Below are 207,666 nucleotides of genomic sequence, written 5' to 3'. Positions count from 1 at the left end.
GCGCCAACGACCGTACGTCCGCCGACCACGCATGTCGCCACCGCGCCGCGCCAGGTCTGGTGCTGGGACATGACCTATCTGCCCACCACGGTGCAGGGCCAGTGGTTCTACCTGTACCTGATCCTTGATCTGTACAGCCGCAAGATCGTTGGCTGGGAGGTGCATGAGGCCGATCAGGCTGAGCACGCCGCGCATCTGGTGCGACGCACTGCTCTGGCCGAGGGCATTGCCGCGTTGAGCACCAAGCCAGTTCTGCATGGCGACAATGGCTCGACCCTCAAGGCCACGACCGTGCTGGCGATGCTGCACTGGCTGGGCGTCAAGCCGTCTTACTCAAGGCCGCGGGTGAGCGACGACAACGCCTACGCCGAAGCGCTGTTCCGAACTGCCAAGTACCGCCCCGAGTTCCCCGCGCACGGCTTCGCCGATCTCGACAGCGCGCGGAAGTGGGCAAGCGGATTCGTACACTGGTACAACGTCGAGCATCGCCACAGCGGCATCCGCTACGTCACCCCGGCGCAGCGCCATGCCGGCGAGGACACGGCCATCCTCGCTGCGCGTCACGCGCTGTATCAGCAAGCAAGAGAGCAGCAACCGGCACGGTGGTCGGGCGACACCCGAAACTGGTCGCCGATCACCAGCGTAGCGCTCAACCCCGAACGTGATGCATGCGTCGCGCCGAACTCATCAGGCGCTACAACCAAACAGCGATTGGCTGCATGACTGAGGCGACAACTATCTTGACGCGCGCCGGAACCGAGCGATGAAGGATCTCATCGCAAAAAAACTGTAGGGCCGGACGCCAAGCGGGCGGCGGCCGGCTATCTGGTGGACCAGCACGAGTTGTCGATCGTTCGCGCGTGCGGCTGCGTGGGACTGTCGCGATCGGCCTTTTATCGCGAACCGGCGCACTGGACGGTTCGGGACGCTGAAGTGATCGCAGCGCTCGCGTCGCTGGTCGAGAATCGACCGAGCCGTGGTTTCTGGATGTGTCGAAAGCAGCTGCGCCGGCAGGGCCGGCCCTGAAATCACAAGCGCATCTACCGCGTGTACAAGCTCATGAAACTCAATCTGCGCCGTGCCGCGAAGCGGCGGCTGCCGAAGCGAGAGTGCGTTCCGCTGTACGTGCCGCGGCTGCCCGACAGCGTCTGGTCGGCCGACTTCATGAGCGACGCACTGATCTGCGGCCGACGCTATCGTTTGTTCAATGTCGTCGACGACTTCAACCGCGAAGCCCTGCACGTCGAAGTCGACACGTCGATTACCTCGGAGCGGCTGATCCGCGTCTTCGAGCACCTGCGCCAGACACGCGGGCTGCCGCAGGTCCTGCGCACCGACAACGGCCCCGAGTTTCTCGGCGAAGCCTTCACGCAATGGGCCAAGGCCGCCGGCATGGCGATCCAGTACATCCAGCCCGGCAAGCCCAACCAGAACGCCTACATCGAACGCTTCAACCGCACGCTGCGCAACGAACTGCTGGACCAGCATCTCTTTGCCCGCCTCGACGACGTCCGCGAGGCCGTCTACTGGTGGATGCTGGAATACAACGAGGAAAGACCCCACGACTCGCTCGGCGATCTCACGCCGATCGAGTACGTTCAAGCCGCCAGAAACTCTGGTTTTGAACTGTCGCCTTGACGGGGAAGATTACGCCTGGAAATCAACTTTTCGGGTTTTTCAGGGAGGACTAAAGAACGTCTAGCGCATTTTCCGCACTAGGAAGGTTCAGCACTTCAAATAGCTGTTCGGCAGTTGTAACGGCATCAATGGCGGCCTGAACATCACGCCTAGATGTGCTGCCACTGACACCAGGAAATTCTTCGTCTGAACAGTCAGCAATCCAGTCAAGCACCGCATTTTTCAGTTCAGCAAGGTCCGGCGGTCGGCCTTCCTCAAAATGGACCGCAATCCGCCATCCATCAGTCAGGCGACTCAACAGCCGGCGCGCGAACGACTGCCCCCATGGACCAAGAACTTGGATTCGGCTGATTCGTCGCGTGGTCCCATCTCTGAATAGAACTAGTGCGCCTTGATACTCTTTCATCAGGCGCCGGCGCGACGACTGAGCCTGAGTCAGCGCCAAGGGGCTGAGTGGATACACACCCCGATTTCCAGGAAGAATTAGGAGCAATGAGTCGTTGCTATTCGCATCCACAATCACCTCCAATACCTGCTGCAGCCAGACCTGCGCCAGCTGGAATTTCGGCCACCCAACTGGGAGCGCCGAGCCACGAAAGTTTCGGGTGGCGCGACAGCCAGTTGTTGAACTCGGCAGAGACTGGATTCGTGTTCCATGGCTGATTCTTTACCTCATTGAATACATTTTTTCCGATCCCCTGATTCCGCTCCAACAACCAGTGGTGCCGATGCTGTCCAGGCTTCAATAACTGTATCCCGCGCCGATTCATCCATTTGCGGGTCGCATCCCAGGAATGCTTCCCGACGGTTTTGAAGCGGAACGCCCCTTTTCCGAGGGCATTCAAAAGTCCGCCGCCTAAAGCACTTAACCCGACTTCAGCCCAATTCACACAGTTCCAATTCCCGTCGTTTTCGTATAGCTGCAACGCCAAGTCTGCTCCGGCGAAAGCGACGCCCCAGACGAATTCCCCTGTCGGATCCGTATTGCTCACCGGATTTCCCTCGACATAGGCGTAAGTATTTACCCCCCCCTCCAAGCCAATAGGGTCACTTTGAAGGTAGCGGCCAATACTCGGGTCGTAGTAACGGTTCCAGTTGTAGAGCAACCCACTTTCCGAATCGTAGTATTGGCCAGGGAAGCGGGCGTTGTACGTGAATAAATTGCCGTCGCCATCTGGATCCTCACTCGCCGCAAGTGTGCCGAAAGCATCTCCATCCCACCGCCATACGATCGTATTGCTGGAAGTCGAGACTGCGCGAGGTGTTTTCAGGTGGTCGGAGTAAACGTAGTAATTCGAACCAGCTTTGATCAGCCCAATTGGCCGACCTGAAAGATAGATAGTTTCGAGCACTGGGAAACCACTCGAGTCGTACTCGCCCTCCAACAGGCCATCAGGATCGTATGCGAAGCGCGAAATAGTTCCAGAAACGTTTTTCTGCACTCGCTGATTTTGCCCATTCAACGAATAGCTGACGCCCGACCCAATTCCAACGAGCCGATTACGAGCATCGTAGGTATACGCTCGAGGTCCATCCGAGATGATGTTTCCTGTAGCGCTATAGCCAAATGTTCGGCTTACCCCACCGGAAATCGATGCAAGCCAATCCTTCCCTGTCGAATAGGTGTAAGTGCTGGTGGTGCCGTTTTGAATCGAGCTTCGATTTCCGTTCGCGTCGTAAGTCATCGTTTGCGAGAGACCGAAGCCCAAATAGCTCGTCACACGACTCAAATTGTCATATCCGATCGTTTGGCTGCCGCCAATGCTCGTGATTCGACTAGCCGCATCGTAGACGAGCGAATTACTCGTCCCTCCGACTTGGTAAGCAGAGAAACGACCGTCTCCATTGAGAGAGAAGGCATTCGCTGTGCCATTTCCCCATGTCCATCCGATAGGCTCTCCGAAAGGTGCAGAGCTGATGCCGTACACGAGTGATTGCCCATCTACAGATACTGAGTCAATCGTGTGGTTGGCGTTATATCCATAGGCGACTGTATGCCCCGAAGGGTACGTAATCTGCACCAACTGACCGATGCTGTTGTACGCGTAGTTTGTAGTCAGCGTGGCACCCGAAATTTGCCGAGCCATCTCAATGACTCGGCCGTGCCCATCGTAGTGAATCGCCAACGAGCTACCCGTGTCGCTCATTGAGGTCAGGCGACCGATTCCGTTAGTTCCTTGATCGTAGACGTAGTTCGAAGTCACCGAAGTGCCCAGGAGAGTCGACGTTGCCTGCGTCCTCCGATTGAGGGCATCGTAGGTGTATGTGGTGATTGCGCCTCGGGCATCCGTCGAAGACACCAAGTTGCCCGCGTTGTCGAAAGTATTGTTCGTCGTTCCGGTGTCGGGACTCACGACGCTCTTCACGTTCCCAAACGCATCTGGGCTGTACTGTGTCACGTGGTTATTGCTGTCCTGGACAGTCGTGATCTGGCTCCGATCGTTAAAAAAGAACTGTACGATGCTGGAGTCGGGCCTCGTGATTTTAGTCAGGCGATCACGGCCGTCATACAGATAATTGGTCGCCAAGCCCAATGCATCGACGGATTTAGTTAGGTTCTTGTTGCCATCGAAGGTCAGCGTTGTCGCTTGAGAGGATGCATCCAATTCTTTCTGCAGTCGGTTATTCGCGTCGTAAATAGCTGAGCTGGTTTGGACCAGGCTTCCTAACTGATCGTATACCTTCTGCGAGATCACATTGCTCGCGACGTCTAGCGTGAAATCAACCCGATTTCCGGCTTGATCGGATACCTGCACCAGCCTTCGCGCATCGTCATAGGCATATGCGAGAAAGCGACCGTCGGGCAATGTGGTTTTTGTCAGTAGACCAGTGGGGCCATATTCATACGTCGTCACTTCGCTCTCGATTGTCGAGCTGACAACGCGACCTCGCGCATCGTATGCCAAGGAGGTGATCACCCCGTTTGGATCTTGGATCGTCAACGGATGACCATCCTCGTCGTAGTCAGGGAACTGGGTAACGTGCCCCAATGCATTCGTCACAGAAGACACATTTCCGGCGCTGTCATACGCGAGTGTCGTGATATCCGAGACATCGGTGCGAGGACCATCAATGCTGTAGAGCCTGCCTTGCGCGTCGTACTGATAGGACCATTGCTGGACCTTTGATGTCGCTGTGTCGGTGATCGACTTCGTCGCAAGTTGTCCCGCCGAAGTGTAAGTGAACGTTGTGCTTCTGCCTTGTTCGGTCAAGCTGCTTTTCAAAGGAAGCGCCGCATCCCATTGCGTGCTGATGGACGGATTCGATCCACCGTAAAAGGTCTTAGAAATTTCCAAACCTCGACCGTTATACGTGTATCCAATGTAGTTGTTATTCCAGTCGGTAGTCCCAGAGATCGATCCGTTGCTTGTGTAGGTGTATGACTTGAAAGCGCCACAATCGGTGCAAGTTGGTCCAGTGATGCTAGTCAGAACCTTGCGATTTGCCGCCACTGTGTAGACATAGTTATTGGCGCTGCCCAGTGGGCTGGTCACCGCGACGTTGTTCCCTGAATAGACGAAAGAATATTTCTCAACGCCGCCAGCGTGTTCCGTTGACGTTGGCCGCCCGCGCTTGTCATACGTCCAGGTCGCAAAGCGGATGCCGGCTTCATCCACGATCCCAGTCAGTGGATTCATCGTGTTCTTGCCTGAGATGCGAAGAAACTGCTCGACGTAGCCAACGTCAAAAGCGGTCCCCGATATCCCGTATAGGTTCAGCTTCGCCATCTCGGCCGACGTAACTGGCTCCACGGGAGTGCCTGTAATCGAATACTGCGCGGGCCCTAAACTCTGCTCGTAGCGATACTGTCGATTCAGCCCGTCTGGGTAGGTGACGCGGCCCAAAAGGCCTGTAGGAACGTCCACGCCGGAGTAGTCGTATGAATAGATCCGACCGGCAGGGTCGACCATCTGCGAAACGAGTCCTTGCCCGTTATATTGCAACGCAATGTGTGAGCCGTTGCTCGACGCAATGTCGATCAGCAGCCCAGCGCTAGGCGCAATGGCCGCCGAAGTGCTGGATGAACTGTAGGTCAGCGTGTACTGTGAACCATCAAGTTGCTGAATGCGGATAAGGACGCCCGACGTATCGTAGTACTCATAAGCCAACCGGCTCGCATCGAAGTAACGCCAAGCACTTCCTTGCCCATCGGAGTACGACTCCAATTTGTCCGGCGTATCCGTTCGTGGTGTCCATACCCCGCCATTCGTATCAAACCCCACCGTTCTTCCGAGCGCTCGAGTGGCTACAATGAAATTAGTGTCTGTTGAAAGGTAGCGGCCAAACACCTCGATGAACCAATTCGGTCCTAGCGGACTAACATTGTTCATGAAGTGCCAGGACGAGTATTGCCTGGTGAAAAACAGCGGCGCGGACGCAGCTGAGCTCTGGTAGTCAACCTCAATCTGCTCTTTGCAATTTCTCCCCGGGAAAACAGGGTTTCCGACCTTATCGCAGGCCCCAACGGAGGGCGGTCGAGCGACTCTGCACACACCGTTGGTATAGGACATGCCCTCAGGGCAAACGGCGCTTACTCCTAACCAGCCTTGGCCGAACCAATTCGGATAGTCATCCGTCACAACGCCATCGGCATTTCGGGTGTATTTAACGTGATACATGCAGTTAAGGCCGTAGCCATCAACGACGCCAGCTCTGGGGTTGGAGTAGGTTATTGTCGTTTGGCCAAAGTTTTGGGGGGCTGGCATTCTCGCTTCGCATGCCTTATTCGCGCTGTGATAGAACGCGGTTCCTGTCGTGGTGCTTATCGAGTACAAGCGCCCAGCCGCGATCGTCTCGTACTGCCAGTCATCCAGCAACGCAGCCTCGGCGCTCTTCGCCCCAAGGGATGAGAAAAGCACCATTACGCAAAAAAATGCGGGCGAGGAAAAGAAGAATTTTTTCTGAAAGAACACTGCGATATCTCCCTCAATATTTCGACGCCACGCAGCCTTTCCGTAGGCGCGCCCATTGGTAATATTGCGCAAGCAAATCCCAAACGTTGTCCGGCAGGTGCACGTCTGGTCGATATAGGCAGATGTGCGGAGACCAATGCCTCTATTGGATTCTCGCCACCGACCTACCTGAATTGCACCAGTCGAACCTAGAAACTAGCCCCTGCACTTTGGACTAATGCGCTGGACCATGGCGCGCTACTGGGGTCAGCCACCTTGCCACCGGTGGACGGTGATGCTGGCGGGAGCTGGTCAAGTATCTGGCGATTTACACGCAGCATGTCCAGCAGCTCCATGAGGTTCCCCTGTTCCAGTCACGACTGGAGTCTATAAGGGGCGGCCAAGCTCAAGCCGGCATTGGGTCACACAACGACGCAGTCTCGTGAACTTCGTGCAGCCGTGGGAGTTAGATCCGGCGCCTCAGCTCAAACGCCCGCAGCGCAGATTCGCCGGCACCGCCACGTCCATGAGCCTAGGCGGCGCGAGGTCGAGGGCGCTCATGAGGCGGGCGTATTCCTCGGCGCTCGACACTTGCAGGCGCGGGTTGTGACGGCGCTCCTCCCCGATCGTGGAGACCGTGCGGCCATGGTAGTCGTGGGCCGGGTACAGCAGGGTGTCCTCGGGGAGCGTGAGCAGGCGATTGAAGATCGACTCGTACGCGGCGTGGGCGTCGCCGTTCTGGAAATCGGTGCGGCCGCTGCCGCGGATCAGCAGTACGTCGCCGGTGAAGACCCGCTGCGCGCCCTGCCCTTCGGTCAGCAGGCTGAACGAGTCGTCGGTGTGGCCCGGCGTGTAGATCGCGCGCAGGCTCAGGCCGTCGATGGCGATGCGCTCGCCGTCGGCGAAGCGATGGCTCACGCAGTCGGCGCGCGTGCGGTCGCCCATCAGCGTCATGCAGGCGGTGGATTCGCGCAGGCTGCCGAGCGCGGTGATGTGGTCCGCGTGCGTATGCGTGTCGATCGCGACGACGAGCTTGAGGCCGAGTTCACCGATGGTTTCGAGCAGCATCGGCGCCTGCTCGATCACCGGATCGATGATCAGCGCCTCGCCGCCGACGCGCGAGGCCAGCAGGTACGTGTACGTGCTCGACTCGCGTTCGAAGAATTGGCGGAACAGCATGTCGTCGTCCTCGGTGCGCCTCGCGGCTCAGCTGTGAGACCGCGCTCAGAAATCCCAGTTCAGCCGCAGTCCCCAGGTGCGCGGCGGCGCGAGCGAATCGTGCCGGCCGAAATCGGTGTGGAACTGCGCAAGGTTGTAACGCTCGTCGCCCAGGTTAGCGCCGAAAGCGGTCAGGCGCAGCGACCACGGGCGATACAGGTAGCTGATGCGCGCGTTGATGATGTCGAAGGCGTCCTCGAAGGTGTTCGGCGTGTTCTGCGCGAGGTAGTAGTAGCCCGAGTTGTAGTAGTAGTCGCCGGCGACCTCGATCGGACCGCCCGGAATCTCGAAACTCTGGCTCAGGCTGAAATTGCCGCTGAACTTGGGCGTGCGGACGATGCGGTTGCCCGAGAAGTCGCCGTTGTCGTAAGCCAGGCCGTCCGGCAGGGTGTTGCAGGACTCGGGCTGGTTCTCCACTTCGCCATCGCGCTCGCAGAAACCGCGCGCGTTGGTGTAGTCGCGATACCTGGCCTTGAGCCAGCTGGCGTTGCCGCCGAGCGTCAGGCCCGGATCGAGGTTCGGCAGCGGCTGCCACGCAAGCTCGATCTCGGCGCCGCGGATGCGCGCCTTGCCGGCGTTCTCCAGATTCACCGCACCGCCCGAGGTGAACGACATGAAGCCCGACTGCAGGTTCTTGATGTCGTTCTGGAACAGCGCCGCGTTGAAGCGCAGCGTGCGCTTGAACCAATCCGACTTCAGGCCCAGTTCGTAGGCCGTGACGCGCTCGGGCTTCACGTACTCGGGCTGCGCGAAGATGTTGATGATGTTGTACGTGCCGCTCTTGTAGCCCTGCTGGAACGAGGTGTAGAGCAGCACGTCCTTCGCTGGACGGAAATCCAGCGAGACCTTCGGCGAGAAGTTGTTCGCGCTGGTCTTGGCTGGATTGAACGAGTAGTTGATGCTCGCGTCGGGCGTGCCGACGTCGACGCGGGACATGATCAGTTCGCGCGTCTCGTGCTGCCAGCGGCCGCCGAGCGTGACGTCGAACCAGTCGGTCAGGCTCACCGTGCTCTGCGCGTAGGCCGAGTACGACTCGGTGTCGAGCAGGCCCGTGAAGTAGAAAGTCAGCGAATCCGGCAAGCCGCCGAGCAGCGCTTCGAGCGGATCGCGCAACGGCTCCGGCAGCGCGCCGACGAGGTTGTCGATCGGCAGCTGCACGAAGTCGAGCAGGCGCAGATAACCCGGATCGTAGCCACCGCGGCTCTTCAGGTAATAAAAGCCGCCAACCCACTTGAACCAGTCCGAACCCCAGCTTTCATCGTTGGACGTGAACTGCAATTCGCTCGTGGTGAAACGCTGATACTCGCCGTCCGCTCCGTAGGTCGCGATCGGCTGGCGGGTGCCGTCGAAGTCGTAGACGTAATCGTAGGCGCGCACCTTGTAGAAGCTGCCGAGCAGCTTGATATCGACGCCCGGATGCTGCCAGTCGAGTTGCCCGTAGTACGAGTAGGTGTCGGTGGTGAGTTTGGGTTGCGAATTCGCGGTGATGACGTAGTCGCGCGTCTCGGCCGGCAAGGTCGCGCCGAGAAAACCGGTCGGATCGACGTTCGCCGCCACCGTGGTGCTGGTGCCGCGTGACTGCGCGGCCAGGCCCGTCAGCGTGAGCTTGAGATTGTCGGTGAACTCCATGCCCACGCGAACGCGCGCGCCTTTGTTGATCTCGGAAGGCAGTTCGTAGCCGTTGGGGTTGTCCCAGTCGTAATAGCTGTCGCGCCGGTTGTAGAAGGCCGACACGCTCGTCGCGAAGCCGTCGCCGAGCGCGAGATTGACGTGTCCGCGCGTACGCGTGTCGCCGAAGTTGCCGTAGCTGGTCTGGAACGAGCCGGTGGTTTCGGGCCCGGGCTGCTCGGAGAAGATCGAGATCGCCCCACCCGTGGAGTTGCGCCCGAACAGCGTGCCCTGCGGACCCTTGAGCACTTCGATGCGCTCGATCGCGCCGAACGACTGCGCAATGCTGTGGCCCGACGGAAAGTAAACGCCATCGAGATACGTCGCGACGCTCGGCTCGGCCGACGGAATGAAGATGTCGGTGCCGATGCCGCGCAGATAGATCAGGTTGTAGCCGCCCAGATCGCTGAACTGCAGGCCCGGCACGGCTTGGGCGAGATCGCGCACGTCGACCACGCCGCGCGCATCGAGCTGAGCGCCCGAGAACGCCGAGATCGAAACAGGAACGTCCTGCAGCGGCTCTTCGCGTTTGCGCGCGGTGACGATGACTTCCTCGAGAAACACCGGAGTGTTCGGCGTGCTTTCGGACTGCAAGGGCGCGGCCTGCTCGCCCACTTCGACCGGCACGGTGCCGACTTCGGATGAAGTCGCCTGCGCGGGCTCTGCATTTTCGGTTTGCGCAGCGACCGGTGTCGCGAGCGCGAGCAGCATTGGCACGACGGAGGCGTTGGAAAGGCGGCGAAACGATTTCATGATGGAGTGCGTGTAGGAATTCGATACTGCGTCAACAGCGAAGCCCCGCGATCGACGACGCGATCCTGCGGAGCCAGTCCTGAGTCGATTGCGATGCTGTCCGGGCTCGAAGCGCCGACATCCGGCGAACGCAGCCGCACCGAGCGGCGCTCGAAACGCTCGGCGCCGACATGCAGCCAGACGAAGGTATTTTTTCCACTGCCCTGCACGCAGCGGCGAGGCAGCACGAACGTCGCTGCGTGGGCCGATCCGGCCGGCGCGTGATAGCGCAGGCGCACGAGTTCGCCGATCGCGAGCGGATGCTTCGGCGCGCTCGCGAAGTCCATCCAGAGCGTCCAGCCGAGGCCATCGGCCGCCGCGCTGTAGCCCGCCGGCTTGAGCGCGATCGCATCGCCTTGCTGCGTGAGCGCCTGGACTTGCAGCGCCTCGCCGTTCGGCGCCTGGTAACGGCGCCAGGCCAGACGCGGAGCCGCCTGCACGCGCAATTCGAACAGGCGCTGCCCGCCTTCGACGACCGAGCCGGCCGACACCAGGCTGCGCTGCACGACGCCCGCTACTGCCGCGCGAATCTCGATGCGCGATTGCAGGCTCTGCTTCAGGAATCCGATCTGCTCGGCCAGCGATCTGGCCTCGGCCTTGGCCTCTTCGAAATACAGATTGGCCTTGTCGTCGGCGGCCATGCGCGCCTGCGACTGCAAGCTCAGTCGATCGACATTGATCTTGGCGATGAACTGCCGCTGCTCGAGTTCGGCGAGCTGGGCTTCGCGGCGCGAGCGCTCGGCCAGATCGAGCACGGGTTCGAGCAGCGCGAGCGTCTGTCCGGCGCGCACTGGCTCGCCCGGCAAGGGCCAGCCCATCGGCGGTGCGAGGAGCCTTCCGGCCTGCGTCGCCTGCACGAAGCCCGGTCCTGCAGGCTGCGAGACGATTTCGCCCCAGGCCTGCTGCGCCGTGGTTTGCGCGGAGTCCGCAACGATCGTCAGCGTGGTGATCGCGAGCGAGCGTTGAAGGGGTTTGGACAGGATCAGTGATGCCGCCGGCTGCGCGGGTTCCGCAGCGGCAGCGGCGCCCGACAGCAAGGCGCCGAGCAAGCTCAGAACGATGAACTTCACCGCGAGACGCTCCGCTTGAGCAGCGCGCCGGCATCGGCGATCACGCGATCGCCGGGCTGCAAGCCGGCGCTCACCGCCACCGAGCTGACATCGGCCTCGGCCAGCGAAACCGCACGCGCGACGAAGCGCTCGGCCGATTCGTGCACCCAGACCCAGCGGTTTCCTTCGAACGAAAACACGCTGCTGCGCGGCAGCCGGGCTTGTATCTCGCGCGTCGCGAGTTCGATGCGCAAAGGCTCGCCGACGCGCAGGTCGGACGCCGAGGCCGAGTACCACGCGCGTTGCCGGCGCAGCGTGGAATCGAAAGCCTCGCCGACGAATTCGAGCGCGAGCGCCGAGCCATCCGCACGCAAAGCCTGTCTGGCCGCGCGCGTATCGAGCACGTCGGCATCGCACAGCGCTTCGACGAGCAGGCCCGATGCGGGCGCACCGGTTTCGACGAGCCCTTCGAACAGCGAGGCACCGGCCAGTGCGACGCCGCCCGATTGCGCAAGCGTGTCGAGCAGCCGCCCGGACACCGGCGCCTTCAGTGCGACGCGATGCGCGAGCGCCTTGTCGAGCACCGCGCGACGCGCCTCGCTGCCGTGGTAATCGGCGATCAGCTGGATCGACGGCGTCGGCAGCTGGATGTCGATCTGCTGCGCCACATCCATGTCGAAGCGGTGGATCTTCAGATCGGCGATTTCGAACTGGCGTTGTGCAGCGGCCTGCTGGCCTTGCAGATCACGCCATTGTCCGTCGGTGACGGCCGGCCGCAGCCAGGCCAGTAGCTGTCCTTTCTCGACGCGATCGCCGGCTTTCGGAAAGCCGCGCTCGGGCGGCTCGACGAGCCCGCGCTGGTCGGCCGAAACCCGCCAGAGCGAGCGCGGGTTGGCGATCACACGCGCGGCGATCACGCGGCTGTCGCGATCGACCGCCTCGACCGTGCGCAGCTGCAGGCGACGCTGCTGCGCCTTGTCGATGTCGAGCGCGGCCGGCGCTGCGGCCGGACCCAACGTGGGCCAAAGCGCGCAGCATCCGATCAGCAAGGTCGCGGCGCGCATACCACTCAACGAGCTGCGGTCGTCGCGGCAGGCTTGGCCGTGCTCGAAGCCGGAGCCGCGGCGTTCGCCGGCTGCAGCGGAACCTGCTTGCCTTCGAGCAGCGCGGCGATGCGATCTAGGCCGCGCAGCTGCGCGACACGCAGCGGCGTGTAGCCCGACTGCGACGCGAGCTGGGTGTCCGCGCCCTTGGCGAGCAGCAGGCGCACGGTGAGCTCGTGGCCGGCGGCTGTCGCCAGGTACAGCCCGGTGAGTCCGCGGCCGTTCTGCGCGTTGACGTTGGCGCCGCGATCGAGCAGCAGCGCGAGCAGATCGAGATTCGCGCCGAAGTACGAGGCGTGGATCAGCGGGCTCCAGCCGGCGTGATCGGCGAGGTTCACGTCGGCGCCCTTGTCGAGCAGCTGGGTCACGCAGTCGATGTGGCCCTGGCTCACCGCGGCAATCAGCGCGGTCTGGTCGAGCGAATCGAAACCGTTGATGTCGGCCCCCTTGGCGAGCGCCGGCGCGATCGCATCGCAGTTGCCGCGACGCACGTCGTTGATGAAGAAGATCTGCCGATCGTGCGGCGACAGCTCGGGCTCGGCGGCCGCCACGTTCTTCGCTTCGGATTGGGACGGCTCGGCCGGCGCGTGCGCGCAGGCCGCGAGTACGAGCGCCAGCGCGCTGACGATCAGCGGCGCGGCGAAAGAAAACGGGCGGTTCATCGTTTGGCGCTCTTCTGGTTGGCGGAGCCTGCGGCACCCGGGCCGGTGACCTTGGCCTCGGCGGTGAGCTTGGCGGTCAGGCTTTCGATCTGCTGCTGCGCGCCGCGCTGGCGCAGGGCCTCGCGCACGCTGTCGTCGAGCGATTCGTAAGGCTGCGGCTTGGCGATCACGCGCGGACCGTCCTCGATCTTGACGACATGCCAGCCGAAGCGGCTGCGCACCGGAGCCTTGCTGTACTGGCCTTTCTTGAGCGATTCGATTTCGTCGGTGAAGTGATGGTCGACGAAGATGTCCGGGCGGAACCAGCCCAGATCGCCGCCGTTGTTCTGGCCACCGGGATCCTGCGTGTATTTCCTGGCGACGGTGGCGAAGTCCTCGCCCTTGTTTAGCGCGGCGATCACTTCACGCCCGGCGGCGTCGGACGTGACCAGAATCTGGCGCACCTTGTACTCGACGATCTTGTTGTTGGCGCGCTTCCATTCATAGGCGGCCTTGAGCGTCGCGTCGTTGACGGGGTTCTGCTCGAAGTAATCTTCGAGATAGGCACGCGACAGGATCGCGCGCTGCTGATACGCAATCTGGTCGACGACGTCGGCGCGTTTGTCGATGCCCTTCTTCTTGGCGGCCTGCGCGAGCACTTCTTCGGTGATGAGCTCGGCACGCGCGGCGCGCTGCGCGTCTTCGGGAGAAGCGACGCGATCGCCTTGCGAATTCACGTCGAGGCCACCGGCCATGAGCTTGACGTGATTGACGCTGATCGGCTGGCCGTTGACGACGATGTCGGCGGCGAGCCCTGCATTCGCGGGTACGGCTTGATCGTCGGCCAGCGCGAGGCCGGCGACGAGCGTGGCGCCCACTGCGGCCGCCATCGGAACGACTTTGATCACAGCTCGAAAATCGGGAACTCGGACCACGGGAAACTCCTGAGTAAATTCGTCCAGGGCGCTTGTCCGCCCGCGAAGACTCGCGGGCGGACAAGGCTGGCGTTATGACGCCTTCGCAAACGGACTTCGAGAGAGGCCGGCTTTACAAATCGCCGTCCGGGTTCACCGGCTTGGCCGGGAAGTAGCCCGGGCCGAACAGGTTGGCGCCGTCACGCTCGAAGATGCCCGAGTGCGGCTTGGCGCCGCCCTTGGCACCGCGCTCTCCAGGCCACAGCCAGGCATCGCGCGCCGCGCTGTCGAAGTCCAGGCATGGCGTGCCGAGCAGCTCGTCGGTGAACGAGGTGTCGAGCACCGTCGCGCCGGTGGTGCGATCGACCTTGCCGATGCAGACCGTGCGATCGCCGTCCGAACCCGTGCCCGGCAGCGGCACGTGCTGCAGCTCGACGAAGTACTGGATGAACAGGTAGCGATCGACGCCGCTGACTTCAGCTCCGCCTTCCACCTGGTTGCGCGGCAGGCCCAGCGCGCTCGGACGCAGATCCTTGTAGCCGCCCTCGCCGTTCGGCAGCTTCTGGTAGCCGATGCGGTCGAAGTTGGTGAAGTGCGGACCACCGTGCGTGTAGAGGTTCTGCAGCGAGTTCAGGTTGCCGCTGCCCGGAGCGCCGCCGGTGCCCGAAGGCTCGCCACCGGTCTTGGTCGCATCGAGGAAGATGCCGCCGAGGTTGAGGTTGCGCAGCTCCGGAACCAGTTCGGCCAGACGCGCGTAGCCGGTACCCGGCTGCGTGACGTTGGACGACAGCGAGGTCACCGCACCTTCACCGTTCGGGCCGGTTTCGAACTGGCCGATCACACCGCGGATACGCGGGCAATCGTCGGCTTCGTTGTTGTGCCTGAGCACGTTGAAGCGGCCGCTGACGCCACCCGATTTGTCGAGACGCGCAGCACGCAGGCCCAGCGTGGTGTTGGCCGTGCGCGAGGCATCCGCCGCCGGGAAGTCGCACTGGATCTTGGTGGCCTGCGTATCGGCCTTGCCCTTGGCGAGCAGCGGACGAACGTCGACCGTCAGCACGCGACGGCTGTGTTCACGCGGATAGTCGCGATCGAAGTCGACGCTGCCGGCCGGATCGATCGACGGCGGGCTTTCGATGCCGGAGATCGGCAGGATCAGGAAGCGATCGTCATCCGAGATCGAGAAGTACGAAACGCCGGTGCACGGGCCCACGTCGTAGATCGGGCGCCAGTACGGGCCCTTGCCACCGTAGACGTTGTACTCGTCGCCGCGCAGCGTGATGTCCGGGCTGTAGAACAGCACGCCGCCGCACATGCTCGCCGAGAATGCGCCCTTGTGCGGAACGTAGTCGGCCGAACCTTCGGAGCAGCCCTGGGCGTTCTTCGTCGCCGCCGCGTTGGCCGCCACGCCGGCCGGAGAAACCGCCGCGTCGTAGCTCGCGTCGCCGTTGTTGATCCAGCCCTTCTGACCGACGCAGTGATGCGACTGGTGCGGAAGACCGAACGCCATCAGGCCTTCGTTTTCTTCGTGGATCAAAATCGGCTCGATGCGCGGACCATCCGGCACCGCGCTGACCGAGCGCAGGTAGGGATTGTTCTTGTAGACGTTGGCCGGTTTGAGCGAGTCCTTGGTCTTGCCCTTGGTGTACGTGCCGCTGGTCTCCCAGACGCGCACGGAGGCGCCGAAGCTCGAACCGCAGATGCCGAGCGGACCAATGCCGCCGAGCTGCTGGTCCTGGCCGCAGAGCGCGCCGAGCGCACCGTTGACGGCCGCGGCGCCGATCGAAGCCGGAACCGCGTAATCGGACGTCGCCAGGTACTTGCCGTCGTAGGTCAGCGCCATGCCGTGCGGCACGGATTCCAGACCGGCGTCGTAGTTGCCGAGAAAGAACAGGCCCTGGTTGGACTGGCGCGAAGCACGCTGGTCCGGGTAGCTCGTGTAATTGGTCGGGTTGCGTGGCTGATCGGCCTTGACCGTGCCCGGATACTCGGTGATGCCCGCGTGGCCGAGCAGCGGACCATCGTCCGGGCTCTGCGGCAGCGCGCCGAGAATGCCGAACTGCTTGATCGTCTCGGTGGTCAGCGCGATCGCGTCGGGCACCGCCGGCAAGCAGGCGCCCAGCGCGGTCGGTGCGGTGCGACTCGGCTCGATCTCGGTCACCGTGCCACCCGGCGCATAGGCGTAGTTGCCCATGTAGGTGTAGAGAATCTTGTGACCGCCGCCCTGCGAAGGCATGACGATGAAATCGTCGGTCAGCGACGAGCGCTTGACCTGCGAACCGCAGACCGCGATCTCCGCCTTCTTGATGCTGCGCACGCTGGTGATGTCGTAACGGAACACGTTCTTGGTGATCACGCCGCCCGCGAAGGTGTACTTGCGGCCGGCGGTCAGACCGTCGCTGCCATCGGAGATATACGAGGTGTACGCGAGCATGTGGTGCGGATCGTTGTGCGAGTCCGTACGCAGCAGGTTCGCCGCACCGCCGCCGATGCTGCCGAGCAACAGGCTCGGAAGCTCCGCGGTCCAAATCACGTTGCCGTAGGTCGTCGAATTCGGTTCTGCATCGACGACGGCGAGGAAGTCCTGAGCGGTCGCCGGGTTGCAGGCCGGAGAGGCGCAACCGTCACCGGTCCACAGCAGCAGCACCGCGCCGTTCGGAATCACCGCGCCGGTGTACTTGTTGATGGCGGGCTGCGCGGCTCCACCGGTCGCCTTGGCGACGGCGTCGCGCGTGCTGTTCTTGCTGCCGTTGAGGTTCGATGCAACGGTGCCCAGCGTGTTGTTGACCGCGTTGCTGAGACCACCAAGCAGCGCCGAGGCTTGCGCCGGCGCTGCGACCGATACGGCATTGGCCGACAGCAGCGCGGCGCCGAATGCGGCGCTCGCTACTGCGGTCCAGGCCTTTGGCACCCCCCTTCGGGTGCGGCGTTTGGTAACGCTCATTGTGAAGACTCCTTGAGTGTCTGATTGGCAATTCGAATGGGGATGCAATCGTCAGCACTCACTCCTCTCGTGAGGTTGCCTGGCTTCGTTTGCCTGCCGCTCCCTGCGGTGGCGCCACGATAACCGCAGCACCCGACAGTTGGTTCATCTCCGATTAGACTTTTTGAGCGCGACAAAAACGCGTTTGGTTCTAAGAGCACGCCTGTACGACGGCGAAGCTTCTAGAAGCGCGAATCGACGCCGGTGTCGGCTGGCCGGACAGCGTGTTCGTCGCGGCTTTGCAGGCGCAATCGCTCGATCGCCGCAAAGGCGTAACGCTCGATCAGCCACGGCGTCAGGAAGCTGTCGAGCAGCGTCGCCGACAGCAGGCCGCCGAACACCACGACCGCTACCGGATGCAGTATCTCCTTGCCGGGCGCATCGGCCGAGACCAGCAGAGGCGCCAACGCCGCCGCCGCGATCGACGCCGTCATGAGCACGGGAACCAAGCGTTCGGAGGCGGCACGGATCAACAGGGAACGATCCGGCGCCCTGTCCGATTCGATGGCGAGATTCAGGCAATGACTGATCTTGAGCAGCGCATTGCGCGCCGCGATACCGCTCAAGGTCACGAAGCCCACCGCGCTCGCCACCGTCAGCGGCGTCGCACTGAGCCATAACGCGAGCAGGCCACCGACGGCCGACAGCGGCACCACGCTCATGACGATCAGCGTGAGCCGGACATCGCGGTAGCGCAGATGGATGACGATCGCCATCAGCAGCAGAGACAAGCCACCCAGCAAGCTCAGCCGCCGCAGGCTCTGTCTTCGCTCGGCGAATTCACCTTCGATGCGCGCCTCATATCCCGCAGGCAAGGCGAACCGTTCGACGGCCTCCTGCAAAGCCTGCTCGGCTTCGTCGAGATCGCCCGCGGCCGACGCCGAGATCACGAGCCTTCTTCGCAGGTTTTCGCGCAGGATCTGGCTCGGCCCGGGCTTGCGCTCGATGTCCGCGATCCACGACAGCGGCACCGGACCGGCCGGCGCGTCGATGAGAAGCCCGGCCAGACGCGCGGGTTCGCGTTCGGCTTCGCCCAGGCGCAGCACGAGATCGAAGCGGCGCTCGCCATCGACGATCTGCGCGAGCGTCTCGCCGCTCACGAGCCTCGCGAGCCTGCGCTGCACCTGCGGAGCCGACAGCCCGTAGGCGCCGGCGCGGGAGCTGTCGACGCGCGCCTGCCACAGGCTGATCTCGCTCTGCTTCTCGATCTGCACGTCGCTCAAGCGCGTGTCGTCGGCCAGGCGCGCGGCGAACTCGCTCGCGAGCGCACGCAGGGTCGGCAGGTCGTCGCCGACGAGCTTGATCGCGAGCGGCGCGCGAACGCCCGACAGCACGTGATCGAGCCGGTGCGTGATCGGCTGGCCGATCGAGACGCTGCCCGGCAGGGCCGCGAGCCGCGCGCGGATCGCATCGGCGGTGCGATCGCGCGCAACGCTTGCGTCGCGCAGATGCACGTCGAACTCGGAGTAATGCACGCCTTCGGCATGCTCGTCGGCTTCGGCGCGACCGCTGCGATGCGCGACCGAGGCCACGCCCGTAATCTCGAGCATCAGTCGCTCGGCGGCCAGCGCGACGCGCTGCGATTCGGGCAGGCCGATGCCGGGTTCGAGCAGCAGATTCACCGTCAGCGTCCGCTCGCTGAAGGCCGGCAGGAAGCTGCGCGGCAGCACCATCAGCGCGACGATCGACACGATCGCGAGCAGCACCGCGACGAGCAGCGGCAGAGCGCGCGAGGCATCTAGCACGCGAACCAGCACGCGTTCATAACCCGCGCGCAGACGCAGCAGCCAGCGTGGTTCGTTCGAAACCAGGCGCTCGCCGAGACCGAGCAGGCACAGCGCCGGCGTCACCGTGAGCGCCACCAGCAGGCTCGCGAGAATCGCGACGATGTAGGACAGCGCGAGCGGTTCGAACAGGCGCCCGGCGACGCCGCCGAGCGCGAGCACCGGCGCGATCGTCAGCACGATGATGACGGTGGCGTAGAGAATGCCCGTGCGCACTTCGCTGGTCGCCTGCGCGATGAGCTGCAGCGCGGGCTTCGGCGATGCGCTCTCGCGGTTCTCGCGCAGGCGCCGCATCACGTTCTCGACGCCGACGACGGCGTCGTCGATGAGCTCGCCGACCGCGATCGCCAGGCCGCCGAGGCTCATCGTGTCGATCGTCAGCCCGAGCAGCTGCAGCACCAGCACGGCCGAGACCAGCGACAGCGGAATCGCGACCGCGGCGGCCAGCGTCGCGCGTCCGCTGGCGAGAAACAGCAGCAGCACGAGCGCCGCGATGATCGCCGCATGCAACAGCGCGTCGCGCACGTTGCCGACCGACGCGCCGATGAAATCGGCCTGTTCGAACACCGGCGATGCGATCGCGTCGCCGGGCAGCGAAGCCTGCAGCTCGTGCAGGCGCTGCTCGATGCGCCGCGTGAGCGCCAGCGTGTCGACATCAGGCTGCTTCTGCACCGACAGGATCACCGCGGGCTCGCCGTCGACGCCGGCATCGCCGCGCTTGAGCTTGTAGCCCTCGCCGACCTCGGCGACCTGGCCGAGGCGGATCGGAGCGCCCTCGCGCCAGCCCACGGCGACGTCGCGCAGGGTCTTGAAATCGAAACGTCCGCCGGTGGTACGCAACACCACTTCGTCGCCCGACGACGACTCGACGATGCCCGCGCCGCCATCGCGGCCGAAGCCGCGCGCCGCCTCGCTGATGTCGTCCAGACGCACGCCGTGCAGGCGCATGCGTTCGGCATCGGGCCGGATTTCGTATTGCCGCAACTCGCCGCCGATCGCGAGCACCTGCGCGACGCCGGGCACCGCGAGCAGCGCCGGACGACCGACCCAATCGGCCCAGTCGCGCAGCGCCGAAGCGGCGGTGGCCTGCTTCGGCGAACGCACCGCGATCAGCATGATCTCGCCCATCAGCGAACTGACCGGGCCGAGACGCGGCTGCACGTCGGCAGGCCAGCGATTGCGCGAGGCTTCGAGCCGCTCGGCGACGAGCTGGCGCTGGCGATACAAATCGGAGCCCCATTCGAATTCGGCCTGCACGAGCGCCAGGCCCGGCGTCGACGTCGAACGCAGGCGCTGCAGCCCTGGCAAACCGGCGAGCGCGGTTTCGATCGGCACCGCGACCTGCGCCTCCACGTCTTCGGCTGCGAGCTCGGGCGCCTCGGCCTGCACGCTGACGGTCGGCCGCGCGAGCTCGGGCAGCACGTCCACCGGAACCTGCGCGAGCCGCGTCGTACCGAGCACGAGCAGCACCAGCGCGAGCCCGATCACGAGCCAGCGCTGGCGCAGGCTCCATTCGACGATCGCGCTAATCACGAGCGTCTCGTGCGGATGTCGTGCCGCGCATCAGCCGGCGCGCCGCTTGCGCAACCGCCAGACACCCGCGACCACGAGCAGCAAGGCCGCGATGCCGGCGCCCGCGATGAGCACCGCGCCGGCTCCGCCCTCCGACGATGCGCCGGGCGCGGATGGTTCAGCCGCAGTCGCGTCGATCGGCAGCGTTCCGCCGAATCGTTCGGATACGCCCTCGCCGCTCAGGCTCAGATCGAGCTGCACCTCCCTGGCCTGCGTGTCGATCTGCAGATTCGCGCGATAAAGCCCGGGCTCGATTTCGAGCGCCTGCACGAGACGCCCCGCGCTGCGCACATCGACGCGCAGTCCGCTCGTGGGCGCATTGCTCGCATAGTCGTCCGCATAGACCAGCAGGTCGCGCCCTTGCAGCAGCGCCACCACTTCGAGCCTCGCGGATGTGTGCGTGAGCCTCGGCGCGAGCGCCTGCTGCTGCGCGACGGGCGCGTCGCCGTGATCGTGGCCTTCGTGGGCGAAGGCCGGCAGCGCGAGCATCGTGCAGGCGAGCATGGCGATTCGAGCGATCGACCGCCCGCACGCGAGCGCAACCGGTTCAGCGCGGTTCGGCGAAACGCGGATCATCGAGAAAGTTCTCGTCATTGAGCGTGTCGAGGAAAGCGAGCAGATCGCCGATCTCCTCGTCCTTGAGTCGGGAAGCGGGTTCGAGCAAGGCGTCGTGAGAAGCCGCATCGCGAATGCCGTGCGCGTAATGCGCGAGCACCTGCTCGAGCGTGTCGAAGCGGCCGTCGTGCATGTACGGTCCGCTGTTGACGAGATTGCGCAGGCTCGGCGTGCGCATGCGTCCGCGATCCTGCTCATCGCCGCTGATCGCGGCGCGACCCGGGTCTTCGCTCGCGAGACCATCGCGATGAAATGCGCCGTCGGTGAACAAGGGCTCGGCATGGCAGCTCGCGCAGCGCGCGCGGTAGACGTCGAAGCCACGCGCTTCCTCGGCGCTGAAGCGCTGCCGGCCGGCGATCACGCGGTCGTAGCGCGACTGATCCGAAATCAGCGTCGACAGGAACTGCGCGAGCGCGCGCAAAAAGTGCTGCGAGTCGATCGTAGGCGCGCCGAACGCAGCTTCGAACAGCGGCGCGTAGGCCGCATCGGCGCGCAGCTTTTCGAGCACCTGCGGCAGCGTTTCACCCATTTCGACCTGATTGCTGAGCGGCGCGAGCGGCTGCAATTCCAGGTGCGTCACCGCGCCGTCCCACATGAAGCTGCGCTGCCAGGCCAGGTTGAACAGCGCAGGCGCGTTGCGCGTTCCGTTGACGCCGCCGAGGCCGTGGCTCAGCGCGTGGTCGTAGTGCGCGAACGCTGCGAACTGCTGATGACAGCTCGCGCACGACACACTGCCGTCGATCGACAGCTGCGGGTCGTAGAACAGCTTGCGGCCGAGTTCGAAGCCGGCGCGCGTGATCGGATTGTCGTGCGCGTCGTAGACCGGCCGTGGCCAGCCGTCGGGCACGCGCAGCTCGGGCGTCTTCCATTGCAGCAGCCAGCGCGCGATCGGCTCGTGCCGGGCCGCGAGCGCGGCGCCGGCGGCGATCAGGCTCGTCGCGGCGAATGACCCCAGCAGCAGCCGGCGCATGGATCAGCGATCGCGCCGCGGCTCGTGATGGATGTGATCGACACGGAACATGCCCGCATAGCGATCGGCCACCGTTGCGCCCGCAGCCGGATCCATGATCGTCGGCCTGTCGGCGATGCGCAGGCCGGGCTCGCCTTCGAAGATCGTCGCGAGCTCGCCCTGCAGATGCACGGTGGCGACGAGCTTGGGATCGAGCTTCACGGGTTTGGCTCCGAGCGGCAGGACCACCGTTCGTGCCGGCGTGGGCTCGCGCGAGCCGCCGACGTGGTACTCCACGATCTGGCTCCGGGCGCTCGACTCGGGCGAATGCCCTTCGAGCTTGAAGAAGATGTAGCCGGTGTTCCAGGTCCAGAACATGCCGCGCGCCGGATCGAGCGCCCCGCTCTGCACGCCGGCCGAGTTGCGCGCCGCATCGACGCCGATCACGAACTCGATGCCGTCGTACTCGCCCTTGCCGAATCCGGCGATGTCGAACAGCTTCGAAGTCGCCTCGCTTTCGTCGACGAGAAAATAGCCGCGCGCATCGGCATCGCTGTGCGCCGCCGCGGACCATTGGCCATCGACGCCGTGCAGGCGGAAGTTGCTCAGGTAATAACGTAGATGATCGATGCTCAGGTGCTCTCCGGTCGGCAGCGCCGTTTGCTGCCCGAGCTTCAGCGGCTGTCCGGCCAGGCCGTGACTAATTTCGAGGCGCAGCGGCAGGCCGTCGTCGGCTCTGCCGCGGCAGGCAGACAGCACGGTCAATGACAGCGCCCCCACCAGCAGGGCACAAGCTGAACGCCCGGCGCGGCTCGCCGCTTCCATCGACCTGACTCCCGTTCGGAAAGCGGCGACTCTAGGCAAGCCCTGTAAGCTTGCGAAGGAATATTTGGCGATTCTCATATGCTCAAAATGCTCAGCCCAGCTCCGTTCAAGGCTCATTACGCTACCGGCCGTCGCCCGTGAGCCCCTCGATGACGCCCGATCCAGCCCCTCCGCCGCCGTCCGCCGCCCCCGATTCTCTGGCCGACGTACTGCGCCGCATTCCGGCGCTCGACTGGGTGATGCTCGTGCTGGCGATCGCTTCGCTGGGCCTGCTCGCCTGGGAATGGGTCTGGCCGCTCGACGAATCCCAGCTGTATTTCGTGTTCGGGGCCGACACCACGATCTGCGCCGTGTTCGCGCTCGAGTTCCTCTGGCGCTGGCGCAAGGCCGGCTGGCATTGGGCCTACGTGCGCCGCAACTGGTACGACGTGCTCGGCATGATCCCGGTGCAGCATCCGGCCCTGCGCGCGTTCCGGCTGCTGCGGGTGCTGCGCGTGGTGGTGCTGGTCTCGCGCGTCGGCATGGCGGTGGACCGCACGCTCGGCGACGAATACTTCTACCGCTTCACGAGCCGGCTCAAGCGCGACCTCGTAAGCTCGATCAGCGGCGCGGTGACGCTCGCGGTGCTCGAGGAAGTGGAGCAGGTGCTGCACAAGGGCACCTACACGGCCAACGTGGTCAAGGCGCTCGATCGCAACAAGCCCGAGCTGCGCCGGCTGATCCTCGACAAGGTCAAGCAGGACCCCACCGCCGGGCGCTTCCGCCGGATTCCGTTCTACGACGACATCATGGAGTCGGCGGTCGACGCCGCGCTGCGCGTGACGGGTGACCTGCTGCGCGATCCGCGCGCCGACCGCTTCGTCGCCGACGTGCTGTTCGAGACGCTCGACCAGATCCGCAGCACGGTCGCGGTCAAGGAAGCCGTCAAGGAACGCGAGCGCGAGCTGCATCATCACCGCGAGCCCCGCTGAGAACACCAGAACTACAACTGCCAGGAGAACGCCATGCTCACGCTCCACCATCTCAACAACTCGCGCTCGCAGCGTATCCTGTGGCTGCTCGAAGAGCTTGGCCTGCCGTACGAGATCAAGCGCTACGAGCGCAATGCCAAGACCATGCTCGCTCCGCCCGAGCTCAAGGCCGTGCATCCGCTCGGCAAGTCGCCGTTGCTGTCCGACGACGGCCTGGTGATCGCCGAATCGGGCGCGATCATCGAATACCTGCTCGAGCGCTATGGCAACGGCCAGTTCCTGCCGGCCACCGGCACGCCGGACTACCTGCGCTACCGCTACTGGCTGCATTACGCCGAAGGTTCGCTGATGCCGCTGCTGGTCATGAAGCTCGTGCTGTCGACCGTTCCGGGCCGCACGCCCGCGCTGATCCGGCCGATCGGCCGGGCCATCGTCGGCGGCGTCGAGCAGGCCTTTCTCGGCCCGCAGCTCAAGCTGCATCTCGATTACGTCGAGGCCGAACTCGGCAAGAGCCAGTGGTTCGTCGGCGATGAACTCACGGGCGCGGATTTCCAGATGAGCTTTCCGCTCGAAGCCGCGAGCGCACGCGCCGGCGGCGCCCAGCGTCCGCGCATCAAGGCTTTCGTCGAGCGCATCCAGTCACGGCCGGCGTATCGGCGCGCGCTCGAGAAAGGCGGCGCTTACAGCATTCTCGGTTAGGCCTCTTCCCTACCCGACGCTGCTTCGTAAAGCCCGAACTGCTTGAGCTTGCGATAAAGCGTCGCCCGAGCGATGCCGAGCGTGCGCGCAGTCGCCGAGACGTTTCCCGCATGACGAGCCAGCGCGAGGCGCACGGCCTCGCATTCGGCCTGCTCGAGCGATCCATTGGCCGACGAAGCGGCGACAGCGAACGTCGACGAGATTGTGGCAGGCAGATGCTCGATCTCGATCACGTCCTGTTCGCAGAGCGCGACGCCGAGGCGCAGGGCATGGCGCAGCTCGCGCACGTTGCCTGGCCACGCATGCTCGCGCAGTGCCTGCCTCGCTCGGGCCGATAAGCTGGGGGCTCGGCGCGCTCCGGATTCGAGAACCAGCAGCGTATCGATCAAGGCATCGATGTCGGCGCGCTGGCGCAGTGGCGGAAGCTCGACGCGCAATCCATTGATGCGGTAGTAGAGGTCTTCGCGAAAGCTGCCCTGGCTCACACGTTCGGCGAGATCGCGATGCGTCGCGCAGATCAGCGAGAACTGCAATTGAATGTTCTGCGAGCCGCCGAGCCTCGTCAGCTGCTGCTCCTGCAGAACGCGCAGCAGCCGGGCCTGCATTTCCAGCGGCATGTCGCCGATCTCGTCGAGGAACAGGGTGCCGCGATTGGCCTGCTCGAACTTACCGGCCATGCCACCACGACGTGCGCCCGTGAAAGCGCCCGGCTCGTAGCCGAACAATTCCGATTCGATCAGGCTGGCCGGAATCGACGAGCAGTTCACCGCGACGAAAGGCCCGTTGCGACGCGGCCCTTCGGCGTGCAGAGACTGGGCCAGCATTTCCTTGCCGGTTCCGGTTTCGCCGTTGATCAATATCGGCACATCATGAAAGAAGGCGCGACGTGCCATCGACAGCAGTGGCGCCACGGTCGGATCGACGTGCATCACGGGCGGCTGCTGCGCCCCGGCGGGCATCAGCACCGATCGGCCCGTCTCCGCGGAGGACTTGGCCGGATCGACGCGCGCTTGCAATCGCAAGCCGTTGGCGGCCTCGATCAGCATCGGCTCGCCCTTGGCACGACGCAGCCTGTCGACCACGTGCGAGAACGATTCGCCGAACAGATGCTCGAACATCCACTGCGGCGCTCGCTCCAGATCGAGCAATTGGCGCGCAGCCGGATTGGCTCCCAGCAACACGCCGTCTTCGGAAAACGACAGCAGGCCACGCAACGACGAGCCGCTGAATTCGGCGCTGTAATGAAGGCTCAGGCAGAACGTTCCGCCAAGCGCGGTCACCATGCGATTTTCGATCGAGCGTGCAGCCAGGGCGATCGCCTCGAGCACACCGATAGGGCGCCCGTCGTGCAGGCGCGAAGCATCGAGCGCTCCGATCAGCTGTCCCTTCGGATCGAAGATCGGCGCAGCCGCGCATGAGAACGGCCGCGCTTCTTCCAGGAAGTGCTCGCTGCCGCAGATCGCCACCAGCCGTCCGTCGGCGAGCGCGCATCCCGGACCGGTCGTTCCCGCGGTCCGCTCTCCGACGTTCACGCCCGGTCGAAACACGTTGCCGAGATCGCGGCAAGCCGGATTCGATTCCCCCAACGAACGCACCACGAAGCCACGCTCATCGACGCAGGCCACGACCCAGTTGGCGTTTTCGAGCACGCCGAACAGGCGCTGCATCTCGGGCTCCGCATGGTCGAGCAGTACGCGATTGCGTTCCTGCACACGGCGGCGGTCGCCGACCGACACGGCGTTGAAAAGCGCCCGGTCGGAGGCCAGCAAACCATTGCCGCGCGATCGCTCCCACGAGCGGAACACCGCATCCGAAACCAGTTGCTGCGGCACTTCCCTGCCGTCTTCGAACAAATTGCGCGCCAGCATAAGCCTGCGCTCGAACTCCGAGTCGTTGGTCCGCATCACTCCTCCAGTACATCGATCTACTTCAATACGGTGCGTCACCACACCTGTTTCGAAATAAAACAGTCGCTCTATGCATGGCCCTCTCGCGAGCCTTTTCTCGGCGACTTAACACCTTGATCTACCGCCATATTTAAACAGCGATCAAGGATTGAAAAAGCATGGCACAGAGACTGCCTAGTCTCAATCAGTCCAAAGGCGAATGCCTTGGATTCGAGGCTTCGTCAGAAAGCCTTGCGGGATTTATTCATAAGAACGAACTGGAGGGAAGCATCATGGATGCACCGATCAAAAGCAGCAGCCACACCTTGCTCAAAGCCATGCTGTGCGTCACGACGCTGCTGGCGGGCTCGCTCGCCAGCACGCTGGCGCAAGCCGTCGACGTCGATGCGGGCGACTACACCGCACTGCCCGACGGCACCAACCTTGGCCTGCTGTATTACCAGTACGCGACGCGCGATTCGATCTACGCCGACGGACACAAGGTGGCGAACAACGCGACGCTCGATTCCAACATCGGCATCGCGCGTGGCGTGCACTTCATGGACATCGGCGGCTACATCGTCGATCCGCAGTTCCTGCTGCCATTCGGCCAGCTCAAGGCCAAGGATGACATCAGCGCGCTCGGCGATGCGAGCGGGGTTGGCGATCTGATCCTCGCGGCTACGGTCTGGCTCGTCAATCAACCGAAGACCGACACCTACTTCGGCATCACGCCGTTTCTGTACCTGCCGATCGGCAGCTACGACAAGGACGATGCGCTCAACATCGGCGAGAATCGCTGGAAACTCGCGCTGCAGGCGGGCTACATCACCGGACTCACCGACAAGGTTTCGATCGATCTCGTCGGCGACGTGACCTTCTTCGGCAAGAACGACGAATACACCGCAGCCAAGGCGACGCTCAAGCAGGATGCGGTCGTGCAGCTGCAGGGCTTCCTGCGCTACAAGCTCAAGCCGACCTGGGATCTGCGCACCGGATTCTCGTATTCGTTCGGCGGCGAAACCGAAGTCGATGGCACCGATAGCGACGACAAGATCGAGACCGCCAAGTTCACCGTCGGCACCGCCTGGTTCGCATTGCCCACGTTGCAGCTGATCGCAAACTACGGTCGCGATCTGTCGGTGGAAAACGGTTTTCGCGAAGAAAACCGCCTCAACCTGCGTGCGCTCATGGTGTTCTGAGCGCCGCACATCAAGCACTAAAACAACACGAGGAGAAACGACATGAGGTTTGATCCCACCACGGGCTGGAGGGCCTTGCTCGGCCTGCGCAAACCCGCATTGGTGTTTGCGGCGCTGGCCTGCATGCTCGGCGCATCGATCAGCGCCGTCGCCGCGACGAGCACGGCCCAGAGCAAGATCATCGCCAACGCCGCCACCGGCAAGGAATGGCCGGCGAACGGACTCGATTACTCGGGCACCCGCTTCAGCCAGCTGCAGCAGATCAACGCCGACAACGTGAAGCGACTCGGCTTGGCCTGGTCCTACGATCTGGAATCGACACGCGGAGTCGAAGCCACGCCGATCGTCACCGGCGGCGTGATGTACGTGACCGCGTCGTGGAGCGTCGTGCACGCCATCGATGCGCGCAGCGGCAAGCGCTTGTGGACTTACGATCCGAAGGTGCCGCGCGAGAAGGCTTACAAAGCCTGCTGCGACGTGGTGAATCGCGGCGTCGCGGTCGAAGACGGCAAGGTCTTCGTCGGCTCGCTCGATGGACGGCTCATCGCGCTCGACGCCAACAACGGCAAGAAACTGTGGGAGCAGGACACCATCATCGACCACTCTCACGCCTACACCGTCACCGGTGCGCCACGGGTGTTCAAGGGCAAGGTGATCATCGGCAACGGTGGCGCCGAATTCGGCGTGCGCGGCTACATCACCGCCTACGACGTCGCGAGCGGCAAGCAGCGCTGGCGCTGGTTCACCGTGCCGGGCGATCCGTCCAAGCCTTTCGAGGACAAGTCGATGGCCAAGGCCGCCAAGACCTGGGATCCGAGCGCGAAGTATTGGGAGAACGGCGGCGGCGGCACCGTGTGGAATTCGATGGTGTTCGATCCCGAGCTGAACCTGATGTACGTGGGCACCGGCAACGGTGCGCCGTGGTCGCATCGCCAGCGCAGCCCGAACGGTGGGGACAACCTCTATCTTGCCTCGATCGTCGCACTCGACCCGGATACCGGCGCCTACGTCTGGCACTACCAGGAAACTCCCGGCGACAACTGGGACTACACCTCGGTGCAGGATCTGATCCTCGCCGACATCAAGCTCGACGGCAAAACCCGCAAGGTGGTACTGCACGCACCGAAGAACGGCTTCTTCTTCGTCATCGATCGCACCAATGGGCAGTTCATTTCGGCGAACAACTTCGTCGACGTGAACTGGGCCACTGGCTATGACACCAAGGGCCGTCCGATCGAAGTGCCCGAAGCACGCTCGCCCGACAAGCCTTTCGATGCGATTCCAGGGCCGTTCGGCGCGCACAACTGGCATTCGATGTCGTACAGCCCGATCACCGGCCTGGCCTATTTTCCGGCGCAGAACATTCCGCTGAACCTGGCCGAGGACAAGCGCTGGAAGGGCCACAACAGCAATGTTCCGGGCCAGCCCATGAGCGGCATCGGCTGGAACACGGCGATGCAAATTAACGCCGAGCCGCCCAAGAGCAAACCCTTCGGCAAGTTGATCGCCTGGGATCCGGTGAAGCAAAAGGCGGCCTGGACGCACGAGAACGTGGCACCGTGGAACGGCGGCACGCTGGTCACCGCAGGCAACCTCGTGTTCCAGGGCACGGCCGATGCTCGGCTGGTGGCTTACAACGCGACCAGCGGCGAACCGCTGTGGAATTCGGCGATGGGCACCGGCGTGATCGCGGCACCGATCACCTACGAACTCGACGGCAAGCAGTACGTGACGATCGCCGCAGGCTGGGGCGGCGTGTTCGGGCAATCGCAGCGCGCCTCCGAAGGCTCCACGCCGGGCACGGTCTACACCTTCGTCCTCGACGGCAAGGCGCCGCTGCCGGCGTTCGCGAAATATCAGCTCGGCTCGCTCGTCGCCGGCGTCGCCTACGACCCCAAGGACGTTGCGGAAGGCACCGCGCTCTACGTGAGCAACTGCGTCTTCTGTCATGGCGTTCCGGGCGTCGACAAGGGCGGCAACATTCCGAACCTCGGCTACGTCGACAAGGCGATCATCGAAAACCTCGACAAGTTCATCTTCGCCGGGCCGTTCGTGTCGAAGGGCATGCCCGATTTCACCGGCAAATTGCAGCCGGCCGACGTGCCCAAGCTCAAGGCCTTCATCCAGGGCACCGCGGACGCCGTCCGTCCGAAGGCTGCCAGCACCACGCCCTGAGCGAGGCCATCGGGGCGCGGGCAAATGCCTGCGCCCCGATGCGCAAGCTCATTTCCTCATTGCCACTGCGCGATCGATGCGCGAACCGAGAACACCATGTCCAATACGCCGAATACCGCGCTGCTCGGCAGCGGAGCCCGCGCATTCATCGACCGCCGCAATCATCCGATGCTGATCGGCGGCGCCTGGGTAGACGCCATCGACGGCGCCCGATTCGACGTGATCGATCCGGCCGACGAGTCGGTGATCGCCAGCGTTCCCTCGGCCGGTCGCGCCGACGTCGAACGCGCCGTACAAGCCGCCACGCTCGCGTTCGAACACGGCGCCTGGCCGAACCTGCGACCGGCCGAACGCCAGCGCCTGCTGCTCAAGCTGGCCGATCTGATCGAGCGCGATGCGCAAGTGCTCGCCGAGATCGAATCGGTCGACAACGGCAAGTCGGCAGTGGTCGCGCGTGCGGTCGACATTGCGCTGACCGTCGATTTCTTCCGCTACATGGCCGGCTGGGCCACCAAGATCGAAGGCTCCACCGTCGATGTCTCGGTGCCGTATGCGCCGGGCAGCGAATTCTTCGCCTACACGCGGCGCGAACCGGTCGGCGTGGTCGCCGCAGTGGTGCCCTGGAACTTCCCGCTGCTGGTCGCCACCTGGAAGCTCGCGCCCGCGCTGGCCGCAGGCTGCACGGTGGTGCTCAAGCCGGCCGAGCAGACGCCGCTGTCGGCGATCTATCTCGGACGGCTCATCATCGAAGCCGGCTTTCCGACCGGCGTCGTCAACATCATCACCGGTGACGGCCCCAACGCGGGCGCACCGCTGGTTTCGCATCCGGGCATTCACAAGATCAGCTTCACTGGCTCGACCGAAGTCGGCAAATCGATCGGCCGTGCGGCGATGGACAACATGACGCGCGTGACGCTCGAGCTCGGAGGCAAGTCGCCGATGATCGTGCTCGACGATTGCGACGCCGATGTCGCGGCCCAAGGCGCGGCCAACGCAATCTTCTTCAACCACGGCCAAGTCTGCTGCGCGGGCTCGCGCCTGTACGTGCCCAAGCGGCTCTACGACCGCGTCGTCGATGGCCTTGCCAGCCACGCCGCCGCCTTGCCGATGGGCTCCGGGCTCCAGCCGCAGACGCAGCTCGGCCCGCTGGTTTCGCAGGAACAGCTCGATCGCGTCTGCCATTACATCGAGCTCGGCCGCCAGCAAGGCGCGCGCATGCTGACGGGTGGCGCACGCGCCGACCGCACCGGCTACTTCGTTCAGCCAACCGTGTTCGCGAGCGGCGATGAATCGCTGCGCATCGTGCGCGAAGAAATCTTCGGGCCGGTCGTGGTCGCCCTGCCCTACGACGATCTCGACGAAGTCGCGCGCCGTGCCAACGACACGCCGTTCGGACTCGGCGCGAGCATCTGGTCCAGCGATCTGTCGCGCGTGCAACGGCTGGTGCCCAAGCTCAAGGCCGGCACGGTCTGGGTCAATTGCCACAGCATGCTCGATCCCGCGGTACCCTTCGGTGGCTACAAGCTCTCGGGCTTCGGTCGCGACATGGGACGCGTCTCGCTCGAGGCCTACCTGGAAACCAAGTCGGTGTTCATGAAGATCTGAGATCGCGCATGACTCGAATCGAATCCCCGATGCCCGATGCAGCACTGAGCTACGTGCGAGGGCAAACCGATGTGCCGCTGCTCGAAATCAGCATCGGCGCAGCCTTCGACGCCACCGTGCGCCGGCATCCCGATCGCGAGGCGCTGGTGGTCCGTCACCAGCGCCTGCGCTGGACCTGGGCCGAACTCGGCGAGCGCGTCGATCGCGCCGCCGCGCAACTGCTGGCACACGGGCTGGAGCCCGGCGATCGGGTCGGCATGTGGTCGCCGAATTGCGCCGAGTGGGTGATCGCGCAATTCGCGACCGCCAAAGCCGGGCTCATCCTCGTCAACATCAACCCGGCTTATCGCCGACACGAACTCGAATACGCGCTCAGGCAAGTCGGCTGCAAGGCTTTGATCCTCGCTGCCGCGTTCAAGTCGAGCGACTACCTGGCGATGCTGCAAGACCTCGCGCCCGAGCTCGCGCAGTGCGCGCCCGGGCAACTGCATGCTGCGCGATTGCCGCAGCTGCGCCTGGTGATTCGCCTGGGCGACGAAGTGTCGCAGGGCATGCTCGGATTCTCGTCCCTGCTGAGCGAACCGACGGCCGAAGCACGTGCGCGACTCGACGCGATCGCGAGCACCGTCGATGCGCGAAGCGCGGTGAACATCCAGTTCACCTCGGGCACCACGGGCTCGCCGAAGGGCGCGACGCTCACGCATCGCAATATCCTCAACAACGGTTACTTCGTCGGCCGCGCGATGCGCCTGACGCACAACGACAAGCTCTGCATTCCGGTGCCGCTCTATCACTGTTTCGGCATGGTGATGGGCAACCTCGCCTGCGTCACGCACGGAGCCTGCATGGTGTTTCCGGCAGATTCCTTCGACGCCGCATCGGTGCTGCAAACCGTGCAGGACGAACGTTGCACCGCCTTGCATGGTGTGCCGACGATGTTCATCGCCGAACTCGATCACCCCGACTTCTCGCGCTACATGCTCGACAGCCTGCGTACCGGCATCATGGCCGGAGCGCCGTGTCCGATCGAGGTCATGCGCAAAGCCATCGACCGCATGCACCTGCGCGAAATCACCATCGCCTACGGCATGACCGAGACTTCTCCCGTGAGTTTCCAGAGCGCCACCGACGATCCGCTAGAGCGCCGTGTCTCCACCATCGGCCGCGTGCAACCGCACCTGGAGGTCAAGGTCGTCGACGAAGACGGCAACACGCTTCCACGCGGCCGGCGCGGCGAGCTGCTGGTACGCGGCTACTCGGTGATGCTGGGCTACTGGAACGACGCGGCCCGCACGGCCGACGCGATCGACATCGACGGCTGGATGCGCACGGGTGATCTCGGGCTGATCGACGAGGACGGTTACGCGAGCATTCTCGGCCGTGCCAAGGACATGGTGATTCGCGGCGGCGAGAACGTATACCCGCGCGAGATCGAAGAATTTCTCTATCGCCATCCGCGCGTCCGCGACGTACAGGTGGTCGGCGTGCCTGACGCCAAGTTCGGCGAAGAGCTTTGCGCCTGCGTGATCGCGCAGCCTGGCGAGGCGACCAGCGAAGACGACATTCGCGCTTTCTGCCGCGGAGAAATCGCGCATTACAAGATTCCGCGCTACGTCGTTTTCGTCGACGAATTCCCGATGACGGTGACCGGCAAGATCCAGAAGTTCGCCCTGCGCCAGGCGATGAGCGATCGACTGGGCCTGTCCGGGAAACCATCGGACGGCCGTGCCTCATGAATCGAATCGATCTGAAGACAATGCAATACGGAGCCGACTTGAGCGCACTCGACGCCTTTCTCCAGGCTCGCGATTTTCTGCTGCAGCATCGCGAGGACTACACCGCCGCCAAGCGCGATTTTCATTGGCCGGCCTTGACCCACTTCAACTGGGCGCTCGATTACTTCGACGCACAGGCCCTAGGCAACCCTGCGCCTGCGCTGTGGATCGTCGAAGAGGACGGCAGCGAAGCCCAGCTCTCGTGGGCACAGATGTCGGCGCGCTCGAATCAGGTTGCCAATCATCTGCGCGGGCTCGGCGTGCAGCGCGGGGACCGCGTGCTGATCATGCTGCCGAACCACGTCGCACTGTGGGAAACCATGCTCGCGGCGATGAAGCTCGGCGCGGTGATGATCCCGGCCACGCTGCTGCTGTCGCCTGAAGACCTCGAAGACCGGCTCGATCGAGGCAAAGCCCGCTACGTGGTCGCGAGCGCCTCGCAAACCGCCAAGTTCGCGCCATACGCGGGCCGCTTCACCGGCATCAGCGTCGGCGGCGACTCGGCCGGCTGGCAGCGCTACGAGAACGCCTACGACGAGGCCGCCGACTTCACGCCCGATGCACCGACGCCTGCGGACGATCCGGTGCTGCTGTACTTCACTTCCGGTACGACATCGAAGCCCAAGCTCGTGCTGCATACGCATGCGAGCTATCCGGTCGGCCACCTGACGACGATGTACTGGATCGGTCTGCGGCCGGGCGACCTGCACTACAACATCAGCTCGCCGGGTTGGGCCAAGCACGCCTGGAGCTGCTTCTTCGCGCCCTGGTCGGCCGGCGCGACGATCTTCATCTACAACTACAACCGCTTCGATGCGCCGGCCGTACTCGACGTGCTCGTGCACTGCGGCGTGAGTTCGCTGTGCGCCCCGCCGACGGTGTGGCGCATGCTCGTGCAGCAAGACCTCGCTGCGTATCCAGTGAAGCTGCGCGAACTGATCGGTGCCGGCGAGCCGCTGAACCCCGAAATCATCGAGCGCGTGCGCTCGGCCTGGAAGCTGACGATCCGCGACGGCTTCGGCCAGACCGAAACCACCGCGCAGATCGGCAACACGCCGGGCCAGCTGCTCAAGGCCGGTTCGATGGGCCGTCCGCTGCCCGGCTGCAACATCGCCCTGCTCGATACGGACGGAAACCTCGCCGAGGAAGGCGAAATCGCCATTGCACTCGAACCGCGCGCAGTCGCGCTCATGCGGGGCTACATCGACGATCCCGGGAAGACCGCCGCCGTCATGCGCAACGGCTACTACCGCACCGGGGACGTCGCAAGTCGCGACGCCGACGGTTACTACACCTACGTCGGCCGCGCAGACGACGTCTTCAAGTCGTCGGATTACCGTATCAGCCCGTTCGAACTCGAAAGCGCGCTGATCGAACATCCGGCCGTCGCCGAAGCGGCCGTGGTGCCGAGCCCCGATCCGCTGCGTCTGTCGGTGCCGAAGGCCTTTCTGCTGCTGCGCAACGGCTACCAGCCTTCGGCCGAACTCGCGGCCGACATCCTGCGCTTCGCCGCGACGCGCCTCGCTCCGTACAAGCGCATACGCCGCCTCGAGTTCTACGACCTGCCCAAGACCATCTCCGGCAAGATCCGGCGCGTCGAGCTGCGACGCATGGAGCTCTCACGCAATGGCGATACGCGGCGCGAACTCGAGTTCTGGGAGCAGGACTTCAGCGGCTCGAGCTGAGCTCGTCTAAAGCGAACACGCGGCGCCATCGATCGAACGCGGCAACACCAGCCGCGCTTCGACGTCGCTGCCGCAGCTGCGCGAGCCTTCGGGGCGGAGAAGGGATCGCCGAGCCGCAGCAGCGACATCACACCAGGCATCGTCGCGATGAGGCGGGCCGGCCGGCGAGCGTCGCGCTCACGAGTCGTCATCGACACGGGTGTTCACCAGACGCTCTGTTAAAATCGCGGCATACGCCCAAGACCGCGCAAGCACGAACCGCAGCGGCTCGAAAACTACGGGCTTCATCATCGCGAGCTCCGCCCATGAGCAGTGAGGAAGGCACCGACGGCATCTTCGCCCCGCTGCGGCAAGTGACGTTCCGCAATCTGTGGCTCAGCAGCACGGTGTCGAACACCGGCAGCCTGATCCAGGGCGTCGGCGCCGCCTGGGCGATGGCGAGCATCTCGACGCCCGATCACGTGGCCCTCGTGCAGACGGCGACGTTTTTACCGGTGGCCCTGCTCGCCTTGCCTGCCGGCGCCCTCGCCGACATCTACGACCGGCGCAAGGTGCAGATCGCCTCGCTGTCGCTCGCGCTCGTCTGCGGCGTGCTGATGACGCTGGCCTCGCTGTTCGGCTTCATCACGCCGTGGGTGCTGCTGGCCTTCTGCTTTCTGGTCGGCGGAGCGGGCGCGCTGTCGGCGCCGGCGCGCGGAGCCTCGGTCGGCGAGCAGGTGCCCAAGAACCTGCTGCCGCAGGCAGTCGGGCTCAACAACATCAGCTACAACCTCGCGCGCAGCATCGGGCCGGCGCTCGGCGGCCTGATCGTCGCCGCATTCGGGGCGACGATGGCGTTCGCCTGCAACGCGGTCTCGTATCTGCCGATGCTGTTCTCGCTGCATCGCTGGAAGCGCGTCGGCGAAGTCTCGCGGCTGCCGCCCGAGGGTATGACGCGCTCGATCAGCTCGGGCCTGCAGTACATCGTCAACATGCAGCCCGTGCGCAGCACGGTGATGCGCGCCTTTATCACCTGCTTTCTCGGCGGCGCGCTGCATTCGCTGATGCCGCTGATCGCGCGCGACCTGCTCGGCGGCGATGCGAAGACCTTCGGCCTGCTGCTCGGATTCTTCGGTGTCGGCGCGGTGTCGGGCATCTTCGTGCTGCAGCCGCTGCGCACCAGGCTCGGCAACGAGTACACCATCCGCGCCTGCAGCCTGGTGCTGTCGGCCACGCTGCTCGTGCTGTCGCTGAGCCACAGCCTGCTGCTCGACTTCGCAGTGCTGCTCGCGGCCGGCGCCGCCTGGATGGTGGCCACCACGACCTTCAGCGTGGCGATCCAGCTCACAGTGCCGCGCTGGGTCATGGGCCGGGCGATCGCCACGTCCAGCGCCTCCACCTCGCTCGGCATCGCGATCGGCGCCTGGCTCTGGGGCGTGGTCACGCGCGATCACGGGCTTTCGATCGCCCTGCAGCTCGCCGCGGCGGCGCTGCTGCTGTCTCCGCTGCTCGGCTACGTGTTCGGCGTCTCCAACCGCAACGCGAGCACCGAACTCGACGAAAGCCGGCTCGCCGATCCCGAGGTCAAGCTCGGCATCAGCGGGCGCAGCGGGCCGATCAGCATCGAAGTGCAGTACCGCGTGCCGTACGAGCAGGCGCGCGAGTTCTACCACCTCATGCGCCAGGTGCAGCGCGTGCGCACGCGCAACGGCGCTTACGACTGGTCGCTCTCGCGCAACATCGGCGCGCCAGAGCAATGGTCCGAACGCTTCCGCTGCCCGACCTGGGACGATTACCTGCGCCAGCGCTACCGGCGCACGCTCGAAGACAGCGCCCTGCATGCGCAAGCGCATGCGATGCACGCGGGCGAAGAGCCGATCAAGGTGCTGCGCTGGCTCGATCGTCCATCGGGCTCGGTGCGCTGGCGCGAGGATGCGCCCGACCACGGCGACGACACCCTGCGCATCCAGGGCCACTGAACGCGCGCATCGCGGCCGGTCAGCTCTTGCGGTCTTCCACGAGCGGCGGCTCGGCGCGCGTGTCGAGCGGCTTGATCTCCGCGGCCGCGACGCCGGCCCAGGCACGGATCTGCGCCGCGTTTTCCTCGACGAGCCGATGGCCTTCCTTGATCGCTTCCTTGGCACGGTGGAAATCCATCAACGCGAAATCCTCGAGCATCGGCACCAGCGTGAGCTCGGGCGGATCGCCGGCCATGCGGCTGCGCGTGATGCGGTCCTGCATGATGTTGACGCTCGAAGCCATGACGTCGAACACGCTCGGATGCTCGTCGCTGCTGCTCAGGAAGTATTCCGTCGCACGCTGCCAGAAGGTCTTGTCCGAGCGCGCGCTGGCTTCTTCCAGGCCTTCCTTCTGGCTCGCGATCGAAACATGCGCCCCGACGAGCTGCGCGTTGAGATTCACCGCGATGACGATGTCCGCGCCCATCGCACGCGCGGCCGACACCGGCACCGGGTTGACGAGCCCGCCGTCGAGCATCCAGCGGTCGCCGTATTTCACCGGCGAGAACACGCCCGGAATCGCGCAGGAGGCACGCGCCGCCGGCAGGATCGGGCCCTTGCTGATCCAGACTTCGCGTCCGGTCTTCATGTCGGTGGCGACGCTGACGTAGCGGCGTTCGAGGTCTTCGATATTGGGGTTCTTGTGCTTCTCTTCGAAGAAGCCGAACAGGCGCTGGCCTTTGACCATGCCGCCCGAGAGCGTGAAGTCGAGCAGGCTGAAGACGTCGCGCGAGGTCAGCGTCTGCACCCATTCGGAGAACTCGCCGAGTTGCCCGGCCGCATAGACCGCGCCGACGAGCGCACCGACCGAAGTTCCGGCGATCACCTGAGGACGAATGCCGATCTTCTCGAGCCCTTCGATGACCCCGATGTGCGCCCAGCCGCGCGCCGACCCGCTGCCCAGCGCCAGGCCGATGACCGGACCCTTGTGGTTGACCGTAACCGCGCGCTGCTCGCTCATCCGCTTCCCCTTCATCTCCACGTCGAAGGCCCCGCCCAGAGCGCTGGACGGGGCCTTCTTGCACTACGGCTCAACGATTCTAGCGCCGCGGCTCGGACGCCGCGCCGGCTCAGTCGCTGGCCTTCACTCCGAGCTCGTTGTGGACGTCGACGACGCCCTTGATGCCCTTGACCGTCTTCTCGGCCAGCGCCACCTGGGCTTCGTTGTCGACCTTGCCGCTCAGCGTGACGACGCCGGCGGTGGTTTCGACGTGGATGTCGGTGGCGCTCAGGTCGCGATCGGCCGCGAGCTTGGCCTTGATCTTGGTAGTGGTGGCCGCGTCCTTGGTATTGGCGGCCGCCTTGTCCATCGCGCTGGGCTGGCCGGTTTCGGCGGCCAGCACAGACATCGGCATCGCCGCGGCGGCGGTCAAAGCGGCAGCCATCAAAACAGTCATCTTGTTCATGAGGGGCACTCCTGGATCAGTATTTTTATCGTGACTTCCTGTCACGCTCGCAGGGTGCAGCAGCGCACTGAGCCGGATCTGAATTCCGGACCGCATGATTCAGGCCTCGCTCAGAACAGTGGCGGTTGCTCGGGCGCGTCGGAGAGCTCCGAGGCGTCGCAGAAATTGCCCAGGCCGACGCCGACGAGCCGGTAGAGCCGATCGGCCGGAAGGTTCACGCGATCGCGCAGTTCCACCGCGATGTTCGCGAACTGTTCGAGAGATTCGGGTGGGCGGCCCGGCGTGAGGCTGCGCGTGAGAATGTGGAAGTCCGCGGTCTTGAGCTTGAGCACCACGGTGCGGCCGATGCGCGAGGTCTTGCGCGCCGCGTTCCAGGCTTTCTCGGCCAGGCGGCGGATATGCGGCTCGAGCTCGGCCAGTGGAATGTCCTGCTCGAAGGTATCTTCGGCCGAGATCGACTGCGTTGGCCGATCGGGCTTGACCTCGCCGTGGTCGATGCCGAGCGAGAGCTGATGCAGGCGCAGGCCGTAGCGACCGAAGCGCGCTTCGAGCTCCGCCGCGCTGTGCAGGCGCAGGTCGCCGACGCTGCCGATGCCCATCCCGGCGAGCTTGCCTTCCATGACCTTGCCGACGCCCGGCAAGCGGCCCACCGGCAGCGGCGGCAGCACGCGATCGATGTCGCCGGGCCGGATCACGAACAGGCCATCGGGCTTGTTCCAATCGCTCGCGATCTTGGCGAGGAATTTGTTCGGCGCGACGCCGGCCGAGGCCGTCAGCGCCAGCTCTTCGCGAATCTGCTCGCGGATGCGCTGGGCGACCGCGGTGGCGGTCGGCAGCTCGGTCTTGTTGTGGGTGACATCCAGATAGGCCTCGTCTAGCGAAAGAGGCTCGACGAGGTCGGTATGGCGCATGAAGATCTCGCGCACCTGCTTCGATACCGCGCGATACCGCGTGAAATCGGGCGGGATGAAGATCGCGTCGGGGCACAGTCGCTCGGCGCGCACAGCCGGCATCGCCGATCGAACCCCGAACTTGCGCGCCTCGTACGAGGCCGCGCAGACCACCGAGCGCCCGCCGCGCCAGGCCACCACCACCGGCTTGCCGCGCAGCGAAGGGTCATCGCGCTGCGCGACCGACGCGTAGAACGCGTCCATGTCGACGTGGATGATCTTGCGCTGCGCAGGCGGCGATGCACTCATGCCTGCATCGTAGCCGCAGAAAAGCGAAAGCCGGTGGAAAGCGCGCTTCCACGCCTTCCACCGGCTCGTGACAAGCCTTCAGCGCCTCAGTACAGCAGGCGCGTCTTGAGCGTGCCCGGAATCGCCGCAAGCCTGTCCTTGAGCGCCTCGGCCTGCTCTTCGGAGGCCGAGACGTCGATCACCACATAGCCCACCTGCCCGGCCGTCTGCAAAAACTGCGCGTCGATGTTGACCGCCTGGTCCGAGAACAGGTTGTTGATCTGCGTGAGCATGCCCGGCATGTTGCGGTGGATGTGCAGCAGCCGGCGGCTGCGCGGGTGCTCCGGCAGCGACACTTCGGGGAAGTTCACGGCCGACAGCGTCGAGCCGTTGTCGCTGTAGCGCACGAGCTTGGCCGCCACTTCGAAGCCGATGTTCTCCTGGGCCTCCAAGGTGCTGCCGCCGATGTGCGGCGTCAGGATCACGTTCGGCAGATTCTGCAGCGGCGACACGAAGGCCTCGGCATTGCCCTTGGGCTCGACCGGGAACACGTCGACCGCCGCGCCACCCAGGTGCCCGCTCTTGATCGCCTCGGCGAGCGCCTCGATGACCACCACCGTGCCGCGCGAGGCGTTGATCAGCAGCCCGCCCCGCTTCATCGCCGCGAGTTCCGGCGCGCCGATCATCCACTGCGTGCCGGGCGTCTCGGGCACATGCAGGGTGACGATGTCGCTCTTGCCGAGCAGCTCGTGCAGCGAACCCACCGGCTGCGCGTTGCCGAGCGCGAGCTGGGTCTCGATGTCGTAGTAGATCACGCGCATGCCGAGGCTCTCGGCCAGCACGCCGACCTGCGTACCGATGTGGCCGTAGCCGACGATGCCGAGCGTCTTGCCGCGCACCTCGAAGCTGCCGACCGCCGACTTCGACCAGCCGCCGACGTGGCACTGCCTGTCCTTCTCGGGAATCCGGCGCATCAGCATGATCGCCTCGGCGATCACGAGTTCGGCTACCGAGCGCGTGTTCGAGTACGGCGCGTTGAACACCGGAATGCCGCGCGCCTGCGCCGCGTCGAGCGCGATCTGGTTGGTGCCGATGCAGAACGCGCCCACCGCCATCAGCCGGCGCGAGTTCTGGAACATCTCGGCCGTCAGGTTGCTGCGCGAACGGATGCCGACGATGTGCGCCGACGCCACCGCCTTGGCCAGCTCGGCTTCGGGCAGCGACTTCTCGTGGAATTCGATGTTGGTGTAGCCGGCCGAGCGGAAGGTATCGAGCGCCGTGCGGCTCACGCCCTCGAGCAGCAACACCTTGATGTCCTGTTTGGGAAACGAGGTCTTTTTCATGGCTCAACGATGCCCTGGCAACCGCGACGCTCCCGATCGGAGGTCGTACGGGGCGCGCATATTGCCAGAGGGGGACCGGCGAGGCCATTGGACGGAAGGTCCAGGCCAGGACCGCCCGCAGCGTAAGGCGCTTGCGGCCTGCTAGGCGGCTGCCGCCACCCGCGCGAGCTTGGGTTCCTGCGTGCTCGGCGCCTGGCCCGGAGCGATGCCGCGCGGCGTCGCGGGCTCGGTCACGGGCTCGGCGGCCGGCCCGTCGCCTTCCGGCGCCTGGGCGGTTTCCTCCACCGGAGCGACCAGACTCTCGTGCACGAAACGCAGCTTCTCGATCACGCGCGGCGTGATTATGAACGGGTAGCTGTCGGCCTGGCCGAGGCTGCGCGTGAGGTTGTTGAGCGCGTAGGTCAGCGACAGCCAGTCCTCGATCATCTGCTTGAAGTCGCGCTGCGGCAGCGGCCCGTGATCGGGCTTGAAAGTGGGCTCGTCGTCACGCTTGGGTTTAAGCCTCAGGCCACAGGCGGCCGCGGTGTCGAGCGAATCGATCATGTGCAGGTAGTGGGCCCAGGTTTCGGCCCAGTCTTCCCAGGGATGCGAACTCGCGTAGTGGCTGATGAACTCCTGCGTCCACTCGCCGCCGGCCTGCTTTTCGTAGTGCTGCTTGAGCGCGGTCGCGTAATCCTGGCGCTCGTCGCCGAACAGCTCGCGAAACGCCTCGATGCGCGTGCTGTCGCGAATCAGTTCGTCCCAGTAATAGTGACCGACCTCGTGGCGAAAATGGCCGAGCAGCGTGCGATACGGCTCGTGCAGCGACAACCGCCGCTTCTCGCGTTCGAGATCGTCCGCTTCGGCCACATTGATGGTGATGACGCCTTCGTCGTGCCCCGTGAGCACCGGGCCCGCCGTCGCCAGTTCGTCGCTCAGGAAATCGAAGGCCAGGCCGTGCTGCGGATCTTCGCGCCGGCTACGCAGGGAAAGCCCGAGGTCGAGCAAGCTGTAGACCAGACGACGCTTGGCGGTCTCGAGCTTTCCCCAGGCTTCGAGGCTGCCCTCGATATCGAGATTCGGAAGTACGCGCGTCAGCCGGCAGGACACGCACAGTGTCTCGTGATCATCGGCGGGCACGGCCCAATTGCAGACCTGGTGCTGCAGGTAATTCGCGCATAGCCGGTAGTGCTGGTTCTTCGAGCGTGGCGCCATCGATACCCAATGGTCACCCTCGTGCGGATCGAGCGTCGCGAGCTCGAGCGTATCGGGAAGAAACGCGAGCGCATGACCGCAGTTGGTGCAATTGGTATTTTCGAAGAACACCGTTTGCTGGCAGTTCTGGCAGTGAAAGACTTTCATGGCGCTCTACAGGGAATAAAAGGCTGGAAACGGGAACCCGGCGCCCGGCCAGGATGAGCTTGCTGTATGGTGCAGCGCACGCTCACGACAACGGCTGAACGCGTCGGTCGCGATACTGCGCAGCCGAGCTGATCAAAACATGAATCCTATCTCCGAAGCGAACGACGCGGCCGAAGAACTCAGCAGCCAGCGCTTGCTGGGCGCCGACGATCCTGCTCCCGTGTGGATCGAAAACGAGCGCGGCGGCTCGCCTTTCGTGCTGATCGCCGATCATGCGGGTAATCGCGTTCCATCGCTGCTGAACGGGCTCGGACTGCCGCCGCACGAGCTCGAGCGCCACATCGCCTGGGACATCGGCATCGCCGGCCTCGCGCAGGCGCTCTCTCAGGAACTCGACGCAGCCTGCATCGCCCAGCCCTATTCACGTCTCGTCATCGACTGCAATCGACGTCTCGACGCAAAGGACAGCATCGCCCAGACCAGCGATGGAACCCGCATACCGGGCAACGTCGGGCTCGCGCGCGAACAGATCGAAGCGCGCCGACGCGAAATCTATCTGCCGTACCACCAGCGCATTGCGACACTCCTCGACTCCCGCGCGCAACGCAGCACCGCCTTGGTCCTGCTGCACAGCTTCACGCCCGTATTCGGCGGCACTGCGAGGCCCTGGCATGCCGGCGTGCTCTACAACCGCGACGATCGTCTGGCGCGACCGCTGCTGCAGGCCTTGTCGGAGCAGAACGACTTCGTCATCGGAGACAACGAGCCGTATTCGGCCCAGGACGGCACCGACGTCGCGCTGATCGATCACGGGGAAGCGCGCGGATTGCCCGTGGTCGAACTCGAAATCAGACAGGACTTGATCGCGGATGCTGACGGCCAGCGGCTGTGGGCCACTCTACTTTGCAAAGCGCTGAATCGCATCGACCTTCCAACCGAGACCGGACACTTCAGTTCCAGGCAAGCTCGGGAAGCCAAGATTCGCGCCTGTCAATTGACTGATGGACCGCCCCCGCGGTCGATCGAAAGGACTCGATCATGCTGATCCGACTCGGTTACGAAATCATTTTCCAGTGCCCGCAACCCACGCCGATGGTGTTGCATCTCAGCGTCGACCAGGCACGCGCTCGTGATCTCACGAAGCCCGATCTGATCGTCACCGAGCCGCCGATTCCGGTAACCCAATACCCGGACAGCTTCGGCAACCTGTGCACTCGGCTGCTCGCTCCGGCCGGTCGCCTGAGGATCACTGCGGACACGATCATCCGCGACTGCGGGCTTCCCGAGCCGGCGGTGCTCGATGCGCGTCAGGTTCCGGTCCAGGAGTTGCCGCCCGAAACGCTGATGTATCTGTTGCCGAGCCGGTACTGCGAAAGCGACCTGCTTTCGCAGACCGCGTGGCAGCTGTTCGGGCACATTCCCGAAGGATGGGCTCGCGTGCAGGCCGTCTGCGACTGGGTACACGAGTCGATCCAGTTCGGCTATCAGTACGCCCGCCCGACCAAGACGGCGTTCGAAACCTTCACCGAGCGCCAGGGTGTCTGCCGCGACTACGCGCATCTGGCGATCGCGATGCTGCGCGCGCTCAACGTGCCGGCCCGCTATTGCACGACCTACCTCGGCGACATCGGCGTTCCGCCGGTCGATGCGCCGATGGACTTCGCGGGCTGCCTCGAAGCCTACGTCGGCGATGCCTGGCACTTCTTCGATCCGCGCAACGGCGCGCGCCGCATCGGCCGCGTACTGATCGCGCGCGGACGCGATGCGGCCGATGTGGCGATCAGCACCTCGTATGGCGCCGCGTATCTCGAAAGCTTCAAGGTCTGGACGGACGAACTGCCCGAAACAGAGTACGCAGCCGCCGCTTGATCGCGAACCGCCATCAGCGGAAAAAGCTGCAGACAAAAAAAGCCGGTTGGCGCGCGAACGCCAACCGGCTTTTTCGTTTGATCAATGCATCAGCCGTTGTGTATGCGCGCGACGAGGGCGTCGGTGAAAGCCTTGGTGTTCGCGCTACCGCCGAGATCGCCGGTACGAATCTTGTCGATGTTGAGCGTCTCGTCGATGGCCTTGCGCAGGCGCGTCGCCTTGTCGTTGAGCTTGACGTGGTCGAGCATCATCGCCGCGCCGAGCATCAGCGCGATCGGGTTCGCAATGCCCTTGCCCGCGATGTCCGGAGCCGAGCCGTGCACTGCTTCGAAGACCGCCGCGTCCTCGCCGATGTTGCCGCCTGGCGCCATGCCCAAACCACCGACGAGACCGGCAACGAGATCGGAGATGATGTCGCCGAACAGATTCGTGGTCACGAGCGTGTCGAACTGCCAGGGATTCAGCACGAGCTTCATCGAGCAGGCATCGACGATCGCCTCGTTCATCTCGATCTTGCCCTGATACTTGGCTTTGTAGAGCTTGCGCGCCTCGTCGAGGAAGATGCCCGTGAGCGCCTTCATGATGTTGGCCTTGTGCACGATCGTGACTTTCTTGCGGCCGAGCGCGATCGCGCTTTCGAACGCATACTCGAGCAGGCGCCGCGAGCCCTGGCGCGTGTTGACGCCCGTTGCGATCGCGACCGCCTCGGGATCGCCGTCCATCGGGATGAAATGCTCGTAGCCCATGTAGAGGCCTTCGACGTTCTCGCGGAACACCAGCAGGTCGATGTTCTCGTAGCGGCCGCCCGGGACGATGGTCTTGGCCGGCCGCACGTTCGCGTAGAGCTTGAACGCTTCGCGCAGGCGCACGTTGGCGGAGCGATATCCACCGCCGGACGGCGTCTCGAGCGGCCCCTTGAGCGCCAGGCGCGTGGAACGGATGGAATCCATCGTGGCCTGCGGCACCGGATCACCCGCCGCCTGCATGCCCGCGAGCCCCGCAACCTGCCAATCCCATTCGAACGGCGCGTCCAGCGCTTCGAGTGCGGCGAGGGTCGCCTGCATGATCTCGGGGCCGATACCATCACCTGGAATGAGAGTTGCGCGAATAAGATTGCTCATGAGGTTTCTTGATTTATCTGTGGATACTTCAAAACTTTAACGCTGCAGGCTTGCAAAATCGAACGGGAAATTCCTATGCAACCGATCGGAAAAACCTGCCTCACTGCGATGTTCGCCCTCATCGCGACGGCATCCGCTGCGATCTCCGCAGCGGCTCAAGGCGCCAAACCGCCGACGACGGGCGAGATACTCGACAACAGCAAGGCAAGCGATTGGCGCACGCCGAACGCCGTGGATCTACTGATCCTCACGCTCGACGACGGCGCCCGCGTGGTGATGGAACTGGCACCCGCGTTCGCGCCGAATCATGCGGAGAATCTTCGCGCGCTCGCGCGCGAGCATTACTTCGACGGTCTTTCCATCATGCGAGTTCAAGAGAATTACGTAGTGCGATGGGGCGATCCCGATGGCGACAAGCGCGAGATCAAAAACGCCAAGCGCACGCTGCCTGGAGAATTCTTTCGTTCCGCGAGCGGTCTGAACTTCAGCGCATTGCCCGACGCCGACGTCTATGCGCCGGAGGTCGGCTACGTCGATGGTTTTCCGGCTGCGCGCGATCGCAAGCGCGGCCAGGCTTGGCTCGCGCACTGCTACGCCGCACTCGGCGTCGGCCGCGCGATGACGGCGGACAGCGGCGGCGGCACCGAGCTTTACGTGGTCATCGGCCATGCGCCGAGACATCTCGACCGCAATATCACGCTCGCGGGCCGCGTGCTGCAGGGCATGGAGCACTTGAGCGTGCTGCCGCGCGGCAGTGGAGCACTCGGTTTCTACGAGAAGCCCGAGCAGTACGTGAAGATTCGCTCGCTACGCCTGGCGGCCGGCCTGCCCGAGAGCGAGCGTGTCGCGCTGCAGGTGCTGCGCACCGACACGCCGACGTGGCAAGCCTACGTCGAGACACGACGGTTCCGTCGCGATGCCTGGTTCATCGAACCCACCGGCCATGCCGATGTCTGCAACGTCGGCGTGCCGGTCAGGCCGGCGCAGTAAGCCCGGCAGCGATTGATGGATTGCTAGCGACGCTTGTTCTTCGGCGGCGGCGTGCCTTCGAACTTGCTGATTCGCAACTGGCGGCCACAGACCCAGGTTTTCTGCAGATCGCGGAAGACCGAGCGCGGCATGCCGACCGGAAGATCGATGGTGCTGTAGTCGTCGTAGATTTCGATGCGGCCGATGTGCTGGCTTTCGAGGCCGGCTTCGTTGGCGATGGCGCCGACAATGTTCGACGGCTTCACGCCATGCTGATGGCCGACCTCGATGCGGAAGGTCTCGCTGTCCTCGTCCGCCGGCTTGGGCTTGCGCGGCTTGTCGGCGCGATCCTGCGGCCTGTCCGGCGAGGCCTTGCCGTCCCGGTCGGCGCGCTCGCGCAGCTTGGCCGACATCGGAAACGACGAAGCCGCCGGCGGCTGCGAAGCGCGTGCCTCGCGCGACGGAATGATGCGGATCTCCGAGCGGCGCTCGGGCTGCGCGGGCTCGTCGGCGGCCATCAGCAGCGGACGATCGCCCTGCACCATCGAAGCCAGCGCGGCCGCGATGTCGATCAGCGCGGCGCCCGACTCGGTCTCGATCTCGGCGAGCACGCTGCGGAACACTTCGAAGCTGCCGTTGGCATCGCGATCGTTGCGAGCCTTCTCGACCGCTTCGGTCACCGACTGCTTGAAGCGCTGCACGCGGCGGCGATTGATGACTTCGCTGCTCGGCGCCGCGATCGCCTCGATCGGCTGGCGCGTGGCGCGCTCGATCGCCTTGAGCAGATGACGCTCGCGCGGCGACACGAACAGGATCGCATCACCGCTGCGGCCGGCACGGCCGGTGCGGCCGATGCGGTGAACATACGATTCGGTGTCGGTCGGAATGTCGTAGTTGACGACGTGGCTGATGCGCTCGACATCGAGGCCGCGCGCGGCGACGTCGGTGGCGACGACGATGTCGAGCAGGCCGTCCTTGAGCTTGGCGATGGTGCGTTCGCGATCACCCTGCTGCATGTCGCCGTTGAGCGCCGCGGCCGAGAAACCGCGCGCTTCGAGCTTGTCGGCGAGCTCGGTGGTCGCCGCCTTGGTGCGCGCGAACACGATCATCGCATCGAAGGTCTCGGCCTCGAGGAAGCGTGTCAGCGCCTCGATCTTGTTCATGCCGCTGACCATCCAGTAGCGCTGGCGGATGTTGGTCGCGGTAGTGGTCTTGGCCTTGATGCTGATCTCGACCGGATCGCGCAGGTAGGTCGTCGCCACGCGGCGGATCTGCGAAGGCATGGTGGCCGAGAACAGGGCGATCTGGCGCTCGGCCGGGGCCTGCTGCAGCACCCATTCGACGTCTTCGATGAAGCCCATGCGCAGCATTTCGTCGGCTTCGTCGAGCACGAAATGGCGCAGGCCTTCGAGCTTGAGCGAACCGCGCTTGATGTGGTCGACCACGCGTCCGGGCGTGCCGACGACGACGTGCGCCCCGCGCTTGAGACCGCGCAGCTGCGGCTCGTAGCTCTGGCCGCCATAGATCGGCAGCACGTGGAAGCCCGGCAGGCAGGCGGCGTAGGTCTGCAGCGCCTCGGCGACCTGGATCGCGAGTTCGCGCGTCGGCGCGAGGATCAGCGCCTGAGGTGAGGACTGCTTCAGGTCGAGCTTCGACAGGATCGGCAGTGCGAACGCAGCGGTCTTGCCGGTGCCGGTCTGCGCCTGGCCCAGAACATCGCGGCCCTCGAGCAGCGGCGGGATGGTGCGCGCCTGGATGGGGCTCGGCGATTCATAGCCGACACGAGACAAGGCCTCGAGCACCGGTGCCGCGAGCTGCAGATCGGCAAAGCGGACGGTCTGGGCCGCAGAGAGGGATTCGTCGGTTGGCTGAGTAGCCATGAGGGGTCCTGGCGTGACGCGGCGCGGCATTGTACTCGCTTGCGCCCTTGACGTTTCCAACTCGCCGCGAAAGCCCTACAGAAGCATGCGCGGGGGCCGATAAGGCGAGCAGGCGGTTCAGACCGATACAAGCCGCCGTGGAGGACGCATGATCGGTTTGGGCTTCAATTTCGCCGAGCGCTACCTGCTCGAGACGCATGGGGACGAGGCCCTGGTGCTCGCGCTGCGCCAGTCCGGCTTCGCCACGGCCGAACCCTGGCTAGACTCCCTCAATTACCCCGACCCGGATTTCGACCGCTGGATCGAGTCCTGCGCGGCCGTCGACCGGTGTTCGTCCGAAGTCCTGCTGCGTCGCCTCGGGCGCTGGGCCATGCCACGCCTGCTGCGCCGTTACGCCCTGCTGGGCCTGGACAGCGGCTCGCCGAAAGCGCTGCTGCCCGAGCTCGCCGAGCGGCTGCTGCCGCAATTCCAGCGCGGCATGCTGCTCATGCAAAGACCCGAAATCGAACTCGACTGCGGCGAAACCCGGGCCGAGCTTGCCTATCGCTCGCGCGGTGAGCTGTGCGCCCTGTTCGAAGGCGCCCTGCAGGGCCTGGGCGAGCAGTTCGACATGCAGTGGCGCATCGAGCATGTCCAGTGCGAAGGCCGCGGCGACGATTGCTGCCGCTTTCGCATCGCCCTGCCCGAGGCGCTCGCTGCATGAGCGCTGCGGCGGACTTCTGCCGACAGCGGGCCGAGCGCCGCATCGAGCTGCTCGACCGGCTCGTCGAGGAGCGCAATCGCGATCTGGCCATCACCCAGGAGCAGGCCTCGGCCGTGCAGTCCTATTTGCTCGGGCTCAACAACGTGCTGCCCGGCGCGCTGATCGGAGCGAGCACGTCGGGCCTCGTGACGCGCGCCAATCGCGGGGCGCAGGAGCTGCTCGGCTACCCGGCCACGGCGCTGTCGGGCATGCCGCTGGGCCGTATCTGGCCAGCGGCCGCGGATTTCATCGGGCGCTGCCTGGGCTCCGGCGCGCAGGTGCTGCGCGACGAAGCCGAATGGATCACGCACGACGATCGCGCGATACCGGTGCTGGTCTCGGCGGCGACGCAGCGGGACATCGAGGGACGCGTGCTGTCGCTGGTGTTCGTCGCGCTCGACATCTCCGACCGGCGTCGCCTCGAGATCGAGCTGCGCCACGCGCAGAAGCTCGAATCGCTGGGCCAGCTGTCGGCCGGCGTCGCGCACGAGATCAACACGCCGATGCAGTTCATCGGCGACAACCTGCACTACGTCTGCGAAGCCTTCGAAGGCCTGCGGCCCTTGCTCGACGCCTTGCCGGGCTTCGAATCGGAGTTGCCAGCCCGCAGCGCGCAACGCCTGCGCGCGCTCAGCGAACAGGCCGACCTGGAGTTTCTGCACAATCGCCTGCCCAAATCGATCGTCAGCGCGCTCGACGGCGTCAAGCGCGTGAGCCACATCGTCGAGGCCATGCGTGCGTTCTCGCATCCGCAGACCGAGAAGACCGCGGTCGATCTCAACAAAGGCCTCATGGACACGCTGACGGTCGCGCACAACGAATACAAGTACGTCGCCGACGTGCAATGCGAACTCGGCGAACTGCCGCCGATCGTCTGCAACGGCGGCGACATGAACCAGGTTTTCCTCAACCTCATCGTCAACGCCGCGCATGCGATCGCAACGCGCCAGCGCGGCGAGAACAAGCAGCGCGGCCGCATTCGCGTGCGCAGCTGGCGCAAGCACGACACCGCGGTGTTCGCGATCGCCGACGACGGCTGCGGCATCCCGCGCGAGATACGGCACCGCGTGTTCGATCCGTTCTTCACGACCAAGGAAGTCGGCAGGGGCACCGGACAGGGGCTTTCGATTTCGCGCAGCGTCATCGTCGACCACCACCACGGCAGCCTGAGCTTCGACAGCGAGGAAGGCCACGGCACGACCTTCTTCATCCGCCTGCCCCTGCACGACGCGCAGCCAGCTCCGGACGAAACACCAGGCAGCCTTTCATGAACCCGCAACGCCCACGCCTGCTGTGTGTCGACGACGATGCCGCCGTGCTCGACGGTCTCGCACTGACCTTGCGTCGCAGCTTCGACGTGACCACCGCCGAGAGCGCAGCCGAAGCCTTGCGCCTGCTCGAGGCCCAGGACTATCCGATCGTCATGAGCGACATGCGCATGCCGCGCATGAGTGGCGCCGAACTGCTGGCCGAAGTCCGCGCGCGGCATCCGGAGAGCGTGCGCCTGCTGCTCACCGGATATGCGGACATGGAGGCCGCCGCGTCCGCCGTCAACGAAGGACAGGTCTTCCGCTTCCTGATCAAGCCCTGCACCCCGCCGGTGCTGCTGCGCGCCCTGCAGGACGCGACCGCGCAGTATCGCCTGATCACCGCCGAACGCGAGCTGCTGGAGCGCACGCTGCGCGGAACCGTGCAGGCGCTCGCCGAAGTGCTATCGCTGACCGACGCGGTCGCCTACGGCCATGCGAGCAGCGTGCAGAAGCTCGCGCTCGCACTGGCGCAGCAGCTCGCACTGACACCGCTGTGGCCGCTCGAGCTCGCGGCCCTGCTCGCTCCGCTTGGACGAGTGAGCCTGCCACCCGAGCTCCATCACAAGGAACAGCGTGGCGAACCGCTGACGACGAGCGAGCGCGCAGCGCTCGCGCAGGTCGCCGAAGTCACCCAGGGGCTGCTTGCGCCGATTCCACGCCTGGAGCCCGTACGCGCGGTACTGCGCATCGCGTCGCGACCCGGCGTGGACTTCGTGCCCCAAAGCGAGGACGAACGGCACTGGCAACGCTGCGGGCGAGTGCTGAGGCTCGCGACCGACTACGTCGATCGCGAGTCACGCGGCGATTCGGTGGGCATCGCGCTCGCCGAGATGCGCGCGCGGCATGCCGACCAGCCCGAGCTGCTCGCCGTGCTCGAGCAGCTCAAGGGAGCCGAAGCGGACAACGTGGAAATTCGCAGCCTGCCGGTGCGGCTGCTGCAGGCCGGCATGGTGCTTTGCGACGATCTGTACACGCAGGCGGGACAGCGCCTCGTGCCACGGGGTTTCACCGTCAATGCCGGACTCGTCGAGCGGATTCGCAATCTGCGGCCGGGCTCGCTCAGGGAGCCCGTGCGCGTGAGCCTGCTGCGCGCGCCCGCCGCGAACCTGGGCACTCAATAGCAAGATCCCGCGCCGGGTCCGGCGCGGGATCTTGGCTTGCCCTAGGCGGCCGCCTTCATCGACGTCGGCGCCTCGACCGCTCGCCAGAGCATGTCGAACAAGGCATTGCTCTGCGCCGTCAGCGATTCGCGCTGATCGTCTGCGACGTAGGCCTGCACGAGCCGGAACATGATGCCCTGCAGATAATCGAGCAGGATGATCTCGCTGACGTCGGTGCGAAGCTCGCCCTTGGCGCGGCCTTCGGAGAGCAGCTTGATCAGCGGGCCGAAAGCCTCGTGATTGCGATAAGTCTTCGACTCGCGCCAGGTGTTCAGATACATCGAGCTCATGATCATTTGCATGACCTTGGGGTTGCGCTCGAAGAAGCTCAGCGCGGTGTCGAACAAGCCGCGCAGACGGGTCCTGGTGTCTCCCGAGCGCTCCAGATGAGGAAGCAGCTCGTCGGTCAGCTGGCCGAGCCAGAAATCCAGTCCCGAGAACAGCAGCGCCTCCTTGCTTCCGTAGTACTTGTAGATCGTCTGCAAGCTCACGTTGGCCCCACGCGCGATCTCGATGAGACCGATGCGATGGAACTCGCGTGAAGAGAAGATCTCGAGAACGGTTCGATCGATCCGCATACGGGTATCGGGATCGAGCCTCGTCAGGTCCGGCAAATCGATGGCGTTTTGCATGGATGGGTTTCTGTAGTAGTAGTGATGACCAGCTCCTCGAGAGCAACTATGGAAGAGCGCAAGGCAAACGACAAGCCCGCTTATCGTTCAGCCTGCATCGGGCTGCCTTTGGGACAGTAGCCGGGGCGCAGCCGGGGCCCGGCACCCGTAGGACGCCTTCCTGAAGATCGCCTGATTCGACCCGGCAATCGGGCTGCGGCAGCAGCCTTTCCGACGATCGAACGGTGCGATCCCTTACATTGGAGTAAGCAATGTTCGCAATGCTCATGAAGTGGATGAAGGCACAGCGGATTCTGCCTTCCATCTCCGATACCGAACGCCAGGCGCTCGAAGCCGGCTCGGTCTGGATCGACGGCGACTTCTTCCGCGGCAACCCCGATTTCGAACGCGCCCTGCGCGAGCCTTATTCGACATTGCCCGCGGACGAGCAGGCCTTTCTCGACGGGCCCGTCGAAGAACTGCTGAACATGGTCGATCGCTACGAAGTGGCGCGCACGCGCCGCATCCCCGACGAGGCGATCGAATTCATCAAGCGCAACGGTTTCATGGGCCTGCTGATACCCAAGCAGTACGGTGGCCGGCAGATGTCGACGCTCGGCGTGTCGACGGTGCTCGCCAAGCTCAACACCTGGAACTCGGCCGTCGCGACCTTCGTGACGATTCCGAACTCGCTCGGCGCAGCCGAGCTGATCATCCACTACGGCACGCAGGCGCAGAAAGAGCACTATCTGCCGAAGCTCGCGAGCGGCGAGTACGTGCCCTGCTTCGGCTTGACCGAGCCCACGGCGGGCTCGGACGCGGCGAGCATCAAGGCCGATGGCCTGGTGTTTCGCGATAGCGATGGCGCGATCAAGATCAAGCTCAATTTCCGCAAGCGCTACATCACGCTCGCACCGGTGGCGACGCTCGCGACGCTCGCCTGCAAGCTGCGCGATCCGGACAACCTGCTCGGCAAGAACGACGGCAAGCACGACGATCTGGGCATCACCTGCGTGATGATCCACAAGGGCACGCCGGGGTTCACGAACGGTGATCATCACGAACCGATCGGCGATCCGTTCTACAACGGCCCGCTGATCGGCAAGGACGTGGTGGTGCCGCTCGACAACATCATCGGCGGCCCCGAATACGCCGGCAAAGGCTGGCTCATGCTCATGCAGCAGCTCGCCGGTGGACGCGCGGTCTCGCTGCCGGCGGGCGCGGTCGGCAACGCGAAGGCTGCCGCGGTTGCGACCGGCGCGTATTCGATGGTGCGCCAGCAGTTCGGCATCCAGATCGGCCGTATGGAAGGCGTGGAAGAGCGCGTCGGCCGCGTTGCGGCGCTCGCCTACATGATCGAGGCCGCGCGCATTTACGGCTGTTCGGCGATCGACAACGGCGAGCATCCGCCGGTGGTGTCCGGCGTGCTCAAGGCCTACACGACGCGCATCAGCCAGGAGATCATCATCGACGGCATGGACGTGTTCTCCGGCGCCGGCGTCATGCAGGGTCCGAACAACATTCTCGGCATGGCATACAAGAGCGCGCCGGTCGGCATCACCGTCGAAGGCGCGAACATCCTGACGCGCACGCTGATGATCTTCGGCCAGGGCGCCACGCGCTGCCATCCGTATGCGCTCAAGGTCGTCGAAGGCGTCGAGAAGAACGACGTGGCGCTGTTCCGCTCCAACCTGCTCGGCTGGATCGGCCACTTCGTCATGGGCATTTTGCGCGTGGTCGTGCGCGGGCTCACGCGCGGACTCACGGTGTCGGTGCCCGACGTCGAGCCGTCGACGCGTACCTACTATCGACGCCTGGGCTGGGCCGGCGCGCGCTTCGGCTTCATGACCGATCTGGCGATGTTCTCGATCGGCGGCAAGCTCAAGGTCCGCGGCAAGCTCACGGGACGCTACAGCGACGCGCTGGCCTGGATGCTGCTGGGCCTGTCGACGCTGCGCCGCTTCGAGGCCGAGGGCCGGCGCAAGGAAGACCTGCCGCTCGTGCATTACGCGCTCACGCACGCGCTCCACCAGGTGCAGGAAGCGTTCTCGGGTATCTACCAGAATTTCGGTGGGCCGGTCGGCTTCTTCCTCAAGTATTTCGGCGGCTTCTGGCTGCGCCTCAACCCGATGGGCAGCGCGCCGAACGACCAGCAGAGCCGCCGCGCCGCGCTGTGTATCCAGAACGCCAACGAGCAGTGGCAGCGCCTCGCGTATGCGGTCTACCTGCCGAAGAACGAGAAGCTCGGCCTGGGCCGCCTGCTCAAGGCCTTCAGGCTCGTGTCGATCGCGCATCCGGCCGCCGAGACCATCATCAAGGCGCAGAAGGCGCGCAAGCTGCCGCGCGGCTACCTGCCGGCCGAAATCGCCGACGAAGCGCTCAAGGCCGGGCTCATCGACGCAGCGCAGGCCGATCATCTCAAGGCCGCACTCGCGGCGCGCATGGAGGCGATCGAAGTCGACAGCTTCACGCCCGAGCAGTACTTCGCGACCGTGACCGAGCAGGGCGGCCTGCAGTACGGATCGGACGACGGTCGCGCCGCAGCCTAAAAAAGCCGCATTCGTCTGCTCCTCGAAGCGGACGCCCGAAGCGCTTTTGCTCCGGGCGTCCGCTTTTTGCTTGAGACCTCGTTCTGCTTTGAGGACACTCGCGACCGGAAGTCGTCGCGGGATCGTTGGGGAAGCGAGGGAGCGAGGCGCATGGACGAACACGAAGCGGACCCGTCGGGCGAATGGACACCGGTCCAGCAGCTGCTGGACGAATTGCTGGACCTGCCGGCCGACCTGCGCGCCCAGGCGCTCGCGCGCAGCACCGCGAGCCCGGCCGTGATCCAGCGCGTGCGCCAGCTGCTTGCCGCACTTGAAGGCTCGCCGGACTATCTCGAGTCGGCCATCACCGCACCGAGGTCGGACTCCACGGCCTCGGCCTCGCTCGCCGAAGGCGCGATCATCGGCAGCTGGCGCGTCGAGCGCCTGCTCGGCCGCGGCGGCATGGGCGAGGTCTACCTCGCCGCGCGCAGCGACGGCGCCTTCGAGCAGCGGGTCGCGATCAAGCTCGTGAGCCCGGACGCGGTCGCGCATCTCGATCGTTTCCATGCCGAGCGGCGCATCCTGGCGGGACTCGAGCACCCGGGCATCGCACGCCTGCTCGATGGCGGCGTATCGGCGGATGGCCGTCCGTACATGGTCATGGAGTACGTCGACGGCCAGGACATCGTCAGCTGGTGCCGCGACCGCAGGCTCGATCTCGGTGATCGCCTGTCCCTGTTCAACAAGGTCTGCGCGGCCGTGCGCTACGCGCATTCGCGGCTCGTCGTGCACCGCGACCTGAAGCCGCGCAACATCTTCGTCACCGCGCGCGGCGACGTGAAGCTGCTCGATTTCGGCGTTGCCCGCTTGCTCGAGGCCGAATCCGAAGCGGCGCGCACGCAGCCGCTGCTGACTCCCGAATACGCCTCGCCCGAACAGCTCGAAGGCGAGCCCGTGAGCCTGGCGACCGATGTCTACGCGCTCGGCCTGCTGCTGTTCGAGCTGCTCGCCGGCGTCAGTCCCTGGGCCACGCGCAACTCGACCATGCCGGCGCTCGTGCGCCGCATCCTCGCGGGCGATCCGCCCGCGCCGAGCAAAATCGCGGCACAACAAGCATCGCCACCGGTCTCGCCCAAAGCGATTCGGGGCGATCTCGACGCCATCGTGCTCAAGGCCCTGCGCCGCGAACCCGAGCGCCGCTACGACTCGGTGGCCGCGCTCGCCGACGACCTGCGCCGCCATCGCGACCATCAGGGCGTGCTCGCCCGCAGCGGTGAAACCGGCTATCTGCTGCGCCGCTTCCTGCGCCGGCACTGGGTGGTTTCGGCGTTCTCGTTCGCGCTCGTGCTGAGCATCAGCATCGGCCTGCTCGCGGCCCTGCGCTATGCGCGCGAAGCCGACCAGGCGCGCATCCGGGCCGAGCAGGAGAACGATCGCATTGTCGCCGTGCTGTCGTACCTGCAGCACATGTTCAGAGAAGTGAGCTCGGCACCGTCCGATCAGCCCGCAAGCATGCGCCAGGTACTCGAACGCAGTGCGAACGAACTCGCGACCTCGTTCGAAGGCAAGCCCGACGAGAAGGCCGCCGCGCTCAGCGTGATCGCGGACTTCTACATCGAGATCGGTGATCACGACGCGGCCGCGCCGCTGCTCGAAGAACTGCTCGCGAGCCTCGGCGACCAGCCCGGCGAGCAACGCGCCCACACGCAACTCGAGCTCGCGACCTGCCAGCTCTACATGCGCCGGCTCGACGAAGGCCAGCAGAACATCGAAGCGGCCGTCGCCTGGTTCGCGGATTCGCCCGACCCCAAGGCCGAAGTCGACCTGCTGCGTGCCTACGACATCCAGGCCAAGCTGCTGTGGGAACGCGACGAGCGCGAGCGCTCGATCGACACCTGGCGCCGCATGGTGAGCCTGAGCCGGCTCGTCAACGGGCCCGATCACTATCGCACCGCGGGCTATCTGAATTCGCTCGCCGTGCGCCTGCTCGACACCGATGGCCCGCAGGCCGCGCTCGAAGCCGGTGGCGAAGCCTGGTCCATCATGGAGCGCACGCAGCAGCAGAACACCGTCATGGGCCTGGCGGTCGCCAACGGCTACTCGATCGTGCTGCGCGAAGCCGGAAAGCCCGATCAGGCCGAAGCCGTGCTGCATCAGGCGATCGCGGCGATGCGCACGCTGTACGGACCTTCGGCGAGGCTAGTCGCGCTCTACTTCAATCTCGTCGTCGCCCAGCTCATGCAGGACAAGACGCGCGAAGCGCTCGACGCGATCAACGAAGTGGAAGGCCTGCTCGCCCAGGGCGGCGTCACGCTCAAGCCCGACAGCGAAGGCATTCTGCGCATGAGCCTTTTGCGTGCGCGCGTCGAATCCAGGCTCGGCAATGCAGGCGAAGCGCGGCGCGTGTTCGATCGCGCACAGCCGCTCGTAGCTCAGAGCTACAAGCCCGATTCACCGACGTGGCTGATGGCATCGACGGTCGAAGCCGAGGTCTTGTTCGCGGAGAAGCGCAGCGTCGAAGCGCGGCAGGCGCTGCAACGCGTAATCGATGTCTACGCGAGTGGAAAGTCCGGCCCGGCGCCACCGGATTTCGAGCCGGTGCGAAAGCGCATCATGGGCAAGTGAGGCAGCCTGCCCGGCAGGAGATCCTCGACGCAGAACGACTGCCGCGTTCAAGCATCCATCGACGGTATTGCCAATGAATTTCCGTAACCGATCACCAGCGTCGAAGCGATCAGCGTTGCGATGCCCACCCATACCCGCCGGCGCACGGAACGACTGGAACCCGCCCATTCCTTGAGCGCGAATCCCCATAGCGTCGAGAACACGATGATGCTGGACATGTGCAAGGTCCAGCTCGAAAAGCCATACGCCCCCATCTGGCTCTCGCCCATGGTGTAGAAGAAGAACTGGAAGTACCACAGCGTGCCGGCAACAGCGCAGAGTGCGTAGTTGCGAAGCAGTGGGCGCGGCCCGCCGCTCCCGCTGCGCCGCAGGAACTCAGCACCCGTTCGGTTGCGCAGAATCAGGTAGAAGCACCAGACGAAGTTCGTCGCGAATCCGCCGAGCAGAACCACGCACAACACCGGCAGGCCCTGCCAGATCGGCGCGGTGCCGGCCTGCAAGCTCAGCTGGCGTATCGGCTCGCCCGCCGCCAGTCCGAATGCAAAACAACTGCTCATCACGCCTGAGAAAATCGCGACCGCAATACCCTTACGGAAATTGAACTCGGTGACGCCCGAACTCGTGGCGCCGTGCGCGGATTCACGTTCTTTCGCGCGCCCAGCGGAAGCGACGACGATGATGCCGAGCACGGCAACCGCGATGCCGCACAGAATCACGCGGCCGCTGGTGCTGGCAACGAGCGCACCCAGAAGCCCCTCCATGACGGGCGGTCCCAAGGTGCCGATCACCGTCGTCAGGCCCAGCGCCACCGCCATCCCGAGCGACATCCCGAGATAGCGCAGCGTCAGTCCGAACGTCAGGCCGCCGAAGCCCCACAGCGCACCCCAGAACCAGCACATCAGCAAGCTGCGACCGGGCGTCGAAGCCAGCACCGCGTACAGATCCTGAGTGCGGAGTGCAGCGAACAGCCACGGGGACAATACCCAACTGAAAATTCCGCCGACCAGCCAGAAAATCTCCCAGGACCAGCGGCGCACACCGGTGTAGGGCACGTAGAAGCTGGCGGATGCGAGCCCGCCCAGCCAATGGAACATCACGCCCAGCAGTGGATTCGGCAGCATGCAGTTCTCCCCTCGTTTGTCGGTGCGTGATCGAGCGATCCGCACGGACTGGTTTGGTCTTAGTGCGGGCGTTCGGCAGTGGCGCGCCAACGTGCCTTGTATGCAGACAGATCCACCGGCAGTGGTACGGCTTTTTGCAGCGACATCGCAGGTTTCAGCGAGGCGGCGAGCAGACGCAGTGCGCCGTAGGCCACGCCGTCGTGTGCCCCGCCGACATAGACCGAGCAATCGGGACGCAGCGTCGCCAGCGCGCGCACATACACGTCGCACTGCGCGAAGCGGCCCTCGATCAGCAGGCACTCACGCGCATCAATGAGTTCAAGCAGGACATCGGTCATCAGCGCCGCATACAAGCCGGCCGCCGCACAGCGTTCAGAGACCGACGCAGGCTCCACGAGCCAGCGTCCCCGATGATCGGGATAAGGCCCGACGCCGGGCGCCCAATTGGGCAGCGCCATCACGTCGCCTGCCAACAGCGAGGGAATTGCATCCAGTGCCGCGACCTGCTGATCCGCGTCGCCGATGCCGCCGAGCACTTCCAGTTCGCGCCCGCCCATGAAACGCGCCGAAGGCACCAGGCCGGCGTCGACGTCGATATTCATGAGGCAATCTCGCCGCTCGGTTAACGAGGCGATCTCTGGCTTTGCGCCCGTAGCCGGCAGTCGCATCGCGACGAACCAGGTTCCGGTCGAGATTACCGTTGCTTCATGCCCCGCGATTTCGGCATGCCCGCGGGCAGCCAGCAGCGCGGCATTGGAATCGTGCAGGCCACAGAGAATCTGGACGTCGGATGACAGGCCGGAGCGCGCCGACCATTGAGCCGACAGGGTTCCGATCACATCGCGTGCATGTCGCAGCGGTGCGAAGCGCGCGGCCCAGCCGCGTTGCTGCGCCAACATCGACGGCCGTCCAGCGAGTGGCGACCACAGATCGCTGTGACAGCCGAAGCTGCTGATTTCGGACACCGCGACGCCGCTGAGTTTCCATGCCCAGAACTGCGGCCACGGCAGGATCAACGCGTCGCCGCTCAGCAAGTCCGGCCACTGCGACTCCAGCCGATGCAGTTGCACACCGAGATTCAGCCCGCCGGGCAGCGCTGGAGAACCCGTGAGCGCGAAAGCGTCGCGCTCGCGATCGTAGCGGGCGCGCATGGCGGGCGGCGGCTCGTCTTCATAGTCCGGCACCGCGCAGGCCAGCCGACCGTCGCGGATCACGGCTGCCGCTGCGCCGTGCCCAACCGGAACGATCGCGGCGACCGGGCCGAGCTTCGCGAACTCGGCCAGTACTTCGGCGACCCAGGCCTCGATGCCATCGGTGTCGAGCGCGCGATAGCCGGCGGCCGCCCGTAAAGGGGGATTCGGCCGCGCACGCCGCTGCAGCAAGCGACCCTGCGCATCCCAGAGACTGAGTTTCGCCAGCGTCTTGCCGACGTCCAACACGATCACTCGACCCGGCAGCACAGCCTCCCCCTTTAATGATTGTTATTGATTTATTTTTATTTAATTTGATTGATAAAGGCAAATTAAACGATTAAATTTGGAGCATGAACACTGCTCCCATCGCGACCCCCTTCGCCATTCCCTCTCATCGCTGGTCGGCGCAAGACGCCGCCGGGCTGACGCCGGAGGGCTTGCTGCTGTACCGATCCAATTTGCTCGGCTCCGACCTGACCGTGACCAATTTCGGCGGCGGGAACACCTCGGCCAAGCTGGTCGGCCGCGATCCGCTGACCGGCGCCGAAGTGCCGGTGCTGTGGGTCAAAGGGTCCGGCGGCGACATCGGCTCGATGCGGCTCGATGGCTTCGCGACGCTCTACCAGCAGCGACTGCTCGGACTTGAGCGCTTGTACCGGGGCGTCGAACACGAGGACGAAATGGTCGGCTACCTGCCGCACTGCACGTTCGGACTGAATCCTCGCGCCGCCTCGATCGACACCCCGCTGCATGCCTTCCTGCCGTTCGCGCACGTCGACCACCTGCATCCGGATTCGGTAACCGCGCTGGCCGCGTCCAGCAACGGCGAAGCGGCGACGCAAGAGGCCTACGGTGGCGAAGTCGGCTGGATCGGCTGGAAGCGTCCCGGCTTCGACCTCGGCCTGCGCCTGCGCGACTACGTGGCTAAACGGCCCGGCCTGCGCGGCGTGGTCATGGCCGGCCACGGACTGATCTGCTGGGGTGACAGCGCCGAGTCCTGCTACGACAACTCGATCGCGCTGATCGCGCGCGCTGCGGAATATCTGAACGCACGTCTCGCCAGCGGCCCGGCGTTCGGCGGCGCTATCGTTGCGCCGCTGCCGGCCGACGAGCGCGCACGCATCGCCGCGCAGCTGATGCCGCAGCTGCGTGGCCTGATGAGCCGGGAGCAGCCGAAAGTGGGGCATTTCAGCGACGACACCGAAGTGCTCGAATTCACCGGCAGCCGCCAATTCCGTGGCCTCGCCGCCATCGGTACCTCGTGCCCCGATCACTTCCTGCGCACCAAGATCGCGCCTCTGACCCTGGATCCGGAACGCATCGACGACAGCGCGTACCTGCGCGACGCGATCTCCGAATACCGCGCCGGCTACGCCGCCTATTACCAGCGCTGCGCAAAACCCGGCGATCCGGCGATGCGCGACACCAACCCGGTCATCGTATTGCTGCCCGGCGTCGGCCTTTTCAGCTTCGCCGCCGACAAGACCACCGCGCGGCTGGCCGGCGAGTTCTATGGCAATGCGATCAACGTGATGCGTGGAGCCGTTGCGATCGGCGACTACGTCGGCCTCGATGAGCGCGAGGCCTACGGCATCGAATACTGGGCACTCGAAGAAGCCAAGCTGCGGCGCCTGCCCAAGCCCAAGCCGCTGGCGGGCCGCGTCGCCTTGGTCACCGGCGCCGCCGGCGGCATCGGCGCGGCAACCGCGGCACGCCTGCTGGACGAAGGCGCCTGCCTGATGCTGGCGGATCGCGACGCAGCTGCGCTCGAAGCAGTGCGCGCCGTCTTCGCCAGGCAGTACGGCGCCGACCAAGTGCGTGCCACCACGTGCGACGTCACCGACGAAGCCCAGATCGCGACGAGCTTCGCCAGCTGCGCGCGCGAATTCGGTGGACTCGACATTCTGGTCGCCAATGCCGGCCTGGCCTCGTCCGCACCGCTGGAAGACACCACGGTCGATCTGTGGCGGCGTAACTACGGCGTACTCGCCGAAGGTTATTTCCTCAGTGCGCGCGCCGCGTTCCCGCTGATGAAGCAGCAGGGCGGCGCGATCGTCTTCATCGGTTCCAAGAACGCGCTGTCGGCTACGCCGAACGCCTCGGCGTACGCGTCGGCGAAAGCCGCTGCGGTGCATCTGGCGCGCTGTCTTGCATTGGAAGGCGCAGCCAGCGGCATTCGCGTCAACGTCGTCAATCCGGACGCGGTGATTCGCGGCTCGCGCATTTGGGACGGTGACTGGCGCAAGGAGCGCGCGCAGGCCTACGGTATCGATTCCGGCGACGAACTCGAACGGCATTACCGCGAACGCAGCCTGCTCAAGCGCGATGTGTTGCCGCGGGACATCGCCGAAGCCGTGCTGTTCCTGGCATCCGACGCATCGGCAAAGTCCACCGGAAACATCATCAACGTCGACGCCGGCAATGCCCAGGCGTTCACGCGTTAGGAGAGAGACCTCATGAGCCTCGCTGCCCTGCCCCTCAGCCGCGATCTGATCGACAGCCACAACGCACAAAGCCTCGCTGCGTTGCAGGACGAATACCACAGCCTCGGCCGCGTACTGGAACGTCGCGGCTGTGCCATCGACGCGATCAAGCAGCGCCTGTTGAGCTTCTCGCTGGCACAACCGAGCTGGGGCACCGGCGTCGGCGGCACCCGCTTCGCGCGCTTCCCGCTGGCCGGCGAACCGACCCATTTCACCGAGAAGCTCGAAGACTGCGCGGTGGTGCAGCAGCTGTCGCGAATCACGCCACGCGTGTCGCCGCATTTTCCCTGGGACAAGATCGGTGATGCACGCGCGATGCTCGAACGGGCGACGAGCCTGGGACTGAGCTTCGACGCCGTGAACTCGAATACCTTCCAGGATGCCCCCCGACAGTCGCTGAGCTACCGCCACGGCTCGCTGTCGCATACCGACCCTGCGGTGCGCGCGCAGGCGGTCGAGCACAACATCGAATGCATCCGCATGGGCGAGGCGCTGGGCTCGAAGGCGATCACGGTATGGATCGGCGACGGCACCAACTTTCCGGGCCAGCAGTCGCTGGCCTCGTCGCTGGATCGCTATCTGGAATCCGCGGCTCGAATCTACGCAGCGCTGCCACCCGGCTGGAGCATGCTGCTCGAACACAAACTCTACGAGCCGGCGTTCTACTCCACTGTGATTTCGGACTGGGGCTCCAGCATGCTCGCCGCGCAGCAGCTCGGGCCACGGGCGCGCTGCCTGGTCGACCTTGGACATCACGCACCCAACGTCAACATCGAGCAGATCGTCGCGCGCTTGCATCGCTTCGGGAAACTCGGCGGATTCCATTTCAACGACTCCAAATACGGAGACGACGACCTGGATTCCGGCTCGATCAATCCGCACCAGCTGTTCCTGGTGTTCAACGAGCTGGTCGAAGCAGAGCTGCGCTCGCCTGCCGACTTCGACCCCGCCTACATGATCGACCAGTCCCACAACGTCACCGATCCGATCGAAAGCCTGCTGTCGAGTGCGGATGCCATCGCCGGCGCTTATGCCCGCGCACTGCTGGTGGATCGCGCCGCGCTGACCGAGTACCAGCAAGGCAACGACGTGATGATGGCGTTCCAGACCCTGCGCCGCGCCTATAATGTCGACGTTACGCCGATCGTGGCGATGGCACGCTACGAACGCGGCGGCGCGATCGATACGATCGCGACCTATCGCCAAAGCGGGTGGCGCCCACGCAAGGCACGCGAGCGTCGCGCGACATCCTCCGGCGCCGGCATCGTCTGAAACCACCCTCCCCTCACCGATCACCAACATGCATTCCGCTGACCGTGAACGAATGATCCTCCAGCTGCTGCAGCAGCGCGGCTTCGTCGCATTCCAGGAGCTCGATCGCCAGCTGCAGGCTTCGCCGGCAACCTTGCGTCGCGATCTGGAGAAGCTCGAAAACGCCGGACGCATCGTTCGCGTGCGTGGTGGTGCCAAGCTGGTCGGCGACGGCAGCAGTGCATCGACTGCCGAGATTCCGCAGTTGAGCGGCGTGCCGTTCCACCAGAACGTCGCTCGCCACCATGAGGCCAAGCTGGCGATCGGCCGCGCCGCCGCCGCACTGTGCAAGGCGCGCGAATCGGTGATCATCGACGGTGGCTCGACCACGCTGTGCATGTGCCCGCATCTGGAATCACTCGAATTGCAGGTGCTGAGCAACTCGCTGCATATCATCGATGCGCTGCTGCCGCAGGCCGGAACGCGCATCGCGATTCCGGCGGGTGCGGTGTTTCGCGAGCAGAACATCGTGCTGTCGCCATTCGAGGACGACGGCATGGGCCGCTACCGTGCGTCGCGAATGTTCATGGGTGCGGCCGCCGTCGGCCGCCACGGCGTCATGCAGTCCGACGTGATCCTCGCGCAGGCCGAACGCCGGCTGCTGGAGCGCGCCGACGAACTCGTGCTGCTGGTCGACAGCAGCAAATTCGAAGCGCCGACCGGCCACGTCATCTGCACGCTCGACGAGGTCGACATCGTCGTCACCGACCGCAATATCCGTGATGAGCATGCGCGCATGCTCGAGCTGGCCGGTGTCCGCCTGATCACGGCCGGTCTCGAGGACTGAGGCTCAGCGACGAGCTGAAGCGATAGCGCCCACCCGCGGCGCGATAGACCGCCTCCGCGCCATCCATCCGAAGGAACTCTGCGCCAGCGGGTGTGCTCTTCGGCTGCGTACCGGCAGTCGCGACGCTGATCTCCGCGACGGCACCGACCGGCACTTCGATTTCGAGCGAATAGGCGCCCGCGCTTCGCTGCCATTGCGACGAGACCGTCCCGTAAGGCGTCTCCAGACTCGCGCTGACGCGGTCGAGCCCATCGGGCAGACGCGGGCGAATCGCGATTTGCGCATAGCCTGGGCTGCCCGGACGAATGCCGGCGAGGCTCTGGTAGAACCAGGAGCTGATCGATGCCCAGTAGTGATGATCGTAGGAGCGCGACGACAGCTCCCAGCCTTCGGCCATCGTCGACAAGCCATTTTCGATCCAGTAACCCCAACCCGGGAGCGTGGTGCGTGTCGCGACCCGATATGCGGTGTCGACATGGCCGTAGTCGCTGAGCAGCGTCATCACGTAGCGGCCTGCGTAGACACCGGTGGTCGCGAGTTGATATCCCTGCGCGACGATGTCGTCGTTCAGATGCTGCATCACCGCCGCCGCTTGTCCGTCCGGCACCAGGCCGAACGCGACCGCGAGGATGTTCGGCGTCTGCGCGTATTTCGCCGGTGCGCCGGCGATCGCCGGCATGCGGTAGATCTGCGCCTCCGCATCCCAATAGCGCTGGTTGTAGGCTTCGCGCACACGCGCCGCCAAGGCACTGTATTGCGCGTGCTCGTCCGCGCGGCCACGCAGCACCGCGCTGCGCGCATACAGATCCAGCATGTGGAAGTAATACGCCGCCGCAGTCGCATCGATGGGCCCGACCGGCTGCGAACGCAGCGCGGCGATGATGCCGCCCTGCGGCATCGGATAGGCGTATTCGCCAAGCAGGAAGTTGCCCGCGTTCTTGTACGCGAGCGCACTGCTGAAGTAGCTCGCGGTGTAATCGAGCAGCTTCTTCTGTGTCGCCGCCATGTCTTCGAGAATGCGGCGATCACCGCGCAGCTGATAAAGCTCCCAGGGCAGCACGAACGTGGCCGCGTCCCAGGACGGAATCGCGCCCCAGACCATGCCCCAGCCGGGCGTCTTCTCGTAGCCGTAGAACGGTGTCGCCGGCACGATCACCGGCATCTCACCCGTGTCCGATTGCGCATCGCGAAAATCGGCGAGCCACTTGCTCCAGACACGCGCCGTATCGAAGTTCAGCGCCGAGGCCAGCGCGGAAGCCTGGGCGTCGCCGGTCCAGCCGTTCTTCTCGTAGGTCGGCGTATCGGTCTGGTTGCCGTGCATGTTGTTGAGCACGGTGTTGCGCGCAGCCGCCTGGATCTTGTTGAGCAGATCGTTGGAGCTTTCGAAGCGACCGTTCGAGGCCACCGCCGAGTGCACGATCTCGCCGCTCAAGGCCTCCAGCGTGGGCTTGCCCGGCCAGCCTTCGACCTGCACGTAGCGAAAGCCCTTGTAGCTGAAAGCCGGACTCCAATGCTCGATGCCGCGGCCTGCGAGTGTGTACTGATCGGTCTGCAGCTGCGCGTCGACCAGTCCGCTGGCGATCTCGACTCCCCCATCGGCGCCGACGCGCTCGGTCTGGATCATGCGCACCGTGTGGCCACGCGGGCCCGACACTTTCAGGTTCAGACGTCCGGCGAAGATACGGCCGAAGTCGTAGACGAAAACGCCGGGCCGCAATTCGCGCATCGCCACGGGCTTCAACGTCGCAACGGCGGCGATCGGCTCCTGGGTGGCGGCAGCGAGCCGGCCTGTCGGCCCCGAAACGAGCGCTACCGGCGCCCAGCCCTTGTCGTCGAAGCCGGCTTCGAGCCAATGCTCGGGCGCGAGTCGCGCGTCGTAGCGCTCGCCTGCATAAACCGAATCGTGACGCGTCGGCCCGTCGGTGCTGCGCCAGCTCTCGTCGCTGGCGACGATGACTCGCCGGCCATCGGCGTAACTCAGTTCGAGTTGCGCCAGCAATGTCGGCGCTGCATGCCAGGGCACCATGTGCCAATACCATTCGTTGGGCTCGGTGACGCCGTACCAGCCGCGGCCGAGTTCGGCGCCGAGCACGTTCGCGCCGGAGCGAATCAGCGCGGTCACGTCGAAACTGCGATACAGCACGCGCTTGCCGTAGTCGGTGTAGCCATCCTGCAAAGCCTCGCCGACCGGCATGCCGTTGAGCCGCAATTTCGGCAGGCCGCCGGCCGCGACATACAAGCGCGCCGAAACCGGCTTGCCGGGTGCGTCGAACACGCGGCGCAGCAGCGGTGCCGGCGCTGCGATCGGCAGCACCAGATCCTTGTCCGGCACGCCGGCCGCGATCTGCAGGCCGCCCGCAACCAGACTTCCGCCACTGAAAGGATTCACCCCATCTGCAAAGTCGGTAGCGAAGCCCTGCTCCGCTTCGACTTTCACCGCGTGCACGATCGCCGCATTCGGCTCGCTGGAAACGAAACCGATGGTGCCGCTTTCACCGCGCGCGCTGTTGTAGGTGTCGAGCACGGCGCCATCGAGCGTCGTGACGATGCGGCTGCCGCGTGCTTCGATCACCAGTTGATGGCGGCGCGAGGTCCAGTCCGCCGGCGCGTCCGCGACCGGCACGGTCCGCAGGTTGACGACACCGACTTTCGCCGCGCTGCCGCCGGAATACCGCCGCTGTTGCGTCATCAGCACCGGCCGGCCATTGTCGATCCCGATATTCCACAAATACGCGTCGCCGTAAGTCTTGCCGACAGGGCGTGCGCGAAACAGCAGGCCCAGCGACTTGCCGGTCAGCGTGAAGTCGACGGTGATGCGGGCGTCGCTCCAGTCGTGATCCAGCGTCTGACGGCCGGAGATCCATTGCGCCGACCAGTCCGATCGCTGCAGCAATCCCATCTCCCAGTACGCGGGTTCGCTCCACTGGGAGGGACGATCGCTCGCATCCCAGACCTGCACCTGCCAGAAATACCGGCGACGTGATTCCAGCGGCGGGCCGGAGTACGCGACCTGCGAACTATCCGCCGACAACTGCTTGCCGCTGTCCCACAGCGGCGCGCTGTCGAATTGCGCAGCGGAGTCTGCGACGCGAATGCGGTACGCGGTCTGTCTTCCGCCGCCGAGATTCGCGGGGAGCTTCCACGCGAGTCGCGGCTGCATGGAATCCAGTCCCAAAGGATTCACTGCGTACTCGGTCCGCAGCGCGTAGGGCGCGGTCGCCGAAACGGTCTCCGCAGCATTCTGCTGCCGAGTCGAAACACTTGCGCACCCCAGCAACAGCAGCGATCCGATCGTCATGACAACCCCGATCTCGCGCCATGGAATTCGTCGTCCAGCCATCGTCACTCCCTGAGTTGCTCAGATGCCTGCACCGATCACGCCCTGCGCCTGCAGCCAGACGCGGAAATCGTCGGTCCACCGATCGCTGGCCTTGCCCTGCTGCTTCATGCCGAAGCCGTGTCCGCCACTGTCGTAGAGCTTGTATTCAAGCGGCCGGCCAGCCTGCTTCCAGGCCTTGACCACCGGAGGCGTCGAAAACGCGGTCAGCACGTCGTCCTTCGCTGCGGCGATGAACAGCGGCGGCGCATCCTCGACCAGCTTGTCGATCGCCCAAGGCCCGGTATACAACGCCGCCGCATAAGCTGGCCGGTCGGCCGCGTCGGCCTGCTGACAGACGCCGAGCGTGACCACCGCACCCGCGGAGAAACCGATCATGCCGATGCGCTCCGGCTTCAGCGACCACGCCTGTGCCTTGGACTTGAGCAGCCTCATCGCCTGGACGCCGTCCGCGATCGCCGGCGGTGCCAGCCGCTGCATTTCCTGCACGATGCCCGGACCGAACAAAGGCGCCATCAGCGCGCCAAGTCCGGCGTTGAAATCCTCGTCGCTCGCCGGCGTCTCCATGACGCGATACCGCAGCACGAACGCGGCAATGCCCTGCGCGTTGAGCCACTGCGCAACTTTCTCACCTTCGCTGTCGATACTCAGAAAGCGAAAGCCACCACCCGGCGCCACGATCATCGCCGCACCCGTGGCGATGGCCGGATCGGGCCAGTGCACTTCGAGGCTGGCCGCGGTCACGTTACGCACGATGGCCTCGCCCCAAGGCGCTTGCGTATCGCGCTCGCTGGACGCCGTACCGGCTGCTCCCGGTGACAACGTGATGCGAGTGCCTTGCTCGGGACGCGCAGGCCGTGCGGATTCCGGCTGCGTCGCAGTCGCCACGCAGCCTGCGAGCAAGGTGATGGCGCCTGCCATCAGCAGCGATTTTTTCACGATAAAGGCTTCCTTCATTGCAATGAACTTAAAAGCGCGCATCGAGCGTCAGGCCGACGAAGCGGAACGATTCGGTGCTCAACGCGTGCCCGGAGGTCTCGATGCCCGGCGAACTCAGCGCCGACAGCAGATATGGCGCGTAAGTGAACTGCGAATAGCGCTCGTCGAACAGGTTGCGCGCGAACAGTGCGACGCTCCAGGCATTCTGCGGACTGCGTACCCCGATGCGGGCACCCACGATCGCGTGCGCGCCGGACTCGGCTTCCGGATTGCGCGAGGCGACGAAGCGGATGTTCGAGCGGTACACCACGTCGCTGGAGACGAAGCCGTTCCACTTCAGGTAGGGCAGCGCATGTTCGTACTCACCCGACAGCGTGAACTTCCAGCGTGGTGCGCCGGTAAGCTGCGTGCCCTTGACGTTCTCCTGATCGTCTTCTTCGGGCTCGGTCTCCGGGTTGTCGCCGCACTGCGGGCCGGGTACCGTCGTCGAGCACTGCACGTAGTAGCGCGGGTACTCCACCGGGTTGTACAGCGCGGCGCCGGTCAGGGTCAGCCCCTGAATCGGCTTGCCGAACAAATCGATCTCGATACCCTGCGTCACGATCTTGGGAATGTTGTTCGGCGTCGAAGTGCCCTGCGCGTTGAACGTGGACGACTGGAAATCCTTGATGCTGGTGTGGAACAGATTGAGGTTCGCAAAGAAGCCTCCCCATAGCAGCGTCTTGAAGCCCAACTCGTAATCCATCGGATACTCGGGCTTGACGATCGAGATCGACGCGGGCGCCGGCAGCGCGGCTTCGCCCTGCGCGAGATTCAAGGTCGGCAGGATGCCCGGCGGATTGAACACCACCTGCGGGCCCTTGTAGCCGTGCGAGACCGTCAGATAGGCCATCGACACCGGCGTGACGTCGTACTGCAGGCCGGCACGCCAGGACAGATTGTCGACCTTGTCGGCACCGCTCAAGGGATCGTTCATCGGAATCAATGCCGGTGGCGTCGGCATCAGCGAAAGCCCGACACCGATCAGCGAAACCGAGGTCATCGAGATGTCGTCGTGCGTGTAGCGCAAGCCGCCGATCACACGCAGCGAATCGAACAGGCGATAGGTGACCTGCCCGAACACGGCCGAACTTTTCAGCGAAGCGTCGTACTGATTCGGGTTGTTCAGCGAAACCAGGTCGTTCAGGCACAAGCCGAGATTGGTGCACAACGACAGCCCGAGATTGCCCGATGTCGCCACCGATGCGAGCGCGTCGGCGCCAATGATCTGGGTCAGGAAGTTGTGCACGTCGGAGTTCGAATAGAACACGCCTGCGACGTACTCCAGGTCTTCGCCCCCGGGCGATGCAATGCGTACCTCCTGCGTGAAAACCCGGTTGTCGAATACGTTGCCGTTGTTGTAGTAGTCGCCCGGCATGCCGTCGACGTCGAGTTCTCCCTGCTGCAGATAACGACGGAACGAGCTGATCGAGGTGACGGTGTGATCGCCGACGAGCCAGTCGACCTGCCCCGAAAAGCCCCAGCTCTCGTTATCGTAAGTGGTCGGATCGGCCGCGCAGGAGCGTCGGTTGTCCGGTGAGGCGAACGTGCCCTTGCAGCCCGGAATCGGATCGGGACCCTCGGTATCGGGATCGTCGTAGAGCGCATACTGCAGGTACAGCTGCTCGGTCGTCAGCACCTTTTCGTAGTCGGCGATCACGTTGAAGGTGAGCTCGTCGCTGGGCTCCCACATGAAACGCATGCGCCCGCCCTTGATGTCGGCCACGCTGGGTTCATCGCGCACCACGTTGGTGATGAAGCCTTTCTGGTAAGTCTGTCCGCCGCTGAGTCGTACTGCGGCATGGTCGCCCAGCGGCACGTTCACGGTGCTCTGCACCAGGCGATAGTCGTAGGAGTTGGACAGATCGGCATGGCCGATCACTTCGAACGCAGTCGGATCGGGCTTGTTCGTCGTGATGCTGATGACGCCTGCCGAAGAATTCTTGCCGAACAAGGTGCCCTGAGGACCTCGCAGCACTTCGATCTGGGCAACGTCGAACAGGCTGACCGCCGGCGTCTTGCCGAGCACGACACCGTCTGCGACGAACGACACCGCCTGCTCGGCCGTCACACTGAAGGAGTTGGTCGAAATACCGCGAATGCTGGTGCGCGTATCCGGGTTTCCAGGTTGACCGAACACTTCGACGGACGGCGCGGTACGCGTCAGATCCTGCACATTGCCGATATTCTGCTGCTGCAACTGCTTGCCGCTGACCACGGTGATCGCGATCGGAACGTCCTGCAGTTTCTGCTCGCGCTTCTGTGCGGTGACGATGACTTCTTCTAGCACCGGTTCTTCTCTAGTGTGCTTTTCGGGCACGGGATCGGCCGGCACTTCCTGGCTGACCGTAATCATCTGCAAAGGCTGTGTCGATGCATCCGCAGCGGCACCCGTGTAGACAGCCTCTTCGAAAACCGCCGCCGATGTCTGTGCATATGCGAGCGGCGGATGAAGACTACTGCCGAGTACCGCAAAACCGGCCACAACAGGCAAAGCATGCGCGTAGTTCGCTCGGAACATGGGTTCTCCTCCCCAACGACAAGCCGCGCGGATCTGTCGTCCGCGGTCGGCCCGTGTAAAAGCGCGCTGTGAACGCGCTCGGCGTGCTACAGGAAGCGGGTCGTCATCAGCCCTGCGACCTGTGCATCGGTTGACTGGTACTGGCGATCTCGCGCGTCATCGCGTCGCGGATCATGAATTTCTGGATTTTTCCGGTGACCGTCATCGGAAATTCTTCGACGAAGCGCACGTAGCGCGGCACCTTGTAGTGCGCGATGCGCTCACGGCAGAACTCGCGTAGCTGCGCCTCGCTCATGGTCGCGCCGGCACGCAGCTTGACCCACACGCAGACTTCTTCGCCGTACTTCTCGTCGGGCACGCCGACGACCTGCGCGTCTTCGATCAGCGGATGCTTGAACAGGAATTCTTCGATTTCGCGCGGATAGATGTTTTCGCCACCGCGAATGACCATATCCTTGATGCGGCCGACGATCGTGCAGTAGCCCTCCGCATCGATCGTCGCCAGATCACCGGTGTGCATGTAGCCGTCGGCGTCGATTGCTTCGGCGGTTTTCTCGGTGTCGTTCCAGTAACCCAGCATCACCGAGTAGCCGCGCGTGCACAGCTCGCCACGCTCACCGTGCGCGACCACGTTGCCGTCACTGTCGATCACCTTGCATTCCAGGTGCGGCTGCACACGGCCCACCGTGCTGACGCGACGATCCAGCGGCGAAGCGGGCGAGCTCTGGAAACTGACCGGACTGGTTTCGGTCATGCCGTAAGCGATGGTGATGTCGCGCAGGTTCATCCGCGCAATCAGCTTGCGCATCACTTCTTCAGGACAGGGCGCACCCGCCATCACGCCGTTGCGCAGAGACGACAGGTCGAAGCGCTCGAACTCCGGATGCTCGAGCTGGGCGATGAACATCGTCGGCACGCCATGCAGTCCGGTACAGCGTTCGGACTCGATCGCTTTGAGCGTTGCGAGCGGGTCGAAAGTCGGCGCCGGATAAATCATCGTGGCGCCGTGCGTGATGCAGGCGAGATTGCCCATCACCATGCCGAAGCAGTGATACAAGGGCACCGGAATACACAGGCGATCGCCTTCGCGCAGATCCATGCTGGCGCCGACGAAGTAGCCGTTGTTGAGAATGTTCCGATGCGAAAGCGTGGCCCCTTTCGGCAAGCCGGTAGTGCCGCTGGTGAATTGAATGTTGATCGCCTGGCTTGCGTGCAATGAAGGCTGCAGCGCGAGCAGCTTCGCGGTCTGGACCGGCCTCGCCAGCTGCGGCAGATCGTCGAAGCGCAGCCATCCGGCGCGTGGGGCGCCACCGATCTTGATCACCGTTTTGAGCGCGGGCAGGCGCGCCGCATCGAGCATGCCCGCGGCGCTGCCGGCGATCTCGGGTGCCAGCGCCTCGATCATCCCGACGTAGTCGCTGCTGCGATAAGACTCGGCTGCGATCAGTGCCTTTACGCCGACCTTGTTCAAGGTATATTCGACTTCGCTGAGCCGATACGCCGGATTGATGTTGACCTGGATCAAACCGGCTTTCGCCGTGGCGAACTGGGCCAAGGTCCATTCCACGCAGTTGCAGGCCCAAACCCCGACACGATCACCCGGCGACAGTCCCAGAGCCAGCAATGCCGCCGCGATTTCGTCGATCCGCGCACCGAGTTGCGCATAGCTCAAGCGAATACCCTGATGCACGGACACCAAGGCTTCGCGCTGTGGCCAACGCTGTACCGCAAGCTGCAGGGCTGCACCGATGCTGTATTCCAGCAGCGGCGATGTCGTCGCGCCGAGTACCTGGCTGCGCGACGTTCTCATGTCGGCAGCGGTATCGCGCTTGCAGGCCGGGGTGTTCGCACTCATTGCGGGACTCGCTCAGCGCAGACCGCAGCTGAAGCTGGCGGCTTCGTCGGTCGAGCCTTGTCCCTTGTACAGTGCGACTTGCGGATAAGGACACAAGGGGCGCGACACCACCGGATCGCCCGGAGGCAGGCCGAGCAGACCGGCGTATTCATTGGCGTACTTGGCCGCGATGATCTCCTTGGGCGGCGTCTTGGCTTCGACCCAGCGTTCCATTGCGGCGATCATGTCGAAGTCGTTGGGACCGGGGCCGCCGAGGCAGTGATTCATGCCCGGCACCATGTACAGCTGCATGAACTTGTCGGCTTCGGTCGCGCCGAGCTTGGCGCGCACGGCATCGCGATAGGCAATCGTGCTCTGCGCCGGAATCGCGGCATCGCCCCAGCCGTGATACATGATCAGCTTGCCGCCGCGCTTGGCGAACGCGCGAAGATCCGGATTGTTCGACACCATGATCTTGTCGTGCTTGGCGCGTGCGATCGGCAGATCGCGATCCAGGTTCAGTTGCGCCAGTTCCCAGTCCGGCTTCTCGAAGACCATGTTGCGGAAGTATTCGGTCGAGAACATCGCCGCGTCGGTTTCCGCACCGGTGAGCCACTGGTTCCATTGCTCGGCCTCCGAGCCCGGCGGAAAGCCCGGATAGATCTGCTTTCCTGCTGCGGTCTTCGGCCCTGAATAGATCTTGCGCACGGCGACGACTTCGGCCGCGCTCAGGCAATCGTCGCCGTCGCCGGATTTGCACTGGACAGTGCCCGGGTCGAACGCACAGCGACGCGGATCATCGAGCCAGCCGTCGCTGACGCCATCCAGCGCATCGCACTGCTCGAGCACCGCATTCTGCAGCACCGTGAGCTTGGCGACCGGCAGCATGCCGTCGGGCAAGGCGTCTCGCGCCAAGGTGTTCCAGGCCATGCCGGCGACCAGCGAGATCCAATCGTAGGCCGGCGCGCCGGCGATGATGCCGTCGTAGTCTTCGGGATAGCGCTGTGCTTCCATCAGCGCCTCGCGTCCTCCATTCGAGCAGCCCTGGAAGTACGAATACTTCGGCGCACTGCCGTAGTAAGCCTGCACCAGCGATTTCGCTGCGGCAGCGGTCAGGTGATTGGCGCGGTTGCCGTAGTCGATCACCTTTTCGGGCTGGCCCAGCGCCCAGCCCGCACCGGAGGCGGCGCGATCACCCATCTGGCCGTTGACGTGCCCGGTGTCGGTACCGGCGGCCGCATAACCGTGGCCGACGGCATTGCCCATGAACAGGTACGGCGAGGTGAAATTGCCGGCGTAGCCGGCATTGCCGGCACCCAGAAACTTGCCGTTCCATTTCTCTTTGGGCGGCAGCCAGACTTCGATGCGAATGTCGGACGCCGGCGTGGGAGTCAGCCGGCCCTGCACGCGGCAATACGTGTTCAACACCGGCAGCGGCGGCACGCCCTTGATGCCGAGATCCAGCGGTTCCGGCGGCGTCATGGTACTGACGCTGTCGATGCGACCTGCAGTGAGCTTGAAATCCTTCAGTGCCTGGCAGGCGTCGTCTGCAGCGTGCGCCTGTTGCGGCAGCGACAAGGCCGACAGCGCAGCGAGCATCGTCAGCGTCTTTGCAATGATTTTCATGTGGCGGTTCCTGAGAGGCGCGGCTTAAGGCGCGCTGGTGCGCTTGGCGAACTGCTGGGCGATCGCATCGAGCGCAGGCGACACAGCGCTGAGGATCGCGATGCCCTTCTCGGAAAACTCCACCATTCGCCCTTCTTTTGCGACATACCGCGGCCATGCCGGCTGGCCCTCGATCGCCGGAACACCCGTTTTGGCAAAGGCGATCAATGCATCGCCGAACTGCTGGGCGGCAAGCCGATCCGCATCGCCGATCTTGTCGCCGTTGGCTGCGAGATTGCCGAGTGTGAACGGCAAGTCGGTAGCGTGCGCAGCCCCCTTGGATGACTTGCGCTTGGATTCGACCACGTAAGCGAAGCGCCACAGATAAACCGGCTGCTTCGCGGCCGCCGCGGTCGCGAGATAACGCGCCGGCTCGGTGAAAGTGACGTCGCTGGCGAAATGCGCTTCATAGGCGTCCTTGCTGCCGTAGCCTGCGATCAGCTGCGCTTCGTCGAAACCGAATTGCTCGATGAGCTTGCTGTTCGAACGTCCGAGCAAAAAGCCCGGCAGAAAACCGAACTCGTTGCTGTTGCTGCCGATCCAGTAAGGAATCCGGGCCTGCTTGCCTTGCGAGAATCCGTCGCTCACCGCACCGGTGACGATGCGTCCGTCGATCATCGGGCCGCTGTAGGTACCGCCGTCGTTGTCGATCAGGCTGATGCCGCCGAGCACCTTGGCCGCCGACACCGCGCGCAGTGCGGCCGCATCGTCGGCGGCGACTTTGACCTTGGCCGCGAACTTGCGGCCCACCGCTTCCGCAGATGGCAGATTCGGCCGGTCTTCACTGAGCTTCGGCCACGGCGAGCGGCCGCCGCCGGATTGCACCATCGCTTTGGCGAACAAACCTCGTGCATCGGTGGCGAGCATCAGATAGTTGATCGATTCACCGCCGGCGGACTCACCGAACACCGTCACGTTAGCCGGATCGCCACCGAACGCGGCGATATTGCGCTGCACCCACCGCAGCGCCGCGATCTGGTCCATGAAGCCGTAGTTGCCGACCGCGTCGCCCGGACTTTCCGCACTCAATGCCGGGTGTGCGAAGAAGCCGAAACGTCCGAGCCGATAGTTGAAGGTGACGATGATCGCGCCGCGCGCTGCGAGCTTGCTACCGTCGAGCACCGCCTGGCTGCCGGCGCCGGCAACGAAGCCGCCGCCATGAATCGCGACCAGCACCGGAAGCTTGCCCTTTTCGCCGGCCGATGCGGGCGACCAGATATTGAGATACAGGCAGTCTTCGCTTTGCGGCTGCGTTGGCGCCATCGAGTCCCACGACTGCCGATTCTGCATGCAGTCACGGCCGTAACGCGTTGCATCACGCACGCCGTCCCAAGGCTCGGCCGGCGCCGGGGCGCGCCAGCGGCGATCACCGACCGGCGGTGCGGCGTACGGAATGTTCTTGTACGAGACGCCGGCTTCGCTGACCGCGCCCTGCAACACGCCGGTCTCGACACGCACCGTAGCTGTGGTCTGACCGGTGCCCGGTATCGTAACGACAGCCTGCCGCTCCACTGCGGTCGTCGACTGCGGGGCCGCGCAGGAGCAGGCAATGTGCAAGCTGCCCAGCAACGCGAACATCGACAAATGCTGACTTGAAACGCGCATCCAACTCTCCTCACCAGTCCGCGGCTTTAGACTCTCGCAGAGAGTCGCGCCTCTTATTCACCAGTTGTATAATGAGATTAATCATAACCCAGGCCACACCGATGTCAAAAGCCCTCAAGACCGCTCAGAAGAAAAAAAAATCGAAGCCGGAAGCAAAAGCAGCCTCTCACGCGACTGCAAAACCGGATGAACCGCGCGTCAACCTTCGTTTGCAGCAGAAAGAAGCGACACGCGCCGCGATCCTGCAGGCCGCTTTGCAGGTGTTCTCAGAGCACGGCTTCGCTGGCAGTTCGACCCGCGATATTGCGGAGCTGGCCGGCGTGCATCACGCCTTAATCAAGTACTACTTCAACAGCAAGGACGCGTTGTGGCGCGAAGCGGTGACGTTTCTGTTCGCGCGCCAGTCCGCTGAACTGGCGGCGCCGCCATCCACGGTGCAGCTGCGCACACGCGAAAGCCGGCGCCAGTTCGCGCGCGAGGCTTTGCGCCGCTACGTGCTGTATTGCGCGCGCCATCCCGAGCATGCGCGTCTCATGGTCCAGGAGAGCGTGCGCGATAGCGAAAGGCTGCACTGGGCAGCCGATCATTTCATCGGCGAAACTTCGCGCTCCGCAGAGCGCTTCGTGCGCATGCTGCAGGGCGAAGGCATTCTGCCGAAAGCCTCGGCCCCGGCACTGGTCTACGTGATCGTTGGCGCCGCGCAGTCGTTCTACACGCTGGCGCCGGAAGTGCGGCGCGTCTGGAACATCGATCCGGCAGACGACGCCGTCATCGAAGCACACATCGAAGCGGTGCTGGGCGTTTTCATTCGCTGACCGGCAGCTTGCGCGCCGCGATTTCCTCGACGATGCGCGCATGCTCCTTGAGCCCGATCGGATAGAAGTAGACCAGCGCTGCCGACACCACTCCACCGATCAGCGGCACCCAGAACATCAACTGCTTCAGGTCGTTCAAGGTCGCCGCCGATTGCAGTTCGTTGGGCAGGTATCCGATCTGCTTCAGTGCCAGGCCGAGTACGCCGGCGCCGATGCCGAGCGCGACCTTCTGCGCGAGCACACCGCAACCGAACACCAGTGATTCGGCACGCACGCCGCTACGCCATTCACCGTATTCCACGGTATCCGGGAGCATCGACCAGAAGCAGACGCCGTAGGCGCCGGTGCCCATCGCACACAAGGCCAGCGACACGAACAGGAATGGCAGCGGCATGCCGTCGGCCAAGTGCCAGCAGCAGATGCCGACGATCGCGGGAACCGCACCGACAAGCCAGGCGCGGCGCTTGCCGTAGGTGCGTGCCAACCAGGTGAAGATCGGGACCGACAATGCCGCGACCAACGCCACCACACCCATCGCCACGCTGCCGAGTTCGGCGCGACCGACCACGTACTTGAAGTAGTACAGCAGGTTTTTTCCGAACAGCGTCGACGAGATCGACGCGATCATGACCGCCCCGAGTACCAGCATCAGCGGACGATTCAGATACAAGGAGCGCAGCAGCGCCTTCATCGGCGGCTTCTGCTGAACCTGATCCTCGATCCTGTCGTAGCCGTTCGCGGCCCAGGCGGCGAGCAGCAGGCTCAAGCTCGCGATCACACCGAAGATCAGCGCCAGCATCACCCAACCGCGACGCGGCGCATCCTCCGTGCCGAGCGCTTTCACCAACGGCAAAGTCAGGCTGGCGACCAACAGTGCCGAGACCGTCGCGAACACCATGCGAATGCCTGCAAGATCAGCCCGAATGCGCGCATCGCGGGTCACGCGTGCGAACAACGAGGCATAGGGAATCGAGATCACCGCATACAGGCTGCGAAAGCCCACATGCAGCACGGCGGCGAACACCATGCCTGCGGTGCTGTCACCCGCCGGGCCGGCGAACATCGCCGCGAAGATCACTGCCAGCGGCAAGCCACCGAACAGCAGATATGGGCGGTAGCGACCAAAGCGCGTGCGCGTACGATCCGCCAGCGAGCCGATCAACGGGTCCAGTGCCGCATCCCAGATCAGGGCCGCCATGTAGATCGCACCCGCGACGGCAGGCGGCAGACCGAGCACGTCGGTGTAGAAAAACAATAGGTAGATCGACGCCGTCTGCCAGTACAGATTGAAACCGAAGTCGCCCGCGCCCAGCGCAAAGCGGCGCCCCAGACCCATGTTGCGTTCCATGTCGACTCTCTCCCGGGAGCTCTCATGCTTGTGTGCATGCATTTTCACTCACCATTTGTATAATGAGTTTTCCGAAGTATGGGGGATCACATCAAAATGTCAAAGCTCTGGGTGAGAATCGAAGGGACGCGTTTCGTCGATCGGCAAGGTCGGCACCTGATTCTGCGGGGGGTCAATCTCGGCGGTGATTGCAAGTTACCCTACCCCGACGGCGGCACCGATCGCCCTTCGGATTTCAGCGATCATCGCAGCGTCAGTTTCGTCGGTCGCCCATTTCCGCTGGCCGAAGCCGACACGCATCTGGGGCGCATCGCGCGCTGGGGCTTCAACACGCTGCGCCTGCTGGCCACCTGGGAAGCCGTCGAGCACGCCGGCCCTGGCGAGCATGATGCCGACTATGTCGACTACGTCGGCCAGGTCTGCGAACGCGCGGCCGCGCATGGGCTCGCGGTGTTCATCGATTTTCACCAGGACGCGTGGAGCCGCATGTCGGGCGGCAGCGGCGCGCCCGGCTGGACTTTCGAAAAACTCGGGATCGATTTTCGTCGCTTCGATGCCGCTGCAGCCGCGCACGTGATGCAGTACCGCTACGACTATTCGAACCCCGAACGGCGCCAGGAATCGCGCTATCCGGCGATGAGCTGGCCGGTGAACTATCGCATGGCGGCCAACGGCATCATGTGGACCGCGTTCTTCGCCGGAGCAACGCTGACGCCGCAATGGCAGGTCGATGGCGAAAACGTGCAGCACTACTTGCAGCGCCACTATTTCGGCGCCGTCTCCGCTATCGCAAAGCGGGTCGCGTCGCTACCCAACGTGATCGGCTTCGACAGTCTCAACGAGCCCGGCATCGGCTGGGTGGGGCAGAAGATGTCGCAGCGCCCGGCGCCGCCGCCGATCAGCGATCACTCGCCGTTACGCCTGGGTCCGATGTGGACGCCGTTCGACGGGCTCAGTGCAGCACGCGGCCTGCCGACGAAGGTTCCGTTCTATTCGCGCGCCGCGGATGGAAGCGTCGCGGTGCGCGAAGTCGAATACAACAGCTCGAGAACGTCGATCTGGCTCTCGGACGGCCCCGATCCTTTCGAGCAGGCCGGCGCCTGGCGTGCAGGCGAAACCACAGCGCAGGTCGTCGACGAAGATTTCTTCATCAAGAACGGCGGGCAGCGCATCGATCACGAACGCGATTTCATGCAGCCGTTCTTTCATCGCATGGCGGCGACCATCCGCAGCCACAATCCGGATTGGCTGCTGTTCGCCGAGATCAATCCGCATCTGATCGCGCAGGGGCGCAGCTTTCCGAAAGACATGCCGCCGGCAACCGTCAACGCGAGCCACTGGTACGACCTGGCGCTGCTGTGGAGCAAGCGCAGCCCATCGACGCCGGATGCCGCGCATCAGGCAGAAAAAAAGAAGCTCTACGGCTTGCAACTCGCCTACTTCCGCACCATAGGCGAACGACTCAACGGCGGCGCCCCCACGCTGATCGGTGAATTCGGCGTGCCCTTCGATCTCAACGACGGCGAATCCTTCCACCGCTGGAATGCAGGAGAGCGCAACGGCGCAACCTGGCAGGCGCAGGCTCTGGCATTGCAGAGTGTCTACGACACGCTCGACACGCTGCTGCTGTCGTCCACGCAATGGAACTACACCGCATCCAACCGGAACGATCTACGCGTCGGCGACGGCTGGAATCAGGAGGATCTGTCGATTTTCTCGTGCGACCAGCAGCCGGGCGAAGACGACGGAGGTCGCGCCGTAGCGGGATTCTGCCGGCCCTACATCCAGCGCGCCCAAGGCCGGATTCTTCAAGTTCACTATTCGCAGGATGAAGGTGTATTCCGCTTTTCGATCGATCTCGATCCCGAAATCGAGGGTGATACCGAAATATTCATTCCGGCACGGTTTGCGCGCACGGCACCATCGATCGCACTATCCGGGGCTGCAGTTCAGCAGCAACATGCGCCCGATCGGCAATTGCTGAAGCTACGAGCGATTGCCGCGGGCAAAGTCGAAGGCGTCCTACACTGCCGTTGACCCGAGAACTCGACGAAGGTGCCGGCTCCGTGCTTCAAGGCCATCCGTAAAAATACGGAGCCGCTGTCGAATAGCGCTACCCATTCGGGGACGACACCTTCTCACTTCAGAATTTCTCAAACGGATTGCAGCTTTTCGCGATTGCGTTTTCGGCACTTGCCGTCCTAAGTTGCGATCTCTCCCCGCATCGATCGACAACCCATGCAACAGATGCTGTGCGCACTCCTGGCAGCAGGCCTGACTCTGGCGACCGCAAGCGCGCAAGCCGCGGATCGTCCGCCTCACGACCCGCGCGATGCCGGCGGCGGAAGCTGCGCGAAAAGCGCCTACAACTGCGTCGACACCAAGAATCCGCTGCCGAAAACGGATGAGGTGTGGATCGAAAAAATGACCTGGCTGGACGTCCGCGATGCCATGGCGGACGGCAAGAAGACCATCATCATTCCGACCGGCGGCATCGAACCCAACGGCCCGTGGGTGGCGCTCGGCAAGCACAACTACGCGCTGCAGACCAATTGCGCCGCCATCGCGCGCAAGCTCGGCAATGCACTGTGTGCGCCGATCGTTCCGTTCGTACCCGAGGGCGATCTCGATCCACCGAGCGGCCACATGGACACGGTCGGCACCATCAGCCTGCAGGAATCCACATTCGAGGCACTGCTGGCGGACATCGTCACGAGCTTCAAGGTCCACGGCTTCGAGCGCATTTTTCTGATCGGCGACAGTGGCGGCAACTTGAAAGGCATGGACGCGGTGGCCCACAAGCTCAACGCACAGTGGAAGGCAGCGCCGCTGGTCGCCCATCTGCCGGAATACTACGAATACAACAGCGTCTACGATTTTCTGCGCAGCAAAGGCGTGATGAAGGAAGGCCAGGCCAGCGACCACGTACATGACGATCCGGCGGTCGAGATCGAAGTCATGGGCGCCGATCCGGATGCCGTGCGCTGGAAGGAACGCGTGAAGGCCAACCTCGCGACGATCGATGGCGTCTCGATCAAGGACAAGAAGCAAATGGCACAGTGGGCCAGGGACGTCGCCGAATTCCGTGCGACCAAGACCATCGCGGCGATGCAGAAGGCGATCGAAACCCGGGGCGGCCTCGCGCCTTGACTGCGCGCTAGCTCAGCTTGCCCAGGATCGACAGCGGCAGCCGCTTCATCACGAAGCCGACCGGCGTCCACGGCCAGCCCGGAACATAGGCTTTCGCGGGCTCGCGCTCGATGGCTTTGACGAGCGCCTTGCAGCCGGTGGCGGTGTCGACGAGAAACGGCCGGCTCTTCATCTTGCGATTGATGTCGGTGTCGATGTAGCCCGGATAGATCGTGCTGATCTTGATCGGCTTGCCGAGCATTTCGATGCGCAGGCCTTCGGCCAGCGCGGCGACACCGGCCTTGGTCGCCGCGTAGGTCGCCATGAGGCGCGGCATGCCGCGCAGCGCGCTCATCGAGGAGATGATCACGAGATGACCCTGGCGCTGCTCGCGAAGAATCTGCATCGCCGCTTCGCACTGGGCGAGCACGGCGACGAAATTGGTTTCGGCGGTCTGGCGGTTGGCCTCGAAAAGGCCGGTTCCAACCGGGCCGCCCTTTCCTGCTCCAGCGTTGACGATGATGCGATCGAGCGTGCCGAACTCGTCCTGGAATTCGCGAAACACGCGAAACACGGCTTCGTGGTCATTCACGTCGAGCGGCCGGATGCTGACGCGAATGTTGGGATGGCGCTCGGCCAGTTCGTCGCGCAGGGCTTCGAGCCGGTCGACGCGCCGGGCACAGAGCGCGAGATCACGGCCGCGGGCCGCCCATTCGCGGGCCATGCCCTCGCCGAGTCCGGAGCTCGCGCCGGTGATCAGAATGCTGCGTCGCATGCGGAGATTCCTCGTTGGGTACGGTGCACTAGCCTTTAGTCTAGGTCGCACCTTATAGGCAAAACTGGTGCAATCCATTCGCCGGACTGACAGCTTAAATGTGTAGAATGCCGGCCCCTCATCCACCGTCCGCCGGAGCTTAGCCGCATGAGCACGACCGTCCGCATTCGCAAGGGCAATCTCGAGGTCGCCCAGGTCCTCCACGATCTCATCGAACAGCGCATCCTCCCGGGCGTCGGCGTAGACAGCGGCGCATTCTGGAAGGGCTTCGAAACCCTGGTCGACACCTTCGCCCCGCGCAATCGCGAGCTGCTCGCCAAGCGTGATGCGATCCAGGCGCAGATCGATGCCTGGCATCGCGAGCGCGCCGGCCAGCCTCACGACGCGGCAGCCTATAAGCAGTTCCTGACCGAGATCGGCTACCTGCTGCCCGAACCGGCCGACTTCAAGATCACCACCCAGAACGTCGACGCCGAGATCGCCGAACAATGCGGCCCGCAGCTCGTCGTGCCGGTCATGAACGCGCGCTACGCGCTCAACGCCGCCAACGCGCGCTGGGGCAGCCTCTACGACGCGCTCTACGGCACCGATGCGATCTCCGAGGAAGGTGGCGCCACCAAGGGCCCGGGCTACAACGAAGTGCGCGGCGCCAAGGTCATCGCCTATGCCAAGGCCTTCCTCGACGCCACCGCTCCGCTCACCAGCGGCAGCCATGCCGACGCGACCGCCTACGCGATCGAAGGCGGCCAGCTGTCGGTGACGACCACGGCCGGCAAGACCACGCTCGCCACGCCGTCGCTGTTCGTCGGCTACACCGGCGATGCAGCGAACCCGAGCTCGGTGCTGCTCAAGCACAATGGCCTGCACGTGGAGATCGAAATCGATCGCACGAGCGCCATCGGCAAGACCGATGCGGCCGGCGTGAAGGACGTGGCGCTCGAATCGGCGATCACGACGATCCAGGACTGCGAAGACTCCGTCGCCGCGGTCGATGCGAGCGACAAGGTGGTGGCGTATTCGAACTGGCTCGGCCTCATCAAGGGCGACCTCGTCGAAGAGCTGCAGAAGGGCGGCCGCACGATCACGCGCAAGCTCAACGCCGATCGCACTTACTCGAAGCCCGATGGCGGCGAATTCACGCTGCCGGGCCGCAGCCTGCTGTTCGTGCGCAACGTCGGCCACCTGATGACGAACCCGGCCGTGCTCGACGGCCAGGGCCGTGAGATTCCGGAAGGCATACTCGACGGCGTGGTGACGAGCCTGATCTCGACGCACGACGTCAGGAAGCTCAACGCGCTCAGCAACTCCAAGACCGGCAGCATCTACATCGTCAAGCCGAAGATGCACGGCCCGGAGGAAGTGCAGTTCGCGGTCGATCTGTTCGCGGCCATCGAAGACCTCATCGACCTGCCGCGCAACACGATCAAGATCGGCATCATGGACGAGGAGCGCCGCACGACGGTCAACCTCAAGGCCTGCATCAAGGCGGCCTCCGAGCGCGTGGTGTTCATCAACACGGGCTTCCTCGATCGCACTGGCGACGAGATCCACACCTCGATGGAGGCCGGCCCGGTCGTGCGCAAGGCGGCGATGAAATCGCAGCCGTGGATCAGCGCCTACGAGGACTGGAACGTCGACATCGGCCTGGCCTGCGGCCTGCCCGGCAAGGCGCAGATCGGCAAGGGCATGTGGGCGATGCCGGACCTCATGGCGGCGATGCTCGAACAGAAAATCGCGCATCCGAAAGCCGGCGCGACGACGGCCTGGACGCCCTCGCCGACCGCCGCGACGCTGCATGCGATCCACTATCACCAGGTCGACGTGTTCGCGCGCCAGAAGGAAATCGCCGCCGGCGGCCGTCGCGCCAAGGTCGACAGCATCCTGACGATTCCGCTCATGGGCGACGCGCGTCCGACGGCCGAAGAGATCCAGCAGGAACTCGACAACAATGCGCAGGGCATTCTCGGCTACGTGGTGCGCTGGATCGACCAGGGCGTCGGCTGCTCCAAGGTGCCGGACATTTCCAACGTCGGCCTCATGGAAGACCGCGCCACGCTGCGCATCAGCAGCCAGCACATCGCCAACTGGCTGCGTCATGGCCTGACCAGCGAAGCGCAGGTGCTCGAGACGCTCAAGCGCATGGCCGTGGTCGTCGACAAGCAGAACGCGGGTGATCCGCTGTATCGCCCGATGGCGCCGAACTTCGACGGCGTCGCGTTCGCGGCGGCCTGCGACCTCGTGTTCAAGGGCACCGCGCAGCCCAACGGCTACACCGAACCCTTGCTGCATCAGCGCCGCCAGGAAGCCAAGCTCAAGGGCTGAGCTTCACCGCGTCAGCAGCCGTCGCGTCACGACATCGCGCCTGAGTCATCAGGCGCGATGTGCGTTTGTGGCGGCCGATTTTTCGATGCGCTCGCCTGCCCTGCCCGTCAGCCATTGGCGCGCCGGCTTTTCGATCAGCGCATAGGTCATCGCCGCCATCGGGATCGTCGCCGCGAGCGCGACGAGGCTTTCGATGACCAGCAACTCGTTGCGTGATGCGAGCGCCGCGAGGCGCGGATGCAGGGTCTGCAACAGCAGCAGCACGAGTGGATGCACGAGGTAGATCGAGTAGCTGATCTCTCCGAGCCAGACCACGGTTCTGCGATTGAGCGCATTGCCGGGCTGGCGATCGGCATTCGCGAGCGCGTGGATCAGCAACGGATACAGCGGCAACAGCAGCCAGGCGTCGTGGTCGTCCGCGCGCATCGCCGGAATCGCGTAGATCGCGAGGAGCATCACAGCGAGCAAGGCCATTGGATAGCCCGCGCGAACCGGCTGGGCGCCGCGCTTCCAGACTTCCCACACCACCCAGCCCAGACCGAAGCCCACGGCCGCGCGCAGAAACGCGGGCCAGCCGATGAAGACACGCGTCGGATCGAAGAAATAAAGCCCGATGCCGACGCCGCAGGCGAGCACGCAAAAACCGATCGCGAGCGTTCGCGCCGATGAGCCACGCAGCCACAGGATCAGCGGGAACACGGTGAAGTAACTCCACCATTCGACGCTGATCGACCACGACGGATAGTTCCAGAGCCGCTCCGCCGCGATCACCGGCATCGCGCCGAGCAGCGTGAGTTCACGCAGCGCCGACCATGCGGAATAGCGCTCGTCGAGCGGCTCGCCGCGCTGATACGCGAGCATTGCGACACCGGCCGCCATCGCGAGCGTCGTCACGAGGTGCAGCGGATACAGGCGGGCGAAGCGGGCGCGAAAGAATCCGCCCCAGTCGAAGCGTTTCGAGCCCGGCCTCAAGTACGCCAGGCTGATGACGAAGCCCGACAGCACGAAGAACAGATCGACGAAAGGCTGCCCGCGCAGCACGATGTCGCCACCGGAGACGAACACGTTGACGTGATGGATGACGACCGCGATCGCGGCGATGCCGCGCAAGCCGGTGAGCGATTCGATCTGGCGAGCCATCGGTCCATTGCACCGCCACCGCTTGAATTGCGCGTGAACCGACAATGCATGTCGAAGCTTGAGCGTGCGGCATGCATGAACGAAAACGGCCCGGAATTACGGGCCGTTTCGTCATTCGATGCGACTCAGGAAGCGGCCGGAGCCGGCGCTGCGGGTACCAGGGCCTTGAGCGGCTGGGACTCGTCCACGAGCACCATCGGATCAGCCTTGACGCGCTCGGCGACGAGCTTCTTGGCGACCATGAACTCCTGCGGACGGCTGATCGAATCCACCGCCAGCACCACGCCGTCCTTCAGGTAGAACGCGAGGAAATTGCGATTCGCCGGCGAGCCGCGCAGCGCCACCGTGTCGTAGCCCTGGTTGAGACCGACCATCTGCAGCTTGAGATCATACTGGTCGGACCAGAACCACGGCACCGCGTTGTAAGGCTTCTTCTGGCCGACGAGCAGGGCTGCGGCCGAGCGCGCCTGTTCGAGCGCGCTCGGCACCGACTCCAGGCGCAGGCGACGGCCCGCGTAGGCGTTGGGGTGGCTGCTGCAATCGCCGATGGCGAGGATGTCCGGGTCGGAGGTCTGGCCGTATTCGTCGACGGCGATGCCGTTCTCGATCGCCAGGCCCGCCTGCTCGGCGAGCTCGACGTTCGGAATCAGGCCGATGCCGACGATGACCACGTCGGCCGGAATCCTGTGGCCGTTGGCGGTCAGTACGGTGGTCACCCGGCCTTCGGCGTCGAACTCGAAACCGGTCAGCGCGGTGTTGACGAGAATGTTGACGCCGGCCTCGCCGTGCACCTGCTGGTAGAAGGCCGACACTTCCGGCGCGGTCACGCGCTGCAGCACACGGTCCATCGCTTCGAGCACGGTGACGTCGATGCCCTTCTTGCGCGCCACGGCCGCAACTTCGAGGCCGATGTAGCCGCCGCCGATGATGACGAGCTTGTTGCCGGGCTTGAACTGCTCGCGCATGTTGTCGACGTGGCCGATCGTGCGCAGGTAGTGCAGGTTCGGCGCCTTGTTGATGCGTTCGTCGCCGAGCGACAGCAGGCGCGGACGGCCGCCGGTGGCGAGCACGAGCTTGCTGTACGACAGCGTGCGTCCGTCTTCGAGCGTGACCGTCTTGGCGGCCTTGTCGATCGCGGTGACGCGGGTGTTCGGAATGAAATCGATCGCGGCGTTGGTGTAGACCGCAGGGCCCTTCACGTACAGACGCTCGGTGGTGATGTCACCGGACAGGAAGGCCTTCGACAGCGGCGGGCGCTGGTACGGCAGGTGCGGCTCTTCGCCGATCAGCGTGATCGGCCCCTTGTATCCATTCATACGCAGCGCGGTCGCCATTTCGCCCGCTGCGTGACCAGCCCCCACGATCAACACCGGCTGGGACGTTTCCTCTGTCGTCATTTCACCCTTCTCTCGTCGTATACAGGCGTTTGGAATCCGACAAGATTAGGCATCTTGTGCCTGGTGCTCAAGGAGCCTCGTTAGATAAGCCCGTCTGGTGCAAGACTCTCAGCCGGCAGCGGCGGCCGCCGAGGCAGTGCGCTTGGCCCGGATCTCGAGCCAGAAGTGCAGCAGCAGGGCCGCGATCAACGGCGCGATGTAGTACACCGCCCGGAACGCGAGCAGCGCCGCGAGCAGGCGCCCGTGCCCGATCGTGCCGCCCAGGATCGCCAGGAAAGTGCCCTCGAGCACGCCGATGCCGGCCGGCAGGCGCACGATGAGCCCCCCCAGGCCGCTCGCCATGAACGCGATCATCGCCTGCGAAAACGCCACGTCGCGCGGCAACAGCAGATAGACAGCCGCCGAGGCGGCGAGCCAGTTGACCGACGACAGCGCCAGCTGGGTGCCCGCGTACGGAAGCGTCGGGCATTCGAAGTGCACGCCACGGATTTCGCGCGAGCGACCGTGGAAGCTCGCGCAGAACACCAGGTACGCCGCGACGATGCACAGCATGAGCAAGCCAAGTCCCTGCAAGGCCGCCGATCCCATGTGCCAGGAATCGCGCAGCTTGGGCGGGGCGATCAGCAGGACGAGGCCGGCCAGCAGGATGAAACCGGCCCAGTTCGTCAGCACCGACAGGCCGATGATCTGCGTGGTGCGCGCGGTCTCGAGCCCATAGCGCGAGTACAGCCGGTAACGGAACCCGAGGCCGCCGAGCAGGGCGCCGACATTGAGGTTCACCGCATAGCTCACGAACGCGATGCTCATGACGGTCGGGGCCGGAATGTCGTGATGGACGTAATGCTTCGACAGCAGATCATAGGCGCTGCAAGCGGCGTAGCCGATCAGCGCAAGACCGAAGGCTCCGGCGATCGTGAGCGCGTCGTAGCGCAGCAGCGAGGCGGTGATTTCCTTCCAGTCGAGTTCCGATCCGCGATCGATGACGATCCAGGCCACGGCCCCGAGAAACACGATCGACAGCATGAGCTTGCCGCGTTGCTGCCACTTTGCCTTGTCCATGCCGAGCGAGGTCCGACCCAGGGATTCAGGCTTAGTCTCTCGGCGGGCACTGAATGAGCAGTGACTTGCAGCGCACCGGGCCCGCTAGATCAGCTTGCGCGCCTTGGCCGGCTTGGCGTCGCCGCGGTAGACGCTGGGCCTGACGCCGGTCCACTGCTTGAACGCGCGATGGAAGGCGCTCGGTTCGGCGAAGCCGAGCGTCAGCGCGATGTCGGCGATGCTGGCGTCCGAGCGCTGCAGATGCGCAATCGCCAGATCGCGGCGTACCGCGTCGCGAATGGTGCTGAAGCTCGTGCCCTCGCGCTCGAGCCGGCGCCGCAGCGTGGTCGCACCGATATGGAATCCGTCGGCCAGCACCTCGAAACTCGGCCAGTCCGACGGTGGCAGCGAACGCAGATGCCGTCGCACCCGGCTCGAAAGGCTGTTCTCGTTCTTGTACTTGAGGATGAAGTTGCCCGGCGCGCCGCGCAGGAAATCGCCGAGCGTGCGCTCGGTCTGGGCTACCGGCGTCTCGAGCAGCAGGGCATCGAAGATCATGCGCGTGACCGGCGCATCGAACTGCGAGTCGCTCGAATACACCGCCTTGTACTCCTCGCCCCAGGGCGGGCGCGGATAGGCAAACAGGGCCTGGCGGACCGGAATCCGCCGGGCGATCAGCCAGCAGGCCAGGCCGTGGATCAGCGTCAGCAGGGTTTCGTGGGCCAGAACCCGGTCGATCTCGCCGAGCGGGCCGCGCGGCAGCAGATCGACGAGCCGCAGCTCGGCGCGTTCGGCCCCGGCCTCGAAATCGACGCGGATGTCGTCGAGCAGGATGCGGAAGAAACGCGAGATTCCGACCAGCACCTCGCGCAGATTCCGCGCCTGCAGCCCGTTGCGGGCGATCAGCGCAAAGCTGCCCACCTTCACGCGGCGCGAATCGAGGCCGAAGAACTCGTCGTCGAGCGCCCGGCCGACGGCGAGCCACAAGGCCCCGAACTGGCCGGGCGACACGCGCGCCGCGTCGTTGTCGAGCGACTTGAGCGGAATCTGGGCGGCGGTCAGCAGCGGAGCGGCCGGCTGGCCGCGCCGGGCCGCCGCCGCGATCACTTCGCGCACGAAGGCGATCGACACGGTACCCGCGGTATGGTCCTGCACGATCTCGCTTTTTGGGGTTCCCATACGGATGACCAATTCTCTCATCGCGGATGGCGGTTTTCGACATTCGCCAGCGAATGGAGGCTTTTTAAACTTGCGGCCGCATCGCGAACACCGTCCTACCCCGATGGGTGTCGCTTGAGGTCTGGGCGCCTACCATTGTGTGCTGCCCTAGCCGTTCGCAACCGTCTTCATCAATCCGCCAAGGACTTCCCATGAGCGAATACACCGCCCCGCTTCGCGATCTGCAGTTCGTCGTCGAGGAACTCGCCGGGCTCGATACCGTGAACAAGCTGCCCGGCTACGAGGAAGCGACGCCCGATCTGGTCTCGGCCGTCTTCGAAGAGGCCGCCAAGTTCGCCGGCGGCGTGCTCTCCCCGCTGAACCGCGCCGGCGACACCAACGGCGCCAAGTGGAAGGACACTGAAGTCACTACCACGCCGGGCTGGAAGAGCGCCTACGGCCAGTTCGTCGAAGGCGGCTGGAACGCGCTCGCCTGCCCGGGCGAGATCGGCGGCCAGAACCTGCCGCGCCTGGTTTCGGCGATGGTCGAGGAGATGTGGAACGGAGCGAACATGGCCTTCGCGCTGTGCCCGATGCTGACGCGCGGCGCGATCGAGGCGATCGAGCTGCGCGGCTCGGAACACCTCAAGGAAACCTATCTGCCGAAGATGGTCAGCGGCGAATGGACCGGCACGATGAACCTGACCGAGCCGCAGGCCGGCTCGGACCTCGCCGCGGTGCGCACGCGTGCGGTTCCGCAAGACGACGGCAGCTACAAGATCGACGGCCAGAAGATCTTCATCACCTACGGCGAGCACGATCTGACCGACAACATCATCCATCTCGTGCTCGCGCGCACGCCGACCGCGCCCGAAGGCGTCAAGGGCATCAGCCTGTTCGTGGTGCCCAAGTTCATGGTCAATGCCGACGGCAGTCTCGGTGAGCGCAACGACGTTCGCTGCGTCTCGATCGAGCACAAGATGGGCATCCATGGCAGCCCGACCGCGGTGCTCGCCTTCGGCCAGGCCGGCGGCGCCATCGGCTACCTGGTCGGCGAGGAGAATCGCGGCCTCGAGTACATGTTCATCATGATGAACGCAGCTCGCTACTCGGTCGGCATCGAAGGCATCGGCATCTCCGAACGCGCCTACCAGCGCGCCCTCGCCTACGCACGCGATCGCGTCCAGGGCGCCGAGGCTGGCGTCAAGGGCGGTGGCAAGGCGGCGATCATTCGCCATCCGGACGTGCGCCGCATGCTCATGCTCATGAAGTCGCAGACCGAGGCCATGCGCGCCCTGGCCGCCGTCGTCGCGGCGGCGATGGACACCGCACGCCTGGCGCCCGATGCGGCCGAACAGGCCAAGGCGCAGGCCTTCGTCGATCTCATGATCCCGATCGTGAAGGGCTGGAGCACCGAGAATTCGATCGACATCGCCTCGCTCGGCGTCCAGATCCACGGCGGCATGGGTTTCATCGAAGAGACCGGCGCCGCCCAGCATCTGCGCGATGCACGCATCACCGCGATCTACGAGGGCACCACGGGCATCCAGGCCGCCGACCTCGTCGGCCGCAAGATGGCGCGCGACAACGGCCAGACCGCCAAGGTGGTGATCGCGAGCATGCGCGAAACGCTGGAGTCGCTGAAGGGCGAAGAACTCACCGCCCTGCGCGAAGCCCTGGCGGCCGGCATCGACGCGTTCGAGCGCAGCGTGCAGTTCGTCGTCGCGAATTACGGCCCGGACGTGCGCAGCGTGCTGACGAGCTCGGTGCCGCTGCTCAAGCTGTTCGGCATCGTCGCCGGCGGCTGGCAGCTCGCGCGCTCGGCCGCCATCGCGGCCGAACATATCGCTGCAGGCGAGGGCTCGGATTTCTACAAGACCAAGCTCGTTACCGCCCGCTTCTATGCCGACCACGTGCTGTCGCAGGCGCCGGGCCTGGCCCACACGGTCGTCAACGGGGCCAGCGGAGCGCTCGCGATCGCCGACGACGCGTTCTGAGTCGCAACGGTGCGCTGGTTCGGCCGCGATGCGGCTGAGCCAGCGTGATGATCTCGGAGACAAAAAAATGGCCGCTTACGCGCGGCCATTTTTTATCGGCGGCAACCGGCGCTCTAGCGGACGAGCCTCCAAAGACGGGCGAGATCCTTCGAGCCGTCGGTCCCGCCGACACCCGCGAAAGTCTTGTTCGCCTCGGCCTTCTTGCCCGCAAGGTTCTGCGCCACGCCGAGATGCAGCTTGGCCTGCTCCGGAGCCTTGAGGCCGCCCTTGCTGATGCCCTGCTGGATCAGCTGCAGGCCCTTGTCGTACTGGCCGTAGGTCACGAGGTTGAAGCCGGTGGCGACGAGCGCGTCGCCGGTGGCCTGCGCGGCCGCGGCTTTCTCGCCTTCGGCCAGCGTGGCCTGATCTTCGGTGAGCTTCTTCGCAACGAGATCCTTGAGGCGCTGGTGACGCGAAGCGTCCGCGCCTTCACCGAGCAGCTTCTTGGAATAGCCCTCGTCGACGAAGCCCTTGGCTTCCGCCGGATAGCCCGCTTGCAGCGCGAGCTGCGCGGCTTCCATGTAATCGCCGGTCTTTTCCATCGTGCCGGTCGCCTTGCGCAGGCGATAGGTGTCGAGCGTCAGCGCCGGCGAGAAGCCCGGCTTGTTGCCCGTGCGCACGATCAGGTCGAGCCAGTATTCGGGCTTCGGCGTGAAGGTGACGATCTTCTCGAGCGCCGCCGCGTACGCGACCATGTCGTTCTGCTTGAGCGCGCACGAGGCGAGCAGCTGCAGCTGCGTATCCGTCGGGCGCTTGCCGGCTGCTTCGAGCGCATCGATCTGGCTCGTGAGTTCGGCACCGGCTTCCTTGTACTTGCCAGCGAGATACAGGCTCTGCGCATACAGGCCGAGGGTATCGGGGCTCGTGCCGCCGGCCGCCTTGTACTTCTGGATCGCATCGGCCGTCTTGGCGTAATCCTTGGCGGTGTAAGCGATCTTCACGTAGGCGTCGAGACGCTGGACCTTCTCGCCTGCCGGCAATTCGGGCGAAGCCAGAATATCGTCGTAAGCAGCCAGCGCGGACTTGTAGTCACCCTGACCGAGCGCGGCCGACGACTTCAGCTGCGCAATGACGAAGCTCTCGTACGAAGTGAGCTTGCCCTTGCCGGCCGCCTCGGCGGCCGCAATCTTCGCCGAAGCACCCTTGTAATCCTTGGACTGGAGAGCCTTCTGCGCTTCCTGCAGCGGAGCGCCCACTTCGGCGCTGATGGTCTGCTTGCCGGCCGCGAATGCCGCGCCGCTCACCACGGCCTGAGCCGCCATGAGCAGAACGAGGGCCGAAAGACGGTTTCGCTTGAAAGTCTGGGTCATGGTCAATACCTACATGAACTGTTCGTTGCCGACGATGCCGATCTTGGTCACGCCGTTGCGCTGCGCGCTGGCTAAGACACCCGCAACGTACTTGTATTCCACGAGTTTATTTGGACGAATGTGGAACTCGCTCTGGTTGGCGACGTCGGCGTGACCTTCACGACGGAAGTTCGCTTCGAGCGTGCCGCGGTCCATCGGCGTGCCGTTCCACAGGATCGTGCCGTCGAAGTCGATCTCGAGATCGACTGCTGGCGGCGGCGGCGCATCGCTCGGCGGGCTGTTCGCCTGCGGCATGTCCAGCTTCACCGCATGCGTCTGGATCGGGATCGTGATGATCAGCATCACCAGCAGCACCAGCATCACGTCGATCAGCGGCGTGGTGTTGACGTCGACGACGACTTCCGGATCTCCGGAGCCACCGCCGCTTCCTACGTTCATGCCCATTGGGATTGCTCCGTTCTATTGGGTGGCTTCCTCGCGTGAGCGAGGGGAGAGAGGGTTCGTCCGAAAAGTGGGCGCACTTTCCGATCAGCCCCTCTCCCGGTGCTTCGCATCACCCTCTCCCGCACGCGGGAGAGGGGACTGCTTGGCTGCGTTCTAGCCTCTCGGCGGCGGTTCCAGGATGAACCCGACCTTGGCGATACCGGCACGCTGGCAGGTCACCATCACCTGGCCCACGGCCTGGTAGCGGCTGGCCTGGTCGCCGCGAATGTGCACTTCCGGCTGCGGGACCTTCACCGCTTCCACCTTCAGCTTCTCGAACAAGGCATTCGTGTCTGGAATCCGCGTGATGTTCCAGTACATGTTCCCGTCCTTGTCGATCGCGATCACGATGTTCTCGGGCTTGGTCTGCAGCGCCTGGTTGCGCTCGTTCGGCAGCTTCACCGGCACCGTCTGCGTCACCACCGGAATCGTGATCAGGAAGATGATCAGCAGCACCAGCATCACGTCGACCAGCGGCGTGGTGTTGATCGCGGAGACGACGGCATCTTCGCCTTCGTCGTCTCCGCCTACTTGCATGGCCATGGCGTTCTCCTGCTTCTGGCTGGGAGTTTTCTAGGCCTTACTTCTTTTCGCCCACGCGCGTGCCCGACAGCAGCACCGAGTGCAGGTCCGCGCTGAAGCTGCGCACCGTCTCCATGCCCGCCTTGTTGCGGCGAACCAGCCAGTTGTAGCCCATGACCGCCGGAACGGCGACCGCCAGACCGATGGCCGTCATGATCAGCGCTTCACCGACCGGACCGGCAACCTTGTCGATCGAGGCCTGGCCGCTGATGCCGATGGCCGTCAGTGCGTGATAGATGCCCCAGACGGTGCCGAACAGACCCACGAACGGTGCGGTCGAACCCACCGTCGCGAGCACCGCCAGACCACCCTGCAACCGGCTCTGGATCTCTTCGACCGCGCGATTGATGCTCATCGTGATCCAGCTGCTCAGGTCGATCTGCTCGACCAGCGTGCCTTCGTGATGGTTGCTCGCCGCGATGCCGCGGTCGGCGATGTACCAGAACGGCGTGCCGGCCTTCAGGCTCTTGGCCCCTTCTTCGACCGAGCGGCTAGCCCAGAACGTGCTGTTGGCGGCCTTGGCCTGTGAGATCAGCTTCTGCTGGTCGATGAACTTGACGATCATGATGTACCAGGTCGCGCCCGACATGATCAGCATCAGCACCAGTACGCCCTTGGCGACGAAGTCGCCCTGCGCCCACAGCGCGCCGATGCCGTAGGGGTTTTCGACTGCGACGGTTTCGGTCTCCCCGGCCGGGGCTGCCGGAGCGGCCTCTGCGGGAATGGTCTCTGCGGGAGCGGCGGTTTCAACCGGGGCGGCCGGAGCCGGGTCCTGGGCCAGAATGGTGGGCGACAAGGCCATCAGACCGGCGACGGTCAGGGCCTGCAGCAGGTGCTTCGTGAAGGACATCTGTTGGCTCCTCAAAAAAATCGTGATCAGTTCTGCTTGCGGAATGTGTACTTGAGTTGAGCCCAGGCAGCCGTCGGTTTTCCATCCGTCGTGCCGGGTTCGAACTTGCAGCGTGACAACGCTTGTTGTGCGGCTTTGTCCAGACGCTCGAAACCACTGCTCTTCTCGATCTTGCTCTCGGTGACCCTACCGTCGACACCGACGAGCAACTGCAGCAGCACCGTGCCGGTTTCGCCGAGACGCTCGGAGACGGCCGGATACTCGGGCTCGCGGCAGGCCTTGGCCTTCACCACCGGAGCCTTGCTGACGCCAGCCGGACGCGGCGCCGGAGCCGGTGCGGGGGTCGGCGGAGGCGGAGTCTGCGTCGTCGTGATCGTGTTGGTCGGCGGCGGAGCCGTCTGGATCGTGATTTCCGGCGGCGGAATGAACGGCGGCGGCGGCACGTCGAGCTTCGGCGGAGGGGGCGGCGGTGGCGGCTCTTCCTCGACCGGGGCGTCTTCGAGAATCTTGGTTTCAATCGGGGCGGGCAGCAGTTCCACGGCCTTGCGTGCCAAACCGCTCACGAGGCCCCAGACCAGCAGTACGTGGAACAGCACCACACCGACAAGCCCGACAACGCGCCGAGTAGGATCTCGACGTTGACCGAATTCCATCCAGCTCCTCCAAGTGACTATTGCAGTCGCAATATGAAGCCCCTCTACCAGCGCTTCATTTATTACCGGCTGATTGGCGAAACACCACCATCTGCCTGGATTGTTGAACTTTTGAAACTACAGGTCTAGCCAAGAATGATCATCATCGGCAAAACACCGTTACCGATAATAGCCAGTCCACTATACGGTTTCAAACCGGCGTGCACTGATTTTGCTTCGGCCCAACAAAAAAAGCCGCTATACAAAACGATAGCGGCTTTCTTGGTTTTTCATCGATGGTGCCGGAAAGAGGAATCGAACCTCCGACCTACTGATTACGAATCAGTCGCTCTACCGACTGAGCTATCCCGGCAGGGGCGCGGATTATAGGGCGGCGAGTCGTGGGCGACAATGCTCATGGCTTTCCGTGAGCGTCCTTTCAATATTCCGAGCCGTCTAATTACGGTGCAGGTATGGGAGCCGGGCGCAGCAGGGCTTGTGAAGAGAGTGCCGGTTCGAATGCCGCGATCGCGGATTCGACGATCGCCGAGCCTGCAATGCCGTTGAGATCGGTCCATGCCAGCGTCATCGTGATCCACAGCAGGTCGGGGCGTCGCCCAGCCGCGCAGGGGTCTCGCGTGGCGGCGCCTTCTGCATCGCAGAGATAGAGGGGACTCGTCGTCCACTCCCGCGTGAATCTCAGCCCATCGATTTCGAGCGCGCCGGCGGGCAGTTGCAGGCGCCCATCCGCGGTTTCGGCACCACCGGAGGAAGCGCCGATCTCGTCGAAACCGAAGATTCCGGCGGGCCCGGCGTCGAGCTGCGAGAAACTGCGCAAATCTTCGAACTTCTCCCGCGCCAGCTGCACCGCCACGGCCCGCGCCCGACCGATCTCGATCTCACGCAAGGCCAGCGCAGTGAGCCTTCCGAGCGCGAGCATGCCCACGCCCAGGACGAGAAGCGCGAGCAGCACTTCGACGAGGCCGATGCCACGCTGTCGTTCGATCAAGGCACTCACCAGTCGCGCCAGCTGCCGGGAACCGGCGTGAGTGCGATCAAGCCTTCGCGTGCTTGCGCGAGTTTTCGCAGGAGCGGCACCTCATAAACCAGCGCTCCGGCACCCGAGACGCTCATCGCGCCAGCCGAGACGAGCGCGCCATGCAGGACTGCGCTGTCGGACAACTCGATCTGCGCTGCCATCCCGGTCGCCGGCAGCATGACGACGAGTCCGTACAGACGGCTTCCCGGTTCCAGTCTCAGATCGCTGCCCGCGACGATCAGCACCAGTGGCCTGTCGGCTGCCCCGATCGGCCGATCCGCGGGAACGGCGCAAGGCCCATCGATCCAGAACAGCCCGCTGGACGCCCCGTTCAACGAGGCACAGCTCGCGAGGGCGGCGGCTTCGCCGCGCAACAGCAGAGCCCTGGATCGCGACAGGCCGAAGAACTGCAGCAGCGGATCGGGAACGGGCGAGGCGACATCGGGATTGTGGCCGGTATGGCCGTCGCGATCGAAGACATCGGCGCCTTCGGCAGCTGCTTTGCTGAGCAAGCGCGTGGGCTCATCGGGACAACGGCAGGAGGCGCAATCGCCGGCCGGCTCGGGCGCACTCGCCAGGTACTCGCTGCGCAGGCAACTCCGGGAGGCGCCGATGTAGCGCGCATCGGCCGAGGACCAGGCCGATCGCGGCGCGCCGAGCGCATCGTCGACGACGACGCTCACATCATCGCTCACCGTCAGCGCATCCGCAGCGATCAGCGGAGCCGCTGCGACGGCGGAGACTCTGGGGCTCAACCGAGCGGAAACCCGCTGACGCGCCTGCCCCATTCCATCCGGTGTCGAGCCTTGCGCGAAGACGGTGATCGTTTCGAACGCGGCAGCGCCGCCGTCGGCGACACGCACGAGGTAGTGAACCCGGTTCGAGCCCGATGACACCGCCCGCAGCGCCGGCACATCGGCATAGGCCAGCCAGCGCTGGTCGTACAGATTGCGAATGCCGTCACCGCAGGGTGGCGCGAGGTTCGCTGCCGAGCAGGCGCTCCAATGCGCCGGAAGCGGCCCCGACCCGCCCTGCCCCGTGATGCTCCAGGCATTGCGGCGCAAAAAGGCCAGGCCTTGATCCAGCGCGGAATCGGCAAGCATCGCGGCCAACTGCGACCTTTCCTCACTCGCCAGGCTGCGCTGCTCTCCGAGGACGGCGACGACGAAGCCGAGCGTGACCAGGCTGATCAGGCCGAGCATGACGATCACGCTCGCGAGCGCGATCGCTCCGCGTTGAACCGTCGCAGGGCTACCAGGCCTGCGCATCGTTGCGAACCCGCACGCGCGCTTGCAGCTGACGATCGGCCCGCGCATCGCGCTTGAGGCTGGCTTCCATCTGCAGCGTCGCGACGTTGCGGCGCAAGTCGGCGCCTGCTCCGGTCTGCAATGCGCTGGCAGCAAGCTGCAATCGCAAGGCGGAAACCGTCACGGTCCGCTCGTCGCTGATGTTCTCCCAATCGCCGGATTGGCAGCTGCGCGCATTGTTGACGCCGCGAACCGCCTGCGCGCTCCCGTCGAGGCGATAGCCGAACCATTCCTGATCGCCGCGCAGGCCGTCGCCGTCCTCGTCGTAGCCGAACACCAGGCAATCGCCCGTTTGCGCGGTCGTCGAGAATGGGTTGTCGATCGTCCAGCTGCCGGCTGGCACCAGCGGCGATGACAGCGAACCCGAGAGCAGCAGCCGATTCGCATCGAGCAGCGTGTCGATGCGCAGGTTTCTGACGACCGGCTGGGCTTGCGCATCGAGCTGACTGATCACCAGGCTACGACCGGACAGCAGGTTCGCGGACAGCGGCGCTGCGAATGCAGAACACGGCGAACTGCCGCCCGCGACGACGGAGCGGACCGTAACACTGCCTGCGCCCGCATCGGCAAGCTGCAGATCGCAGCGAGCCGATGCATGCGCGACGGCTTCCATCGCCTGCCAATATCCGGCTCGCAGAAGATCGCGCTGCATGCCGTTGGCCAGATGGCGTACGTCCTGGTTCAGCCGCACGAGGTCCAGAGCATCGCGGCTCGTCACCAGGGTGGTCATCAGCAGGCCGAGCGCACTGCCGGTGACGACCAGGCCCAGGCTCAGCGAGAGCATGAGCTCGATCAGCGTCCAGCCGCCTTGCCTCAGCATGTGGGCATGCCTGAAAGGTACTGCGACCCTCTCGGTGAGCAGAGCCGCAGACGCCCGGAGCGGCTCGCGACGAGACGCAGACTCGATCCGCCCGCGCTGAAACTCGCATTGCCTGCCAGCGTTTCGGGCCGCACCGGGCTCAATCGCAACGAGCCTCCGAACGGCAGGGCATCGAGACGAACCTGCACATACCGCTTGCTGTGGACCACGCGGGACAGACGCCGGGCCGGTGAACGCGTGGCGTCGATATCGAGATAGCAGTAGCGGCTCGAGCTCTCGTCCTGCTGAGTGCAATCGCAGCCGCTTTGCAGGCTCATGCCCCAGCACCAGGTCGCTCCGTCCGCGCTGCGCGAGAAGCTCACGTAAACCGGCTGGCCGCGCTGCAAGGCCTGGGTTCTGGCTTCGCCCAGATCGTTGCGCAGATGGTCGGCCGCGGAGCGCAGCCGCGTTCTCGCCGTCATCGCGGCATACGACGGAATGGCGATCGACAACACGATCGCGATCACCGCCACGACGACCATCGCCTCGATCAGCGAATAGCCGGCAGCACGGTCGCAGGGTTCGGGAAACGGTCTCATGGCGCATCCATTTGCGATGCGCATCAATCTATACGTCGCCGTCGCTCTCAAATGCGCGCGAGTTCACCGATTCAGGACGCATCCGCACGCAGAATCCGTTCAAACACGGAGCCACGGATGCACACGAACCGAATTCCCTCCCTTTCGCCGGGCTATACCCTGGTCGAACTCGCGATGACGCTGCTCGTCATCGGCCTGCTTGCGACGATGGCCGTCAACAGCTATCGCGACAGTGTGATCAAGACACGCCGCGCCGAAGCGCAGGCCAGTCTGACGCGCCTGCAATTGCAGCAGGAGCGCTGGCGTACGGTGAATCCCAGCTATGCCAGCGCGAACGAGCTCGGCCTGTCCGAGCAATCGAGGGACGGCCATTACGAGTGGTCGGTCCCAGTCGCCAACGCCACGAGCTACGTGCTGCGTGCCGCCGCGACATCGACCGGTTCGCAGAACCAGGACCACCAGGGCCCGGTCGACTGCAAGGTGCTCGAAGTCGACCAGACCGGCCAGCACCATCCGAGCGAGTGCTGGCGCTGACGCCCGGCCTCAGCCGCGCAGGCGGGCAGCTTCCGCGCGGTACGGCATGGCCTCGAGGCGTGGGGGATCGCCGAGCATCAGATCGGCCAGCAGTTCGGCCGACGCCGGCCCCATGATGAGTCCGTTGCGGTAGTGCCCGGTATTCAGGAACAAGCCGGGCCGTTCGGGATGCTCGCCTATGTAGGGCAATTCGTCGCGGCTTCCGGGTCGCAGGCCGGCCCAATGATGCTCGACCTGGCCGGCCACCTCGCGGCCGAGGACTTCGACCGCGAACCCCATCAGCTCCTCGCGCGCCTGCGCATCGACGGAGGTGTCGAAGCCGGCGTTCTCCACCGTGCTGCCGACGAGGATGCGTCCATCGCGCCGCGGGATCAGGTAGCGCCCGTTGCGAAACACGATGCTCGCGAGCCGCCCGGGCTCGCAGGCCAGCAGCAGCATCTGGCCACGCACGGGCGCCACCGGCAGCGAAGCTTCGAGCTGGGCGCTCCAGGCGCCGGCCGCGAGCACCACCGCATCGGCGCGGCGCTCGACGGCAGCCGTCCGCACGCCGACGACGCGGCCGCCCTCCATTAGCCAGCCGTCGACGGCGCAGTGCTCGACCAGCTCCACTCCGAGCTGCAGCAAACGCAGGCGCAAGGCGCGGCAAAGCCGCGGGTTGCGCACGTGGCCGATCCAAGGCAGCGCTATGCCGGATAGCTCCGGCCCGCCCGCCTGCAGCGTTCCGCGCCAGCCGTGCGCTTCGAGCCGCTCGCGCTCGCACCAGGCGAAGGCCTGCTCGCGCGGCTGCGGGTCGAGCGAAACGGCGCCGGTGACGCTGAGCTCGGGATCGACGCCGGTCTGCCCGGCCAGTTCGGCGCCGAGCGCTGGATAGAGGTCCAGGCTGCGACGGCTCAGGCGCCAGATCGGCTCGGGGTAGTTCCACGGCAGGATCGGGCTCAGAATGCCGCCGCCGGCCCAGGACGATTCACGCCCCGCCTGGCCCCGCTCGATCAGGCTCACGCGCAGGCCACGGCGATGCAGTTCGAGCGCGGTGAGCAGGCCCAGAGCACCGGCGCCGACGATGATGACGTGTTGCGGAGGAGACAGTGCCAAGACTCGACTCGGAGTGCGGAGCGAAATGCGCAAGGCAATTCGATCGGAGGAGCGGCCCAGGGCCGCTGCGTGCGCATCGGGCCGCGAAACGAGGCGAATTGTCCGCAGTTTCCCTTGAGCCTGCAAAGCAGCACCGCCCATCTGGGCTCGACGGCCGACCTCCGAGCCGTTGGTATAACGGTGACATGCCGGTCATCCATCGACATTCCGGATTCACGCTGCTCGAGCTGCTGGTTACCGTGAGTATCGCCGCCATCCTCATGGCGATCGCGATTCCGCAGTTCCAGACGCAGGGGCTCGGCGCGGCCCGGGCCCAGGGCGGGCGGCTGCTGATGGCCGCGCTGAATCAGGCGCGCAGCGAGGCGATCGCGCGCAACACCACGGTGAGCGTCTGCCGGCGCGACTACTTCACCACCGGCTCCACGCCGAGCTGCGCGATCGGCAGCGGCAAATGGTCGCAGGGCTGGATCGTCTATCGCGACACCAACGGCAGCGTCGACACCAACGAGCCCGCCAGCGCCGACGACATCATCGGCGTGTTCGATCCGGTGGGCCGGGTGACGGCCGACGGCAGCGGCGATGCCTTCACCATCAAGCTCAGCGCCACGGCCGACACGCCGGTCGTGCAGTTCGGCAGCAATGGGCGCACCACGCAATCCTTGAACTTCACGCTCTGCGACAAGAGCGGACGCCTGAAGGACAGCCGGCGCGTCGAGATCGCCCTGAACGGCTACGTGAGCCTGCGGGCGATCAGCACGGCGGACACCAGCAGCGCATGCGCCTGAGCCCGCCTGCCAGGCCGCGAGGCGCCGCCGGCTTCACGCTGGTGGAAGTGCTGATCACCATCTTCGTCACCGCGGTGGGCCTGCTTACGGTGGCTGGCCTGCAGGCGGCTTCGAAGAAAGTCAGCTACGAAACCGCGCAACGCACGGCGGCCGCGGCGCTGGCCCAGGACATGGTCGAACGCATTCGCGCGGTGTCCTCCAACGCCCTGGTGTCCGACGCGAACAAGTCCTTGTATCTCGATGGTGTACTGACGAACGACGCGACCGCCATCACCTCCTCCACCGACTGCTCGAGCTCGGTCTGCACGCTGAGCCAGCTGGCCGGCTGGGATCTCCGGCAATGGGGACAGAAGTTGGTCGGCAGCGAGGAGAAAATCGGCAACGACGCGGTCGGCGGCCTGGTTTCGCCGACCGGCTGCGTGAAGAAGATCGGCAGCAGATATCGTGTCGTCGTCGCCTGGCGCAGCTTCAACAACACGCAGAGCCAGCTCGAAACGAGCGAGTCCGGCTATGACAGCTGCGGCGCCGGCCTGGGCCGCTACACCGACCCGGCCAGCGGCACGGCCGACGCGATCCGCCAGTACATCGTGATCGAGTTCGTATGAAACGCTCGCTCCATTCGCAACGCGGCCTGACCCTCGTCGAGCTCATGATCAGCCTCACGCTGGGTCTCGTGCTGCTGGTCGGCATCGGCACGCTGTTCGTCTACACCAACCGCAGCAACCGCCAGAACGAAATGCTCGCGAGCATGCAGGACCAGGCGCGCTTCGCGCTGTCGACGCTGTCGCGCGAGCTGAGCATGGCCGGCTACTGGGGCGGCATGGGTCGCGTCGAAGACGTGCAGCCCGATTTCGACGCTGCTGTACTCAGCGAGACCTCGGCCTCGACCGCACTGACCGCCGCGATCGACTGCGGAGCCGCGGCCACCGATCGCTGGGCGCTGAGGCTCAAGGTCAAGGACGCCGCCGGCGTGCGCAGCAACCGCATCGAGTTTCGCAATCACAAGGAGACCGCGAGCATCGCGTCCAAATGGCGCTGTGTCGGCGGTTACCGCAGCGGCACCGACGCGATCGCGATCCGCCGCGCGGTCGGCCAGGTCTCGCTCACGCAGTCTTCTTCCGCCACGCAGATCACCGGCACGCCCTACGGCTTCTACCTGATGACCAATGGCGTCGCCGGCGCGCTCGTGCGCTGGCCCGCGGCCGCGACGGCCGCGAACAACGCCAGCGACGCGGCATTCATCGACGGCATCAATCCCCCGATCTCCGCGCCGCGCAGCTTCTCGCGCTTCCTGCCGCGCATCTACTTCGTGCGTGACTACGCGCGCACGGCTGGCGATGGAACGCCTTCGCTGTGCCGCAAGGAACTCTGCAGCAGCGGCTACTCGGGCAGCGGCGAAACCGCGAGCTGCAGCGGCAGCAGCAGTGCGCTCGGCTTCTACACCGAGTGCCTCGCCGAAGGCATCGAAGACCTGCAGATCACCTGGGGTCTCGACACCAACAACGACGGCGCTCCGGACAGCTTCACGGATACGCCGAGCGACCGGAACATCGCCGTCAATGCCATCACCGCGCAGATCGCCCTGCGCGTACGCTCGTCGACGTCCGACGGCTCGTACACCGACGACAAGACCTACCAGCTCGGCGACGCGGACAGCTACGCGCCGGCGTCGGACGGCGACACCACGGCCAAGCGCTACTACCGGCGCGTCTATTCCACCACGGTCTATCTGCGCAACCCGGGGGCCGAGACATCGCCATGAACCATCACGCGCAAGCCCGAACAGCGTCCGCGAAACAGCGCGGCGCCGCGCTCGCCACCGCGGTGTTCTTCCTCGTCATCATCACGCTGATCGGCCTGGCGGCGATGCGTGCCGGCAACATCGACCTGCGACTCGCGCAGAACGAAGTCGGGCGCGTCGATGCGCTGCAGAACGGGCAGACCGCGCTCGATGGCATGTGGGCCTATCGCAAGACGCAGGTCGATCGCCTGCCGGTACTGCCGGGCTCCAACTACGTGCAAGGCTGCGCGATCGGAGACAAGCTGAGTTCGTCCGATCTGTCGGCCCAGCAGGGTTTCAGCTGCCCGTCCGACAAGGTCGACGCGAACCTGTTGCCCGCGACGATCCACAAAGGCTATTCGTACGCCGCGCTGCGCCGCGAGTCGGTCGGCAGCGGAGACTATGCGCCGGTGAACGCGCTGCGCCGCGGCGACAGTGGCGATCGCTTCCAGCTCGCATCGTTCACGCTGATCGCCGGCTACGATCGAGTGTCGACCAACGACGACTCGGCCCCGCAGGGCGGGGCCGAAGTGGCGCAAGGCATCTACGTGCGCGTGGCCCAGATCAAGGGCCTGACGCAGCAATGAGGACATCGGCCATGAAGAAATGGGTGCATCGTCTTTGCGCGTTGATGCTGGGGCTGATCGTCTGCACGCAGTACGCGGTCGCCGACGACATCGAGATCTACACCAACCCGACAACGAATAGCGTCCGGCCGCCCGCTACCATCCTGGTGCTCGATCTCAATCTGCTCGGCGTCTGCGACAACATCATCACCAATCCTACGAACAGTCCGACCTGTCTCTCGCTGACACAGGGCAAGACCGTGAATGAACTGCTGAGCGGCCTGGGCGATCCGGTCAAGCTGCTCACGGGAACCGACAGCAGCATGTCTAACAAGGATCGCGCGCTCGCACTATGTGATCTGTATGGATTGCTGGGCATGAATTCGCCCGTGATGGCGCTACCGGGGCTCGGGTTGCTTGAGTTCCTGGTGCGACCGCTGCTGGGCGGAGTGACCACGCTTACTTGTGGAACGCTGCGTCTACTGCTTAGCATTCCCCTTCTGGGCGACATTCTCTCCACTCTACTGGGTGGCTTCGTCGGCCAGCTCCTGCAAGGGCTAACGGTGAATGTGCTCAGCAAGACACTCACTGCGTTGCCGGCTGCGACGATCGGCGTACTCGACAGCACCTTGAACGCCGTCGATAAGATTCTGATCAATCCAACCGATCTGGCCAACGTAACGGGACTGGTCAACAACATCGTCGCCAGTCTGGCGAATACACGGTTGGCCATCGTCGTGTCCCATGCGGACCGCACTTCCACGAACCAGCTGCTCGGCATGCCTAGCCAGACTGCGTCGCAATGCGCTTTTCCGGACAAGGCCGACATCCTATCGGGACCACGCCGCAATACACCTAACTGCAGCAACGGCGCCTACTTCCTTGCCGGGTTTCTGAATGTCGGTGCCAATGGGTTGGTCGAAGGTGTAATTGGAGATGTCGACAACCTCACTGGCTTGTCCCTCTCAGGCCCCCTAGACCTCGGCTCGGTGGTGGCACGCCTGCTGAAATCGGTACTGATACCCAACCTAGCGAACGACGGCCTGCTCAATCTTCCGAGCACCATCACGGGCGTTGCAACGATCACGCGCAATCTCACGGCTACGCTCGGAGACGTGTCGCTCATTCCATTGCGATTGCCGCAGATCCTGCCTCCCTTCCAAGGGAAGGAAGTCTATGTCGAGATCATGCAGTACCTCGGCGGATACGATGTCTACAATGCCCCGCTCAACGAATGGGACGTCGTGACACGGCCGCCGTTGCTCGCGGGACGCAATCGAAAAGCGGCCAACTTCCTGGGCGGCACGATCGATAACGGAAGCCAATACATTCAACCTGAACTGGCGTGCCGCACGGCGAACGTATTGACAGTGGAGCTGACACATCCACTGTACGATGGCGAATCCGATGCCCGACTCAGGGCCCCGGAACTGCTACCGAACCTGCCAGCCACCTTCACGCTTGATGACGTCATCCACGAAGCCGAGGTCAACGGCTTCCGCGACAAGAACAACCAGAAGATCAATCTCAAGACCTTGAGGCTGGTCCAGAACGTGATGGGAGGCCTGGACAATGTCGCCAACATCGGCGGCACGCTGGGGACCATTCTCTTCGACCAACTCGGAATGTTCGGCCAGGGCGGCGCGCTCGCCACCTGGGTCAAGCCCACGCTCAACGTCGATGCCTCGCTGAACACGCCGACGCTGACGGCCGATCTCACGCAGGCCTCGGTCGTGCGCCCCGAGGCTTTCTTCACGCTGTTCAAGCCTTCCGTCGACAAGACGCCGCGCTGGGACGGCAATCTCAAGAAGCTCAACGTCAAGGTCGACGGCAACAACAACTATCAGTACTACGACGCCCGCAACGCGCTCGCGATCGACAGCAGCGACGGCCGCATCAAGTCGAGCGCGGTGACCTACTGGACCAACACGGGCCTGCTCGGCTCCCTGTCCGCCGACGGACGCGCGACCGCGCTCGGCGGCGCCGGGCAGAAGATTCCGGGCTTCGCGCTCGCCGGCGGAGGCAACCCGGGGCGCGTCAACGGCGACAACCAGCGCCAGCTGTTCTTCGATCGGCTCGGAAGCTCGGGCCAGCTGTCGCTCGCCGCACTCGATGCCGACAGCCAGACCGTGCGCGACGAGCTCAAGGCCGATCTCGGCGTCACCGGCACCGCGACCGCGGACGACACCCTGCGCCGCTCGCTGCTGCTCTACGCTCGCGGCTTCGACGTCGGCACCGCCGCGACGCCGAAGGGCAGCGGGACCAGCGTGACCGGCGTGACGGGGCGGAGCTGGATGCACGGCGCGCTGCTGCATTCGCGGCCGGTGGCGATCAACTACGGCGCGCGTAGCGGCTACACGGCGGCGAGCCCGGACATCCGCGTCGTCTACGGCGCGGCCGACGGCTACCTGCGCATGGTGCGCAACAGCGACGGCGTCGAGAACTGGGGGTTCATGCCGCGCGTGGTCATGAGCCAGCAGCAGGTGCTGCGCGAGAACGTGGCGACCGCGCAGTTCCCGTATGGCGTCGACGGCGCGCCCGCGGTGCTCGTGCAGGATCGCAGCGGCAGCGGCGGGGCCGCCGACGGCAGGATCGACTCGGGCAACGCCAACGACCGCGCCTGGATGTTCTTCGGGCTGCGCCGCAGCGGACGCTACGTCTACGGCATGAACCTCACGAATCCCGACTCCCCGTCGCTGCTCTGGCGCATCGGGCCCGACGGCTTGTATCGGAGCAGCGGCCTGGTTTCGGGCTCGACATCGAACTACAGCGAGCTCGGCCTCACCTTCTCGTCGCCGCAGATCGGCCGCATGAGCGTCACCGAAGGCAGCAGCACCTCGACCAAGCCGGTGCTGATCTTCGCGGGCGGCTACAACGGTGGCCGCGACAGCAACAACAATAAGATCGGCAAGGACTACGCGCGCGGCAGCGACGGACGCGTCGGCACCGATGACAGCATGGGCAACGCGATCTACATCGTCGATGCCGAGACCGGCGAGCTGATCTGGAAGGCCAGGCAGGGCAGCTTCAGCAGCAGCACGCCGTACAACAGCGGCACCAAGACCTTCCAGCATCCGCTGCTCGTCAACAGCATTCCGGCCGACGTCACCATCGTCGACACCAACGGCGACGGCATCACCGATCGCCTCTACGTCGCCGATACCGGTGGGCGCCTGTGGCGCGCCGACTTTCCGGGCAACGATCGCAGCAAGTGGGTGCTCACGCCGCTCGCGAGCGTCGGCCGTCACAACGCCAGCACGAGCAGCGTTACCAACGACCGCCGCTTCTTCCACGCGCCGGATTACGCGCCGTATCGCACCGCCATCGTCGGCAGCTTCGACGTCGTGCTGTTCGGCTCCGGCGACCGCGAAGACCCGCTCAACACCGCCACCGAAAATTATCTCTACGCCTATCGCGACTTCCGCACCGCGAGTTCGCTGACCAAGGACGACGTCATCACCACCGAGGCCGGGCTCAAAGGACAAAGCGCGTTCGCCGATCTGACCACCGCCTGCGCCACCGCCAGCGACAGCTGCTCGAACTCGTCCGACCTCGGCACGGGCTGGAGACTGCGGCTATCGGCGAGCGGAGAGAAACTGCTGTCGCAGCCGCTCAGCACCGACGGCACGAGCTTCTTCAGCACCTATGTGCCGCCCGATGCGACCACGCAGTCCTGCGAGCCCTCCGAAGGCTCGAGCCGTCTCTACGGCATCGCGCTGAGCGACTCGCGGCCGCGTTACAACCAGTTCATGAGCGACAGCTTCGGCGACCTGCGCCAAGGCGCCGGCGTGTCGCCGGGCCTGCCGGGCGAGTTCAGCCCGCTGACCGCGAGCGCGCTGACCGCCAACGCGCAGACCATGAGCACGATCAATCCTCCCACCTACCCTTACTTCTGGCGCGAGCGGCGTGGCGACGAGGAAAAGGCGATCAGACAACCGTGAACAACATGACCACAGCAAGGACGCAAGGTGGCTTTACGATGATCGAACTGATGGTGGCGGTCGTCATCGTCGGCCTCCTGACGACGATCGCGGTGCCGTCGTACCGCAGCTATGTGCTGCGCGCGAATCGCACCGTCGCCAAGGCCGCGCTCGTGGATGCGTCCTCGCGGCTCGAGAGCTATTTCATCGTGCACAAGAGCTATACGAACGACGTCACCAAGATTCAGCTGCAACGCTATCTCAAGCGTGATGCCAGCACCTCGAGCACGCAGACGGACGCCATCTACGATCTGTCGATCAGCGTCAGCGGCAACAGCTATACGGTCAGCGCCGCACCGCTCGGCGTGCAGCTCAAGGACACCGCGTGCCAAACCTTGAGCCTGACTTCGACCGGCATTCGCTCGTCATCGGCCGGAACCGCGGACAGCTGCTGGAGCCGCTGACTCCCTAGCCGCCGCGCACCGCGCCGGTGGCCTTGCGCAAGGCCTGCGGCAGCGAGAACACGATGGTTTCCTCGCGCCCGGCGAGTTCCTTCGCCACGCTGCCGCCGAGCTCCTTGAGTCGGCCGACGACCTGCTGCACGAGCACTTCGGGCGCGCTCGCACCGGCCGTCACGCCGACGCGCTGCTTGCCGCTCATCCATTCGGGCTGGATGTCATCGGGGCCGTCGATGAGCCAGGCCGGCGTGCCGCGGCTTTCGGCGAGTTCGCGCAGGCGATTCGAGTTGGAGCTGTTGCGCGAACCGACCACGAGCAGCACGTCGCATTGCGCGGCGAGATCCTTGACCGAATCCTGGCGGTTCTGCGTGGCGTAGCAGATGTCGTCCTTGCGCGGCCCGCTGATCATCGGAAAGCGCGCACGCAGCGCGTCGATGACGCGCGCAGTGTCGTCCATCGACAGCGTGGTCTGGGTCACATAGGCCATGTGCCCGGGCTTCTGGATCGGCAGCGTCTGCACGTCGTCAGGCGTCTCGACCAGGTGGATGCGCCCACCTTGCGATTCGTCGAACTGGCCCATCGTGCCCTCGACTTCCGGATGCCCGGCATGGCCGATCAGCACCACTTCGCGGCCTTCGCGCGAATAGCGTTTGACCTCGATGTGCACCTTGGTCACGAGCGGACAGGTGGCGTCGAACACCGTGAGCTTGCGCGCGCTCGCGTCCTGGCGAACCTGCTGCGAGACACCATGCGCGGAGAAGATACAGACCGCGCCTTCGGGCACCTGATCGACTTCCTCGACGAACACCGCGCCCTTGTTGCGCAGGCTTTCGACGACGAAGCGGTTGTGCACGACTTCATGCCGCACATAGATCGGCGCACCGAGCTGTTCGAGCGCGCGCTCGACGATTTCGATGGCCCGATCGACGCCGGCACAGAAACCACGAGGATTGGCGAGCAGAATTTCCACGGCTGTATCCTCAATAAGGCTTAGCTGTCGGCCGCAGGTGGCTGCGGCTCCGGCTTCTTGCGAAACATTTCGAGCAGCATGTCGAGCACCATGAAGCCGGCGCCCACGCTGATCGCGGTATCGGCGATGTTGAAGGCCGCGAAGTGCCAGCCGCCGACGTAGAAATCGATGAAGTCGACGACGTAACCGCGCGTCACGCGATCGATCACGTTGCCGAGCGCGCCGCCCATGATCAGCGACAGCGCCACCGCGACGAGCGTCTGCCCGCGCGGATTGCGGCGCAGCCAGATCAGGATGCCCACGCTGACGACGACGCCGATGGTCACGAACACGAGCGGCGACGAATCGCTGAACATCGAGAACGCGGCGCCGGTGTTGTGCATGCGCTTGAGGTTCAGATGCGGCAGCAGTGGAATCTCGTCGAACAGCTGCATGTTCTTGGCGACGAGCTGCTTGCTGACCTGATCGAGCAGCAGCGTCAGCACCGTGAGCCAGAGCCAATAGACGTTGCGGAACTGGAAAGTCACGAGGCGGCACTCAAATGACGTGACGGCTTTCGCCGTCGCCGAACACGTTGCTCACGCAGCGTCCGCACAGCGTCGGATGCTCGGCGTCGGCGCCGACATCGGCGACCTGATGCCAGCAGCGTTCGCACTTCTCGTACGGCGAGGCCTGCGCCTGCAGCGCGAGCTTGTCTCCATTCTCGAGCGTCACCGTCGCCGCGCCCGCGGGCGCATCGGCGAACGGACGCACGCTCGCACCGGACGTGATGAACCAGAAACGCAGCTCGTCGCCGGGCTTGGCGAGCGTCTGCGCGAGCTCGCCATCGGCATAGAGCTGCACGCTCGCATTGAGGCCGGAGCCGATCGTGCCGGCCGCACGCAGCTCCTCGAGCTGCTTCTTGACCGCTTCGCGCGCGGCGGCGAGACGCGTCCAGTCGATGCCGTCGTTCGACAGATCGACGCCCGGCAGCTCGTAGAACTGCTGAGCGAAGATCGACTGCGAGCGATCGCCCGGCAGCAGCTGCCATATCTCATCGGCCGTGAACGACAGCACCGGCGCGATCCAGCGCACCATCGCCTCGGCGATATGCAGCAGCGCGGTCTGCGCGCTGCGCCGCGCGAGGCTCTTCGGCGCCGTCGTGTAGAGGCGATCCTTAAGCACGTCGAGATACAGGCCGCCGAGATCGACGACGCAGTAGTTGTGCAGCTTCTGGTAGACCTGATGGAACTGCTGCACCGCGTAGGCATCGCGGATTTCATCCTGCAGCCTCGCCGCCTGCGCGATCGCCCAGCGGTCCATCGCGAGCATCTCGCCCGGTGCGACCAGATCGCTCGTCACGTCGAAGCCATGCAGGTTGCCGAGCAGGTAGCGCACGGTGTTGCGGATGCGGCGATACGCATCGGCCATGCGCTTGAGCAGGTTGTCGCTGATCGCGATTTCGCCGCTGTAATCGCTGGCCGAAACCCACAGGCGCAGCACGTCGGCACCGAGCGTTTTGAGCACCTGCTGAGGCGCGACGACGTTGCCGAGCGACTTGCTCATCTTGCGGCCCTGCTCGTCGACCGTGAAACCGTGCGTGAGCACGGCCTTGTACGGCGAAGCACCACGCGTGGCGACGCAGTTGAGCAGCGAGGAATGGAACCAGCCGCGATGCTGGTCCGAGCCTTCGAGATACATGTCGGCCTGCGGCGCGAGGCCGTCGGCACCGATCGCGCCCGGATTGGTCGATTTGAACGAGCACTGGAATGCGCTGCCCGAGTCGAACCAGACGTCGAGCGTGTCCGGGCACTTGTCGTACTGCTCGGCCTCGCCCGCCGGCAGCCAGTCGGCCACGGTCGAGCCGAACCAGGCTTCGAGCCCGCCGGTTTCGATCGCGTCGGCCACCTTGCGCAGCAGCTCGCCGGACTTCGGATGCTTTTCCTGCGTCTGCTTGTGCACGAACAGCGACAGCGGCACGCCCCAGGTGCGCTGGCGCGAGATGCACCAGTCGGGACGATCCGCGACCATGCCGTGAATGCGATCGCGGCCCCAGCCCGGAATCCAGCGCGTCTGGTCGATCGCTTCGAGCGCCGCGCCGCGCAGGCCGGCGACGTCCATCGCGATGAACCACTGCGGCGTCGCGCGGAAGATCAGCGGCGTCTTGTGGCGCCAGCAATGCGGATAGCTGTGCGTGATGCTCGTGGCATGCACGAGCGCGTTCGCCTCGCGCAGCGCGGCGAGAATCGGCTCTTCGGCCTTGCGCACGTGCTGGCCTTCGACGACCGGCGTGCCGACGACGAACTTGCCGTCGGACCCCACCGGATTGTTGACCGGCAAACCGTAGCGCTGGCCGACGATGTAGTCGTCGACGCCATGCGCCGGCGCGGTGTGCACGAGGCCCGTGCCCGCATCGAGCGTGACGTGCTCGCCGGTGATCAGCGGAACCTGGCGATTCACGAACGGATGCTGCGCGCGCAGGCCTTCGAGTGCGCTGCCCTTCGCAACGCCGAGCGCCTCGAACCGGCTCGCGCCGTAACGCTGCGCGAGCGGACCGACGAGCTGCTCGGCGACGACCAGCGCGCTGCTCTGGCCTTCGAAGCGCACGAGCGCGTAATCGATGTCCGCGCCGAGGCTGATGCCCTGGTTCGCCGGCAAGGTCCACGGCGTGGTCGTCCAGATCACGAAGCCGATCGATTCGACGCCCGATGCCTTGAAACGCTTCGCCGTCTCCGCGACATCGACGGCGGCGAATGCGACGTCGATCGCGGTCGACTGCTTGTCCTGATATTCGACTTCGGCCTCGGCGAGCGACGATCCGCAATCGAGGCACCAGTGCACCGGCTTGAAACCGCGCACGACGTGGCCGTTGTCGACGATGCGCGCCAGCACGCGCAGCTGCTCGGCCTCGTAGGCCGGTTGCATCGTCAGATAGGGCTTTTCCCAGTCCGCGAGAATGCCCAGGCGCTTGAAATCGGCGCGCTGGCGTTCGACCTGCTCGAGCGCGTATTCGCGGCACTTGGCGCGGAACGCGGCCGCATCGAGTTTCTCGCCGACCTTGCCGAACTTCTTCTCCACCTGCAGCTCGATCGGCAGGCCGTGGCAATCCCAGCCCGGCACGAACGGCGCGTGATGGCCGGCCAGACGCGCGCTCTTGACGACGATGTCCTTGAGCACCTTGTTGACCGCATGGCCGATGTGGATGTCGCCGTTCGCATACGGCGGGCCATCGACGAAGTGATACGCGGGCAGCTCCGCGGTGGCGGCGCTGATCTGCGCGTAGAGACCCTGCGCTTCCCAGCGCGCGAGCCAGTCCGGCTCACGCTTGGCGAGGTTGGCCTGCATCGGAAACGCGGTTTCCGGCAGGTTGACGGTGGTCTTGTATTCGGCCCCGGCTTGGGTCGTGTCTTTTGTCGCGTCGTTCACGGTGGTCACTTCAAGAAAATCGGGATAAGGCGCTGGCCGCCAGTCTCAGGCGGCGGCGCTCAGAATTCGGCGGGCGTCTTCGGCATCCTGCTGCATGCGGGCGGCCAGTTCGGCCAGCGAATCGAACTTCAGCTCCGGCCGCAGCCAGGCGCGGAATTCGACGACCATCTCCTCGCCGTAGATGTCGCCGCAGTCGCCGAACAGATGGGTTTCGAGCAGGCAGCGCGTGGTGCCGATGGTCGGGCGCACGCCGATGCTCGCGACGCCGTCCCACCAGCGTCCGCGCACCTTGCCGCGCACCGCGTAGACGCCGTGGCGCAAGGCCAGCGGACGATGCAGGTCGATGTTCGCGGTGGGCATGTCGAGCGTGCGGCCGAGCTGCAAGCCGTGGCGCACGCGGCCGAGGAGCGCATAGCGGCGACCGAGCAGGCGCTCGACGCGCTCGAAGTCCGGCTCGGCGAGCGCCTCGCGCAAGGCCGTCGAGCTGCTGCGTTCGCCGCCGACGAGCACCTGGCTGACGACGTGCACCTCGTGGCCGTGGCGGCTGCGCAGCACGGTTTCGTCGCCTTCGCGCTTCTGGCCGAAGCGGAAGTCGTAGCCGACGACGATGGCCGCGACGCCGAGCCGGCGCACCAGGTATTCGTCGACGAAATCGCCGGCCGGGCATTTGGAGAGTTCACCCGAAAAGCGCGCGATCACGGCCCGATCGAGCCCGCTCGCCGCCAGGCCCGCGAGCTTGCTGCGGAAAGTCGTCACGCGCGGCGGGGCCTTGTCGCCCTGGAAGAATTCGCGCGGCGATGGCTCGAAGGTCAGCGCCGTGGCGGGCAGCCCGAAGCGCTGCGACAGCTCCTGCGTCTTGCGCACGAGCGCCAGATGCCCCAGGTGCATGCCGTCGAAATTGCCGATGGTCAGCACACAGCCGCGATGCTCGTCACGCAGATTGTGAAAGCCGCGGATCAGCTCCATGGGACGTCGGGCAGGCCGGAATAAGGAAGGGTCGAAATTATACCGCCCCGCCGCGCCGCCCCATCAGCAGATGCCGCGGACGCAGGCCCATGAGCGCGAGGCTGCCGAAGTAGGCGAGCCCACAGGCCGCCACCGTCGCCGACAGGCGCAGCACGCGGCCGGTCACCGGCAAGGCCATCCAGTCGGCCCGCGCGCCGGCCCAGGCGACCAGTGCCATCAGCGCGGTAGCGACGAACAGCTGCGTGCCGAAGCGCATCCAGCCAGCCGAAGGCGCGTAGATGCCATCGCGGCGCAGCCGGCAATACAGCAGCGTCGAATTGACCCAGGCCGTCAGCGAGGTCGACAGCGCCAGGCCCACGTGCGCGCCCTCGACGCCGAGCCGGCGCGAGACCAGGAAAGTCGTCAGGCTCAGCGCCATGCCGCAGAACAGGCCGATGGTCGCGAAGCGCACGGGCAGCCTGGTCTCCTGGCGCGCGTAGAAGCCCGGCACGAGCACCTTCACGAGCGCGAAGCCCATGAAGCCGAAGCCGTAGGCCCAGACGGTCCAGGTCGTCATGAGCACGTCGTGCTCGCCGAACCGGCCGTGGCCGAACAGGGTCGCGGTCAGCGGCCCGCCGAGCACGATCAGGCCCGCGGCCGACGGCAGGCCGAGCAGCAGCATCGTGCGCAGGCCCCAGTCGAGCGTCGCCGAAAACTGCTCGGGCGAGCGATCGGTGTGCCTGGCCGACAGCGCCGGCAGGATCACGGTGCCGACCGCGATCGCGAAGATGCCGGTCGGGAATTCCATCAGGCGGCTGCCGAAATTGAGCCAGCTCACCGCGCCGTCGGCGATCAGCGTCGCCAGGCTCGTGTTGAGCAGCAGGCTCACCTGCGCCACCGACGAGCCGATCACCACCGGCAGCATCAGGCCGGCGATGCGCTTCACGCGCGCATCGCGCAGCGAAAAGCGCGGAGCCGGCAGCAGCCGCAGCCGCGCCAGCGACGGCAGCTGCGACAGCAGCTGCAGCACGCCGGCCAGGAACACCGCATAGGCCAGCACCATGACCGAATCGGCCGAAATCCAGGCCGAGCCGATGATGCAGAGGTTCAGGATCACCGGGGCCGCGGCCGGCACCGCGAAGCGCCCGTAGCTGTTCAGGATGCTGCCCGCCATCGAGGTCAGCGAAATGAACATCAGATAAGGAAAGGTCCAGCGCAGCAGATCGGCCCCGAGCGCCTCCTGCGCCGGGTCGGAACGAAAGCCCGGCGCGAAAGCCCAGACCAGCAGCGGGGCCGCGAGGCAGCCGATCAGGGTCACCAGCGCGAGCACCCCGCCGAGCGTGCCCATGACCACCGCGGCCAGATCGCGCACGTTCTCGTGCGCCTGGCTCTTGTGCGTCTCGGTGAAGACCGGCACGAAGGCCTGCGAGAACGCGCCTTCGGCGAAAATGCGCCGGCCCAGGTTGGGCAGCATCAGCGCGACGAAGAAGGCGTCGAGCAGCGGTCCGGCGCCGAAGGCCCGGGCGAGCGTGATTTCGCGAACCAGGCCGAGCACGCGCGAGGCGAGCGTCAGGCCGCTGACGATACTCGTGGATTTGAGCAGGGATCGGGACATGCGAGGCCGTCTGGACGAGCTTTTCGGCCGTCGGGAAGATTGACAACCAGGGGGTCGATCACAATACTAGCGCCCCTTCGATTTGTCGCCTCATTTTTGGAGTTTCACTTTGGCCAACACCGCTAGCGCCCGCAAGCGCGCACGTCAGTCCGAGAAAGCCCGTGCCCGCAATGCGAGCCAGCGCTCGATGATCCGCACCTACGTCAAGAAGGTCGTCAAGGCCCTCGACGCCAAGGACAAGACCGCTGCCGAAGCCGCCTACAAGGAAATGGTGCCGGTTCTCGATCGCTACGCCGATCGCGGCATGATCCACAAGAACAAGGCCGCTCGCCACAAGAGCCGCCTGCTCGCGCACCTCAAGGCACTCGCCTGATCTGACGCAGCTTTGTTGAAAGTGGTACGACGCGGGCCTCAAGGCCCGCGTTTTCGTTTGTCCAGCGTCCGCAAAACCCGCGCTCAGAAGCGCGTATACAGGGCGAATTGCACGACGTGGTTGAGCGTGTCGTTGACGCGGCCGTTGATGTACTGGTTCAGATAGCCGAGTTCGAGATCGATCTGCTTGCTGAGCCGGAAGCCGCCCGCCAGATACGCGCGGTTCTGGTCGAAGAAGGCGCCGTTCACCGCGTCGCGATGCTGCAGGTTGAAGAAGGCTTCGTTCTGCAGGCCGATGAACGGCCCGTGCGTGAATGCGCCTTCCGAGTGAGCGACCGGAATCACCGCGCGCGCGAGGTAGCGCAGGCGCTGTGCGAAGCGCCGGTCACCGCCCGAAGCCTGCTCGATGAATCGCTGCTCCAGGCGTAAGCGATGCGTGAGCGGCACCAAGCCGAGCTGCTGCACGTGGATGTACTGCTGCCAGATGCGATGCTCGACCAGATCGTGGCCCGGCGCATTCAAGGTGCCGTTCCACAGATAGCCGACCGTGAAGTTGCTGTGCGAATTGATGAAGTACGTGAGCCCGGGCCTGAACATCAGGTTCTGCGTGTCGGCCCAGTTGTCGCCCGAGCGAATCTGCACGTCGCTCAGCGAACCCCAGTGCTCGCTGAACTTGAAGCTGCCGTTCCAGGCGGCCCAGCCGGATTGCTGCGTGATGGTTTCGGCCGCAGCCTGCGAGGAGATCAGCAGGCCGGCGAGCAGCAGGAGCGTCTTTTTCATCCTTGGATCTTTGATTCGATGCAGCGGCAGCGAAGTGCCGGAGCGTCCAAGGATACGTCGCTTTGATCGCGACGTTCGCCTTTTACAACTAAACGAGAACCAGGTTGTCGCGATGCACGAGCTCGGGCTCGCCCGGATAGCCGAGCCGCTGCGCGAGTTCCTCGCGCCTGGCCCCGAGTATGCGCAGCGCTTCGACGTGCCCGTAATTGACGAGTCCGCGCGCGATCTCACGCCCGTCCGGAGCCAGGCAGGCGACCAGATCACCGCGATCGAACTGCCCTTCGACGCGCTTCACACCGACCGGCAGCAGGCTCTTGCCCTGCGCGCGCAGCACCTGCGCAGCGCCCTCGTCGAGATGCAGTTGGCCGCGAACCTGCAGCTGCCCGGCGATCCAGCGCTTGCGCGCCGCCATCACCGTCTGCGCGGGCTTGAGCAGGCTGCCGATGCTCTGCCCGCGCGCGATCTGCAGCAGCGCCTCGGGCGCGCGCCCGTGCGCGATCACCGTCGCCGCCCCGCTACGCGCCGCGATGTTGGCCGCCGACAGCTTGGTGCGCATGCCGCCGCGACCGAGCACGCCCTTGCTGTCGCCGGCCATCGCCGCGAGCTGCGGCTCGGCGAGCGAGGCTTCGGAAACCAGCTTGGCGTCCGGGTTGTTGCGCGGATCGGAATCGAACAGGCCGTCCTGGTCGGTCAGGATCACGAGCAGATCGGCCTCGATCAGATTGGCCGTCATCGCCCCGAGCGTGTCGTTGTCGCCGAGACGGATTTCGTCGGTCGAAACGGTGTCGTTCTCGTTGACGACCGGTACCACGCCGAATTCGAGCAGGGTCGTCAGCGTGCTGCGTGAATTGAGATAGCGGCCGCGATCGGCCACGTCCTCATGCGTCAGCAGGATCTGCGCCGCGCGCAGGCCGTGCGCCTCGAAGCCGAGTTCCCAGGCGCGCACGAGGCCCATCTGCCCGACCGCGGCAGTGGCCTGCAGCTCGTGCAGGATGCTCGGGCGCTTCTTGAGACCCAGCCGCGCCATGCCTTCGGCGACCGCGCCCGAGGACACCAGCACGATCTGCCGGTCTTCGGCGCGCAATGCGGCGATCTGCGCGCACCAGTCGGCGATGGCTTCGCGGTCCAGCCCCTGGCCCTTGGCGGTCACCAGCGAGCTGCCGATCTTGATCACCCAGCGCTTGGCGCGGGTCAGGGTTTGACGGTCCATGCAGTCTTTACTGGTTGTCGTCGTCTTCGTCGGACAGCTGCTGCTCGTGCGGCGGACGCTCCGGCATCACATCCGGCTCGTCCTCGGGCTCGTCCTCGATCACCGGCGCATGCGCCTCGACCCAGGCCATCGCCTCGCGCGCGAGCACGTCGCAGCCCTCGCGCGTGGCCGCCGAGATCGCGAACCAGCGGCCCTGCCAGCCGAGTTCGGCGAGCGTCCTGTCGATGAGTTCCTGACGCTCTACGGGTGCGAGCACGTCGATCTTGTTGAAGCACAGCCACTGCTCGCGGCCCGACAGCTCTTCGCTGAACTCGGCGAGCTCGGCGTTGATCACGCGAATGTTCTCGGCGATGTCGCTGCCATCGGGCGGCATCACGTCGACCATGTGCAGCAGCAGTCGCGTGCGCTGCAGGTGCTTGAGGAAGCGGATGCCGAGGCCGGCACCGTCGGCCGCACCCTCGATGAGTCCCGGCACGTCGACCATCACGAACGAGCGATGCTCGCCGACCGCGACCACGCCGGGCTGCGGATACAGTGTCGTGAACGGATAGTCCGCGATCTTCGGCCGCGCGGCCGACACCGACGACAACAGCGTCGACTTGCCCGCATTCGGCATGCCGAGCAGGCCGACGTCGGCCATCAGCGACAACTCGAGCCGCAGTTCGCGCTGCTCGCCCGGCGAACCCGGCGTCGACTTGCGCGGCGCCCGGTTGGTGCTCGACTTGAAGCGCTTGTTGCCGAGCCCGTGGAAGCCGCCCTGCGCGATCTTGATGCGGCTGCCGCGACGCGTGAGTTCGCCGATCAGTTCCTCGGTCGAGGTGTCGTAGATCAGCGTGCCGAGCGGCATCGGAATTTCGAGATCGGCGCCCCCGTGCCCGGTGCATTCCGAGGTCTGGCCGTTCTCGCCGCGCTCGGCGCGGAACACGCGCGTGAAGCGGAAATCGGCCAGCGAGTTGAGGTTGTAATCGGCCACCGCGTAGACGCTGCCGCCGTCGCCGCCGTCACCGCCGTCCGGGCCACCGAACGGAATCGCGCGCTCGCGCCGAAAGCTCACGCAGCCGTTGCCGCCATCACCGGCGTAAACCTCGATGAGCGCTTCGTCGACGAATTTCATTGCAATGCTCCGACCACAAAAAAGCCCCGTCAGAACGGGGCTTTTTGCACCTTGCGTGGCGCCGGGCTTTAAGCCGCGACGACGTCCACGTAGGTGCGGTTCTTCGGGCCACGGGCGACGAAGGCCACCTTGCCATCGACCTTGGCGAAGATCGTGTGATCCTTGCCGATGCCGGTGCCGGTGCCCGCGTGATACTGCGTGCCGCGCTGGCGGATGATGATGTTGCCTGCGATGACGGCCTGGCCACCGAACAGCTTCACGCCAAGACGCTTGGACTTGGAATCGCGACCGTTGCGGGTACTACCGCCTGCTTTTTTATGTGCCATGACTGTGCTCCGGAATCTTGAGTCTGGACTTAGGCCGTGATGCCGGTGATCTTCACTTCCGTGAAGTTCTGGCGATGGCCCTGTTCCTTGTGATAGTGCTTGCGGCGACGGTGCTTGATGATGCGGATCTTGTCGCCACGGCCGTGACGGACCACTTCAGCGGTCACGACACCACCCGAAACGAACGGAGCGCCGACCTTGACGCTTTCGCCTTCGCCGACCAGGAGCACCTGTTCGAAGGAGATGGTCGCGCCGACTTCGGCAACCAGGCTTTCCACTTTGAGCTGTTCGCCAGCGGCAACGCGATACTGCTTGCCTCCGGTCTTGATGACGGCGTACATCGGCTGCTCCAAAAGACGTTTCCGAGCGGTGGCAGCAGACTTTGGAAGTCGGGGGCTGCCGTAGGGAGGCGGGATTCTAGTGACCGGGCCTCCAATCGTCAATGCTTTTGTCACAACCGAGCCGGCTGGTCCGAAGCCAGCCGACGACCGGGCTCCGCTGCTGCTTTCTAAGCCGAAAACGAGCCGGCGGATACATGCCGCAGGGCGAGCTTGAGCCGGCCGAGGCACTGGTCGAGCCGGCGCGAGCCCAGCGGCACCCGTGTCATCTCGTCGGTGATGTCCTTCAAGTGGGCCCAGTGCATCGGCAGCGCCTCGTCGGAGGTCATCGCGTCGATCACGCCCGCGTCGACACAGGCTTCGGTGCGCACGACGATTTCATCGATGTAGTGACGGCGCTTCTCTGCGCTGCCGTGCTCGAGGCAGCGATCGATCAGATCGACCAGCGCGCCGGCATTGACGCCACGGCCAGGCTGGCCCTCCCTGCGAATCGGATGCAGGCCGATGGCGATCGGAAGGTCGGAGTGGGTGCTTTCGCGCAGGGTGGTCATGGCGTCGCCTCGGCAGGATCGTCCACCTCCATACGCAAAAGCGGTGCCTGCGTCGGGAGCCGCGCGCGCGGTCGGTGCTCAGACCCTGGCGATTTTTTCGGCAGCCTGGCCAGGCCGGCATTCTGCTGGCCGGCTTCGCGCCCCAGTGCAAAACGCCCCGGGCTCAACGCGCCGGATGATGCCGGCGCAGAAAGTCGGTGACGCCCTGGTTGAAGGCGTCGTTCCGGTCGCCCGCGACCATGTGCCCGGCCCCCGGGACATCGAACACTTCGAGCGACGGCAGGTAGCGACGGAATTCCTCGATGCCGGCCTCCGACACGATGTCGCTCTGCAGGCCGCGCACGACCAGGGTCGGCTCGCGAACCCGCGCCGCGGCTTCGAGCAGGCGCTCGGTGACGATCGGCGGCTCGGGCGGGTACATGCTCAGGAAGCGCGGATCCCAGTGCCAGTGCAGCCGGCCGTCCTCGCGCAGGCGCAGGTTCTTCATGAGCCCGGAGATGTCGCGCGGACGCGGACGATGCGGGTTGTAGGCGGCGACCGCGTCGGCCGCTTCCTCGAGATTGGCGAAGCCTTCGGGCCTGGCACGCATGAAGGCCATGATCTTGGCGCCGCCGGCCGCCTCCACGCGCGGCACCACGTCGACGAGGATCAGCGCGCTAGCGATGCGCCGATCGCTGGTGCCGACCGCATGGAGCGAAGTGATGCCGCCCATCGAGGCGCCGACGAGCGCCGGCGGGTTCGGCAGCGTGGCGATCACCGCCTGGAGGTCGTCGGAAAGCAGTTCAACAGAATAGACGCCGTCGGGCGACCAGTCGCTGTCGCCATGGCCGCGCGCATCGAGATTGATGACGTGATAGCCCTGGGCGACGAGCTCACGCATCGCGCCATGCCAGGAATGCCGGGTCTGGCCGCCGCCGTGGGTCAGGATGACAGCCGGGTGGCGCGGGTCGCCGCCGACATCGGCTGTGACCGCGATGCCGCCCGGGACGGGGTAGCGGCGCACTTCGAAGGCGGCGCCGGAGCGGGTCTTGTCGTTCATCCGTCCATAGTAGCGCGGCGGCCGTGCGCGCCGACCACAGAGGCCGACGCCTACTCTGCGGACGCTTGCCTGCCGACTACTTCATGTAGTCGAACAGGCTGAGCCCCTGAACCTTCAGATAGCTCTGCTGCGCGGCCTGCAGCGCGGTCTCGGTCTGCGACAGCCGCGCCGCGGTTTCGACGTAATCGGCCTCACGCAAGCCGGCCAGCCGCTCCTGCAGCTGCGTCGAGCGCGTCTCGAGCTGCGCTTCGGCGTCTTCGATCGCGTTGAGCCTTGCACCGACGCCACCCCGCACGTTGCCGAGATGGTCGATCGCGGTATCGAGCGACTTGAGCGCATTGAACATGCGCGTCTGGTCCTGCGTGCGCTGCGCCGGACTGCGGCCGCCGCTCGAGACCAGATCGACGAGGTTCTGCACGGTGCTGAAGATGTCCTGCTGCTGGCTGGCCCCGAGCGTGAATTCGTCGCCATCGGACGGATCGCCGACGAGCGTGATCGAAGCGCCGCGAAACTGGATCGCCACCTGCGATTCATAACGGCCGCTGGCCACGACACCGTCGTTCGCATCGAGCACGCTGTACTGGCCGTCTTCGATGCGCAGGCGATAGCTTGTGCCGTCCCACTGGCTCGCATCGGTGAAGTGCACGTCCTGCACGCTCGCGAGGCCCTTGTTCGTAGCCGACGCACCGACCGCGAGCCGGCCGTCGCCCGACGGCAACGCCATGAACACGTCCTGCCCGTTGTCGCTCAGCGCGACATTGCGGTTGGAGCCGATCGGCAGCGAAGCGCTCAGCGTGTCGCCCTGGTAGCGCACGCCGCTCGCGGTGCGCTCGAAAGGCCGGCTGTCGCTGCGGCTGCCCGAGAACAGGTAGACGCCCTGCCCGTCGCGCGTATTCGCCTGCGCCACGAGTTCGGTCAGCCGCTCCTTCATCTCCTTGGCGATCGAGGCGCGATCGGAATCGCTCAGCGTGTCCGAGTTGGCCTGCAAGGCGAGCTGGCGCACGCGATCGAGCGTGGAGACCGAACTCGCGAGCGTGGTTTCCTCGAGCGACAGCCGGTCGCTGGCCGAGCCGATGTTGCTCTTCCAGCGGCCGAGGTCCGCGAGCGCCTTTTCGATGTTGAGCGACTGACCCGCGGCGACCGGATCTTCACCCGCGCGCTGGAAGCGCGCGCCGGTCGCGAGCTGCGTCTGCACTTTGGACAGCGCCTGCATCTGCGCCTGCATGACCGCGATGCCCTGCTCCGCCATGCCCGCGCTGGTGACCCGAATGCTCATCGTCTACTCCCTTATCGCCGCACCGCGGCCAGCAGCGAGTCGAACAGCGTGTTCGCCATCGACACCACCTGCGCGGCGGCTTGGTAAGCCTGCTGATAGCGCATCAGATCGGCCGCTTCCTCGTCGAGGTTCACGCCGGACAGCGAATCGCGCTCGCTCTGCAGCTGCGAGCGCAGCGTGGTCTGCGCATCGAGCTGTACGCTCGCCTGCGCCGCCTGCGAGCCGACTTTCGACACCAGCGCGCTGTTCGCGCCAGACAGGCTCAGGCGACCGCCGTCGAGCAGGCCGAGGTCGGCGATCGCTGCGAGCGCAACCGCGTTGCCGTTGTCGCCCGAACTACCGTCGCTGCGGCTCAGCGAAAACGTATCGCCGCTCGCGGGCGTTCCGCTGATCCGCACGCGCAGGCCGTTGAACTCGATCGCGCCACCCGAGGTGTACGCGTAGTCGCCGCTGCCGTTGATCGTGAAGCGACCGGCCGAGGTGAAGGCGATCGTCGCGTTGTCGAGCAAGGCAGCGTTGCTCGCATCGAGCACTTCGGGCGCGCCGATCGTCGCGACACCCGTGTTGCTGGCGCCGACGCTAGTGCGCACGGGGCTCGAAGCCGCGAGCCGCGCCGGATCGCTGATCGCGAGCTTGAGTTGGCCGGCCGCGCTGTGCGTAGGCTGCACGAGGAAGCGATCACCGGCATTCGCGCTGCCGCTCAAGCTCAGGCTCAGGCCGCCACCGACGAGCGGATCGTCGGCCGTGCCGCTGCCGCTCAGCGCGATCGAAGCGCCGCTGCTCACACTGCTCATGTTCCAGCGCGCGCCGTCGTAGCTCAGCACGTAATCCTGAGCGCCCGCGGTGTCGACGTCGCTCAAGGCGGCGGCCACTTTCGCATTGCCTGTGTTGGCGCTCGCGGCGCTCACCGTGCCGGTCGGCATCGTGAACAGATCGCCGCCCATCTGGCCGTACTGATCCATGCCTTCGGCATGCTGCGCGTTGACCGCAGCCGCGAAGGCCGCCGCCATGCTGCCGAGCCGCGCCATCGCCGGATCGAGCACTTCGCGACGATAGTCGAGCAGGCCGCCGATAACGCCGCCCGAGACCTGGTTGCTGACCGACACCGGAGCGCCGCCGCCGCTGCTCAGCATGAGTTCGCGCGGACGGCCGAATTCGTCGTTCGCGACGCTCAACGTGGAAGCCTGGCTGCCGAGCACGAGCGACTGCCCGCTGCCGAGCGAAATGTTGATCGAGCCGTCGTCGGCCGTGCTCGTCTCGATGCCGACCTGCTCGGCGATCTTGCGCACGAGCTGATCGCGCTGATCGAGCAGCTCGTTCGGCGTCTGGCCCGGATTCGTCGTCGCCGCTTCGCCGATGCGCTGATTGAGCGTCGCGACCTGCCTGGCGAGCGAATTGATCGTCGACGTCGCATCGACCAGACGCGCATCGACGTCGCGATCGCTCGTATTGAAATTGGCCTGCAGATCGTTGAAGCGCGACGCCATCGTCTGCGCGCCCTGCAATACCACCTGGCGCGAAGCTGTCGACGAGGAACTCGCTGCGAGGCTGTTGATCGCGTCGAAGAAATTTTCGAGCGGTTTCGACAGGCCCGTGGTCGAACCCGATAGCCAGCCATCGGTCTGCGCGGCCTGCGACGACAAGGTGGAGATGCGCGAATGACTGCTGTCCTGCGCGATGAGCCGCTGCGTGACGAGCTGATCGCCGAGTCGCGCGATGCTGCGCACGCTGACGCCGGCCGCGGTCGTGCCGAGCGTGCTCGATTGCAGCTCGATGCGCTGGCGCGTGTAGCCCGCGGTGTTCGCGTTGGCGACGTTCTGGCCGGTGACGTTGAGCGCCGCGCGATATGCCATCAGCGCGGAGGAACCAATGCCCAGCAGATCGGAGCTCATGTGTTCTCCTAGACGCTGTAGAGACGCGGCTTGCCACGCGTCAGCGCCGCGCTCATGTCGCGGCTGTTGGCGACGTCGACGATCTTGCGCGCGTAAGCCGGGTCGGTCGCATAGCCGGCTTTCTGCAGGCCCTGCGCGAAGTCGCCGACGCTGTCCTTGCGCAGGGCTTCGACATAGCGCGGATTGCGGCTCAGGAACTTGACGTAATCGTCGAAGGTTTCGGACAGCGAGCCGTAGGCGCGGAAGCGCGCGGACTCGTCGCGGAACTCACCATCGACGTATTCCTGGGTTCCTGTTTCGACGGTCTTGCCACTCCAATTCGAACCGGCCTTGATGCCGAACAGATTGAGCGTCGGCCGGCCGTCAGTGTCGCGCGGAATGCGGCGTCCCCAGCCGGTCTCGAGCACGGCCTGGGCCATGATCGCGCGCGTCGGAACGCCGAGCGCCTGCGCGGCTTTTTCGGCGTGCGGACGGATCGCATCGAGAAAACTGTCGGCATCGCCGGGCGTCCATTCGCTGGCACCGACTTCGCCGGGTTCATCGATTGCGGCTCGCTTCGCCGTCTTCGAATACGCCGCGATCGAGCTTGCGGAATTCACCGAGGCGGAAGCCGCGCCCGCTGCATCTGAAGACTGCGCAAGCTGCTTCACGAGCAGATCGGCAAGGCCCATGCCCTTGCCGCTAGCAAGCGTCGTCGACAGCTGCTGATCGTAAAGGCTCGTATAGAAATCACCCTGCGCGCCGAGCGTGGAATCGCCCGGCAGCGCGTCGCGCATGCTCTTGAGCATCATCTGCGTGAACAGCGCCTCGAACTGCTGCGCCGCCTGCTTGAGCGCAGCCGGATCGTTCTGCTTGGCGGCCGCGCGCAGGCCCGCGTACTGCGAGAAATCGAGCGCGTTGAGCTGCTGTGCAGACAAGGGTTGGGCGGACATGGCGACGCGCCCTCAGATGACCACGAGCTCGGCGCGCAGCGCGCCGGCCTGCTTGAGCGCTTCGAGGATCGCGACGAGATCGCCCGGCGCAGCGCCGATCTGGTTCACCGCGCGCACGATGTCGTCGAGGTTCACGCCCGAGGCGAACTTGAACATCGTTCCGCCGGACTGCGTCACTTCGATCGCCGACTGCGGAACGACGACGGTCTGCCCGTCCGAGAACGCGGCCGGCTGGCTCACGATGGGACGCTCGGCGATCGTCACCGACAAGCTGCCGTGCGCGACCGCGGCGGGTCTCACGGTGACGAGGCTGCTGATGACGACGGTGCCCGTGCGCGAATTGACGATCACGCGCGCCGGCGCATCGCCGGGGCTCACGTCGATGGCTTCGAGCGTAGCCATGAACAGCACGCGCTGGTTCGAGTCACTCGGTGCCTGTACCGACACCGTCACCGCGTCGAGCGCGCGTGCGACCGGCGAATGCAACGCCGCGTTGATGCCGTCGGCGAGTCGCGCGGCGGTGGTGAAATCCGGCGTGTGCAGGTTCAGCAGCAGATCGCCGGCGCCATCGAAAGCGCCCGGCACCGCGCGTTCCACCGAAGCGCCGTTCGGAATGCGGCCGGCGCTCGGCACGTTGACGCTGACGCGCGAACCGTCCTTGCCCGAAACGCCGAGCCCGCCGACGACGACGTTGCCCTGCGCGATCGCGTAGACCTGACCGTCCGCGCCTTTCAGCGGCGCCATCAGCAGCGCGCCACCGCGCAGCGAGCCCGAGTTGCCGATCGAGGCGACGGTGACATCGATCATCTGCCCGGGCTTGGAGAACGGCGGGAGTTCGGCCGACAACGCAACGGCCGCGACGTTCTTGAGCTGCGGATTGACGTTGGGCGGGACCGTCACGCCGAGCTGCTGCAGCATGCTCTTGAGGCTTTGCACCGTGAACGGAGCCTGCGTGGTCTGGTCGCCGGTGCCGTCGAGGCCGACGACGAGGCCATAGCCGACAAGATGGTTCGTGCGCACGCCCTGCACGCTCGCCAGATCCTTGACGCGCTCGGCGTGGGCGGCGTTCAGTGCGCTCGCGGCGAGCAGCGCGGACAACAGCGACGACTTGAAAGCTTTGCGTAGCATTCGGGCGCTCCTCAGAACGGCATCCAGGGCGACGAGAAGAAGCGCGCGAGCCAGCCCTGCGCATTCGAGTCGGCGAGCGCTCCGCGGCCCGCATAGGTCACGCGCGCGTTGGCGACGCGATCCGACGACACCGTGTTGGCGGTGCTGATGTCGGCCGCGCGCACCAGGCCTTCGAGCTTGACGACTTCGGAGCCCTGGTTGAGCTGCAACTGCTTCTCGCCGCGCACGAGCAGATTGCCGTTGGCGTAGCGCTGCACCACGGTCACGGTGACGCTGCCCGACAGCGAATTGCTCTGGCTCGTGTCGCCCTTGCCAGCGAAGCTGCGATCGCCATTGAAGCCGACGCCGTAGGTCAGATCCTTGCCGAAGGCGCTGATGTCGCCGAGCGAGACATCCTGCTTCTTGCTCGTGCTCGTCGCCGCCGATTTCTTCGCCTGCGTGCTCTCGACGAGCACCACGGTCAGCACGTCGCCGACGTTGCGCGCCTTGTTGTCCTCGAACAGCGCGAGCCCGCCGCCGCTCGAATAGATAGCGCCCGCTTCGGCGCTCGCCAGCGGCAGCGTCGGCGCGGAGGCTTCGACGACCGGACGGCTCGCGCTCGCGGCGCAGCCGGCCAGCGAGGCGGCGACCGCGGTCAGAATGAAGGCACGCATGGCCACGCTCATCCCTCAAAGATTGCTGGTGATGAACTGCAGCATCTGGTCGGTCGTCGAGATCGCCTTCGAGTTCATTTCGTAGGCGCGCTGCGTCTCGATCATGCTGACCATTTCCTCGACGACGTTGACGTTCGAGGATTCCAGCGAGCCCTGCGCGAGCGAGCCGATGCCGTTGAGCCCGGGCGTGCCGGTCTGCGGCGAACCGCTCGCCGCGGTCTCCGCATAGAGATTGTCCCCGCGCGGCTGCAGGCCGGCCGGGTTGATGAAATCGGCCAGCGTCAGCGTGCCGACCTGCTGCGGCGTCGACTGCCCGGCGAGCGTCACCGAGACGATGCCGTCGGCCGAAATGCTGACGTCCTGCGCGCCCTGCGGAATCTGCAGGCCCGGCTGCAGCGGAAAGCCCTGGTCGTTGACGATCTGGCCCTGGCTGTCGAGCTGGAAGCTGCCGTCGCGCGAATAGGCCATGGTGCCGTCGGGCATCAGGATCTGGAAGAAGCCGCGGCCGTTGATCGCCACGTCGAGCGAGTTGTTGGTCTGCAGCAGGTTGCCCTGCGCGAACATCTTCTCGGTGGCCCCGATGCGCACGCCGGTGCCGATCGACAGGCCCGACGGCAGCTGCGTCTGCGTGCTGCTCTGGGCGCCGGCGGTCTGCACGTTCTGGTACAGCAGGTCTTCGAAATTCGCGCGGCCGCGCTTGAAACCCGTCGTATTGACGTTGGCGAGGTTGTTGGACACCACGGCCATGCGCGTCTGCTGCGCATCGAGACCGGTCTTGGCGACCCAGAGGGCTGAGTTCATGTGCTGGCTCCGCACGCCGGAGAGTCGGCGTTTGGCCTGCCAGTACAAGTCCTGGGCCAGGGGGTGTGCGGGAGGGCGTGTCAAAAAGACGGCGGCGGACTTGAGGGGTCTGCCGGCCTACCGGGGCACAGCTGTGCGCTGGGAGCTTTCAACCTCGCCGGTCGGGGCCTGATTTCTTGGCTTGTGCATCGGCGCGAAGTCATCTGCGCTGCTCGCATGCTTGGGGCGTCACCATGGATCAATGAATCAGAAGCGAAGCTGCGGCCGCTGTTGATTGCCCCCTCTCCCGCTTGCGGGAGAGGGGAAGCTCGGAGAGGGAGCTCACGTTGCGGATGACCCCTCTCTCCCCGCCTCCGGCGGGACTCTCTCCCGCAGGCGGGAGAGAGGACAGGCAAGGCAGCCTAGCGCTGAAAAATCTCGGCGGAGCGCAGCGAGAGCGAGCCCTAGCCGTAGAGGCTCACTCCCTGGCAGTGCCGGCGGTAGGCGCGCGCAGGAGCAGCTGGACGTCCTGTCCGGAAGTAACTCGGCCCACAGGCCGACAGCCGACATAAAACCCTCAGCTCACAGCCGGCGCCTCGAGCACCAGCGCCCCCAACGGCGGCACCGTAATCCAGGCACTGCAGTCCAGCGACATCCACGGCTCCTCGACCGCCACCACGCGCCCGGCGTTGCCGACCCCGCTGCCACCATAGCCGAGCGCGTCCGAGTTGAGCCGCTCGATCCAGACGCCTGCGCTCGGCAGCGCGATCCGATGATTCGCCCGCACCACCGGCGTCGCATTGAGCACGATCACCACCTCGCGACCGGCGGCATCGCGCCGCCGGTAGACGAAGATCGATTCGTCGACGTTGTTGCAGTCGATCCAGGTGAAGCCGTGCGGCTCCGCATCGAGCTCATGCAGCGCCGGCAGCTCACGATGCAGCCGGTTCAGATCGCCGATCAGTGCGCGCACACCTGCGTGCAGCGGCTTCGTGTCGAGCCCCCAGTCGAGTTCGCGATCGTGATTCCACTCGCGCGTCTGCGCGAATTCGCCGCCCATGAACAGCAGTTTCTTGCCAGGCCGCGTCCACATGAACACGAACAGCAGGCGCAGGTTGGCGAACTTCTGCCACTCGTCGCCGGGCATCTTGTAGATCAGCGGGCTCTTGCCGTGCACGACTTCGTCGTGCGACAGCGGCAGCACGAAGCGCTCGGTCCAGGCGTACATGAAGCCGAAGGTCAGATGGTTGGCGTGATAGCGCCGGTGAATCGGGTCGCGCTTGAAGTAGTCGAGCGAGTCGTGCATCCAGCCCAAGTCCCACTTCATCGAAAAGCCGAGCCCGCCGTGCTCCACCGCGCCGGTGACATCGGGCCACGAGGTGGATTCCTCGGCGATCACGAGCGCGCCCGGATGCACTTCGCGCACGGCCTGGTTGAAGTCGCGCAGAAACTGCACGGCTTCGAGATGCTCGCGGCCGCCGTAGCGATTCGGCTGCCATTGGCCCGGATTGCGCCCGTAGTCGAGGTAGAGCATCGAAGCCACCGCATCGACGCGCAGGCCGTCGATATGGAACTCCTCGATCCAGTACAGCGCGTTCGACATCAGGAAATTGCGTACCTGCGGCCGGCCGTAGTCGTAGATCAGCGTGCCCCATTCGGGATGCTCGCCGCGATGCGGCTCCGGATACTCGTACAGCGGCAGGCCATCGAACTGCCGCAGGCCGTGCGCGTCCTTCGGGAAATGCGCGGGCACCCAGTCGAGGATCACGCCGATGCCGTTCGCATGGCAGTAATCGACGAACCAGCGGAAGTCGTCGGGTTCGCCATGCCGGCGCGTCGGCGCATACAGCCCGATGGTCTGATAACCCCAGGAACCGTCGAACGGATGCTCGGACACCGGCAACAGCTCCACGTGCGTGAAGCCCATCGAGACCACGTAGGGCACGAGCCGGCGCGCGATCTCGCGATAGTTCAGGAACCCACCGTCGGCCTCGCGCTGCCACGAGCCCAGGTGCAGCTCGTAGATCGAAACCGGGCCGCGCTGCCAATCGGTTTCGAGGCGGCGCGCGATCCAGTCCGCGTCGGTCCAGACATGCGCCGATGGGGCGACCACCACGCTCGAGGTCGCCGGCCGCATTTCGAACAGGCGGCCATACGGGTCGGACTTGAGCAGCCATTGGCCGTGCCGTGTCTGGATCGCGAACTTGTAGAGCGCACCCGGGCCGACGCCGGCGACGAAGCCTTCCCAGACGCCGCTGTCGCTGCCGCGCAGCGGATGTGCGGTGTTGCTCCAGGCGTTGAAATCGCCCGCGACGCTCACCGCCCTGGCATGCGGGGCCCAGACGGCAAACCGCGTTCCCGCGATGCCGTGCGCCTCCGAGGCATGCGCGCCGAGAAATTGCTGCGCGTGCCAGTGCCGGCCTTCGCCGAACAGGTGCCGATCGAAATCGGCGAGCGCAGCGGGCACTTTGGAAGTCACGCGGTCGAAGTCCTTGTCTGGAATCTTAGGAAAGCGCGGTCGCGAGGCGACTCGCAGGCCACTATCCTACGGGCAGTTTCGCCCCTATGACCTGAACCAAGGATTCGGATCGCCTCATGCGCGTGCTTTTCGCCGCCAGCGAATGCTGGCCGCTGATCAAGACCGGCGGCCTGGCCGACGTGGCCTACGCCCTGCCGCTGGCCCTCACCCGCGCGGGCGTCGAGGTGCGCGTGGTGCTGCCGGCGTATCGCGGGCTTGCCGACAGGCTCGGGAACGTCCGCGAAATCGGTGATCTGCATCTGCGCGGCCAGCATTTCCGCATCCTCGAAGGCCAGTTGCCCGATACGCCCTTGACGATCTGGCTGGTCGACGCGCCCTATCTCTACGACCGCGCGGGTGATCCGTATCGCGACGAATTCGGCCGCGATTTCGCCGACAACGCCTGGCGCTTCGGCTGCTTCTGCGAGGCCGTGCACGGGCTCGCGCTCGGCGCCACCGGTTGGCGCGCCGACGTGGTTCACGCCAACGACTGGCAGACTGGCCCGGCGCTGTCCTGGCTGTCGACCGAGAACCCGCGTCCGCGCCTGATCTTCACAATCCACAACATCGCCTACCAGGGCTGGTTCGGCCGCGAGGCCTTCGACTTTCTGGGCCTGCCACGCCAGCTCTGGGCGATCGACGGCGTCGAGATGCACGGCGGCTTCAACTTCATGAAAGCCGGGCTTTCGGCGGCCGACGTCATCACCACGGTGAGCCCGAACTACGCGCGTGAAATCCAGACGCCCGAATACGGCAACGGGCTCGACGGCCTGCTGCGCTGGCGCTCGGGCCAGCTCGTCGGCATCGTCAACGGCGTCGAAACCGAAGCCTGGTCGCCGGCCACCGACAAGCTCATCGCGCGGCGCTTTTCGCCGGCGAGCCTCAAGCAGGGCAAGAACGCCAACAAGAAAGCGCTGCAGCACGAGCTGCGGCTCGCCGAGGACAGCGAGGCGACCGTCGTCGGCATCGTCACTCGGCTGGCCGAGCAGAAAGGCAGCGATCTCGTGCTCGGCGCACTCGACGCGTTGCTGATCCGCCATCCGAAGCTGCAGTTCGCCGTGCTGGCCTCGGGCGACAAGCAACAGGAGCAGGCCTGGCGCGAGGCCACGACACGCTATCCGGGCCGCGTCGGCACGCATCTGCGCTACGACGAGCGGCTCGCACACCTCGTCGAGGCCGGAGCCGACATCTTCCTGATGCCCTCGCGCTTCGAACCCTGCGGACTCAACCAGATGTACAGCCAGCGCTACGGCACGATCCCGGTCGTGCGCCGCACCGGCGGGCTCGCCGACACGGTCACCGATGCGAGCGTCGAGAACATCGCCAACGGCAGCGCCACCGGCGTGCATTTCGAACACGCCGACGTCGGCGGCGTGCTCTGGGGCGTGGAACGCGCGATCGAGCTCAAGCAGAACAATCCGCGCGTCTGGAAGCAGATGCAGCTCGCCAGCATGGAGCGCGATTTCTCGTGGGAGCGCGCGGCGGCCGAGTATCTCAAGCTCTATCGGGCCTGAGCGATCCGATCACCGATGCGCCGTCAGTGATGACGATGGCGCATCGGTGCGTAAGGCCTGACCTCGCCGGAATTTCGGTCTTCGCGAATCTTCATGAGCGGCTGACCGACGAAGGCCTGGATGCCGAAGCGCGGATAGATCTCGTTCGGAAAGAACACCACGCCCTGCTGCATCGTCAGCATCGGTGAGCGGATCGCGTTGATGTCGCGCGTCGGGTCGCCGTCGACGAGTACCAGATCGGCGAGCTTGCCGGGCGTGATGCTGCCGAGGCGATCGAGCGTATTCGTGTAGCGCGCACCGTTGTAGGTCGCGATCTTGAGCGCTTCGGCGGCCGGAATGCCGTAGCGCACGTAGAGCTCGAGCTCGCGATGCAGCGTGAAACCCTGGATGAAATCGGTGCCCGCCACCAGCGGCACGCCGGCCCTGTGCAAGGCCACGACCATCTCGCCCATCTTGTCGTACGAGGCCTTGTAGCGCGCCGCGTTGGCCGGCGTGACGTCGAACGAACTCTTGCGCAGCGTGCGCTGCATCGCCGGCGGAAAATGATCGGCCACCATCGCGTAGCTCGGATGCATCTGGCCCTGGCGCTGGTACATGTCTTCGAACACCGCGAGCGTGGCATCCACCGAAATACCGCGCTGCTTGAGCAGGTCGATGAAATGCCGCACGGGCTCGGAGTTCAGGTCGAGCGCATGCGCGTTCTCCATGATGCGGTAGAAGCGCTGCAGGGTGCGCGTGTCGTCGCCGGGCTGGACGAGGAAATTGAGCAGCACCTGGTTGATGTGCGTGAGCTCGTCATAGCCCGCGCGCACGGCTTCTTCGGCACGCATGAAGGCCGGAATGTGCCCGCTCACGCGCAGCCCCTGGTCGTGCGCGTAAGTCGCCAGCGGCTCCACCCATTCGGGCTTCACCGAGTTGTAGAGCTTGAGCTGCCGGTAGCCGCGCTGCGCGTACCAGTCTGCCGCGTTCCTGGCTTCGTCGAGGCCGCCGACGACGAAGCCGCCGCGCGCCGAAAACTCGCTGCGTCCTTCGATGAAACCCGCCGGCACGATGCGCGCACCGATGCGGTCGCCGATCTCGATGCGCCGGATCAGCGAATCGAGCATGTCGTTGTCGTTGCCCATGTCGCGCACCGTCGTCACGCCGGCCGCGAGCTGCAGCGCGCTCGCGTTGGGGTCTTCGTGCGCGTGCAGGTCGAACAGGCCCGGCAGCAGCGTGCGGCCCTGCGCATCGATCTCGGTGCCCGGCTCGCGCGCGTCGGAACCCGCGAGCTTGATCTCGGCGATGCGCCCGCGGAACACGTAGACGTCACGCAAACCCGGCAACAACCGCGCGTTCTCCGAATCGAACACGCGCGCGTTGCGGATCACGATCGGCTCGGGCAGATGATGCGGCAGCGTGTTCGCGAGTTCGCCGGCCCAGGCGTCTTCGGCCTCGAGCTGCGCGGCTTCGAGCGTTTCGACCAGGCTCGCGCTGCCACGAGGCAGGATCGCGACATAGCCCGGCGAGACCATCGCGAAGAAACGCGGCAGCGGGCCGTCGGTGAACCACAGATAACCGGGCTGCAGATCGAGGCCGGTCATCTCCACCATCACGAGCGCGGGCGTCGCCCCATCGGCCGCCAGCGTCTTGACCCGGCGCACCTGCAGCGAGCCCATCGGCAGCACGCCCATGCGGCCCTCGGGCATCGTCAGCGCCTGCTGCACGAGCAGCGCGGTCATGTACGGCGAGGCTTCCACCGGCACGTAGCCGGCCGGCTCCTTGGTGACGGCCGAGCCGCTGTCGACCATCGAGCTCCAGCGCGTCTGCGCGCCCGTGCGCGAGTAGCTTTCGCGCACCGGTGCTCCATAAGTGGAGGTACCGTCGATGCGGTATTCGAGCAGATGGCCGGCCGCATCGAGCCGGATGGTTTCCTTGTAGTCCGGGCCGCGGCCGTTGTCGCGATAGCGGAAATCCACCGCGATGCGATCGGCCTTGCGCTCGACTTTCATCGAGCCGGCGACCTCGCCCTGGAACAGCACCTCGAATTCCTCGGGCGCGGCCCAGGCGGCGCTGCTGCCGAAACCGAAGGAACCGGCACAGAGCAGCCCGACGACCATCGCCAGGCGGCGCAATCCGCTGCAAGACATGCAAAACCTTAGTTGGGTTGATCAGTGAGCGCGCGAGGCTAGCCGAAGCAGGGCCCCGCCGCGACGGGGTTTTCCTGCCGGATCGCGGCTTGGGACAATGGACGGTGGTGCCTGTTGCGAGCCTCTTTTATTTATGTAAATGCGAATCAGTATCATTGAGTTCCGCAAGAAGGATTGTTACCCTGCCCTACGTTCAGCTTCCTACCGGCATCGGCGTGACGCTCTCTTCTCCTTTTTCCAGACTGCTGTCCGTCCTGATGCGTGTCGCACTGATCGCGAGCGCCCCAGTGCAAGCCGCCGATGTGACCCAGCCAGCGACCGCGCATCTGCCTGCGGTAGTCGTCACCGCGACGCGTACCGAGAAGACGCTCGACGAAACGCCGATCCGCACCGAAGTCGTCGATCAGGCCGAAATCCAGCGGCTCAATGCGCGCTCGCTCAAGGAAGCCCTCGAAAACGTGCCGGGCCTGCAGCTGCAGGAAGTGCACGGCAAGTCGGGCTATCAGCTGTCGCTGCAGGGACTGACCAGCGACCAGGTGCTGGTGCTGATCGACGGCCTGCCGATCAGCGCCTCGACCGGCTCGACGGTCGATCTGAGCCAGTATTCGCTCGCGACGGTCGATCGCATCGAAGTCGTGAAAGGCGCGACCTCGGCGCAATACGGCAGCTCGGCGATGGGCGGCGTCATCAACGTGATCACGCGGCCGGTCGCGGAGGGGCTTGCGGGCGCAGCGATCGTCGACATCGGCAGCTACGGTTCGCAGAACGTGTCGGGCAATGAGGTCGACGACGCGCGCCGTCACGCCCAGCTGCGCATCGAAGGCGGCGGCAAGACGCTGCGCGGCCGGCTGGCGGGTGACATCGTCGACGATGCCGGCTTCACCGCCGATCGAAGCGCATGGACGCGCCAGGGCGATGCGATGCGCCGCCAGCAATACAGCGGACGGGTCGATTGGTTTCCGGCCGGGCATGGCGCGTTCTGGGTCGACAGCAGCTTCTATCGCGAGGACGACACCAGCCGTTATCAGTACTACGCCCCGCCGAACTACATCCCGCAGCACAAGGATGAGGGCATAAACCGCGATCGCCATGCCGCGGGCGGCAGCTGGTCGTGGGCCAATGGAGCTCGACTGCAGATCAAGGGCGTCGACGAGCGCTACGAAGGCCATTCGCAGGAATTCTCCAGCGACTCGGTCGCCGGTGACCGGCGCACCGAACAGCGGCTCGATCACCTCACCACCCAGCTCGATTTGCCGGTCTGGCGCAGCCAGCTGCTGACGCTCGGCGGCGATTACCACCGCGAAGCGCTCACGCAAACCAGCAACGGTGTCTCCGAGCTCGACAGCGACGACGATGTCGTTCGCCACAGCAACGAGCTGTTCGTTCAGAACGACATCGCACTCGGTGATCGCTGGGAGCTGCTGATCGGCGGACGCTGGCAGGACGATTCCGATTTCGGCTCGCATGCGGTGCCGAAGGCGAGCCTGCGCGGCGAAGTGCTGCAAAGCGGCGACTGGAGCGGAACGCTGCGCTTCAGCGTCGGCCAGGGCTATCGCGTGCCGAATCTCAAGGAACGCTATTACCTGTTCGATCACAGCTCGCTCGGCTACCGGGTGATCGGCAATCCGAACCTCGATCCCGAACAGTCGGACAGCTACCAGGCCGGCTTCACCTTGCAGCATGGAGATGGCCTGAGCGCCGAGCTGAACCTGTTCCGCAACAAGGTGCGCGACCTGATCCAGACCGATCTGCAGAACGCGCAGGTCATCAACGGCATCAGCTACTACAGCTACGAAAACATCTCGCGCGCGATGACGCAGGGCATCGAGACCAGCGCGCGCTGGCAGGCTTCGGCAAGGCTCGATTTCAACGCAAGCTACACGCTCACCGATACCGAAGACCGCAGCCGCGGCGGCGATCTCACGCGTCGTCCACGCCATATGGCCAGGCTCGGCGCGAACTGGACCTTGCCCACGCGCACCACGCTTTCGCTGCGCAGCCGCTACCAGAGCAGCGAGCTCGTCGACAGCGACAGTGGTGGACGATCGCCGTCCTGGACCGTCGTCGATCTCAAGATCAATCAGGCGCTGCGCGAAGGCTTGGACCTGTTCGCCGGCTTCGACAACCTGTTCGACGTCCAGCGCGATTTCGCCGACAGCAACGACTTCAGCCCGATCGTCGGCCGCTTCATCTACCTCGGTGCGCGCTGGCAGTGGTCGCCGCCTGCCTCGCGCTGACGCCTTCCATCAACCCATCCGAAAGACTCCAAGGAAAACCCGCATGCAAACCCCCGCCCCGCTCTCCAAGGCCCAGGTTCCATTTCGACGCCTGCTCGCCGCCAGCCTGTTCTCGCTCGCGCTGTCGGCTTGCGGCGGCGGTGGCGGCAGCGACGATGAAGGCGGCGGCGAAACGCCCACCACGCCGACGGCTCAGAGCTTCCAGACCACCGCAAAGACCTGGAGCATCACGCCGCCTTCCAGCGGTTCGCTCTGCTACGACTTCGACGCCGGCACGGCGGCCGATTGCGGCGCCAGCACGAGCTGGGACTTTCAGCTCATCGGCGGCACAGCCCCTTCGTTCCGCAGCAACGGCGGCGTAACCAACAGCGCCGGCAGCGGTGCGGCGTTCGCATTCTTCGACTGGAGCACGCTGTCGACCTGGACCAATGCGACCACCGATCCGAGCAGCGGCAGCAGCGTGGCTTCGCTCTATGTGGCCGACAGCGCGAGCAACATCTTCACGAGCAAGAGCTGGTACGCCTACGGCGTCACCGGCGCGTCCACCGATCACCTGCTCTATCCGAACTACCGCATCTATCTGGTCAATGCGAATCCGTCCGACACCAGCGCGGCGACCTACGCCGTGCAGCTGATCGGCTACTACGGCGGCACCTCGGGCACCGCCTCGGGCTATCCGAAGATTCGCTGGATCGATCGCGCCACGCCCGACGTGGTCCGCACCGAAACCATCGATGCCACCGACAGCAATGCCTGGGTCTACTACGACCTCCAGAACGGCGCCGTCGTGAACCTCAGCGACGAGGCGGCGGCGACGTCGAACGCCTGGCAGATCGCGTTCCGCCGCTACGACATCAAGCTCAACGGCGGCAGCTCGGGCGGCGGTACCGTGGCCGGTTATCTCGGCAAGGAGATCGAGGGCTTCTACGACGCATCCGGCGACCCGATCGCTTCCAAGTTCACAGGTACCACGCCGGACGACACGCTCGCCGCGCTGACTGCGAACGAATTCTCCACGCCGTCCAACACCAGCGGTTGGGTCAAGGACAGCCAGGGCTCGGTGCTGAGCCCGGCCTACACCGGAACCTATCCGGGTGCGCTCGACTACGGCTTCTACAGCTACAACCCGACCGCGGGTGCAACGGCGAGCGAGCCTGCGCATCGCCTGACGCCGAACAGCGCGGCCGGTGCGCTACTGCGCTCGGGTGACGGCAAGAGCTATGCGCGCCTGCACCTGACCGAGATCCGCTACGCCGATCCGACCGACCGCAACAGCCAGCAGACCTGGACCTTCGAGTTCAACGTGCAGCCGGCCGAATGAGCCGAGCCCGGACGAGAGACGCGATGAACCTGACCGTCACTGAAAACCTGCGCTCGCAATGGGATCGCCTGCGCGCCGACCAACCGCGCCTGCGCATCCGCGATGCCGCCACCCAGCTCGGGGTCTCCGAGCTGCAGCTGCTGCTGACCGAGCCGGCCGACGAGGTGCTGCGTCTGGAGCCGCGCGCCGGCGAGATCATCCAGGCGCTCGAAGGCCTCGGCCGGGTGATGACGCTGAGCCGCAACGAGGCCGTGGTGCACGAGACCAAGGGCGTGATCCGCAACGTCGACATCGCCGCGAGCGGGCAGATGGGCCTGTGCCTCGGCGAGATCGACCTGCGCCTGTTCCTAGGCAAGTGGAAACACGCTTATGCGGTGCGCCAGAGTGCGCAGGGCGGACGCGACAGCCTCCAGTTCTTCGATGCAGCGGGCACCGCCGTGCACAAGATCTACTTCTTCGGCGAAGAAGACGACAGCACGTACAAGGCCGCCTGGAACGCGCTGATCGAGCGCTTTGCCGCGCTCGAGCAGCGGCCCGCGATCGAATTCGCCAGGCCCGGGCCGAAGGCTGCACGCAGCGCGCCGAAAGATGCGCAGGCCCTGCTCGCCGACTGGGCCGCGATGACCGATACGCATCAGTTCCACGGCCTGCTCAAGCGCCACGGTGCCGATCGCCTGAGCGCGCTCGAAGCCGCCGCGCCGATCTTCACCAGGCGCCTGCCGATCGACAGCCACGAGCGCGCGCTGATGCTCGCCGCCGAGCGCGGCCAGTCGATCATGGCCTTCGTCGGCAACCCGGGCATCGTGCAGATCTACACGGGCCGCGTGCACAAGCTCATGCGCGCCGGGCCGTGGTTCAACGTCATGGATCCGGACTTCAACCTGCACGCGAACAGCGCCGCCATCGTCGGCTGCTGGCTCGTGCGCAAGCCGTCCGAGGACGGCGACATCCACTCGATCGAATGCTTCGACGCCGACGACGAGCTCGTGCTGACGCTGTTCGGCGAACGCAAGCCCGGCATTCCCGAACAGGCTGGATGGCGCCGGCTGCTGGAGGATCTGCGTGCTTAAGCTTCGTGTTGCGCTGCTGCTCGCCGCTGCGGCGCTGCTGCCTCACACAGCTTCCTCCGCGCCGCCCGAGCGCGTGGTCTCGCTCGGCGGCGACATCACCGAAATCGTCTACGCGCTCGGCGCCGAAGGCGCGCTCGTCGGTGTCGACACCACGAGCATCTGGCCCGCGCAGGCGCGCTCGCTGCCCAACGTCGGCTATGTGCGCCAGCTCGGCACCGAAGGCATTCTCGCGCTGCGTCCGAAGCTCGCGATCGCCACCCACGACGCCGGTCCGCCGACCGTGCTCGAACAGCTGCGCGGCGCGGGCGTGCAGCTCGAAAGCTTTCCGGTCACCTACACGCCCGATGCGATCGCGGCCAAGGTACGTCGCATCGGTGAGCTGCTCGAACGCCGCGAAGCGGCGGAAAAACTGGCGAAGCAGATCGAGTCGCAGGCCAAGGCGCTCACCGGCAAAGTCGCGGCGATGCCGACGCACCCACGCACCGTCTTCCTGCTCAGCGGAGCCGCAGGCGGACTGATGGTGTCGGGCCGCGAAACCGCCGCCGATGCGGCCGTGAAGCTCGCCGGCGGAACCAACGTCGTCGACGCGTACACCGGCTACAAGCCGCTGTCGCCCGAGGCGCTGATCGCGCTCGAGCCCGACGTGCTGCTGCTCATGAACAATCGCGGGGACGCCAACGGCGGCGTGGCCGAGGTGCTCAAGCTGCCGGGTGTCGCGCAGACGCCGGCCGGCAGGAACGGCCACGTGCTACTCGTCGACGGACAGGCGCTGCTCGGCTTCGGCCCGCGCACGGTCGAAAAAGCCACCGAGCTGCAGGCCGAACTCGCGCGCATTCCGGCGGCTTCCGGCAAGTAGGAAATGGCCGATTCGGCGAACTCGACGCTGTCCACCGCTGCGGCTCCGCAGCGTGGCGCCGCGATTTCGGGGCATCGCGCAAGCAAGGCGCTCGTGCTGCCGGCGCTCGCCGCGCTCGTCGTGGTCATCGCCATCTGGAGCCTCGGCAGCGGAGCGGTCGACATTCCGGCCGCCGACGTCATCGGCGCGCTCTGGCGTGCCGCGAGCGGCGCCGAGGCCATCGGCGACGACGCCATCGTCACCACGCTGCGACTGCCGCGGCTGCTGTTCGGGCTTGTCGTCGGCGCCGGCCTCGCGGCCGCGGGCGTCGCGATGCAAGGGCTTTTCCGCAATCCGCTCGCCGATCCGGCGCTGATCGGCGTGTCGTCCGGCGCGGCCTTCGGCGCGGTGGCGACCATCGTCTTCGGCGGCGCCGTGTTCGCGAACGGCGCGCCGCCCGACGCGATCGCGCTCGGCGCCTTCGCCTGCGGGCTCGGCTCGACGCTGCTGGTCTGGAGCATCGGCCGCCGTCGTCCGGGCGTGGCGACGCTGCTGCTCGCGGGCGTGGCGATCAACGCCATCGCGCTGGCCGGCGTCGGCTGGCTGCAGTACCTCGCCAACGAACGCCAGCTGCGCGATCTCACCTTCTGGTCGCTCGGCAGCCTCTCGGGCAGCGACTGGAAGCGGCTGGTCATCGTGGTGCCGTGCATCGCGCTGCCGCTGCTGGTGCTGCCGACGCAGGCGCGTGCGCTGAACGCCTTGCTGCTCGGCGAGCACGAAGCCGCCTTCCTCGGCTTTCGCCCGGCGCGCGTGCAGAAACTGCTGATCGGCCTCGTCGCGCTGATGGTCAGTTCGGCCGTCGCCTTCACGGGCATCATCAGCTTCATCGGCCTCGTCGTTCCGCATCTGCTGCGGCTGAGCTTCGGCCCCGATCACCGCCTGCTGCTGCCGGCCTCCGCGCTCGGCGGCGCCGCGCTGGTTCCGGCCGCGGACACGCTCGCGCGCACGCTCGCCGCACCCGCCGAACTGCCGCTCGGCGTGCTCACCGCGCTCGTCGGCGGTCCGTTCTTCCTATGGCTGCTGTTGCGCAGCCCGATCGTGGAGTCCCGCTGATGCTCGCACTCGACCAGGTGAGTCTGTTCAGTCACCGGCGCACCCTCATCGACGGTCTCACTCTGTCCGTGAAACCCGGCAAATTGCTGGCGCTGATCGGCCCGAACGGCGCCGGCAAATCCACCGCGCTCGCGCTGCTGTCCGGGCGCGTCGAACCGAGTCTCGGCAACGCGACGCTCGACGACCAGCCGCTGTCCGACTGGCCACCCGAAGCGCTCGCCCGGCGTCGCGCCGTGCTGTCGCAGCGCGTGCAGCTGGCCTTCGGCTTCTCGGCGCGCGAAGTGGTGCTGCTCGGCCGTAGCGCGGCCCCGCATCGGGCGAACACGCTGGACGAACGTATCGCACTCGAAGCGCTCGCAGCGGCCTGCGCCGGGCACCTGGCCGATCGCAGTTATCTGGAGCTGTCGGGCGGCGAGCAGCAGCGCGTGCAGCTCGCACGCGTGCTCGCCCAGGTCTGGGACGCCGGCCGGCGTCCGGGCGAACGGCCGGCGTATCTGCTGCTCGACGAACCCGAAGCCGGGCTCGACATCGCGCATCAGCACTTCATCCTGCATTTCGCGCATCAGCTCGCGCGCGAAGGCTACGGCGTCGCCGTGGTGCTGCATGACCTCAACCTCGCCGCGCGGCATGCCGACGAGATCGCCCTGCTCGACGGCGGTCGGCTCGTCGACTGCGGCCCGCCCGACCAGGTGCTCGATCCATGGCGCCTCTCGGAGGTCTACGGCATCGGCCTGCGGCGGGCCGCGCTCGATGGAAGCCGCGAATCGGTCATCGTGCCGCGCGCCGATGCGCTCGCATCGATGACGGTGAGACCGCAGGCGGCCTGAGCCGGCGCATCGCAAGGGCTGCCGCTTACGCGCCCGAGCGAAATGACCGGGGCGGGTCCAGCGCCTAAAATGCGCGCCCGCCGATGACCGACGCTTCGCCGATGAAAGAATGGTTGCCCGCCTGGACGCACGAATGGCTCGACGTGATCGTGCCGACCATGCAAGTGCTGCTGATCCTGATCGGGGCCTGGCTGCTGCGCACGCTGCTGCGCCAGCTGATCCAGCGCCTGGGCCAGCGCTACAACCTGCCGCGCGAAGTGGTGATCATGACGCGCCGCCTGAGCGGCTTTCTGATCTACCTCGGCGCGGTGCTCGCCGCACTCGGCCGCTTCGGCGTCTCGGGCTCGGTGCTGTGGACCGCGTTCACGGGCTTCGCCGCGGTGGCGGCGGTGGCCTTTTTCGCGGCCTGGAGCGTGCTGTCGAACATCTTCTGCACGCTGCTGATCGCGATCACCGGCTCGTTCCGCATCGGTGACCAGATCGAACTCGTCGAAGCTAGCGACAAGCCCGGCGCCAAGGGCCGCGTGATCGACATCAACCTGATCTACACCACGCTCGAGGAAGTGCACGAAGAGGGCTCGCTGAAACCCGCCGCGATGCTGCAGATTCCGAACAGCCAGTTCTTCCAGCGAATACTGAGGCGGTATCGCTGAATACGCTTTTCTCCCTCTCCCAGCGGGAGAGGGCAAGCGACGGCATCAGGTCTTCGGCAGCGTGACGCCGGTCTGGCCCTGGTACTTGCCGCCGCGATCCTTGTAGCTGACTTCGCAGACTTCGTCGGATTCGAGGAACAGCATCTGCGCCACGCCTTCGTTGGCGTAGATCTTCGCGGGCAGCGGCGTGGTGTTGGAGAATTCGAGCGTGACGTGGCCTTCCCATTCGGGTTCCAGCGGAGTCACGTTGACGATGATGCCGCAGCGCGCATACGTGCTCTTGCCGAGGCAGATCGTGAGCACCGAGCGCGGGATGCGGAAGTACTCCACCGTGCGCGCGAGCGCGAACGAGTTCGGCGGAATGATGCAGACCTCGCCCTTGAAGTCGACGAAGTTCTTCGAATCGAAGTTCTTCGGATCGACGATCGTCGAGTTGATGTTCGTGAAGATCTTGAATTCGTCGGCGCAGCGCACGTCGTAGCCGTAGCTGCTGGTGCCGTAACTGACGATGCGGCCCCCGTCCTGGGTGCGCACCTGGCCTTCCTCATACGGCTCGATCATGCGGTGATCGCGGGCCATGCGCTTGATCCAACGGTCGGACTTGATGCTCATCGTCGATGCGGTCTGCTTCAAGAAAGAGCCGGCGGCCGGCTCGGGACGCGCATTGTGAGCCAGCGGGCTGCCGGGGCCAAGCCGATCGGCCGGCCCGCCGGATTCAGCCGAACAGCGCCGCGATCCGCTGCGCCTGCTTCGCATCAGGCAGGCGCCCGCGCCCGGCGCCGAGGTTGTCGAGCAGGTTGCGGGGCTTGGAGGTGGCCGGAATCACGCAGGTGACTGCGGGATGGGCGAGCACGAACTTGAGCATGAGCTGGCCCCAGGACGCGCAGCCGATCTCGCCGGCCCAGTCCGGCAGCGGCCTGCCCTTCACCTGCGCGAACAGGCGTCCATCCTCGAACGCGCGGTTGACGAGCACGGCGACCCCGCGATCGGCGCACAGCGGCAGCAGCTCGCGCTCGGCCGAGCGCGACACCACCGAATAGTTGATCTGCACGAAATCGAGCTTCTCCGTGCGCACCACGTCGACGAGTTCTTCATGCGCCTCATCGCGGTAATGCGTGACGCCGATGTAGCGCGTGCTGCCGGCCTGCTGCAGCTCGCGCAGAAACCGCAGGTTCGACTGCAGGTCGACGAGGCTGTGCACCTGCAGCAGCTCGACCTTGTCGGTGCGCAGCCGCGCGAGCGAGCTCTGCCATTGCGCCCTGGCGGCCTGCGGTGAATAGGACGAAATCTTGGTCGCCAGAAAGCAGCGCTCGCGCTGCGCCTTGGCGGCGAGCAGCGAACCGAGCACGGACTCGGCGCTGCCATAGCTCGGCGCCGTGTCGACGACGCTGCCGGCCTGCTTCAGCAGCTCGTCGAGCACCGCGGCAAGTGGCTCGCGCTCGGCCGCCGAATCGCCCACTTCGAAGGCGCCCGAGGTGCCGAGGCCGATCACCGGAAGCTCGGCGCCCGAGCTCGGAATGCGCCGCCTGAGCAAGGGCTCGGCGGCCTGCCGGGCCCACGCCGGCAGCAGCGGCGTCGCAGCCGCTGCGGCAAAGCTTTGCAGCAGCAGCGTTCTGCGCTTCATCGCAGAAGCGCCTCAGTCGTCCGACAGCTCGATACTCGGAAACGCCTCGACCGCGCCATGCGCGAGCCTCGCCACTGCGCGCAGCGCGATCTCGCCGTAGAGCCTGGCCGCATCGGAAGCCGGTTCCGCCGCAACGGTCGGATTGCCGCTGTCGGCGAGTTCGCGGATGCGCGCATCGAGCGGCAGGCGGCCGAGCACTTCGACGCCGGTGTCCTGCGCGAGCCGGTCGCCACCGCCGGTGCCGAACACCGCGGTCTGATGGCCGCAGTTCGGGCAGCAGAACACGCTCATGTTCTCGACCACGCCGAGCACCGAGACGTTGACCTTCTTGAACATCTCGAGGCCCTTGCGCGCATCGAGCAGCGCAATGTCCTGCGGCGTCGTCACCACCACGGCGCCCGACAGCGGAATGCGCTGCGACAGCGTCAGCGCGATGTCGCCGGTGCCCGGCGGCATGTCGATGATCAGGTAGTCCAGATCCTGCCAGCGCGTCTCCGTCAGCAGCTGCATGAGCGCCGAGGTGACCATCGGCCCGCGCCAGATCGTCGGCTGGCTGTCGTCGACCAGAAAGCCGATGCTCATCGCCTGCAGGCCGTGCGCGACGACCGGGTTCATGATCTTGCCGTCCGGCGAGGTCGGGCGCGCCGAACTGCCGAGCATGCGCGGCTGGCTCGGGCCGTAGATGTCGGCATCGAGCAGGCCGACGCGCGCGCCCGCGGCCTGCAGCGCGAGCGCGAAATTGACCGCGACCGTGGACTTGCCGACACCGCCCTTGCCGCTCGCGATCGCGATGATGTTGCGGATCTGCGCGAGCGGTTGCAGCTTGCTCTGCACCGCATGCGCCGTCACTTTCCAGCGCACCGTGACCTGCGGTTCGAGGCCGACCGCCTGCCGCAGGTGAGCGGCCAGCGCGTCGCGCAGCGTGTGCTCGTAGCGCTGCGCCGGAAAGCCGAGTTCCAGCTCGATCAGCGCGCGCTTGCCCGCGATCTCGGTGCGGCGCAAAACGCCGGCAGACAGCAGATCGCGCCCGATCAGCGGGTCGACGAAGGTGGCGAGTGCGGCTTGCAGCTGCTGGTGAACCTGGGACATGCGGCGCCTTCGATACCGGGAAAAAAGCGGGCGCCGAGTCTAGCTCAGTGAGCTTCGGGAGGCGCCGCCGCCCCGGCTGGCGGTCGCTTGGACATCCAGATCAAGGGTGCCACCAGCAACGCGACCGCGCCGAAGAAGTAGAAATCGTCCGCATAGCTCAGCAGTGCGGCCTGCTGCGCGACCCGCCCCGCGATCACCGCCTGCGCAGCGGTGGTGTCGAAGCTGCCGCTCATGGCGGCCATCGTCTGCTGGTAGGCCGGATCGAGCAGGTTCACGCGATCGACGAGCTGCGATTGATGGATTTGCAGTCCGCGCGCAAGCCAGGTCACGGCAAGCGAAATGCCGACACTCGAGCCGATGTTGCGCATGAGATTGATCAACGCGGCCGCGTTGCCGCCTTCGGTCGGCGGCAGGCCGACGTAGGCGAGCACATTGATCGGCACCATCAGAAACGCCATGCCGAAACTCTGGATACAGCGCAGCATGATCATCTGGCCCTGCGACACCGACGCGCTCATGTAGTGGGCGGTCACGATCATGGCGATGCCGGTCGAGACGAAGCCCAGGCAGACCATCAGGCGCGGATCCACCTTGCCGACCAGCCTGGCGCCGATCGGCATCAGCACGATCAGCAGCAGGGAGCCCGGCGACATCACCAGGCCGGCGTCCATCGCCGAATAGCCGAGCACCGATTGCGCGAACTGCGGAAGCAGCACGATGGCGCCGAACATCGCCACGCCGACACCGAAGATCAGCACGTTGGCCGCGATGAAATTGCGATTGCGGAACAGGCGCAGGTTGACGATCGGATGCGGGTGGCGCAGCTCCCACCAGACCAGCGTCGACAGCGAGACCACGCACAGGGTCAGGCAGCTGCGGATGAACGACGAATCGAACCAGTCTTCCTGCTGGCCCTTGTCGAACATGACCTGCAGCGCGCCCATGCCGATCGCGATCAGCGCGAAGCCGAAGTAATCGACCGAGAACGGCTCCTCGCGCCGGCGGCGCTGGGCTTCGAGCTGGGCCGGCGAATCATGCACGAGCCGCATCGCCGCCGTCGCCAGAAACAGACCGATCGGCGCATTGACGAGGAATATCCAATGCCAGCTGTAGCTGTCGGTGATGAAGCCTCCGAGCGGCGGGCCGATCGCCGGCCCGCAAACGATGGCCATGCCGTAAATCGCCATCGAAGCCCCACGTTTCTCGGGCGGAAACGCATCCGCGAGGATCGCCTGCGAAACCGGCTGCAGCGCGCCACCCGCGAGGCCCTGCAGGATGCGCGCGGCGATCAGCACCGGCAGCGAAGGCGCCAGCCCGCAGAGCACCGAGGCCAGCGTGAACAGGATGATCGAACTGATGTAGTAGCGGCGCCGACCGATGCTGTTCGCGAGCCAGCCCGTCATCGGCAGGATGATCGCGTTGGCGACCAGGTACGAGGTCAGCACCCAGGTCGCTTCGTCCTGGCTCGCCGACAGTGATCCGGCGATGTGCGCGAGCGAGACGTTGGCGATGGAGGTATCGAGCACCTCCATGAACGCGGAGAAGCCGACCACCGCCGCGAGCAGTTTCGGTCGCGGATTCCAGTTGGCGGCGACGCTTTGCGTCACTGCGCGGTCGCCAGCTTGGTGCCACCCTCGTCGCGCACATCGACGCGCGGCACCACCGACATGCCCGGCGCCAGATGCAGCGCCGCGTCGGGCGCCGGATCGAACACCATTTTCACCGGCACGCGCTGCACCACCTTGACGAAATTGCCGGTGGCGTTCTCGGCCGGCAGCAGGCTGAAGGCCGAGCCGGTTCCGGCCTGCAGGCTTTGCACGCGCGCGCTGAAATGCCGGCCCGGATAGGCATCGACCTTCACATCGACCGGCTGGCCGACCCGCAGATGCTGGAGCTGCGTCTCCTTGAAGTTGGCGACGATCCACGGCGCGTTGCCGACCAGCGCGAGCACCGGCGATCCAGCCTGCAATTGCGAGCCGGGCTGCAGGTTCTTGCGCGTGATGCGCCCGGCGCTCGGCGCCTTGATCTGCGTGTAGCTGAGCTGCAGCGCGCTCTGGTCGACCGCGGCCTGCGCCTGCGCTTCGGCGGCCTGCGCGCTCGCGAGCTGCGCTTCCTTGGCCGCGATCTGCTCGGGCGTGGTTCGGGCCGAGGTCAGCGCGGCGACGGCCTGGTCGGCCTGCGCGCGCATCGCACGGTAGTTGGTCTGCGCCTGTTCGAGAATCTGCTTGGAGACTTCGTCCTTGGCGTAAAGCGCCTCGTAGCGCTTGACGTCGGCTTGCGCGCGATCGGCCTGCGCGCGCGCCGCGGCGAGGCCGGCCTGCGCCTGCGTCACCCCGGCCGGAGCACGCGTGCGCGTGAGCTCGAGATCGGCCTGCGCCGACAGCGTCTGCGCCTGGGCGGCGGCGAGATTGGCCTGGGCCTGGCGCAGCCTCGCTTCGTAGTCCTCGGCATCGAGTTCGAACAGCACCGCGCCGACGGCGACGACCTGGTTGTCGCTGACGTAGACCTTGGTCACCGTACCCGAAACGCGCGGCGCGACCATCGTCACGTCGGCCTGGATGAAGGCGTCGTCGGTCGACTCATAGCCACGCGAGGTCCACCACCAGATGCCGGCGCCGACGGCGGCGACCGCGAGCACCGCGAAGGCGATCGGGGCCTTGGATTTCTTCTGCTCTGCGCTTGTGTCGTTCATGAGTTCTGCGGCTCTACCGATACGAAGGCCGCCTCGGCGACCGAAAGGATGAGAAACGTCCGGCTCGAAAAGATCAGCACCGGATCACAGACGGAATTGCCGCGCATGTCCCTGCGCGGACGCGAGGTTCACGCGCGCCTGCTGATACGCGGCCTGCGCGGACACCACCTGCGAGCGGGCCCGCGCGAGATTGGCCTGCGCGGTGACGACGTCGACGTTGTTGGCGATGCCATTGAGGAAGCGGTCTCGCGCGAGTTCGAGCTCGCGCTCGGCAAAGGCCAGCGCCGCTTCGGCGGCCGTCATCTGCTCGCGCGTGTTCGCCACCGTGACCACGGCCAGGCGCACGTCCCGCTCGATCTGCTCGCGCAGATCGTCGAGGCGCAGGCGCTGCTGCTCGACCTGCAGTTCGGCCGCGGCCTTGCCGGCGCTGACTGCGCCGCCCGCATAGAGTGGCATCTGGATCTGCGCGCCGTAGCGATAGGTGTCCTGCTCGTTCTTGTTCGGCGTGTTGGCCGAGAGGCCGTAGTCGGCGAAGGCCGAAACGGTCGGCAGCACGCGGCGCCGGGCCGCCTGCAGCGCGGCTTCGGCCTGCTTGAGCTGGGCCTGCACAAGCGCCAGATCGGCGCGATCGCTGCGCGCCACCGCGAGCGCATCGTCGGCGCGGGTCGCGAGCGCGCCGTCGGCCTTCAGATCGCCCGACAGCGTGAGCGCCTGTCCCATCGGCAGGCTCGCGAGTCGCTGCAACTGCAGGCGTGACTGCGCGATCGCGGTCTGCGCCTCGGACACCGCGTAGCGATCCTGCGCCACCGCCGTTTCGGAGCGCGACACGTCCACGCCCGCGGCGACCCCGGCCTGGCGCTGGTCGCGCGCCTGCACGAGCAGGTCTTCGGCGAGTTTCAGGTCGGCCTGCGCAGACTCCAGGGCCTGTTCGCCGGCCAGCACGCGGATGAACGACACCGCCACCTGGGCCGCGAGCTGTTCGCGCTGCACTTCGACCTGCGCGCGCGCCGCGTCGACCGCGAAATTGCGGCTGCTGACTTCGCTCATCGTCGACAGATCGAGCAGCTTCTGCGACAGGCGCACGCGCGCATCGAACACCGAGAACGGGCCGATGAGCTCCGGAATGCCCGGAAACTCGAAGCCCATGGCGGCCGGATTGCTGGTCTGGCGCGCCTGCATGGCCTGCAGGTCGAGCTGCGGCAGCAACGCGCCCCGGCTGATGTCGCGCTGCGCTTCGGCGAGCGCCAGGCCGCGGTCGGCCAGCCCCTGGAGCGGCGAGTTCTGCAGCGCGCGCTCGATCAGATCGGCGAGGTTCAGCGCAGCCGTGTCCTGCTGGGCAAGCACGCCAGCCGGCGCGCCGAGCAGCAAAGTCGCCAGCAGCGAGACGCCCACGATGCGATGCCCCCAGCTCGAATGTTCAGCCATGGTGACGATCTCCTTTGAACCGTATCAAGACGTTCTGGCGGCCGGCCCGTACACCAGCCGGCTCAGCAGTTCCTTGAGCAGCAGCTGTTCGCCTGGCGTCAAAGCCGCCATGAACAAGGCCTCCTGTCCCATCACCTGCGGCTTCTTCGACTCCCACCATTGCCGGCCCTGGACGGTCAGGGCGATGGCGTTGGCGCGGCGATCGCGGCGCTGGCGGCGGCGCTCGACCATGCCGCGCTGCTCCAGCTCATCGACGATTTTCATCGTGGTGGTGCGGTCATAGCCCATCGCTTCACCGATCTGGACCTGGCTGATTCCCTCGGCGCGCTCGATCAGACTGACGACCGCGAAGTGGCGGATGCCGAGCCGATCGGACTCGAGCGTCGCGTCGAGCCGCTCGATCAGCCGCTGGCGGCAGCGCGTCAGCAGCACGCCCAGGTGGCCGTTGAATTCGGCGGGCAGCGAGAACCTGGAAGGCGCCTGGGGACGGGAATCGGGCACGGACGGATCGCATCGGAAGATACTCAGCATTATTGAGTATCGATTCGGTCAGCCGCAATCCGGGCAAGCATTCGAGCTGCCGGGCCCGCGAGGCGGCGTGTCACCACCCGAGGTGTAAAATCGCGACCCCTTTCGCAAAGCTCGCCGCCGACGCTCACGCCATGCGCCAAATCCTGGTCACCCACGCCCTGCCCTACGCCAACGGTCCGCTGCACCTCGGCCACATGGTGGGCTACGTCCAGACCGACATCTGGGTGCGCTTCCAGCGCATGCGCGGGCACGAGGTGCACTTCGTCGCCGGCGAGGACGCGCACGGCACCCCGATCATGCTCGCGGCCGAAAAGGCCGGCGTAGCGCCCGAAGCCTTCGTCGCCGACATCAAGACCAGCCACGAGGCGGATTTCCGCGATTTCTCGGTGATCCACGACTGCTACCACAGCACGCACTCGCCCGAGACCCAGCGCTACAGCGAGCTGATCTGGAACCGACTCAAGGCCCGTGGTGTGATCGCGGCACGCACGATCCAGCAACTCTACGATCCGACGCGCGAGATGTTCCTGCCGGATCGCTACATCAAGGGCGAATGTCCGAACTGCGGCTCGCCCGACCAGTACGGCGACAACTGCGAGGTCTGCGGCAAGGCCTATTCGCCGACCGACCTCAAGAACCCGCGCTCGGTGGTCTCTGGCGCGACACCGGTGATGCGCGACTCCGAGCATTACTTCTTCGAACTCGGCAAGTTCCAGGGCTTTCTCGAAGGCTGGCTCTCGCAGGGCGGCGACGCCGAAGTGGCGCAGCCCTCGGTCGTCGCCAAGCTCAAGGAATGGTTCGCGGCGGGCCTCAAGGACTGGGACGTCTCGCGCGACGCGCCCTACTTCGGCTTCGCGATTCCGGGCACCACCGGCAAGTTCTTCTACGTCTGGCTCGATGCGCCGATCGGCTACATGGGCAGCTTCGCGCGCTGGTGCGAGCAGCAGAATCTCGACTTCGGCCATTGGTGGAACGCCGGTTCGCCGACCGAACTGCATCACTTCATCGGCAAGGACATCGTCAACTTCCACGGCCTGTTCTGGCCCGCGATGCTCGAAGGCTCCGGCCACCGCACGCCGACCAAGCTGCACGTCAACGGGTATCTCACCGTCAACGGCGCCAAGATGAGCAAGAGCCGCGGCACCTTCATCAAGGCGCGCAGCTACTTGAAACATCTCGATTCCGATTACCTGCGCTATTACTTCGCGGCCAAGCTCGGCAGCGGCGTCGATGACCTCGACCTCGATCTCGCCGACTTCAAGGCGCGCATCGACAGCGACATCGTCGGCAAGTACGTGAACATCGCGAGCCGCTGCGCGGGCTTCATCCACAAGCTGTTCGGCGGCCGGCTCGCCGACCAGCTCCACGACAAGGCCCTGTTCGACGACTTCGCCGAAGAAGCCGACGGCCTGCGCCAGCTGTTCGAAGCCGGCGACTACGCGGCCGCCGTGCGCGAGATCATGCTCATGGCCGACGACGCCAACGCCGAGATCCAGCGCCTCGCACCGTGGGCGATGGCCAAGGATCCCGAGCGCGCGACCGAACTGCATCGCGTCTGCACGAGCTTCTTGAACGCCTTCCGCCAGATCACGATCTACTTGAAGCCGCTGCTGCCGAAGATCGCCGCACAGGCCGAAGCCTTCCTCAACGTCGCGCCGCTGCAATGGGCCGATGCGGCCACGCCGCTGCTCGATCACCCGATCAACGCCTACCAGCCGCTCGCGCTGCGCATCGAGCAGAAGGCCATCGACGCGATGCTCGCAGAAGAAGCGCCGCCGGCAAATGAAGCTTCCCTCTCCACCCGCGCAGCGGGGGGAGAGGGCCAGGGTGAGGGGGGCGCCGGCAAAGCCGGCGTTGCGAAGTCGGCCAAGAGCGCTCCCTCACCCGGCGCTAGCGCGCCACCCTCTCCCGCAATCGGAAGAGCGGAAAACGACAGCATCTCGATCGACGACTTCACCAAGGTCGAACTTCGCATCGCCCGCATCGAAACCGCCGATCACGTCGAAGGCGCCGACAAGCTGCTGCGCCTGACGCTCGATCTCGGCGAACTCGGCAAGCGCCAGGTGTTCGCGGGCATCAAGTCCGCTTACGCGCCTGAGAGCCTCGTCGGCCGGCTGACGATCTGCGTCGCCAACCTTGCGCCGCGCAAGATGAAGTTCGGCATGAGCGAAGGCATGGTGCTCGCCGCGAGCGCCGAAGGCGGCGCTCCGTTCTTGCTGTCGCCCGACGACGGCGCGCAACCCGGAATGCGCGTCAAGTAAGCGAAAAATGGGCGCGACAGCCGACGCCATCGATGCCCTGCTGCCGCAGACGCAATGCACGCGCTGCGGCTTCGACGCCTGCCGTCCGTACGCCGAAGCCCTCGCAAGCGATGCGACCGAACTCAATCGCTGCCCGCCCGGCGGCGACGAGACCATCGCCGCGCTCGCCTCGCTGCTGCAGAAGCCTGCACTGCCACTGGCTCGCGACTGCGGCGATGACTGGCCCGTGGCGCGCGTCGCCCGCGTCGTCGAGGCCGATTGCATCGGCTGCACCAAGTGCATCCAGGCCTGTCCGGTCGATGCGATCGTCGGCGCCGCCAATCTCATGCACACGATCATCGAAGCGCAGTGCACGGGCTGCGAGCTCTGCATTCCGCCCTGCCCGGTCGATTGCATCGTCATGGAAGAAGCGCCTGCGCTACCGTTGCCGCGCAGGCGCAGCGGCGAATTCCGCTCGCTCTACGAAGCACGCAACGCACGGCTTAAACGCTGGGCGGACGAAGACGCCGAGCGCCGTCGCCGCTTGCGTCCGAACCCGAGCGCGGCGCTCGACCCGGTGGCGGCCGCACTCGCGCGTGCGCGCCAGCGTTGAACGCCCGGGCGCCGTCGCGGTCTGCAGCTTGAGTTCGCGAGCGGCGCTCGCCTGATGATGCACTCATGACCATGAAACGACTTCTGGCTTTATCGACCGCCTGCATCGCGCTCGGCGCCTGCACCACGATCCGCGACGTCTCCGATTCGCACGAAGGCGGCCGCTACCGCGTCGGTGAAACCGCGACCGCGCGCGTCGGCGAGGTGATGTTCGATCAGGCGCGCTACTCGGCGGCGCCCGAAGCGTTTCCGAAGGCCAGCATTCCGCCAGCTCCGGGGCGGCGAGGCGTGACCATCAGCACGCGGCTCGTCGCTCGCGACGTCGACGGCGAACGCGCCTATTGCACGCCGATCGAATCGAGCTTCGCCTGCTTCTACGATCTCGACCGCAACGGCGATTTCGATCACGTGCTCGTCAGCAACCTCGGCCTCGTGAGCTCCAAGCGACCACTGGAACCCGCAGTCAAATACGACCTCGGACCGGGCTCGACGATGCGCGGTTTCAAATCCGAGCTGATCTATCAGGGCCGCGCCGGCGACGTGCTCACGCTGCGCTATCGCGACTACGCCAACAGCCTGAGCCTGCCGAGCTACGAGCAGACGCTCAGCTATACGCTGGACCCGAAAGCGCCGACCGAAATCGGGTATCGCGATGCGCGCTTCAAGGTGCTGCAGGCCGACGGCCAGGGCATTCGCTACGAGATCCTGAGCGGCTTCTCGGACGCGCAGTCGCCGTGACGACCACCGCGATCTTCGACGTTCGCTATCGGCTCGATGAAGAATTTCTGCTTGCCGTTTGCGAAATGCCTGACTAACCTGTGCGCCGCCATGAAGACCCCGACGGCCCTCGCCGCCCATACCGCACGATTTTGGTACTACCGCCCGTATCGATAGCCGGCGGCTGATTTCCGTTGTTCAACGAAAGCCGCCTCCGAACAGGCGGCTTTCGTGTTTCCAGAGGTCCGAGCTCCCACGAACTCACTCGAACGATCGCCACCGCGGAAGCGGCTCCAAACCAGGAGCAAAGGCAGTGTTCAAGCTCGACCAAGACGTCATCACCGGCGATTCGATCGCCGCCGCCGACGCGGATTCCGTTCCGCGACGACGATCACCTGGCGCCGCCACCTGGCACCCGCAGAGCTGGCAGGCGCATCCGATCCGCCAGGCGCCCGAATATCCCGACGCCGACGCGCATGCGCGCGTGATCGCGCAGTTGCGGCAGCTGCCTCCGCTCGTGCTCGCCGACGAAATCCGCGCGCTCAAGGCGCAACTCGCTCGCGTCGCCAACGGCGAGGCGCTGCTGCTGCAGGGCGGCGATTGCGCGGAATCCTTCGCCGAATTCTCGGCCAGCAACCTGCGCGACACGCATCGCACACTGCGCGAAATGGCGATCACGCTGAGCGCTCACCTGCCCGTCGTCACGGTGGGGCGCATCGCGGGTCAGTTCGCCAAGCCGCGCTCGTCCGCGATCGAGAAGATCGGCGATGTCGAATTGCCGAGCTATCGCGGCGACATCGTCAACGGGCCGGCTTTCGACGCGCAGAGCCGCGTGCCCGATCCTCAGCGCATGCTGCGCGCCTACCAGCAATCGGCGATCACGCTGAACCTGTTGCGCGCGCTCGACGGATCGTCGATCGCGAAGGGCTCGCGCCTCTACACGAGCCACGAAGCGCTGCTGTTGCCGTTCGAGGCCGCGCTCACGCGCCAGGACAGCGTCAGCGGAGACTGGTACGACTGCTCGGCGCACCTGCTCTGGATCGGCGATCGTACGCGCCAGCTCGGCGGCGCGCATCTGGAATTCTGCCGTGGCATCGCCAACCCGCTCGGACTCAAGTGCGGGCCGTCGATGACGCCCGACGAACTGCTGCGCGTGCTCGACGTGCTCGACCCGCGGCGCGAGCCCGGACGCATCACGCTGATCTCGCGCATGGGCGCCGAAGGCGTTCGCGACAAGCTGCCCGCGCTCGTGCGCGCCTTGCAGCGCGAAGGCCGGCCCGCGATCTGGATTTGCGATCCGATGCACGGCAACACGCAGACTGCGGCCGGTGGCTACAAGACGCGGCCGTTCGAGCGCGTCGCCGACGAAGTGCGTGGCTACTTCGAAGTGCATCGCGCGGAGAACAGCCACGCCGGCGGCCTGCATCTGGAGATGACCGGCAAGAACGTCACCGAATGCACGGGCGGACCGCAAGAGCTGTCCGAGCGGGACCTGCCGCTGCGCTACCAGACGCATTGCGATCCGCGGCTCAACGCCGTGCAGGCGCTCGCGCTGGCCGCTGTCGCGCGTTCGGTACTCGCGCCGTCGCGTGCCGAGAACGCGGACAAGGCCAGCCGCGAGCTGCCACAATCGCCTGCCGAACCAGAACCGCTGCTTTTAACCTGAAAGCCCGCCTCGATGAACCCAGCCAAGCGCCGCGCCATCTACGAGCGCCTGCGTGCAGCCAACCCGCACCCGACCACCGAACTGCGCTACACCACGCCGTTCGAGCTGCTGGTGGCCGTGGTGCTGTCCGCGCAGGCGACCGACGTCGGCGTCAACAAGGCCACCGCGAGATTGTTCCCGGTCGCGAATACGCCGCAGGCGATCCTCGATCTCGGCCTCGAAGGCCTGCGCGAACACATCAAGACCATCGGCCTGTTCAACGCCAAGGCCAAGAACGTGATCGCGCTGTGCGAGATCCTGCTGCGCGAACACGGCGGCGGGGTGCCGCGTGATCGCGAAGCGCTCGAGAAGCTGCCGGGCGTCGGCCGCAAGACCGCCAACGTGGTGCTCAACACCGCGTTCGGCGAACACACCATCGCGGTCGACACGCACATCTTCCGCGTCGCCAATCGCACCGGGCTCGCGCCCGGCAGCAACGTGCGCCAGGTCGAAGACCGGCTCGTCAAATTCACCCCCGACGAATTCGCCCGCGACGCGCATCACTGGCTGATCCTGCACGGACGCTATATTTGCAAGGCCCGCAAGCCCGAATGCGGGCGCTGTGGCATCGTCGATCTGTGCGAGTACAAGCACAAGACGCTGCCGGAAGCGCCGGTCAAATCAGCCGCGAAGTAGATCGTCCCGGTCACACTCCGCTGCTGCGCCGGCGCACGGGCGCACAGGCCTTGCGCGTCGCCCTGCACGCTGCGACGCCAGAGCGGGCGGCGCCATGCTCCTCGCCCGACGGTCATGCCGCCGAGCCCGCGGGTTGCTGCACCGGCACTCACCGTACTGCACCCCACCCATCCGAAGGGCGACGCGCGGGGCCGTCATCGCGATAATCGCTGCATTCGATACTGGACTGGAGGATGAAGACGATGACGGCCGGCAATGAAGAGCTCGATCTGTTCCGCGACAACGTGCGCCGCTTTCTGACCGACGAGGTCGAGCCGCACTACGAAAGCTGGGAAAAGGCCGGCATCTTTCCGAAGGAGCTGTATCTGGCGCTCGGCGCCAACGGCCTGCTCTGCGTCGACCAGCCCGAGGAATACGGCGGATCGGGCGCTCCGTTCGCGTTCTCGATGGTGGTGATCGAGGAAGTCTCGCGCATGGGTTTTCTGGCGCTGGCCTCGAACCTCACCGTGCATTCGGACATCGCCGCGCCGTACATCCTGCATCTCGGCAGCGAAGAGCAGAAGCGCAAGTACCTGCCGCGCATGGCCAGCGGCGAATGCATCGGCGCGATCGGCATGACCGAGCCCGGCGCGGGTTCGGACCTGCAGGGCATGAAGACCAGCGCGACCGCCGATGGCGATCACTTCGTCATCAACGGCAGCAAGACCTTCATCACCAACGGCCAGCACGCCGGCGTCGTCGTGCTCGCGACCAAGACCGATCCGAAAGCCGGCGCCAAGGGCACCACGCTGTTCACGGTCGATACCGCGCTGCCGGGCTTCAAGCGTGGCCGCAATCTCGACAAGATCGGCCTGCATTCGGCCGACACCAGCGAGCTGTTCTTCGACAACCTGCGCATCCACGCGAGCGAGGTGCTCGGGCGCGTCGGCGGCGGCTTCGGCCACTTGATCGACGAGCTGCCGCGCGAGCGCCTGGCGCTCGCGATCAGCGCGGTCTGGCATGCGCAGGGCGCGCTCGACAAGACCATCGAATACGTCACGCAGCGCAAGGCCTTCGGCGCGACGATCGCGAGCCTGCAGAACACGCGCTTCGAGCTAGCGAAGATGAAGACCGACATCGAGGTGCATCGCGCCTTCATCGAGAAGTGCACGGCGCAATACGCCGAAGGCACGCTCGACCCGGTCACCGGCGCGATGGCCAAGCTGTCGACCACCGAACTCGAAGGCCGCGTCACCGACGCCTGCCTGCAGCTGTTCGGCGGCTACGGCTACATGACCGAATACCCGATCAGCCGCTTTTGGACCGACGCGCGCATCCAGCGCATCTACGGTGGCACCAGCGAGATCATGAAGGAGATCATCGCGCGCTCGCTGGTCGGGCGCTGATGCCTCGCCTGGTTCCGGGCGCGAGCATCGCGGGATGAAATGCCCCTGCGACGAGCAGCGCCTGTACGCGCACTGCTGCGAGCCTTTTCACCAGGAGGGCGCCGCGGCGCCGACGGCCGAAGCGCTCATGCGCTCGCGCTACAGCGCCTACGTGCTCAGGCTCGAGGCTTATCTGCTCGCGAGCTGGCATGCGAGCACGCGGCCGGCGAGCCTCGATCTGGCGGCCGAAACGCCGCCGCCGAAATGGCTGGGACTCAAAGTGCTGCGTCACGAGAGCCAGGGCGATGCGGCCGTCGTCGAGTTCGTCGCCAAGTTCAAGCTCGGCGGCGGCAGCGCACAACGGCTGCATGAGATCAGCCGCTTCGTGCGCGAGGACGCGCGCTGGTTCTACGTCGACGGCGATCTGAGCTGAGTCGCGGCACTGCGAGCCCGCCTCACAGTCGCTTGAGCAGCTCCGCATCGAAGCGCGCGGCGTCCTGCACCTGCGGCGAGTGTCCGAGATCGTCGAAGCTCACGAGCTCCGAGCCTGCGATCCGCTGCGCGGCCTGGCGTCCGAGCTTCGGATAGTTGCCGAGCCGCTTCGCCACCGACGGCGGAGCCGCGTCCTTGCCGATGGCGGTGTTGTCGCGCTGGCCGATCATCAGCAGCGTCGGCACGCGAATGCGATCGATCTCGCGGATCACCGGCTGCGTGAGCAGCATGTCGGTCGTCAGCGCCTGGTTCCACGCCGTGAGCTTGCCGTCGACGCCGTCGTACTGATCCGCGAGCATCCGCACCCAACGGTCGTACTCGGGCTTCCATTTGCCGTCGTAATAGGTCTTCAGCTGGTACTGCCTGATGCTCCCGGCGCTGGTCTTGAGCTCTTTCTCGTAGTACGCGTCGATACCCTGGTACGGCACGCCCTCCGCGAGCCAGTCTTCGAGTCCGATCGGGTTCACGAGCACGAGCTTTTCGAGCTGCTGCGGATACATCAGCGCGTAGCGCATCGCGAGCATGCCGCCCATCGAATGGCCGATCAGCGTGATGCGCTGCAGGCCGAGCTTCTGCGTCAGCGCATGCGTGTTCGCCGCGAGCTGCGCGAGGCTGTACTGATAGCTCGCCGGTTTGCTCGATTTGCAGAAGCCGATCTGGTCGGGCGCCACCACGCGGTAACCCGCCGCCAGCAGCGAGCGCATCTGCGCCTCCCAAGTCGCGGCGCAGAAATTCTTGCCGTGCAGCAGCACGACCGTGCGGCCATTGGGCTTGCCGGTCGGGGCGACGTCCATGTACGCCATCTGCAGGCCCTGGCGCTGGGTTTCGAACGCGAAGCTGCGAACCAGGAACGGATACGCGAAGCCCTCCATGCCGAGCGCCGGGCTCGGCTTGGCCTCGGCGCGCACGGCCGGCGGATTGTCGGGCGGCGGGGTCGCGAATGTGGGCAGCGCAAGGCAGGCCAGCAGCATTGCAGTCATCGTGCGGATCATGGCGGCTCTCGGAGCGAGCGGGTCGTGCGGCGCAGCCTAGCGCCATCCGATGAATTCACGCGGAGCGACTCGCCCGTGGCTGACGGCGATCGGCAGCCAGCGATCGGCGATAATCCGCCGCCATGCCCTCCCGCGCTTCGAAAACCCCCAACCTCGCCGTCGTCGGCGGAGGCCCGGCCGGCCTGATCGCGGCCGAAGTCGCGCGTGCGCAGGGCATCGAGGTCGATCTCTATGAGCGCATGGGCTCGGTGGGCCGCAAGTTCCTGATCGCCGGCAAGGGCGGGCTCAATCTCACGCATTCGGAGCCGCGGCCCGCGTTCGACGCGCGCTACTACGAGCAGCGCGAAACCGTCGGCCGCTGGCTCGATGGCTTCGACGCGCAGGCCCTGCGCGAGTGGGCGCGCGGTCTCGGCGTGGAGACCATTGTCGGCAGCTCCGGGCGCGTGTTTCCAGCCGATTTCAAGGCCGCTCCGCTGTTGCGCGGCTGGGTGCGCCGCTTGCGCGCCCAAGGCCTGCGCTTTCACGTCGAGCACGATTGCACCGGCCTGCGCGCGCTCGCCGACGGCTACGAGCTGAGCCTGCGCACGAATGCGGGCGAGCGACTCGCGCACGCCGACGCGGTGCTGCTCGCGCTCGGCGGCGCGAGCTGGCCCGAGCTCGGCTCGAACGGCCGCTGGACCGGCTGGCTGCAAGGCCTGCCGATTCGTGCGCTGCGGCCCGCGAACTGCGGCTTCGAAGTCGACTGGAGCGAACACTTCTCGTCGCGTTTCGCGGGCGCTCCGCTCAAGCCGGTGATCGCGCGCTACCGCGATGCGAGCGGCGCCGAACAGTCGCAGCAGGGCGAACTCATGATCACCGCGCAAGGGCTCGAAGGCGGTCTGCTCTATGCGCTTTCGGCAGGTCTGCGCGAGGTGCTCGAAGCACAGGGTTCGGTGCAGCTCGTGCTCGATCTCGCGCCGCAGCGCAGCGCAGCCGAACTGCAACGCGCGATCGCGAGCCCGCGCGGCAAGCGTTCGATGAGCGAACACCTGCGCCGGACCGCGCATCTCGACGCTTTGCGCGTCGGGCTGCTTCATGAAGCGCTCGGCAAGGACGGGCTGGCCGATGCGCAGCGCACCGCCGAAACGATCAAGCGCCTGCCGCTCACGCTGCTGCGCACGCGCCCGATCGAAGAGGCGATCAGCAGCGCCGGCGGCGTGCGCCTCGATGCGCTCGACGACGCGCTGATGAGCCGCACGCAGCCCGGGCTGTTCTGCGCCGGTGAGATGCTCGACTGGGAAGCGCCGACCGGCGGCTATCTGCTGACGGCCTGCTTCGCGAGCGGGCATCGAGCCGGTATGGCGGCTACGCGCTGGCTGCTCGAAAACACCCCCTAAGTCGACGACACCTCGCGACGCCGCAGCAGCACGATCACCTCGTAATGCCCGGTGTGCGGAAACATGTCGAGCAGCCGCGCCTTCGTGGGCTCGAACGCGGGCATCGAGCGCAGGTCGCGCGCGAGCGATTCGGCGTTGCAGCTCGAATAGATCACCGATTCCACCGCAGTCGATTCGTCGAGCAGCCTCGCGAGCGGCTCGCCGATGCCGCGTCGCGGCGGATTGACGATGACCAGGTCGGGCCGCTCGCTCGCCTGACGCACGTAATCGGTCGCATCGCCGACGATGAACTCCATGCGCGCGAGTCCGAGTTCGTCGCGGCTGCGGATCGCGCTCGCGATCGCCTCGGCGCTCAGCTCGATGCCGGTGAGCTTGCGCCACGGGCCCGCGCAATGCAGCGCGAAGCCGCCGACGCCGCAGTACAGATCCCAGATCGACGCGGGCCGGATTTCGTCGACCCAGTCGCGCGCCTGGCGATACAGCGCGGCGGCGATATCGGTATTGGTCTGAAAGAAACTCTGAGGCCGCAGGTGCAGCACGCGATCGTTGACCGGCATGCGCAGGTCGCCACGCTCGCTCAGCAGAATCTCGCGCTCGCCCTCGAGTACGGCCTTGTGCTCGGGCTGCAGGTTCACCGACACCACTACGAGTTTCGGCAGCCGTTGCAGCAGAGCCGGAAGCGCGGCACGCACGGCCGGCAACTGCGCCTCGGATCGCATCACCAGACGCAGCATCAGCTCGCCATCGGGCGATTCGGTGACGAGCAGGAACTTGAGTTCGCCGCGACGCTCGGCGACGTCGTAGGGTGTGAGATTGGCGTCGCGAATGAAATCGGCCATCGCCTCGAAACTCGCCTGCAAGGAGGCCGAGTACAGACCGCAATCGCGAAGATCCACGCCGCGTCCATCGGCGCCCAGAATGCCGAGCACGGGCCGCCGCGCACTGCCGCTGACGACCATCTTGGCCTTGTTGCGAAAGCCTGCTTCGGGGCTCGAAACCGGCGGCAGCCAGTCGATGCCCGGCCAGGCCGACAGCAGGCCGGCGCAATGCCGCTGCTTGGCGCTCAGCTGATCGGGATAGGCGGTCGCCAGCTCGGTGCAGGAGAGACAGCGACGGGCAGTGAAATGAGGGCAATGCACGCGCGCATTCTACGCGCGCCGCTCAGGTCAATCTCGCCTCACGCCTAAGCCCTCACGCAATCGTCAGGCTTGCTGCTGGCCGAGCAGCTGGGTGCGGCGCAGGGCGACGAATTCCACCACGCCGAGCAGCACGACGGCGCCGAGCGTCACCGGGCGGGACACGCTGATCTTGCGGACGATACGGGTCATGGGCCGGTCTCCTCGCGCGCTTCCGAGGCGGAAGCGGACTGAATCGCGAAACCCCAGGCTAGCGCCCGCGGATGACAGCCTGATGGCGAATCGATGACGGCGCACGTCAACAGACTGCAATGCGCGCGGCCTATGTTCCGCCGTTTCTTCGAAACCCGAGCCCACCCGACCCGATGGCCGTTCCCCTGCCCAGCTTGCAGCGCCCGACGCCCGAACTCGACGAGATCGAGCGGCTGATCGAAGCCGGTCGGCCGCATCTGGAAGCCCGCGTGCTCTGCGAGGTCAAGGCCGGCAAGCGCCAGCTGCCGGTGCATGCGATCACGCTCGGCAATCCGTCGCCGGACGTTCCGGCCGTGGGCTTCTTCGGCGGCGTGCACGGGCTGGAGCGCATCGGCGCCGAGGTGGTGATCGCCTATCTGGCCAGCCTGGTGTCGCGATTGTCCTGGGACACGCTGCTCGTGCAGCAATTGCAGAACCTGCGCCTGGTGTTCATGCCGCTGGTCAATCCGGGCGGGCTCGCGCTCGGCACGCGCGCCAATCCGCGCGGCGTGGACCTGATGCGCAATGCGCCGGTCGACGCGACCGATCCGGTGCCGTTCATGGTCGGCGGCCAGCGCGTGAGCGCCGGCCTGCCCTGGTATCGCGGGGCCGCGGGCTCGGCGATGGAGCCCGAAAGCGCGGCGCTCTGCGCGCTCGTGCAGCAGGAGCTGCTCGGTCGCCCGTTCAGCCTCGCCATCGACTGCCACTCGGGCTTCGGCGTGCAGGACCGCATCTGGTTTCCGTACGCCCACACCTTCAAACCGATTCCGCACCTGGCCGAAGTGCACGCGCTATGGGACATCTACGCGCGCAGCCAGGCGCATCACCCGTATGTGTTCGAGCCGCAAAGCCTGCAATATCTGACCCACGGCGATCTCTGGGACTACCTTTACTTGCGCTCGATCGAAGACACGCAGCACCGCTTCCTGCCGCTCACGCTCGAAATGGGCTCGTGGCTGTGGATCAAGAAGAACCCGCGCCAGCTGTTCTCGCGCTACGGCATCTTCAATCCGCTGATCGCGCATCGGCAGCGACGCGTGATGCGCCGGCAGATCGGCCTGCTCGATTTCTTCACGCGCGCCGCGAGCAGCTACGAGCGCTGGCTGCCGCAGGCCGGCGAGCGGCGCGAGCAGCATCGCGCCGCAGCGCTCGATCTCTGGTATCGCGGTCGCGTCCAGGCATGAGCGAGCCAGTCACCTGGGTGCTGCTGCGCGGCCTCATGCGCGAGGCCCGGCATTGGGGCGCATTTCCGCAGGCCTTCGCCGAAGCGCTCGGCGTGCGCGTGGTGCTGATCGACCTGCCCGGCAACGGCGAGCGCCATGCCGAAACGAGTCCGGGCACGATCGAAGGCATGGCCGAGGCGGCACGCGCCGAATTGCATCGGCTCGGCCTGCGCGAGCCCTGGAACCTGCTCGCGATGTCGATGGGCGCGATGGTCGCGGTCGCCTGGGCGCAGCGGCATCCGCACGAAATCGAGCGCGCCGTGCTCGTCAACACGAGCCTGCGCCCGTTCTCGCCGTTCTATCGCCGGCTGCAACCGCGCGCCTATGCGGGCTTCGCGAGGCTCGCGCTCGGCACGCCGGGCGAGCACGAGATCGAACGCGGCATCCTGAAGCTGACCACGACCACGCGCCCCGAAGCGGTGATCGACGACTGGGTGGCCTGGCGCCGGGAGCATCCGGTCAGCCGCGGCAATGCGCTGCGCCAGCTCGCGGCCGCCGTGCGCTATCGGGCGCCCCGGCAGGCCCCGCTCGAAAAACTGCTGCTGCTCAGCGGCGCCGGCGATGCGCTCGTGCATCCGAGCTGCTCCGAGCGGCTCGCGACACGATGGAACCGGGAGCTGATCGTGCACCCGAGCGCGGGCCACGATCTGCCGCTCGACGATGGCGAGTGGGTGATCGAAACCGTGCGACGCTGGGCGGGGTGAAGGCTGCGCACAAGTAGGGGCTGTGGACGAGTAGCGGTTAGTACATCGAACGGCCCCTCTCTCCCCTGCTTCGCAGGGACTCTCTCCCGCAAGCGGGAGAGAGGAACGGCATGCCGAGTGCGCCTACGCCCATAACACTCATAATAGGGGGCGACCGCTCCTACCCACCCCGCGCATGCGCCTCAACAAGTTCATCAGCGAAACCGGCATCTGTTCCCGTCGCGAGGCCGACAGCTGGATCGAACGCGGGCGCGTCAGCGTCAACGGCAAGCGCGCGGAGCTCGGCACGCAGGTCAACGAAGGCGACGAAGTTCGCGTCGACGGCAAGGCCATCGGCGCGCGCAGCAAGCAGCATGTCTACATCGCGCTCAACAAGCCGGTCGGCATCACCTGCACCACCGAGCGCCACATCGACGGCAACATCATCGATTTCGTCAAGCACAAGGAGCGCATCTTTCCGATCGGCCGCCTCGACAAGGAATCCGAAGGCCTGATCCTGCTCACGAGCAACGGCGACATCGTCAATGAAATCCTGCGCAGCGAAAACCAGCACGAGAAGGAATACATCGTCATGGTCGACAAGCCGATCACCGATGCGTTTCTCGACGGCATGAGCCGCGGCGTGCGATTGCCCGAGCTCAACGTGACGACCAAGCGCTGCAAGGTCACGCGCTTCGAGGCGCGGCCTGATCGCGCGTTCCGCATCGTGCTCACGCAGGGGCTCAACCGGCAGATCCGGCGCATGTGCGAGGTGTTCGGCTACGAAGTGCGCAGGCTGCAGCGCGTGCGCATCATCAACCTGCGACTCGGCACGCTGAAAGTCGGCCGCTGGCGCGACCTGACACCCGACGAACTGCGCGCCCTGCTGCCGCAGCGCACGAGCTGGTAAAAGCATCATTCACCATCGACAAGGACCTACCAATGGCGACCGTGGAAGTCAGTACCCGCATCGGCAGCACGCCCTACACCGCGACCAACCGCAGCGGCGCGCACGAATGGCTCGCCGACGAACCGGCCAGCCTCGGCGGCGCCGACCTGGGCCCGACGCCCGATCACCTGCTGCTCTCCGCACTCGGCAGCTGCACCTCGATCACGCTGCGCATGTACGCGGATCGCAAGCAGTGGCCGCTGCAAGGCGTGGAAGTGGAGCTTGCCTTGAATCCAGCCGGCAAGCCGGCCGATGGAAGCTCGCTGATCTCGCGCAAGATCACGCTGCTCGGCGAACTCGATGCGGAGCAGCGCGAGCGCCTGCTGCAAGTGGCGAACGCCTGCCCGGTACACAAGATCCTGAGCGGGCGCATCGACATTTCGACCGCCTTGACCTGATCACGACCACACGCCAGGAGAACCGTCATGACGAGCGGACCCGAGCTGCAACTCATCGAAGCGCGCGCCGAGATCGTCGGCGACGGCATGCCGATCCATCGCGCCCTGCCCTCGCGCCTGCGCCGCATGGTCGGACCGTGGTGCTTCCTCGATCACATCGGCCCGGCGACGCTGGACCAGAGCGGCCCGCTGCACGTCGGCCCGCATCCGCACACGGGCTTGCAGACAGTGACCTGGCTCATCGAAGGCGAAATCTTTCATCGCGACAGCCTCGGCACCGAACAGCTGATCCGCCCGGGCCAGCTCAACGTGATGACGAGCGGACGCGCGATCTCGCATTCGGAGGAATCGCCGAACCCGGCCTCGCCGAACATGCACGGCGTGCAGTTCTGGATCGCGCTGCCGGACGAATCGCGCCACGTCGAGCCGATGTTCGATCACTACGCGCAGCTGCCGATCGTCGATCGCGGCGGCTTTCACTTCACCGTGATCGAAGGCGATGCGCTCGGCGAGCGCTCGCCCGCGCGCAGCTTCTGGCCGACGCTTGGGCTCGACATCGTCACCGCCGGCAGCGCAGCACTGGACCTGCCCTTGCGTGAGGACTTCGAATACGCCGCCTTCATGCTCACGGGCTCGGCCGAAGTCGGTGGCACGGCACTGGCTCCGAATGCGCTCGTCTATCTCGGCAGCGGGCGCAATGTCCTGTCGCTGCACAGCGAGAAGCCCTCACGCTTCATGCTGATCGGCGGCAAGCCTTTCGAATCGCCGATTCTGATGTGGTGGAATTTCGTCGCACGCGAGAAGGCCGAGATCCTCAAATCCGTGCACGAATGGAACGCCGGCAAAGGCGAGTTCGGTGAAGTTCACGGCTACCCCTACGGCAAGCGGCTCAGCGCGCCGGTGCCGCCGTGGATCGAACACGAGCCGCAATGAGCCTCAGGCCGCTTCCTCGCGCTTGGCTACGGGCGTCCACTCGACTCCGAGTTTCTGCATCAAAGAAGCCGCATCGACGGGCGCCTTGACCTTCACGTCGTTGTCGAAATAGCAGTAGACATCGCGCTTGGCGCGCGGCCGGCCGCTGGCCTCGTCGATGGTCTTCGCCTGCGCCGCAGCCTCACCGCGGCGCCAGCGATCGATGCGCTTGGCCCAGTGCGCGATCGCCGCATCGCCGTAACCGCTCTTGTAGAGCTCGATGTCGCCGTGCAGGCGCAGGTAGACGAAGTCGGCCGTCAGGTCTTCGGCGTACGGCCATTTACCGGCGGTATCGGCGAACACGAGCGCAACGCGGTGCTTGCGCAACAGGCGAATGAAGGCCGGATCGACGAAGCTCTCGTTGCGAATCTCGACCGCGTGACGCAGCGGCCGATCGGCATCGATCTCCAGGCTCACGCGATCCTTCGCCATGTGCCGCGCATGCCGGCGCGCGAGCGTCTGCGCCTCTGCCGTCGAGTGCGGCAGCAGGCTCAGAAATTGGTCGAACAGCTCAGCGTCGAAGTGCATGCTCGGCGGGAACTGCCACAGGAACGGGCCGAGCTTTTCCTTGAGTTCGAACAGCCCGGACGCGAAGAAACTCGCAAGCGGTTCCTCGACGTCACGCAAGCGCCGGATATGCGTGATGTAGCGGCTGCCCTTGATCGAAAACACGAAGTCGTCCGGCGTATCCGCGTACCACTGCGCGTAGCTCTTGGGGCGTTGCAGCGCATAGAACGAGCCGTTGAGTTCGATGCTCGGAAACTGGCGCGAGGCATATTCGAGCTCACGTCGCTGGGCGAGCTTCTTCGGGTAGAACACCCCCCGCCACGGCGTGTAGCGCCAACCCGAAATCCCGATGCGAACGCGGCCTGTCTGCTTGCTCATGCGCACAGAGTGTGCGGCGACGATGAATTTTCGCCGAACGTCGCGGATTCTTACTCAAGGAGCGCTCTGCCGTTCCTCTCTCCCACTTGCGGGAGAGAGTCCCGCCGAAGGCGGGGAGAGAGGGTTCATCGGCAAGTGAGCGCTTCTTTCCGGGCCGTCCCTCTCCCGGTTCTTCGAACCACCCTCTCCCGCTAGCGGGAGAGGGGACACGCAAAAAAAACGCTGCAGGCAGCTTCCTAACGCACCTGTGGATTCACCATCGCGCGCGGCTCTCCGTCTGTCAGCGCCGCGATCAGGTTGTCGGTCGCCATGTCCGCCATCGCCTGCCGCGTCTCGTGCGTCGCCGAGCCGATGTGCGGAACCAGCACGACGTTGTCGAGCGACATCAGCGGCGAATCCGCGGCGAGCGGCTCGCGTACGAAGACGTCGAGGCCGGCGCCGGCGATACGGCGCTCGCGCAGCGCCACCGCCAGCGCGGCCTCGTCGATGACCTTGCCGCGCGCGACGTTGACGAGGAACGCGCTCGGCTTCATGAGCGCGAATTCACGCGCGCCGAGCAGGTTCTCAGTTTCAGGCGTCAGCGGAGCCAGCACGCAGACGAAATCCGATTCGCGCAGCAAGTCGTCGAGCGAGCGCCGCTGTGCTCCGTAGTCGCGCTCCACCTGCGGCTTGTCGCTGCGCGCGTCGTAGAGCACGCGCATGCCGAAACCGAGCGCCGCACGACGCGCGACCGCCGCACCGATGCGGCCCATGCCGATGATGCCGAGCGTCTTGCCGTAGACGTCGCTGCCGAATTCGGGTGTATCGACGCTGCGCTTCCAGCCACCGCTGCGCACGAGCCGCTCGAGTTCGGAGATTCGACGCGCGCAACTGAGCATCAGCGCGAGCGACAGATCGGCGACGCTCTCGGTCAGCACGTCGGGCGTGTTGCAGAGCAGGATGCGGCGCTCGGTGAGCGCCTCGACGTCGTAGAGGTCGTAGCCAACCGTCACCGTCGACACCACGCGCAGCTTCGGGCTCGCCGCGATGCGCGCCCTGTCCCAAACCAGGCCCGCGCCGATGACACCCTCGGCCTCGGCAAGCGCGGAAGCGAAGGCGGGATTGCGCGAGAGCCCGGACTGGCCGGTGAAATCGCGCAGTTCGAAGGTCTCGGCAAGGCGAGCGATGCAGGACGGCGGCAGGGCCGCATAAGCGACGACGGTCTTTTTCATGCGCACATTGTAGAGTCTGGACTCGAATCGTTCCGCGTTGACTTCGAATCCGTTCCAATCAGGGGAGAAAACAAACGATGCTCACGATCACGCCGCTCTACGCGGGACTTCTGGCCTTGTGGTTCCTGGTGCTGAGCTTTCACGTCGTCCGCTTCCGCACCGGAGGCATCAATCTCGGCGACGGCGGCAGGCCCGAAGTGCTTCGCGCGATTCGCGCACACGCCAATTTCGCCGAGTACGTGCCGCTCGTGCTGTTGATGATGGCGATGCTCGAAACCGGCGGCGTGCTCGCGCCATGGGTGCTGCATGCGATCGGCCTGATGCTGTTCGTGGGTCGCGTGCTGCACGGCATCGCGCTGGCCTTCACCGAAAAATGGTTCCTCGGCCGCGCGGCCGGCATCCTGCTGACCTTCGCCTCGCTGGCGATCGCGGCGGTGCTCTGCGTCTGGCGCGGTCTGGCCCCGTTCACTTTGTAGGCGGGATCATGCGCCTCTGAACGGCCGGCGAATCCCCCGGTCGATCCGCACCGCAATCCGCACCATCGAGCCAAGGACGGCGAGCATGCAGAGTTCCACCCAGACCGCGAGCGGTACGGCGATCAGCACGGCGATCACCACAGATATTCCGTGGCGTCTCGATCGCCTGCCGTGGAGCCGCTTCCACACGCTCGTCGTCGTCGCGCTCGGCATCACCTGGATACTCGACGGGCTCGAAGTGACGCTCGCCGGTTCGGTGTCGGGCGCGCTGAAGGCAAGCCCGGCACTCGCGTTCACCGACATGCAGGTCGGCATCAGTGCGAGCGCCTACGTGCTCGGCGCGGTGAGCGGCTCGCTGGTGTTCGGCTGGCTCGCCGACCGGCTCGGGCGCAAGAAGCTGTTCACGATCACGCTGCTGGTCTATCTCGCCGCGACAGCGGCGACCGCGTTCTCGAACAACTTCATGTTTTTTTTGCTCTGCCGATTCTTCACGGGCGCCGGCATCGGCGGTGAATATTCGGCAATCAACTCGGCGATCCAGGAACTGATTCCGGCGCGCTATCGCGGCCACACCGATCTGGTCATCAACGGCAGCTTCTGGGTCGGCGCGGCGCTCGGTGCGCTCGGCGCCATCGTACTGCTGCAGCCCGGCCTGCTGCCGCCCGACATGGGCTGGCGCGTCGCTTTCGGCATCGGCGCGATTCTCGGTCTGGGCGTGTTGCTGCTGCGAAGCATGCTGCCCGAGAGTCCGCGCTGGCTCATGACGCGCGGACGCATCGCCGAGGCCAAAGCCATCGTCGAGAGCATCGAGGCGCGAGCACTTGCCCATGCACGCGAGCCGATGGCCGACGTGCCACCGCATCGCGTCGAGATCCACGCGCGCGACGAGAATTTCGGCGTGCGCCATCTGTTCGAAAGCCTGTTCAAGCACTATCCGCAGCGCGCGGCCGTGAGCTTCGTGCTGATGACCTCGCAGGCGTTTTTCTACAACGCCATCTTCTTCACCTACGCGCTCGTGCTCGGCACCTTCTACGGCATCTCGCCCGACAAAGTCGGGCTCTACATCCTGCCGTTCGCGATCGGCAATTTCCTCGGTCCGCTGCTGCTCGGCCGCCTGTTCGACAGCGTCGGACGGCGGCCGATGATCGCGTTCACGTATGCGATGTCGGGCATCCTGCTGACCGTCACGGCCGTGCTGTTCGATCGCGGCCTGCTCAGCGCGACGACGCAGACGCTCGCGTGGTCGGTGGTGTTCTTCTTCGCCTCGGCCGCCGCAAGCTCGGCGTATCTGACCGTCGGCGAAAGCTTTCCGCTCGAGATACGCGCGCTCGCGATCGCCGCGTTCTACACGCTCGGCACCGGCGCGGGCGGCATCGCCGGGCCGTGGCTATTCGGCACGCTGATCGGGACCGGCGAGCGCTCCGCGATCGCGGCCGGCTACGGCTTTGGCGCGGTGCTCATGATCATCGCGGCCGGCGTCGCTTGGCGTTGGGGCCTCGCGGCTGAGAGGCGCTCGCTCGAATCACTCGCGAGGCCCTTGTCGAGCAGGGCTCCGACGCAATAGCTCTGTTCCCTCAGCCCGATCGTTCTGTCCTCTCTCCCGCGTGCGGGAGAGAGTCCCGCCGAAGGCGGGGAGAGAGGGGAAGCCGTTGGGAACAGGCACTCTGCCCAAGCGTGCGCCCTCACCCGGTGCTGACGCACCACCCTCTACCGCCCGCGGGAGAGGGGATGGCCAAAGCTCGGACTACAATGAGCCATGAACAAGCCCGACGCCCCATCCTGCCAGCGCAATCGCGACCCGATCCTCGAAGTGCTGCGCGACCACTGCGCCGATCGTCGCGAAGCGCTCGAGATCGGCAGCGGAACCGGACAGCATGCCGTTCATTTCGGCGCCGCCCTGCCGCATCTGCGTTGGCAAACCTCGGAACTGCCCGAACACCACGCCGGCATTCGCGCGTGGATCGACGATTCCGGCCTGAGCAACGTCTTGCCGCCGATCACGCTCGACGTACGCGGCACATGGCCCGAGGCGCGCTACGACTTGGTGTTCACCTCGAACACGCTGCACATCATGAGCTGGGAGTCGGTGCGGCAGCTGTTCGAGCGCTTGCCGGACATCGTCACGCCCGACGCGAAGCTGATCGTCTACGGCCCCTTCAACTATCACGGCCGCCACACGAGCGACAGCAATCGCGACTTCGACGGCTGGCTCAAAGCACGCGATCCGCAGAGCGGGATTCGCGACTTCGAGGCCGTCAATGCGCTCGCTCGTGCTGCTGGGTTTGGCTTGCTGGAAGATCGGGCGATGCCGGCGAACAATCGATGCGCGGTGTGGCAAGCGGGCGCTGGCAAGCACTGACAACACTGTGCACATAGTTCAGCAGTGCTCACATCGGGCTCCGCGCATCAGGGAATACTTTCCGGATTTTTTAGGGGCGACTAAAGCGGGAGAAGAAGCGCGGCGCGGTCACTTTTGAAGTTCGGCGTAGGCGCATTATCGCGATAAAAACCACACGATTTGATTATGCGTCCACTACGGGGGTGGCCAGTAGGCGGGTAGGCCGAACGCGTTCAAGTACTCAGTGGCTGCTGACTCGATCTCATAGCGTCGCGCGGCTTCGCGATTTGTCGTGGCGTCCACTGGTGCTTGAAGCACGCGCTCCATTGCGCTCGCGAGTGCCTCGACGTTGCCAACGGGCACGAGCGGGCCATAGCGGCCGTTATCCAATATCTCTGCTGGACCGCTGGGGCAATCCAGGGCGATGACCGACGTGCCGCACGCCAAGGCTTCGATGAGTACGAAGCCGAGCCCTTCCCAGCGTGAAGTCATCACAAAGAGATTCGCATGCGCCATGAAGGAGTAGACGTCAGGGCGAAAGCCGATGAAATCCACGCAATCTTGAACGCCTAGATCCGCGCAAAGGCGCTGCAGTGCATCCTTTTCGCGCCCTTTGCCTGCTATCACCAATCGTGCATCGCGTTTAGCGCGTAGACGGGCAAACGCATGGATGAGTGTCGTGAAATCTTTTCGGGGAGCCAACTCCCCAACGCCGAGGATGATCGGTTGCCGGTCGCCGCCAAACCACAAATGATCCGGCTGGGGCTGGGTCTCGGTGAACAACGAGGCAGGAACTACCGGGCTTGCCACTGAGCGTATGTGCTGTCGCGGTAAGCCGGTGTAGGCCGCCATGTCATCCGCAACGGCCTCGCAAGTCACAATCACCTGATCGGCGAAGGGATAGAGATAACGCATTGAGCAACGTTGAATCCATCGCTCAAGCCACCCTCGATGCTGCAGATCGATCGAGATCGTCGTGCCCGAACTCAGCACAAGTCGCGTACTCGCCGTTCTGCCCGCAAGCCATCGCGCAATCAATGCCGTTCTGTTGACCCTATCTTTGTCGCCCAGCAAAACGGCGGGGCGCTCCTGCTTCAGATAGCGAATAAGGTATGGAAGCGCTGCGTAAGTGGTCGCGGCGCCGGTATCCAGCACACGTACGTTGGGGGGCACATCGTGGAGTTCTGGGCCGTGCCGACGCACTTTCAGTAAATCAACCTTGTAACCTCTTGATGCCAATGCAGGGATCAAGTTGCGCATCGCACGATCAACGCCGCTATGCCCGGACGTCGACATGAAGATGGCGATTTTGGGGGCTACCGGGTCGTCACAAGTTGACATCAAATGTTCCTGCCAGCTTGGAGGCGGCGCAGTATAAGCGCCTCGATGCGAACTCAAAAAGACTGTCCGCAAGACTCTACGGGCAGTCTTCAGCGGGCCTCAAGTTTTACGGCGTGGTGCACTGAGTGGCGTTGTACGGCCAAACCGTGAAGGACGACATCACATCGTTCGAGATGGTGTTGGTTCCGCCGTAGTACAGCTTCATGGACGAGCCGGTAAAACCGCCGCTTTTGTAGGCGATAACGCACACGCTCGCCGGAACCGAATAGCTGCTCGCCTTATCGTTGAAGTCGCCGACGCCCGAGAACGTCATGCCGTGCGGCGCCGGATAGGAGCGCCCGGACTGGCCGCCATTGTTGTAGAAGTAAGCAACCGAGTCTTCGCACGAGAAGCCAGGGCTGGGCTGGTACACGATGTAGCTGGACGTTCTGTCATTCCAGCCGCGGCTGCCCAGTTCTGGATAATCGCCGGCAGGGAGGATCAGCTTATCGCCGCCCATGTTCGCAGCCACGCATCTGGAACTTTCTAGGAGAGTGAATAACCGCCTACTGTAATTTCTTACAGTGACCCATCCTTGGCTCAGTAAGTCGCCAACCGCGTCACACTCCGAGGCTTGAGTAGCGGCATGGGCATACTCCACGCGCGCAGCTTTTAGGCGCACCACCGAACTTGCTGACGCCGAACGACGGAGGTCCGGACCTTCCACGATGCAGCTTCCCGGCGCGTGAATTCAGGGCCGAGCCGCTCGGCCCGAACTCCATGCCCGACCCATCACGAGCATGCGATAAGCGAGACGCTCAACGCCCCACCGGCGGATTCTTGATCTCCGCCGGCAGCGACCACTCCCCGACGTCGTAACCCGCGGCCCGCATCGAGCGGACGATCGCTTCGAGTTGCTTCGGGTTGCCGCGTGTCGGCGCGAGGCTACCGGGGCGCGAGACGAGGCTTTGCATGCGCTCCAGGAAGCGTCCGCGATCGTTGAGCAGATTGCCGCTGGCGATGCGCGACGAGGCCCATTTCTGCGCCTGCACGAAGTCCTGCATCGGGATGATCATCGCGCCGCCCGCGTCGATGATCAGGCAGACGATGTCGAAGTGCCGCACGATGCGCGCACGCGTGGTGGCGGCTTCGAACAGCGTGCGTTGTGCGGGCGCCGCCACGGTCGCTCAGGCTTCGCTCGAGCTCTGGTCAAGCTTCATGGTAGTGCCGGAACCAGTCGACGAAGCGTCGCAACCCGTCTTCGAGCGGCGTGCTCGGCGCAAAGCCGGCATCGCGCTGCAAGGCTTCGGTATCGGCATAGGTGGAGACGACATCGCCGGGCTGCATCGGCAGCAGTTCGATCTGCGCGGGCTTGTCGAGCACGCGCTCGAGCGTGGCGATGAAGTCGAGCAGTTCCACCGGCTGGTGATTGCCGATGTTGTAGAGCCGGTACGGCGCACGGCTCGAGGCCGGATCGGGGCTCAGCGCGTTCCAGTCCGCATTCGGCTCGGCCGGGCGCGCGGCGAGGCGCAGCACCGATTCGACGACATCATCGATGTAGGTGAAGTCGCGCCGCATCTGTCCGTGGTTGTAGACCTCGATCGGCCGGCCTTCGAGTATCGCCTGGGTGAACTTGTAATACGCCATGTCGGGCCGGCCCCAGGGCCCGTAGACGGTGAAGAAACGCAGGCCCGTGCACGGCAAGCCGTACAGATGCGCGTAGGTATGCGCCATGAGTTCGTTCGACTTCTTCGTCGCCGCGTACAGCGACACCGGATGGTCGACGTTGTCGGCCACCGCCCACGGCAGGCGCTCGTTGGCGCCGTAGACCGACGACGAGGACGCATACAGCAGCGGCGGCAGGCCGTGGTGGCGGCAGGCTTCGAGCAGGTTCGCGAAGCCGACCAGGTTGCTTTGCACGTAGGCCTTGGGGTTGCTCAGCGAATAGCGCACGCCGGCCTGCGCGGCGAGGTGGATCACGGCGTCGAATCGCGACCCGGCGAACAGCGCATCGAGCGCAGCGTCATCGGCCAGATCGAGTTCGTGGAACGTGAAGCCGGGCTTGTCGGTGAGCCAGCGCAGGCGCTCGCGCTTGAGCGCGACGCTGTAATAGCTGTTGAGGTTGTCGAGCCCGACGACCTCGGCGCCCTGGCCCAGCAAGCGCTGCGCGACGTGGTAGCCGACGAAGCCCGCGGCTCCGGTGACCAGGACGCGACGCAGGCCGCTTGCCTCCGCCTGCTCCTGTCCCTGCCCTAGCATCGAATCCGGCTCGGTCGTCATGCCGCGCATTATGCCCCTTGCGTACAATGGCTTCCGATTCTTTCTTCATGCGCCGACCGAAGGCCCAAGGCTCGCCCCCAGCTCGATGAACCTGCTTCTGCTTTCGGCATCCCTGCTCGCGCTTGCGGCCGGCCCTGTGCTTTATGTGGCGGCGCGGCGGCGCCTGGGCCTGCTCGCCTTTCTCGACGGCTTCGTGCTCGTGGCGATCAGCGGCCTGGTGCTGCTTGAAGTGCTGCCGGCCACGCTCGAATCGGGCGGGCTCTGGGCGCTGGTCTTCCTGATGCTCGGAGCGCTGGGCCCGACGGTGCTCGAAAACCAGCTGCACCACGCGCGCCGGGCGCACGTCGCCACGCTGGCGCTGTCGATCGCCGGCCTGGTCATGCACAGCGTCGGCGACGGCACCGCTCTGGCCCCGCAGCACCACGGCGAGGTCCATCTCGCGCTCGCGCTGGCCATCTGCGTGCACAGCATTCCGGTCGGCCTGGCGGTCTGGTGGCTGCTGTATCCGGTGTTCGGCTACGCGGTGCCGGCGCTGTCGATCGCGGCGATGGCGGCCGGCACCGTGGCCGGCTACGCGTTCGCGGACACGCTCGGCGGCTGGCTCGGGGCCACCGGCTGGGCCTGGCTGCAGGCGCTCGTCGCCGGCTCGATCCTGCACGTGGTGTTCGGCCGTCCGCACCTGGAGCATGGCTCGAACGAGCGGCTCACGCATCCGCTATTCGAAGGCTCGGGCAACGTCATCGCCGTCGCCGCCTTGCTGCTGCTCGAAAACCTGCATCCGGCCGAAGAACACGCAGGACATGGCGGCCACCCCGGCCATGCCGACTACCTGCACCCGCTCATCGACCTGGTGCTCGACAGCGCGCCCGCGCTGCTCGCCGCGTTCGCGCTGACGCTCGCGCTGGCGATCTGGAACGCGCGCCGCAGTCGCAGCCCGGCCGGACGCTCCGGCTGGCTCGACCTGCTCTGCGGCCTGCCGTCCGAGCCGCTGTATCGCCGGCACGCGGCCAGCGGCCAACCGCTGCTGCGCGGGCTGCTGCAGCTCGCCGCCGGGCCGCAGCTGACGCTCGCCGGGCTGGCGCTGTCGCTGGCCCTGCTCGGCCTGCCGCTGACCGTGCTCGCGGCCGGCTGCGTGCTGCTGCTGAGCCTAGTCACCGGCCTCGTGCTGCCCGGGCTGTTCCGCGATGCGAGCCAGCCGCGTTTCGAATTCGCGCCCGAGCCCATCGTCGGCCGCGCCTGCGATCTGCACGACCACGTCTCGCCGTTCACGATCGCCGCCCCGGCGCGCGCACCGCTGCGCTCGATCAACCCGGCGCCGCCGGCCACGCCGAGCGCCGACCGGCTATGGCCGTTCGAATCGCAGCTGCCGTGGCTGATCTGCGGCCTGCTGATCGCCACCCTGGGTCTGCCGTATCTGAACGAAGGCCTGTGGTTGAGCCTGCCGCCGGGCCTGCAGCTCGCGCTCGCGGTCGGCATCGGCGCGCTGCTCGGGGCCACCGCGATCGGCGCCGTGCCGATCGCCGCGATGCTGCTCGCCACCGGCGCGCCCGCGGGTGTCGCGCTCGGCCTGCTGGTGGCCTCGGGCGCCGCCCTGCCGCGTCGCTGGCCGCTGCTGCGCAGCCTGCACGGGCGCCGCTTCGCGAGCGTTCATGCAGCCTGCTTCATCGTGGGGGCTTATGCCATCGGCCTGCTGCTCGATCGATTCGTCGCCGTACCGTCCGCCCGCGGCCACGCCGAGCCCGGCACGCTGCACCTGGTCTGCCTGGGCCTGTTGCTGCTGCTCGCCGCCGTCGCGCTGCTGCGCCGGGGTGGACGCGAGCTGTTCGCCACGCTGTTCTTCCCCAAAGCGCTCTAACCGATAACGACTATTCGAGCCGCCATGAGCCCACACCCGCACAGCGTCAGCCGCATCGAGATCGCCACCTGGATCATCACGGCGTTCGCGCTGGTCTGCGTGCTCAAGCTGCATCTGCTGCCCGCGCTGCTCGGCGGCCTGCTCGTCTACGAACTCGTGCGCGGGCTCGCCCCGTTCATCCGCTCGCGTCCCAGCGAGGCCGAGCTCGCCAAGGTCATCGTCATCGCGCTGATCGCGGTGCTCGTGGTCACGGCGCTCACGGGCCTGATCTTCGGCCTGCTCGCGTTCTTCCGCAGCGAGGCCGGCAACCTGTCGAGCCTGCTCAAATGGCTCGCGCAGATCCTCGACGACTCCCGCTCGCGATTGCCCGAATGGGTGCTGCCCTACATTCCGGACAGCGCGGACGAACTCGGCAACGCGGTCTCGGGCTGGCTGCGCAAGAACGCCGGGGCGCTGCAGGGACTCGGGCAGAACGTGGTGCGTGCGATCGTGCACATCCTCATCGGCATGGTCATCGGCGGCCTGCTGTCGCTGCGCGAAGCCAAGAGCAACATCGTGCATCGCCCGCTCGCGGCCGCGCTCGGCGAACGCGCGGAACGCCTGTCGACTTCGTTCCGCCGCGTGGTGTTCGCGCAGTTCCGCATCGCGACGATCAACACCTTGTTCACCGGCCTGTATCTGGGCGTCGCGCTGCCGCTGGTAGGCGTGGAACTGCCGCTGATCAAGACCATGCTGCTGGTGACCTTCGTCGCCGGCCTGCTTCCGGTGCTCGGCAACCTGATCTCGAACACCGTGATCGTGATCGTGAGCCTGTCGCACTCGGTGATCATCGCCGCGAGTTCGCTGGTTTACCTCATGGTGATCCACAAGCTCGAATACTTCCTCAACGCGCGCATCATCGGCTCGCGCATCCAGGCGCGCGCCTGGGAGCTGCTGATCGCGATGCTCGTGATGGAAGCGGCCTTCGGCCTCGTCGGTCTTATCGCGGCCCCGATCTATTACGCGTATCTGAAGAACGAGCTGGCGGCGCGCGAACTAGTCTAGCGAGTCTAGCGAGGCCGCCGGAACACGAGAGACTCAGCGCTTCTTGGTCGGCTTCTTCGCGACTTTTCGAGCGGCCGCTTTCTTCGCCGCGACCTTGCCGGCCGCACGCGGCTTGGGCGCAGAACGCGAACGCAGCGCGGCTTCGAACGCCGAGCGCGCCCACTCGATCGCGATCTCGGCTTCGTCGAACAGCTCTTCCGGCGCGCGGTAGTACGACAGCGAAACCCGCTTGCCCTTGGCGTGATATTCGAACGGCGCAAGCCCGCGTTCGACGAAGCGCTCGCGATTGCCGTCATCGACTTTCAGGTACAGCACGTCGTCGATGACGATCGCGATCATCAGCTCGTCGATGAACAGCCCATGCCCGCCGAACATGCGCTTGGCCCGCACCGGAGCGAAGTCCGCGAGCAGGCCGAGCAGATGGTCGACGAAGGAGCTCATGCCGCCGTCAGCCGCGGCGCTGGCGCGAGACGATTTCGAGCGCGAGTTCGAGCGCCTGCTCGTAGTTCAGGCGCGGATCGACTGTCGAGCGGTAGGCGCGCTCGAGATCCTTCTCGGTCAGGTCACGCGCACCGCCGAGGCATTCGGTGACGTCTTCGCCGGTCAGCTCCAGGTGCACGCCGCCGAGCCGCGAGCCGTTCGCGCGATGCAGGTCGAAGGCCAGGTTCACCTCGGCGAGGATGTCGTCGAACTTGCGCGTCTTGATGCCCGTGGAGGTCGACTGCGTGTTGCCGTGCATGGGGTCGCAGAGCCACAGCGCCTTGTGCCCGGCGCTGCGCACGGCCTCGATCAGGCGCGGCAGATGCTCGGCGATCTTCGCTGCACCCATGCGGTGGATCAGCACGAGCTTGCCGCTTTCATTTTCCGGATTGAGCGCGCGGCACAGGCCGAGCAGCCAGTCGATGTCGATGCTCGGGCCGATCTTCACACCGACCGGGTTGCGGATGCCACGGCAGTATTCGACGTGCGCGCCGTCGAGCGCGGCCGTGCGCATGCCGATCCACGGGAAATGCGTCGAGAGGTTGTACCAGCCGCTCTTGCGCGGAACCGTGCGCGTGTGCGCGGCCTCGTAGTCGAGCAGCAGCGCTTCGTGGCTCGTGAAGAAATCGACGCGGCTGAATTCGTGTATCGCGCCGCCCGCGAGCGTTTCCATGAAGCGCAGCGAATCGCCGATCGCATCGACACGCTTTTGATAATCCGCCGCGAGCAGCGAATGCTTGACCCAGGCGAGGTCCCAGTATTCCGGGTGATGCAGGTCGGCGAAGCCACCGTCGATGAGCCCGCGCGTGAAGTTCATCGTCATCGCCGACAACGCGTGCGCCTGCAGCAGGCGCTCGGGATCGGGCACACGCGCGGACTCGGTGAAGTCGGGCGCGTTGACGATGTCGCCACGATACGCGGGCAAGGTCACGCCATTCTTCGTCTCGGTGTCGGCCGAGCGCGGCTTGGCATATTGCCCCGCGAAGCGGCCGATGCGCGTGACCGGCCCTTGCAGGCCATGCACGAGCACGAGCGACATCTGCAGCAGCACCTTCAGCCGATTGGTGATCGTGTCGGGCGCGCAATCGGCGAACGATTCGGCGCAGTCGCCGCCTTGCAGCACGAAGCGCTTGCCCGCCTCGGCCTCGGCGAGCTGCTCGCGCAGCGTGTCGACCTCCCACGAGGTCACCAGCGGCGGCAGCTTCGACAGGCGCGTGAGCGCATCGTCGAGCGCGGCGCGGTTCGGATAAGTGGGTTGCTGCACGGCCGGGCGCGCAGCCCAGCTGCGGGGATGCCAGTCTTGGATTGGAGAGCTCATATGCGGCCGCAGTATAGGGCCGCGACCGGCTACTGTCGGTAGAGCGCGAAATCGCGGAATTCGATGGACTGATCGACCGGCGAGGCCCAGCCCGGATCGTCGCCGCCGAAGAAGCTGCTGAACATGAGCCCGTCGATGCCGATGGCGGCGCTATTGCGGTAGCGCAAATCCTTGCGCTCGACCGCGAGCCGGCCGTCGACGCTGAGCCTCAGCCAGCCGTTCGCCCGCTGCGGATCGTTGAGCGCGATCTCCAGATCGATCGCGGTCCAGCGACCTGGCGTGAGAATCGCCGAGCCGCGTCCGATGCTGCTGCCCGGCTCGAGGCTGGCGACGTAGGCGTAGGCTTCGAGCGCGCCTTGCGCACGCCACATCAGGCGCATCGAAAAACCGCTTTCGCCCGCCGATTCTCCGCCGCTCGGCGCATCGCCGCCGTAGAGCCCCGGCAGCTTGCCGCCCTTGGCGTAGCGAAAACCTTCGGGCACGCGGACCTCGTAATGCAGGCAGGCGCGCGTGACGGTTCCCGCTTGCGATTTCAGCAGCGGCGCGAGAAAGCCGGCGCCGCCGCGCGGCGCATCCGCTGCGGCTGGCGCATACGAGCCGGCCGGATAGCGCAGCCGCAAGACCCCCGGCTCGCCCGCGACGAGCGAGAGATTCTCGGCGACGCCCCAGAGCCTTTCGAAGCCCGCGCCGCGCCAGAGCCTCGCGAGTTCACGGCCGTCGCGCGCATCGGCGATCGGCAGGTCCACGCGCCAGCGGCCTTCGCAGGCGATCGCCTCGGTCGAGAACAGGCACAGCGCGATCGCCACGGCACGCCTAAAGCGCACGGTCGAGCACCCCGCCGATCACGACCACGCCCGACACGAAAACCAGCAGCGTGAGCCACATGAGCAGCGTCGAACTCGCGCGCGGCGTGGCATCGGCGCCCGAGATGCTCTGGCGCGTCCACTTCTGCACGTTCGGGTGGAATGTCGCCCAGATCTTCACGGCCGAACCGACCATCTGCCCGTAGTACAGCAGCAGCGGAAACCAGACGTTGAAGCGCCCGGCGAACAGGCCGATCAGCACCGCCTGCACGGTGCGCACGAAGATCACCCAGATCAGGTACAGCACGAGCACCTGCGGCCCTTGCAGCAAGGTCAGCGCGAGGCACAGCGTCGGCCCGACCAGCGCGGTCCACAGCGACAGGCGCTGATCGAGCAGCGCGAACCATGGAAACAAGCCGGTGCGCTTGATGCCGAGGTCGAGCGCTCGGCCGCTGTTGCGCACCATGTTGCCGAACCAGCGCTTCATGAGCGAGGTGGTGCCGCCGAAGAACGATTTCGACGGCAATTCTTCGAGGCAATACACCGTCACGTCGGGCACGTAGAGCATCTTCCAGCCGCGCGAGAGCACCCAGTACCAGCTCGACTTGTCGTCGCCCGACAGCATCTGGATACGCCCGAAGCGCCAGTGATCGACCGAGTCTTCGGCGATCTGCGAGGCGAAGCCCGGCTGGCAGGCGACCGATGCGCGAAACACCGAGAAGCGCCCGGTCAGCACGAGCAGGCGATTCGACAGCGAGATCGAACACATCAGCAGATGCCGCTGCGCCATGCGCAAGCGATACCATTCGCGGCTGATCGCGGTGCCGCGCACGAGCGGCAGATTGTCGGTGGTGATCGCGCCGACCTGCGGATTGCGCTGCAGAATCGGCAGGCAGCGATCGAGCGTGCCCGCGCGCAGCAGCGTATCGCCGTCCATGAGCACGACGGCCGCGTTCGACGGCAACGAACGCGAGGCCAGATGGCGCAGCGCGCGGCCCATCGCATGCCGCTTGCCGAGCCCGGCCTGCGCCATCGCCACCACGTCCATGCGCCCTTCGCAGCCGCAGGCGCGGCCGACCGCCTGCAACAGCTGCGCATCGGCCGGGTCGGTCACGCAGGCGACCACGGTGGCGCGCGCGCCGTAGTCGAGCAGTTCGCGGAACAGCGCGGCGTACACGGCTGCGTTGACCTCGGCATCGATGCGAAAGCTCGTGATCAGCACGGCGACGTGATCGAAGCGATCGCGCCGGGCATCGGTGGCCGCGCGAATCATCGGAAAGCGATATGCGCGGTAGATCCAGGCGCGCAGGTAATGCGCGGTCGCCCAGCTGTAACGCCAGATGCCGATCAGGCCGAGCCCGAGCAGCATCGCGCCGTGCTGCGAAAACCAGTGCGAGGCGATCGGCAGCAACAGCGCGATCAGCGGCGTCAGGTAGACCAGCGTGCCGGGCAGGCTTTGCGTGAACGTCGAGCCCGCGGTGAAGCCGGACAGCGAGGTCGGCGTGCGCGCCGCGGCGCTGTCCGCGCTCATGGAAGATCAGAAAAACGCTGATCAAGCGTCGCGAGCGAACGCAGGTCGCCCGAGGACGGAGCGCAGGAACCGCAGCGTACGCAGATGTACGTGAGGATTCCGGGCACCGCCGGGCGAGATGCGGAGCGCAGTCGCTTGATCAGAGTTTCCTCAGCGCCAGCGCAGCGAAAACGGCATGTGGAAGCGCACGTCGGCGAGCATGCCGTCGGCGCTGTCGGGCAGCAGCGTCGGCAGCGTGATGTCGACGGCCGCCATGCCGAGCAGGGTTTCACGGCCGATCGGCAGCGCGGCCCAGTCTTCGGGCGTGGCGCGATAACTCACGCGCTCGACCTTGCCGCCTTCGATGACGCGACCGTCGCTGAGCTCGACATCGGCGGTCGAGCCGTTCCTGAGTCGGCGCGCCGCATGCGTGCTCACGAGCGCGCGCACCATCGTGCGCTCACCGACCTTGCGCAGCTGCAGCACCGTCTGCGCGGGCTGCACCATCGCGCCGTCCTGCAGCTGCAGACTCTGCAGCACGCAATAGCAGGGGCTCGTGAAAGTCTGGCGCTGTTGCAGGCTCGCGAGCGAGGCGTCGATCGCGGCGAGGTTCTGTTCGATGCCGAGCAGCTCTTCGCGCAGGCGACCGGGCGTTTGCGACAGGTCGTTGAGACTCGTGCTGAGCAGGCCCGCGGACGACAGCCGGATCTGCGTATCGAGGTTGTTGCGCTCGCTCGAGGCATCGGCGAGCTGGCGTTGCAGCATCGACACGTCGGACTGCTGCTTCTGCAATTCGAGCTTGGAGATGTCGCCCTGCTCGGCGAGCGCGGCCATGCGCGAGAGCATCGCCGACTTGATCTCGATCTCGGCCTCCAGGCTCTGGCTGCGGCGGTCCGCGGCGACGCGCTGCGTGCGGTACACCGAGCGCAGCGCCGACACCATCTGCCCGGATTCCTGCAGCTGGCGCTGCAGCAGCGTGCGCCGCGCGAGCAGCCCGGTGCGCTCGATCTGCAGGCGATCGGCCTCGCTCTGCCCGACCAGCGGACGAATCTGGAACAGCGGCGCGCCGGCTTCGTAGACCTGATTCGGCGGCGGCGCTTCGAGCACCACGGTGCCCGCGATCGGGGCGCTGACGTTGACGAACGGAACGCTCACGGCTGCGTAGTCCGACCGCGCCGTGAACATCGCCCGATAGCCGATGAAGCCGAGCGCCGCGAGCGCGAGCAGCAGGCCGACGCAGGCCAGCACCACGCGCGCCGAGCGCGGAGCGCGTCGCACGGCCGTGTTGTAGCGCGGAGCGCTCGCGAGCAGCTCTTCGAAGCTGACGAGCTGGCCCGACAGGTATTCGGACACGATGCGGTCGAGCAGCCGCCGGTGAGCGGGCTTGAGCGTGAGGAATTCGAAGGCCGGCGCGACATCGGGTGCGGCCCGCACCACCTGCGCCTCGATGCCGTTGAGCGTGATCTGCGCGTCTCCGGCACCGAAGCGCAGGTTCAGCGTCACCACGTCGCCGCGCGTGAGCGTGGGCAGCGGCTGGCTCAGCGACAGGCCACCGAGCGACCAGTCCTGCGCGGGCAGCGTCTGCCCCGCGACCTCGACGGCCAACGGCAACATGACGCGTGGTTCGGCCCGCTTGCCCGACGGGCTCTTGAAGGCCGCCACGACGGCCCCGCCCCCCTGCAATGCCTGACTGTCCCCCATGCGTCTTCCCGCCCCTCGATGATCCACCCTAGTGGGCGCCGCGAGGCCGGCGGCAGTGGGGCAAACATGCGCAGAAACCTGACCGGCACGGCGGCTCGATCCGATCGCCTGGATGAACACCCTTGAAAGCGGCGCCGCGAGCCGCATCCTGAGGAGCAGTGACGGGCGCTTCGAGCGCCTTTTTCGTTGGCCCATTTTCAGACCGGGCGTCGCTACGGCGGCCGGTCACATGCTCGATAATGTGTCATGGACTACAAGGACTACTATCAGGTACTCGGCGTCTCGCGGACCGCTACGGCCGACGAGATCAAGAAGGCGTACCGCAAGCTCGCGCGCGAATTCCACCCGGACCGCAACAAGGCCAAGGGTGCGGAGGAGCGCTTCAAACAGATCAACGAAGCCAACGAGGTGCTCTCCGACCCCGAGAAGCGCCGCTCCTACGACGCGCTCGGCGCCAACTGGAAGGCCGGCTCGCAATTCACTCCGCCGCCGGGCTGGGAGCAGCAGTTCCGTGGCGGCGCGGGTCGCGGCCGTCGCGGTGCCGACATGGGCGGCATGGGCGGCGGCGCCGGTTTCTCGGACTTCTTCTCGACGCTGTTCGGCGGCAACATGGGCGGCGCCGGCGGACCGGGCATGAGCGGTTTCGGCGGCGGTGGATTCGAAGACGATTTCGCGGCCCAGCCGCAGCGCGCCAAGCTCGCGATCACGCTCGAAGACTCCTACAACGGCGGCTCGCGCCAGGTGAGCCTATCCAACGGCCGCACGCTCAACGTGCAGATTCCGAAGGGCATCGCGGCCGGCCAGACCATCCGGCTCGCCGAGCAGGGCCCGCGCGGCGGCGACCTCCTGCTCGAAATGGAGTTCAGCCCGCATCCGCTGTTCAAGATCGATGGCCGCGACGTCAGCGCCACGATCTCGATCGCGCCCTGGGAGGCGGCGCTCGGAGCGAAGGTCGACGTGCCGACGCTCGGCGGCACCGTGGAGCTGAACCTGCCGGCCGGCACCGCCGCCGGCCGCAAGCTGCGCCTCAAGGGTCGCGGCCTGCCCGGTTCGACGCCGGGCGACCAGTTCGTGACGATCCAGATCGTCACGCCGGCCGCCGACAACGAGGCCGACAAGGCCTTCTACCGCGACATGCAGCGGCGCTTCGAGGGCTTCAAGCCGCGCGGATGAAAAAGGCCTTCTCGCTGCGGGAGAAGGTGGCGCGAAGCGCCGGATGAGGGAAGGCCCCCTCACCCTCGGTCCCTCTCTCGGTGGGAGAGGGATGCAAAGCGAATTCATACCATCGGCACGCGCAAAAAATGCTGACGGTAATACCGCAGCTCGGTGATCGAATCGCGAATGTCGTTCAGCGCGAGATGCGACGACTCCTTCGAGAAACCGCGTGCGATCTCGGGCGTCCAGCGCTGGCACAGCTCCTTGACCGTCGACACGTCGAGATTGCGATAGTGGAAGTAGCGTTCGAGCGCCGGCATGTAGCGCGCGAGAAAGCGGCGGTCCTGGCAGATCGAGTTGCCGCACATCGGCGAGCGGCCCGGCACGGCCCACTGCTTGAGGAAGTCGATCGTCCTGGCCTCGGCTTCGGCCTCGCCGACGTGGCTCTCGCGTACGCGCCTGGCGAGGCCCGAGCCTCCATGCTGGCGCGTGTTCCAGTCGTCCATCGCGGCGAGCTCCTCCTCGCTCTGATGCACCGCGATCACCGGGCCTTCGGCGAGGATGTTCAGATGCACGTCGGTGACGATGGTCGCGATCTCGATGATGCGATGACGCTCGGGAATCAGCCCGGTCATTTCGAGATCGATCCAGATCAGGTGGCTTGCGTGTGCGCTCATGAGGCTCCTTTTGGGGCCGAACAATAACAAAGCCCGCCGATCGGCGAGCGTGCTACCGTGCCCGCACCACCCCGAGGAGAAGCAGCGATGCGAAAAACCCCAGGTGCGCACGAGACCGCAGGCACTGCCGCCAAAGGCGCGCTGGCCGCCATCGGCAACACGCCGCTCGTCGAACTCACGCGGCTCGACACCGGCTGTTGCCAGCTGTTCGTCAAGCTCGAAAACCAGAACCCCACGGGCTCGATCAAGGATCGCATCGGCCTGTCGATGATCGAGGCGGCCGAACGCGAAGGCCGCATCAAGCCCGGCGATACGCTGATCGAAGCCACCGCCGGCAATACCGGGCTCGGGCTCGCGCTGGTCGCCGCGCAGAAGGGCTACAAGCTGATCCTCGTGATTCCCGACAAGATGTCGCAGGAGAAGATCCTGCACCTGCGCGCGCTCGGTGCGCAGACGCACATCACGCGCAGCGACGTCGGCAAGGGCCACCCCGAGTATTACCAGGACATCGCCGAGCGCCTGTCGCGCGAGATTCCGGGCAGCTTCTACGTCAACCAGTTCGCCAATCCGGCCAACCCGCTCGCGCACGAGACCACCACCGGCCCCGAAATCTGGGAACAGACGCAGCAGCGGCTCGATGCAGTGGTCGTCGGCGTCGGCAGCGGAGGCACGCTGACGGGGCTCTCGCGCTACTTCGCGCGCGTGGCGCCCGAGCTGCAGATGGTGCTCGCCGATCCCAAGGGCTCGATCCTCGCCGACATCGTGCAGACAGGGGCGCCGCGCAAAGCGCCCGGCAGCTGGCTCGTCGAGGGCATCGGCGAAGATTTCGTGCCGCCCAATTGCGAGCTCGCGCGCGTGAAACAGGCGTACGAGATCGACGACGCCGAGAGCTTCCACACCGCGCGCGAGTTGCTGGCCAAGGAAGGCCTGCTCGGCGGATCGAGCACCGGAACGCTGCTAGCCGCGGCGCTGCGCTATTGCCGCGAACAGACCACGCCCAAGCGCGTCGTCACCTTCGTCTGCGACAGCGGCAACAAGTACCTCACGAAGATGTACAACGACTTCTGGATGTTCGAGCACGGCCTGCTCGCGCGCCCGCACGAAGGCAATCTGCTCGACCTGATCGTGCGCCGCTACCAGGAAGGCGGCGCGGTGACGCTCGCGCCCGACGACAGCCTGCTGCAGGCGTATCGGCGCATGCGGCTGTTCGATGTCTCGCAGCTGCCGGTCATGAGCGGCGATCGCGTCGTCGGCATCCTCGACGAATCCGACCTGCTCATGCACGTGCAGGCCGACCCGACGCGGTTCAACGACGGGGTTTCGACCGCGATGGTCACGCGCGTGGAGACCATCGCGGTGAATGCGCCGATCGCCGACCTGCTGCCGGTGTTCCAGCGCGATCACGTCGCCATCGTCGCCGACGGCCCGCGCTTCGTCGGCCTGATTACCAAGATCGATCTGCTCAACTACCTGCGCAAGCAACTCTGAAGCGCACATCCCACAACCCGCACACGACATGTCCAACGACGAACAACCCCAGGCCTTTTCCACGCGCGTGATCCACGCCGGGCAGGAGCCCGACCCCTCGACCGGCGCGATCATGCCGCCGATCTACGCGACCTCGACCTACGTGCAGTCTTCACCGGGCATGCATCAGGGCTTCGAATATTCGCGCTCGCAGAATCCGACGCGCTTCGCCTATGAACGCTGCATCGCCGATCTCGAACGCGGCTCGCGCGCGTATGCCTTCGCCTCGGGGCTCGCGGCAACTTCGACACTGCTCGACCTGTTCGCACCGGGCGATCACATCATCGCGAGCGACGATCTTTACGGCGGCAGCTATCGCCTGTTCGCGCGTGTGCGCCAGCAATCCGCCGGGCTGCGCTTTTCGTTCGTCGACATGCGCGATCCGGCCGCGATCGAAAAAGCCATCGAAACGCGTACGCGCATGATCTGGGTCGAGACGCCGACCAATCCGATGCTCAAGCTCGCCGACCTGTCGGCGATCGCGGCCATCGCGCGCCGGCACGGCGTGCTTGCGGCAGCCGACAACACCTTCGCGAGCCCTTACCTGCAACGACCGATCGAGCATGGCTTCGACCTCGTCATGCATTCGGCGACCAAGTACATCAATGGGCATTCGGACGTCGTCAACGGCCTGCTGATCGCGGGCGATCGTCCCGAGATCGCCGAGCGCCTCGCGTTCCTGCAGAACGCGGTCGGTGCGGTCGCCGGGCCGTTCGATTCGTTCCTCGCGCTGCGCGGCGTGAAGACGCTGTCGGTGCGCATGCAGCGCCATTGCGAGAACGCGCTCGAACTCGCGCGCTGGCTCGAGGCGCATCCGAAGGTTTCGCGCGTGCATTACCCGGGCCTGGCCTCGCATCCGCAGCACGAACTCGCGCGCCGGCAGATGCGCGATCCGCGCACGGGCGACCCGGCCTTCGGCGGCATGATCTCGGTGGACCTTGCGACCGATCTGGCCGGCAGCCGGCGCTTCCTCGAAGCCTGCTCGCTGTTCTCGCTGGCCGAATCGCTCGGAGGCGTCGAAAGCCTGATCGAGCATCCGGCGATCATGACGCACGCGAGCGTGCCGGCCGAGAACCGTGCCGCGCTCGGCATCAGCGACTCGCTGTGCCGGCTGTCTGTCGGCATCGAGGACGTCGCCGACCTGCGCCATGACCTTCAAGTGGCCTTGAGCGCGGTCTGAGGACGCTCGGCGGCTCCGATCGGATAGGAAAATTACAGCTGGGTGATTTCCCAGCCTTGAAACGGGTTGTTTGCTTACAGCTCGATTGGCATTCTGGGAAGCAGGTGACGAAAGGTTCAGGTGAACCGGGGATTCGTCACCAGGCTTCTCCGGTCATGGAAGACGACGTCCGCCTCGCGGGCGCTGCCCTCGCGCCGCCAACGGCGGCCCTCTTCCAAACGATCGATCGGAGTTTTCGGAATGCGTGCGCTGCGCTGCTTTGGATCGCGACTGTCGTCGCGCTGACGGCTTGTTCGAACAAACCACCGCGCAGCCTGCCCAGCAACGTTCCGAAACCCGCGCAGGTCGTCGGCGGATTGCGTCCGGACCAGATTCAGACCGCGATCGAACGCGGCCTCGCCTCGCTCGAGTCCGCGGCCATCGATCATTGGCCCGGTGCCGGCAAGGTGCAGCTGAGTTTCGCCATCGGCACCGACGGCTTCGTGCATTCGGTGAAGCTCACCAACGCGAGTTTCGAAAATCCCGAGCTCGTCAGGGCGCTCGAAAAAGCCATACAGCAGGTGAGCTTCCCGTCGGCCAAGTCCGAGACCCTGGTCAGCTACTACCCGGTTTACTTCCGCTAGGCGACGCGGCAGCATGCGCGCCCCGACGCCTTCCCTGCGTCGGACCTGCGGAGGCGCCATGGCCCAGTTGTCCGAGAAGAAATGCGTGCCCTGCGAAGGCGGCGTTCCGCCGCTCGACCTCGCCGCCGCCATCCGCCTTCACGAGCAACTGAACGAACGCTGGAAGATCGTCGACCAGGGCCGTGCGATCGAAACCAAGATCGAGTTTCGCACCTACGCGCGCGTGCTCGCGTTCACCAACGCGGTGGCCTGGATCGCGATCCAGGAAGACCATCACCCGCTGATCGAATTCGGCTATCAGGAAGTCCGCATCCGCTACTGGACGCACGCGATCAACGGGCTGTCCGAAAACGACTTCATCTGCGCGGCGAAGATCGATCGCCTGCTGGCCGAATAGCGCCGCGATCAAACCGGCCTGCGGCCGCTCAGCGCATGCGCGAGCGTCCCGCCGTCGACGTATTCGAGCTCGCCGCCCACCGGTACGCCGTGCGCGATGCGAGAGACCGAAACTCCCTGCGCGCGCGCCATCTCGGCGAGATAGTGCGCGGTCGCCTCGCCTTCGACGGTCGGATTGGTGGCGATGATGAGCTCCTTGAAATCGCCGCTCGCGAGCTGGCTTTGCAGCAGGTCGAGGCCGAGTTCGTCGGGGCCGATGCCGTCGAGCGGCGACAGCCGGCCCATCAGCACGAAGTAGCGTCCGCGATACGAGGTTCCGCCTTCGATCGCCATCAGGTCGGCCGGGCCTTCGACCACGCAGAGCTGCCCGCTCGCGGTGCGCGCGGCGCTGCAATAGCGGCAGGCTTCGTCCTCGCAGAACATGCGGCAGCTCGGGCAGCGGCCGATGTGGTCGAGCGATTCGCCGAGCGCCTGCGCGAGTGAGCGCGCCGCATTGCGGTCGCGATCGAGCAGGTGGAAAGCCATGCGCTGCGCCGATTTCGGGCCGACGCCGGGCAGGCGGCGCAAGGCATCGATCAGGCGGCTCAGGCGGGGGGAATAGACGTTCATGCGGCCATTATCGGGGGCGCCGCCGGCGAGTGCAGCGGGCCGCGCGCGATCAGGCGCGCCTGCGATCGAAGGCCAGCGTCGCCGCGAGTTCGGGCAGGCCGAGTTTGAGCATGAGCAGGCGATCGAGCCCGAGCGCGACGCCGCTGCAATCGGGCAGGCCGGCCGCGAGCGCGTCGATCAGATGGGCGTCATAGGGCGGCACGCGCTTGCCGTGCTCGCGCCGCCAGTTCTGGTCGGCGACGAAGCGCGCGCGCTGTTCGTCGGCGTCGGTGAGTTCGTGAAAGCCGTTGGCGAGTTCAAGCCCGCGCCAGAACAGCTCGAAGCGCTCGGCGACCGCGGGCTCGTCACCCTGCGCCGGACGAATCCGCGACAGCGCGGCCTGCGAGGCCGGGAAGTCGTACAGGAAGCTCGGCGCCTGCTGGCCGAGCCGCGGCGAAACGCGCAGCGACATCAGCAGATCGAGCCAGAAGTCGGGCTCGATCTCGTCGATGAAATCACCGCTCTGGATCAGGCCGAACGCAATCGCGGCCTCGCGCAGCTTCGCCACGTCCGCCGCGAACGGATCGAGCCCCGCGTGACGCAGAAAGGCCTCGCGATAACTGAGCCGCTCGAAGCGCCCGGACAGGCCCGCGAGCGTCTGCACGAGCGCCTCGACCTCGTCGATCAGCGCATGCATCGAAAAGCCCGGCCGATACCACTCGAGCATCGAGAATTCGGTGTTGTGATGCCGCCCGTGCTCCTCGACGCGAAACACGCGCGCAATCTGGAAGATCGCGCCGGAACCCGCGGCGAGCAGGCGCTTCATCGGGAACTCGGGCGAGGTCTGCAGCCACTGCCCGTCCTGGGTCGAAAAACTGTCGATGTACCGGTCGACCGTCGCGTGCGCGGACAGGATCGGGGTCTCGACTTCGAGCACCTCGCGCGCAGCAAAAAAGGCGCGGACGGAGCCGTTGAGCTCCGCCCGCGCCTTGATCGTTTCGAGTGCGGCCGAAGGGCGCCAGCCTTGCGCCTCACCCTTCACGCCTCACTCCTCGCGCTTACTTGTTGGCGCGACCCAGGTATTCGCCCGTGCGGGTGTCGACCTTGACGATCTCGCCCTGCTGCACGAACAGCGGCACGCGCACGATGGCGCCGGTCTCGAGCGTCGCCGGCTTGCCGCCGCCACCCGAGGTGTCGCCACGCAGGCCCGGATCGGTCTCGGTGATCGCCAGGATGACGTAGTTCGGCGGCGTCACCGACAGCGGCACGCCGTTCCAGAACAGCACCTTGCAGGTCTCTTCGCCCTTGATCCACTTGGCGGCGTCTTCGACCGCGGTGGCGCCGGCCTGCACCTGTTCGAAGCTCGACGGGTTCATGAAGTGCCAGAACTCGCCGTCCGAATACAGGTACTGCATGTCGGTTTCCTCGATGTCGGCGAGTTCCCAGGTGTCGCCCGACTTGAGGGTCTTCTCAAGAACGCGGCCGTTCTTGAGGTTGCGGATCTTGATCGTGTTGGTCGCCTGGCCCTTGCCGGGCTTGCGGTATTCGTTGTCGACGACAGCGTAGGGTTCTCCGTCCACCAGAACCTTGGTGCCGGACTTCATTTCATTGGTGCTGACGTTTGCCATGGCGAATCACACTTTCTTTTCAAAGAGGAACAAATCGGTTTGGTTTTGTCTGGCCGGTTGCCCGGGGAGACCCTGGCGGCCAAAATGCGGCGCGCATGATAACCCCTAGTCACACAATCCGGCAGGCTCCCGCCTGGCAGCACGCCCTTCGAGGCGCTTTTTCGAAGCCCGCCGAGCTGCTCGCCTACCTCGACCTGGACCCCGCCCTGCCGGTGCTCGACTCCGAGCGGCTGGCCGATTTCCCGCTGCGGGTGCCGCGCGGCTTCGCCGAGCGCATGCGCAAGGGCGACCCGGACGATCCGCTGTTCCTGCAGGTCTGGCCGCGCGGCGCCGAGGCGCTGGCGGTCGAAGGCTTCGGCCTCGATGCGGTCGGCGACATGGCCAAGCTCAAGCCCGGCGGCATCGTCCACAAGTACCAGCACCGCGTGCTCGTGATGACCACCGGCGCCTGCGGCGTGCACTGCCGCTACTGCTTCCGCCGCCACTTTCCGTATTCCGAAGCCCTCGCCGCGCGCGATCACTGGCGCGAGGCGCTCGCGCAGATCGCGGCCGACGAATCGATCACCGAGGTGATCCTGTCGGGCGGCGATCCGCTGTCGCTGTCCGATGACAAGCTCGGCGAGTTCATCGACGGCCTCGACGGCATCGCCCACGTGCGCCGGCTGCGCCTGCACACGCGGCAGATCGTGGTGCTGCCCGAGCGCGTCGACGACGGTCTCGTCGAGCGCCTCGCCAGTACGCGACTCGACACCGTGATCGTGCTGCACGCCAATCACGCCAACGAGCTCGACGCCAAGGTCGCCGATGCCTGCGTCCGGCTGCGTCAGATCGGCGTCACGCTGCTGAACCAGGCGGTGCTGCTGCGCCGCGTCAACGATCGCGTCGACACGCTCAAGGCGCTGTCCGAGCGCCTGTTCGAATGCGGCGTCCTGCCCTACTACCTGCACCTGCTCGACCGCGTCGACGGGGCGGCGCACTTCGAAGTCGACGAACACACCGCGCTGGGCCTCATGCGCGAGCTCAGCGCGCAGCTGCCGGGCTATCTGGTACCGCGCCTGGCACGCGAGACGGCCGGCGACGCGGCCAAGCAAGTGCTGGTTTGAACGCCCTTTCCGCCCAGGCCACGGCCGTCGCCTGGGTGCTCGGCGGCCCCGAGGAGAACACGCGCATCATCGAAGCCGACCTGCGTCAGGCCGGCCATGCGATACGCGTGGGCTGGATCGCCGATCTCGACGAGCTCGGCGACGCGCTCGGCCGCGGCCTGCCGGATCTTTTGTTCTGCTTCGAGTTTCTTCCCGGCGACCTGCTCAAGGAGACCGTCGCGCTGTGCGCGAGCCTCGCGCCGGGCCTGCCGATGCTCTCGCTCGGCCCGTCGGCCAGCGCGAGCGCGACGCTGGCCGCGCTCACGCTCGGCGCAGCGGACCGCGTCACACTGGAAGACGATCACGCGCTCGAGCACCTCGACCTCGTCTATCGCCGCGAATCGCAGCGCGGCCGGCTCGGCCGCGAACTGCAGCGCCTGCAGCCGCGCCTGGCCGCGTTCGAGGCCCAGCATCGCGAGCAACTACTGCTCGACGTCAACGCCGCCGTGCAGGCGCAGAACGGGCTCGTCACGCTCGTCAACGAGGCCTTCGCCGAACTGATCGGCGAAGCCGAGCCGGCGAGCCTGCTCGGACGCCCGCTGATCGACCTGATCGCCGCCGAACAGCAGCCGCGCGTGAAGGAAGAGCTGCGCCAGTTCCTGCGCGGGCATCGCGTCGATCGCAGTCTCGACACCGCGCTGCTGCACGTGAGCGGCGCGAGCCTGCCGGTGCGCATGCAGATCGCGCTCGGCTCGCTGGCCGGCGAGGATTTCGTCGAATGGCGCGTGGTGTCGGAATCGCCGGTCCAGACCGAACGCGCGGCGCTCGGCGATCGCCTGGCCCTGTTCCGCCATCTCGGCGTGCAGGCGGCCGACAGCCGGCCACGCGCCGCGCTGCTGCTGGTCGTCGACGGTTTTGCAGCGCTCGAAGCCAGCCTCGGCCTCGAAGACGCCGAGCGCCTCGTCGGCCACGTCGGCTCGGCGATCGCCGCGCTGCTCGGCAGCAGCGACACGCTGTTCCGTTTCTCCAACGACGAGTGGCTCGCGATCCTGCATCGCGACAGCGTCTCGGACATCGAGCAGCTCGCCGAGCGCCTGTGCCGCGATCTCGCCGCTCCGCTCTACACCGCGGGCTCGCACCAGACACGCATCACGCTGACGGTCTGCGCGTATCCGATCGGACTCAAGGAGAACGCGGTCGCCATCATCGAGCCGCTGGTGCGCGAAGGCCGGCGGCTGTCGACCGAAACACCGGGCCATATGGTCATGCTCGGCCAGACCGCGCGCGACAGCGCCGAGGCGCGCGATCTGGTCGCGCGCGGCGATCAGCTGCGCGCCGCGCTCGAACACCATCGCCTGCGCCTCGCCTACCAGTCGATCGCGAGTCTCGAAGGCGACGCGCGCATGCACGCCGACGTGCTCGTGCGCATGGTCGACGAACACAATCGCGAGCTGCACGCGAGCGAGTTCCTGCCGACGGCCGAGAAGCTCGAGCTGATGGCCGAGATCGACCGCTGGGTCGTCGGCCGCGCCTTGAGCGTGCTGTCCAAGCGCGAGATCAACCCGCTGCCGGCGCTGCTGCTGATCCGGCTTTCGGCCGAAACCCTGCGCAAGGCCGACGATTTCCTCGCCTGGCTGCCGGCCGCGCTCGGCCCGCGCAAGCTGCTGCATCGCGAGCTCTGCTTCACGCTGCAGGAGAGCGTCGTACAGGGCCAGCTCGGCAAGGCCGCAGAGCTCGCCAAGGCGCTCGACGAGCTCGGCGCCGGCTTCGCGCTCGATCATTACGGGCTCGGCGCACAGTCGGTTCCGCTGCTCGACGAGCTGCCGCTGCGCTTCGTGCGCTTCGCCCCGCAGCTCACGCGCCTGTTCGGCGAGCCCAGCATGCAGCAGCGCATGACCGACCTGATCCGCGCGGCCAAGCAGCGCGGCATCAAGACCATCGTCAGCCACATCGAAGACGCCAACCTGATGGCACGGATGTGGCAGATGGGTGTGGACTACATTCAGGGCTACTACATCCAGGAGCCCGATGTGGTGCTGCTGGCGACCGACGCCGTCCGCCGCTGAGGGCTGGCCGCTCGGACCCGGCGCTTGCCTGGGAGAGTTCGAGGATGCGATCCGGTCTTGGGGGACCGCCGGCGGGCTTCAGCCGGCGCGATTTTCTGATGCGCCTGGGCCAGGCCGCCGGCAGCGGTGCGGTCTATCGGGCGATGGGGGCGATGGGCCTGCTGCAGTTTCCGACCGCCTGGGGCGGACCGCCGCAGCTGCCGCCGGAATCGGGGCGCGGCAGGAAGGTGGTCATCATCGGCGCCGGCATCGGCGGGCTTTCGGCGGCCTACGAGCTTGGCAAGGCCGGCTACGACTGCACGCTGCTCGAAGCCAGCGAGCGCGCGGGCGGACGCAACCGCACGGTGCGCGCCGGCGACGTGATTCGCGAGATCGACAGCGAGCAGGTCTGCGGCTTCGACGCCGAGCCGTACCTGTACTTCAACGCCGGGCCGGCGCGGCTGCCATATCACCACGAGGCGATCCTGGCCTACGTGAAAGCCTTCGACATCGCGCTCGAACCCTTCATCAACGACAACCGCGGCAGCTACTTCCATTCGGGCAAGGTGTTCGGCGGCAAGCCGATTCGCGGCGAGACCATCCAGGCCGATTCGCGCGGACACATCGCCGAGCTGCTCGCCAAGGCCACGCAGACCTCGGCGCTCGATTCCAAGCTCACGGCCGACGACGCCGAACTGCTGCGCCAGATGCTGCGCGCCTGGGGCGATCTCGATGCCGATCTGCTCTACAAGGGCTCGGCGCGCGGCGGGCATCTCGGCGACGAGATCCTGCAGGCCGGCCAGCCGCGTCCGCCGATCGATCTTTCCGAACTGCTGCGCTCGGAGTTCTGGCAGTTCCAGATGGAATTCGCCGAAGGCTGGGAACAGCATCCGACGATGATGCAGCCGGTCGGCGGCATGGACATGATCGTCAAAGGCTTCGAATCGCGGCTCGGCGGCGTGATCCAGCGCAACGCGCCGGTCACACGCATCGTCGATGGCGACAGGAAGGTGCGCGTGAGCTTCAGGCAGAACGGCAAGGAGCAGGAAGTCACGGCCGATTTCTGCATCAACTGCGCGCCGGCCTATCTGGTCAAAGGCATCCGGAACAATTTCCGTCGCGCCTACAAGGACGCGCTGTCCGTGGTGCATCCGGGCAAGCTGTTCAAGATCGCCTTCCAGGGCAGGCGCCGCTTCTGGGAGGAGGACGATCGCATCTATGGCGGCATCAGCTGGACCGACCAGCCGATCATGCAGCTCTGGTATCCGCCGCACGGCTTCCACAAGGCCAAGGGCATCCTGCTCGGCAGCTACACCTGGGATCCGGAGCAGGGCGAAGCCTGGGGCCAGATGCGGCCCGAACAGCGCCTGGCCGCGGCGATCGCCCAGGGCGAGAAACTGCACCCGGGCTACGGCACCCTGGTCGAGAAAGGCATCTCGATCGCCTGGGGCAAGGTGCCGTATCAGATGGGCTGCTCGCCCGAATTCACGCCCGAGGACCGGGCCAGGCACTTCCCCACCTTGCAGGCGCCGAACCAGCGCCATTACCTCGTCGGCGACCAGATGAGCTTCGTCTCGGGCTGGCAGGAAGGTGCGGTACGCTCGGCCCATGCCGCCGTCGAACACATCCATCACCGCGTCGCCAACGGCGACTGAGGAGTTTGCGTGACTTCCACCGTGTCCTTTGCCTCGCGCCGGCAGCCGATTGCGCTGAGCCTCGGGGCGATCGTGCTGATGCTCGGCGTCGCCGCCTGCGGGCCCCAGACCACCGAAGCGCCGGCCGAGCAGCAGGCCGTGCAGCGCTACCCGATCCCCAATTCCACGTTCCCGATCGCGCGCGCGGTCGAGGTGCCGGCGAGCAAGGTGCTGGTGTTTCCGAGCGGCACCACGCCCGATCCGGCGAATCCCAAGGCCGAGAAGTTCAGCGCCGAATACTGGGGCGACACCAAGGCGCAGACCATTTCGGTGCTGACCAAGACCAAGGCCACGCTCGAAAGCCTCGGCCTGGGCCTCGGCGACGTGGTCAAGATGACCGCCTACGTCGTCGGCCCCGCGCCCGGCGCGGCTATGGATTTCGCCGGCTTCATGGAGGGCTACACGCAGTTCTTCGGCACCGCCGAACAGCCCAAGCTGCCCGCTCGCACGACCGTGCAGGTGGCTGGACTCGCGGCGCAGGGCATGCTCGTCGAGATCGAAGTCATCGTCGCACGTCCCTGAGTCCGCACAGCTTCCAATGAAAAACTTTTCGCACCCGCGCCGCTGGCGCCTGCTGCTCGTGTTCGGCTTCGCGGCCGCCGTCGGTGCCTGTGGCGGCGGGGGTGACGGCGAGCCCGATTCACGGGTCACCGAAGGCATCTACGAAGCCGTCACGCCGGCAGTCGCGAGCGCGCCCTACGCCTCGGCACTGGCGGACTGCACGTTCAACGAATTGCACGACGATAGCTGCACGCTCGAACGCCTGCCGTTCCTCGGCCAGGAAACCGGCAGCGTGACGGTCGACAAGCTCATGGAGCGCGTCGTCACCTCGCATCCGTGGATGGCTCAGCGCTTCCGCGAGGTGCTGCAGACCCTGCCGGCGCCGATCCTGCAGATGACCCGATCGCTGACCGCGGTGGTCATCGGCAGCAAGATCCGCCCCTCGTTCTACACCACCGACACCGGTGCGATTTATCTCGACCCCGAGTATCTCTGGCTCACGCAGGCCGAGCGCGCCACGATCAGCGACGAGGAGGATTACCGCGCCGGCTTCGGCAATGCGCTGCAATTCGTCTCGCTCTGGCGCTACGTGAAGAACAACGACTACGCCTACTACTCCTACCCGTCGAGCTACACCGGCTCACGCACGATCGCGGATATCCAGCTGTCGGTGGCCCGGCTGCTGTTCCACGAACTCACGCATGCGGGCGACTTCATGCCGCCTTCGGCGCTCCCAGGGCTGTCGAGCAGCCAGACCCTGGAACAGGCGATCACCGCGCAGCGCGGACATCGCATCTCCGATGAACTCGTGGCCGGCAATCCACTGACTTCGGACACCTGGAAGGGCCTCGCCGATGTGCTCTACCGCGGCACCACCGCCTCCGCGGCGCAGAAGGCGCTGACGCCGAACGATGTCTCCGCTGCCTTCACGCCAGACCGCGCTTCCGATCCTTACGCCTACTCCACGCAGTACGAGGACATCGCGATGATGGCCGAGGAAGCGCTCATGCAGTTCCACTTCGGCGTCGAGCGCGACGTCGCCTTCACCAATCGGCCGGCCGATAGCAATGCGAGCGGCAACGACTACATCGTCGCCTGGGGCAGTCGGGGCCGATTCCGCGAGCCTCGCGTCGCAGCCGCCACGCAGTTCGTGCTCGAAAGCCTGCTGCCGAACACCGATTACTCGGCCCAGTTCGCGAACCTGCGGGCTCCGGTCGCGATGCGTTCGGGCGAATCGTGGAACGCCAATCTGTATTCCTACGGTTACGACGTGCCGGCCGCGAAACGAGCCGACACGACCCCGCTGCCCTTGGCAGAGCGCCTGCCGCCCGGCTGAGTCCTGCGCCTCGCGCATTCCAGCCCCCCGTGCGGGGCTTTTTGTCGCTGCGAACAATGTCCGGCGCAAATGGTCGGAAAAGGGTCGGGAATCCGTCCGGCTTGTCCGCACGCGCCGCCCTAGCCTGCGTTCGTCCGCTTGATTCTGGAGAACCGCATGGAACGCAGTGCTCATCGCTCCACCCGCCCTCAACGTCTGATCGGCCTCATTGCCCTCTGCACTCTCAGCAGCCTGTCCGCCGGCTGGGCCGGCCAAACGCTTGCCGCCAAGGACTCGCCGCCCGCCGCCAGCAGCGCCCAATCGAGCAAGAACGAGCGGGCGAAGCTGATCTCGGAGCTGGAAAGCATAGGCATGAGCACCGCGACCGCCGAAAGGCTGGCGGACCGCATCATCGCTGGCGACCAGGAGGCACTGGCCACCGGGCGCCTCCTGGTCAATTCGGCGGGACGGCTGCAGTGGGTCGGAGCCGACGAGCCTGCGACTCGGCGGGTTCTCGAGGAGATCGCCCGACGACGACTCACCGATGGATCCGAAGGTGGCGCGGCCGATGGGCTGGTCGGGGTCGTCGAGGTCGAAAGCCTGGTTGGAGCCCCGCTCGCCGCCCAGTTGCCCGCTCATGCCCGACAGCAAGCCGGCCGTGTGTCTCGCGCCTTGATAAAAGCCAGAGGCGAACTGCAGCGAGTCGGAGAAGACGGCAGTGCGATCGGGGATCGGCTGCTCGCCAGCATCGTCCGCCAGGGGGCGATCGGCCAGCAGGCCGATCGACTGATTCGCGACACCGTGCAACCCATCGTCGATCGGGCTGCGTCCGAGCAGCTGGGCTCCAATGGCTTGGGCAGTGGAACGGTCTCACGGGATACGGGCAGAACGCCCGCCAGTGATCGCTATCCAGGGCCGGGGACGAGCAGCGGGCGCCCCAGCAGCGGCGGAGGAAACGGCGGAGACGGGAAAGCCGGGAGTGGTGGGCAACCCGCTGGCTCTGGCTCCGGCGGTGGCGGCGATACGGGGGGCGGTGGTGGCGACGGAGGAAGCGGCGGCTCCGACAGTGCCTCCAGCGGAGACGATTCGAACAACGATGACGACAACAGCGGTGACACCGCCGCCGATGATGAGCCGATCGAACATCTCGGACTGGACGGCGAGTTCAGCATGAATGGGGAGAACTACCCGATCGACTCACCCGGCACCCCGCGAGCTCCCGGTATGGAAAAAGAGCGTGGCAGCGGCCTGGAGCTGTCGAACACCACCGGCGGCCGGCTCGGCGGCACCGACGCGGCCAACGCGCGCCGGGGCGTCGACCTCAAGCGCAACGGCGGCGGCACCGTAAACCCCGATCCGCAGTCCGGCAAACCCAGCGGCGTGATGCTGACGACCAAGGAACAGAACGACGCCCGGCGCGGGCTCGGCATGGCCTCCGGCGGAGGTCTGATCAACCCCAATCGCGACAAGCTCAACGGCCAGGCGGTGACTGATCGGGATCTGAAGGAACTCGGCCTCAAGGGCAACGGCGGCGCCAAGGGCCCGACCGACGGCAGCGGACGCACTGCGCCAACTCAGGCGCCTAAAAGCCCGCTCGCAGGAGCGGGGCCGATCGTGCCACCGTCGGGGCTCGAGAATGCGGCGACAGTGTCCAACATCGGCAAGGCGCCGACGCTCAAGGTGGAAGTGAAGGCAGGCCTGGGGCAATAAGGCCGCGTCTCGGCGGCTCTAAGCTTGCCCCTCTCGCACCAGTGGAAGAGGAACATCAAACGAAAAAGGCGGCTTCGCGGCCGCCTTTTTCGTTCACTGCGAACCAAGCTCAGTTCGTCGCCGCCTGAAGCGCCGCGATGCGCTTCTCGATCGGCGGATGCGTCGAGAACCATTCCTTGACGCCTCCGGCGATGCCGAAGGCCATCTGCTGCGGAGGCAGCGTGGAGGCGACGCCACCGCCGAGCTTCTGCAACGCCGAGATCATCTTGCGCTTGCCGGCCAGATGGGCACCGCCGCGGTCGGCGCGGAACTCACGCTGGCGCGAGAACCAGGCGACGATCATCGACGCCAGGATGCCGAAGACGATTTCGAGCACGAACACGGTGATGTAGTAGCCGAAACCGACCGAGCTGCTGCGCCCGTCGTTCTGGCTGCGGCCCGACAGCATGTTGTCGATGAAGTAGCCGATCACGCGCGCCAGGAACATCACGAAGGTGTTCACCACGCCCTGGATCAGCGTCAGCGTGACCATGTCGCCGTTGGCGATGTGGCTGACCTCGTGGCCGAGCACGGCCTCGACCTCGTCCTGGCTCATGTTGCGCAGCAGGCCGGTGCTCACCGCGACGAGCGCCGCGTTCTTGTTGGCGCCGGTGGCGAAGGCGTTGGGCTCGGGGGCCTCGTAGACGGCGACTTCGGGCATGCCGATGCCGGCCGCGCGCGCCTGGCGCTCGACCGTCTGCAGCAGCCACATTTCGGCCGAATTGCGCGGCTCGGTGATCACCTGCGCGCCGACCGAGCGCTTGGCGACCCACTTGGACATCAGCAGCGAGATGATCGAGCCGCCGAAACCGAAGATCGCGCAGAAAGCCAGCAGCGCACCGAGGTTGAGCCCGTTGGCGGTCAGGTAGCGGTTGACGCCGAGCAGCGAGGCGACGACCGACAGCACGAGCATGACGGCCAGGTTGGTGATCAGGAACAGGACGATGCGTTTCATGGCTTTGGAAGGCTGTGAACGATGGACGGGGTTCAGACGGTGTCTAGCTTCCGATGTATTGAGGCTGAAACCTCAGAAATCAAGATTCCGGCCTGGCGTCACTCGCCGGGCCGGAGAGGATCCGCGCCCGGGGCTCAGCCCTTGCCTTCCGGCAGCGCCGGGGCGATACGCTCCACCGTCTGGTAGCCGCGCGGCAGATGGTTGCCGCGCGAGGCCCGCGCACCCGTGTAGGCCGCGACGTCGGACGGCTTGAGCGTCAGCGTGCGCTTGCCGCTCGTGACGACGATCGACGCACCCTTGGGCACCACGCAGCTCGCGACGATGCGATCTTCACCCTTCAAGGTGACGAGCTTGTTTCCCTTGCCCTTGGCGAGTTCCGGCAGCTCGCCGATCGCGAACACCAGCAGGCGGCCTTCGGCGGTCACCAGCGCGAAGCGATCGCCCGCGTTGTCGGTGGTGCGCGCCGGCGGCAGCGGAGCGCCTTCGAGCGTGATCACGGCCTTGCCGGCCTTGTTGCGCGCCTGCAGTTCGCCGAGCTTGGTCTGGAAACCGTAGCCGTCGGTGCCGCCGAGCACGTAGCGATCGGCCTCCTCGCCCATCAGCAGTGCGACGATGCGCGCGCCGTCCTGCAGATCGAGCTTGGTCGTCACCGGCTCGCCCTGCGAGCGCGCACTCGGCAGCTCGCGCGGATTGAGCGTGTAGCAGCGGCCCTTGCTGTCGAGCAGGATCAGCAGCTGGTTGGTCTTGCCGACCGCATGCGCGAAGTATTCGTCGCCGGCCTTGTACGACAGCGCGGTCGGATCGAGCTCGTGGCCCTTGCCCGCGCGTATCCAGCCGGCCTTCGAAATCACCACGGTGACCGCTTCGGCCGGCGTGATTTCGGCCTGCGTCATCGCCACCGCCGGTGGCTTGGCGTTGATCGGGCAGCGCCGCTCGTCGCCGTAGGTCTTGGCGTCTTCCTTGATCTCCTTGGCGATGAGCTGCTTGAGCTTGTCGTCGTCGCCGAGCAGTTCTTCGAGCCCCTTCTTCTCGGCTTCGAGTTCGGCCTGCTCGCCCTTGATCTTCATCTCTTCGAGACGCTGCAACTGGCGCAAGCGCGTGTCGAGGATGTAATCGGTCTGCACTTCGGACAGCGCGAACGTGCGCATGAGCTTGGCGCGCGGCTCGTCCTCGAAGCGGATGATGCGGATCACCTCGTCGAGATTCAGGAAGGCGATCAGCAGACCTTCCAACAAATGCAGACGGTCGTTGACCTTCTGCAGGCGATGATTCAGACGACGCGTCACCGTGTTGAAGCGGAACTCGATCCACTCGCCCAGAATCTCGCGCAGGTTCTTCACGCGCGGACGACCGTCGAGGCCGATCATATTGAGGTTGACGCGGTGGCTGCGCTCGAGATCGGTAGTCGCGAACAGATGCGCCATCAGCGCTTCGGCATCGACGCGATTGCTGCGTGGCACGATGACGATGCGCGTGGGATTCTCGTGATCGGATTCGTCGCGCACGTCTTCGACGATCGGCAGCTTCTTCGCGCGCATCTGCTCGGCGATCTGCTCCTGGATCTTCGAGCCCGACACCTGATGCGGCAGGTGCGTGATGACGATGACGCCTTCGTCTTCCTTCTCCCAGCGCGCACGCGCGCGCACCTGGCCGTTGCCGGTGCTGTAGATCTTGAGCAGGTCGTGCGGCTCGGAGACGATCTCGCAGCCGGTCGGATAATCCGGGCCCGGCACGTGTTCCATCAGCGATTCGATCTGCGCGTTCGGATGCTTGAGCAGGTGGATGCAGGCCTTGGCGAGTTCGCGGATGTTGTGCGGCGGAATGTCCGTCGCCATGCCGACCGCGATGCCCATCGTTCCGTTGACGAGAATGTTCGGCAGCCGCGCGGGCAGCAGGCGCGGCTCGTCGCGCATGCCGTCGAAGTTCGGCGTCCAGTCCACCGTGCCCATGTCGAGCTCGGACAGCAGCGCGTTGGCGTACGGCGTGAGACGCGATTCGGTGTAGCGATACGCGGCGAATGATTTCGGATCGTCCGCGCTGCCCCAGTTGCCCTGGCCGTCGACGAGCGGATAGCGATAGTTGAACGGCTGCGCCATGGTGACCATGGCTTCGTAGCAGGCCGAATCGCCGTGCGGATGGTATTTACCGATCACGTCGCCGACGGTCAGCGCCGACTTGCGATGCTTGGCGGTGGCATTGATGCCGAGTTCGGACATCGAGTAGATGATGCGGCGCTGCACCGGCTTGAGGCCGTCGGCCACGTGCGGCAGCGCGCGGTCGAGCACCACGTACATCGAGTAGTCGAGATAAGCCTTTTCGGCGAAAAGCCGCAGCGGCAGGCGTTCGGTTTCGTTGGGGTCGATGGGGTTCATTAGATGCCAGTGATCAATCGATCGAGCGCCGCGAAAATGGCATCGCGGTGATTCGAAAGGTTTGCGGCGGGCGTGCGCAGCGAAGCCTTGCGCAGCGTCAGCAGCTGCGTGGGATAGAACCAGAACTGCGTGTCCGCTATCGCGACGGGAAAAGTCAGGTGCGGCAACGGAAGAAACAGTTGCTGTTGCCCCAGCAGAACCGCTACTCGCGTATCAAGCACCGCCAGGAACTCGCTTTGCACGTCGACGATGTAAGGGAAATCTTTGCGCAGCGCCGTCAGTGGGTTGGCGTAGACATCAAACTGCGCCATCTTCGCTTCCGTATAACAGTTCACTCGCCAGCGGGTGCGTCGCGACGTAGCGGTTGTACGCCTCGATGGCTTCGCGATTGTCTTGCTGCCATTTCGCCCATTTGCGCTCGCGTACGGCTTCGGCCAGGCCTTGCTCGCAGGCTCGCGACACATTGATATCGAACTCGCGGGCATCGCGCAGAAGATTGGCGTCGAGGCTGATATTGGTCGGCTTGCGGGCTGCCGGTGAGTTGTCATTGCGACCCATGGTGATACTCATGCGCAGATCAGATGCGCATACTGAGTGGCGAGCACCAATGCGTCAAACTTCGGCCCGGTTGCCCTCGCGCTCGAGCCAGTCCTTGCGATCGCCCGCGCGCTTCTTGGCCAGCAGCATGTCGACCACGGTTTCGGCCGGGGTTTCGTCGAGCGAGAGCTGCACGAGCCGGCGCGTGTCCTTGGCCATGGTGGTTTCGCGCAGCTGCAGCGGGTTCATTTCGCCGAGCCCCTTGAAGCGCGTGACCGAAACCTTGGCGCGGTTGTTCTCGGCTTTCAGGCGATCGAGGATGCCGTTCTTCTCGGGCTCGTCGAGCGCGTAGAACACCTGCTTGCCGGCGTCGATGCGGAACAGCGGCGGCATTGCGATGTAGATGTGCCCGGCTTCGACGAGCGGCCGATAGTGCTTCAGGAACAGCGCGCACAGCAGCGTGGCGATGTGCAGGCCGTCGGAGTCGGCATCGGCGAGCACGCAGACCTTGCCGTAGCGCAGGCCGCTGATGTCGCTCGAACCCGGATCGACGCCGATGGCGACGCTGATGTCGTGAATCTCCTGGCTGCCGAGCGCTTCGCCGTGGTCGACTTCCCAGGTGTTCAGAATCTTGCCGCGCAGCGGCATGATCGCCTGCGTATCGCGGTCGCGCGCCTGCTTGGCGCTGCCGCCGGCCGAATCGCCTTCGACGAGGAACAGCTCGGTCTGGCGCAGATCGGTCGAGACGCAATCGGCAAGCTTGCCGGGCAGCGCCGGGCCGCTCGTGATCTTCTTGCGCACGACCTGCTTGGACTGCTTCATCCGCGCGGTCGCATTGGCGATGACGAGCTGGGCGATCTGTTCGCCCTCGTTAGGATGCTGGTTGAGCCAGAGGCTGAAACTGTCGTGCACGACGCCGCTGACGAACGCCGCGGTCTCGCGCGAGGACAGGCGCTCCTTGGTCTGGCCGGCGAACTGCGGGTCCTGCATCTTCACGCTGAGCACGTAGGAGCAGCCCTGCCAGGCATCGTCCGGCGTGAGCTTCAAACCGCGCGGCAGCAGGTTGCGGAACTCGCAGAATTCGCGAATCGCCTCGGTCAGGCCGGTGCGCAGGCCGTTGACGTGAGTGCCGCCCTGGGCGGTCGGAATCAGGTTGACGTAGGCCTCGGACACCGGCTCGCCGCCGCTGCTCAGCCAGAGCACGGCCCAGTCGGCTTCCTCGCGCTCGCCCTTGAAATGGCCCACGAAGGGTTCGGACGGCAGCGTCTCGGCTTCGGCGAGCGCGTCCTTGAGGTAATCGGTCAGGCCGTTTTCGTACTGCCAGACCTGCTGCTCCTTGTTGATCTGGTCGTCGAGCGAGACGCGCAGGTTCGGACACAGCACGGCCTTGGCGCGCAGCACCTGCTTGAGTCGCGGAATCGCGAACTTGGCGACGTCGAAATACTTGGCATCGGGCCAGAAGCGCACCGTCGTGCCCGAATGCGACTTCGGCACGCTGCCGATCGGTCGCAGCTCGGCGGACTTGTCGCCGTTGGCGAAGTCGATCTGGTACTCGGTGCCGCCGCGCTTGACGCGCACTTCGAGCTTGGTCGACAGCGCGTTGACCACCGACACGCCGACGCCGTGCAGGCCGCCCGAGAACTGGTACATCTTGTTGCTGAACTTGGCGCCCGAATGCAGCTTGGTCAGGATCAGCTCGACGCCCGAGACCTTGTGCTCCGGATGCATGTCTACGGGCATGCCGCGGCCGTCGTCGGAGACGCTCAGCGAGCCGTCCTCGTAGATCACCACGTCGACACGGCTGGCGTGGCCGGCCAGGGCTTCGTCGACCGAGTTGTCGATGACTTCCTGCGCCAGATGGTTCGGGCGCTGGGTGTCGGTGTACATGCCCGGGCGCTTGCGCACCGGGTCCAGGCCGGACAGCACTTCGATCTGTGCGGCGCCGTAAGTCGTATTGGAAGGAGCGGCCATTGATGCTTGGGAGTCGGATGCGAGAAGGCCGGTCGGCAAAGGCCGCCGGCTCGTTGGCCGCGACGGTAGCCGATGAACCCAGCCTCCGCAACCACGCTAGACTGGACGCCTCCTGACGCCAGCACTTCGCTCGCGATGCCGAAAAATACTGACAAATCAGGGCTCTTCAACGAAGAACCCAGCGCCCAGCCGGAGCCTTCCGTCGTCGCCGCGGCGGCGACCGACGAGGTCTCGCGTTTCGAGGACGCCCTTGGCGAGCTCGAAACCATCGTCGGCCAGATGGAGCGTGGCGACCTGAAGCTCGAAGAGTCGCTGCGCCTGTTCGAGCGCGGCGTCACGCTGACCCGCCAGTGCCGCCAGTCGCTCGAAACCGCCGAGCTCAAGGTGCGCAATCTGCTCGCCTCCGACGACAACAACGGCGCCAGCTGAGCCCCGCTTGAACACGAATTCCTTCGGCTCCCGCGTGGAAGCCTATCGGCAGCGTGTGGAAGCGGCCCTCGACCGCTGCATGCCGGCGCCCGGCACGTATCCGGCGCGGCTGCACGAGGCCATGCGCTATTCGACGCAGGGCGGCAAGCGCCTGCGCGCCCTGCTCGTCTACGCGGCCGGCGAAGTGCTCGCGCTCGATGCCGAGGCGCTCGATGCCCCGGCCTGCGCGCTCGAGCTGATCCACGCCTACTCGCTCGTGCACGACGACCTGCCGGCGATGGACGACGACGACCTGCGCCGCGGCCGCCCGACCACGCACAAGCAATACGACGAGGCCACCGCGATCCTCGTCGGCGACGGCCTGCAGGCGCTGGCCTTCGCAGTGCTCGCGCGCGAGGGCCAGCAGCTCGTCGCAGCCCAGCGCCTGCAGATGATCTCGACACTCGCGCGCGCCTCGGGATCGCGCGGCATGGTCGGCGGCCAGGCCGTCGACCTCGAATCCGAGCAGCGCTCGCTGACGCTCGCCGAGCTCGAATGCCTGCACATGCACAAGACCGGGGCGCTGATCCTCGCGAGCCTGATGATGGTCACGCAGGCCTCGGCCTTCGCCGACGTGGGCTGGTTCAACGCGCTCGAGCGCTACGGCCGGCTGATCGGTCTGGCCTACCAGATCCAGGACGACGTGCTCGACATCGAGGGCAGCTCGGCCGATCTGGGCAAGACCGCCGGCAAGGATGTTGCAGCGCACAAATCGACGTATCCTTCGCTGATGGGTCTCGACCAAGCCAAGCAGCGCGCCGCCCAGCTGTTCGACGAAGCGCGGACCGCCCTGGCGGTCTTCGGCGATCGGGCGGAGCCTCTGGTCTGGCTCGCGGACCACATCCAGGGCCGCAGGCACTGATGTCGCAGCCGATGCCACACAGGCGGGGGCAATGACGCGTCGGCCAACGGCCCCAGGCCCTGGCGACATGATCGGACCGCCCTCTTCCACCATAATGCTTTCAATACCTTATTCCACTTTCCAGCATGACTGACATCCCGGGATATTCGCTCTTGGGCGGCGTCAACAACCCCGCCGACCTGCGCAAGCTGCCCGCTGCCGAACTGCCGCATCTGGCCGTGGAACTGCGCCGCTTCCTGATCGAAACCCTCGGCCGCATCGGCGGCCACTTCGCCGCCAACCTCGGCACCGTCGAGCTCACGCTGGCCCTGCATCGCGTGCTCGACACCCCGCACGACCGCATCGTCTGGGACGTCGGCCATCAGTCGTATCCGCACAAGATCGTCACCGGCCGCCGTGCCCGCCTCGAAACCATCCGCAAGCTCGGCGGCCTAGCGCCGTTCAACCACCGCGCCGAGAGCGAGTACGACGCCTTCGGCGTCGGTCACAGCAGCACTGCGATCTCGGCTGCGGCCGGCATGGCCGCGGCGAGCCGCGTGCGCGGCGAGAAGCGTCGCGCGGTGGCGGTGATCGGCGACGGCGGCATGACCGGCGGCATGGCCTTCGAGGCGCTCAACCACGCCGGCCACGCCAACCTCGACATGCTCGTGATCTACAACGACAACGACATGTCGATCTCCGAGAACGTGGGCGGCCTGCGCGATCATTCCGCGCGTCTCGTGCAGAAGCTCGGCCTGGTCGCTCCGCATCTCGTGCGCCTGCCGCAGGACGGCGAAGACCACGTCGAAACCCATCTCGACAACCCGGGCGCGCTGTTCCGCACCTTCGGCTTCCACTACACCGGGCCGATCGACGGCCACGATCTCGAGGCGCTGACTTCGGCGCTCGAAAAGCTCAAGGACGCGCGCGGCCCGCAGCTGCTGCACGTCATCACGGTCAAGGGCAAGGGCTTCGAGCCCGCCGAGGCCGATCCGATCAAGTATCACGGCGTGACCCAGTTCGATCCGGTCACCGGTGCGTTCCCGGCCAAGCAGCCGGCCGGCGCGCCGAGCTACACGCAGGTGTTCGGTGACTGGCTCTGCGAGACCGCGGCTCGCGACGAGCGCGTCGTCGGCATCACCCCGGCGATGCGCGAGGGCTCGGGCCTCGTGGAGTTCGCCAAGCGCTTTCCGGATCGCTATTTCGACGTCGGCATCGCCGAGCAGCATGCGGTGACGTTCTCGGCGGGCCTGGCCTGCGAAGGCCTGAAGCCGGTCTGCGCGATCTACTCGACCTTCCTGCAACGCGGCTACGACCAGCTGGTCCACGACGTCGCGATCCAGAACCTGCCGGTGGTGTTCGCGATCGATCGCGGCGGCCTGGTCGGCGCCGACGGCGCGACGCATCACGGCGCCTTCGATCTGTCGTACCTGCGCTGCATTCCGAACCTCGTGATCATGGCCCCGAGCGACGAGAACGAATGCCGCCGCATGCTCGCGACGGGCATCGCCCACAGCGGGCCGAGCGCGGTGCGCTATCCGCGCGGCAACGGCAAGGGCTTGCCGAAGGAAGCCGAGCCGAAACCGCTCGCGATCGGCAAGGGCCGCCTCGTGCGCGAAGCCAAGGGCCGCCGGCTGCCGCGCGTCGCCCTGCTCGCTTTCGGCTGCATGGTCGAGAACGCGCTGCGCGTCGCCGACATTCTCGATGCGACGGTCACCGACATGCGCTTCGTCAAGCCGATCGACGCCGAACTCGTGCTCGAACTCGCCAACGAGAGCGACCTGCTCGTGACGATCGAGGACAACGCACGCATGGGCGGCGCCGGCAGCGCGGTCAATGAAGTGCTCGTCGCCCAGCATCACAAGGGACAGGTGCTCAACCTCGGCCTGCCCGATCACTTCATCGAGCACGGCACGCGCGAGGAATTGCTGGCCCAGTGCGGACTCGACGACGCCGGCATCCTGCGCGCGATCCAGAAGCGCCTGCGCGCTCGTGATCTCGACGAGAGCAACAAGGCGCGCCAGGCCTGAAGACCCGGCGTCTCGGTCATTCCCGCGAAGGCGGGAATCCACTTCGACTCAGCAAAAGCCTGGATTGCTGCCTTCGCGGGAATGACAGCAAAAAACGAAAAAAGCCAGCGCATGCTGGCCTTTTTCGTTACTGCGCGATGCTTGCTCAGTAGTTGATCTGCAGCTGGAACCGCAGCAGATCGCCATCGACCACGTTGTACGGCGCGCTGCCGACGTTGGTACGCTCCATGTGCGCGTAGGCGGCGACGAGTTCGAGCTCCGGACGGATCTGCCATTCGATACCGGCTTCCACTTCGTCGACCTTCATCTTCGGCGCGTTGGTGTCGAACTTGGACGCGCCGTCATAGGTCTGGCCCTTGATGTACGGGAAGAAGACGCCGTGCTCCTTGGTGTCGAGCTTGTACATCGCCTGCAGGTAGCCGCCGCTCAGCGAGCGCACGCGCACTTGCTGCGCCTCGATGTCGAGTTCCGGCCCGCGACCGATCGTCCACTCGCCCTGCAGGCCGAAAGGCTGCGGATAGACGATGAAGTGCGCGGCCACGCGCTGGTCCTTGAAGCCGTGCTGGCGCGTATCGGTGGCCGGCGTGAAGCTGCTGCCGTCGACCGTGATCGAGCCGGTGCCGATCTTGAAATAGCCCGTGTAGGCGTCGACGCCGAGTTCCACGATCTGGCCGTTGGCGAACTCGAACGGATAGGTGGCGTGAGCCACGGTGTGGAAGCTGTCGTTGCCTTCGGCGCGGTTGGCGCCCTGGCCGTTGTAGACGCCCAGGCCGAACATGCCGTAGTCGCCCGAGCCCTTGAGGCCGTCGCGGATCAGGTGGCGATAGCGTTCGCCGACCGCCTTGGGCGTGTAATAGAAGAACGCGCCGAGGTCGCGCTCGTCGCGCACCGCGGAGTTCAGCGCATCGGCGCGATCGAGCGTCAGGCGGTTCTGGCTCGACTGCATGTTTTCCCAGCCGTACGGCACTTTCGACTGGCCGACGCGCACGCGATATTCGCGATCCTTGTCGAAATACAGGTCGGCGTAGATG

General features: G+C 65.7%; 168 protein-coding genes, 1 tRNA gene and 3 pseudogenes (1 of these 172 running past the window's edge). 74 read left to right on the top strand and 98 right to left on the bottom strand.

Annotated features, from left to right (window positions below; all coding sequences use genetic code 11):
* Both AC3WUM_RS09480 and AC3WUM_RS09475 read left to right on the top strand, forming a co-directional pair.
* On the top strand, positions 1-723 hold a 723-nt coding region (locus AC3WUM_RS09480; protein WP_492409987.1), incomplete at its 5' end, for a transposase.
* Positions 724-745: 22 nt separating this feature from the next.
* Positions 746-1,638: pseudogene (locus AC3WUM_RS09475) on the top strand (IS3 family transposase); the annotation flags it as partial.
* Between the two features lie 49 nt (positions 1,639-1,687).
* On the opposite strand, the gene AC3WUM_RS09470 reads toward AC3WUM_RS09475, so the two are convergent.
* The 13 genes and pseudogenes from AC3WUM_RS09470 to AC3WUM_RS09410 all read right to left on the bottom strand — a co-directional run bounded on the left by AC3WUM_RS09470 (position 1,688) and on the right by AC3WUM_RS09410 (position 22,643).
* A complete protein-coding gene (locus tag AC3WUM_RS09470) occupies positions 1,688-2,044 on the bottom strand; it encodes a hypothetical protein (protein WP_492409986.1) in 357 nt (118 codons plus the stop codon).
* A 97-nt stretch (positions 2,045-2,141) separates the two neighbouring features.
* Positions 2,142-6,623 carry an RHS repeat-associated core domain-containing protein gene (locus AC3WUM_RS09465; protein ID WP_492409985.1) on the bottom strand — a complete coding sequence of 1,494 codons (4,482 nt, stop codon included), beginning with the start codon at positions 6,621-6,623 and terminating at the stop codon, positions 2,142-2,144.
* 399 nt (positions 6,624-7,022) lie between these two features.
* Positions 7,023-7,709: pseudogene (locus tag AC3WUM_RS09460) on the bottom strand (MBL fold metallo-hydrolase); the annotation flags it as partial.
* A gap of 45 nt (positions 7,710-7,754) precedes the next feature.
* Positions 7,755-10,169 (bottom strand): TonB-dependent receptor, encoded by a 2,415-nt coding sequence (locus AC3WUM_RS09455; protein ID WP_492409984.1) that lies wholly within the window; start codon positions 10,167-10,169, stop codon positions 7,755-7,757.
* Positions 10,166-11,278 carry an efflux RND transporter periplasmic adaptor subunit gene (locus AC3WUM_RS09450; protein WP_492409983.1) on the bottom strand — a complete coding sequence of 371 codons (1,113 nt, stop codon included), beginning with the start codon at positions 11,276-11,278 and terminating at the stop codon, positions 10,166-10,168. Before AC3WUM_RS09450 ends, AC3WUM_RS09455 begins: the two co-directional genes overlap by 4 nt.
* Positions 11,275-12,321, bottom strand: a complete 1,047-nt coding sequence (locus tag AC3WUM_RS09445) for an efflux RND transporter periplasmic adaptor subunit (protein WP_492409982.1) — start codon at positions 12,319-12,321, stop codon at positions 11,275-11,277. Before AC3WUM_RS09445 ends, AC3WUM_RS09450 begins: the two co-directional genes overlap by 4 nt.
* 5 nt (positions 12,322-12,326) lie before the next feature.
* The gene (locus AC3WUM_RS09440) at positions 12,327-13,022 is read right to left on the bottom strand and encodes an ankyrin repeat domain-containing protein (RefSeq protein ID WP_492409981.1); all 696 of its coding nucleotides are present in this window, start codon (positions 13,020-13,022) and stop codon (positions 12,327-12,329) included.
* Positions 13,019-13,909 (bottom strand): peptidylprolyl isomerase, encoded by an 891-nt coding sequence (locus tag AC3WUM_RS09435; RefSeq protein WP_492409980.1) that lies wholly within the window; start codon positions 13,907-13,909, stop codon positions 13,019-13,021. Before AC3WUM_RS09435 ends, AC3WUM_RS09440 begins: the two co-directional genes overlap by 4 nt.
* Positions 13,910-14,048: 139 nt before the next feature.
* The gene (locus AC3WUM_RS09430) at positions 14,049-16,826 is read right to left on the bottom strand and encodes a hypothetical protein (protein WP_492409979.1); all 2,778 of its coding nucleotides are present in this window, start codon (positions 16,824-16,826) and stop codon (positions 14,049-14,051) included.
* Positions 16,827-17,080: 254 nt separating this feature from the next.
* Complete coding sequence (locus tag AC3WUM_RS09425) at positions 17,081-20,215, bottom strand: efflux RND transporter permease subunit (RefSeq protein WP_492409978.1); 3,135 nt, start codon at positions 20,213-20,215, stop codon at positions 17,081-17,083.
* 30 nt (positions 20,216-20,245) lie between these two features.
* Positions 20,246-20,758, bottom strand: coding sequence for a hypothetical protein (locus AC3WUM_RS09420; RefSeq protein ID WP_492409977.1), 513 nt, complete (start codon positions 20,756-20,758; stop codon positions 20,246-20,248).
* 43 nt (positions 20,759-20,801) lie between these two features.
* Positions 20,802-21,839, bottom strand: coding sequence for a cytochrome-c peroxidase (locus AC3WUM_RS09415; RefSeq protein WP_492409976.1), 1,038 nt, complete (start codon positions 21,837-21,839; stop codon positions 20,802-20,804).
* Between the two features lie 3 nt (positions 21,840-21,842).
* Positions 21,843-22,643, bottom strand: coding sequence for an MbnP family protein (locus tag AC3WUM_RS09410; protein WP_492409975.1), 801 nt, complete (start codon positions 22,641-22,643; stop codon positions 21,843-21,845).
* Between the two features lie 149 nt (positions 22,644-22,792).
* On the opposite strand from AC3WUM_RS09410, the gene AC3WUM_RS09405 reads away from it, so the two are divergent.
* A complete protein-coding gene (locus tag AC3WUM_RS09405; RefSeq protein WP_492409974.1) occupies positions 22,793-23,614 on the top strand; it encodes an ion transporter in 822 nt (273 codons plus the stop codon).
* Between the two features lie 33 nt (positions 23,615-23,647).
* A complete protein-coding gene (locus AC3WUM_RS09400; protein ID WP_492409973.1) occupies positions 23,648-24,313 on the top strand; it encodes a glutathione S-transferase in 666 nt (221 codons plus the stop codon).
* On the opposite strand, the gene AC3WUM_RS09395 is transcribed toward AC3WUM_RS09400, so the two are convergent.
* Positions 24,310-26,217: a sigma-54-dependent Fis family transcriptional regulator gene (locus tag AC3WUM_RS09395; protein ID WP_492409972.1), complete on the bottom strand. Its 1,908-nt coding sequence runs from the start codon at positions 26,215-26,217 to the stop codon at positions 24,310-24,312. The two genes, AC3WUM_RS09400 and AC3WUM_RS09395, sit on opposite strands and share 4 nt — an antisense overlap.
* Before the next feature lie 275 nt (positions 26,218-26,492).
* On the opposite strand from AC3WUM_RS09395, the gene AC3WUM_RS09390 reads away from it, so the two are divergent.
* The 6 genes from AC3WUM_RS09390 (at position 26,493) to AC3WUM_RS09365 (ending at position 36,599) form a co-directional block, all read left to right on the top strand.
* The gene (locus tag AC3WUM_RS09390) at positions 26,493-27,401 is read left to right on the top strand and encodes a transporter (RefSeq protein WP_492409971.1); all 909 of its coding nucleotides are present in this window, start codon (positions 26,493-26,495) and stop codon (positions 27,399-27,401) included.
* Between the two features lie 42 nt (positions 27,402-27,443).
* Positions 27,444-29,576, top strand: a complete 2,133-nt coding sequence (locus AC3WUM_RS09385) for a PQQ-dependent dehydrogenase, methanol/ethanol family (protein ID WP_492409970.1) — start codon at positions 27,444-27,446, stop codon at positions 29,574-29,576.
* Positions 29,577-29,672: 96 nt separating this feature from the next.
* Positions 29,673-31,181, top strand: a complete 1,509-nt coding sequence (locus AC3WUM_RS09380; protein WP_492409969.1) for an aldehyde dehydrogenase family protein — start codon at positions 29,673-29,675, stop codon at positions 31,179-31,181.
* An 8-nt stretch (positions 31,182-31,189) separates the two neighbouring features.
* Positions 31,190-32,917 carry an AMP-binding protein gene (locus tag AC3WUM_RS09375; protein WP_492409968.1) on the top strand — a complete coding sequence of 576 codons (1,728 nt, stop codon included), beginning with the start codon at positions 31,190-31,192 and terminating at the stop codon, positions 32,915-32,917.
* Between the two features lie 38 nt (positions 32,918-32,955).
* Positions 32,956-34,641: an AMP-binding protein gene (locus AC3WUM_RS09370; RefSeq protein ID WP_492409967.1), complete on the top strand. Its 1,686-nt coding sequence runs from the start codon at positions 32,956-32,958 to the stop codon at positions 34,639-34,641.
* A gap of 305 nt (positions 34,642-34,946) precedes the next feature.
* Positions 34,947-36,599, top strand: coding sequence for an MFS transporter (locus AC3WUM_RS09365; RefSeq protein WP_492409966.1), 1,653 nt, complete (start codon positions 34,947-34,949; stop codon positions 36,597-36,599).
* A 19-nt stretch (positions 36,600-36,618) separates the two neighbouring features.
* Here AC3WUM_RS09365 and rssA read toward each other — a convergent pair whose 3' ends face one another.
* The 5 genes from rssA to AC3WUM_RS09340 all read right to left on the bottom strand — a co-directional run bounded on the left by rssA (position 36,619) and on the right by AC3WUM_RS09340 (position 41,906).
* Positions 36,619-37,599, bottom strand: coding sequence for a patatin-like phospholipase RssA (gene rssA / locus AC3WUM_RS09360; RefSeq protein WP_492409965.1), 981 nt, complete (start codon positions 37,597-37,599; stop codon positions 36,619-36,621).
* 109 nt (positions 37,600-37,708) lie between these two features.
* On the bottom strand, positions 37,709-38,044 hold the full coding sequence (locus AC3WUM_RS09355) for a BON domain-containing protein (RefSeq protein ID WP_492409964.1): 336 nt from the start codon (positions 38,042-38,044) through the stop codon (positions 37,709-37,711).
* Positions 38,045-38,154: 110 nt separating this feature from the next.
* Entirely contained in the window at positions 38,155-39,243 is a 1,089-nt protein-coding gene (gene dinB / locus AC3WUM_RS09350) for a DNA polymerase IV (RefSeq protein WP_492409962.1), read from the bottom strand.
* 86 nt (positions 39,244-39,329) lie between these two features.
* A complete protein-coding gene (gene serA / locus AC3WUM_RS09345; RefSeq protein WP_492409961.1) occupies positions 39,330-40,565 on the bottom strand; it encodes a phosphoglycerate dehydrogenase in 1,236 nt (411 codons plus the stop codon).
* A 141-nt stretch (positions 40,566-40,706) separates the two neighbouring features.
* Entirely contained in the window at positions 40,707-41,906 is a 1,200-nt protein-coding gene (locus AC3WUM_RS09340) for a zinc-binding metallopeptidase family protein (RefSeq protein ID WP_492409960.1), read from the bottom strand.
* A gap of 139 nt (positions 41,907-42,045) precedes the next feature.
* On the opposite strand from AC3WUM_RS09340, the gene AC3WUM_RS09335 reads away from it, so the two are divergent.
* On the top strand, positions 42,046-42,951 hold the full coding sequence (locus AC3WUM_RS09335) for an N-formylglutamate amidohydrolase (RefSeq protein ID WP_492409959.1): 906 nt from the start codon (positions 42,046-42,048) through the stop codon (positions 42,949-42,951).
* A complete protein-coding gene (locus AC3WUM_RS09330; protein ID WP_492409958.1) occupies positions 42,945-43,775 on the top strand; it encodes a transglutaminase-like domain-containing protein in 831 nt (276 codons plus the stop codon). Before AC3WUM_RS09335 ends, AC3WUM_RS09330 begins: the two co-directional genes overlap by 7 nt.
* An 89-nt stretch (positions 43,776-43,864) precedes the next feature.
* Here the strand turns inward: AC3WUM_RS09330 and AC3WUM_RS09325 are convergent, their stop codons facing one another.
* Positions 43,865-44,896, bottom strand: coding sequence for an isocitrate/isopropylmalate dehydrogenase family protein (locus AC3WUM_RS09325; protein ID WP_492409957.1), 1,032 nt, complete (start codon positions 44,894-44,896; stop codon positions 43,865-43,867).
* Positions 44,897-44,971: 75 nt separating this feature from the next.
* Between AC3WUM_RS09325 and AC3WUM_RS09320 the strand changes: the two genes are divergently transcribed.
* Complete coding sequence (locus tag AC3WUM_RS09320) at positions 44,972-45,886, top strand: peptidylprolyl isomerase (RefSeq protein WP_492409956.1); 915 nt, start codon at positions 44,972-44,974, stop codon at positions 45,884-45,886.
* A gap of 23 nt (positions 45,887-45,909) precedes the next feature.
* On the opposite strand, the gene AC3WUM_RS09315 is transcribed toward AC3WUM_RS09320, so the two are convergent.
* Positions 45,910-47,745, bottom strand: a complete 1,836-nt coding sequence (locus tag AC3WUM_RS09315) for a DEAD/DEAH box helicase (RefSeq protein ID WP_492409955.1) — start codon at positions 47,743-47,745, stop codon at positions 45,910-45,912.
* A 148-nt stretch (positions 47,746-47,893) separates the two neighbouring features.
* Between AC3WUM_RS09315 and AC3WUM_RS09310 the strand changes: the two genes are divergently transcribed.
* The 3 genes from AC3WUM_RS09310 to AC3WUM_RS09300 are packed head-to-tail and all read left to right on the top strand — an operon-like array spanning position 47,894 to position 50,918.
* Positions 47,894-48,448: a heme NO-binding domain-containing protein gene (locus tag AC3WUM_RS09310; RefSeq protein ID WP_492409954.1), complete on the top strand. Its 555-nt coding sequence runs from the start codon at positions 47,894-47,896 to the stop codon at positions 48,446-48,448.
* Entirely contained in the window at positions 48,445-49,758 is a 1,314-nt protein-coding gene (locus AC3WUM_RS09305; protein ID WP_492409953.1) for a two-component system sensor histidine kinase NtrB, read from the top strand. The genes AC3WUM_RS09310 and AC3WUM_RS09305 overlap by 4 nt, the downstream gene beginning before the upstream one ends.
* On the top strand, positions 49,755-50,918 hold the full coding sequence (locus AC3WUM_RS09300) for a response regulator (RefSeq protein ID WP_492409952.1): 1,164 nt from the start codon (positions 49,755-49,757) through the stop codon (positions 50,916-50,918). Before AC3WUM_RS09305 ends, AC3WUM_RS09300 begins: the two co-directional genes overlap by 4 nt.
* A 41-nt stretch (positions 50,919-50,959) precedes the next feature.
* Here the strand turns inward: AC3WUM_RS09300 and AC3WUM_RS09295 are convergent, their stop codons facing one another.
* On the bottom strand, positions 50,960-51,589 hold the full coding sequence (locus tag AC3WUM_RS09295; protein WP_492409951.1) for a TetR/AcrR family transcriptional regulator: 630 nt from the start codon (positions 51,587-51,589) through the stop codon (positions 50,960-50,962).
* Between the two features lie 251 nt (positions 51,590-51,840).
* On the opposite strand from AC3WUM_RS09295, the gene AC3WUM_RS09290 reads away from it, so the two are divergent.
* Together AC3WUM_RS09290 and AC3WUM_RS09285 are read left to right on the top strand one after the other, a co-directional pair.
* Positions 51,841-54,117: an acyl-CoA dehydrogenase gene (locus AC3WUM_RS09290; protein WP_492409950.1), complete on the top strand. Its 2,277-nt coding sequence runs from the start codon at positions 51,841-51,843 to the stop codon at positions 54,115-54,117.
* A 150-nt stretch (positions 54,118-54,267) separates the two neighbouring features.
* Positions 54,268-56,721: a serine/threonine protein kinase gene (locus AC3WUM_RS09285; protein ID WP_492409949.1), complete on the top strand. Its 2,454-nt coding sequence runs from the start codon at positions 54,268-54,270 to the stop codon at positions 56,719-56,721.
* A 47-nt stretch (positions 56,722-56,768) separates the two neighbouring features.
* Here the strand turns inward: AC3WUM_RS09285 and rhaT are convergent, their stop codons facing one another.
* Both rhaT and AC3WUM_RS09275 read right to left on the bottom strand, forming a co-directional pair.
* Positions 56,769-57,842 carry an L-rhamnose/proton symporter RhaT gene (rhaT, locus tag AC3WUM_RS09280; protein WP_492409947.1) on the bottom strand — a complete coding sequence of 358 codons (1,074 nt, stop codon included), beginning with the start codon at positions 57,840-57,842 and terminating at the stop codon, positions 56,769-56,771.
* 59 nt (positions 57,843-57,901) lie between these two features.
* Complete coding sequence (locus AC3WUM_RS09275; RefSeq protein ID WP_492409945.1) at positions 57,902-59,281, bottom strand: FGGY-family carbohydrate kinase; 1,380 nt, start codon at positions 59,279-59,281, stop codon at positions 57,902-57,904.
* Between the two features lie 104 nt (positions 59,282-59,385).
* Here AC3WUM_RS09275 and AC3WUM_RS09270 point away from each other — a divergent pair, with 104 nt between their 5' ends.
* From AC3WUM_RS09270 to AC3WUM_RS09260, 3 genes are read left to right on the top strand one after another with little or no spacing between them, the layout of a single operon-like run.
* Positions 59,386-61,479: a bifunctional rhamnulose-1-phosphate aldolase/short-chain dehydrogenase gene (locus AC3WUM_RS09270; protein WP_492409944.1), complete on the top strand. Its 2,094-nt coding sequence runs from the start codon at positions 59,386-59,388 to the stop codon at positions 61,477-61,479.
* Positions 61,480-61,491: 12 nt separating this feature from the next.
* Positions 61,492-62,790 (top strand): sugar isomerase, encoded by a 1,299-nt coding sequence (locus AC3WUM_RS09265; RefSeq protein ID WP_492409943.1) that lies wholly within the window; start codon positions 61,492-61,494, stop codon positions 62,788-62,790.
* A gap of 52 nt (positions 62,791-62,842) precedes the next feature.
* Positions 62,843-63,616 (top strand): DeoR/GlpR family DNA-binding transcription regulator, encoded by a 774-nt coding sequence (locus AC3WUM_RS09260; RefSeq protein WP_492409941.1) that lies wholly within the window; start codon positions 62,843-62,845, stop codon positions 63,614-63,616.
* On the opposite strand, the gene AC3WUM_RS09255 is transcribed toward AC3WUM_RS09260, so the two are convergent.
* The 6 genes from AC3WUM_RS09255 to AC3WUM_RS09230 form a co-directional block, all read right to left on the bottom strand.
* Positions 63,594-66,914: a family 78 glycoside hydrolase catalytic domain gene (locus tag AC3WUM_RS09255; protein ID WP_492409940.1), complete on the bottom strand. Its 3,321-nt coding sequence runs from the start codon at positions 66,912-66,914 to the stop codon at positions 63,594-63,596. The genes AC3WUM_RS09260 and AC3WUM_RS09255 overlap by 23 nt on opposite strands.
* A 60-nt stretch (positions 66,915-66,974) precedes the next feature.
* The gene (locus AC3WUM_RS09250; RefSeq protein ID WP_492409939.1) at positions 66,975-67,892 is read right to left on the bottom strand and encodes an alpha/beta hydrolase; all 918 of its coding nucleotides are present in this window, start codon (positions 67,890-67,892) and stop codon (positions 66,975-66,977) included.
* Between the two features lie 28 nt (positions 67,893-67,920).
* Entirely contained in the window at positions 67,921-70,287 is a 2,367-nt protein-coding gene (locus AC3WUM_RS09245) for a TonB-dependent receptor (protein WP_492409938.1), read from the bottom strand.
* A gap of 271 nt (positions 70,288-70,558) precedes the next feature.
* Entirely contained in the window at positions 70,559-72,307 is a 1,749-nt protein-coding gene (locus AC3WUM_RS09240; protein ID WP_492409937.1) for an AMP-binding protein, read from the bottom strand.
* Positions 72,308-72,319: 12 nt separating this feature from the next.
* Positions 72,320-73,912 (bottom strand): tannase/feruloyl esterase family alpha/beta hydrolase, encoded by a 1,593-nt coding sequence (locus AC3WUM_RS09235; protein WP_492409936.1) that lies wholly within the window; start codon positions 73,910-73,912, stop codon positions 72,320-72,322.
* Positions 73,913-73,936: 24 nt separating this feature from the next.
* Entirely contained in the window at positions 73,937-75,556 is a 1,620-nt protein-coding gene (locus tag AC3WUM_RS09230; protein WP_492409935.1) for a carboxylesterase/lipase family protein, read from the bottom strand.
* Here AC3WUM_RS09230 and AC3WUM_RS09225 point away from each other — a divergent pair.
* Positions 75,544-76,371, top strand: a complete 828-nt coding sequence (locus AC3WUM_RS09225; protein WP_492409934.1) for a TetR/AcrR family transcriptional regulator — start codon at positions 75,544-75,546, stop codon at positions 76,369-76,371. The genes AC3WUM_RS09230 and AC3WUM_RS09225 overlap by 13 nt on opposite strands.
* Here AC3WUM_RS09225 and AC3WUM_RS09220 read toward each other — a convergent pair.
* The gene (locus AC3WUM_RS09220; protein ID WP_492409933.1) at positions 76,361-77,719 is read right to left on the bottom strand and encodes an MFS transporter; all 1,359 of its coding nucleotides are present in this window, start codon (positions 77,717-77,719) and stop codon (positions 76,361-76,363) included. The two genes, AC3WUM_RS09225 and AC3WUM_RS09220, sit on opposite strands and share 11 nt — an antisense overlap.
* Before the next feature lie 96 nt (positions 77,720-77,815).
* On the opposite strand from AC3WUM_RS09220, the gene AC3WUM_RS09215 reads away from it, so the two are divergent.
* Entirely contained in the window at positions 77,816-79,756 is a 1,941-nt protein-coding gene (locus AC3WUM_RS09215) for a cellulase family glycosylhydrolase (protein WP_492409932.1), read from the top strand.
* Between the two features lie 201 nt (positions 79,757-79,957).
* A complete protein-coding gene (locus AC3WUM_RS09210; RefSeq protein ID WP_492409931.1) occupies positions 79,958-80,869 on the top strand; it encodes a creatininase family protein in 912 nt (303 codons plus the stop codon).
* 7 nt (positions 80,870-80,876) lie between these two features.
* Here the strand turns inward: AC3WUM_RS09210 and AC3WUM_RS09205 are convergent, their stop codons facing one another.
* A complete protein-coding gene (locus AC3WUM_RS09205) occupies positions 80,877-81,623 on the bottom strand; it encodes an SDR family oxidoreductase (RefSeq protein ID WP_492409930.1) in 747 nt (248 codons plus the stop codon).
* Positions 81,624-81,770: 147 nt separating this feature from the next.
* Here AC3WUM_RS09205 and AC3WUM_RS09200 point away from each other — a divergent pair, with 147 nt between their 5' ends.
* On the top strand, positions 81,771-83,945 hold the full coding sequence (locus AC3WUM_RS09200) for a malate synthase G (protein WP_492409929.1): 2,175 nt from the start codon (positions 81,771-81,773) through the stop codon (positions 83,943-83,945).
* 48 nt (positions 83,946-83,993) lie between these two features.
* Here the strand turns inward: AC3WUM_RS09200 and AC3WUM_RS09195 are convergent, their stop codons facing one another.
* The 4 genes from AC3WUM_RS09195 to AC3WUM_RS09180 all read right to left on the bottom strand — a co-directional run bounded on the left by AC3WUM_RS09195 (position 83,994) and on the right by AC3WUM_RS09180 (position 88,699).
* Positions 83,994-85,085: an acyltransferase family protein gene (locus AC3WUM_RS09195; protein WP_492409928.1), complete on the bottom strand. Its 1,092-nt coding sequence runs from the start codon at positions 85,083-85,085 to the stop codon at positions 83,994-83,996.
* 125 nt (positions 85,086-85,210) lie between these two features.
* Positions 85,211-86,482, bottom strand: coding sequence for an NAD(P)/FAD-dependent oxidoreductase (locus tag AC3WUM_RS09190; RefSeq protein WP_492409927.1), 1,272 nt, complete (start codon positions 86,480-86,482; stop codon positions 85,211-85,213).
* Positions 86,483-86,590: 108 nt separating this feature from the next.
* A complete protein-coding gene (locus AC3WUM_RS09185) occupies positions 86,591-87,541 on the bottom strand; it encodes a lysylphosphatidylglycerol synthase transmembrane domain-containing protein (protein ID WP_492409926.1) in 951 nt (316 codons plus the stop codon).
* Positions 87,542-87,625: 84 nt separating this feature from the next.
* Complete coding sequence (locus tag AC3WUM_RS09180; protein ID WP_492409925.1) at positions 87,626-88,699, bottom strand: AraC family transcriptional regulator; 1,074 nt, start codon at positions 88,697-88,699, stop codon at positions 87,626-87,628.
* Positions 88,700-88,890: 191 nt separating this feature from the next.
* Here AC3WUM_RS09180 and AC3WUM_RS09175 point away from each other — a divergent pair, with 191 nt between their 5' ends.
* A complete protein-coding gene (locus AC3WUM_RS09175) occupies positions 88,891-90,675 on the top strand; it encodes an acyl-CoA dehydrogenase (protein ID WP_492409924.1) in 1,785 nt (594 codons plus the stop codon).
* Positions 90,676-90,788: 113 nt separating this feature from the next.
* Here the strand turns inward: AC3WUM_RS09175 and AC3WUM_RS09170 are convergent, their stop codons facing one another.
* From AC3WUM_RS09170 to AC3WUM_RS09125, 10 genes are all read right to left on the bottom strand, one after another.
* Complete coding sequence (locus tag AC3WUM_RS09170; RefSeq protein ID WP_492409923.1) at positions 90,789-92,024, bottom strand: hypothetical protein; 1,236 nt, start codon at positions 92,022-92,024, stop codon at positions 90,789-90,791.
* Between the two features lie 9 nt (positions 92,025-92,033).
* A complete protein-coding gene (locus AC3WUM_RS09165; RefSeq protein ID WP_492409922.1) occupies positions 92,034-92,468 on the bottom strand; it encodes an ExbD/TolR family protein in 435 nt (144 codons plus the stop codon).
* A 153-nt stretch (positions 92,469-92,621) separates the two neighbouring features.
* Positions 92,622-93,050, bottom strand: coding sequence for an ExbD/TolR family protein (locus AC3WUM_RS09160; RefSeq protein WP_492408481.1), 429 nt, complete (start codon positions 93,048-93,050; stop codon positions 92,622-92,624).
* Positions 93,051-93,087: 37 nt separating this feature from the next.
* Complete coding sequence (locus AC3WUM_RS09155; RefSeq protein ID WP_492409921.1) at positions 93,088-93,939, bottom strand: MotA/TolQ/ExbB proton channel family protein; 852 nt, start codon at positions 93,937-93,939, stop codon at positions 93,088-93,090.
* A 26-nt stretch (positions 93,940-93,965) separates the two neighbouring features.
* Positions 93,966-94,592 carry an energy transducer TonB gene (locus AC3WUM_RS09150; RefSeq protein WP_492409919.1) on the bottom strand — a complete coding sequence of 209 codons (627 nt, stop codon included), beginning with the start codon at positions 94,590-94,592 and terminating at the stop codon, positions 93,966-93,968.
* Between the two features lie 276 nt (positions 94,593-94,868).
* A tRNA-Thr gene (locus AC3WUM_RS09145) sits at positions 94,869-94,944 on the bottom strand.
* A gap of 87 nt (positions 94,945-95,031) precedes the next feature.
* On the bottom strand, positions 95,032-95,589 hold the full coding sequence (locus AC3WUM_RS09140) for a prepilin-type N-terminal cleavage/methylation domain-containing protein (RefSeq protein WP_492409918.1): 558 nt from the start codon (positions 95,587-95,589) through the stop codon (positions 95,032-95,034).
* On the bottom strand, positions 95,586-96,878 hold the full coding sequence (locus AC3WUM_RS09135) for a hypothetical protein (protein ID WP_492409917.1): 1,293 nt from the start codon (positions 96,876-96,878) through the stop codon (positions 95,586-95,588). Before AC3WUM_RS09135 ends, AC3WUM_RS09140 begins: the two co-directional genes overlap by 4 nt.
* Positions 96,862-97,737: a hypothetical protein gene (locus AC3WUM_RS09130; protein WP_492409916.1), complete on the bottom strand. Its 876-nt coding sequence runs from the start codon at positions 97,735-97,737 to the stop codon at positions 96,862-96,864. Before AC3WUM_RS09130 ends, AC3WUM_RS09135 begins: the two co-directional genes overlap by 17 nt.
* Positions 97,731-98,315, bottom strand: a complete 585-nt coding sequence (locus AC3WUM_RS09125) for a GspH/FimT family pseudopilin (protein WP_492409915.1) — start codon at positions 98,313-98,315, stop codon at positions 97,731-97,733. The genes AC3WUM_RS09130 and AC3WUM_RS09125 overlap by 7 nt, the downstream gene beginning before the upstream one ends.
* 117 nt (positions 98,316-98,432) lie before the next feature.
* Here AC3WUM_RS09125 and AC3WUM_RS09120 point away from each other — a divergent pair, with 117 nt between their 5' ends.
* On the top strand, positions 98,433-98,849 hold the full coding sequence (locus AC3WUM_RS09120; protein WP_492409913.1) for a type IV pilin protein: 417 nt from the start codon (positions 98,433-98,435) through the stop codon (positions 98,847-98,849).
* Between the two features lie 9 nt (positions 98,850-98,858).
* Here the strand turns inward: AC3WUM_RS09120 and thiO are convergent, their stop codons facing one another.
* On the bottom strand, positions 98,859-99,941 hold the full coding sequence (gene thiO, locus AC3WUM_RS09115) for a glycine oxidase ThiO (RefSeq protein ID WP_492409912.1): 1,083 nt from the start codon (positions 99,939-99,941) through the stop codon (positions 98,859-98,861).
* A gap of 185 nt (positions 99,942-100,126) precedes the next feature.
* Here thiO and AC3WUM_RS09110 point away from each other — a divergent pair, with 185 nt between their 5' ends.
* The 6 genes from AC3WUM_RS09110 to AC3WUM_RS09085 are packed head-to-tail and all read left to right on the top strand — an operon-like array spanning position 100,127 to position 107,456.
* Positions 100,127-100,726: a GspH/FimT family pseudopilin gene (locus AC3WUM_RS09110; protein ID WP_492409911.1), complete on the top strand. Its 600-nt coding sequence runs from the start codon at positions 100,127-100,129 to the stop codon at positions 100,724-100,726.
* Positions 100,717-101,331, top strand: a complete 615-nt coding sequence (gene pilV / locus AC3WUM_RS09105; RefSeq protein ID WP_492409910.1) for a type IV pilus modification protein PilV — start codon at positions 100,717-100,719, stop codon at positions 101,329-101,331. Before AC3WUM_RS09110 ends, pilV begins: the two co-directional genes overlap by 10 nt.
* Positions 101,328-102,488, top strand: a complete 1,161-nt coding sequence (locus AC3WUM_RS09100; protein ID WP_492409909.1) for a PilW family protein — start codon at positions 101,328-101,330, stop codon at positions 102,486-102,488. Before pilV ends, AC3WUM_RS09100 begins: the two co-directional genes overlap by 4 nt.
* Positions 102,485-103,093 carry a pilus assembly PilX family protein gene (locus tag AC3WUM_RS09095; protein ID WP_492409908.1) on the top strand — a complete coding sequence of 203 codons (609 nt, stop codon included), beginning with the start codon at positions 102,485-102,487 and terminating at the stop codon, positions 103,091-103,093. Before AC3WUM_RS09100 ends, AC3WUM_RS09095 begins: the two co-directional genes overlap by 4 nt.
* An 11-nt stretch (positions 103,094-103,104) precedes the next feature.
* On the top strand, positions 103,105-107,013 hold the full coding sequence (locus AC3WUM_RS09090) for a pilus assembly protein (RefSeq protein WP_492409907.1): 3,909 nt from the start codon (positions 103,105-103,107) through the stop codon (positions 107,011-107,013).
* Positions 107,014-107,018: 5 nt separating this feature from the next.
* Entirely contained in the window at positions 107,019-107,456 is a 438-nt protein-coding gene (locus tag AC3WUM_RS09085) for a type IV pilin protein (RefSeq protein ID WP_492409906.1), read from the top strand.
* Between the two features lie 4 nt (positions 107,457-107,460).
* On the opposite strand, the gene ispH is transcribed toward AC3WUM_RS09085, so the two are convergent.
* The 5 genes from ispH to murJ all read right to left on the bottom strand — a co-directional run bounded on the left by ispH (position 107,461) and on the right by murJ (position 114,385).
* Positions 107,461-108,420 (bottom strand): 4-hydroxy-3-methylbut-2-enyl diphosphate reductase, encoded by a 960-nt coding sequence (gene ispH, locus AC3WUM_RS09080; RefSeq protein ID WP_492409905.1) that lies wholly within the window; start codon positions 108,418-108,420, stop codon positions 107,461-107,463.
* A 20-nt stretch (positions 108,421-108,440) separates the two neighbouring features.
* Positions 108,441-108,947 (bottom strand): signal peptidase II, encoded by a 507-nt coding sequence (lspA, locus tag AC3WUM_RS09075; protein WP_492409904.1) that lies wholly within the window; start codon positions 108,945-108,947, stop codon positions 108,441-108,443.
* Between the two features lie 10 nt (positions 108,948-108,957).
* Positions 108,958-111,744 carry an isoleucine--tRNA ligase gene (ileS, locus tag AC3WUM_RS09070; protein ID WP_492410001.1) on the bottom strand — a complete coding sequence of 929 codons (2,787 nt, stop codon included), beginning with the start codon at positions 111,742-111,744 and terminating at the stop codon, positions 108,958-108,960.
* Between the two features lie 126 nt (positions 111,745-111,870).
* On the bottom strand, positions 111,871-112,791 hold the full coding sequence (gene ribF, locus AC3WUM_RS09065) for a bifunctional riboflavin kinase/FAD synthetase (RefSeq protein ID WP_492409903.1): 921 nt from the start codon (positions 112,789-112,791) through the stop codon (positions 111,871-111,873).
* 37 nt (positions 112,792-112,828) lie between these two features.
* Complete coding sequence (gene murJ, locus AC3WUM_RS09060; RefSeq protein ID WP_492409902.1) at positions 112,829-114,385, bottom strand: murein biosynthesis integral membrane protein MurJ; 1,557 nt, start codon at positions 114,383-114,385, stop codon at positions 112,829-112,831.
* 109 nt (positions 114,386-114,494) lie between these two features.
* Here murJ and rpsT point away from each other — a divergent pair, with 109 nt between their 5' ends.
* The gene (rpsT, locus tag AC3WUM_RS09055; protein ID WP_492409901.1) at positions 114,495-114,758 is read left to right on the top strand and encodes a 30S ribosomal protein S20; all 264 of its coding nucleotides are present in this window, start codon (positions 114,495-114,497) and stop codon (positions 114,756-114,758) included.
* An 83-nt stretch (positions 114,759-114,841) separates the two neighbouring features.
* Here rpsT and AC3WUM_RS09050 read toward each other — a convergent pair whose 3' ends face one another.
* The 14 genes from AC3WUM_RS09050 to glgB form a co-directional block, all read right to left on the bottom strand.
* Entirely contained in the window at positions 114,842-115,537 is a 696-nt protein-coding gene (locus tag AC3WUM_RS09050) for a DUF2490 domain-containing protein (protein WP_492409900.1), read from the bottom strand.
* Positions 115,538-115,625: 88 nt separating this feature from the next.
* Positions 115,626-116,747: a glutamate 5-kinase gene (gene proB / locus AC3WUM_RS09045; protein ID WP_492409899.1), complete on the bottom strand. Its 1,122-nt coding sequence runs from the start codon at positions 116,745-116,747 to the stop codon at positions 115,626-115,628.
* 7 nt (positions 116,748-116,754) lie between these two features.
* On the bottom strand, positions 116,755-117,861 hold the full coding sequence (gene cgtA, locus AC3WUM_RS09040) for an Obg family GTPase CgtA (RefSeq protein ID WP_492409898.1): 1,107 nt from the start codon (positions 117,859-117,861) through the stop codon (positions 116,755-116,757).
* Between the two features lie 68 nt (positions 117,862-117,929).
* Positions 117,930-118,187, bottom strand: a complete 258-nt coding sequence (gene rpmA / locus AC3WUM_RS09035) for a 50S ribosomal protein L27 (protein WP_492409897.1) — start codon at positions 118,185-118,187, stop codon at positions 117,930-117,932.
* A 29-nt stretch (positions 118,188-118,216) separates the two neighbouring features.
* A complete protein-coding gene (gene rplU, locus AC3WUM_RS09030; protein WP_492409896.1) occupies positions 118,217-118,528 on the bottom strand; it encodes a 50S ribosomal protein L21 in 312 nt (103 codons plus the stop codon).
* A 167-nt stretch (positions 118,529-118,695) separates the two neighbouring features.
* Complete coding sequence (locus AC3WUM_RS09025; RefSeq protein ID WP_492409895.1) at positions 118,696-119,076, bottom strand: hypothetical protein; 381 nt, start codon at positions 119,074-119,076, stop codon at positions 118,696-118,698.
* Between the two features lie 163 nt (positions 119,077-119,239).
* A complete protein-coding gene (locus AC3WUM_RS09020; protein ID WP_492409894.1) occupies positions 119,240-120,115 on the bottom strand; it encodes an alpha/beta fold hydrolase in 876 nt (291 codons plus the stop codon).
* Positions 120,116-120,191: 76 nt separating this feature from the next.
* Positions 120,192-121,391 carry a flagellar hook-associated protein FlgL gene (gene flgL / locus AC3WUM_RS09015; RefSeq protein ID WP_492409893.1) on the bottom strand — a complete coding sequence of 400 codons (1,200 nt, stop codon included), beginning with the start codon at positions 121,389-121,391 and terminating at the stop codon, positions 120,192-120,194.
* 11 nt (positions 121,392-121,402) lie between these two features.
* Entirely contained in the window at positions 121,403-123,283 is a 1,881-nt protein-coding gene (gene flgK, locus AC3WUM_RS09010) for a flagellar hook-associated protein FlgK (protein WP_492409891.1), read from the bottom strand.
* Positions 123,284-123,291: 8 nt separating this feature from the next.
* Positions 123,292-124,215 carry a flagellar assembly peptidoglycan hydrolase FlgJ gene (gene flgJ, locus AC3WUM_RS09005; RefSeq protein WP_492409890.1) on the bottom strand — a complete coding sequence of 308 codons (924 nt, stop codon included), beginning with the start codon at positions 124,213-124,215 and terminating at the stop codon, positions 123,292-123,294.
* A gap of 12 nt (positions 124,216-124,227) precedes the next feature.
* Positions 124,228-125,343, bottom strand: a complete 1,116-nt coding sequence (locus tag AC3WUM_RS09000; RefSeq protein WP_492409889.1) for a flagellar basal body P-ring protein FlgI — start codon at positions 125,341-125,343, stop codon at positions 124,228-124,230.
* Between the two features lie 11 nt (positions 125,344-125,354).
* On the bottom strand, positions 125,355-125,996 hold the full coding sequence (flgH, locus tag AC3WUM_RS08995) for a flagellar basal body L-ring protein FlgH (protein ID WP_492409888.1): 642 nt from the start codon (positions 125,994-125,996) through the stop codon (positions 125,355-125,357).
* A 15-nt stretch (positions 125,997-126,011) separates the two neighbouring features.
* Positions 126,012-126,797 carry a flagellar basal-body rod protein FlgG gene (flgG, locus tag AC3WUM_RS08990; RefSeq protein WP_492409887.1) on the bottom strand — a complete coding sequence of 262 codons (786 nt, stop codon included), beginning with the start codon at positions 126,795-126,797 and terminating at the stop codon, positions 126,012-126,014.
* A 556-nt stretch (positions 126,798-127,353) separates the two neighbouring features.
* Positions 127,354-129,255: a 1,4-alpha-glucan branching protein GlgB gene (gene glgB, locus AC3WUM_RS08985; protein ID WP_492409886.1), complete on the bottom strand. Its 1,902-nt coding sequence runs from the start codon at positions 129,253-129,255 to the stop codon at positions 127,354-127,356.
* A 116-nt stretch (positions 129,256-129,371) separates the two neighbouring features.
* On the opposite strand from glgB, the gene glgA reads away from it, so the two are divergent.
* On the top strand, positions 129,372-130,808 hold the full coding sequence (gene glgA / locus AC3WUM_RS08980; RefSeq protein ID WP_492409885.1) for a glycogen synthase GlgA: 1,437 nt from the start codon (positions 129,372-129,374) through the stop codon (positions 130,806-130,808).
* Positions 130,809-130,831: 23 nt separating this feature from the next.
* Here glgA and AC3WUM_RS08975 read toward each other — a convergent pair whose 3' ends face one another.
* A complete protein-coding gene (locus AC3WUM_RS08975) occupies positions 130,832-132,937 on the bottom strand; it encodes an amidohydrolase family protein (protein WP_492409884.1) in 2,106 nt (701 codons plus the stop codon).
* Between the two features lie 287 nt (positions 132,938-133,224).
* Here AC3WUM_RS08975 and AC3WUM_RS08970 point away from each other — a divergent pair, with 287 nt between their 5' ends.
* From AC3WUM_RS08970 to AC3WUM_RS08940, 7 genes are all read left to right on the top strand, one after another.
* Positions 133,225-135,174 (top strand): TonB-dependent receptor plug domain-containing protein, encoded by a 1,950-nt coding sequence (locus AC3WUM_RS08970; protein ID WP_492409883.1) that lies wholly within the window; start codon positions 133,225-133,227, stop codon positions 135,172-135,174.
* Between the two features lie 43 nt (positions 135,175-135,217).
* Positions 135,218-136,495: an HmuY family protein gene (locus AC3WUM_RS08965; protein ID WP_492409882.1), complete on the top strand. Its 1,278-nt coding sequence runs from the start codon at positions 135,218-135,220 to the stop codon at positions 136,493-136,495.
* A gap of 23 nt (positions 136,496-136,518) precedes the next feature.
* Positions 136,519-137,565 carry a hemin-degrading factor gene (locus tag AC3WUM_RS08960; protein WP_492409881.1) on the top strand — a complete coding sequence of 349 codons (1,047 nt, stop codon included), beginning with the start codon at positions 136,519-136,521 and terminating at the stop codon, positions 137,563-137,565.
* Positions 137,558-138,421: a heme/hemin ABC transporter substrate-binding protein gene (locus tag AC3WUM_RS08955; protein ID WP_492409880.1), complete on the top strand. Its 864-nt coding sequence runs from the start codon at positions 137,558-137,560 to the stop codon at positions 138,419-138,421. The genes AC3WUM_RS08960 and AC3WUM_RS08955 overlap by 8 nt, the downstream gene beginning before the upstream one ends.
* Positions 138,422-138,424: 3 nt before the next feature.
* Complete coding sequence (locus tag AC3WUM_RS08950) at positions 138,425-139,513, top strand: FecCD family ABC transporter permease (RefSeq protein WP_492409879.1); 1,089 nt, start codon at positions 138,425-138,427, stop codon at positions 139,511-139,513.
* Entirely contained in the window at positions 139,513-140,340 is an 828-nt protein-coding gene (locus AC3WUM_RS08945; protein WP_492409878.1) for a heme ABC transporter ATP-binding protein, read from the top strand. Before AC3WUM_RS08950 ends, AC3WUM_RS08945 begins: the two co-directional genes overlap by 1 nt.
* Before the next feature lie 101 nt (positions 140,341-140,441).
* The gene (locus AC3WUM_RS08940; RefSeq protein WP_492409876.1) at positions 140,442-140,993 is read left to right on the top strand and encodes a mechanosensitive ion channel domain-containing protein; all 552 of its coding nucleotides are present in this window, start codon (positions 140,442-140,444) and stop codon (positions 140,991-140,993) included.
* Between the two features lie 45 nt (positions 140,994-141,038).
* On the opposite strand, the gene dcd is transcribed toward AC3WUM_RS08940, so the two are convergent.
* The 7 genes from dcd to AC3WUM_RS08905 all read right to left on the bottom strand — a co-directional run bounded on the left by dcd (position 141,039) and on the right by AC3WUM_RS08905 (position 148,324).
* Entirely contained in the window at positions 141,039-141,605 is a 567-nt protein-coding gene (gene dcd / locus AC3WUM_RS08935; RefSeq protein WP_492409874.1) for a dCTP deaminase, read from the bottom strand.
* 103 nt (positions 141,606-141,708) lie between these two features.
* On the bottom strand, positions 141,709-142,617 hold the full coding sequence (locus AC3WUM_RS08930; RefSeq protein ID WP_492409873.1) for an aldo/keto reductase: 909 nt from the start codon (positions 142,615-142,617) through the stop codon (positions 141,709-141,711).
* A 12-nt stretch (positions 142,618-142,629) separates the two neighbouring features.
* Positions 142,630-143,706, bottom strand: a complete 1,077-nt coding sequence (gene apbC, locus AC3WUM_RS08925) for an iron-sulfur cluster carrier protein ApbC (RefSeq protein WP_492409872.1) — start codon at positions 143,704-143,706, stop codon at positions 142,630-142,632.
* A gap of 44 nt (positions 143,707-143,750) precedes the next feature.
* Positions 143,751-145,313 carry a DHA2 family efflux MFS transporter permease subunit gene (locus AC3WUM_RS08920; protein WP_492409871.1) on the bottom strand — a complete coding sequence of 521 codons (1,563 nt, stop codon included), beginning with the start codon at positions 145,311-145,313 and terminating at the stop codon, positions 143,751-143,753.
* A complete protein-coding gene (locus AC3WUM_RS08915; RefSeq protein ID WP_492409870.1) occupies positions 145,310-146,398 on the bottom strand; it encodes an HlyD family secretion protein in 1,089 nt (362 codons plus the stop codon). Before AC3WUM_RS08915 ends, AC3WUM_RS08920 begins: the two co-directional genes overlap by 4 nt.
* An 84-nt stretch (positions 146,399-146,482) precedes the next feature.
* The gene (locus AC3WUM_RS08910) at positions 146,483-147,823 is read right to left on the bottom strand and encodes a TolC family protein (protein WP_492409869.1); all 1,341 of its coding nucleotides are present in this window, start codon (positions 147,821-147,823) and stop codon (positions 146,483-146,485) included.
* Between the two features lie 24 nt (positions 147,824-147,847).
* On the bottom strand, positions 147,848-148,324 hold the full coding sequence (locus AC3WUM_RS08905; protein ID WP_492409868.1) for a MarR family winged helix-turn-helix transcriptional regulator: 477 nt from the start codon (positions 148,322-148,324) through the stop codon (positions 147,848-147,850).
* 161 nt (positions 148,325-148,485) lie between these two features.
* On the opposite strand from AC3WUM_RS08905, the gene metG reads away from it, so the two are divergent.
* The 7 genes from metG (at position 148,486) to AC3WUM_RS08870 (ending at position 156,061) form a co-directional block, all read left to right on the top strand.
* Positions 148,486-150,615 (top strand): methionine--tRNA ligase, encoded by a 2,130-nt coding sequence (metG, locus tag AC3WUM_RS08900; RefSeq protein ID WP_492409866.1) that lies wholly within the window; start codon positions 148,486-148,488, stop codon positions 150,613-150,615.
* 7 nt (positions 150,616-150,622) lie between these two features.
* Complete coding sequence (locus AC3WUM_RS08895) at positions 150,623-151,207, top strand: RnfABCDGE type electron transport complex subunit B (RefSeq protein ID WP_492409865.1); 585 nt, start codon at positions 150,623-150,625, stop codon at positions 151,205-151,207.
* A 65-nt stretch (positions 151,208-151,272) separates the two neighbouring features.
* The gene (locus AC3WUM_RS08890) at positions 151,273-151,944 is read left to right on the top strand and encodes a hypothetical protein (protein ID WP_492409864.1); all 672 of its coding nucleotides are present in this window, start codon (positions 151,273-151,275) and stop codon (positions 151,942-151,944) included.
* 418 nt (positions 151,945-152,362) lie between these two features.
* The gene (locus AC3WUM_RS08885) at positions 152,363-153,589 is read left to right on the top strand and encodes a 3-deoxy-7-phosphoheptulonate synthase class II (protein ID WP_492410000.1); all 1,227 of its coding nucleotides are present in this window, start codon (positions 152,363-152,365) and stop codon (positions 153,587-153,589) included.
* A 12-nt stretch (positions 153,590-153,601) separates the two neighbouring features.
* Positions 153,602-154,264 (top strand): endonuclease III, encoded by a 663-nt coding sequence (nth, locus tag AC3WUM_RS08880; RefSeq protein WP_492409863.1) that lies wholly within the window; start codon positions 153,602-153,604, stop codon positions 154,262-154,264.
* Positions 154,265-154,497: 233 nt separating this feature from the next.
* Positions 154,498-155,649: an acyl-CoA dehydrogenase family protein gene (locus tag AC3WUM_RS08875; RefSeq protein ID WP_492409862.1), complete on the top strand. Its 1,152-nt coding sequence runs from the start codon at positions 154,498-154,500 to the stop codon at positions 155,647-155,649.
* Between the two features lie 34 nt (positions 155,650-155,683).
* On the top strand, positions 155,684-156,061 hold the full coding sequence (locus AC3WUM_RS08870; protein ID WP_492409861.1) for a YchJ family protein: 378 nt from the start codon (positions 155,684-155,686) through the stop codon (positions 156,059-156,061).
* Positions 156,062-156,083: 22 nt separating this feature from the next.
* Here AC3WUM_RS08870 and AC3WUM_RS08865 read toward each other — a convergent pair whose 3' ends face one another.
* Positions 156,084-157,112: an alpha/beta fold hydrolase gene (locus AC3WUM_RS08865; protein ID WP_492409860.1), complete on the bottom strand. Its 1,029-nt coding sequence runs from the start codon at positions 157,110-157,112 to the stop codon at positions 156,084-156,086.
* 122 nt (positions 157,113-157,234) lie between these two features.
* On the opposite strand from AC3WUM_RS08865, the gene AC3WUM_RS08860 reads away from it, so the two are divergent.
* On the top strand, positions 157,235-158,488 hold the full coding sequence (locus AC3WUM_RS08860) for a TIGR03862 family flavoprotein (RefSeq protein ID WP_492409859.1): 1,254 nt from the start codon (positions 157,235-157,237) through the stop codon (positions 158,486-158,488).
* Here AC3WUM_RS08860 and rlmC read toward each other — a convergent pair.
* Positions 158,485-159,627 carry a 23S rRNA (uracil(747)-C(5))-methyltransferase RlmC gene (rlmC, locus tag AC3WUM_RS08855; RefSeq protein WP_492409858.1) on the bottom strand — a complete coding sequence of 381 codons (1,143 nt, stop codon included), beginning with the start codon at positions 159,625-159,627 and terminating at the stop codon, positions 158,485-158,487. The genes AC3WUM_RS08860 and rlmC overlap by 4 nt on opposite strands.
* A gap of 63 nt (positions 159,628-159,690) precedes the next feature.
* Complete coding sequence (locus AC3WUM_RS08850; RefSeq protein WP_492409857.1) at positions 159,691-159,816, bottom strand: hypothetical protein; 126 nt, start codon at positions 159,814-159,816, stop codon at positions 159,691-159,693.
* A 173-nt stretch (positions 159,817-159,989) separates the two neighbouring features.
* Here AC3WUM_RS08850 and AC3WUM_RS08845 point away from each other — a divergent pair, with 173 nt between their 5' ends.
* The 5 genes and pseudogenes from AC3WUM_RS08845 (at position 159,990) to AC3WUM_RS08825 (ending at position 164,041) form a co-directional block, all read left to right on the top strand.
* The gene (locus AC3WUM_RS08845; protein WP_492409856.1) at positions 159,990-161,039 is read left to right on the top strand and encodes a M14 family zinc carboxypeptidase; all 1,050 of its coding nucleotides are present in this window, start codon (positions 159,990-159,992) and stop codon (positions 161,037-161,039) included.
* Positions 161,036-161,782: an alpha/beta fold hydrolase gene (locus AC3WUM_RS08840; RefSeq protein WP_492409855.1), complete on the top strand. Its 747-nt coding sequence runs from the start codon at positions 161,036-161,038 to the stop codon at positions 161,780-161,782. Before AC3WUM_RS08845 ends, AC3WUM_RS08840 begins: the two co-directional genes overlap by 4 nt.
* 169 nt (positions 161,783-161,951) lie before the next feature.
* A pseudogene (gene rluF, locus AC3WUM_RS08835) lies at positions 161,952-162,671 on the top strand (23S rRNA pseudouridine(2604) synthase RluF); the annotation flags it as partial.
* 32 nt (positions 162,672-162,703) lie between these two features.
* On the top strand, positions 162,704-163,108 hold the full coding sequence (locus AC3WUM_RS08830) for an OsmC family protein (RefSeq protein ID WP_492409854.1): 405 nt from the start codon (positions 162,704-162,706) through the stop codon (positions 163,106-163,108).
* Positions 163,109-163,135: 27 nt separating this feature from the next.
* Entirely contained in the window at positions 163,136-164,041 is a 906-nt protein-coding gene (locus AC3WUM_RS08825) for a pirin family protein (RefSeq protein ID WP_492409853.1), read from the top strand.
* A 3-nt stretch (positions 164,042-164,044) separates the two neighbouring features.
* Here AC3WUM_RS08825 and AC3WUM_RS08820 read toward each other — a convergent pair whose 3' ends face one another.
* Positions 164,045-164,965, bottom strand: a complete 921-nt coding sequence (locus tag AC3WUM_RS08820; protein ID WP_492409852.1) for a DUF72 domain-containing protein — start codon at positions 164,963-164,965, stop codon at positions 164,045-164,047.
* A 236-nt stretch (positions 164,966-165,201) separates the two neighbouring features.
* Positions 165,202-166,176, bottom strand: coding sequence for a 2-hydroxyacid dehydrogenase (locus tag AC3WUM_RS08815; protein ID WP_492409850.1), 975 nt, complete (start codon positions 166,174-166,176; stop codon positions 165,202-165,204).
* Between the two features lie 77 nt (positions 166,177-166,253).
* On the opposite strand from AC3WUM_RS08815, the gene AC3WUM_RS08810 reads away from it, so the two are divergent.
* From AC3WUM_RS08810 to AC3WUM_RS08800, 3 genes are all read left to right on the top strand, one after another.
* Positions 166,254-166,652, top strand: coding sequence for an MAPEG family protein (locus tag AC3WUM_RS08810; RefSeq protein ID WP_492409849.1), 399 nt, complete (start codon positions 166,254-166,256; stop codon positions 166,650-166,652).
* An 85-nt stretch (positions 166,653-166,737) separates the two neighbouring features.
* Positions 166,738-168,216, top strand: coding sequence for an MFS transporter (locus tag AC3WUM_RS08805; protein ID WP_492409848.1), 1,479 nt, complete (start codon positions 166,738-166,740; stop codon positions 168,214-168,216).
* 192 nt (positions 168,217-168,408) lie between these two features.
* Positions 168,409-169,011 (top strand): DUF938 domain-containing protein, encoded by a 603-nt coding sequence (locus AC3WUM_RS08800; RefSeq protein WP_492409847.1) that lies wholly within the window; start codon positions 168,409-168,411, stop codon positions 169,009-169,011.
* Between the two features lie 174 nt (positions 169,012-169,185).
* On the opposite strand, the gene AC3WUM_RS08795 is transcribed toward AC3WUM_RS08800, so the two are convergent.
* From AC3WUM_RS08795 to AC3WUM_RS08780, 4 genes are all read right to left on the bottom strand, one after another.
* Positions 169,186-170,331 carry a glycosyltransferase gene (locus AC3WUM_RS08795; RefSeq protein WP_492409846.1) on the bottom strand — a complete coding sequence of 382 codons (1,146 nt, stop codon included), beginning with the start codon at positions 170,329-170,331 and terminating at the stop codon, positions 169,186-169,188.
* Positions 170,332-170,437: 106 nt separating this feature from the next.
* Positions 170,438-170,830, bottom strand: coding sequence for a hypothetical protein (locus AC3WUM_RS08790; protein WP_492409845.1), 393 nt, complete (start codon positions 170,828-170,830; stop codon positions 170,438-170,440).
* Positions 170,831-171,128: 298 nt separating this feature from the next.
* On the bottom strand, positions 171,129-171,491 hold the full coding sequence (locus AC3WUM_RS08785) for a hypothetical protein (RefSeq protein WP_492409844.1): 363 nt from the start codon (positions 171,489-171,491) through the stop codon (positions 171,129-171,131).
* 28 nt (positions 171,492-171,519) lie between these two features.
* Complete coding sequence (locus AC3WUM_RS08780) at positions 171,520-172,569, bottom strand: NAD-dependent epimerase (RefSeq protein ID WP_492409999.1); 1,050 nt, start codon at positions 172,567-172,569, stop codon at positions 171,520-171,522.
* A gap of 106 nt (positions 172,570-172,675) precedes the next feature.
* Between AC3WUM_RS08780 and AC3WUM_RS08775 the strand changes: the two genes are divergently transcribed.
* Complete coding sequence (locus AC3WUM_RS08775) at positions 172,676-174,445, top strand: permease (protein ID WP_492409843.1); 1,770 nt, start codon at positions 172,676-172,678, stop codon at positions 174,443-174,445.
* A gap of 24 nt (positions 174,446-174,469) precedes the next feature.
* The gene (locus tag AC3WUM_RS08770) at positions 174,470-175,489 is read left to right on the top strand and encodes an AI-2E family transporter (RefSeq protein WP_492409842.1); all 1,020 of its coding nucleotides are present in this window, start codon (positions 174,470-174,472) and stop codon (positions 175,487-175,489) included.
* 33 nt (positions 175,490-175,522) lie between these two features.
* Here AC3WUM_RS08770 and AC3WUM_RS08765 read toward each other — a convergent pair whose 3' ends face one another.
* The 5 genes from AC3WUM_RS08765 to AC3WUM_RS08745 form a co-directional block, all read right to left on the bottom strand.
* A complete protein-coding gene (locus tag AC3WUM_RS08765) occupies positions 175,523-175,930 on the bottom strand; it encodes a TfoX/Sxy family protein (protein ID WP_492409841.1) in 408 nt (135 codons plus the stop codon).
* 7 nt (positions 175,931-175,937) lie between these two features.
* The gene (locus AC3WUM_RS08760) at positions 175,938-177,287 is read right to left on the bottom strand and encodes a class II 3-deoxy-7-phosphoheptulonate synthase (protein ID WP_492409840.1); all 1,350 of its coding nucleotides are present in this window, start codon (positions 177,285-177,287) and stop codon (positions 175,938-175,940) included.
* 29 nt (positions 177,288-177,316) lie between these two features.
* A complete protein-coding gene (locus AC3WUM_RS08755; protein WP_492409839.1) occupies positions 177,317-178,093 on the bottom strand; it encodes a polysaccharide lyase in 777 nt (258 codons plus the stop codon).
* Positions 178,094-178,100: 7 nt separating this feature from the next.
* The gene (locus AC3WUM_RS08750; protein WP_492409838.1) at positions 178,101-179,621 is read right to left on the bottom strand and encodes a glycosyltransferase; all 1,521 of its coding nucleotides are present in this window, start codon (positions 179,619-179,621) and stop codon (positions 178,101-178,103) included.
* A gap of 150 nt (positions 179,622-179,771) precedes the next feature.
* The gene (locus AC3WUM_RS08745) at positions 179,772-181,301 is read right to left on the bottom strand and encodes a PilZ domain-containing protein (protein WP_492409837.1); all 1,530 of its coding nucleotides are present in this window, start codon (positions 181,299-181,301) and stop codon (positions 179,772-179,774) included.
* Between the two features lie 246 nt (positions 181,302-181,547).
* Between AC3WUM_RS08745 and AC3WUM_RS08740 the strand changes: the two genes are divergently transcribed.
* Complete coding sequence (locus AC3WUM_RS08740; protein WP_492409836.1) at positions 181,548-182,474, top strand: DnaJ C-terminal domain-containing protein; 927 nt, start codon at positions 181,548-181,550, stop codon at positions 182,472-182,474.
* Between the two features lie 104 nt (positions 182,475-182,578).
* Here the strand turns inward: AC3WUM_RS08740 and orn are convergent, their stop codons facing one another.
* Positions 182,579-183,133, bottom strand: a complete 555-nt coding sequence (gene orn / locus AC3WUM_RS08735) for an oligoribonuclease (protein ID WP_492409835.1) — start codon at positions 183,131-183,133, stop codon at positions 182,579-182,581.
* Positions 183,134-183,220: 87 nt separating this feature from the next.
* Between orn and AC3WUM_RS08730 the strand changes: the two genes are divergently transcribed.
* The 4 genes from AC3WUM_RS08730 to AC3WUM_RS08715 all read left to right on the top strand — a co-directional run bounded on the left by AC3WUM_RS08730 (position 183,221) and on the right by AC3WUM_RS08715 (position 186,860).
* A complete protein-coding gene (locus AC3WUM_RS08730; protein WP_492409834.1) occupies positions 183,221-184,621 on the top strand; it encodes a pyridoxal-phosphate dependent enzyme in 1,401 nt (466 codons plus the stop codon).
* Between the two features lie 28 nt (positions 184,622-184,649).
* The gene (locus AC3WUM_RS08725) at positions 184,650-185,840 is read left to right on the top strand and encodes a trans-sulfuration enzyme family protein (protein WP_492409833.1); all 1,191 of its coding nucleotides are present in this window, start codon (positions 184,650-184,652) and stop codon (positions 185,838-185,840) included.
* Positions 185,841-185,995: 155 nt separating this feature from the next.
* Positions 185,996-186,463, top strand: coding sequence for an energy transducer TonB (locus AC3WUM_RS08720; RefSeq protein WP_492409832.1), 468 nt, complete (start codon positions 185,996-185,998; stop codon positions 186,461-186,463).
* 58 nt (positions 186,464-186,521) lie between these two features.
* Positions 186,522-186,860, top strand: coding sequence for a 4a-hydroxytetrahydrobiopterin dehydratase (locus AC3WUM_RS08715; protein WP_492409831.1), 339 nt, complete (start codon positions 186,522-186,524; stop codon positions 186,858-186,860).
* Positions 186,861-186,868: 8 nt separating this feature from the next.
* Here the strand turns inward: AC3WUM_RS08715 and recR are convergent, their stop codons facing one another.
* Genes recR through efp form a run of 3 tightly spaced genes read right to left on the bottom strand, consistent with a single transcriptional unit; the run spans position 186,869 to position 189,075 of the window.
* Positions 186,869-187,468: a recombination mediator RecR gene (gene recR, locus AC3WUM_RS08710; RefSeq protein ID WP_492409829.1), complete on the bottom strand. Its 600-nt coding sequence runs from the start codon at positions 187,466-187,468 to the stop codon at positions 186,869-186,871.
* Between the two features lie 49 nt (positions 187,469-187,517).
* Positions 187,518-188,489, bottom strand: a complete 972-nt coding sequence (epmA, locus tag AC3WUM_RS08705) for an EF-P lysine aminoacylase EpmA (RefSeq protein WP_492409828.1) — start codon at positions 188,487-188,489, stop codon at positions 187,518-187,520.
* A gap of 16 nt (positions 188,490-188,505) precedes the next feature.
* Positions 188,506-189,075, bottom strand: coding sequence for an elongation factor P (efp, locus tag AC3WUM_RS08700; RefSeq protein ID WP_492409827.1), 570 nt, complete (start codon positions 189,073-189,075; stop codon positions 188,506-188,508).
* A 95-nt stretch (positions 189,076-189,170) separates the two neighbouring features.
* On the opposite strand from efp, the gene epmB reads away from it, so the two are divergent.
* From epmB to AC3WUM_RS08670, 6 genes are all read left to right on the top strand, one after another.
* Positions 189,171-190,178 carry an EF-P beta-lysylation protein EpmB gene (gene epmB / locus AC3WUM_RS08695; protein ID WP_492409825.1) on the top strand — a complete coding sequence of 336 codons (1,008 nt, stop codon included), beginning with the start codon at positions 189,171-189,173 and terminating at the stop codon, positions 190,176-190,178.
* A complete protein-coding gene (locus AC3WUM_RS08690; protein WP_492409824.1) occupies positions 190,175-192,223 on the top strand; it encodes an EAL domain-containing protein in 2,049 nt (682 codons plus the stop codon). Before epmB ends, AC3WUM_RS08690 begins: the two co-directional genes overlap by 4 nt.
* 44 nt (positions 192,224-192,267) lie before the next feature.
* Positions 192,268-193,857 carry a flavin monoamine oxidase family protein gene (locus AC3WUM_RS08685; protein ID WP_492409823.1) on the top strand — a complete coding sequence of 530 codons (1,590 nt, stop codon included), beginning with the start codon at positions 192,268-192,270 and terminating at the stop codon, positions 193,855-193,857.
* Between the two features lie 78 nt (positions 193,858-193,935).
* Positions 193,936-194,418, top strand: a complete 483-nt coding sequence (locus tag AC3WUM_RS08680) for a RidA family protein (protein ID WP_492409998.1) — start codon at positions 193,936-193,938, stop codon at positions 194,416-194,418.
* Positions 194,419-194,434: 16 nt separating this feature from the next.
* Positions 194,435-195,733, top strand: coding sequence for a hypothetical protein (locus AC3WUM_RS08675; RefSeq protein WP_492409822.1), 1,299 nt, complete (start codon positions 194,435-194,437; stop codon positions 195,731-195,733).
* Positions 195,734-195,889: 156 nt separating this feature from the next.
* Positions 195,890-197,422 carry a hypothetical protein gene (locus AC3WUM_RS08670; protein WP_492409821.1) on the top strand — a complete coding sequence of 511 codons (1,533 nt, stop codon included), beginning with the start codon at positions 195,890-195,892 and terminating at the stop codon, positions 197,420-197,422.
* A 109-nt stretch (positions 197,423-197,531) separates the two neighbouring features.
* Here AC3WUM_RS08670 and htpX read toward each other — a convergent pair whose 3' ends face one another.
* From htpX to parE, 5 genes are all read right to left on the bottom strand, one after another.
* Positions 197,532-198,416, bottom strand: coding sequence for a protease HtpX (gene htpX, locus AC3WUM_RS08665; RefSeq protein ID WP_492409820.1), 885 nt, complete (start codon positions 198,414-198,416; stop codon positions 197,532-197,534).
* Positions 198,417-198,550: 134 nt separating this feature from the next.
* Positions 198,551-200,788, bottom strand: a complete 2,238-nt coding sequence (gene parC / locus AC3WUM_RS08660; RefSeq protein ID WP_492409818.1) for a DNA topoisomerase IV subunit A — start codon at positions 200,786-200,788, stop codon at positions 198,551-198,553.
* Positions 200,788-201,099: a CcdB family protein gene (locus tag AC3WUM_RS08655; protein ID WP_492409817.1), complete on the bottom strand. Its 312-nt coding sequence runs from the start codon at positions 201,097-201,099 to the stop codon at positions 200,788-200,790. The genes parC and AC3WUM_RS08655 overlap by 1 nt, the downstream gene beginning before the upstream one ends.
* Complete coding sequence (locus tag AC3WUM_RS08650; RefSeq protein WP_492409816.1) at positions 201,086-201,358, bottom strand: type II toxin-antitoxin system CcdA family antitoxin; 273 nt, start codon at positions 201,356-201,358, stop codon at positions 201,086-201,088. The genes AC3WUM_RS08655 and AC3WUM_RS08650 overlap by 14 nt, the downstream gene beginning before the upstream one ends.
* 42 nt (positions 201,359-201,400) lie before the next feature.
* Positions 201,401-203,296 carry a DNA topoisomerase IV subunit B gene (parE, locus tag AC3WUM_RS08645; RefSeq protein ID WP_492409815.1) on the bottom strand — a complete coding sequence of 632 codons (1,896 nt, stop codon included), beginning with the start codon at positions 203,294-203,296 and terminating at the stop codon, positions 201,401-201,403.
* A 135-nt stretch (positions 203,297-203,431) separates the two neighbouring features.
* Here parE and AC3WUM_RS08640 point away from each other — a divergent pair, with 135 nt between their 5' ends.
* From AC3WUM_RS08640 to dxs, 3 genes are all read left to right on the top strand, one after another.
* On the top strand, positions 203,432-203,725 hold the full coding sequence (locus AC3WUM_RS08640; protein ID WP_492409814.1) for an exodeoxyribonuclease VII small subunit: 294 nt from the start codon (positions 203,432-203,434) through the stop codon (positions 203,723-203,725).
* Positions 203,726-203,732: 7 nt separating this feature from the next.
* Positions 203,733-204,626 carry a polyprenyl synthetase family protein gene (locus AC3WUM_RS08635; RefSeq protein WP_492409813.1) on the top strand — a complete coding sequence of 298 codons (894 nt, stop codon included), beginning with the start codon at positions 203,733-203,735 and terminating at the stop codon, positions 204,624-204,626.
* A 125-nt stretch (positions 204,627-204,751) separates the two neighbouring features.
* The gene (dxs, locus tag AC3WUM_RS08630; RefSeq protein ID WP_492409812.1) at positions 204,752-206,635 is read left to right on the top strand and encodes a 1-deoxy-D-xylulose-5-phosphate synthase; all 1,884 of its coding nucleotides are present in this window, start codon (positions 204,752-204,754) and stop codon (positions 206,633-206,635) included.
* Between the two features lie 145 nt (positions 206,636-206,780).
* Here dxs and AC3WUM_RS08625 read toward each other — a convergent pair whose 3' ends face one another.
* Positions 206,781-207,666, bottom strand: the 3' portion of a protein-coding gene (locus AC3WUM_RS08625) for a porin (RefSeq protein ID WP_492409810.1). It continues 494 nt past the right edge of the window; only the last 886 of its 1,380 coding nucleotides appear in the window; its start codon lies off the right edge, out of view; its stop codon occupies positions 206,781-206,783.

Source organism: Hydrocarboniphaga sp. FW305-C-57 (assembly GCF_058783045.1).
The sequence above is the reverse complement of the archived record's forward strand: the minus strand, read 5'-3'. Positions and strand labels throughout refer to the sequence as shown.

Bases quoted from the DNA above. Each gene is read 5' to 3' on its own strand.
- AC3WUM_RS09385 (WP_492409970.1), top strand. From the start codon at position 27,444: ATGAGGTTTGATCCCACCACGGGCTGGAGGGCCTTGCTCGGCCTGCGC.
- AC3WUM_RS08805 (WP_492409848.1), top strand. From the start codon at position 166,738: ATGCAGAGTTCCACCCAGACCGCGAGCGGTACGGCGATCAGCACGGCG.
- AC3WUM_RS09125 (WP_492409915.1), bottom strand. From the start codon at position 98,315: ATGAGACCGTTTCCCGAACCCTGCGACCGTGCTGCCGGCTATTCGCTG.
- AC3WUM_RS09340 (WP_492409960.1), bottom strand. From the start codon at position 41,906: ATGAAAGTCTTTCACTGCCAGAACTGCCAGCAAACGGTGTTCTTCGAA.
- AC3WUM_RS08675 (WP_492409822.1), top strand. From the start codon at position 194,435: ATGAAAAACTTTTCGCACCCGCGCCGCTGGCGCCTGCTGCTCGTGTTC.
- AC3WUM_RS09285 (WP_492409949.1), top strand. From the start codon at position 54,268: ATGGACGAACACGAAGCGGACCCGTCGGGCGAATGGACACCGGTCCAG.
- AC3WUM_RS08875 (WP_492409862.1), top strand. From the start codon at position 154,498: ATGAAGACGATGACGGCCGGCAATGAAGAGCTCGATCTGTTCCGCGAC.
- AC3WUM_RS08740 (WP_492409836.1), top strand. From the start codon at position 181,548: ATGGACTACAAGGACTACTATCAGGTACTCGGCGTCTCGCGGACCGCT.
- htpX (WP_492409820.1), bottom strand. From the start codon at position 198,416: ATGAAACGCATCGTCCTGTTCCTGATCACCAACCTGGCCGTCATGCTC.
- AC3WUM_RS09200 (WP_492409929.1), top strand. From the start codon at position 81,771: ATGAGCACGACCGTCCGCATTCGCAAGGGCAATCTCGAGGTCGCCCAG.
- dxs (WP_492409812.1), top strand. From the start codon at position 204,752: ATGACTGACATCCCGGGATATTCGCTCTTGGGCGGCGTCAACAACCCC.
- AC3WUM_RS09050 (WP_492409900.1), bottom strand. From the start codon at position 115,537: ATGAAAAAGACGCTCCTGCTGCTCGCCGGCCTGCTGATCTCCTCGCAG.
- AC3WUM_RS09400 (WP_492409973.1), top strand. From the start codon at position 23,648: ATGCTCACGCTCCACCATCTCAACAACTCGCGCTCGCAGCGTATCCTG.
- AC3WUM_RS08950 (WP_492409879.1), top strand. From the start codon at position 138,425: ATGGCCGATTCGGCGAACTCGACGCTGTCCACCGCTGCGGCTCCGCAG.
- AC3WUM_RS09195 (WP_492409928.1), bottom strand. From the start codon at position 85,085: ATGGCTCGCCAGATCGAATCGCTCACCGGCTTGCGCGGCATCGCCGCG.
- pilV (WP_492409910.1), top strand. From the start codon at position 100,717: ATGCGCCTGAGCCCGCCTGCCAGGCCGCGAGGCGCCGCCGGCTTCACG.
- rplU (WP_492409896.1), bottom strand. From the start codon at position 118,528: ATGTACGCCGTCATCAAGACCGGAGGCAAGCAGTATCGCGTTGCCGCT.
- efp (WP_492409827.1), bottom strand. From the start codon at position 189,075: ATGGCAAACGTCAGCACCAATGAAATGAAGTCCGGCACCAAGGTTCTG.
- AC3WUM_RS09415 (WP_492409976.1), bottom strand. From the start codon at position 21,839: ATGCGCCGGCTGCTGCTGGGGTCATTCGCCGCGACGAGCCTGATCGCC.
- AC3WUM_RS09215 (WP_492409932.1), top strand. From the start codon at position 77,816: ATGTCAAAGCTCTGGGTGAGAATCGAAGGGACGCGTTTCGTCGATCGG.
- AC3WUM_RS09205 (WP_492409930.1), bottom strand. From the start codon at position 81,623: ATGCGACGCAGCATTCTGATCACCGGCGCGAGCTCCGGACTCGGCGAG.
- AC3WUM_RS08760 (WP_492409840.1), bottom strand. From the start codon at position 177,287: ATGAGCTCTCCAATCCAAGACTGGCATCCCCGCAGCTGGGCTGCGCGC.
- AC3WUM_RS08745 (WP_492409837.1), bottom strand. From the start codon at position 181,301: ATGGGGGACAGTCAGGCATTGCAGGGGGGCGGGGCCGTCGTGGCGGCC.
- AC3WUM_RS09000 (WP_492409889.1), bottom strand. From the start codon at position 125,343: ATGCTACGCAAAGCTTTCAAGTCGTCGCTGTTGTCCGCGCTGCTCGCC.
- AC3WUM_RS08800 (WP_492409847.1), top strand. From the start codon at position 168,409: ATGAACAAGCCCGACGCCCCATCCTGCCAGCGCAATCGCGACCCGATC.
- AC3WUM_RS08870 (WP_492409861.1), top strand. From the start codon at position 155,684: ATGAAATGCCCCTGCGACGAGCAGCGCCTGTACGCGCACTGCTGCGAG.
- AC3WUM_RS09165 (WP_492409922.1), bottom strand. From the start codon at position 92,468: ATGGGCATGAACGTAGGAAGCGGCGGTGGCTCCGGAGATCCGGAAGTC.
- AC3WUM_RS09365 (WP_492409966.1), top strand. From the start codon at position 34,947: ATGAGCAGTGAGGAAGGCACCGACGGCATCTTCGCCCCGCTGCGGCAA.
- AC3WUM_RS09325 (WP_492409957.1), bottom strand. From the start codon at position 44,896: ATGAGCAATCTTATTCGCGCAACTCTCATTCCAGGTGATGGTATCGGC.
- AC3WUM_RS09230 (WP_492409935.1), bottom strand. From the start codon at position 75,556: ATGCGCGTTTCAAGTCAGCATTTGTCGATGTTCGCGTTGCTGGGCAGC.
- AC3WUM_RS09445 (WP_492409982.1), bottom strand. From the start codon at position 12,321: ATGCGCGCCGCGACCTTGCTGATCGGATGCTGCGCGCTTTGGCCCACG.
- glgA (WP_492409885.1), top strand. From the start codon at position 129,372: ATGCGCGTGCTTTTCGCCGCCAGCGAATGCTGGCCGCTGATCAAGACC.
- parE (WP_492409815.1), bottom strand. From the start codon at position 203,296: ATGGCCGCTCCTTCCAATACGACTTACGGCGCCGCACAGATCGAAGTG.
- AC3WUM_RS09155 (WP_492409921.1), bottom strand. From the start codon at position 93,939: ATGTCCTTCACGAAGCACCTGCTGCAGGCCCTGACCGTCGCCGGTCTG.
- nth (WP_492409863.1), top strand. From the start codon at position 153,602: ATGAACCCAGCCAAGCGCCGCGCCATCTACGAGCGCCTGCGTGCAGCC.
- rpmA (WP_492409897.1), bottom strand. From the start codon at position 118,187: ATGGCACATAAAAAAGCAGGCGGTAGTACCCGCAACGGTCGCGATTCC.
- AC3WUM_RS09420 (WP_492409977.1), bottom strand. From the start codon at position 20,758: ATGCTCGCCTGCACGATGCTCGCGCTGCCGGCCTTCGCCCACGAAGGC.
- AC3WUM_RS09410 (WP_492409975.1), bottom strand. From the start codon at position 22,643: ATGGAAGCGGCGAGCCGCGCCGGGCGTTCAGCTTGTGCCCTGCTGGTG.
- AC3WUM_RS08795 (WP_492409846.1), bottom strand. From the start codon at position 170,331: ATGTCAACTTGTGACGACCCGGTAGCCCCCAAAATCGCCATCTTCATG.
- AC3WUM_RS09025 (WP_492409895.1), bottom strand. From the start codon at position 119,076: ATGACCACCCTGCGCGAAAGCACCCACTCCGACCTTCCGATCGCCATC.
- AC3WUM_RS08975 (WP_492409884.1), bottom strand. From the start codon at position 132,937: ATGTCTTGCAGCGGATTGCGCCGCCTGGCGATGGTCGTCGGGCTGCTC.
- AC3WUM_RS09270 (WP_492409944.1), top strand. From the start codon at position 59,386: ATGAACACTGCTCCCATCGCGACCCCCTTCGCCATTCCCTCTCATCGC.
- AC3WUM_RS09290 (WP_492409950.1), top strand. From the start codon at position 51,841: ATGTTCGCAATGCTCATGAAGTGGATGAAGGCACAGCGGATTCTGCCT.
- AC3WUM_RS08685 (WP_492409823.1), top strand. From the start codon at position 192,268: ATGCGATCCGGTCTTGGGGGACCGCCGGCGGGCTTCAGCCGGCGCGAT.
- AC3WUM_RS09380 (WP_492409969.1), top strand. From the start codon at position 29,673: ATGTCCAATACGCCGAATACCGCGCTGCTCGGCAGCGGAGCCCGCGCA.
- AC3WUM_RS08895 (WP_492409865.1), top strand. From the start codon at position 150,623: ATGGGCGCGACAGCCGACGCCATCGATGCCCTGCTGCCGCAGACGCAA.
- AC3WUM_RS09455 (WP_492409984.1), bottom strand. From the start codon at position 10,169: ATGAAATCGTTTCGCCGCCTTTCCAACGCCTCCGTCGTGCCAATGCTG.
- AC3WUM_RS09245 (WP_492409938.1), bottom strand. From the start codon at position 70,287: ATGATTACGGTCAGCCAGGAAGTGCCGGCCGATCCCGTGCCCGAAAAG.
- ileS (WP_492410001.1), bottom strand. From the start codon at position 111,744: ATGCAGGCCAACCTCGCCAAGCGTGAGCCGGACTGGCTCGCGCGCTGG.
- AC3WUM_RS08915 (WP_492409870.1), bottom strand. From the start codon at position 146,398: ATGAACGACACAAGCGCAGAGCAGAAGAAATCCAAGGCCCCGATCGCC.
- AC3WUM_RS08945 (WP_492409878.1), top strand. From the start codon at position 139,513: ATGCTCGCACTCGACCAGGTGAGTCTGTTCAGTCACCGGCGCACCCTC.
- AC3WUM_RS09390 (WP_492409971.1), top strand. From the start codon at position 26,493: ATGGATGCACCGATCAAAAGCAGCAGCCACACCTTGCTCAAAGCCATG.
- AC3WUM_RS09220 (WP_492409933.1), bottom strand. From the start codon at position 77,719: ATGGAACGCAACATGGGTCTGGGGCGCCGCTTTGCGCTGGGCGCGGGC.
- AC3WUM_RS08725 (WP_492409833.1), top strand. From the start codon at position 184,650: ATGTCCAACGACGAACAACCCCAGGCCTTTTCCACGCGCGTGATCCAC.
- AC3WUM_RS09405 (WP_492409974.1), top strand. From the start codon at position 22,793: ATGACGCCCGATCCAGCCCCTCCGCCGCCGTCCGCCGCCCCCGATTCT.
- AC3WUM_RS08910 (WP_492409869.1), bottom strand. From the start codon at position 147,823: ATGGCTGAACATTCGAGCTGGGGGCATCGCATCGTGGGCGTCTCGCTG.
- AC3WUM_RS08640 (WP_492409814.1), top strand. From the start codon at position 203,432: ATGCCGAAAAATACTGACAAATCAGGGCTCTTCAACGAAGAACCCAGC.
- AC3WUM_RS08770 (WP_492409842.1), top strand. From the start codon at position 174,470: ATGAGCCCACACCCGCACAGCGTCAGCCGCATCGAGATCGCCACCTGG.
- AC3WUM_RS08815 (WP_492409850.1), bottom strand. From the start codon at position 166,176: ATGAAAAAGACCGTCGTCGCTTATGCGGCCCTGCCGCCGTCCTGCATC.
- AC3WUM_RS08775 (WP_492409843.1), top strand. From the start codon at position 172,676: ATGAACCTGCTTCTGCTTTCGGCATCCCTGCTCGCGCTTGCGGCCGGC.
- AC3WUM_RS09335 (WP_492409959.1), top strand. From the start codon at position 42,046: ATGAATCCTATCTCCGAAGCGAACGACGCGGCCGAAGAACTCAGCAGC.
- AC3WUM_RS09095 (WP_492409908.1), top strand. From the start codon at position 102,485: ATGAACCATCACGCGCAAGCCCGAACAGCGTCCGCGAAACAGCGCGGC.
- serA (WP_492409961.1), bottom strand. From the start codon at position 40,565: ATGAAAAAGACCTCGTTTCCCAAACAGGACATCAAGGTGTTGCTGCTC.
- AC3WUM_RS09235 (WP_492409936.1), bottom strand. From the start codon at position 73,912: ATGAAAATCATTGCAAAGACGCTGACGATGCTCGCTGCGCTGTCGGCC.
- AC3WUM_RS09330 (WP_492409958.1), top strand. From the start codon at position 42,945: ATGCTGATCCGACTCGGTTACGAAATCATTTTCCAGTGCCCGCAACCC.
- AC3WUM_RS08730 (WP_492409834.1), top strand. From the start codon at position 183,221: ATGCGAAAAACCCCAGGTGCGCACGAGACCGCAGGCACTGCCGCCAAA.
- AC3WUM_RS09120 (WP_492409913.1), top strand. From the start codon at position 98,433: ATGCACACGAACCGAATTCCCTCCCTTTCGCCGGGCTATACCCTGGTC.
- flgH (WP_492409888.1), bottom strand. From the start codon at position 125,996: ATGCGTGCCTTCATTCTGACCGCGGTCGCCGCCTCGCTGGCCGGCTGC.
- flgG (WP_492409887.1), bottom strand. From the start codon at position 126,797: ATGAACTCAGCCCTCTGGGTCGCCAAGACCGGTCTCGATGCGCAGCAG.
- AC3WUM_RS08850 (WP_492409857.1), bottom strand. From the start codon at position 159,816: ATGACCCGTATCGTCCGCAAGATCAGCGTGTCCCGCCCGGTGACGCTC.
- AC3WUM_RS09150 (WP_492409919.1), bottom strand. From the start codon at position 94,592: ATGGAATTCGGTCAACGTCGAGATCCTACTCGGCGCGTTGTCGGGCTT.
- flgK (WP_492409891.1), bottom strand. From the start codon at position 123,283: ATGAGCTCCGATCTGCTGGGCATTGGTTCCTCCGCGCTGATGGCATAT.
- murJ (WP_492409902.1), bottom strand. From the start codon at position 114,385: ATGTCCCGATCCCTGCTCAAATCCACGAGTATCGTCAGCGGCCTGACG.
- AC3WUM_RS08765 (WP_492409841.1), bottom strand. From the start codon at position 175,930: ATGAGCTCCTTCGTCGACCATCTGCTCGGCCTGCTCGCGGACTTCGCT.
- AC3WUM_RS09160 (WP_492408481.1), bottom strand. From the start codon at position 93,050: ATGGCCATGCAAGTAGGCGGAGACGACGAAGGCGAAGATGCCGTCGTC.
- AC3WUM_RS08750 (WP_492409838.1), bottom strand. From the start codon at position 179,621: ATGAGCGCGGACAGCGCCGCGGCGCGCACGCCGACCTCGCTGTCCGGC.
- AC3WUM_RS08720 (WP_492409832.1), top strand. From the start codon at position 185,996: ATGGAAGACGACGTCCGCCTCGCGGGCGCTGCCCTCGCGCCGCCAACG.
- proB (WP_492409899.1), bottom strand. From the start codon at position 116,747: ATGGACCGTCAAACCCTGACCCGCGCCAAGCGCTGGGTGATCAAGATC.
- AC3WUM_RS09135 (WP_492409917.1), bottom strand. From the start codon at position 96,878: ATGCGCAGGCCTGGTAGCCCTGCGACGGTTCAACGCGGAGCGATCGCG.
- AC3WUM_RS08860 (WP_492409859.1), top strand. From the start codon at position 157,235: ATGCCCTCCCGCGCTTCGAAAACCCCCAACCTCGCCGTCGTCGGCGGA.
- flgL (WP_492409893.1), bottom strand. From the start codon at position 121,391: ATGAGCATTCGGGTCACCAGCGCGGGCATGGCGGAGCAGGGCATCGCG.
- AC3WUM_RS08680 (WP_492409998.1), top strand. From the start codon at position 193,936: ATGCTCGGCGTCGCCGCCTGCGGGCCCCAGACCACCGAAGCGCCGGCC.
- orn (WP_492409835.1), bottom strand. From the start codon at position 183,133: ATGAGCGCACACGCAAGCCACCTGATCTGGATCGATCTCGAAATGACC.
- AC3WUM_RS09210 (WP_492409931.1), top strand. From the start codon at position 79,958: ATGCAACAGATGCTGTGCGCACTCCTGGCAGCAGGCCTGACTCTGGCG.
- AC3WUM_RS08670 (WP_492409821.1), top strand. From the start codon at position 195,890: ATGGAACGCAGTGCTCATCGCTCCACCCGCCCTCAACGTCTGATCGGC.
- AC3WUM_RS09020 (WP_492409894.1), bottom strand. From the start codon at position 120,115: ATGAACGACAAGACCCGCTCCGGCGCCGCCTTCGAAGTGCGCCGCTAC.
- epmB (WP_492409825.1), top strand. From the start codon at position 189,171: ATGATAACCCCTAGTCACACAATCCGGCAGGCTCCCGCCTGGCAGCAC.
- AC3WUM_RS09395 (WP_492409972.1), bottom strand. From the start codon at position 26,217: ATGCGGACCAACGACTCGGAGTTCGAGCGCAGGCTTATGCTGGCGCGC.
- AC3WUM_RS08840 (WP_492409855.1), top strand. From the start codon at position 161,036: ATGAGCGAGCCAGTCACCTGGGTGCTGCTGCGCGGCCTCATGCGCGAG.
- rhaT (WP_492409947.1), bottom strand. From the start codon at position 57,842: ATGCTGCCGAATCCACTGCTGGGCGTGATGTTCCATTGGCTGGGCGGG.
- apbC (WP_492409872.1), bottom strand. From the start codon at position 143,706: ATGTCCCAGGTTCACCAGCAGCTGCAAGCCGCACTCGCCACCTTCGTC.
- AC3WUM_RS08830 (WP_492409854.1), top strand. From the start codon at position 162,704: ATGGCGACCGTGGAAGTCAGTACCCGCATCGGCAGCACGCCCTACACC.
- rssA (WP_492409965.1), bottom strand. From the start codon at position 37,599: ATGAGCGAGCAGCGCGCGGTTACGGTCAACCACAAGGGTCCGGTCATC.
- AC3WUM_RS09190 (WP_492409927.1), bottom strand. From the start codon at position 86,482: ATGACGACAGAGGAAACGTCCCAGCCGGTGTTGATCGTGGGGGCTGGT.
- AC3WUM_RS09305 (WP_492409953.1), top strand. From the start codon at position 48,445: ATGAGCGCTGCGGCGGACTTCTGCCGACAGCGGGCCGAGCGCCGCATC.
- AC3WUM_RS09295 (WP_492409951.1), bottom strand. From the start codon at position 51,589: ATGCAAAACGCCATCGATTTGCCGGACCTGACGAGGCTCGATCCCGAT.
- AC3WUM_RS08655 (WP_492409817.1), bottom strand. From the start codon at position 201,099: ATGGCGCAGTTTGATGTCTACGCCAACCCACTGACGGCGCTGCGCAAA.
- AC3WUM_RS09355 (WP_492409964.1), bottom strand. From the start codon at position 38,044: ATGAACAAGATGACTGTTTTGATGGCTGCCGCTTTGACCGCCGCCGCG.
- AC3WUM_RS09255 (WP_492409940.1), bottom strand. From the start codon at position 66,914: ATGACGATCGGATCGCTGCTGTTGCTGGGGTGCGCAAGTGTTTCGACT.
- AC3WUM_RS08790 (WP_492409845.1), bottom strand. From the start codon at position 170,830: ATGGGCGGCGATAAGCTGATCCTCCCTGCCGGCGATTATCCAGAACTG.
- AC3WUM_RS09470 (WP_492409986.1), bottom strand. From the start codon at position 2,044: ATGAAAGAGTATCAAGGCGCACTAGTTCTATTCAGAGATGGGACCACG.
- ribF (WP_492409903.1), bottom strand. From the start codon at position 112,791: ATGGAGCTGATCCGCGGCTTTCACAATCTGCGTGACGAGCATCGCGGC.
- AC3WUM_RS09300 (WP_492409952.1), top strand. From the start codon at position 49,755: ATGAACCCGCAACGCCCACGCCTGCTGTGTGTCGACGACGATGCCGCC.
- metG (WP_492409866.1), top strand. From the start codon at position 148,486: ATGCGCCAAATCCTGGTCACCCACGCCCTGCCCTACGCCAACGGTCCG.
- dcd (WP_492409874.1), bottom strand. From the start codon at position 141,605: ATGAGCATCAAGTCCGACCGTTGGATCAAGCGCATGGCCCGCGATCAC.
- AC3WUM_RS09100 (WP_492409909.1), top strand. From the start codon at position 101,328: ATGAAACGCTCGCTCCATTCGCAACGCGGCCTGACCCTCGTCGAGCTC.
- AC3WUM_RS09180 (WP_492409925.1), bottom strand. From the start codon at position 88,699: ATGGGAACCCCAAAAAGCGAGATCGTGCAGGACCATACCGCGGGTACC.
- AC3WUM_RS08845 (WP_492409856.1), top strand. From the start codon at position 159,990: ATGGCCGTTCCCCTGCCCAGCTTGCAGCGCCCGACGCCCGAACTCGAC.
- flgJ (WP_492409890.1), bottom strand. From the start codon at position 124,215: ATGTCCGCCCAACCCTTGTCTGCACAGCAGCTCAACGCGCTCGATTTC.
- AC3WUM_RS08715 (WP_492409831.1), top strand. From the start codon at position 186,522: ATGGCCCAGTTGTCCGAGAAGAAATGCGTGCCCTGCGAAGGCGGCGTT.
- AC3WUM_RS09175 (WP_492409924.1), top strand. From the start codon at position 88,891: ATGAGCGAATACACCGCCCCGCTTCGCGATCTGCAGTTCGTCGTCGAG.
- AC3WUM_RS08890 (WP_492409864.1), top strand. From the start codon at position 151,273: ATGACCATGAAACGACTTCTGGCTTTATCGACCGCCTGCATCGCGCTC.
- AC3WUM_RS09265 (WP_492409943.1), top strand. From the start codon at position 61,492: ATGAGCCTCGCTGCCCTGCCCCTCAGCCGCGATCTGATCGACAGCCAC.
- AC3WUM_RS09110 (WP_492409911.1), top strand. From the start codon at position 100,127: ATGCCGGTCATCCATCGACATTCCGGATTCACGCTGCTCGAGCTGCTG.
- parC (WP_492409818.1), bottom strand. From the start codon at position 200,788: ATGAACCCCATCGACCCCAACGAAACCGAACGCCTGCCGCTGCGGCTT.
- recR (WP_492409829.1), bottom strand. From the start codon at position 187,468: ATGAACGTCTATTCCCCCCGCCTGAGCCGCCTGATCGATGCCTTGCGC.
- AC3WUM_RS08960 (WP_492409881.1), top strand. From the start codon at position 136,519: ATGAACCTGACCGTCACTGAAAACCTGCGCTCGCAATGGGATCGCCTG.
- AC3WUM_RS09315 (WP_492409955.1), bottom strand. From the start codon at position 47,745: ATGGCTACTCAGCCAACCGACGAATCCCTCTCTGCGGCCCAGACCGTC.
- AC3WUM_RS08940 (WP_492409876.1), top strand. From the start codon at position 140,442: ATGAAAGAATGGTTGCCCGCCTGGACGCACGAATGGCTCGACGTGATC.
- AC3WUM_RS08820 (WP_492409852.1), bottom strand. From the start codon at position 164,965: ATGAGCAAGCAGACAGGCCGCGTTCGCATCGGGATTTCGGGTTGGCGC.
- AC3WUM_RS08810 (WP_492409849.1), top strand. From the start codon at position 166,254: ATGCTCACGATCACGCCGCTCTACGCGGGACTTCTGGCCTTGTGGTTC.
- AC3WUM_RS09130 (WP_492409916.1), bottom strand. From the start codon at position 97,737: ATGCTGAGGCAAGGCGGCTGGACGCTGATCGAGCTCATGCTCTCGCTG.
- AC3WUM_RS08650 (WP_492409816.1), bottom strand. From the start codon at position 201,358: ATGAGTATCACCATGGGTCGCAATGACAACTCACCGGCAGCCCGCAAG.
- AC3WUM_RS09260 (WP_492409941.1), top strand. From the start codon at position 62,843: ATGATCCTCCAGCTGCTGCAGCAGCGCGGCTTCGTCGCATTCCAGGAG.
- AC3WUM_RS09185 (WP_492409926.1), bottom strand. From the start codon at position 87,541: ATGGACAAGGCAAAGTGGCAGCAACGCGGCAAGCTCATGCTGTCGATC.
- AC3WUM_RS09310 (WP_492409954.1), top strand. From the start codon at position 47,894: ATGATCGGTTTGGGCTTCAATTTCGCCGAGCGCTACCTGCTCGAGACG.
- dinB (WP_492409962.1), bottom strand. From the start codon at position 39,243: ATGAGTGCATCGCCGCCTGCGCAGCGCAAGATCATCCACGTCGACATG.
- AC3WUM_RS09440 (WP_492409981.1), bottom strand. From the start codon at position 13,022: ATGAACCGCCCGTTTTCTTTCGCCGCGCCGCTGATCGTCAGCGCGCTG.
- AC3WUM_RS08825 (WP_492409853.1), top strand. From the start codon at position 163,136: ATGACGAGCGGACCCGAGCTGCAACTCATCGAAGCGCGCGCCGAGATC.
- cgtA (WP_492409898.1), bottom strand. From the start codon at position 117,861: ATGAAATTCGTCGACGAAGCGCTCATCGAGGTTTACGCCGGTGATGGC.
- AC3WUM_RS09240 (WP_492409937.1), bottom strand. From the start codon at position 72,307: ATGAGTGCGAACACCCCGGCCTGCAAGCGCGATACCGCTGCCGACATG.
- AC3WUM_RS09085 (WP_492409906.1), top strand. From the start codon at position 107,019: ATGACCACAGCAAGGACGCAAGGTGGCTTTACGATGATCGAACTGATG.
- AC3WUM_RS09320 (WP_492409956.1), top strand. From the start codon at position 44,972: ATGCAACCGATCGGAAAAACCTGCCTCACTGCGATGTTCGCCCTCATC.
- AC3WUM_RS08930 (WP_492409873.1), bottom strand. From the start codon at position 142,617: ATGAAGCGCAGAACGCTGCTGCTGCAAAGCTTTGCCGCAGCGGCTGCG.
- AC3WUM_RS09375 (WP_492409968.1), top strand. From the start codon at position 31,190: ATGACTCGAATCGAATCCCCGATGCCCGATGCAGCACTGAGCTACGTG.
- AC3WUM_RS08780 (WP_492409999.1), bottom strand. From the start codon at position 172,569: ATGCTAGGGCAGGGACAGGAGCAGGCGGAGGCAAGCGGCCTGCGTCGC.
- AC3WUM_RS08865 (WP_492409860.1), bottom strand. From the start codon at position 157,112: ATGATCCGCACGATGACTGCAATGCTGCTGGCCTGCCTTGCGCTGCCC.
- AC3WUM_RS09090 (WP_492409907.1), top strand. From the start codon at position 103,105: ATGAAGAAATGGGTGCATCGTCTTTGCGCGTTGATGCTGGGGCTGATC.
- AC3WUM_RS09170 (WP_492409923.1), bottom strand. From the start codon at position 92,024: ATGACCCAGACTTTCAAGCGAAACCGTCTTTCGGCCCTCGTTCTGCTC.
- AC3WUM_RS08965 (WP_492409882.1), top strand. From the start codon at position 135,218: ATGCAAACCCCCGCCCCGCTCTCCAAGGCCCAGGTTCCATTTCGACGC.